The organism is Bartonella sp. AP58NXGY, from assembly GCF_042195785.1.
Classification (GTDB): domain Bacteria; phylum Pseudomonadota; class Alphaproteobacteria; order Rhizobiales; family Rhizobiaceae; genus Bartonella.
On record NZ_JBHIOY010000001.1, the window covers coordinates 1 to 230,686 of the forward strand.

A 230,686-nucleotide genomic window follows, 5' to 3' on the forward strand; every position below is an offset into this window, starting at 1 on the left:
TTGGCAATCTGACCATCGGCAACATTATGGAGTCCTACAGCTGCCTTATCCTTACCTTTGCCTAAAGTCACACTCGTATAATCAGTTTCATCACCTGTTTTATCGTAATGAACAACAGCCGAGTCATCTGACTGAAGACTGGTAGAAAGATCCTTCAAACCTTTATCTAGCTGACCTTTGTTAACAGCTTCATTATCCTTTGTTGCTTCACCAACACCTGAAAGTGTCCGATCCGCACCAGTCTTGTTGGCTATGTTGATTTCACTGCCTTCTACTTCTTTACCAATAGTGATAAGATTGGTTGTTTGATCTTTCTTAACAAGGCTATCACCTTTCACATTGGTAATCTCATTATTAATTTCTTTGCTAATCTCATTTCTAATATTTGTGAAAGAATTACCAACTCCAGCCAAAGCATCCGCCACATTGCCATAGTCTATCTCTTCAGATTTACCATCATCCTTAACTGTCTTAACCTTAAAACTTGGAGCAGTCCATTGTCCTTGCTCATCATAACCTGCACCACCACCAAAATAGGTTGCAAGCGTGTTACCCATTGCATAAAGTTGACTACCAATGACAGCATCCGTTGAGTCGGGGCTGATCTCAGCCTTTTCTAGAAACGTAATTCTACTGTTTTCTTGTGTTCTTACAGCTTTGCCTTTTTCTTCTTTTTTCTTTTCATGACGCGCTACAAAGGCATTGACCTCATCATTCCATAACAAAGAATCCTGTGCCACTCCTTCAGAAACTTCTTTAATCCGTGTATTCACATTCTTGATATTTGTATCAAGACCTGCAAAAGCACTCCCAACATCATTAAAAGAGCCCTCTGTTATATTACCCTTTGTATCAATCTTGGATAAGTTATAAGTTGGTCCCGTCATGGCAGAACCAGCAACGCCTGCACCTCCACCAAAATATTTTGATGTATTCGCCATAGCCGTTTCCAGATTTCTCGCTGTCGACGAAAGACTCTCATTGGTTTTGCTTAACTGTGAAAAATTAACTGCATCGTTCGCTCCAGTGCCATCAGACACTCCTGTAATCTTTTTACCCCCAGCATCTATCCCAGAAATGATTATTTTCGGTCCACCAGAAATCACTAAGCCTGTTGCGTCTAGGGTACTGCTTCCTGCAGTTACTTTATTGACTGCAATTTCCTTAGCTAGATCAAATTTTACATTATTATCTTTATCACTTTTTGTAATCGTAAGATTTGTACTTCCAGCGGAAAAATCTACCGCGCTGTCCATAATAACGGTCTTACCATTCTTACCCCCAACAGATAGTTTCCAACCGTCATTTCTTACGAGACTTTCTAAGTCTTTTAACTGTATAACATTTACTGCATCAGTAGGTTCACTACCAGCTGCTACACCTATAATCTGCCGCGTTATGCCCTTACTAAGATCACCAATACTAACGGCACCCTGCGTGCTCTTCCAGTGCGCTTTAGTGTTTTTTGCCGGCCCCTGCAGCAAAGAAGTATACCCCAAAACACCAGCAGCCCTATCGGATACAGAATATCTCCCTATAGCAACGCCATCATTCACCGAAACCACAGAATCAACACCGATAGCGATAGCTCCCTCTCCCTCTGCTTTCGAATAAAATCCAAGAGAAATAGCATGCTTACTAAGTGCCTGTGCACGATGACCAACAGCAGTCGTACCATACTCCAAAGCCTTAGAAACAGCACCCACAGCCGTTGAATAATCACCCTTCGCAAAGGTATGATCGTCTGGCCCAACCGTTTCATTATATTCGGAACCTATCGCAACACTGTCTTTACCTAAAGCATGAGCCATGTAGCCTATAGCAATGCCATCCACTTCACTTGATACCCGTGCTTGATAACCTAGAGCAATACCACGCTCTCCCCCCTCATCCACCTGTGCCTTAGAACCTATAGCTATTGAATGCTGACTAAAAGCATTTGCATGATGACCAATAGCAATCGCATCTTCCTGCGTAGTGCCAGCAGAATCCCCCAACGCTATTGTAAACTTGCCGAAAGCTCTAGCTTGAAAACCTATGGCAATTGCTTTTTCATCTCCAGCAGTTGTTCTTTGCTCTCCAGTAGCATAGTCTGGAGCAGAACCAATCGCAATACTATTATGAGCATTAGCGTAAGAAGATAAACCTATAGCAACACTTCTATCTTGTTTTGCTTCCGCCAATGGACCTAACGCAACAGCATCATAACCTTTTGCACTCGCACTATAACCCTGCTCCAAAGGATGACCATTGCCTTTTGCTGCAGCTCTTTGGGTCGATACTGCTCTTAACAAACCAGGAGAGTTTGAAAAATCTACACCATCTATAGAATTTGTATGAATACTTTTTGTGAACTGTTGTACTTTTTTATCACTCACATTTTCAGCTTTGAATATACTTGATACACCTTTCGATGCAGTACTATTATCTGGAGCTAAAACATTCACAACAGGACTATAATCACTGACATTAGACAAGATTTTGGCTAAAAAATTTGCGTAGTCATCAGAAGTATTCGAACCAGCAACAGAGACGATACTTTTTGGATAAGATATATCAGCACTTTTTAAACCTTCAACAAATGTATTTCTAAAATCAGGATTTGCTGAAAAAACAGAGGTAATATTCGATACAAATGTAGCTACCACAGCCAATGAAAGAATTTTAACAAAAGAAAAACGAGAAAGTTGTAATTCACTCGCCCCTTGTGTGGTATATAATTTCTTCATAATGAACTCCCCAAAAAAACCTTTAGAAACACACTTAAGAACACAAAAAAGACATATTTTAATGATAAGAAGCGCGTGAGATTTGGATTTTGAATGTTTTGTTGTTAGCATTTTAAATCTTTTTATGTTTGTGTTGCATGTGATTTCTATAACCAGACCTAAATGAAACTCTTTCATGAGTATGGAAAATATTTTTAGGTTCTTATTGAAAACGGGTTTTTGTTTTATATATTAAGTGTAAAAGGGCTTTTCTGTATTATATTAGTGTATATAAATATTAAATATGTATTAAAAAGGGTTTTACTTGAGGTGTTTTTTTAATGAGCTGCTTTAAAGTAAGGGTTTTTTAATTGTTCTCTTACTTGTAATTTCTTTCTATTAAGGATTTATTAGCTATTAATGAGTGAACGCCTAAATATTTCAGAATCCGTAGCTCTTTTAGCCTTAAGCTATAACATCAAAATGAAATGTACGTTTGAAATATATTCTATACGCATTTTTACTTTCCCCCTTTGAAAGGTTTCCATCAAAACGAGTCCTACTAAGATACTTCATCTACGATTAAGCAATTAAAATAAAATAGCAAGAAAAAAATGAGTCTTTTCAATAAAGTATATCATTATGGATTCTAGTGTGTCCTTTTTGCAATAAAAGCAGAATGCTTGTAAGAAATGCAGGGGCACTGTACAGCATCATAATTTAGCGCGTCGCTAAAAATCTTGTAATATTCAATTATGGATGCAATCTATACCTCTCCTTTGTATCATCTGCACCCTTTATACTTTAACCACAAACCTCTCATTAAAATCAACAAAAATAAAGACTTAACGGCGTTGATGGTTAAAATCTGTTTGCTTCGTCTTATTTAGGATAAACCTTTTGGGTTTGAGTTTTTTATTGCTAATTCAGCGTTACACTAAACCCTGTGCATATCCCCATTGTTCGCCAGCACTTGTAATCGATAAATTAGAGCAAATCTTTCTATCTTCTGACATGTAGCTCCTATAGAAAAGCTAATTTGTGCATAGGGCGGAGTTAGTTTAGTATATTGTTTTTATAACCTCCTCCAATAAAATTGAAATAAATTTAACGATATACTTCTACCTTATCAGAGAGTTTTTTAGTAAATTTGCAACTTTGGAGAAAGTGAAAGGGTATTTATTTTTTCTATCTATAAAGCTCTATAGATCTTTTAGATTTAAAACTTAAAGCAGCAAATAATGAACATATATTATATGAAAAAGCTTATTATCTTATTTTGAAAAAGAAGTTCGCTTTGTTGAAATCTTGCAAGCTTTTGCTGTTTTTTTACCTGTAGTTATCATTATATCACTTATCAATTTATATATTTTTTTACATACGTAAAAAAAATTCCACCCCTGCCTCATGAGACAGGGGTGAAAAGAAATTTTTATGTATTTTGTTTATTATCAATTCAATGTCATATTGAATCCCGCACCTATACCCCAGTGACCTCCAGAAGTTGTTGCGGATATATTAGAACGGTATTTTCCATTTTCTGAGGTGTAACCTGCACCAAAGGCAAATGCAGATTGACTACGCCATAAACCAGTACCAAATCCAACGCTTAATTTTCCAGGTGTATCATTGTAGCGTAAGTTAGAAACCGCTAGCCCAATAGCCGCTGCTTGTCTGGCCTCTTTTTTCACACTCTCAATACTATAGTTTAAAACATCAAACTTCATATCTGTATATTGCTTAGCCCGATCAACAGCATCATCAATCGCATCAATCACAATATTATTAACCCGTTGATCCGTATACTGCTTGGATTCATCAAGAATAATCTTCATCTGTTCTTGGGTGTAATCATGCAATTGTCCACCATTTACAGCCTCTTTCGAACCTTTTTCAATTTTACCATCAGCGACATTATCAATCAGAACAGGTTCACTGGCATCACCACCCGCTAATGTGATTTTATTGGTTTTTTTGCCGTTTTCATCTCTATCATAACGAACCGCATCCTCTTCAATGTTGTCAACTCTATTATTGATGTTATCAACTTTACCATTAATATTGAGAACTGTATCACCAATATCAGCAATGGTATTGGAAATGTTATCAACTCTATTTGAAATATGCTTAACATCTTTTTCAACACCAGTGATACGTTCATTGGTTTCCCAAAGTTGTCCACCATTAACCGCATCTTTCGAACCTTTTTCAACTTTACCATCGGCTACATTGATAATCTTACTTGGTTGACCATCATGGTTAGCGTCATAGGCTCCTTTCTCCTTATTCCAGTGTAGAACATCTGAATCAACCTTGTTGATGACATCATTAATACGGTTATTAATATTTGACATCCCCGTATTAATATCACCAAAAGCATCAGCGACATTATGGTGCTCTTTCTCAGCAGTATTGCCATTCTCATCGACTTTAGAAATCTTGAAGGTAGGGTCTGTCCATTGACCATTCTCATATTTAGCACCACCACCGAAATAATTAGCAAGCTTGTTGCTCATGAGATAAAGTTGGTTACCTGTAATGGCATCCGTTGAACCTTCGGCAATCTCACCATCCAAAAGATACTTTAATTTGCTCTTTGTCTTCTGCCCATCTTTTTCATGACGTGCAACAAATGCTCCTTCTTCATCATCCCATAATAAAGCATCTTTTGAGATACCTTCAATTTTCTGATTAAACTCATTGGATACATTCGTTAAGCGCTGATTCACACTTTTGACATTCGCATCAAGCCCCGTCAAAGCATCACCAACATTATAATAGTTAACTTTTGCTACTTGGCCATCTTCAACAATGGTAGATAAGCTATATTTTGGTTGTTTAAAAGCACCATTTTCGAATGCGGCACCACCACCAAAGTAATTTGCAATATCTCCTGATATTTTATTAATCTGGCTACCATTGATTGCATCATGAGAATCCTGGGAAATTGCACCATCCTTAACATTCAAGAGAGCAACCGGCCCATTGCTCTTATCGCCACCTAAAGTTACACTACTGTAATTAACATTGCCATTTTCACCTTTATCGTAGAGAACTGCAGAAGCAGTTACTGTCTCAATATCTTTCGTAATATCCTTTATGCTTTTATCCAGTTGGTCTTTGTTAACAGCTTCATCGCCCTTCTCTGCTGCCTTAACACCAGAAATAGAACGCGCTACACCAGCATATCCCGCAATATTGATCTCAGTACCAGCTGTATCCTTACCAATAGTGATAGGAGCAGAAACTCCGTCTTGCTTAACAAGACTATTTTTTACCACTTCGGAAATCTTATTATCAATATTTGTGATCGAAGTATTAACACCTGTAAACGCTTCCGTAACATTATGATATGTCTCCCCCTGAATAAGGAAAGCTGGTTCTACACCATTCAGTACATCTGTACTACCCCCAAAATATTTCGATGTATTTTGAGCGACTGTTGTAAGATTGTCAGTAACAGTTGTAACCTTCTTATCCGTAGCAAAAAGCTGTGAACCATTTACCGCTTGCGTTGATGTTTGAGAAAGTTCTCCATCTTTCACACCAGAAAGTGTTCTTTCTTGATTATCTTTATTTACAAGGCTGATTTCAGTACCACCGGTTGCTTTACCCACAGTAATAAGACCATCTTCTCCCTCCTGTTTTACAAGGCTATTTTCTGTTACATTATTAATCTGATTATAGATATCCGTAATAGAATTATCGACACCTTCAAAAGCATCAGCGACATTATGATGCTTTTTCTCAACAATAGTGCCATCCTCATTACGCTGAGAAACTTTGAAAGTAGGATCTATCCACTCTCCATTCTCATAGCGAGCACCACCGCCAAAATAATTCGCAATCTTATCGCCCATCTTATAAAGTTGAGAACCATTTATTGCATCTGTTGAATCTCCTGAAATATCGCCATCCGCAAGGAACTTAATCTTACTATCTGTCTTCTGTCCATTTGGTCCACGCAGTGCAACAAACGCTTGTTCCTCTTCACTCCAAAGTAACGCGTCTTGAGAAAATTTATCAAATTTATCATCAAATTTCTTGTCTACATATTGTATATGTTTATTCACATTTTTGACATTTACATCAAGTCCTTCTAAAGCCGAACCAACATCTTCAAAAGTTTTCTGTGCTACTATACCATCTGTCGAAACTGTAGATAAATTATACTGTGGTCCAACAAAAACACCATTTTCAAATGAAGTACCACCACCAAAGAAACTCGCGATATCTCCAGATATTTTATTAATTTGGCTACCATTAATTGCATCTGTTGATTCTTCGTGAATTTCCCCATTCATAAGATAGCTAATCTTACTTTTTGTTTTATTACCCTCTCCACCATGCCGTGCAACAAACGCTTGTTCTTCTTCACTCCAAAGTAACGCATCTTGAGAGAGAGTATCAAATCTCTGAGTGAATTCATTAGTAACATTCGTCAAACGATTATTCACACTTTTGACATTCCCATCAAGTCCTTTCAATGCAGAACCAACATCACGATAATTAGCATTTTCTATAGTACCATCTTCAACAATAACAGATAAACTATATTTTGGTCCTTTAAAAGCACCGTCTTCAAACGCTGCATCCCCACCAAAGAATTTTGCAACATCTCCAGCTATTGTATTAATTTGACTACCATTTACAGCTTCCATGGAGTCTTTGGAAATTTCACCATTTTTCACACCTGCAATGGTTCGCTCTCCCTCAGTACCTGTGATATCAATTTTCGTACCGCCTTTTTCAGCACCAATAGTGATAAGCTTCTGATCTTCTTTCCATTTAACAAGACTATCGTCCGCCACTTCTTTTATTTTCTCTTCTACTGTCTTCAACTGGTTAAGATTAACTGCATCCGTACCCAAAATACCGTCTTCCACTCTTCTAATTACTTTATCGCCCGCATCAATACCGCCATATGTTATACTTGGACCACGTTTAATCACCAAGCCATTATCAGTTATAGTAACTTCATCCCCTACTTTTATTTTATTAACTTTAATAAGTTCGTTTAAATCAAATGTTACCTCGTTATTATTGCCTCTTACAATTTTGAGATTTTTGTGATCATTCTTATCTGCAGCAGCTACAAACTTTACTGTACTCCCAGCTTTAACATCTGTAGCTTCTCCGTCTTCAACAGCAAGCTTCCAACCCGTTTTAATTCCCGCTGTAACATCTTTCAGCTGCTTAAAATTCACAGCATCGGTATCATCAGTTCCGTTAGCAACTTTTGTGATTTTTTTATTGTAAGCATCAATACCATCAACAGTTATGCTTGGTCCTCCATCAACAAACTTGAAGCCATCGTTGCTCATAATGCTGTTGCCTGTTGTAACACTCGTGAGCTTAATCTGATCATTCAAAGAAAATGTGACTTTGTTATTATCTTTTACAATTTTGATATTTTTGCTTCCATCATCACTCGCACCAGCAACAAAATCTACTGTACTCCCAGCTTTAACATCTGTAGCATTATTCCCATCAACAGAAAGCTTCCAGCCATTTTCTGCAAGTGTTCTTACCTCTGTCAACTGCTTATAATTTACAGCATCGGTTTCTTCTTCCCCCTTAGCTACTCCTGTAATTTTTTTATCACCAGCATGAATACCATTTAAAGTTATGCTTGGTCCATTACCATCAATAAACTTAAAGCCCTCATCACTCATAATGCTGTTGCCTGTCGTGACACTCGTAAGCTTAAGGTTATCATTCAAAGCAAATGTAACTTTATTACTGTCTTTTGCAATTTTTATATTTTTGCTTCCGTCCTCACCCGCATCCGCAACAAGATCTACTGTACTCCCAGCTTTAACATCTGTAGCATTGTTACCATCAACAGAAAGTTTCCAGCCTGCTTCAGCAAGTGTTCTTACCTCTGTCAACTGCTTATAATTTACAGCATCAGTATCTTCTTCCCCTGCCGCTACTCCTTTAATCGTTTTATCACCAGCATGAATACCATTAACAGTTATGCTCGGCCCCTCATCACCGTCAAATCTAAAGCCAGCAGCATCCATAATGCTGTCTCCTGCTGTGACAGTCATTACCTGAATATCATCAGCTAGATCAAATGTGACATTGTGATCATTATCTTTTTCGATCTTGATATTTTTTGTACCTTTATTGTCAACTGACTGAAAATTTACTGTACCATTTGGACCAATAGCCGTAGCATTTCCCCCGTTAACAGCAAGCTGCCAACTCGTTTTGTTCGCGTTTTTCACCTCTTGCAACTGTTTATAATTCACTGCATCGTTAGGTTCAGACCCATCTGCTACGTTTGTGATCTTTTGATTTCCAGCATCAATACCATCAATAGTCATGCTTGGACCATCATTACCATTAATAAAAAAGCCGTCTACAGTCATGCGTGAACCGCTTTCACCGTTAACAAAAAAGCCATCATCACTCATCGTGCTTTGGCCTGTGGTGACTTGCGTCAATTTAAGATGATCATTTAAAGTAAATTCAATTTTATGCTTATTATCTGCAGTGTTTTTTGCAATCTTTAAGTTGTCTTTTCCCGCTTCTTTTTCACTTTTCACTGAAAAATCTACGGTATTGCCTGAATTCACATCTGTCGGATCGGTATCGTTAGCAGAAAGTTTCCACCCCCCTCCCTCTGCTATGACATCTCTCATAGCTTTCAACTGTGCAACATTCACTGCATCAGTGTCTTTACTCCCTGCTGCGACATTTGTAATCTGTCGCGTTAAATTCTGGTTAGTATTACCAACACTAAAATCACCTGCAGTGCTTTTCCATGCAAGATCACTTTTTGTTGTTGTAGTATTTGTTACAGGATCATACCCTAAAACTTTCCCATCAACACGAGAGACAGATCCCCCACCCACAGCAACGCCATCTATAACATGTACTTGTGCATTTATACCAATTGCAACTGAATGAGCCGTCTCAGCATAAGTATGGGAACCTATAGCAATCGAATTTTTACCTTTAGCTATTACTTTTCTTTCCTGCCCATTTTCTGCAGGTTCTCCGCCACCTATTGCAATAGAACCAAGAGCTTCCGCTTCAGCCTTCGAACCTATAGCAACCGTATAATCATTACTTGCTTTGGTCTTTAATCCTAACGCAACACTATTGTAACCAGACGCAGATGCAAACTTACCAATAGCAACACTATTTATACCGCCCCCTTCTGCATTTGAACCAACCGCAATAGCATCGTCCTGCGTAGCTTTGGAACTCTCACCTATAGAAATGCTATTTTTACCAGAGGCGGTTGCGAGACCACCAAAAGCAACAGCAGATTTCCCCGATGCTTCTGAGCCTACACCTATAGCAACAGCTGCTTTGCCACTTGCAAGTGCGGAAACACCAAAGGCTTGCGCTCCTCCAGCCTTCGCCGTTGCACCTGCACCCAAAACGGTTGAATAATTACCCGTCGCTGCAGACCCACAACCTGTTGCAAAAGAATAAACGCCATAAGCCTCAGGCATAGCATTAGCGATACCACTGGTGGAAAATGTCCCCATATAACCACCCAAAACTCTACCATTAGTGCTACCCGTATATCCATCACCCGTCCAAATAACCTGTTCAGTGGTCGTACCATAAGGATGACGACCGTTAAACTCTTGATCAGTAATAAATCTATTATATTGTTGCTCTGCGGTTATTCGTCCAGTATCAGGAATTGCCTGCTGTTGTTTGCCGCCACGACCAATAACATTGTCTGCACCACAGTAGTCATCATCACCAGCAAAAACAACACTCCCATGACTACCATGCGGATACATGACATTACCACCATTTGTGCTTCTAACCAGCTCTCCTGTTATTGAGAGATTCGCCGCAAAAACAGGAGAAACACTCGATAAGAGTGTCGCCATTACCGCACTAAGAGAGACAACTTTAATTAAATTTGGTGTGGAATATTTTTTTTTCATAAGAACCTCCTCCAACAGAGTTCAACATCATTACAACGCGCGGAAACACTCATGGCAAAACCCTCAGTTTGCGCACTTCAAAAACCAATAAATCAAGACAAAACCCTCCCCTTCCGATGCCGATATTTTTACGGCATCGCCCTAAAATCTTTGCAACAACATCGAATCTAGAAAAGTCCCCAACCCTTTTAGCTAGAGGGATTCAAGCTAAAAAATAAATAAAAACACAAAACTTTGAAAATATACCGTTATCTCCATTCAAAAATACTGCGATTTATCTCTTAACAAAAATAGTTTCACTAAAGAGCAATTCTACTTTTCAAATAAAGCGCATTAAAAGAATGGCAAGAGTGTAAAAATAATTTTTTATAAATTTGTAAAAATACTTCTCAATAAAATAGCTGTTCTTATAAGCACAAATTTATGATTTTTTAACTTATAGCATAATGTAATAATGACGATTATCATGATAACATCACTCTTTGCTGCGAAGTAATCTGTTTCAATATATGATGTACATCTTTGAAAGAATTTTTTTATATCCAATATAATGAGAAACTTCCTATTAAAAGTTTTAACGTACTCATCTCATCGTCTTCATAAAAAAGATAAAAGCGCTATAAATAATCTTTCATTCTTCTCTCTTTCATGTCTATTCCTCTTCTATAGTCATCAAACACCGTCCTTGTATTTTCACTATTGTATGAATTTTTTTAATATTACAAATCGAAAAGAAGCTGTTTTCTAAACTCTTTCCTCTCACATAACCCACTGTATTTTCACTGTTGTCCGTATCTTTTCTTCAACCAACAAATATTTCAGGAATGATGCTATACTCGCTTCCTTTTGTAGAAATTTTGTTTGTATCACTACTCGTCATTCTTTTTATCTGTATTAGAGCAATGTATTGATTTATAATGATAGTTTCTCGTTTTTCAGATCGAATAAGAGACTCGAAAATCGTGAGATTTTCACATTCCAAACTTGGTTATACAGCAGAAGATCAAAAAAGTTTTATTTTTTTAAAAGGCTGTTCAATCGTAACTTATGAAATTTCTAGATGTGCTTTTCAGTTTCGATTTTACGCTTTAAATGTAATTTTAAAAGTGGCAAAGTGGCTTCGACTTCTTCTATATCATTGAGGTTTTGAATAAGCTCTTGCAATCTTCCATAAAGCTCTGCTGCTAATTCCGCAACATCTTCAGGAGAAAGTGTTATTTTTGCATCATGATAGGTCGTATAAACTAAATGTCCCAGCTTTTTCATCAGCCCAGTAGGAATCGCCTGCGGTTTAAAACCAGCTGCTTTCGCCTTTGCCACATCTGAAAACATCTCACCATCACCCGTTACAAGCCAATCTAATGAAACACCACAAATTTCTTGATATTTGGAGAGCGCAGAGGCTGTAGGCTCACTTATACCAGTTTCATAAGTTCCTATAGAGCCAGCAGTGATACCAAGATGTTCAGCAAACTGCTTACGCTCTGTAAAACCAAGAGCGTGACGCACTTCACGAAAACGTTTTGCCAACTCAGTTTTAGGTTTTGCTTCCGGACGAGCCAAAAAAAACACTCCAAAATCAATATAATTGCTGACTAAATAATTATATTGATTTACATCTATCATTACTGCCCCTTAAGAAGAGCAGTTATCACATACATAACCCCACAAAAACGGATGTTACAGCATCCATTTAAGCAGGAGCGAAAATTATGACAATTACAAAAAATGCAATCGCCGTGGTATTTTTCTGAGCTGCGCCCCTGTAATATAATCTTGGAAAAACTCAAGCCTATCAGAGGCTATTTTCCAGAGTCAAAAACATTTGGACACAGGCCAATGAAAAAACTAAACGCACCACTGCCAACTCTATCAGTTTGCATGCCAAGCCAATTGTTGCCAACTGCTTTCTCAAAAGTCGCAGTCATATTCTTTCAAAAGCAAAAAGCCTAATACGATTCTCTTCATTTCATGCTGTGCAATATACCACTGAAATCTTATTACAAAAATATGCAAACGCATTTCCCATAGGTTTTTATAAGGTAAAAAGTTTATCAATGTCTAAAAATCAATATAAAATAGGCAAAATAATTGGTATTCTACAAAAAATGAGATTATCACTCGTTATTAAAAAGTTAGACGTTTACAAACCCTGTTTGCTTATTTTATATATTAATGGCACTGATTTAGCTGTAATTGGCAATAGAGATTTCAGGGTGTTTGGTTTATCGTCAGAATACTCTTCCTCTACGCATATTAAAAGCCTTTTGGCAATGTATTTTAAATGCTATAAATTCTATAGTAAACACATTGCCATCCATATTTACAATTGGGCGCTTCAAAATCTTGGAGTAATAAAATCTTTAATAGGCTTTGATTTAAAAGCGCGTATTTTGCAGAAAATTGACAAAACCATGAGGTTCGTATACATGGCAATTTTAAGTGATGATAGTGGAGTGATACTTAAAAAAGCTGCATGGAAACCCGCAACGTTGAGGAATTAAGCATGACCTCTTTATGCGATAAAGAATTATCTGATACACTGGTTGGTCTTTATGACGACTATCAACGCGGTTTCGACATTGGAGAAGAGCTTAAATTGTGCGTGGATTTGGCGTTATCTCTTGAATTGGAACTCAGTATTCACCGTTTAAGTGAAACAGATGCTGTTTTAAAAAAAGAGATTGTGCAAACCTTGCATCGTCGTAGAAATACTCATTCCAATGAAGATGAAATTGATACAATTTTTCATATGGATTTTGAAAAACAAAAATAATGCAATACTCTCCCCGTATGATAAGATATTCCCTCATCGCTTTACTTTCTGCTACGCTTAGACAAAAAACTTTCAAGAAGATTTAAAGTGTTCCGTTTTCGTCTTCTTAACAGCAGTGAGGTGAATTAAAGAAACGCATCAATTCTTTTGGGTCATTATCAAAAAGTAAAGGGTATTCTCTAGCATACATCAATTTATGCTTTATTCATTAAGTACCAACTTTTACATTTTCTCAACTCTCCTTTAAAAGCAAAATATGAAATGTGCTGCAGCGTAAATATTTATAAAATAGCGTATATTGACCACACTTAAACGTAATTTATTGTTTTTCATGTTTATAAAACAGCACTATGAGTATTCCAACAAACGCAACAATGCTTTGAAAAAAATATATCGATTGGGGTGATATGCTACTGCTATCGCTTGCCATAGTGAGGTAGACTCCGAGGATCAAGCATCCAGAGATACCATTAAAACTTGCCTGCAATCTTCCTTGGTATTCAGGATCACAAGAGAGTTGTGATAAAGAAATCGAAAGAGCCCAACTCGAAAGTCCAAACCCAATCATAAAGTAAACAGGAAAAACAACAAAATTGTGTGTATTAACAGATAAAATAGCGAGGCCAATAGCCATAAAAGCTAATAAAATGGCTAATGTTTTCCTTATGGATAAAACTTTACAAAGAAGTGGTGAAAAAAACGCACCTGTCAATACGCCCATAGAATAAAGCACCTCAAATATTGCAAAGGTCGTGCTATCCGCATGTAAAACCTCTTGTATATAAGGAACAAGAATAACAGGAATGGTCATCAAAAGAGTCATAATAATCATCTGGCTTATATAAGGTACAAAAAGAGCCGGATTCTGTTTAAAATAATGAAGGGATGCTGTATAATTTTCCCACCAATTTTGCTGGTTTTGATTTTTAGATCTTCGGTTTTTAGGTACCTTCATTGCAAAATTAAATAAACCAGCAATGATAAAGAATATACCACCTATTAGAAGAGTTCCTTTTGTTCCTGCATAGGACAGTATAAATCCACTTAAGCCCATACCTACGATAGTGCCAAGTTCATAAACCATATCGATGGTCGCATTTGCATTGATGAGCTGTTCCTTCAGCACAATACTTTGAATTAAAGAAATAGCTGATGGCATATAAAAAGGGATAAAAATACCCAAAAGAGCAGATAAGACCATCAATTCAATTTCTATACCAAAATGCCAAAGCATTACCCAGCTTACGATTACCAAACCTCTCACAAGATTTGAAATAATAATCTGCGTTTTACGGTTATATTTATCTGCCAATATGCCAAAAATAGGCGCAAAAATAATGCCAGGCGTCCAAAGAAAAAGCATCATCAACGCTACACCACGGATTGAGCCCGTCTGATTGTAAGCGAGCCATGACAATGTAATATAATTTAGTCCACTTCCAAATGTAGCAAATAAGCCGCTCAAAGTAAAATAGAGAAAAGTTCTATTTTCAAATAAAGCAATGCGTTCCTTCAAATTTGAAGTGAACATAAATTATCCTCTAAAATGAATACCAGTCGATATGCATGATACATCCTGTTTAAAAACAGGCATTCTTACAATTTTCATTTTAGATCATTAAATTTAAGAAAGCAAAATCCTTTTTTAGGCTTTTAAAATCTCTATTCTGTCGTATGATCAATTTTTTATATGAAAATAAAATATTTACATATAAAGATAGAACAAAATTAATATTTTATGTGCATTTATTCAGAAACTATACCTTTATAAATAATGTAAAACAATTTTACGGTATTGAAGATTCATACGTATCATTATCTTACAGGAAGTTTACCTACACATCGTGAATGCAATATAGTATCGTTGAAGCTTATTCTTTTGCTCTTACCAAAGAGCAATAGTCGTAACTCAGATTCAGACAAACCTAAAAAGTCTAGCATAGCATTTGCATCGTTATTATACATGTTCAGAAAAAGCTTTAGTTGCTATATTAAAAAGGAAAACTTTATTATTCCATCAAAATAGATTCTTTAGTACTTGAAAAATAACCAGAAATGATGGTTGATCAATCTCTTCTGGTACAAAACTTTCTTAAGGAAAGCAATGAAAAATAGAAAGCCTCATCATTTATTGCCATGAGAAACAAAGTGAATGTACTACAAAAGTCATATTGGAAGCGCCAAAAAATGAAAGTGACAAATACGAATAAAAAATAACAATGCCTATGGTGCTGTTACATAGCAAAGAAAAAACTTGTGCTATTGCTACATTAAAGTCAGAAGGAGAAAGTTTTTTAAGGTAACAACGAAAACATAAGCGCCATTATTGCCTCCCCCCTTAACTTATTTTCACACTCAAATAGGATCGAGCACATCCCCCCCCAAGAACATAGCTATGCTAGCCGTTTAGCGAAGAAACTTCTTATTGGCAAAACATCCTACAAGAAGCACAATAAAAACACCAACTGTCTCTGCTCTCAGTCTCTCCGAAAATTAGCTATCACAATGATAAACATTATTGTTCAAATTTATATCATGCTCTTATCGAAAGAACTTGACATGCCTAACGACACAGATATTAGTTTTTTATAAAAACGTATAGATGTATATTTTTAGATATACGAACATGGGGGGAAGGTGATGTGCGCAAAGAATTAATGTTTCGGTTTTATGGGCTTGTTGTCCTGCTGTATCTTTCTGATATGGTTTTATTTTTAAGTAATCTTTGGAATGCTTATCGCATAACCTCCTCATCGGTTTTCCTAGGCGTAACCATGGCTTTGGGCACCCTTATGCCCTATCTTTTGAAAAAAAGCGGACTTGTGCGCATTAAAGCCTCACTGCGGTTGGTAGATTTATACAAAAGGCGGATCATTATCTATAGCCTTCTTTTATTGATTGCATTTTTCCATTACGCTGATTCCCCCTTTGGTTTTATCGCTGTCTCTATCTCTATTGGTTATCTCTCTTTGATCACTTTAAGTACGCTGGAGACTTATAATACTAAACTCTCGCTTAGTGGCTATATTAGTGCTCAAAAGGCTTCCCGCATTATGCAAACAGTGGTGCAGATTGGCGCCTTTTTGGGAGCAGCATTGAGTGGTTATCTCTTGGAAGCAACCAGCCCTCAAGGGGCTGCAGCTGAAATCGGCTATAATGGTTTGATTGTGACACTTTGTGTGTTTGACATCATTATAAGCATTATAGCCGGATATATTATCTTTTGCGATGAATATAACGCCACAGATACCACAGCACTTGAAATTGGTAAGAAGCCAGCGCCTACACCGCAAGCGGATGGGCTCTCCCGTGAGCTTAAACTTTTATGCGTCTTCATAGGACTTATTGGCTTTCATATTTGCGCTTATAATACGCTGGCAACTATTCTTTTTCAGAGTGTGAAAAATTTTGGCTCTGAATATTATGGGCTGTGCAGCGCAGTTGCGGGTGTGGGGGCTTTTCTAGCTGCTTTTATCAAAATCCCGCGCTTTGAATTTATTCTCCCAGCCCTTATGTTGAGCGTAGCTGATCTTATTTTTAGCACCACACAATCGCCCTATTTGGCTGTGGTCTTTTGCTTTTTTATTGGACTTTCAATGAATACCATGCGAATTAATGCCCGCAAACATACGATTGAAGCGACCAAAACAGAGGCTCAAGCAGAGCTGCTGGGAAGCTATAGCGCGGTATGCTTTATACTCTCTCCCAATCGACAGGTTATGTCATTCTTGGTCTTCTTACAAGCTCTGCCCTTATGGGTCCTCAAGCAGCTGTTTATCTTCTCCCCCTTATAGGGCTAATAATCTTTATTTATGTTCTTTTCCTTTTATTACAGCGGAACAAAGTATGAGAAAACCTATTCTTATTGTCGACCCTTTCTCCACGGGTGCCCTCTATGGCCCTGCTTTGCAAAAATTAGGCTATGCTTGTTATGGTGTTATCTCTCAACAAGCTCCTTTTTCACACTATATGCTTTCTTATCAGGGAGAGGGCATGGCAGAAGCGAAACTTCATAATGTAGATGAGATAAAGACACGCTTTCCTATCGGAACGATAGAGGCTGTAATAGCGGGGGCCGAAGGGGGTATTTATTGTGCAGATCAATTGGCGGCTTATTATAATTGCCCTGGGAATAATCCCTCAACCACAGATTGGCGACGGAAAAAGGCAGCAATGCAGAAGCACCTTTGTGAAAACGGTTTATCTTATATCCGATCAAAAATTCTTACAAAAGACAATTATACTTTCGATGGTTTTGAAAGCCACAGCGGCTATGTGGTAAAGCCAAATGATTCTGCAGGAAGCGATGGTGTTTTATTTTTCTCTAATCTTGAGGAAGTGGCGGCATGGTCCTCTAGAATCGACTGGACGCAAAAAAATATTTTTGGCGCACCTAACGAGGCTTATTTGCTCCAAGAAAGATTGGAGGGAGAGGAATACATCGTCGACGCCATCGTAAAGGGAGAGGCTATAAAGGTATGTGCTTTATCGCGATATAAAAAAGGTATTCATAATGGAAGTGCTTTTGTTTATGAATCGCTTGATGTGCTTGATGCTCAAGATCCCCTTTATGCCGCTCTTATCTCTTATGCAAAACAGTGCATTCGCGCGGTGGGGATTGAATATGGGCCTGCGCATATGGAAATCATGCACAGCTCGTGGTCCAGTGATGATCGAAGTAGGAGCCCGCCTCCACGGGGGGATTGCGCCCACTTTGTTTGCACATTGCTATGAAAATGATTTACTTGAAAGCTCCATTAACCTTATTACGGGAGTGTTTTCGCAAACACCAAGTCGCTTTAAGAAAAAAGGGCGTATTATCTTTCTTATCAATAAAATTGATGGTCGTATCATACAAGATATTAATCTATGGCAGCAAAAGCTTCATTCTTGGGAAAATGTCGTCCATTTTATGCTCTTTTTTAAAGAAAATGAACCCCTCCCCCTGACCATTGATTTAAATACCTGTCCAGCCATTATAGCAATTTTGGGCGAGAGTGATGATGAATTATCGACTTTGGAAAGGATAATTCGTAGCAATTTTTTATAAAATACAACAATTGGGAGGAATACAGGGATTCAGCAGCGCAAATAATTAAAAATATAGACAAATATGAAAAATGGATCCAGCTTAACGGATTAAACAACAAAGAAATAATTTTGTTTACAGCTTTATTGTCGAGCATTCGCGGATGGATTCTAGTATTATCTCTATCTAGAACTCCCTATAGGCAAGAGGCAGAAAAGTTATCAAGCATACTTAGTATACCTTAATGATAACTGCTATTACCATGCGTGATGGCTCTAAAATGTAGATGGATTTGAACTTTTAAATAATTTTTTAACTCTTTAATCACTTTATTTCCATACTTTTTAAATAATATTCAATAACTTAAGTAAAATAAATATTTTTATTTTGGGTTTTGGTGTGTTGTTAATCTAAAGCATATGAAGAGAATATATTAAAGAATAACAATGTTTATACATCGAGATTTAAGCTCTGTTTTACAAAAGGAGGACTATTATGACACAGACGAATCTAGCTATTAATCCGTTGTTGCAAACCAGTGGAGAGATAGTGCTAAATGTAGAAAAAGTTGCATAAGAACCTTTAACAAAAATGATTAAAATTTAGAGTTACAAGGTATGAAATAAATTTTTTTCTATCAGCTCTTCAGTTTTCTTTGGTTAATTTATTTATTCTACCTATATCGTTGAAGCTTTCTTCTAATGACATCGTCTATCATTAGAGGGAGATGTGTGATTGTTTTTCGGGTTGTAACAGCACATGGGTTTCGTGATTTATTTTTCCCATCAGAAGAGTTATAGTTGAACAAGTTTTAATACATGGCATTCCATATAATGCAGTGTGTGCATATAAAATTTTTCAGGATGGGAGTGTTGAGGTAGTGTCTTTTCTTGGAAAGACTGTACAGCAGTTACTAGAAAATCTAGGAGAAGAAGAGCTTATTTTTAGAACAGATAGAAATTTTGATTATAACAATTAATTAAACCAAAAGAATAATATTTATTCTAAAGTTGATGATAAAATTGTGGCAAAATATATTTTTGATAACCATAAAGAAAAAGTTAGGGAACATGTTTTTATTAGTAAGAAAGAATATCATTCATTTGTCTCGCTAAAAGTTAGCAAATTTATAGATAACTTTTTTCGTTCGTTGAATGGTGAAAAAATAATTGTCGGAGTTAGTGGAGGAGGAGATTCTAATCCATTGTTACAAAGTTTAATAAAAGTTCGAATACCTAAAGATTCTTTAGTTCCTGTGAGAGTGTTAGGAATACAAAATTGGGATACAGAGGAGACAAAGAGAGCAAAAGCCGAAAACTTTGCACCAATGTTGGTTAAAATTGCATCTTGTTCATTCAGACGAAGTTGGTCAATTATTAGGTGCAGCAGAGATAGATTGAGCGGGAATTTTTCAAAAAGCGTATCCCGAATCTGACTTAGAGGTTATTGAAACTTTAGCAGTGCAATTGTCTTTGTCTCATGTTGCTCAAACATTAGACCAATCTTTTTGTGATTAGAGTTAATTTAGAAGATCCGCTTGCTGAAAATTTTTATAATATCATGATAGGTCAAAATATTTCTTTTTGTTTCGTGCACGAAGTGGATGCACCTCGTATTTTTTATCTATTGCACTGTTGTCCGAAACATATTTTAGATGGTTGTTACTTGAAATATGCCTTGGAAAATTATTTGGCAAGAGAGCGTACCTATATGTATTGGAAAGTAATTTCCTATTATTTATCTCAATCTATAGGTACAACGTTACCAAGTATAGAATTCATGCTGACAGATGACTTTCAAAAAATAAGTGCCTATAACGCATTTGAACTAAACTTTTATGAAAAACTGGAATTTAGTACCGAACCATATTCGACAATGGAGAAAATCATAAAATGGCTTGAGTCTCTGTTTAAAAGGAAAGAGGCTATTGCGTAATTCTGTTTTTCTTATGATTGTGATTGGTTGTTTGACGAGTTTTTGTGCTAGTGGTGTATTATCTATTGGCCTTTCTTTGTTACAATTCCAAGATACAACGGGAGAAGCATCTGCTACTTTAAATGTCGTTAATTTAATCGCAATTGGAATTGCTGGCTTATGTTTGGGAAACGTGTTGGCGCACTATCAAGGCTTTATAATTGGGTTTTATAGTCAAATTACTTGCGCTTGTTTATTGTCTTTCTTATTATTTATGAACAATCCAGTACTTATTTTATTTGTATTTTTTTTACTTGCTCTCTTGATGGGGGCTGATAATCCAAATAACAATAGTGCCTTGAATCTGCTGGTTCCAGCTCCCAAACAAAAAGCTGGAATTTTTGCATTTTATACTAGTTGCTGTCAGTTTTTTGTTATTATATCCCCATTGCTTATATATTTTATAATTGCGCATTTGGGGCACAAAATAGCCATAGCCTTTATTGTATTTATCTATCTTTTGAATGCCTGCTTATGGTTTCGTATAAAGTCTATACAACAACTAAACAGAGCAAAAGAGCTATTAAAAAAGCCATCTCAAAAAGCTTATGGAGTTGGGTTCAGGCGCCTTTGGCGGATTTCTGCGTTGCGTTTTTTAACGATTAATCGTATTTTGAATAATTCTCTCTATACGGGGCCTATTGTTTTATTGCCACTTGTTCTTGCTTCTATAACATCAGATAATATAAAATTTACAGCCATTCAAAATTCTATTTTTGCTTTGTCAGCACTGGGTTTTGTGATCAATGGTCTTATCTCATCTTATTATTTACGGAAATTTCCATCTTTAATTCGTTTTTTTGTATGGGGGGCACCGGCTTTTGCCGTGATCGCAATCTCTTTTGTTTTATATTTAAATTTTACTCAATATTCCCTTTATATTATGGGATTTTTATTAGGTATTGGGCAATTTTATTTTAGGGTATCGGGAATAACAATTGGACAAGCTATCACACCTAGTGAAAATTTAGCCGAGGTGATTTTGGCAGGCGATGCCAGTGTACGCATCATAACAGCTTTATTCTCTATTGTGCTTTTATATGCAGGAAAATTTTTTTCATTTTCTATATTATACGTCCTGTGTGTATTTATAGGCTTTTGCGCCCCTTTATTTATTTTGCACGGACTATCTATTTACATACAAAGTTTAGAGATAAAAGAAAGCGCCGCATGAATGATGTTCAATTATTATATTACGTCAGCCTTTTTTTGATTATCGTATGGATAAAAATTTTGTACAAATATTCATGACATTAATTTTAAATAAACACATTGCGTGAGAAAAGCTGAGGTGTTTGTTACCTCTCATGTGGATAAAACGCATTTAGCCCATTAATCAACGAAATTGCAAATAGCACTATGATCACCATTAATTCTAAAAGCTCTACCAGAAGTTAGTGATAATGGCAAAAATCCTTTAATGATATTTGAAGAGATCGTTTATGCTAGATCAGGTTATTTAAAGATCGAGAGGAGAGGAGCTTAAAAAGTATAAAATTCATGGAAATTCAACAGCAATTTCTAGGTGTACATAATGATAGGCATAGATCGACGCGAACTGGTCAAATTCAAACAATAAAAAATCCTGCAAATGCTGAGCTTTTTAAACTATGTCATATCAAGCATATGAAAGTTCGTTTTAAATTAATGGCGGAGAGAGAGGGATTCGAACCCTCGATATGGTTTCCCATATACACGCGTTCCAGGCGTGCGCCTTCAACCACTCGGCCACCTCTCCAGAAGTTTGCACTATACCCAGAAAGAAATAACGTGCAAGTCTAAACTCTACATTCAAAACTCAAAACACAAATTCATTTATTCAAGTAAGAGATGATATCTGTTGAATAACAAGCACATCCTTTCTTTTTAAGAAAAAACTTTTTCCGTGGATAGCTGTCTACAATGCAATAATGGGAATAAAAAGATTGTCACAATCATAAACATTCATGCTCACTTACACACTTTCTGCTTCACGAAAAAATACTTCTCTTAAAATTGGCATACAGTCCATGGTTCTGCACGATCAAATAATTAAATATCTCTCGCTTCACAGCATTGATTACCCTAATAATAAATAGAATAATAACGATATGAAATTCTTATATCCCTAATATTAAAATTGTTTATTCAGATAATAAATTTCATTTCAATAAAAATCATTTTCAACCTCCTCATGTCCCCAAGGATGAAGATTCTTAACCGCTATAAATTTTATGACAAACTGCTCTTTCTTGAGATGAGATCTACCTGCTAATCATTTTTATGTTTCACTTCATATATAATATATTGATTTATAAATAATAAATTATCATCATTATGTAATGAGAACCCAAAATATCGTAAGATTTTCTCATCACAAACCCTCTCAAAACCATTTTCTTGTACGCCATCAACAAGGATGATATGTGGATAAAAAACTTTAAGAAAGGATAAATGTCTCTTAGGAATTCTCTCAAATAGCAAGGGATTGGGTATTGGTAAATAATATGATCTTGGCTTGTGCTTTTTATTTAAGGAAAGAAGGTTCTATCCAATAGATTTTATACTATTCATAGATACCGTTATGAGACGGATGTGACAAGCTTTGAGAAATATTTTTTACAAACATGTGGATGAGAAAAATAATAGTATTCTTAGAGTGTTCTGTTTTTTATGAGAAGCATACCCTACTTAAAGAATGTGATAAACATAAAATGTGAAGCAATACATAATATCTCTTATTTAAAAGAGATTGCTTTAGATATTTTGAAAACTATAAAGCTGAATTTAAGAGTATATGGTAAAGAGGAAAACAGATTTGCATCTTTATGATTTTATGTCTTGCCAAAATTAAACTGTTTTCTCATTTCAGAGAATAATATACATTCATGCATATTAAATTAAAGATACAACAGCCTTTTGTATCTGAATTTTATTTTCTATCAACTAAGTGTAGAAGTATGAAATGAAATATTTAGGATAGGATCGAGACAGCTGGTACCATCATGCTATTTGCCAGCCCAAAATATTGCAACGTCCCTTGCTATTTGAGAGAATTCATAAAAAGCAATTATCCTTTCTTAAAGTTTTTTTATCCACATATCATCCCTACTTATGGCGCACAAGAAAATGATTTTAATTAATCAATATGAGAGAGCTTGTGATGAGAAAATCTTATAACATTCGGGATTCCCATTATAAAAAACGACAAATTATCATTCTAAATTAATAATGTTGCCTATAATCGTCCTAAAGAACAATGTTTTACAACACTAAAATCTGATTACTTTGCAAAATAAACTCGTTCTATCCCTTAATGTTTTTTATCACCTTATATCTTTGCTTAGAGCACGTACAGCTCGTGCAGTTTCACATTGCAATGCTTTTTGTGCTAAAATTTTCATATCCTCAAAACTATGTGTCCGCAAACAAGCCTTTACTGGAGAAATATCGCAAGATATCATAGAAAGCTCATTAATTCCCAATCCAGTCAAAATCATCGCCCCAAAAGGATCTCCAGCCATACCACCACATACACTAACCCAACATTTATGTTGTGCTGCTCCCTGAATAGTCTGGTAAATCATACGCAAAACTGCTGGATCAAGGCTATCAGCTTCAGACACAAGGTATGGATTTTGCCGATCAACGGCCATTGTATACTGTGTTAAATCGTTGGTTCCAATTGAGAAAAAGTCAACATGGGCACTTAACACGTCTGCCATAATGGCTGCCGCTGGAACTTCGATCATAATACCAAGTTTTAATTTTGGTGCATTAATATCGTTTCGGATTTCTTCTGCAATCTTTTTTATAGCAACAATCTCTGAAACAGACATCACCATTGGAAACACAATCCATAGATCTCCACCCTCTTTTGCTGCTCGATACAAAGCACGTAATTGAGGAACCAAAAGATCACGTCGACGTAACAAAAGCCGCGTTCCTCGAACACCTAAAAAAGGATTGTCTTCTTTAGATAAATGTAAATGTGTAACCTGTTTATCCCCACCAATATCGAGCGCACGAATAATTAATGGCTTATCTCCTACAGCTGTAATCATCGTCCGATATATATCAAATTGTACCTCTTCATCCGGAATATGCGGATTTTCTAAAAACAAAAATTCCGTGCGCATGAGCCCAACACCTTCAGCCCCAAAATCAAACGCAATAGGAACCTGATTTGCGTAGTTGACATTAGCCATAATACGAATTCTTTGGCCATCTATCGTTTGCGCTGGTAATCTACACGCATTTATCTCACTGATACGTTCTTGCGCAACAATATCAATTTTCCTTTGAGCATCTTCAACGTCTTCAAGTGTAGGATCAAGGTAGATAAACCCGTTATCGCCATCAATAATAGCCTGAATATCAGACTGAATTGCTAAAATATCATCACCTGCAGCCACAACCATTGGAATACCAAGAGTACGCGCCAAAATAGCTGTATGAGATAACGGACCTCCCCATGCTGTTGCTAATCCTTTTACCCTTGTACAATCAAGTTGTGCTACATCAGAAGGAGAAAGGTCATTTGTAACCAGAATTACACCATGTGGAATATCATTTAAAAAGAACGATCTATAGGATGGATTGATTTCACCTAAAACACGTCGACCAACATCAACTAAATTAACAGCACGTGCTGCTAACAAAGGATTATCTACCTTAAAAAACATATCTGAAAATTGACGAACCGCTCTATCCCAAGACCAAGCAACACCATGACCTTCTGCTATAAAACGATAAGCTTGAGCTATTAAATTTTCATCTTCAAGCAAAACCATTTGCGCAGAAAAAATCGCAGCAGAATCCGCTCCCATACGCACTGTAATATCAGAAATCACTGATGCCATTTTATGTTTTGTTTTTGTAAGAGCATTGTCAAGACATGCTGCACCAGCTGCAAAATCAATTGGCTGATCTATTATGGAAATATCATTTTGCCTTAAAACAAAAATCTTACCAAACGCTAACCCTGAGCTTGCTCCAACACCAGAAATACCTTTGTGCATGGAGCGTGGATGCCAACCATGAAAAGTCTTTGTTTGAGATTCCATTTCTTTCATCACGCATTTTTCACTAATACTTACCTTTTTTACAATAGAAATCGCATCCTTAAGAAGTTGTGCTCCTTCTGCAGCATCTGTAGAAAAAATAAGAACATCGCCGTTTTTTACTCCTAATTGCAATAAACCAACTAAATTTTTCATTTCAACGGCATATTGACCATGGCGAACTCTGATAGAGTTCTGAATCTTTTTCGCAAAATCAACCCAAAGAGAAGCTGGTCGTGCATGAAGACCGCTTGGATAATCTAACATCCATTCCTGACACACCGAAAGATCACCAATAACATTTTTTTCTATCTTCATATCTTGATCAAATAGAGTTGTAACAATTTGCTGTTTGTCCGCAGTTGTTGCAAGTACTTCAAGCTGTTTTTTATCAAATAAAAGAGACGTCAATTTTTTGCAAATTTCTCTATAGAGCTCTGGACACGCTGCAATGGCAATAACCAAATGTGCTTTCTTTCCATCTTGCCACTCAACACCAGCAGGAACTTGTATAACAGCAACAGCGTCCTTGATAATTAAATCACGATTCTCAACCATACCATGAGGAATAGCTATACCATTCCCCAGCCAAGTATTGGTTATTTCTTCACGTGCAAGCATGCTTTCCAGATAACATTTATCAACAGCACCAACCTGCACAAGCAACTCAGCAGCAGCATAGATCGCATCATTTTTATGATCAAAAGCAGCCGCAAGTTGTACAGATCCTATCGACAAGATTTCACTCTCGGTAAAATCTACATTCATTGCTTCTGCTTTCTTACATCCCATCATGAATTCAAATTGCCTCATATTTGAACACGAATATCTCTGATAAATTCCTTTTCAAAGCTGCATTTCCCAAAATACAAGCTATAAACAACACCACAATTTTCTTTTATTTTATGGAATATAGCTAAGTGAGGTGCTTAAATACCTCAATATCACCGATAAAACAATTGGATATTACCATCCCGCGGGTTGCTTAGAACCATCATAAGCAAATCTGACTCTTACTCTACTTTACAAAGACAAAACCTCGATTTTTACAGCTACAATCACCTGAAAAACTATGTTTTAAAAACGCTTTTATTATCCTAAGTTATTTAATATAACTTATCATTATTTCCCCCTCCAAGAAAGCATCTTCCTTAATCACCTGTAACTTCGGCTAACACTTTAATTTATTCCCCCAAGTTGATCTCATCTAGTGTCCCTCTTTTAAATTCATTACATAATTACAAATTATTACAAATTTCTCCCTACAACTTACCATCCTTAAAATTCTGTGCAGCTCATTCCACGATACTGATCCTCTTAATATATAATATTGATATATTTTAAGCTACTCCTTTGCTTCAATCAATATAGCAAACACACATATTCTCTGTTGCGCATTTGCAAAGTACACCCATCCCCAAAACGCGCTATCCTCAACCATTAAAACCAAGAAAAACTCTACAAATAATCTTTACTTTCTAGACATTTCGATAAATGAGATACATAAAGCACAAAAATGAAAAGAAATTACTGTCTTAACCCTAGCTCTTATGCTGGTTTATTTTCAACAATACACAATAATAGTGAAATCAGAAAAATATTCTTGAAGGGCGCTGATTGCACGTTGGTTATTTTTATATCTTTAAACACCGTCCTCCTTAAAAATATAATTTCACTATCGATTTACCGAAAATTCCCTAATGCACGTCACTTTCAAAGTATTTTTGACTGCCTTCTTATGGATTTTTTATCGCTATGTCTTTTTAAATGAATAGCCCCACCTATCCACACTACCACCTAAAACAGTATGACAACTCATCAATACCACAATGCCGATAAAAAGACCCATCTTTATCAAAATGATTACATAAATAATGCTCTCATTAAATTTCTCATAATTTTCTGAAAACAAACTGCTTCTCTTATAAGAAATTACTAGACACTTCTTTATACATAAAAAGAAAGTCTCTCCTCACTATTAGTATACAGAAATTTATCAACAAATTCTATCATAATATCAATATGTTCAGCACTAAATACTAACATAACAACGCACAAACTTTTTCCCTCATTGAGAAAAGCCATTTCCCCAATTCTACCTTTTTATCTTCTACATTTATTATAGTACCAACGCAAAAAGGGAAAGATGAGATTCTATCTTTCCCTTTTAATACTTATAAAACCACAACTACAATTCAATGAAATCCCGTTGATGGCTAGAGAGTGTTACAGATTACTCTGCTGCCTCCACCATAGGAATGACTGAAACATAGGAACGATTACCCGCTTTGCGTTGAAAAGAAACCTTTCCATTTGATAATGCAAAAAGCGTATGGTCTTTTCCAATACCGACATTGTTGCCAGGATGCCAACGTGTACCACGCTGGCGAATAATAATATTTCCGGCAATAACGGTTTCACCACCAAATTTTTTAACGCCTAGACGTTTCGATTCTGAATCGCGACCATTACGCGAGGAACCACCAGCTTTTTTATGTGCCATAGACGCTCTCCTTTAATCTTTCTTACTCTTTGATACTACAGACGCTTTTTTCTGCGATGCAGTCTTTTTTTCAACCGTTTTTTTAGCCGTCTTCTCAACGGAAGCAGCAGCTCTTGTTTCTTTTGGTGTAGTTTCTTCTTCTTTTATCGGTTTCGTAGCTGCTTTTTTAGGTTTTGAACCACCCATTAAAATTTCTAAAACACGAAGCCTCGTAAATTCTTGACGATGGCCACGCGTGCGTTTAGAATTTTGACGACGGCGCTTCTTAAATGCGATAACCTTGCGCTCACGTGCCTGTTCTAAAATCTCAGCTGTCACCAATGCATCAGCAACGACAGGGGTACCAATAACCGCATTACCTTCTTGCCCAACCATTAATATGTCATTGAATTCAACAACATCACCCGCATCTCCACTAACTTTTTCAACTTTTATCACTTGATTAGCAACAATGCGGTATTGCTTACCACCAGTTTTAATGACTGCGAACATTTTTTATCCTTCCGTTCACTCCAGCTCTTATTTAATTTCTGCCTTGAAATAAGGGAAAATAGGCTGCTTTTTATCAGTCGTAATAGATCTCAAAGAAGGTTAAAGCCCTCTTCAACACAAATATGCGCAGATTTCCCCACGCTTATATTTTGTATATATGAAGGAATTTCTATTCTCTGTCAATAAAGTCCCATAAAAAAGAAAAAAAGGTTGTACCAAAAACAATTGAAGGTTATCTACCCCTTATACACTCGAATAGTGCCGATTTTTGTTTCACTTTATTATGGAGAGATGGCTGAGTGGTTGAAAGCACCGCACTCGAAATGCGGCATAGGGGCAACTCTATCGGGGGTTCAAATCCCTCTCTCTCCGCCACTGTAGCTTGCCAGCGGGTTTTGTATATTTTGCCACTAGGTTTTTGTACCAAGTTATTTTTCAAAAGATTTTAAAAGAATTCACAAAAGGTCTTTAAAACCTTTCAAAGTTGTTTGTTGGTTTTGCTCATAAATTCTCATTTTTACAATTTTTGCACTTTTTTGATTTTCTGTCACAAAAATCTAATTCAGACAATAAGAGGGAGCACATAGTAAAATAAGGAATTATCTCTTATTTCTCTCTCATTCTACCTTTGCTTAATGAGTACAGAACCTTTTATAAAATTATATTTATTGTGTACGTCTTGCTTGAATATGTGCTAGCAACCCTAACGTTGAACTATCGCGCTTATCCGCTTTACTTTCTCCACGAAGAATTGGTAATAACTCCTCTGCTAATTCTTTACCAAGTTCAACCCCCCATTGATCAAATGAATTAATATTCATTAAAATCCCTTCAACAAAAATACGATGTTCATAAAGCGCAATGAGACGACCGAGTGCAAAAGGTGTTAATAAATCCTGAACCAGCGTAATGCTGGGACGGTTTCCTTTAAAACTTCTATGACGTGCTAAATGATCTGCTTCACCCTCATCAACTCCATTTTTTATCAAGATATGCCGAGCATCTTCAATACTACGCCCCTTCATCAAAGCTTTTGATTGTGCTAAACCGTTTGCTAACAACATCTCATACATAGAATGTAATTTTTTCTCATGCCCTTTTATAAATAAAATAAATTCTACAGGAATAATATCTGTTCCTTGATGCAGAAGCTGAAAAAAAGCATGTTGACTATTTGTTCCTGAATCCCCCCAAACAATCGGACCACTTGAAAAACTTAATGGTTTTCCATCCAACGAGACTTGCTTACCATTTGATTCCATATCAAGCTGTTGTAAATAAGCTGGAAAATGTATTAAACGCTGCGCATAGGGAATAATAGAGCGTGATGAATAACCGCAAATAACACGATGCCAAAACCCTAAAAGAGCAAAACGAATAGGAATATTTTTATGCAAAGGCATGGTTTTAAAATGTTGGTCCATTTGCAAAGCACCATTGAGAAATTGGCGAAAATTTCGACCACCTATTGCAAACATCACAACAAGCCCAATGGCTGACCAAATTGAATAACGCCCTCCAACCCAATTCCAAAATTTAAAAACTCTTGTCGAATCTATGCCAAATTCTGCCACTTTATCAAGCGCACTCGAAACAGCAACAAAATGCGTGCAAATGGCTTCTTCTCCTAAATGTGAACAAATCCACTGACGTGCAACTTGAGCATTTACCATTGTTTCAGCCGTTGTAAAAGTTTTAGAAGCAATGACAAACAGCGTTGTTGCTGGATTCAAAATAGAGAGAGTATCAGAAATATGAGCACTGTCAGCGTTAGAAACAAAATGACAACGTGGACCATCATGATAAGGTTTTAAAGCATATGTAACCATTGCAGGGCCAAGATCAGATCCACCAATACCAATGTTTACAATATCACTTATTCTCTCTCCATTGCTTCCCTGATAGCTTCCATCACGTACCTTTTCAGAAAATCTTTCCATGTCTTCAAGAACATCTTGAATATCGCGAATAAGATCATGACCATCCAACATGAAAATTTCGTCAGCAGGTAAACGTAATGCAATATGAAGAACTGAGCGTTTTTCAGTTGTATTAATCGCTTGACCAGAAAACATTGCATCACGCCGTCCTAACACATCTGCTGCAACAGCTAAATCATCTAAAAGTTGCAATGTTTTAAATGTTACCCCACATTTTGAAAAATCGAAAAGAAGATCATCAAGTCTGAGAGAAAAATTGGAAAAACGCTGTTCATCTGCTAAAAAATGTCGACGAATATCATAGACCCCATCCTTTGCGGCATGGCTCCTTAAAGCATTTAATGCGGCTTCAAAAGCCTTTTCATTTCGAATCGAAAAGCTATCTCCCATAAGCTTATCCTATACAGTTATTGACAATGAAATCTATGCCCAAACAATAACAAAGCAGAAAGCATCTCCTTTATTGCTCGCTATCTTTACTGTTCACATAAAAACTAAGGAATATAAAAGTAAAAAATAAAATTCGAAGATGATATTTTTACAAGAATAAACTTTTAAATCTTTTCCACTCGATACATCATTTAACTTTATTGAGTTCTTTTGTTAATAATATAGCTTCTTCTGCTTTTGGTCTTATAAAACGCCCTAAAAAAAGATAAACAACCGGTGTAACATAAAGCGTAAAAATAGTTGCTAAACCTAAACCACCAACGATAACCCAACCTAAAGCTATACGCGCCTCTGCGCCAGCACCTTTGGCTAAAACCAAAGGAATACCTCCTAAAATGGCACAAATCATTGTCATACAAACCGGACGAAGGCGAATGTTTGCTGCTTCTTCTACGGCTTCACGCACGCTTCTTCCCTGATCACGTAATTGATCTGCAAATTCAACAATAAGAATACCATTTTTTGCCATAACGCCAATTAACAAAATTAATCCAATTTGGCTGTAAATATTCAGACTCACACCACTCAATAGCATAGCAATTACAGCACAACCAATCCCTAATGGGACAGTGGCCATGATAATAAATCCTGAAATAAAGCTTTCAAACTGAGCAGCCAAAATCAATAAAATAATCAAAAAGGCAATGCCAAAAACAATCATAAAACTAGAGGATGTTTCATTAAGTGTTTCAGCTTCCCCTAAGGGAACTACATAGGTCCCTTTCGATAACAAAGGAGAAGCAATTTTCTGTACCGTTTGGTAGGCTTCCCCTAAAGCAATACCTGGAGCAAGATTTGCGCTTAAAATAACAGCACTCATGCGTTTTTCCCGTTTTAATTGGGGAGAGATAGCTTTTTCATGTAAACGCGCAATAACCGATAAAGGAACATATCGATTGTCTTTGGTCTTTAAAAAAATGTTTTCTAAATCACTAGGACTCTTCATAGAATTTTTACGCGACATCAATTTAACATCGTAAGAATGATCATCCACGTTAATGGAACCAATCTTTTTACCATCCAACATTGCTTGTAATGTATCGCCCAAATTGGTGATATCAATCCCTAAATCGGAGGCTTTTTTTCGATTGATTTCAATGAAAAATTGCGGTTGTGTTGCATCAACAGTAAGACGTGGGCGAATAAAACGCGGATCATCTTGTAAAGTACTCACCAGCTTATCAGCAATGGGTTGTAATGTTGCATAATCATTGCCAAGAATTGCAAATTGTAATCCTTGCCCAGTTCCTCTCACACCTAGAGAATTTCCCTGCGCAGCAAACACAAAAACTGCAGGAAACTGTTTAACTTTTTCATTAATATCTTTCACGATTTCTTGCTGACTCCGTAAACGTTTATCCCAAGATGAAAGCAATAAAATTAAAAAAGCAGTATTGGGTGAACCGCCAGCACCCGCAATAGAGTAACTGTTAGCAATCTCCCCTGCATCACGTAATGGCTGTAGACTTGCTTCAATTTGCTCTATTTGCTCGTTCAAATATTGTGTTGAAATACCTTGTGGTCCATTAATAACCAAAAAGATCACAGCTCTGTCTTCTGCTGGCGTTAATTCCTGTTGTAGCTTCGTATAGCCTCCAATACAAAGACCCGCAAAAATAAGTGAAGCAAAAACAACAGCCCAAGGCTTTTCTAAACACTTATGCAAACTGTAAGTATATGCCTTATGAAAAAAAGTACCTAATTTATATAAAAAAGCAAAATGATGAGACTCTTCCTCTTTCTCCTCAATATGTTCTTTGAGAAAACGCGAAGCCAACATGGGACAAAGCGTTAAGGCAACAACTGAAGAAAGCAAAATAGAAATTGCCAAAACAAAACCAAATTCTCTAAAAAGACCTCCAACTTGCCCAGGAAGAAAGGAAATAGGAACAAACACAGCCACTAAAGTCAATGTTGTTGCTAAAACAGCAAAAAACACTTCACGTGTTCCTATCACCGCCGCAGCCCTAGACCCTAAACCCATGTTGCGCCACCGAACAATATTCTCAAGAACAACAATAGCATCATCCACAACAAGCCCTGTTGCTAAAACAAGTCCTAAAAATGTGAGAATATTCAATGAAAATCCTACAAGATAAATAGCTGCAATGGTACCAATCAAAGCGACAGGAAGAGATACAGCAGGTATCAGTGTTGCACGAATGTCTCTGAGAAAAAGAAAAATGACCAAGATAACACTCAAAATAGCAATAACCAACGCAACTTCAACCTCATGAAGAGCGCTTTTAATAAAAACTGCATCGTCATTAATAACGTCTATATGTACAGAAGAAGGAACAACACTTTTGAGATTATCAACAACAGTTCTCACTCCTTTAGAAATATTAAGAGTGTTGGATTGTGCTTTACGCACAATCCCTAATCCAATACCTGTCTTTCCATTAATACGAAGAATAACCGTTTCTATATCCGGCGATAAAGTAACATGCGCAACATCACCAAGATGCACACGAGGCTTTAAAACAACTTGTTCAAAAGATTCTGGTGTTGTTAAACGTGCAGTAGCACGCACAACTAAAGTTTGTTTAGAATTGCGTAATGATCCTACTGGCACATCCGTTGTCATATCAGCAAGAACACGTGAAATATCTGCTACAGTTAATCCATAACTGGCAAGTTTTGCTTGATCTATATCAATCTGAAAAATCTTTGTGCGAGCACTATCGACCTGTACATCACCAACACCATCAACAGCAGAAATTGCATCAACAATCTGATCGTTTACAATCGTGGTTAAATCATCAACACTCATTGTTGGTGACGTCACAACCAAATACATCATGGCAGCAGCATTGGAATCTGCTTTAATAATCAAAGGCGAATCCGCATCTTTCGGTAAAGAATAGGTAATACGGGAGAGAGCATCACGAATATCAGATGCTGCAACATTCAAATCAACACCAACATTAAAATTAATCTGCACACGGGAGCGCCCAAAAGAAGACGTTGAAGAAATCGTCTTAACACCTGAAACACGAGAAACAGCATCTTCTATAATTTTTGTAACTTCACGATCAATTGTTTCTGCCGACGCACCTGAAAACACCGTCACAATCGTTGTTACGGGAGTATCAACATCGGGTAATTCTCTTACATCAACATTTAACCATGCTGCAAATCCTGCAATGATGATCATAGCATTTAAAACAAAAGTAAAAACCGGTCTGCGAATAAATAAGGTAATGAGACCACCTTGCTCGACCTGTGACATCGGCTGTTTTGTGCTCAATTCTTGGCTCATTGTATATCCGTTCCGTAAACTACTGGTAATTGCTGTTGATGAGACTTTGGGTCATCAATCGTTACTTTACTTCCTGGATAAAGCATTTGTACTCCTTGAATGACAACTTGATCACCATTTTCTAGGGGTGCTTTTACGAAAACTTGATCTGCTTTATGCTGAATAATTGATACGGGTATAGCCTCTACTTTTCCTTCTCTCACACGCCAAACGAATGACCCTTTACTATTCCATTGAACGGCAAGAGGATTAACGACAGGAAAAGAACCACCATGAAATTGCAAGGCAACAGAAAAAGACATACCAGACATGAGCGTATCTTTTTCATTATTGATTTCAACCTGAGCATGAAGTGTGCGACTTTCTGGATCAACGATATTATCAATCGCATAAATATGACCAACAAAAGATCTATCCGGCTGCGCGATTAACGTTGCCGTTACCTCATCTCCTTTATGGATGCGCGACACATAACGTTCAGGGGCCCATATATCGACCAAAATACGTTCTCTATTCTCAACACGGCCTATTACAGTATTAAGGGTCACGTTATTCCCCGCATCTACGGGCAAAATACCAACAACTCCAGGAATCGGTGCACGAATTGTTCGCCGATCGAGATCTAATTCAGCATTACGCAAAACTAAATTTGCATTATCCAACTCTAAGCGTGCTGTAATTTCTTGAACTTCCGTTGCTGTATTGCTGGCACGTAACTTAAGAATACGCGAAAGCGTTAACGCATTATTATCACGTTGTACTTTTGCTTTTGCAGCCGCTATTTCTTCTTTTTTAGAATCAAGCTTTGCAATCACATCACCTACTTGTACTTTTGTACCAGCTGACACAAAAAGCTTATCAATAACACCTGGAGATAAAGGGGTAAGCTCGACTTCTGCAAGTGCTTGTCCACTCCCTAGAACATTAAGTTGTTCATAAAAATCTTGAATTTTTACAAGATCAACAACAACATTCGCCGGTGGTTTTGCCATTTTTCCATTTGAATCTTTATACGATACTCTTGTTTTACTCACCATAGAAATGGGGTGTTCTGCACTTCGTTTTCCAGCCCAATAAGTAACCGTTAAAACGACAATTAAAAACACTAATGGAAAACTCTTTTTTAATAACGCCATACATCTACCCTTGCTGTATCATGTTTATCTGAAATAGTTTTCAACTGTAATATCAGCGTCTTACACAAAAACCAAACAGCAGGTGCATATCTTACCCCCACCGCAAAAAACATATCTCATTTTCGCTTAACTATCTTTCATAGACTAAAACGTCAAGTTAACTATCGTTCATATTACTTTGTACAGTTACAACAAGAAAATGATCATATCAAAACCAACTGAAACCATAATTATAGTATATCCTTTTTTAAAATATCTCATAAAAAAGAGAATTTTTTTTATGACGACTCAAGTTTCACTTGCATTTCTTTAATGAAACGATTAGGAACCCTTTATCTTAGACAATGTAGAAAGTGCACCCGTAGCTCAGCTGGATAGAGCACCAGACTACGAATCTGGGGGTCAGGAGTTCGAATCTCTTCGGGTGCGCCATCTCTCTCAATAGATTCAATTATTATTGCAAAAATCAGTTATTATTGCAGAAGTCAGTGAAATTGATCGCAATACAATTACACCTGAAAGTCATACAATTGACGATTTGGAAATAGATAATTTTGATCTTGCTCATATTCGGTTTCTTTGAATTCTTTTTATGTGATTTATTTTTTGCCTATCTTTGATCTTTTTGCGATTTGTTACTTCATTCTATTGTGAATCGTTTTTTTAGCTATTTTGATAGAATGGAATGTTATGCGGCCTTCAATTCAGCCCCAAGGCGTTGTTATTAGCGATAATCGTAGCGATTGCATGAATAGCGTGTGTTATTGTTTTCTTTTCTCAATCTATGTGCCTATTTTGATTTTTTCCGGACTATACTCCTTAATCAGTTGGATAGTTTTTTACGTGCTTCTTTCTACCTTTTCCATCAATGGATGTTCTAAATATTTCATTTCTGGTAGCCTCATCTTAAGGAGAACTTCAGGTGCTCCGCAATAAATTCAGGTTTACCACCATGTAAAATTTTTTAGTGTGTTATTGGAAATAACAAATAAACTACTTCTCAAACGTACCACCGTAAAACACTTATGGAACCCGTTAATACCATCAGAATTTTACTGCAAATCAAAGCTTCTTCTCGAGATGTTTTTAATTTCTTAAAAGCAAATAGCTTTAAAGTTTTTTCTTCATTCGCATGATTTAAGATTTAAAACTAAATATCCTAGATTACCTTTTGAAGAATCTTTGCCACTTTAATAAAGTCCTCTTTAACAGAACTTTCAAAGCCCCCATATTCTTAAGATATAAAAGGTCTAGAATAATGAAGTGCTATAATTTTCCTGCATAAAAAGTTTTAAAATTAATACCACAAAGACTTTCTCCTAACATTCCTCATCAGCTATTATTGAGAGTGATATTGCAAGTTGACTAAAAACTTATCGAAACTTAAAGCGTGGAGATTCTTTTTTCTCAAAAAACAATAAAATTCTTCTTGTGCTCTTTTAGCATTATCTCTTGCACAGCACATCATCGACCTCTATGATCTCTTATACTTTCTATTCTCTATAGATTCTTCCCATTAATCCATAGAGGAGAGATCCCAAACGTTAATAAAAGCTCAATTTAAAGAATTTTCCCATGCCTAAAACAGATATTGAAATTGCTCGCACTGCTAAAAAGAATCATATTACTGAAATTGCACAAAAGATCGGTATCTCTCATGAAAATCTCATTCCCTATGGCCATGATAAAGCTAAAATTTCTTCTGCATACATAAAATCGCTTAATAAAAATCCAGATGGTAAACTTATCCTCGTCACGGCTATCAATCCCACACCGGCCGGAGAAGGAAAAACAACAACAACAGTTGGATTAAGTGATGCTCTTAATCTTATTGGTAAAAAAACAATAGCTACCTTGAGAGAACCGTCTTTAGGTCCCTGTTTTGGTGTAAAAGGTGGTGCTGCTGGTGGGGGTTATGCGCAAGTCATTCCAATGGATGACCTTAATTTACATTTTACCGGTGATTTTCATGCTATTACAGCTGCTCATAATCTTCTTGCCGCAATGATAGATAATCATCTTTATTGGGGAAATGCTCTAAACATTGATCCACGTCGCATTGTTTGGAAACGCGTTCTTGATATGAATGACCGTGCATTGCGTGATATCGTTATTTCATTGGGAGGCATAACAAATGGTTTTCCACGCCAAACAGGTTTTGATATTACTGTTGCATCAGAAGTTATGGCGCTTCTTTGTCTCTCTGAAAATTTAGAAAACCTTACACAAAGACTCAAGAAAATTATTGTTGCTTATCGTTATGATAAAACGCCCATCACTGTTTCTGATCTCAATGCGGAAGGTGCAATGGCAGTTCTTCTCAAAGATGCTATACAACCCAATCTCGTACAGACAATTGAAAATAATCCTGTTCTCGTTCATGGAGGACCTTTTGCTAATATTGCTCATGGCTGCAACTCAGTTATAGCAACAAAAACTGCTTTAAAACTCGCTGATTATGTTGTCACAGAAGCAGGATTTGGGGCCGATCTTGGAGCAGAAAAGTTTTTCGACATCAAATGTCGGCAAGCAGGTATTGTACCAAATGCTACCGTGATCGTCGCAACTATTCGTGCATTAAAAATGAATGGTGGTGTGGATAAAAATAACCTGACAGAAGAAAATATCACCGCTTTAGAAAAAGGAGCAGCCAATCTTTTACGACACATAAAAAATATGAAGCACTACGGTATTCCTTGTGTTGTGGCTATCAATCATTTTGACAGCGATAGCGATGCTGAAATAAAAACATTACAAAAAATAGTTGCAACAACTGGACACAAAGCTATTATCTGTAAGCATTGGGAACAAGGTGGAAAAGGCGCTATAGAACTTGCACAAGAACTCGTTACCTTGATTGAAGAAAAACATTCTCATTTTAAAGTTCTCTATCAAGATGATATTCCCCTCGTTCAAAAAATTAATTGTATTATAACAAAGCTATACGGTGGACGTGGCGCCATTATCTCAGCCCCTATTCTCAAACAACTTGAATCTTGGGAAAAAGAAGGTTTTGGCGCCTACCCTATTTGTATGGCAAAAACACCTTATTCTTTTTCTGCTGATCCCAAGCAATATGGTGCGCCTGTTGATTTTGAAATTCCCGTACGAGAAGTTCGTCTCTGTGCGGGAGCCGGCTTTATCGTTGTCATTTGTGGAGATGTTATGACCATGCCTGGACTACCCCATTATCCCACGGCTGAAAAAATTCATCTTGATGAAAATGATCAAATACAAGGACTTTCATAAGTTTATAATCATGAACTCTATCATTCATTATAAAAAGCATTTTATTACAAAAAAAATAGAATTTTTAAAAGCGATATAGACAAATGTCTTATTTATATGATATAAGTTTTTGTCCTTTTGGATATGCCTTTAAAAGGACGTAGGTTTTCCTATTATTTGTGACACTGAAAAAAGCAGGATAAATAGTGCAAGTACTCGTTCGTGATAATAATGTTGATCAAGCGCTCCGCGCGTTGAAAAAAAAGATGCAGCGTGAAGGTATCTTCCGTGAAATGAAAATGCGTAGTTATTATGAGAAGCCATCGGAGAGGCGTGCTCGTGAAAAAGCTGAGGCTATTCGTCGTACACGTAAGCTTGCTCGTAAGCGTGCGCAAAGAGAAGGTTTTGTTAGTAACGGACGAGCTGTTGCGGTGAAGTAATATGTTGTTGTATATGCGTTATCTAAATGGCATGAATTGTAGTGTAAATAGGTTATCAGGAATTTTGTACTTATAGAATATTGTAAATGAATTTTTCTCATAAGGCGTGTGTTATAATGTTTAGAATTATCTGAGCATAATGGGTGTTTTGGGTCTATAAATGTAGTGATTTTTACTTCACTCTTCGGCATTTCAAGCACTGCATAACAAACTGCAGTTCAGTTCTTTAAATCGACTTATTGCTGTACAAAATTAAGGAGAGAGTACTGGATATTTTGTAATAGCATTTTGCTATAGTTTTTCATCTCTCAAATAACTCTTTCTTATGTACAGCTCACGTGCTGGTTTTCTTTTTATTAAAATATTCTGCATCTTTCGAAAATCCTAGATCATATTGCAAAGCACAAATTACTATCGCAATATGCGATTATGTATGTGTAGAGATATGATATCAAATACATAATCCTCTTTCTCTTCACTTATGTAATGAAATGATTCCATAATTTTCGATATCTCTTGATTTTATCCCTTTACAAAGGGAAGAATTTTAACCACTGCATTACAGATTGGTTTTTCTTAATAAATTTCTTCCCCTCATCAATTATGTTATTCACCTCATAGCGTATCGAGCAAACCTTCCCCTGAATATTTCATTTAATTTTCTTTTTCTCTAACTCAGTATAAAAGAAAATTGACAATAAACAAAGAAACCACTGTGATTTTAATATGTGTGAATATGTGCCTTATATTACCATTTTTTATGAAAATATTTTTACAATTTAAATAACGATTAAAATGTATAACATATTGATTTATTATTATAAGTAAGCGTTTTTCATATTAAATAATAACTATGAATACCGTAAAGCTCTCATCATACACCCTCTCATATTGAATCAATCAAAGTTTTTTGCTTATACATCACAAGCGGGATTCATATACAAATGGAACTAACAGCTATAAAAATGCTTCTTAGGAACGCTATAAATAATAAAACTGCATATAACATTGGGAGGCTGGTAAGTAGAATAATGGATCCAGCTTATCTACTATACGGATAAGCATTATCGTGGCATAAGATTATGGGTATAGCAAATTTTATAAAATGGATTATTACGGAAAACTGTCCTGTTAAAATTAGCCTTTCATATAGCAATTTACTCTATAATGTTTCTCATACTTTTACGCTTAAATGCTTCATTCATTGTATTATTTTGTTCATTTAAAACGTCTTTTCAAGCCACACAATAATCCCTTTACTGAACAGTTTTTTGCTTAGAATATGCATACCTGTACTTTTATTTCGAGAAATAAACTCAGAAAAGAGATACAATACTTTAGCCCTGATCTCCTGTACAAAACTGCTATGTCCGCAATATACTTTACTATTTTATCACGCATATAGCTCTATAAAAATCCAATTTTATTTACAGTCATCTCCTCATAAAAAAGATAAGCGCTAAGAAATTCAAACTTTTGTTTCCCTTATTTTGCTATTCTCGTAATAATTTTTGCATCGTTTAGATCTCTTTAACGAGCAATATGTCATAATTTTTATCAGTTTCTAATCTTATCTTCCAGATTTTAAATTTCCAATATATGACGAAATAAAGGAGTTAAGTTTGCAAAATTCTCGTTGGTTTCGTGTTTCAAGGCTTTTATCATGTCTCTTAATAGCAAAAGTCATTGTATTGGGTTCACCTCATTTGTTGCACGCACAAACATTTAATCAAAATTTAGGGCCCAGTGGTTTACCACTTCCACGATTTGCTTCGATTAAACCTACCCGTGTTAATGTACGCGTCGGACCAGGAAGCAATTATTCTATTATTTTTACCTACCAAAAGAAGGGGTTACCTATTGAAATCATCCAAGAATATGATCAATGGCGCAAAATTCGTGATGCAGAAGGTGATGAGGGATGGGTATATCAATCGCTTTTATCGGGAAAACGAACTGCTATAACTCTTCCATGGCAAAAAGATAAAACAAAAAGACTGATGCTACGAAAAAACCCCACCGACAACGCAGAACTCGTAGCAGAAGTAGAGCCTAATGTCATTGGTAATATCCGCCAATGCGATGGACAATGGTGCGAAATCACTATTAATAATGTTCATGGGTGGCTTCAACAACCTCAGTTATGGGGGATCTATCCTGATGAAAAAATAAAAAGTTGGTGAATGCTTAAACGCATCAAATTTAATTTTTATTCCTCATTGAACATTCTCACTCCCTATCACAAGATTGATTTTTTGGTTTCAATCGCACGATCAAATCAACATGTGAAATTTCCATACCTTTTGGTGGCTTAGGCAAATTTCTAATAATGGGAGCTTCTTCCAAATTGCATGGAATATCAAGAATACGATTTTCGCCTTCTATATAAAAATGGTAGTGATCAGAAGTATTGGTATCAAACCAAGTTTTCGAACCTTCTACGGCAATAATCCGTAATAATCTCGCTTCCGTAAATTGATGAAGCGTATTATAAACTGTTGCTAAAGATACAGGAACGCCTGCCCTCACCGCCTCCTCATAGAGCTCTTCAGCAGTAACATGACGGTTTCCCTGAGAAAAAATCATATGTGCAAGTTCTAACCGCTGACGTGTTGGACGCAAACCATTTTGACGCAAACGTTTTTCTAACATAGAAATGGAATAATATTGCACAACTTTTCTACACTCTTTTGTGGACTGTTGCTCTTCATTCATATCAAAATTGTCTGCACTCACTGACATATTACAAACCAAAATATATTTCTGTGTAAATAAGATTAAAATACAAAAAAATGCGAATAGTATGGTGTAATCTTGTATTTCATTTTTAAATAATTACCTATGCAGAATACATAAAAAAGGGACTTTGTCATTAAAAATGATATAAAATCGTTTCCCTCTCTTTAAAATTTGCTCTAAAAGTAGGTTCGGGAAAAGCGCAGAAATAAAGATATATGCAAATAAATGGAGTAACAATGGCTAAACAAAAGTCTCACTACACTTATGAAGAGCTTCTAAGCTGTGCTCGCGGTGAAATGTTTGGTAGGGGTAATGCGCAATTGCCGGCACCGCCAATGTTGATGATTCATCGAATCACTCAAATTAGTGAAACTGGTGGTGAATACGATAAAGGAATGGTTCGTGCCGAATTTGACATTACACCAGACCTGTGGTTCTTTGATTGTCACTTTATAGGTGATCCTGTCATGCCAGGATGTCTTGGACTAGATGGTATGTGGCAATTAACAGGTTTTTTTCTTGGTTGGCTAGGCGAACCAGGGAAAGGAAGAGCGATATCAACAGGTGAAGTAAAGTTATCAGGTATGATAACTCCACAAACCAAACTTCTTGAATATGGAATAGATTTCAAGCGTATTCGGCGTGGAAATTTAGTCTTAGGAATAGCCGATGGGTGGCTAAAAGCAGATGGAGAGACTATTTATAAAGCGAATGATTTACGCGTTGCTTTATTTAAAGAAGATTGAACGTTATTTTCATTCAGAAAGAATTTTTTACTATTCTGTATGGAACAAGGAGGTATAAATGCGTCGAGTTGTTGTAACCGGAATGGGAATTGTCTCCGCGATTGGAAATGGACCTCAAGCTGTTTTAACCAGTTTACGTGAAGCAAAATCCGGAATTTCTTACGCACCTCAATATGCCGAATTAGGCTTTCGTAGCAGAGTTTACGGAAAACCCGATATTAATATAGAAGAGCTCGTAGATCGACGTGCTCTCCGTTTTCATGGACGTGGAACAGCGTGGAATCACATCGCTATGGATCAAGCAATCTTAGATGCTGGTCTAGAGCCTCATGAAGTATCAAACGAACACACGGGTATTATTATGGGTTCTGGAGGTTCTTCAACTCAATCAATCGTAGAAGCTGCTGACATTACACGTCAAAAAGGTCCCAAACGTGTTGGACCTTTTGTTGTCCCTAAAGCGATGAGTTCTACAGCATCTGCAACACTGGCAACTTTCTTTAAAATAAAAGGGGTAAACTATTCAATCTCTTCAGCTTGTGCTACTTCCAATCATTGTATTGGTAATGCTTATGAAATGATCCAATATGGTAAACAGAAGCGCGTCTTTGCCGGTGGCTGCGAAGATTTGGATTGGACACTCTCCGTTTTATTCGATGCGATGGGCGCTATGTCTAGCAGATATAATGACATCCCTCAAAAAGCTTCGCGTGCTTATGATGTCAATCGTGATGGTTTTGTCATTGCTGGAGGAGCTGGCGTTTTGGTCCTTGAAGATCTAGAACTTGCTAAAGCACGTGGTGCAAAAATCTATGGAGAAATCGTTGGATATGGAGCTACATCCGATGGACATGATATGGTCGCCCCATCAGGAGAGGGAGCAGAACGGTGCATGCGCATGGCCCTTGCAACTGTCAATAATAAAATTGATTACATTAATCCCCATGCAACAGCAACCCCTGTTGGTGATCCTCCTGAAATAGAAGCTATCCGACGTATCTTTGGAGAGGGTGATCAATGTCCCCCCATTTCCGCTACCAAATCTCTAACAGGACATTCCTTGGGAGCAGCAGGTGTTCACGAAGCAATCTATACATTGTTAATGATGAATCATAATTTTATTTGTGAAAGTGCCCATATTGAAGAACTTGATCCAGCTTTTGCTGATATGCCAATCGTTCGTGAACGACGTGATCATCAACAATTGAATACCGTATTGTCAAATACTTTTGGCTTTGGCGGTACCAATGCAACGCTAGTTTTCCAACGCTATGTATAAACGAAAGTGCTTAGTAATTGAAAAAGTACGGTCTTACGGAGAATAATATGAAAGGTTTGATGGAGGGCAAACGCGGCCTTATTATGGGAATTGCGAATGACCATTCAATTGCTTGGGGTATTGCCTGTCAACTCGCGCAAGCAGGAGCTGAATTAGCATTAACTTATCAAGGAGATGCTTTCGGAAAACGTGTTCAGCCCCTAGCCGATAAACTTGGCTGCAAATTAGTGCTAGAGTGCGATGTTGAAAAAATTGAAGACGTTGACTACGTCTTTGAGCAACTTGAAAAAGAATGGAAAACTATTGATTTTATTGTCCATGCCATTGGTTTTTCAGATAAAACTCAGCTAAAAGGGCGTTACGTTGATGTTACAACACGTGAAAACTTTCAACGCACGATGGTGATTTCAGCTTATTCCTTTACTGAAATTGCCCAGCGTGCGGGTAAACTTATGCCCAATGGAGGAACACTTCTAACCCTTACCTATGGTGCTTCACAGCAAGTTGTCCCTAATTATAACATCATGGGCGTTGCTAAGGCTGCTTTAGAAGCTATGGTACGTTATTTAGCAGCGGACTTTGGTCCTCAAAATATCCGCGTCAATGCAATTTCAGCTGGTCCTGTTAGAACCTTAGCAGGTAATGGTATTGCAGCTGCACGGGCAATATTTTCACATCAACGCCGTAATGCCCCATTACGTCGTACCGTGAATATTCATGAAATTGGAAAATCTGCTCTTTATCTACTCTCTGATTTATCATCAGGCGTTACAGGTGAAATCCATTATGTTGATTCAGGCTATAACATCATGTCTATGCCAATACTTGAAGAACTGAAAAAAAGTGACGATGCCCAAGAAGGATAAAAATCATCACATTAGAAAAATAAAATTAATCATATGCATAGTACTTTAGTTGCATATTGAGTACTTTTTCTGCATTATAATAGTGTATTAACTCATAAAAATATGACGTAAAAAACGTATGTAGATGTTTGTAAGAGTCAGTAAACACAAAACAAAGTGTATGACGCCCGTTGTTTTGTAAATTATTTTATAAAAACCGGAATACTTCTTCAGTCCATTTTAGTTAAATTTTGTGTTTTGTGACGTTATTTACCTTACTAAAGCCGTTTTTACTGTTGCCTGTAGATCAATATCCACCTCTCATGCCGACATAGTTTGAGACAGAAATTAGGACTATTAAAACCCTTAGCTTTTATATATTAGATTAAAGAAAATATTGCCTATCGTTTGATTTATCCTTGATAAGGTAAATACAATCTAATTTAGGAAGAATATGAAGGCATAAAGAAATCAATCATTAATTTTATCATCCTTCATTGACAATATATTGATTTATAATAATAATAATTTTCTGTTTTGTATGTTGAATGATAGACCTGAATGTTATAAGACACTCTTATTTCAAACCTGTTTATCTTGAATCAATAAAACCCATTCCCTTGCACGTCAAAAGCGGGGCTGGCGTGTAGGTAAAAACTGTACAAGAAAAGACTAAACTGGCTCTTATGAACCATCTTAAGTACCAAGGGTTTTCGCAACATTGGGAGATGACAAATATAATGATGGTGCCGACTTGCTTCTTCATAAGCGTAAAGATGGGGGTGCTCAATGGATTTACCGTTAATATCCTTCAATGAGTGTCATCGTGAAATAGGTTTGGGTACCTTGAGAAACGTTTCTTTAAAACAAGCCCGTTAATGTGTAACCCTATAGTGCTCTGTTCTTCGCGAAGGACGTGACCCTATTAAAGAACGCAATAAACAAAAACGCGAGGCAATGCGTAATCTCCATTCTTTAATGAGATTTTACGGTTTTTAAAAGCATCTACATCAATATTTTTTTAATAATGGCGATACGCCTTACATCACACCCTTGTTTTGCACGTTCTTTAATAGAAAGCATAACTAATGCATCAGGTAAAGTAAAACACTCTAAAATACTATTTCTGTTGTTCATTCACCTATTTTTTTTAAAGGCATCTCTCAATGCATGCAATTCCATTTCACAACGATATCCGTGAATATATAATTAAAATCTCTGTGAAGTATACAACAGCCTTTTGACACCATAATCTTGACGTTTATGCGGATAATAAAGCCAACACCATCATTTTACTTGCCAAATCCTCATGTTGCAATATCCCTTGACGCTTGAGATAATTCATTAGAAGTATTTTTATTCCTTTTTTAAATAACTTTTATTCACACGCCACCCCATTTGTAACAAGTAAATGATTTTGATTAATTCAATATAAAAATACAATAAATTATGAATGTAGATTAACCTCTTATCTTTGTAATCACATCATTTTTTAGTTTAAATGATAACCATAAATACAATAACATTCTTTCAATTTCAGACTTTTACATTTAGAATTAAAAAAAACGTCTCTTGCATATACAATGTAGAATTGACATGTGGGAAAAGAAAAAGCGTAAATATCATTACTAAAACATCTCAAACACCAAAAGTAGTAGATAATATTGTATAATAGTAATGATATTTCTAGCCTATACCTACCATAAATATGCTCCTTCTTTCCAATGCATCTCTTCTATTATTCTGTTTGCAAATATCATTGCGAGATAAGTTTAAAATAAAAATATCTCTTTAATTAACCTTACATCAACATGTGTAAGTAGAAACAATAATTTATTTTCAAAGAAATGACTTAGACAAAAGCCAAAACTTTTATATTTCAACCATATTTTATAAAGAATCGAATTATATGAATCTGTCAATTTTCCGCAATATGATTGCAGTCATCAATACAATCTATTTTATATTTCTATCATAGCATATTTCTATTTTTTATGATTGGAATTATTTAGAAACACCGGATATCAATATATTTCGTCCTTGAGAGTGCGGCTTAGTAATGCATTAGCCGCTTCAGTTATGTTTTTACCACAATAGAGAATTTGATAAATTTGTTCTACAATAGGCATTTCTACCCCAATACGCTGCGCCAACGTATGTACTTCCTTGGTATTTAAGTATCCTTCCACAACCTGACCAATTTGTTTTTCTGCTTCTTTTATATCTATTCCTTTACCAAGAAGTATTCCAAAACGGCGATTACGCGACTGATTATCAGTACATGTCAAAACCAAATCACCTAAGCCTGTCATTCCCATAAATGTGGAAAGCTCAGCACCCATAGCTTCCCCTAAACGACTGATTTCAGTTAGTCCTCGTGTGATGAGAGCTATTCGTGCATTTGCCCCAAATCCCATGCCATCTGATATTCCTGCACCAATAGCAATAACATTTTTAACTGCTCCCCCTAATTGAACGCCAATCATATCTGAGCTTTTATAAACTCTAAAATTTTTATCACAATGAAAAAGTTGCTGCAATTCTTTACCAAACACAACATCAGAAGCTGCTATCGTCATTGCAGTAGGCCAACCAATAGCCAATTCTTTAGCAAAAGTGGGTCCAGAAAAAATAGCTAAAGGAATTTTTTCCCCTAAAATCTCACGAGCAACTTCTTGTAAGAAACGTCCTGTACCATGTTCTAACCCCTTCGTTGCCCAAATAACACGTGAATGCTGATCCAAATAAGGCTGAATATTATACAAAACTTGATGAAAGACATGGCTTGGAACAGCAATTAATGTATTGTGACTTGCTGTTATCGCAGTTTCAAGTGAAGTTTCAAGTAATAAATTTTCAGGAAATCGTATATCGGGTAAATATGCCTGATTACAACGTTGTTCCTGTAATTCTGTGATATGTTGAGAATTATATCCCCAAAGTAAAACACTATGACCATTACGAGCAAGAGCAATTGCTAATGCAGTACCAAAAGAACCAGCACCAATAACGGTCATTGCAACGGTTTTCATTAAGTTTTCTGATTATTCTCTAAATTTTTGATTTCAATCGCATATTATTATTACCAATAACTTCAATGCTATCTCTAATATAAATCCTGTAAATCTAAAAATGTTACTTTTTAGTAGCTTTCTCTAACATACCATAAAACTTGTTTCTCAAACCCTCTTTATTTGTACTTAATCATACAAATATAATTTTTGTATATTCTACAATAGCTATTTGTCTCAAAAATCAAAGCTTGACTAAATATTCCATGGACTTTCTCATTTAAAATAAAAGCATATTCAAAATCATGGTACTCATTCAACCAATATCTTGTACTTAGCCCTCTTTATATCCTACAAATTCCTGCGATGACATCTGTAAGAGCTGATACATGCCGCATCAGCTCCACAGATATTTCTAACAACTACTCTACAGGAAACTGCGTACTTGGTACTTGCTCCATAGGCACCTCTGAGCCAGGAACTTGATCTACAGGAGAATGCGTACTTGGTACATGCTCCATTGGCACCTCTGAGCCAGGAATCTGATCTACAGGAGAATGCGTACTTGGTACCTGCTCCATTGGCACCTCTGAGCCAGGAACTTGATCTACAGGAGAATGCGTACTTGGTACATGCTCCATTGGCACCTCTGAGCCAGGAACTTGATCTACAGGAGAATGCGTACTTGGTACATGCTCAATAGGCACCTCTGAGCCAAGAATTTGATCTACAGGAGAATGCGTACTTGGTACCCGCTCCATGGAAACCTCTGAACCCAATATTTTTTCTGGTTGTTTGCTTACGGATACATCTTTGTTTGATAACGGCTCAGATACTGAAGAACCATCTCTACTTGATACTTCCGGTTCAATAACACGTCCTGAGCCACCCATCATATTATAATTCAAATGAGAAATAGCCCACCATGTACCCCCAATAATAATAAAAACGCAAATAGCAGCAAACCATAACGCACTTAAATTCCACTTGGCATCTGGACCAGAACTCAAGTGTAAAAAGAAAACAATTTGTACTACAATCTGAATAATCGCCATCCCAATAAGATATGCAACTTTTGTACTGACTGCCCAACTTTCCATCATTCCACACATCACAGGAATAAAAGAACCCAAAGTGAAAAATACAGCCAGAATAAAACCGACCAAATAGGAACCAGTACTGGGACCATGTGTTTCATTTTGCATGCTCATCACAACGCTCCTAATAGATAAACCATGGTGAAAACACCAACCCATACAATATCAAGTAAATGCCAAAAAATGGAAAGGCACGCTAAACGTGTTTTATTATCCTGATCCAAGCCATTACGACGAAGATGACAAAACATCACGACCATCCAAAGAAGACCAACACTCACGTGAAGACCATGGGTGCCAACCAAAGCAAAAAATGCGGACCAATAAGCAGAAAGTATCTCCCGTCCGAAAAGCTGTAAACCTGTTGCAGAATCAATACCAGCATAAGCATTTGGATCATAATAAAATACTTCACTCAAAAGTTCATGAAATTCATAAAGTTCCATGCCAATAAAGCAACACCCCAATACAAAGGTAATAGCCATCCATAAACGCACACCACTGATGTTATTTTTATGAGCTTGTACCATTGCAAAGCCATAAGTAACGGATGAAAACAATAAAAAAGCCGTCTCAACCAAAACAAATTTTAAATCAATAAATTCATTACCCGCCTTACCACCACCATAAGAAGCAGAAAAAACAGCAAAACTTGAAAAAAGTGTCGAAAATAGGATCAAATCTGAAAGAATATAGACCCAAAAACCAAACGTCATTACCGAGCTATTATCATGGTGATGTTCATCCACGGTACTCGCATTATTCATTGTTACTGCACTCATACTGTCACTCCTTGTTCTTTAAGAACAGCTGTAAAGGCATCTTCAGTTTTTTGTACTTCTTCAGCTGGAATATAATAACCATGATGATCACCTGTTAATGAATGACACACAAGCGTTGCAATAAAACCAATCAGTCCAACAGCAGCAAGCCACCAAATATGCCAAACAAGTGCAAAACCAACAACTAATAAGAAGAATCCCGCAATAATTCCAGCCGATGTATTCGACGGCATATGAATTTTTGTGAATCCACTTGTCGGGCGTTGATAACCACTTTTCTTCATATTCCAATAAGCATCATCAGACTGTATCTTTGGAAGGAGGGCAAAATTGTAGGCAGGAGGCGGTGAAGAGGTAAACCATTCAAGTGTACGTGCATCACCCCAAGAATCATTCAACGTTACCGGTAGGTGACCTTTATGCTTAATACCGTACCAAATCGCCAAAACAACCTGTAACACAAAACAAAGGATACCAAGCAAGATAATAAAAGCACCTAGAGCAGCAATAATAAACATCGGCTGCCAACTAGGTTCCATGTAATGCTGGAGACGACGTGTTGCACCCATTAAACCAAGCGCATAAACAGGGAAAAACGCAAGGTAAAAACCAATAAACCAACACCAGAAAGATGCAATACCTAATATGCGATTTGGTTTATAACCAAAAGCTTTTGGAAACCAAAAAGCAAGCCCTGCTAAATAAGCGAAAACCACACCTCCAATAATTGTATGATGGAAATGCGCTATCAAAAAGAGCGAATTATGAAACTGCCAATCTGCAGGAACAATAGATAATAAAACACCAGTTAACCCACCACCAACAAACGTAAAGATCATTCCCATGCACCAAAGCATTGGAGGCTCAAAGCGAATCCGACCTTTATACATCGTGAGCAGCCAATTAAAGACTTTTACACCTGTTGGAACTGCGATGATCATCGTAGCAATACTAAAGAAGGTATTTACAGCTTCACCACCACCCATTGTAAAGAAATGATGTCCCCAAACAAGAAGCGAAAGAATCAAAATAACCACCATAGCCCATATCATGGAAGTATAACCAAAGAGGCGTTTTGAAGAAAAAGTTGAGACAACTTCAGACACAATGCCAAAAGCAGGAACAACCAAAACATACACTTCAGGGTGACCAAAAACCCAAACATAATTAATCCACACCATTGGATTTCCACCACCAACGTTAGTAAAGAAATTCATGTTCAAATAACGATCACATGCCAAGAGCGCAAAAGCAACAGTTAAGACAGGATAAATAACTACAATAAGAACATTGCTGACAAAAGCGCTCCAACAAAAAATAGGCATTTTCATCATTGTCATTCCAGGAGCACGCATTTTAATCATCGTTGCAATAAAATTCACTGATCCCATTGTTGTTGCAATACCAGAAAGCTGAAGAGACCATAAATAATAATCTACCCCTGTATCTGGACTCGTTTGTAATTCTGTAAAAGGTGGATACATCAACCAACCACCACGACCAAAATTACCAACACCTAGGGATATATTAATCAAAATCGCCCCAGCTGCCGTAATCCAAAAACCCAGATTATTTGCAAAGGGAAAAGCAACATCACGCGCACCAATTTGAAGCGGTATCAGATAATTAAAAAGACCAAATAAAATAGGCGTAGCCATGAAAAAAATCATGATCGTACCATGCGCCGAAAAAATTTGATCAAAATGCTCAGGAGGTAAATAACCTGCTGTTTCACTCCCAAGAGCTAAAGCTTGATGCGTTCGCATCATAAGTGCATCCGCAAAACCGCGAACAAGCATAATAATTCCAAGAACTATATACATTATGCCTATGCGCTTATGGTCAACAGTTGTAATCCAATTTCGCCATAAAATTCCCCACCACCCAAGCGCTGTCAGAGCAACGACAGCAATTAAACCAACCAAAACAATCGCAATACATGTATACAAAACGATTGGTTCATGTGCAAGCGCATGAAAAGCACCTGCCGTAGGATCTGTAAGTCTTCCAAACATTTCTCAACCCATTTCAAATGAAATTTAAGTTTAAAAGAAACCTTATATTAAAAATATTAAAAGGGCTCTTTCTCTATTGACCCTTTAAATAACATCAGGATCAAATACTGAACACAGTGCACCCCATAGCGTCTGAGCAGCAGCACGTTTCATTAAATCTTCATTACACACCGTATTTTCATCGACACATCGATTAACAACACGATAGTAAAGCCGCTTCTCAACAGGTGCAAAATAACGAACTTCAGCATCTTTTTCCTTCGCAGCAATATCACCCATACGAGGCGCAATAGAAAGTTGACGATAAGATGTACGATCAAGTACTCGACCATTAGCCCGAGCTTTTACAATCCAATCCTCAAAATCCTGCGAAGACACAGAATGCCACTTAAACCGCATACCCGAAAAACCATCACCACTGTAATTTGCTGAGGTCCCTTTGAATACCCCTTGTTCTTCAGCAACCAAATGCAACTTAGCATTCATCTGCGGCATAGCATAAAGAACCGTACCCAATTTGGGAACCCAAAAGGCATTGACAGAATTCTCTGACGTCAATTGCAATAAAACTTGACGTCCTTCAGGCGCGTAAATTTCATTAATCGATGCAACACCATATTCAGGATAAATAAAAAGCCATTTCCAATCAAGAGCTACAGCATCAATCTGCAATGGCTTTCCTTCACCCACCACCTCTACTGGAAGGGGATTTGTAGGCTCAAGCTTATAGGTATAATAAGTTGTTAATGAACCTAAAACCATTATGATTACAACGGGAATACTCCACATCAACGCTTCAATTTTATTTGAATGCGCCCAATCAGGAGAATAGTCCGCTTTCACATTCGATGCACGATATTTTATAGCTAAAAATACCACACTCACCATTACTGGAATGACAACGCAAAGCATAACAGCCACACAAACAACAATCAAAATTAACTGTTGACGTGCAACATAACCTGATGGCTGTATAACATCAATTTTACAACCAGACAAAAGCAGTGCTCCCCCTAAAATCACAAGCATCTCTAATTGTCTAACAAAGCTTTTCATCTTCATTTACCCCCGTCATACGCACTAAAAATTGTCATAATATAACACCTTAATATTGTACAGATTTGAAAATAATTATCAAGTGAATTCAATGCCAATACTACTCTTATCCAACGTTTGCTCTTTACCGATTACAACTTAATTGTTTTGCAATATATTCAAGTGCAAACCGATATCCATCACCTCCACACCCAGCTATGATAGCGTCTACACCTGCAGATGTATAAGAATGGTGGCGAAAAGCTTCACGCTGATAAATATGAGATAAATGAACTTCTACTTTCGTCCCTGAAAACATTTTTAGTGCATCAAGAAGTGCAATCGATGTGTGACTGTAAGCAGCTGGGTTGATAATCAATCCAGAACTTACCCCTATTGCTTCTTGTATCCATTCTACTAACTGACCTTCACAGTTACTTTGATAAAAATTTATTATAACATCAGCTTTTTTTGCCCATTCTCTGCAAAATTTCTCAATATCTTCTAGAGTTTCAGTTCCATAAATTCCTGGCTCACGTTGACCCAAAAAGTTTAAATTAGGACCATTTAAAATCGTTATCGTTACAGACATAGCAAGCCTTTTCTTTCAGAGTCATCACTTATTAGAAAAATATTTAGCATGTTTTTTATTTTTTACAGCAATAAAGCTCCATTCTTAATCTCAAAAAATTCTGCGCGTCCTTTTAAGGCATCAAATAAAACACGATCTGTTCCTGTCATAAATGTTTGCACAGCTAAATCATCAAGAATATCAAATAAAGCAGCACGTCGATGCAAATCAAGATGAGCAGCCATTTCATCAAGAAGAAGAATGGGAGCCCTTTCCGACATCATACCTGTTAGACGTGCATGACATAAAACTAAACCTGTCAGCAGCGCTTTTTGTTCACCTGTTGAACAAGATGTTGCTGCTATATTCTTATCAGCATAAAAAACCTGCAAATCTGCGCGATGTGGTCCTTCTAATGTTCGCCCAGCAGCACGATCCATTGCGCGATTACGCTGCAACTGATCACAAAATCGCTCTTCAACTTCAGTTGCTGATATTTCACTAAGAGCTGTTTCTAAAAAACCATCAATTTGCAAAAAAGCTCGTGGAAAAGGTATATGAGACGGCATTTGTGTAAACATGTCATTTAAAAGCCGAATAACATCAACACGCGCCGCAGAAATAGCTGTCGCCAATTCTGCCATCTGTTTTTCTAAAGCATCAAACCAAGCACAATCTTCATTTCCATCCAAAAATAAGCGATTACGTGCACGCATAACTCTATCATAATCGGCTATGCGGCGCCTATGCAAGGGATCAATCGCTAAAACCATACGATCCAAAAAACTACGGCGCTCAAGTGAAGGACCTGTAAAAAGACCATCCATAGACGGTGTTAGGACACTAATATGACAATAATCTGTTAGACAATCATTCGACTCATTCACACCATTAATATGGACCTTTCGACTGTTATCGCTAACCTCCAAAGCTGTACCAATCTTTACTTCACCATAAAGAGCACATTCAAGACGTGCAAATACAACGAATCCTTCACCTCCGCCCTCTACAAAGCTAACATCAGAATAAGCAGCACGTCGCAAACCACGACCAGGAGAAAGAAAAGATAACGCCTCTAAAAGATTCGTCTTACCAGCGCCGTTATGGCCAGTAAAAACCACATGCTGACCCGAAAAATGAATATTAAAAAAAGAATAATTGCGATAACGTAAAAGCTTCAGCTGCCTCACTGCCACTTTGTGCACACAACTCGCCATGCATTGCAAAACAATTGCCCCTAAACGCGAATAGGCATCAGCACATAGAGCACATCTGCATCATCATTATCACGAATCAGAGCCGGTGCTCCAGCCTCAGCCAACATAAAAACCATCTCATCGCTTGAAAGCTGCCCAGCGATATCCAAAAGATAACGTGAATTAAACCCTATCTCAAGCGGTTCAGATGTGTAAGTTACTGATAATTGATCTTCTGCACTGCCCGAATCAGGACTATTAACGATAAGCTTTAACTGTCCATGCTCAATCGTTAACTTGACTGCACGCCCCCGATCACTTGAAATCGTTGAAACACGATCAACTGCAGAAGAAAAACCCTGCCTATTAACAATTAATTCTTTATCATTTCCAAGAGGGATAACGCGCTGATAATCTGGAAATGTTCCATCAATTAACTTTGATGTAAAAATAACAGAACCCACAGAAAAACGAATCTTTGTCTCTGAAAGCTCTATACATACATCACCATCATTTTCTTCTGAAAGAAGTTTCTGCAACTCTCCTACAGTTTTACGGGGAACAATAACACCGGGCATTCCCTCAACTCCTGAAGGAGCCTCCATCTCAACTTGTGCCAAACGATGACCATCCGTTGCAACCAAACGCAGTTTCAAAACACCATCATTAACAACATGGAAGTAAATACCATTAAGATAATAACGGGTTTCTTCAGTAGAAATAGCAAATTGCGTACAATCAAGTAAACGTCTTAACCCTGATGCCGATAGAGAAAAGCGATAACCAAACTGCCCAGGAAGTGACTCTGGAAAATCTACCTTCGGAAGACATTGAAGCTGAAAATGTGCACAACCCGAAACAACAGACATTGTACTTGCTTGATTCTCATCAACGGATAATACAACTTCACTGCCATCACTCAGTTTCCGAATAATATCATAAAGCAAATGTGCTGGAACAGTTATTGCTCCAGCTTGTTCAACATTTACCGTAAAAGATTCTGTAACCTCTAAATCAAGATCTGTTGCCTTTAACTGCACACGACCATTTTCTGCATCAATCAGCACATTCGATAAAATAGGAACAGTATTACGGCGCTCTACCACACGATGAACACGACCTAGAGACTTGAGAAATTGACTGCGATCAACTGTAATGCGCATAAAAGCCTCGTATGATTTACCAAAAACTATAAGAATTCTTTAGAATTAAAACAACAGATCCTCTTTAAAGAATCGCCTAATAGAGTTTATTAAACCTCTCTTAAAATGACAAGCCACTACTGCATAAGAAAAAACAAATCCTTTTATTAAATCCTTTAAAGTTTCTCTAAAGAAAGAAACGATAAACATTATACAGCCTGTTCTCCAATCAACCGCTTAAGCAATTCAAGTTCCTTGGCTAAGGTCTGATCACCACAAACCAAATCCTCAATTTTACGCACAGCGTGTAAAACTGTTGTATGATCACGCCCACCAAAACGGCGTCCAATTTCTGGCAACGAACGGGGAGTTAATACTTTTGCTAAATACATCGCAACTTGCCGTGGCTTCACAACCGTACGTGTTCGGCGATTAGACAACAAGTCCTGTTTAGAAACATTATAATGGCGCGCTACCGTACGCTGAATTTCTTCAATCCGAATTCGCTTAGGTTCTCCAGGACGTGTCAAGTGACCTAATAACTCATCAATCCGTTCTAAAGATAAATTAGACTCAAAAGATTGACGAAATAACAACTGATTAAATGCCCCTTCAATATCACGTCCCGACCCTAAAACCGTTTTCGCAATATATTCCAAGATATCATCAGAGATTGATATCATGCCATCATCTTGTTGTGCCACCTTTAACCGCTGGCGCAACATTTGTAAACGCATTTCATAATCTGGTGCTTCAATTTCAAGTGCGACCCCTCCTTGAAGACGAGATCGAACGCGAAGATCAAGCGATTCTAATTCCGCCGGTGGGCGATCTGCAGCGACAACAACTTGTTTTGCACTATCAAGCAACATATTAAGCAAATGGCAAAACTCATGTTGTATCGACTTACCCTGCAAAAACTGCATATCATCAATAATCAAAAGGTCGATATCGCGAAGCTGTTCTTTAAAAGAAAGAGCATCATTATCACGAATAGCTGTCGCAAAACGCCACATAAAGTATTCAGCAGTTAAATAAATAACACGTGCAGATGTTAAACGCTTCAATGCAGAAGCCGCAATCGCTTGAAGCAAATGTGTTTTTCCCAAACCAACAGATGCATGAATAAAAAGAGGATTAAAACGTAAAGCGCTTTTATGCCCCTCCGCAATTGAACGTGCAGCCGCTAAAGCAACACGATTAGAAGCCCCCTCAACAAAACTTTCAAAAGTATAGCGAGAATCAAGTGGAGATCCAAAAACCCCAGTCTGAGAACTCTTGACTGAATGCTCTGCACAACTCTCAACAAAAGATGAAGCTGCCTGCTCCTGCAGCACAACAGAAGGTGCACTTGTTTTACAAATGACTTCTCTTGAAACACGTTCCATACCGCGAACAATGACTTCAACACGAAGAATCGCCGAATTCTCTTGTTTCCATAAATGAGTCAAAAGAGAACCATAGTGATTATTAATCCATGAACGCAAAAAAGCAGTAGGAACAGAAAGCTTTACAAGAGTATGACTATATTCAGCAAGCTTTACACGACCAAACCAACTGGTATAAGCCTCAACACCAACCTGCACCTTTAATTGTGCCATAACACGGACAAAAGCCGCCGCACCTTCCTCCTCTGAAACAAGAGAGGGCGCTATAGAAGCATTTTTACAAACAGTCCCCTCCCCACCCATCATCCTATTCTTTATTATATTCTCTGCCGGCAGAATGTTCACCGAAACCCTTTTAAAGGAACTAGCTTTAGAGTTCAATTTATCCACCATCTTTCATCCTGATAAAAATAAAATTCTGTCCTGCCAAACAGCTAAAATAAATCTAGCGAAGGCAAAACGCCCTACCCCCAATAAGATTCCTCATCCTCCCCTAGGGTAGCCTCATTACAACCCCATTAACAAAGATGACCAATAAGATTTACTTGCACTCACTGATATGATCCACCCTTTTAAAATGGTAAACATACCAATCATGAAAACTAAAAAACCATCAGAAAACCTATCCAACACAAAAGCTTCGAAAAGCCTAAACCAAAGCATCTTGTATCCAACAAAATACAGGATAATGCGCTGATATGACCCCTTCATGCTTTTTAGTCCTCATAGAAACCATACAAAACAGCAGAGGTAAAATGCAAGAGGTCAAAATACAATCAAAAGCCCCAAAAAAATGCTTTTAAAATGCTTACATCAATGAGGAATGAGAAAAATAATTGATTCAACTCATTTTTTTTCTGAATTTATTAACAATTAAAGAATCTCTTCAGATTAAAAAAAAAAAAAATAAAATGCTTGACAAAAAAGACTCTGTAAAAATCCACAAAGCTTGTGGATAACCTTACTCCCTCTATAAACTTTCTCTCCTTTTTAAAGAAGAGAATCGTTGTCGATTCTTATTTTCAATGGAAGCTTTTTGAAACAAAAAACAAAAAGCCAGTATCCTTACGGATACTGGCTTGTTTCCCAATAAAAAAGAAAAAGCTTAAACGCTGAAAGCCTTCAAACGTTTAGCTAAACGCGATACTTTCCGTGCAGCAGCATTTTTATGAAAAACCCCTTTAGAAACCGCACGCATAATTTCAGGCTCAAAATTCTTAAATGCAATTTCTGCACACGCCTTATCGCCACCAGCTAAAGCATCATCAAACTTACGCATAAAAGTACGAACGCGTGAACGGCGGGCCCTATTAACCTGTGTGCGTGCTGCAACCTTGCGCACCGCTTTTCGAGCAGAAGGTGTATTCGCCATAAATATAATCTCTCTTTCAATACCTTGATAAAATGAGTCTCAATAACAACTCTACTAACAAAAGCAAAACTATAAAGCTGTTTATAACTGTATGGCTTATAGCGCAATCTCAAAGCCAACGTCAATTAAATTTTCAAAGATAGAGATAAAAAACGAAGTCAAAATCTTTGATCTGCAACTTTATAGTTCTATAGTTTAAAGACACTCCTCAACAAACAAAGGTATTTAAACGGCTAACTTACGCAAGACATATTGCAAAATTCCACCATGATGTAAATAATCTAGCTCATCTTCAGTATCAACGCGGCATAACAATGGAACAGTTTTTACCGTACCATCAGAAAAAGTAATTATCGCTACTGTCTTTTGACGAGGTTTCAAATTATGAATCCCTTCAATTGTCACCTTTTCATCTCCCTTTAAGCCTAAAGATTTCCAACTTAGCCCCTCCTCAAAGACAAAAGGGACAATGCCCATACCAACAAGATTAGAGCGATGAATCCTTTCAAAAGACTGCACAATCACTGCTTTTATACCAAGAAGATTGGTCCCTTTGGCTGCCCAATCACGTGATGATCCATTCCCATATTCAATACCAGCCAAAACAACAAGCGGAACACCTTCTTGTTTATACGCCATTGCTGCATCGTAAATGGTTTGTTCTACCGCTGACGGATAATGAACCGTATACCCTCCTTCTCGACCATTTTCTCCTAGCATGAAATTACGAATGCGAATATTGGCAAAGGTCCCACGAACCATAACTTCATGATTCCCACGACGTGTTCCATACTGATTAAAATCCGCCACTTTAACACCATGATCCATTAAATACTTTCCTGCAGGAGAAGCTGCCTTAATGGAACCTGCAGGAGAAATATGATCTGTCGTGATTTTATCACCAAATAAACCTAAAATCCGTGCATCCTTAATATCTGGCAAGGCATTAGGAGTTTTCTGCATATCATCAAAATAAGGTGGATTGCGTACATAGGTAGATTGTTCATCCCAAGAATAGGTAGACCCCGTAGGGATCTGAACTTTTTGCCAATTTTCATCTCCCTTAAAGACATCTGCATATTTTTCAGCAAAAACCTTACGCGTCACATTTTCTTCGATAAAGGCCTGTATTTCTTGAGATGTTGGCCAAATATCTCTCAAGTAAATCGGTTGACCATCTGAATCTTCACCAAGAGGCTCCTTGGTTAAATCTTTACACACCGTCCCAATGAGCGCATGTGCAACAACTAACGGTGGTGAAGCTAAATAATTGGCTTGCACATCAGGGGAAACACGCCCTTCAAAATTACGATTTCCTGAAAGAACTGCAGCTGCAATGACACCATTGTCATTTATCGTTTTGGAAATAGCTGGATGTAAAGGACCAGAATTCCCAATACATGTCGTGCACCCAAACCCTACTAAGTTAAATCCTAACGCATCTAAATCTTTTTGTAGACCCGAATTTTGAAGGTAAGCTTCAACGACTTGTGACCCAGGTGCAAGAGAAGTTTTTACCCATGGTTTACTCTTGAGACCTTTTGCTACAGCATTTCGTGCCAAAAGACCTGCTGCAATAAGAACACTTGGATTCGATGTATTCGTACAAGAAGTAATCGCAGCAATCACCACATCACCGTGACTCAGTGTATATTCTTCACCCTCAACCTGATAGCGCTCATCTTGTCCAGACGTTTTTTTATAGTCTTCGACCAATGCTTTCTCAAAACCCTGCCCAACACTTTCCAATGCAATACGCCCTTCAGGACGTTTAGGACCAGCCATAGAAGGGACAACGGTTTCCATATCTAATTCAATTGTGTCACTAAAAATGGGATTAGCCCCCATTTCGTCATGCCACATCCCTTGTGCTTTGGAATAAGCCTCCACTAAGGCAATCCGATTTTCATCACGCCCTGTCATATTGAGATAACGCACTGTCTCCTTATCAATTGGGAAAAAACCACACGTTGCTCCATATTCAGGTGCCATATTTCCAATCGTAGCCCGATCAGCAAGCGTCATATGCTCCAAACCAGGACCAAAAAACTCAACAAATTTACCAACAACACCCTTTTGGCGTAACACTTGGGTCACCGTCAACACGAGATCGGTGGCGGTTACACCTTCTTTAAGTTTCCCTGTTAGACGAAAACCAATCACTTCAGGTAACAACATAGAAACAGGTTGGCCTAACATTGCCGCTTCTGCTTCAATACCACCAACACCCCAACCTAAAACACCTAAACCATTCACCATAGTCGTATGCGAATCGGTTCCCACACAGGTGTCAGGATAAATCGTCTCACAGCCCTCTTCATTCTTCATCCATACACATTGTGCTAAATATTCTAAGTTAACCTGATGACAAATCCCTGTTCCTGGAGGAACAACGCGAAAATTTTGAAAGGCTTGTTGCCCCCATTTAAGGAAACGATAGCGTTCACCATTGCGTTCATATTCATGCTCAACGTTTTCCTTAAAAGCCATGGAATTGCCAAAAGCATCAACAATAACTGAGTGATCTATGACGAGATCAACAGGGATGAGAGGATTGATTTTTTCAGCGTTACCGCCAAGTTTGACCATAGCATCACGCATTGCAGAAAGATCAACAACCGCGGGAACACCTGTAAAATCCTGCATAAGGACACGTGCAGGACGGTAGGCAATTTCTGCCCCAGCGCTCCCTTTGTCGCTTAACCACTTAGCAACATTGAGGATATCCTCTTTTTTAACCGTGCGACCATCTTCAAATCGCAATAAATTTTCGAGAATAACTTTCATCGAAAACGGCAACCGAGAAATACCTTCAAGTCCATTCTTCTCTGCTTCGATTAAGCTATAATAAGTATATTCTTTGCCACCAACATTTAACGTTCTGCGACAATTAAAGCTATCAATTTGAGTCATGACTGTCCACCCTCATACTAAAAACCACCCAATTTCTAGGAATGAACAACACAAACTACGAGTCAAGGTCGCAGCTTGAGCGCAGACGCAATACCTCCGCTATCCATTTCCCCCTCCACATTCTCATAGGCAAATGCGGAAATCAGCGCTGAAAACCATTCTACACCAGATATTGATGTAAGGCATTCCTTATAGAACTATTTCTAGAACTATTCTAGGTACAATTGCATAAAAAACGTGTTTTTTATTCTATAATGCAATAAAAATATGAAAATAAAAGCAAAATAGGCAATCACATGGTATTATCAGGCAAAAACTTAGCTGCTTACAGAAACGAGGAAATTCTATTTAAAGGTCTTTCTTTTTGTTTATTTCCACAGCAACTTATGACAATCAGTGGACCAAATGGTATCGGAAAATCAACATTACTCCGAATCATTGTTGGTCTTCTTAAAGCTGCTGAAGGCCATATAATACTTAAAGATCATGAACAAATATACCCTGTTGCAACTGCGTGTCATTATCTTGGTCCTCAAAATGCTATGAAACCTCTCTTATCTGTCATTGATAATTTGCAATTTTGGGCAGAATTTTACGGTCAACACTTACGCTTTGTGCATGAAGCACTTGCCGATATTGGTCTTTCTGATCTTGAACATTTACCCTTTAACACTCTGTCAACTGGACAACAAAGACGCGTAGCTATTGCCCGCCTTTTACTCTCCTATCGTCCTCTTTGGATTTTGGATGAACCAATATCTGGTCTCGATAACCATGCTCAAAAACTCCTTGCCCGTATTTTCCAACGTCATCTAAATCAAGGTGGTATGATTATTGCCGCAACTCATAATTCTCTAGGTATTCCAGAAAACCATAAAATCGCTCTGGAAAAATTTTTACCTCTCTAGGAAAGAATAAAATGAAAGCATTATTCTGGCGTGATCTTAAACTATTATTAGCGCCACAAGCCTCTTCACTAACAGGACTATTATTTTTCATCGCTGTTGTTGTCATAGCCCCCTTTGCCATTGGACCAGACCTCAAAATTCTTGCACAAATAGGACCAGGTATATTGTGGTTTGGAGCCCTTCTCGCAGGACTCCTTAATCTGAACAAACTGTTCCAAATTGATCGTGATGATGGCAATCTCGACCAATTTATCCTTTCAGGACAAAGACAAAGTTTTACACTGATTGTTTTTACTAAATGCCTTGCCCATTGGGTAGGAACAATGCTTCCGCTCATTTTTGCTACGCCTATTTTAGCCATCATACTCCATTTAGATGTCACGCTAACTTTTACAACAATACTTACCCTTTTATGCGGAACACCAGCCATTATTTTTATTGGCGCTATAGGAGCAGCATTGGCAACCTCATTGTTGCAAAGTACCCTTCTTATTTTCATCATTATCTTGCCGTGGATCATTCCAATTATGATTTTTGGTGTTTCCGCTGCTACAGCCCCAATAAACCCAAATACCTCTTTTCTTACATCCCTAGCTCTTCTCAGCGCTTTTTCACTTCTTTTGAGTCTCTTTAGCTCTTTTGTTGCTGCGATAACGCTTAAACTTTTATCAGAATAATAAAAGATGATTGCCGCATAGCAAAACTCTGCCTATTATGGATTTTATGAATAAACTATCTCGTACATATAAAATCAGGTCACTCCCTGCAAGTTTCACCCTTTTCATGAAAATAAGCAGTATCGCCTTACCTTGGTTGGCCGGCATAACATTGTGTTTCCTTATCTTAGGGCTTATTCTAGTGATGCATTCCCCTGATGACTATCAACAAGGCATTACTGTTAAGATTATGTACCTTCATGTACCCTTTGCGTGGTTATCTACATTCTGCTATGTAACGATGAGTGCAGCGGCATTAGGAAATCTGATCTGGAAATATCATCTTGCTGACGTGGCACTTAAATGTGGAGCGCCTATTGGGGCAATTTTTACCGCCTTGGCTCTCATGACAGGAGCACTTTGGGGGAGACCTACATGGGGAACATGGTGGGTCTGGGATGCTCGGTTAACATCAGTTTTAATTCTGCTTTTTATCTATCTTGCTATTATCCTGCTTGGACGAGCTTTCGACAATCAAATAAAAGCCGCGCGTGCTACTGCAATTCTTACACTTGTTGGATTTGTTAATATCCCTATTATTAAATTTTCTGTTAATTGGTGGAATACATTGCATCAACCAGCATCATTGTTACGCGCTGGAGGACCAACAATCGACAATGCTATGTTATGGCCCCTTATAACAATGCTCTTTTGTTTCATCTTTATGTTTATTACGCTCTATTTGATGGCTATGCGAAATGAAATCAATCATCGTTATATCCAAATACTTCAGATGAAAAAATCCCGTCGTGCACAACAACAGGACTCTTCATCATGCTCGACCTAAATGGCATCCAAAACGGACTTTTAGGAAATCTATCTTTGAAAATTGATTTTTTCCTTGGAACCCTTAAACACGAGCAAATTGTTATTTTAAGCTATATGCTCTCTGCAATATCCCTCTTCTTTCTTATTGGATATATTCTTTGCAAAGCCCTCTACCAGAAAAAAATTCTCCAACAGCTAAACAACAAAGAGCTGCCACAAAAAGAAAAATAGAATGAAAAACATCCCTCCAAAATTTAAAAAAAATATATCTTTGCCTGTTTTGTTTGTTCTTTTTGGACCATTTGTGCTTTTTCTTCTGCTCATGGTGTTTTTTTTCAATTTTATGGATAAAAAATACCCTCAAGATCCAGCTCTTCTCCCAAACGCATTGGCTAAAAAGCCTGCCCCCAATATTTATCTTCCTCTCCTTGATCAAGCAAGTTATCTCAATTCAAAACAGTTTAAAGGACGTGTCACATTGGTCAATTTTTGGGGTTCTTGGTGTTTACCCTGTCGCGAAGAGCATCCTCTTCTTATGAAAATTGCACAAGATAAACGTTTTGATCTAATTGGCATTAATTATAAGGATAACAAAGCAAACGCCCTGCGCTTTTTAAACAGTTTTGGTAATCCTTTTAAATTTATTGGCTTTGATGATTCAGGATATACAGCTATTAACTGGGGGGTGTATGGACCACCAGAAACTTTTCTCTTGAATAAAGAGAGCATTATTATTGCCAAACATGTTGGTCCCTTAACATGGCAAATTTATCAAAAAAAAATTCTCCCTAAAATTGAACAAGCGATCATGACAGAAGATGAATAAAATATCGACATATTGATTTTAATAAAAAACAAGAAAAACTAAAATTATGTTGAAGACTTATAGATCTTTTAACTGAAAAACCGTTCCTTTTTGAAAAGAAAACTTCTACTAGAATAAAAGCATCAATAGAAAAAAGTAATTTAACAACATCTAATTTCAAAGTATGTTTAAAATGTACAATATTTTTCCAAATTTTTCAAAAAAATGACGGCAGCGATAAGATGTGTAATGTAGCGTTACGCAACTAGCATTATTCAATTTATTCGCATAAATATTCAGTATATCTGAGAGAATAAAACGTAAGTCAAATTTCGATATAGAACTCTCTTCGTTCGTACATACATCAATAAAGTGAGAGACTAACTCCTCTCAAACTCTCTGTACATTCACAAAAATCATAAACTCAGATCCGCGTTTATCGAAGGAGCTAACAATCCTAGTTTTTTAGGATCAAGGAAACACCTACGAAGGCACCTAATGGCGTCCTTAATCTAGAACCAAACAGATTGTTTTGTCCTTCTCATGCGGCTCCCAAATCATGATCAAATAAAAAAAGTCTCTGTTGACGCTAAATTTAACCCTACAATGCATTCAATGAAATAAAAACTCACGTTTTAAAACTGAAAGGCTCTCACAAAGCTTTATTTAGTCTAAAAGATAGTTTTAGTTTATAAAGATCATTTTTAAAAAACATCACAAACTAAAAAAGCACATTTTATTTATACACTCCTGAAAATGTCTTTCTTTGAAAGATTTTTGAAGGTGCAATTATATGTTTTATTTTAAAACGTAATTTTAAGATGCAAAATACATATCGAAAAAACGATATTTGCTCGATTTTAGCGGCTATAAGAAACTTCTCAAAATATCATGATTGTGGATATATTTGTTTCTGTTTATTATAATAATTTCCCTTGCGGATCCTTTTTAAATTTAAACTCAACTGCTGTAACTTTCTTCTCAGTTTTGATGGACTTCCAGCCAATTTTCCACCCATCTTTTTTGTTTAGTTCTGTAATGGCTGCTTCAATAATACAACGTTTAATGTTATTAAAGTTTTGGCATTATTTTTCTGTGCAATCCATTGAAATACAAAAATCATCAATTGTATACTTGCAATACCTGAATCTTTGCAGCGCGTTAATAATTCTAATAAACACCATGAATAGATAGAATGAAGCGCTGAGACCTGTTTAAGTTGATAAATTGCTTCTTGATATTCGTTAAATACGGTACTAATTTTGGACACCAATAAAGTTCAACCCATCCTTCATCTTTTTGATAGTGTTTTTGCCTATCCCACCTCATTTTAACTTCTGTTGAAGAAATAGATTTACCTTTGCGAGTGTAAGCGGGTTCATAAAACGTAATAGATCGTTGATATAATTTTTTAGAGGCACTTTGAAATGTTTCATAGGCAGTGCGCATTTCGTATTTAGCTAATTCTGCATATTCAGCAGCTATTATACGTTGTTGGCACATCATTTGAGCAATGATATTTAGCATTATTAAGTTTAGAAATAGCTATCATCACAATTCTTTTTCAGATAGAGTTACTCCGTATCCAGCACGGATTAATGCGTTTTGCATTGTGATTCATCTATTGCTACTGGTGCGTTCTAGATTAACAATTTCATACTTATCTTTTTTAATTTAGGTATTTTTCTTTCTACGTTTTGCATGAATATATCTTTTTTCAAGTGTGTATGTCGTGAAATTTTTATAACGTATTTTAATTATTTTTCTACTGTTCAACCTGTGGAAAACACTCGAAAAAAGATGCTTTTAATCATTACAAGATATTGATTTTAAATAAAATTTATCATTTTTATCTAGTAAATGAAAACACCGAATACTATGAGATTTTCTTAAATTTCTTTATGTTGAATTAAAAAATGTCTAGGAAAAGGCTAAAAATACCTTTTATGAATCGTCTAAACATGAAAATAATTGGTAATATTTTAAGTTGAAAAATATAACAATGCAGACTTGTAAGTAAGAACATCCGGTTTCACCATGCTATGCATGCCATTTTATAGAGCACCACCATCTTTACGCTTAATATCTTAATATAAAGTTGTAAGTCATTATCATAACATACTTTTCCAGATCTTGGGTATTACGACACAGCCTTGGCACTTGAAACGATTCATAAGAGGCATTTGACGCCTTTTTTCGTGCTTTTATCCCCACGCAAACCCTACGTATAACGTGCAAGCAAGTGATTCTAATTGATGCAACATAAAAAAGTTTGCAATGAGAGAATTCTACAGTATTCAGAGCTCTAATTCAACATGCAAAACGATAAATTATCATTATAAATCAATTTATTAGTATATTTAAGGTCCTGTATGATGTAAATACTGATTGTCAAAGAAAGATCATTAGCATACATCGAAAAAAGCTAAGCAAAGAAATATTCTAGAAGTTCATATGAGCTTATGCGCGAACTTTTATGACGCAAATAAAATAGGCTTTTATTGCAATCATCATTTTTTGTAAAAAATGCTTGATTATGTTTTTTCTTCCAAGAATTCTTGCGGTGTAAAACGATACGTTTTTGAGCAAAATTCACATGTAACTGAAATATAGTTATCTTTAACCATTTTATTGCGTTCATCAATAGGAAAACCTTCTAGGACTCCTTTAATTTTTTCGCATGAACAAGAACATTGATCAACAAGAGAAAAAGAATTAAAAACTCTAACACCTTGTTCATGAAAAAGACGAAACAATAACTGTTTACTACCCACTTGGGGATCTGTTAATTCTGCGCTTTCAATCGTTTTCATGAGTATTTTAGCTTCTTGCCATTGGTTATCCAATTGGATGTTGGTTTTCTTTTCTTCTCGCTTTTGATGAGGAGCATCTATTTTATGATGAGACGATTCTTGGGGTAAAAGTTGGGTCAAAATACCTCCAGCTCGCCAGCTTTTCTGCGGTTTTCCTTGTTGGTCACGATTAATTAATATGGCAACAGCCAAACGAATATCGGTAGGAATTTGCTCTGATTGATCAAAATAAGTACGAGAAGCTTCTTGTAAATTTGATCCCTCTAATGCAACTATCCCTTGATAGGGTTGCATGTGGGGACCTTGATCAATCGTAAAAGCTAAAGTGCCTTTTCCTAAAAGTGTTTCTGAAGAGATTTGACCATTGTCTATGGCTTGTTTAAGCTGTTCTTTATCAAAACGAGCGTATCCGCGTAAACTGGATGGAGGCGAAAAATCGCATACCAACATATTAACTGGTCCATCAGAATGGGTTTGTAAAATAAATTTTCCCATAAGCTTTAGAGAAGTTCCAAGCAGAACCGTTAAAAGTAAAGCTTCTGCCAAAAGATAAGAAACCGGTTCAGGGTATTGATGTCTTGTGAGAATAGAATTTAAAGTTTCCCCAAGTTGCACGGCACGTCCACGGATATCAAGTTCTTCAACTTGAAAAGGAATAACAGTATCATCTTCATCTAAGTAGATGTTGTTGAAAGAGGCTTCATCTCTAGCTTTTTCACTCATGGTTTTGCCTTTTATATAATTTGTTGTAGGGAGGCTATTGTGGAGAGAAAAACGCATCTTGTAAACACCAAGAAAGAATTGCTTTTTGAACATGAAGACGATTTTCAGCCTCATCAAAAACGACAGAGTGCGGTCCATCAATCACAGTATCGACAACTTCTTTACCACGGTGAGCAGGAAGACAATGCATAAAAAGAGCGTCAGATTTTGCTAATTTCATGAGAGCTTCATTAACTTGATAAGGCTGAAAAATAGAATGACTGCGAGCACGAAATTCTTGTCCCATAGAGACCCATGTATCGGTCATAATACAATCAGCATCTTGAGCCGCTTCTTGGGGATTATGGGTTAGCGTAAGACACGCTCCTCGTTCACGTGCCCAATCTATAAATTTTTCCTGTGGTTCATTGCCCTTTGGAGTAGCAATACGCAAATGAAAATCAAAAAGAGCTGCGGCTTCAATTAAGGAATGGAGCACATTATTACCATCTCCCATCCATGCAAATATTTTACCCGTAATAGGCCCTCGATGTTCTTCATAGGTTAAGATATCTGCTAGAATTTGACAAGGATGTGTATCATCTGTAAGAGCATTAATGACAGGAATTTGTGCATATTGTGCTAATTCGAGCATACGTTGATGTTTTGTTGTTCGCAATATCACAATATTTACAAAACGGGATAAAACGCGTGCTGTGTCAGCTATGGTTTCACTATGACCAAGCTGCATCTCTGAGCCCGTAAGCATAATTGTGTCTCCCCCAAGCTGGCGCATACTAATATCGAATGAAATACGAGTTCGTGTGGATGGTTTTTCAAAAATCATCGCGAGCGTTTTACCTATAAAAGGTTTTGAACCTTTTCCTGCTTTAAAAGATGCTTTAAGGCTTTTTGCATAATCAATTAATGCACGTGCCATTGCCGGCGTTAAAATGGATAAATCCGTGAAATGACGAAGAGCATTTGTCATGTGTGTGATATTTGTCTGTCCTTATTTATTTTCGAAAGATAAGCTATTGCTTTTTCAATACGACGCAAACTTTCATCTATTTCTTCTTCCTTGATAATAAGAGGAGGCAATAAGCGCACAACGTTATTGTTGGCAGCAACACTTAAGAGATATTCACTTTCCAAAGCATTAACAACAAGATTTGAAGGCACAACACACTGAACGCCCATCATAAGCCCCATCCCCTGAACTGCGCAGATAATATCAGGATAGATATTGAGAATGTGCAAAAGTCCATTTTTTAATTTATCCCCCATACGCTGAACATGGTTGAGAAAACTTGGCTCTAACAAAATATCAAGAATACTATTTCCTACAGCCATTCCAAGCAAATTGCCTCCAAAGGTTGATCCATGGGTCCCAGGTGTCATACTTTTTGCAACTTTATCCGTTGCAAGGCAAGCGCCTAATGGAAATCCACCTCCTAGTCCTTTTGCAAGGGTAAGAATATCAGGCGTGACATCACTCCATTCATAGGCAAAAAGTTTTCCTGTTCGTCCCATGCCTGTTTGAACTTCATCCAAAATCAACAACAGACCATTATCATCGCATATTTTGCGCAAAAATCTTAAATATTCATGAGGGACCGTTCGTATTCCTCCTTCTCCTTGAATAGGTTCAATAAGAATAGCGGCGGTATTTTTATTAATAACGTTACGCAAAGCGATTTCATCACAAAAAGGGACTTGAATAAATCCACCAGCTTTAGGTCCAAAGCCTTCAAGATATTTTTCATGCCCAGTCGCAGCAAGTGCTGCAAGTGTACGTCCATGAAATGCCCCTTCAAAAGTAATTATTTCAATGCGTGTTGAATGACCAGCGGCATAGTAATAATGACGCGCTGTTTTAAATGCGCATTCTAATGCTTCAGTGCCTGAATTGCAGAAAAAAACCTTATCTGCAAAACTATTTGCACAAAGCCGCGTAGCAAGAGCTGCTTGTTCAGGAGATTGAAAAAGATTGGAAACATGCCAAAGCTTTTCAGCTTGTATTTTGAGTGTATCAACCAATTTTGGATGTGAATACCCTAATGCATTAACAGCAATGCCAGATGTGAAATCAAGATAATGTTCTCCTTTATCGGAAATAAGCCATACACCATGCCCTTGTTCAAAATGCAAATTTCGTCGTGCGAAGCATTCATAAAGTGGTTGTACAGAGATGGTGTCCATCATAATTTCCTTTATATTTTAACCTTTTCAATATATATACAAAGCAACACTACAAATAAAACAACATGGTACATTTCGTTACGGTGCTTTCAACTTTCATTGCGATTAATGATTACACCTATGGAATAGATCATTACACCAATTGAAAAAAAGTCAATGAAGGTTCTATAAATAAGCGTTTTGGAAAAAAACCTAAACAAAAGTGAAAGCTTAACCTATGATTGATTGGCAAGTTGGGGAAAACATTCTAAATAAACTCTTCAAAAGGCAAAGACTCTTGTCATAAAGTGAGTGCATATTGTAATTTATGATATAGTGAAAAGAATGATGTGTTTTGATTTGTGAGTTCCATAGGTTGGATGATTTTTTTATGCTCGTTTAGAGTGTAAAGTTCTTTCATTCAGTGCAATGAAAACATTATTGAAACATTTGAAGATGCAAAGGGGGAGAGCATCTCAGTGACGTAATCGGAATGGAGTGCTGGTATGGGTTGGACATGTGAACGCGTTGAGCTTCTTAAAAAGCTTTGGAGTGAAGGGTTAAGTGCAAGTCAAATTGCTGCTCAATTAGGTGGGGTCAGCAGAAATGCAGTCATCGGCAAAGTACATCGATTAAAGTTACCAGGTCGTGGTAAGACAACACAAGGAAGCGCACGTTCGCAAAAAACTCCTGTGGGAAGCAGCAGCCCATCATCTCCGCGTGTGCGTCGCAACACATCCACAGTATCGCCAATAAACACATCATCTGTAAGTATTGAAGAAACAACTTTAAAAACAGAGTTTTTAGCGGAAGATGTAAAAGAAGTTGATATGTCTACAAAACCCAATGTAGTTGTCCCTATATCACGTCAACTTAATCTTCTACAATTGAGTGAAAATACATGTAGATGGCCAGTTGGTGATCCATTATCAGCAGATTTTCATTTTTGTGGTGCCGATTCTGATGAAAATAGTCCCTACTGTGCCTTTCATGCGAAGCTAGCATTTCAACCAATATCTGAAAGACGGCGAATAAGAGTATAATGCCCACAGTAGAATCTCATATTCTACTTCTACGCCTCATTATTTTTAATTATTATGAGAAAGGGTTTTGCCCTTTAATGAATGAAAAAATTTCTTCATGAAAACATTCATCTAAATTGTATCTTTTGATGCGAGTGTGCGGCTAGGTGTTATAAAGTGTTTATTGTTATTTATTTTCACGATTCTCTTTAATTCAGTTACACAGTTTTTAAAACTATCCATAGCAATATCTTTTGAATAACGTAGTTTCTCAATTTCTCATGTTTTTATTCTTCATATACTTAATAGATTAATGCATTGATTTATAAAACAATTTATCATTTTACATCCTGAATTAGATCCGCAAATATGATAAGACTCTCTCATTTTAAGTCTTCTTATATTGAATTAATAAAAATCTTTCGTTTGCACATCACAAACGAGATGAGAGCCGTGTAGAGTAAAAACACTTAAAGAAAGGCATACCGCTTATAAACTTTCTCAAGTACTAAGGAAGATTCAAGGGCTGTCGCCATATTGGGAATTGGTAAATCACGTTAGAATATCCAACCTTGCACTTTATATTTAAGTGTAAAGATGGTGGTATACAATGAATTTTATACACCTCATGGAGATTGCTTTTTAATAAGCATGTGAATATGTAACATAAGTATGTTCTGCCTTAAACATTCTGTTTTTCGTGAGTGCTGTTATCACATTAAATCTGTAAAAAACAAAAGTATGAGGCAATGAGAGAGTGTAAAACAATGTCTTTATAAGAAAATTAAAAAATAAGGGAATATTGTATTTAAGGTTTTTGCGCAATATATGGGAAATAATTAATTATCATTATTAATCAGTACATTATCACATCTTTTCTATAACCTGAAACATACGAAATCTTATAAAATCAATATTGAACCTGAAACGACCACAATAACATCACATTTCTTTTCCCGATACGAAACGCCGCAACCAAACATAAAGCGCACCTTCACCGCCATGTTGACGCGCTGCTTGCTCAAACGCATGGACATAATATCGAAAAGATGGTGTTGATAACCAATACGGAACAAATCTATACAAAGCTCCATCGCTCCCAACGGATCGTCCTTTTCCTGTAATCACAAGAACATAACGCAATCCTCTCTGCTGAGAGGATTGTAAAAATTTTTTTAAGAAAAAATAAGCTTCTTCCTGCATATAACCGTGGAGATCAAGACGCGCCTCAAGAGGATAACGACCTTGGGAAATTTTACGATGCGCAACATGATCAAAGAAATGAACCTTTTGTGCTTGTGTAACTGCCCTCTTTTCTCTTTTAATAATTGTCGAGGGTTGTTGATTTTCCTGAGACAATGAGGAGATTTGAGTTATAGGCTGTTTTTTATCATTAATATTTGCAATAGTTTCTGAAGTAGAAGAGAGCATCTTACCGTGAAGCGGTGTTATTGTACGACAAACCATCTCCCATAAAAGGCGATCTTGTGAAGCCAATAAATATCTTTTTTGTCTCCATTCATTTGAGGACATTTTAATTTCTCATAAATCATTGAATGCTTATGGAAGAAAAACTAAAAATACTTTAATTTTCATCTTCTGTAGCAAAAAGCTTCCAGTTTGGATCTGATGATAAGCTACTGCGAACAAAAGTCCAAATATCCCTAATCTCTACAATAGCATCAGGATCACCATCTATACGCTCGCCCTGTTCATTATAAGTAACAGAAATCATCTCACTGACAATACGTATCGTTAAAAGTTCGTCTTTTTCTTGTATTGCCGCCGCGACAAACTCAATCTTATTAATTCCAACAAAAGTAAACTCTATTCTTTCTTTGTTTTTTTCTCGTTGCTCAATAGCCGTACAAAAGCTCTCAAAAACACCCTGACAAAGCAAGCTTTTAAGTTGATTGCGATCACCTTTGGCAAAAGCTGTTACAATCATTTCATACGCAATTTGTGCACCTTTTATAAAAAGTTGAGGAGAAAAATGAGGATCAATTTTATGCAATTCCCGCAAATTTTTATTTAAAATACTCCCCTCCGGTGAAATTTTATCAATTTCACTAAAGTCGTCTTTTTGTGAATTTTTCTGATGAGGGAACGAAACAATATTATCAGCCGTTTCTGCTTCACCTTGTTTTTTAGAACGTCGTGAATAAGGATCAAAGGGTGGCTTTTCAAACCCAATTCGTTTCCCTAATACATTACGGAGTTGCACAAAAACAACAACCATAACAACAAGAGCTATGACAAGTATAACGTCAAATTCCATAGGCGCTATCAATCTCCAAAGCTTAAGTCTCTAATAAACATTGCAGTCAATACCATTTATCAATAAATATGTAAAATAAGGAATCCTATCATTCAAATATTTTTATAGATTTTATATTTAAACGGAGTGCTCTTAAGAATTTCTCCCCTACTCACCCAGAAGGAAATTTTCATGTGATAAAACTTTATTCTATAAATCCTCGTTTTTTTGTTGTTATTTTTCTTTGCATTCTTTTAATCGAGATCGCTAGTTTTATCTTTGTTGGTCAAGAAATTGGTATTTTGGCAACTTTGAGTTTGGTTATTCTCACAACCATAGTTGGGGTTGTTTTATTGCGAATTCAAGGGATTAGCCTTTTAAAAAACATACAAACTGAACTTATCCAAGGACGCACGTTAGAAAATAATATTATTAATGATGCTTTCATTATGTTCAGTGCGATTTTACTTATTCTTCCTGGCTTTGTAACTGATCTTTTGGGAATATTACTTCTTATTAAACCAATTCGCTCTGTTGCTTGGCATTTCTTTTTATCATTAAAAAACAAAATGAATCAAAGTACTAAAAGAAAAAATAACTCTGAAAAAATAATTGACCTTAACGCAGAAGATTATAAAATTCATGATACGACAGAATCTCCATGGCGCAAAAATGATGATAACCATTAAAATGCTTAAAAGATCTGTAACGAACTAAAAAAATATTCAAGATAAAGAGTGCATTCCTTGCAACCTTCTGTAAGGCGTGATAACCAGTTCAACCTTTAGATCTAAAATAAATGTACATATTATAATGAGAGAGGTTTGTAGCATGGCCGAAGGTGAAATGAACAACAGTGGTGGAGAGACGATTTTTGCTGTATTAACTCAATATTTAAAAGATTTCTCATTCGAGAATCCAGGCGCTCCTCATTCATTGCGTGCGCGTGAAAAATCACCACAAATTGATATCAACATCAATGTCAATGCCAACCCAATTGGTGATGACAATTATGATGTCGTTTTGTCTCTCTCCGTCAAAGCTAATGATGATACTGAAATCTTATTTCATGTAGAGCTGATTTACGGTGGTGTTTTTCACCTTAAAAATATTCCACAAGAACATGTTATGCCTCTGGTCTTTATTGAATGTCCCCGTCTTTTATTTCCATTTGCTCGCCAAATTATATCTGATGCTACTCAAAATGGTGGTTTTCCACCTTTGTGGATTGATCCTATTGATTTTGCAGCACTCTTCCAAAAGCGTCTTGCTGAAGAACAAAAAGACAGTCAAATACAGCCCTCTTAAAAAGTTTATTCTTTTGCTATCAAAAAGCCCCTTGATATATATTGGTATATTAGGGGCTTTTTTCCTTTAGACGGCTTTTGCGGCATGATAAGCCGCAAGCATTGCAATATTGACAACATCTGTATCGCTTCCACTAAATGGTACAATTTGGACAGATTTTTCCAATCCAATTAAAATAGGACCAATGATGGTTGCTTCACCAAGTTCTTGTAACATTTTGCTGGCAATGGAAGACGCGTGATATCCAGGCATAACTAAAATATTAGCAGTCTCTGTTAATCCCATAAATGGGTATTGCTGCATCAATTTGGAATTGAGCGCCACATCAGCGCTTATTTCTCCATCAAACTCAAAATCAACCTTGCGTTCGTGCAAAATATTAATCGCATCCTGAATTTGCTGCGTCGTCTGCCCTTTCATGTAGCCAAACGTAGAAAATGCTAAAAATGCTACCCGTGGTTGATACCCAAATCCACGTACAAATGAAGCTGTTTGTTCCGCTATATCAGCAAATTCTTCAGCATTAGGATTTTCATAAACAGCTGTATCGGCAATAAACACAGTTCGGCCACGGCAAATGGCCATTGAAATACCAATCAATCGTTCTTTTGGTTTTTCATCAATTGCCCGACGTATATCGATCAACGCTGTTTCATAATTGCGTGTCACCCCTGTAACCATTGCATCAGCATCTCCTAGTGCCACCATACACGCAGCAAAATAATTGCGATCATTATTGATACGACGATGACAATCACGCAATAGCCAGCCTTGACGCTGCATCTTTTTATAAAGATAATTCGCATAAGCATCTGTACGGCAAGAAAGCTTGGCATTTATAATAGAAATACCTTCACGCTCCAAATCAATTCCAGCGATAACTGCTGCTTCTCTTATTTGCTCTTCCCGACCAACCAAAATCGCTTGTCCTAATTTTTGATGAACATAAGAAACGGCTGCCCGCATAACTTGTTCTTCTTCACCTTCTGCAAAAACAATTTGTTTTGGCGCTTGACGAACATGGTTATAAACCCCACGCATTATCGAAGAAGTAGGATCACGCCTCGCATTCAAATCGCGCTCATAGGCCTCTAAGTCATCTATGTTCTTTTGTGCAACACCGCTTTCCATTGCTGCTTTTGCTACCGCTATTGAAACAACTGTGAACAAACGCGGATCAAAAGGAACGGGAATGATATAATTAGGACCAAATTTTAATCGCTTTCCACGATAAGCTTCTGCAACGCTGTCAGGTACTTCCTCATGCGCTAAATCGGCAAGAGCCCTTGCCGCAGCAATCTTCATGTCTTCATTAATAACTGTTGCACGCACATCAAGCGCACCACGAAATATATAAGGAAAACAGAGAACATTATTAATCTGATTTGGATAATCGGAACGCCCTGTTGCAACAATAGCATCATGACGCACTTGCATAACCTCTTCCGGCGTAATTTCTGGATCGGGATTGGCCATAGCAAAAATGATCGGCTGCGGCGCCATGGATTTTACCATTTCAGGGGTAAGGGCACCTTTAGCAGAAACCCCGAAAAATATATCTGCTCCTTCCATTGCTTCCATAAGCGTACGTTTATCCGTTCGAATAGCATGCGCAGATTTCCACTGATTCATTCCCTCTTTACGACCTTCATAGACCACACCCTTTGTATCACATAATATGATATTTTCAGAACGAAAGCCCATTGCTTTAATCAGTTCAATACAAGCAATCCCAGCAGAACCAGCACCATTACAGACTAACCGCGTATTTTGCATATCGCGCCCTGTTAAAGTCAAAGCATTGAGAACACCCGCAGCAACAATAATCGCTGTACCATGTTGATCATCGTGAAAAACAGGAATATTCATCACCTCGCGTAGGCGGCTTTCAATCATAAAGCACTCAGGTGCCTTAATATCTTCAAGATTGATTCCACCAAAAGAAGGTTCTAAATGACGCACCAAATTGATAAAACTTTCCGTATCATTTATATCAATTTCTAAATCAATGGAATCAATATCCGCAAAACGCTTAAACAGCACTGCTTTGCCTTCCATGACCGGTTTAGAGGCAAGAGCACCTAAATTGCCTAACCCTAAAATAGCTGTACCATTTGAAATAACAGCAACAAGATTGCCTTTTGCTGTATAATCGTAAGCGAGTGCTGGATTTTGAGCAATTGCCTTAACTGGAACCGCAACACCTGGTGAATAAGCAAGTGCTAAATCATGTTGTGTTGCCATAGACTTTGTTGCAACAATCTCAAGCTTTCCTGGTCGACCACGACTATGAAAATCAAGAGCTTCTCGCTCACTAGCACTATAAATCACTTGAGGTGTTTTTTGATCCTGCTCGCTTTTTTTCATCTCACTTTATTTTCTCCAAAAACAGTGTAAATTTTGCTTGATAATGCGTATAGTCATTAAATTTGATTCATATGTTAGAAACCGCTATTCTTGCCTTAGCAAATCTGATGATACGTTGCAATTTAGAGATAAATAAATATCGAAGTAAACAAAAAAAGACTAAAAGCTTCACTGAAAGGGAACAGGCCACATAAAAATGGATAAAAAAAACAACGATAAAAATAATTTAATTCCACAGCCTGCCTCCTCATCTGCTTCCTCTCAAGAACGTCTTACACCTATGATGGAGCAGTACATAGAAATCAAAGCCATCAATCACGATTCCCTTCTCTTTTACAGAATGGGGGATTTTTATGAATTATTTTTTAATGATGCAATTGAAGCTGCTCAGGCTTTAGGAATCACACTCACGGCACGCGGAAAACATTTAGGACAAGATATTCCTATGTGCGGTGTTCCCGTTCATGCTGCAGATGATTATTTACAAAAACTGATTGCTTGTGGTTACCGAGTTGCTGTTTGTGAACAAATAGAAGATCCTGCTGAAGCAAAAAAACGTGGCTCAAAATCTGTTGTTCGGCGTGATGTTGTTCGTCTTGTAACACCTGGAACAATAACAGAAGAAAAACTCCTTGATCCAACACGCGCAAATTATTTGATGACACTTTCCCGTATAAAAGCCAGTGATGGAGAGGAATTTGCTCTTTCTTGGATTGATATCTCAACAGGTATATTTCGTGTAACAGAAAGCCGCCAAGAAAAACTTTTGGCAGATATTATGCGTGTGGATCCACAAGAAATCATTGTTGCCGATTCATTTTTTCATGATAAATCTCACAAATCACTTTTTAGTGTTCTTGATCGTATCGTTTCACCTCAACCTGCTTGTCTCTTTGATGCACTCACCGCTGAACGTGATATTTGCAACTATTTTAAACTCTCAACTCTTGAGGGTGTTGCCGATTATTCACGTTCCGAACTCTCTGCAATTGTGGCGGCTATTCGTTATATCGAAAAAACACAAATCACGCATCGTCCTCCCCTCATGCAGCCTGAGCGCCAAAATGAAAGTGCGACTCTTTTTATTGATGCTGCAACCAGATTAAGCCTTGAACTTATTCGTACGACATCAGGTCAACGGGATGGAAGTTTATTAAAAGCTATTGATCGCACTGTAACAGGAGGAGGGTCACGCCTTCTTATTGACCGCCTTATTGCTCCCCTCACCACTCCTTCAGCGATTGATACGCGTTTGGATTCTATCGATTTTTTTCTACGTAATCCTTCTCTTGCAGAAGCGATAAAGCTTATTTTAAAAGGGGGACCAGATATGCCCCGCGCCGTTTCACGTTTGGCTCTTGGACGAGGAGGACCCCGTGATATGGCGACAATCCAACGCGGTTTTGAAATCATTCGTGAACTGCATCAACTCCTTAATAATGAGCTCCTACCTCAAGAAATAAGTGATGTACAGCAGATATTCTCAAACTTACCCACAGCTTTATACATTCATTTAGAGCAAGCATTAGCTGATGATCTCCCACTGCTTAAACGTGATGGGGGATTTATTCGTTCCAATTATCATAAAGAACTCGATGAAATGCGGGCTTTACGTGACGAATCTCGCCGCGTTATCGCTGAACTTCAAGCGCAATATGCCCAAGAAACAGATATTAAGACACTTAAAATAAAGCATAATAATATTCTAGGCTATTTCATTGAAGTAACCAGTACACAAGCATCTGCTCTCACAAATAATCCACAGGCTAAAGCACGTTTTATTCATCGCCAAACAATGGCAAACGCTATGCGTTTTACAACAACAGAGCTTGCTGACCTTGAAAGCCGTATTGCCCATGCTGCCAACCATGCATTGACGCTTGAATTAGAAATCTTTGATATTCTCGTTCAGGAAATTACCGAACAAGTTGACTTTATTCGTAAAGCCTCTGAAGCACTTGCCATTTTAGATGTCTCTGTCGCTCTAGCACATCTTGCTGAAGAACAAGGATATTGCCGCCCTAAAATTGATCATTCACTGACCTTTCATATTACAGCAGGACGCCACCCTGTCGTCGAGCAAGCACTCCGAAAACAAGCCGCAGAACCCTTTATTGCCAATAATTGTGATCTCTCTGTACAAAAAAATCAACAGTATGCAGCAATCTGGCTTTTAACTGGACCTAATATGGGAGGAAAATCAACTTTTTTGCGGCAAAATGCTCTCATTGCTATTATGGCACAAATGGGGTCCTTTGTTCCAGCAACTTCAGCGCATATTGGCGTCGTTGATCGTCTGTTTAGCCGTGTTGGTGCTTCCGATGATCTTGCACGAGGGCGCTCAACCTTTATGATGGAAATGGTTGAAACAGCAACGATTCTCAACCATGCAAGTCACCACTCCCTTGTTATTCTTGATGAAATAGGACGTGGAACATCAACCTTTGATGGACTATCTATTGCTTGGGCAGCCGTTGAATATCTCCATGAAGTTAACCATTGTCGTGCTATTCTTGCTACCCATTTTCATGAAATGACTGCGCTTACCGAAAAACTTGATAGACTGCATAATGTAACCATGAAAGTCAAAAATTGGGATGGTGATGTGGTTTTCCTTCATGAAGTCATACCAGGAGCTGCTGACCGTTCCTATGGTGTACAAGTTGCAAAGCTTGCTGGACTTCCCCCAGCCGTTATTACACGAGCGACAGATGTCCTCCATCAACTAGAACAAGGTGAAATGGCTGGAAAAGGGCATAAACTCATTGATGATTTACCCCTCTTTTCTCTTAAAGCAACATCTCCTGTCAATGAAGAAAGAAACAAACATTGTGTTCTTCACGAAGCTTTAAAAAATATCCATCCTGATGAACTCTCTCCTAAGCAAGCTTTAGAAACAATTTACCACCTCAAACAGCTTGAAGAGAGTACCCCCCTATAGAAAACAGATGTTATTTTTTATTAAATAAGCTTTCTTAATAGGAAATAAAGTGTCCTTTTTTGATATGTTTTGGTACAAATATTTGTTTACCTTATTCCTATTGCTTTTCTACGCAATATATTTTGATAAGTAGAATGCATCTAGAGGAAAAATCCTATGCATTATATTTCATATTTCCTTAGATCAATCTTGGCGCTTATACAAAAAATTGATCCACATCGATTCTTTTTACAAGACACTCATTTTTTGCAACGATTATCTTGAATTCTCCTCCACCTTGCCAACATGCATGTTTAATGAATTACGCTTTTTCACGCCCAATATTATCTTACTCATAGCAACAGCTTGGGTTTAAAGCTGTCTGTGTGTATCATACTACCCCTTTTTGCATGATAAATTCACGTGCACTAGATTACGCCTTTTCTTTATATTTTAAATGATAAAGAACTCTTTTACTGTTTCCACATGAATCATATAATTAAGTATATCAATGATATCCTAGTTGCATTTTATTTTCCTAAAAAAAGCTTTTGAAATCCTTCCCAACCTTAAACGACGAAGATTTCTACTCGAATTTGATCTGTAAACAGTCCCAACTCTAGCGGCTTCCTCTTAAGCTTCCCACTCATGTAATTAACTTACACAAGGACTTGACAAACAAGCCTAAGAATATTCACAACACACGTTAAAAACACTTAAATGTTGAAAGCTTTCTTATATCCCGCGCCTCAATGACAGTGTTTTATAACCCAACAAAATAATATCACCAGTACAATAAATATCTTTCATAAGATGAGTAATAAGAGATTATAACCTTGCATAAAACTAGAATATGATATGAAAAGCGCTTGATACGACCTCACCTGTCTTACACAACTACTAAAAAAATCCGCAGCAGCTTTTATAAATTTTATGCATCGCCTTTTAATCATACTTACGATAATTCAAAATATCCTGATAAGCTCATAAACTTATCCGCTTAGAATATCGTACAAAAGATACCAAAAAATCTCTTAGAGGACACTCTTTCTTTTATAAATCAATACATTGATTTATAATTAAAGTTTAGCGTTATTCAACTTGAATTAGCCCCCCCTAAATATCGTAATAATATTCTTTCATTTCAAACCTGTTTATCTTAAACCAATCAAAATCACTTGCTTGCACATCACAAGCGGGATGAGTGTGTGGGAAAAACTATAATACAAATGCCTCTTATGAATCCCAAGGATTGTAGCAACATCCATGAGCTGGCAAATGTGTGATGGTGCCGGCTTGCTTCTTCTCAAGCGTAAAGATGGGGAATCTACCATTATACCATTCACGGATGCCATCATAAAATGAACTTGGGAGCATTGAGAGATGTCTCTTAAAACGCATCCTTTATCTCATCAAATATTACGAACTGCACCCTTTGAAGCAGATGTGGTCATCGCTGCATAAGCTTTGAGAGCCTTTGAAATTTTACGCTGACGCTTCTCAACCGGTTGCCAAGCACCTTTTCCCTTTGCTTCCATCTTAGCACGACGCTGCTTCATTTCAATGTCATCAACCAATATATGAATGCTACGATTTGGAATATCAATTTCTATGATATCCCCCTCTTCTACCAACGCAATTTCTCCTCCTTCAGCAGCTTCTGGTGAAATATGTCCTATCGAGAGCCCTGAGCTCCCCCCTGAAAAACGTCCATCCGTAACAAGTGCACAAACCTTACCCAATCCTTTAGATTTGAGATAACTCGTTGGATAAAGCATTTCTTGCATTCCAGGTCCACCACGAGGACCTTCATAACGGATTAAAACAATTTCACCTGTTTTAATCTTATCCGTTAATATAGCTGAAACAGCTGAATCTTGGCTTTCAAAAATTCTTGCTGGACCTTTAAAGGTTAAAATTGACTGATCAACACCTGCTGTCTTTACAATACAGCCATCTTTTGCAAGATTTCCATAAAGAACTGCCAATCCTCCATCTTGTGAATAAGCATGTTTCCTATCGCGAATCACACCTTTTTCACGATCAAGATCAAGAGTCTCATAGCGACTAGATTGGCTAAAAGCGGTTTGGGTTGGAATGCCACCTGGAGCAGCACGATAAAATGCACGAACTGTTGGTTCATTGGTTTGTTTTACATCCCAACGGTACAGAGCTTCTTTCATTGTTTTTGCGTGAACCGTATAAGTTGACGTATCAATGAGTCCCGCCGCATCCAATTCGCCTAAAAGCCCCATAATACCACCGGCACGATGAACATCTTCCATATGCACATTCGCAACAGCAGGAGCAACCTTGCATAAAACAGGAACACGACGTGAAAGATGATCAATATCCGTCATGGTAAAATCCACCTCACCTTCTTGCGCCGCTGCTAAAAGATGCAGTACTGTATTGGTTGATCCTCCCATGGCAATATCAACGGTCATTGCATTTTCAAAAGCCTTGCGTGAAGCAATAGAGCGTGGCAAAACTGTTTCATCATCTTCTTCATAATAACGCTTGACCAATGTAACAATCTGTTTTCCAGCTTCTTCAAAAAGCATCCGTCGATCTGCATGTGTTGCTAGCATTGATCCATTTCCGGGAAGCGAAAGCCCCAATGCTTCCGTTAAACAATTCATAGAGTTGGCCGTAAACATTCCTGAACAAGAACCACATGTAGGACAAGCAGCGCGCTCCATTTCAGCAACTTCTTCTTCTGAATTCTGTTCTGAAGCTGCTGCGACCATGGCATCAACCAAATCAACCATTAGATCTTGATCTTTCCATTTAATCTTACCTGCTTCCATAGGACCGCCTGAAACAAAGATTGTTGGAATATTCAACCGTAAAGCAGCCATTAACATACCAGGCGTAATTTTGTCACAATTAGAAATACAAACAAGTGCATCCGCACAATGTGCATTAACCATATACTCTACAGAATCAGCAATAATTTCGCGTGAAGGCAAAGAATAAAGCATTCCATCATGCCCCATCGCAATTCCATCATCTACAGCAATAGTGTTAAACTCTTTCGCAACACCACCAGCAACGGCTATCTGTTGTGCAACCAATTGCCCAAGATCCTTTAAATGGACATGTCCTGGTACAAATTGTGTAAAAGAATTCGCAATCGCAATAATGGGTTTACCAAAATCTGCATCTTTCATCCCTGTTGCACGCCAAAGACCGCGGGCTCCTGCCATATTACGCCCGTGAGTCGATATTCTTGAACGGTAAGAAGGCATTATTTTTTTCCCCTCAAATAATTCCATTTTTCTTGTTGTGCTGTAACTTCATTATAAAAACAAGAGCTTTAATATTCAAAAGAGAAAAATACCTTGGACTGAGGCATTTGAAGCACAAAATTAAAAGATTTGCATAAACTTCCTCATAAAGCTTTTGTTTTTTCTATTCCTTATCAATCAACATCCCATCCCTGCGTAACTCTATGTTTGAGAAAAATGTCAAGACGATTCAGTGTAGTATGAACTGTTCTAGATTTTTGTATGCCAGATTTGATGGCTATATTGCGTATATCTATTTGCGTAATTTCTGAAACAAAAAGACAATCTAATTTGGAAAAAATATAAAGATCTAATAGTTAAAACCTATCATCTCCTTACAATTCAGCTCTACACCTTTCAAAAGCTTCCATAGTAATATCTTTTAAATAATGATGAGCCGCTGTCTCATGCTTTTGTTTTTCACACTCTTCAATAGAGTTAGCCCCTTAGGAAAAACAGAACGCCCCAAACAAATACACTTGTATAGCCTTTATGTACTCATTTTAAAGAGACATCTTTCAATGCACTCGAGCCCATTTCACGATAGCGCCTATGAATGGTATAACAGCCCCCGTGAATAATATAAATCTATAAGGGACATCTTCACACTTATGAAGAAGAAAACTGACACCATCATACATTTTTTCATCCCCAATGTTGCGAAATCCTTGGCAATTAAGACAATTAAAAAGAGATATTTTTATCCCTTTCTTCAAGTGTTTTTATCCACATGGCTCTCCCTGCTTATGACATCAAGCAAGTGACTTTAATTGTTTCAATATAAGAAGATCTCAAATGAGAGGACCTTATGATATTCGGGATTCTCATTCCAGTCATAACAAATTAATTATGAATATAAATCAATGTCTTATATCATTATACCCTTTATGAGAAAAACGAATAGAATTTATAAAGGACTTCGTTTTCCTCGTAAGGAAATCTAGTGCAGAGTTACAATTTGTAGTTCATGCTCATTGGCTCCAGCAAGAGCGATAGAGCGTTCATCGGATAAAATGATAGGATAACCTGTTTCACCAAAGAGAGCCCATATGGTAATGCCTGGGGTCATTGGTGGAAGATCTGGAAAGTTTTTAGCCAAGTCATCTGTACAAACTTTTTTTAAATAGGCAATCTGTCCCGCATCAGAGTAGGCTGTGTTCTGAAACGATAAGTTTTGTTTATGTTCTCCCATTTCACGGTTCCTTTACGCCTTAACTTTTATGACTCACCACTACTGACTTTAATTGGAATCTGTTTTATTTCTTTTTTTAATCTTGGTTGATACAGATTAATTGATAAAAGACCATTTTTCAACTCGGCATTTGCGACGTGCATCCCTTCCGCAAGAATAAAGATCCGCTGGAATTGTCGCGCTGCTATACCGCGATATAAATATTGATGACTTTGGTTGTCTGTTTGTTTACCATGAATAACCAATTGATTATCATCGAGCAAAATATTAAGATGATTAATCTTAAATCCAGCAACAGCCAAAGTTATCCGGATATGATTTGCATCATCGTTTTTATGTAAACGTTCAATGTTATAGGCTGGGTAAGCTTCATCAGCTTTACCGATACGTTGCAATGTTTTTTCTACGGTTTCAAATCCTAAAAGAAAAGGATTGGAGAAAGGCGTCACATGTGTCATTCATGAGTATCCTCTTTGAAAAGCGGCGTTACTTGACCAAACTCTATACAAAGTGTTCGCTGCATTCCTCTCATATGGCGAGCGTAAATGATAACTTCAAGAGAGAAGATTAAGAGAGTTCAATGACTCAACGTACCATAAAATTATCAAAAGCGCGAAATTTATCTGGTATATTATATAATAAAGATGAAATTGCAGAAATATTTCGCCGTTTTTCTGTGCAACGCCCAGCGCCTAAGAGTGATCTTATCTATACAAATATTTTTACGCTTTTGGTGGCAGTTGTACTTTCAGCTCAAGCGACAGATGTAAGCGTTAATAAAGCGACAAAAGAATTATTTCGCCTTGCTGATCAACCGGAAAAAATGGTTGCATTAGGGGAAGAAGAAATAGCACTTCATATCCGTTCAATTGGTCTTTGGCGAGCAAAAGCACGCAATGTTTATGCACTTTGCAACTGTTTAATTAATCAATATGGCGGTCAAGTCCCTGATACGCGTGAAGCACTTATGTCCCTCCCTGGAGTGGGACGAAAAACGGCTAATGTTGTTTTGAATATTGCTTTTGGTCAACCTACATTGGCAGTAGATACACATATTTTTCGCTTAAGCAATCGTCTTGGTTTAGCGCCTGGCAAAACACCAGAGATTGTCGAAGAAAAATTATTAAAGATTATACCGATCTATTATCTTCGTCATGCGCATCATTGGTTAATTTTACATGGACGCTATATTTGTCAAGCACGTCAAGCAAAATGTGCGCAATGCATTATTGCCGATTTATGTAAAGCCGCAAGTAAAACAAATGCTATCCCAGCACCTCTGGTTGAAATTCAAGGTAATGGCGCTCCGATTTTTTTGTAATACAGTCTTGCTATTTTGTGTATACTAGCTTATGAGAACATTTTTGGAACCGCCCGGCAGGGCATGCCGTGGCTGTTTAAATGCTTGTTCAAGCGTTGGTCCGCTTGAGTGAATAGATGTTTGATTGAATAAACTAATGTATGGAGTAGCAAAATGCCCAAAATGAAGACCAAATCATCCGCTAAAAAGCGGTTTAAAATCACTGCGTCAGGCAAAATTAAAGTAGCAGCTGCTGGTAAGCGCCACGGCATGATTAAGCGTTCGAATAAATTTATTCGCGATGCACGTGGAACAATGGTTTTGTGTGAACAAGATGCTAAAAAAGTCATTCAGCATTATTTGCCGAATGGTATTTAAACCTTGCGCTTTTGATTTTGAGGAGATTATAACATGGCACGTGTGAAAAGAGGTGTGACAGCACACGCTAAGCACAAAAAAGTTCTTAAACAAGCTGAAGGCTTTTATGGTCGACGTAAAAATACCATTCGTGCAGCTAAAGCAGCGGTTGATCGTTCAAAGCAATACGCTTATCGTGATCGCAAAAATAGAAAGCGTACTTTCCGTGCTTTGTGGATTCAGAGAATTAATGCGGCTGTTCGTGCAGAAGGTTTAACTTATGGACGTTTTATTGATGGCTTATCAAAAGCTGGTATTGAAGTTGATCGTAAGGTTCTTTCAGACATAGCAATCCACGAGGCGGAAGCATTTTCTGCTTTAGTTGCTTCGGCAAAAAAAGCTTTAGAATATTTAAAAGATACGACACCTAATGCTTTCGAAGGCGCTGTCAAATAAGCCAGTCGTGTTCTCTTAAAGCATTCATTTATTCGAGGTCCCGTGCTGGCTATTGCGAGTGCGGGTTTTTCTTTATTAAAAAATAGGCAAAAATATGAACGATATTGAGCGTTTGGAACAAGAAATTTGTTTAGCCTTAGAAGCTGCAAGTGATGAACAGGCACTTGAAACAGTGCGTATTGCAGCATTGGGGAAAAAGGGGAGCATCTCTGAAAAATTAAAAGAATTAGGAAAAATGGAGGCTAGCGAGCGTCATAAAGTTGGACCTGTTCTTAATGGATTAAAAAATCGTATTTTAGAGTTATGGGCGCAAAAGCGTGATCTTCTAAAAAGACAAGCAATGGATGCTCGTCTTTCTCGTGAAACGGTGGATGTTACCTTACCTGTTCGTTCTTCTCCTATAGAACGGGGGCGTATTCATCCTATTTCACAGGTGATTGAGGAAATTATTGCCATTTATACAACGTTGGGTTTTTCTCTTGCAGAAGGTCCAGATATTGAAACAGACTATTATAATTTTACAGCATTAAATTTTCCTGAAGGGCATCCAGCGCGTGAAATGCATGATACATTCTTTTTTGATGTTGATAAAATGGGAGAGAGAAAATTATTGCGGACCCATACATCACCTGTACAAATTCGCACACTAGAAAAACAAAAAGCACCGATACGGATCATTATTCCTGGAAAAACTTACCGCATGGATTCGGATGCAACGCATTCTCCCATGTTCCATCAGGTCGAGGGTCTTGTCATTGATAAAACCTCCACCATTGCCCATATGATGTGGCTACATGAAACCTTTTGTAAAGAATTTTTTGAAGTTCCCTCTGTAAAAATGCGTTTTCGTCCCTCTTTTTTCCCTTTTACCGAGCCATCTATGGAAGTGGATATTCAATGTGATCGTTCTGGTTCAGAAGTAAAGTTCGGAGAAGGACAGGATTGGTTGGAAATTTTAGGATGCGGAATGGTGCATCCTCATGTGTTGAAAAATGTTGGTTTAGATCCCGATGAATATCAAGGCTTTGCATGGGGAATGGGCATTGATCGTATTGCCATGTTGAAATACGGTATGCCTGATTTACGGGCTTTTTTTGATGCTGATCTGCGTTGGTTAGACCATTATGGCTTTCGTTGCTGTGATATGCCTGCTTTTTTTCCTAATAGAAATGTGTGATCTTAGTCATCGCTTTCATGTGAGGTTTTAAAATGAAATTTACATTGTCGTGGTTAAAAGATCACTTAGAGACAAATGCATCTTTAGATGAAATTTGTGAAAAATTAACCGCTATCGGTCTTGAGGTTGATCACGTTGATGATCGGTCTTCTTTAAAAGGTTTTGTGATTGCAAAAGTTTTAACAGCAATAAAACATCCTGATGCCGATAAACTTCAAATTTTATCAGTGGATACAGGAACTGCTACACCTGTTCAAGTTGTCTGTGGAGCACCAAATGCACGTGCAGGTCTTATTGGTGTTCTGGCACTACCAGGCACTTATATCCCAGGACTTGATGTGACATTATCTGTAGGAAAAATCCGCGGGGTTGAAAGTTTTGGGATGATGTGTTCGCAAGCGGAGCTTGAATTATCAAATGAACATGAGGGAATTATCGAACTTCCAGAAGATGCACCTATTGGAGATTCATTTGCAGCTTATGCTGGTTTAGATGATCCGATCATTGATATTGGCTTGACCCCCAATCGTTCCGATTGTACAGGTGTTCGCGGTATTGCCCGTGATCTTGCTGCCGCTGGAATGGGAAAATTAAAAGAATTATCTTTGTCAACATTTGAGCCTTCTTTTGAAACACCTCTCGATGTTTCATTAGATTTTTCGCAAGGTTCATCATTATGTTTAGGTTTCGCTTGGCGTGAAGTACGCAATGTTCAAAATGGCGAATCACCACAGTGGATGCAACAGCGTTTGAATGCAATTGGTTTGAGACCGATTAATGCGCTTGTTGATATGACCAATTACATCAGTTTTGACCTTGGTCGTCCACTCCATGTTTTTGATGCAGATAAAATTAAAGGTAATTTGTGTGTACGTTGTGCTCGTGAGGGAGAACAGCTTCAAGCACTGAACGGAAAAGTCTATCATCTGGGCGCTAAGAATTGTGTCATTGCAGATGACGAGGGGGTTGTTTCGATTGCCGGTATCATGGGCGGTGAAAGAACGAGTTGTGATGAAACAACACACCGCGTGATTATTGAATCGGCGCTTTGGGATGCGCAAAGCATTGCACAAACAGGAAGAGCATTAAGTCTTATCAGTGATGCACGTTATAGATTTGAACGAGGTGTTGATCCAGCTTTTATAGAAACAGGGCTTGAGATTGCAACAGAATTGGTCTTACGTCTTTGTGGTGGTGAAGTATCTAAGAAGAGGATCATCGGCTATCAACAACAAGAAATCAAACAGATCGCTTTTCCTTTTTCTGAAATTAAACGTTTAACAAATTTGGAAATAGAGCCTGAAAAAGTCATCTCTATTTTAACAAAACTTGGATTTTTCGTTGAAAGAAAAGGAGATGTCGTTACGGTAAAAGTACCATCATGGCGCCCTGATATTATGGGTAAAGCCGATTTGGTGGAAGAGGTTATGAGAATTTATGGGTTAGATAAAATTAAACCTATTCCTTTGGAAAACTTTGCAGAAGGAAAAGATCAAATTTTAACATGCGCACAAATTCGTTCACGTGCTACACGTTTGGCTCTAGTGCAACGTGGTATGAAAGAAGCGGTGACATGGTCTTTTATTTCTGAAAATCAAGCTCTTGCTTTTGGAGGAGGTCAAGAAGAGCTTAAATTAGTTAATCCTATTGCTGCTGATATGTCAATGATGCGTCCTTCCCTTTTACCTGGCTTGATTATGGCGGCACAAAGAAATGCTGATCGTGGTTTTTCCGATCTTGCTTTGTTTGAAGTTTCAAGTATTTATGAGGGCGACACCCCTGATAAACAACACCGTGTTGTTAGTGGAATTCGTCGCGGAACAGAGCAATTTAAAGGGGCTGGGCGTTTTTGGAATGGAAATGCAACCGTCGTTGATGTTTTTGATGCCAAAGCAGATGCTTTAGCTATTTTAGAAGCATGCGATATGGATGTTGGGAAAGTGCAGATTGAAGTTGGAGCACCGGATTGGTATCATCCTGGTCGTTCAGGTGTCATAAAACTTGGATCAAAGATTATTCTTGGTTTTTTTGGTGTTTTTCATCCTGCTACATTAGAAAAGTTAGATGTCAGTGGCCCTTTATGCGGCTTTGAAATTTTTCTAGATCGAATTCCAGAATCAAAGAAAAAAACGACCAAAAGCCGTCCTCCTTTGAAACTCTTACCTTTTCAAATGGTGCGGCGTGATTTTGCCTTTATAGCGGATAAAACTGTTGCCTCTTCTCTTATTATTCGGGCGGCAAGTGGAGCTGATAAAAAACTTATTCATTCAGTGCAGGTTTTTGATATTTTTGAAGATTTAAGCTTTGGTGAAAATAAAAAATCTGTTGCAATTGAAGTAACTATTCAGCCCATAGAACGGACTCTAACAGATGAAGATTTAGAAAAGCTTGCCTCAAAGATCGTGGATAATGTTACCAAAATGACAGGTGCATATTTGCGCTATTGAGTATTCTCATTTTTTATAAGATATTTTACATGAAGTGGGAGCATTTTTGAGTGCTCCTTTTTGTTTGGCGTTCAAGAGCTATAGAGCTTCTTGAAAGGGGATCTCTTTAGTAAAACAAGCTGCTTAAATTATCAATTTTTTCAATATAAAAAAACTGTTTTTAAACATCTTGAAAAGTTATTTTTTCTCTTAATCCTTCATTGCAAATTTAAAAGATAACTGCTATTGCTAAATGATAATGCAAATTATTTGCAATAAAAAGAAGGCATATAAAGAAAAGAGAGAATCAATGAACGTAAGAACGTTTTTCACCATAGTTTTTGGAAGTGTTATTTTTTTTACACCCAATTTTGCTTTGTGTGCTGGTAAATTTAAAGCTGTTACGACATTCACTATCATTGCTGATATGGCACGCAATGTAGCAGGTGATGCCGCTGATGTTGAATCCATTACAAAACCAGGTGCGGAAATTCATGAATATCAACCCACCCCACGCGATCTTATGCGTGCTCAGGGAGCTAACCTTGTATTGTGGAATGGTTTAGAGTTAGAGCTTTGGTTTGAAAAGTTTTTTCAAAATATCAAGGATGTTCCAAGTGTTGTTGTTTCAAAAGGTATTGTACCCATTAAAATTGGTGAGGGCCCCTTTAGCGGTAAACCCAATCCTCATGCGTGGATGTCACCGACCTCTGCTTTGATTTACGTTGATAATATTCGCGATGCTTTTGTAAAATATGATCCTGAACATGCTGAAATTTATAAACAGAATGCTGAAATTTATAAACAGAAAATTCGTGCAACGATTGATCCAATTAGGGCTGAATTAGAAGCCGTACCGCAAGATAAGCGTTGGCTTGTGACCAGTGAAGGGGCTTTTAGCTATTTGGCACGTGATTTTGATCTAAAAGAACTTTATTTATGGCCCATCAATGCTGACCAACAAGGAACACCACAGCAGGTCAAGCATGTTATTGATATGGTTCGCAAATACAATATTCATGCAGTTTTTTCTGAAAGCACTATTTCCCCTGCGCCTGCTAAGCAGGTTGCCAAAGAAACAGGGGCTAAATACGGTGGTGTTCTCTATGTTGATTCTCTGAGTGAGAAAAATGGTGAGGTCCCCACTTATATTGATTTATTACGTGTCACGAGTGGGCGTATTAGCAATGCTCTAGCAGAGGGAGTAAAAAGCCAATGACGGAATGTGGAATATTTGCCCAAGGGGTAACGGTAACTTATCGTAATGGACATACAGCTTTACGCGAAGTGAATTTTGAAAGTCCAAAGGGTTCTATTACGGCATTGGTTGGTGTTAATGGATCCGGTAAGTCAACGTTATTTAAAGCAATTATGGGGTTTGTACGCCCCTCAAAGGGAAAAATTCGCATGTTTGATTTGCCCGTTGATGTGGCTTTGAAAAAAAATCTTATTGCTTATGTTCCTCAAAGTGAAGATGTTGATTGGAATTTTCCTGTCTTGGTTGAAGATGTTGTATTGATGGGGCGGTACGGTCATATGAATTTCTTTCGCTATGCCCGTACACAAGATTATGAAGCCGTTCGTATTGCCTTAGAACGTGTTGATATGCTGGCTTTTGCCAAGCGCCAAATTGGAGAACTTTCTGGTGGACAGAAAAAGCGTGTTTTCCTAGCACGCGCTCTTGCACAGAAAGCAAAAGCTATTTTATTAGATGAGCCGTTTACAGGGGTTGACGTTACAACAGAAGATAAAATCATTGCTTTGTTACAAGATCTTCGTAAAGAAGGAGCTGTGATCTTGGTTTCAACTCACAATTTGGGTTCTGTTCGTGAATTTTGTGATCATACGGTTTTAATAAAAGGAACAGTGTTAGCTTCCGGATTAACTGAAAAAATCTTTACAAAGCAAAATCTGGAAAAAACTTTTGGAGGATCTTTGCACCACCATATTTTTGACCTTCAAAGCGCAAAAAAAAATGATGTTTTCATGGGAAGAAAGCAGTCTGCAGCTTGTGAAGATATTGAAAGAGTGGAGCACGTTGCATGATTTCTTGGTTGCTTGAGCCACTGAGCTATCAATATATGGTGAATGCAATGTGGGTTTCTGGGTTAGTTGGGTGTGTTTGTGCCTTTCTTTCGGCTTTTTTGATGTTAAAAGGTTGGTCATTGATTGGTGATGCACTTTCCCATTCGATTGTTCCTGGTGTAGCAGGAGCTTACCTTTTAGGGTTACCTTTTTCACTTGGCGCTTTTTTTTCTGGTGGTCTTGCAGCAGCAGCAATGCTCTTTTTTAACCATCGGACAAAGCTTAAAGAAGATACCATTATTGGGCTCATTTTTTCTTCCTTTTTTGCCTTTGGGTTATTTCTCAAATCATTAAAACCAATGGCTGTTAATATTGATACGATTGTTTTAGGAAATATTTTAGCAGTTAGTTCAACAGATATTCTACAATTGGCTTTTATCGGCTTTTTTTCTTTGCTTATATTGCTTTTGAAATGGAAAGATCTTCTTGTTTCATTATTTGATGAAACGCATGCGCATGCCATTGGATTAAACGTAAAGTTTTTAAAGATTCTCTTTTTCACATTGCTGGCAGCTTGTACCGTTGCTGCAATGCAAACCGTTGGAGCGTTCTTGGTCATTTGCCTTGTCGTGACACCTGGAGCAACAGCCTATCTTTTAAGTGATCGTTTCGTAAATGTCTTGATTATTGCAGTTATAATTGGAACATTCACAAGTGTCTTGGGTGTTTATGTAAGTTATTTTTTGAATGCGCAAACAGGCGGGGTTGTGGTACTTTTTCAGGCATTTTTATTTATTTTGGCTTTTATTTTTGCTCCTAAACACGGGTTTATTGCTGCACGCTTACGTATAAATGCAGCAAAAAAGGGTGTGATATTATCATGATTGATCAATTACTGCTTCCGTTTCAATTTTCTTTTATGCTTAAGGGTATGCTTATTGTCATGATTCTTTCTGTTCCAATGGCAATGCTTTCCTGCTTTCTTATCTTAAAAGGATGGGCACTGTTAGGTGATGCCATTTCCCATGCAGTTTTTCCCGGTGTTGTTGTTGGTTATATGACAACACCATGGGTAATCGCATTTTTGACTTCTTTGCCATTTGCTTGGGTTCAGCATATGCGTCCAGAGAATATTACAATGACTTTGATTACTTGCGGTGCTTTTGTGGCAGGAATGGTGTGTGCATTATTAACGGGTTTTTTAGGAAGCAATAGCCGTATCAAACAGGACACGGTGATGGGTGTGGTCTTTTCTTCAATGTTTGGTTTGGGGCTTGTTTTAGCCACGTCTATTTATAGTAGCTTAGATTTGAATCATATTCTATTTGGTAATCTCTTGGGTGTTAACTGGCTTGATATTACGCAGACAGCAATTATTTCTATTGTTGTCACTCTTATTTTAGGAGCAAAATGGCGTGACTTTATGCTGTATATTTTTGATTCAATTCAAGGTCGTGCAATGGGATTGCCAATATCTCTACTCCACTATACCCTTCTAACAATGATTTCTCTTACAATTGTTGCGGCCTTGAAAGCTGTTGGAATTGTGCTTGTTATTTCTTTATTAATAGCGCCGGGAGCAATTGCTTATCTTACGACGAAGCGATTTTCTTTTATGTTAATAATCGCGATACTTGTTGCCGCTTTTTCTGGTTTTTTAGGGATTTATCTCAGCTTATTTATCGGCTCTGATTCTGCTTCCACAATTGTGTTAATCTTAACATTGATTTTTATTGCTATTTTCATGATGATTTTCTTTCGTCAAAACACAGTTCAAGAAACTTTAAGATGATAAAATTCTTGCATATCAGCCATGCATTTTTATGTATTGTCTCTCGTGCCTATTTTAGTTAGAGACTGGGTCGCTAGGTTATTTTCCTCCTAATGCCTAGCAACTGAATGCAGTGTATATTCTCCCCCCCCAAGACTGCATTTTAATTAAGAGGCTGCATTGATTTATTCTGCAGCCTTTTTATTTTTTTCTAAAACTTTTTCTCATTTCTTGAAATCATTTAAAATGATTATCATATTGCGTAAACTATTCGGTATTTTCAAGGAACTTATGACAGAAAAAATGCTTACGCATGAAGTGATAGAGAGTGATTGTGCGCTCAGACATCTGAACAATAAGAAAATAGGTACAGTGTTTTATGTAGAGTTTTGCGTAGAGGAAAATAGTACGAGAGAATGAAAAAAGATTTGAAGATATCGCACCCTTTGCGTATCTGCTATTATATAGCAGGGTGGGCAATGGTTATATTAGGTATTATCGGCGTAGTATTACCTATTATGCCAACTGTGCCTTTTTTATTGGTTGCCTCATGGTGTTTTACGCGTTCTTCTCCACGTTTTCATCAATGGTTGAATAATCATCGTATTTTCGGTCCCCCTATTAAGCGATGGGAAGAAAAAAAAGCAATCTCTCCATTCGTTAAAGTTTTTGCAATGATGAGTATGACAGGAGGATTTTTATCCTTTTTCTTGATGATACATCCTCCTTTATGGTTTTCTTTATTCACTGGGGTTATATTATCGTTAATTGCTGTTTATATTGTAACGCGTCCATCTTCATAATGATAGCAAAGGCTTTATGAGATGCTTTTTACACTTTGGCTTATTTGTAAAAACTATTGAGAGAGCGGATTTTCAAGTTTTAGATATTACCTCTCCATATCCAAGATACCTATGAAATAACAAGCTTTTTTAAAGAAATTAATCAATGAGATGTTTGTCAAATAATTTTTATGAGAAAAAAACTATGCACAAACACGAAGTCTCCATAAAAAGTTTCTTTATAAGACATGATGGATCACATTCATGAAGAGAAGCATTGCTTTGTGAGAAATGCTCGTATGGATCTCTCTATATATATCTATATTGAGAAGCCATTAGATGTTATAGTCATTTCTTTCTAACAAGACATCTCATTTGTTTTGATATCTCTTGATGAGGACTTGATAGAATACAAAGCTTACTCAACACCATCTCTTTTTATATTTATACAGTTAAGAAGCCAGTCTATTATATCAATCTTAATGTTGCATCTGTTTTTAGTTTAAAGATAATTTATAAAAAACAACAGAGTTCTTTTTAAATGGTTTTATGCATATACACATTCTTTTAATAATATGCGAATGAATGAATTTTTTGACTTTGCATAAAGCTTATTCAAAATAAAAATATTATTGCACTCTCTGTTTTTTTAATGAGTCCATGCCCTTAAAACCAAGATATTGATTTATATAGATAATCTTTCGTTATTCATATTGAATTAGAACCCCGAATATCGTAGAATTCTCTCATTGCAAATCTATTCCCTGTTGAATCAATCAGAATCACTTGCTTGCACGTCACAAACGGAGCTGGCGTGTAGGTAAAGTTGTATAAAAAGAAATAGCCCCTACCTAATAAGCTGTTTCACGTGCTAAGGGCTATTGCAACATTGGGGGCTGGCAAATATATAATGATGATGCCGGCTTGTTGCTTCACAAACGTAAAGACGGGAACACTCAATGGCTTTATCATTATACCATTCATGGTCGGCGCCGTAAAACGGGCTTAGGTATTTTAAGAGATGTTTCTTTAAAACAAAAGGTTCCCCAAATCGTGTTATTTACACACTTATTTTAACGAAACATTTCTCAATGCTTTACTCATTTCATGATGGTAGTCCATACATGGATAAAGTAATTTTTCCTGTAAAGTGTATAAAATCCATTGAGCACCATCATCCTTGCCTTGCAAAATGCAAACCAATAGTCACCATGCTATTTGTTATTCTCCAATGTTACCATAGAAATTCTTAATGTTACAATTGTAGCTTGTCATATGGTTTTGTATATTTTGACACTAGATTTTGTACCAATTTATTTTTTCAAAGAGTTTTAAAGGTGTTCTCAAAGAATTTTGAAAGCCTTTTCTCATTTTTACTATAGAAACGCACTTTTTTCTGATTTTCGGTAATTTTTGCAATTTTAGGTGTCAAAATCTATTTTCATAAAACGCGCATTTAATTGTAAAAACTGTACATAAAAACAATAAATTACCACGTATTCCTACTTAATCCCACTTTTTCCCACTTAGTATAAAACCTACTGTCAAACCACAACAATAACCCTTAAAACTTGAAAACCTTCATACATACAAGGAGATGAGTTTGCTTGATTTAACCGGGTTGAAATGAGAAAAATTTATGATATTCGTGCGCGCTCATTCAACATGAAAAATGATAGTATCTTGTTATGCTGTATAACACCGTTATTTATGACAATGATATAAGAAAATCTCCTTGGCTAAACTTCCTTGGCACGTTAAGTATTTTTTTAATGCGTCGTGAATATTTTTAAGTCTGATCTGTTGATCCTTATATAAGTGAAGCGTATGCGCGGTAGGCTAAGTAGAATCTGCTCAAAAAACAGCCGAACTATTTCAGACCAGCAAAGGTTAAGAACCTTCATCCTTAGAAAGATCAACCTTATCAATAATATGATGCGTTAATATATCCGTTTAAAGAGCTGGAAATTAGGTCGTTATAGGTCTAGAAACGCGTTTTTATTACCAAAAAAATTGAGATAACGTTGTACTTCTTCTGGATCACCGATAGTTTTTTCAGCATTATCTGAGAGTTTTACAGCTGGCCGACCATTGGCATGAGTCACCTTACAAACAAGGGAAAGAGCATCAAGTGTTGCAATTTCTTGAGGTGCACAGCCCGTAAAGTCGTTGGTAAGATCAGTTCCCCATCCAAAACTCATGCGCACTCTTCCATGAAAATGATGATAGGTTTTTTCGATTGTATTGACATCAAGAGCATCAGAAAAAATTAAAAGTTTTTCGCGTGGATCTTTTCCTTTTTCTTTCCACCATTGAATAATACGTTCGCCACCTTCAATAGGGGGTGCACTATCAGGTCTAAACCCCGTCCAATCTGCTACCCAATCTGGAGCATCGCGTAAAAATGCTTCTGTACCAAAGGTATCTGGTAAAACAATGAGAAGATTTCCACCATAATAACGGTTCCAATCTTGCAAGACTTGATACGGAGCTCTGCGTAATTCATCATCGTTGTTGCTAAGAGCAGCAATGACCATAGGCAATTCGTGTGCATTGGTTCCAAGAGCTTCTAAATCTGTATCCATGGCGAGAAGGACATTAGACGTTCCAGTAAAAGAATTACCAATGCCTTCTTTTAATGCTTCCACACACCAGCGCTGCCATAAAAAAGAATGGCGGCGCCTTGTACCAAAGTCGGATATTTTAATATCAGGCAATTTTTTGAGACGTTCAACTTTACTCCACATTTTTGCTTTAGCACGCGCATAAAGTACATCAAGAGCAAAACGATCTAACTTTTTCATAGCAGTACGTGAACGTAATTCGCTGATAATCGCAAGAGCTGGAATTTCCCACATAGAGCTATGCGCCCACGGACCATGAAACTGAAGAATATATTGGCCATCTTTACGGGTTAATTCATATTCTGGTAATTGAAAATTCTCAAGCCACTGAAGAAAATCAGGTTCAAAAATTTGCTTTCGTCCATAAAATGTATTACCAGCGAGCCAGATCATTTCTTTTTTTGTAAAACGCAAACTAAGAGCATGATCAAGTTGGGCACGTAATTCACTCTCATCAATATCATCGGCAAGACGTATTGTTTTAGAGCGGTTTATAAGGGAAAAAGTAACATTGACAGTGGGATAAAGTCCCCAAATCATCTGTACCATAAGAAGCTTATAAAAATCCGTATCAAGAAGTGAACGAATAATGGGATCAAGTTTCCAAGTATGATTGTAAACACGTCTAGCAATATCCGGATGATTCATAACCTTTTTCTTTCAGTCTCATCGAATCTAAAATTATTATGCACCAACACGGTTAATATAGGCGACGCAAGGACTATAACAACTCTACAATTTTGGGCAAGAATAAAAAAGCCTACTCTCTTTTTTCGTTTTTAAGATTTAATAATACGTAAAATTTCATGCTGACCTGTTTTTTGTAACTTTATCCCTGTATGAACTTCAGTATATTCTTTGCCATTAACATAGAGCATATTTTCAGATCCCCATTTTACTTTAATGGTATAAACGGCATCACAAAATTTCATTTTTGCTTCGTATTTTGGCCAAATAGAGGGTAAATGTGGCTGTAAAAATAACAAGTCTCCCTGACGTTGTATTCCAAGAATCGCTTGTGTTGCGGCGCGATAAAACCAACCAGCTGAACCTGTATACCATGTCCAGCCACCTTGACCACATCGTGGTTCAACAGCATAAATATCTGCCGCCATCACATAAGGTTCAACACGATAAGTTTCAGGATCTTGTCCATGATTAATAGGGTTAATCGCGGAAAATAAAGCATAAGCTTCATCGTTTTGTCCCATTTCAGCCAATGCTAAAATACTCCAAATGGCACCATGCGTGTATTGACCACCATTTTCTCGAATTCCTGGAGGATAACCTTTTATATAACCAGGCTCGAGTGTACTTTTATCAAAAGGCGGCCAAAAAAGGCGAATGAGTCCACCTTTTTTATCATAGAGATGTTCCAGCATTGATGTCATTGCTTGTTTTTGACGTTCAAGCGATGCCATTTGAGAAATGACAGCCCAAGATTGAGCAATGGTATCAATTTGACATTCATCATTAATTTTAGAGCCAAGAGGTGTTCCATCATCAAAATAACCACGTCGATACCAAGCACCATCCCAACCGTTTTTCTCTAGGGATTTTGTTAAATGTTCAAGATACGTACTCCATATTTGCATATGGCTGTTGTCACCACGTTTCTTTGCTAAAGAGATAAATGCTTGTAATGTGTACCCAAGAAACCATCCTAACCAAATGCTTTCGCCTTTTCCTTCCACACCTACCAAATTCATGCCATCATTCCAATCCCCACCTAAAATAAGAGGGAGACCATGTGGTCCGCAGCGTTTAATGGCAAGGTCTAAAGCTAAAGCACAATGTTCATAAACTGTTGCAACCTTTGAGGATTGGGTGGGTTGAAAATAAGCATCCTGTTGCCCGCTTTTGAGAACATCACCTTCAATAAAAGGAATGAGCGTATCAAGAAAGGCATCATCGCCAGTGGTATTGACATAAATAGCTGTTGCATATGCAAGCCAAACGATATCATCAGAAATCCGCGTACGAACACCAGCATTTGTATCAGGCAACCACCAATGTTGCACATCCCCTTCAAGAAATTGGTGCGCTGCAGCATTTAACAATTGGTCATGAGCCAATTGTGGTTCCAGCAATAACAAAGACAAGCTATCTTGTAGCTGATCACGAAAGCCAAATGCACCACTCGCTTGGTAAAAGCCTGCGCGTGCCATGATGCGGCATGCATAAATTTGATAGGGAAGCCAGTGGTTGACCATAAGATTAAAAGAAGAGTCAGGTGTTTTGACTTGGAAAGGAGAAACAAAATCACTCCATTGCTGTTTTTGTTTTGTGAGCAGAATTTCAAAATCACTTGCACGTGCTTGATCAAGTAATTTTTCAGCTTCTTGCCTATTTTCAGCACTACCAAGATAGAAGATGATTTCTTTTGTTTGCCCTGGTTTAAGATCAATGTCATAGGCAAATGCTGAACAAGGATCACATCCTGCTGCAATGGTATTCGAAAGAGCACCAGCTTTACGGATTGCATTTGGATGTGTTACGGTTCCCGTTGCACCGATAAATTCGGCACGATTGGTCGTCGTACTGGTTGGCATTTCGGATGCTGATAAAAATGTGACTTGTTGAGATTTTTCTATGTGATAGGGATTTTGAATAAAATGCGCCCCCCATCTGGCCTCATAAGAGGAAACAATAAAGGGAGCATATTTGGTACGGACATTTCCCAAAACCCATTCAACATAATTATAAAGGCGTAAACTGCGTGGTTTTTCCCCTTTATTCGTGAGAATAAGACGTGAAAAGCGAATAGGTTTTTCAGGATCGAGTGTATGGGTCAGTTCTAATGCAATTTCTGAATGTGTCGATTTAAAAGTTGAGAATCCAAAACCATGACAAGCCTCATAGACAACATTTTCATCACATTCAACAGTAGAAACGGGTGAGAAACGTTTTAAAGACTGGCGATCAATCAGATAAAGAGCTTCTCCTGGTCGGTTAGACGTTGGATCATTCGCCCAAGGAGTTAATTGATAATCGCGACTATTATTAACCCAAGTAAAAATTGCACCTTCAGCAGAAACATGAAAACCAAACCTGTGATTAGCAATAACATTAATCCACGGATGCGGTGTGGTGGTATGCCCATGAAGACGTATTACATAATGATTATGCTGATTAAAACCACCGTAACCATTCCAATATTTTAGATCTTCTCCATTCATAGAAAAAGAAGATGGTTTTTGTTGGCTAACAAGACCAATGGAAGCAAAAAGATTTTGTTCCGTTTGTGGTGTAACTTGCCTTCCTTCATTATATTTCGGAGAGTCTAATTGTTCATAAGATCCTTGATAATTTTTACGGATTGTGAGATCAAAATCACTCTCATCAATCCGTTTAAGCTGTTCAGATAAAGAGCCATTTTGGGCATCAAGAACAATACGCGCTGATGCAAGAAGCGTTTTAAAACTCTGTTCACTTATTTGATCGCGCCGAAGCGTGAAAATATGTTGGCATCCATCTGCTTCTTGCGTGTGGCGACGATAAGATTCACAGACCCATTCAAGAGCACGTTGTGTATTTTGTATATAGGAAAATGCTTGTTCATTGAGAATGACCAAATCAACAATAAGACCGCGCATACGCCAATATTCGTGTGCTTTAAGAAGCTCACGCAGTACAGTTATATTTCCCTCGTTATTTAATCTAAGAAGACAGAGTGGATTGTCTCCTGAAATGGACATGGGCCAAAGATCAGACTGTTTTCCAAGCATTTTTGCTAATATTTCAGAAGGAAGACGCCATGTGCGGTCTGGATAGATAAGCGGTGTTGCATATTTTTGATAAACAATAGCTTCTTTAAGTTGAGTTCCACTCTGATACAGTGCAACTTGTGAGCGCGTCCATGCCATTGAAAGTTCTTTTTGAAACATATCAGGTTGTCGATAATGTTTAATATGATTATGCAACGCTTCTTTTGTATGAGCAGCGAAAGTCCAAAAAATAAGTTCTGCTTTGCCATGGGCTGGAATTTGTACACAGCAGCGCAATGACATAATAGGATCTAGAACACAACCTTGACTGTTACTAAAACGAGTATTTTGGTCAAATGCAGCGGGACGATGAATAGATCGCCCCCGACCAATAAACAGAGAGCGATCTGTTTCAGCTTCTGTCTCTTGGAGAGTATCTGTTGTACTAGAAACAAAATGAGCAATATGAATATCAGGGTCGCTAGGTGAGCGTTTACGCCTTTTGGCAAAAATTGTTTTGCCTTCCTCAGCAATTTCTGTCTCTATAAACATACGAGAAAAAACAGGATGAGCACTATCTACGTCCATTGTTGCGAGTGCCAGTTCACCATAAGAAGTAACTTCAATAAGACAATCTTTATGTGTCGTATTCATCAGTTGAAGACGTCTCCCTTCGCCACATCCTTCAGATGTAATAAGACATTCAAGTGTTGATTTAATACCATCAACTATTTTTATATATTCAGCCTTTTCATCTGTAAAAATGCTGACAGCTTCTTCTTCAATAACGCGTGTTGGTTCACCAGTAACAGACCACCAGCGTCCACTATGCGTATTACGTAGAAAGAATAAAGTACCTTGTTGATCTTCTGTTGCATCAGGAATAAAGCGCGTAATCGCATAATCGTGCCAACGGCTGTAACCAGAACCATTAGCTGTTAACATGGTAGAATAAGAGCCATTAGACAAAAGCAAAGTTGCTCGTGGTTTGAGCAACGGATTTTTAATAATACGCAAAAGGGCAGCGTCAAATGCTTGAGACTTATTGCGCATACGATTAACAGCTTTGGTATGAATAATAGGAATAAAATGGGGTGCTCTTTCTTGTAAGAGCAATTGAGTTGCTTCAATAACGGGATTACGGTGAAAACGATCACGCATTCGCCCTTGAAAAATAACATTGTTAAGAGCAAGGATAGACATGCCATGATGGTGCGCATAATAATTGCGTACAACAGCATATTTTTCCCCTATCTTTACGCGTGAAGGGGTAAAATCGACAGAATCATAATAACCATATGTTCCTAAAGCTCCAAGATCACGGAGTCGTTTTAAATTAGCGACAGCGCAAGAAGGTGCATATTGTGCCGCTAGAAGACTAGCATAGGGGGCAATGACAGCATTGCGTGAGAGTCCACGTTGGAGTCCGAGACTTGGAACACCAAAATGAGCGTATTGATAGTTCATTAAATGATCGCGAGCATTAAATGCAGCCTCTGAAATACCCCATGGCAATTCCCGTTTATGGGCATATTGTATTTGACATCGAATAATTAATCGATTTGTTTGATCTAGTAGAGATCCTAACGGTTCATGCATCACAAGAGAGGGCATAAGGTATTCGAACATGGAACCAGACCATGATAGGAGTGCACCTTTCCAACCTATCGGTACAAGGAGTCGACCAAGATGAAACCAATGTTTAAGTTTTATATCTCCCTTTGCGATAGCAAAAAAGCTTGCAAGACGTGCTTCTGAAGCAAGAAGATCATAACAATTTTCATCGAGTTTGTTTTCTTGCACACGATATCCAATGGATAAAAGGTGCCGTTTAGGCTGTTCTAAAAAGTCAAATTCCATATCAAAGGCTATTTGCCGTGCTGCTATAGCCAACTGGTTTAGTTTTTTACATAATTTTTCAGTATCACAATTATCAGTAGCATCATGATGATGAGCGTTGCAGGTGTCGAGAAGGCATTTAGCCCAAGAGAGTGCACGAGCAGATTCTATCGTTTGAATTTTTTGATCAAGTTCATCGACTAAGTGTACAATATCGTGGGCTGCCTGTGAAAGGTCCATGATGTGAGAAGGGATCGTATTTTCTTGTTCTAAAAAAATGAAGACAGAGTCATGAAAACGAGTGATTTTTTCTTCGGTTCTTTGGCGTAAAGGGCGTAAACTGGATTGATGATCTGGAATTTCTTTGACAGTCTCATCAAGAATAGTACAAACATCCAATAAGCCTTCTCGGTCACTTTGAAAAAAAATATGAGGTTTTTCAGCCCATTCACTTAAAGCAGAAGAGAGTGTTACCAAATGACCGGCAAGATTTCCTGAATCAACGGTTGATACATAAGTAGGTAAAAGAGGTCTGAGTGTATCCGTTTCATACCAATTATAGAGATGACCACGAAACTTTTCCATTTTTGCAAGAGAGCGTAATGTACATTCAATACGGGTGATGGTCTCTTCAATACCAATCCAACCAAAATCACGTGCTGCAATAATAGAAAGGAGATAAACCCCGATATTCGTAGGAGATGTACGTTGAGCCACAAGAGGTTCAGGATCTTCTTGAAAATTATCAGGAGGCAAATAGTTGTTTTGTGCATTGACAAAGGTTGTATAATAAAGCCATGTCCGCCGTGCAATAGAACGGAGAATTTTTTCATCTTTTGAAGAAATATCAAGGCTCTCTTGAAAGGTTGAAGGTTGACTCACAATCCAAGCAATAAAGGGTGAAAAAAACCATGCTATCCCAAAAGGCAAAGCAATCAAGCTTACAAAACTATCAGAAAAAAGAGGGAGTGCTATAGTAAGAATACCAATAAGCGATGCTGGTGCCATTGTAAAAACATAGAAACGCAAACTATTGGGCATTGATTTTGTTACGGCAGAAGTTTTCCATTCAAGAAGATGTTGTTTTGAAATCGTCATACGATAGAGTGTACGAATAATCGCATCGGTCATAAAATACGCCGAATGCGCAAGAAACGTCGTTTTAAGAAATATATCAGCGCTTGTAAGAGCAATTTTGTTCCAAATTAATTGAAAATGTCCACGCAAAGAATGATCTATATTGGATAAGACAAGCGTTTTTAATACACATAGAATGGGTGAAATGAAGGAGCTAAATAATAAGAATATTTGCCAGACGATTGCACTCTTTAATGGCAAAAGAGTCCATCCTGCAAATGCTGCGATTAACCACATAAGTGGCGTAAGAGAACGACGTAAATTATCCTGCATTTTCCAACGCGTCACGGAACTTATTTGACGAGGGAAAAAAAGATAAGGTAAAAGTTGCCAATCACCGCGGATCCAGCGATGATACCGCATAACATCAATATTATAAGCTGTCGGATAATCTTCAATAATTTCTACGCTACTTACAAAAGCAGTACGAGCATATCCTCCTTCTAAGAGATCATGACTGAGAACAGTATTTTCTTTAATTTTGCCGTAAAGTGCTCGTTCAAATGCATCAATATTATAAAGCCCTTTACCGGTAAAGGTGCCTTCTCCTAAAAGATCTTGATACGTATCAAAAACAGCAAAAACATAAGGATCAATACCACGGTTGGTAGAAAAAACGCGTTGGAGAATTGATGTTTTTTTTTCTGTTGTAAGAGAAGGAATAATGCGTGGTTGTAAAATGCTATAGCCTTTTACAACCTTTCCACTTTGTGGATCAAAAAGGGGATGATTGAGTGGATGGTTAAGCTTTCCAACAAGTTGTGTGACGCTCTCTGGAGTAAGACGTGTATCACAATCCAGAGTCATAACAAAACGGCAATCCAGAGGAAGGTGTGGATCGGGGGGATAAAAACTCGTGTTTTTATCGCCTCTTAAGAGCCGATTGAGTTCATGAAGTTTTCCTCGCTTTCGTTCCCATCCCATCCAACATTTTTCGCTTGTATTATAAAGGCGTCGGCGATGCAAAAGGAAAAAAAGCGGAAATTCATCACGAGGATAACGACCATTGAGTTTATCAATATTCTGTTGCGCATAGTGCAATAAATCAAGATCATCTTGCGTTTCTCTCAAGGGAGAATCCGCCCAATCTGTAATGAGTGCAAAATGAATGGCACCTTTAGAATTGGAAAGATAGTGCACTTCAAGATTGCGCACTTGTTCATCAATATCATCTCGTGATGTCATCAAAGTAGGTACAACAACCATTGTCCGTGCATATCCCGGAATACCTTCTTTATATTCATAACCAATAAGCTGTCTTGATGGGACAAACCACGAAACAACAGTATTAAAAAAGGAAAAAGTAGCATCCATAGCAGGAAAAAGCGCCAATATAGTAAAGCAAAGGGACATCCATGGTGTTATGCCAGACACTTGTAAAAAAGCGTAAATTGCAAGCAAAAGAGCAAGCGTTAGAAAAGAAATGGGAACGACGATGACTCTTAGTTTTAGGCAATAGAAAGTGCGTGCCCATTTTATGAAAAAAGGCGGGGTATATCCACAAGCCTTTTCAAATATGCCACGGCCATCATCGACAAGATACCACCCCACACAAGAATGATGAGGCGTATCTTCAGAAGTGGAATTTGCTATTTCTACGACTTTATGTGCAGCTTCCAATTCACTAAGAGGCGAAAAGCGTGCAACTTTTTCAATGACTTGTCGATAAATATTGCGTGAGTGAGAATCAATTTCAGAAAATTCACTATTTTTACGCAAAATAGAATCGACACAACTTACTGTTTCAAACCATACTGTCCAATCAACATCATCTATAGCTTTAAGAGCACGGATAATATTGCCCATGGTTACACCATCTGCTGCTTGTCGGGTGTGTTCATCGGCTGTTGCAATCTCTAAGCTACTGCCTTGGCTTTCCAATTGTTTTTCAAGCCAAGTTAATGCTACGGTTGAATCGACAGATGCACTACGCAAACGATAAAATAAATGCGCTGAAAAGGTTGGATCAATAGTAAGTGGTTGATACTGCGTAAAAATAGAATGGAGTTTTGGTTTATTTTCTACAAGAGAAATTTTATCAGCCACTTGACTAGCAAGATGACGCATACGCCGCGCTTTTTCAATACGGACTGAAAGACGACGGACATTTTCAATGAGCAGCATCTGCATCACAGAAGGAAGAGCCCACAATTCACCAATTGTGAGCGCACAAACTTCTTGAAATCCATTAATCATAGCAGTCAGTGTTTCTTGTGAAAAACTACTATCAGTATGCGCGATATAAAGCCAAGTTAAAATAAAAATTCGTGGCATTCCTGCTTTTTGTCTAGAAAGAGGAAGTTGCTTTATAAAGGACTTGGGGAGGTTACGGCGTAGCTGTTGTATGGTTTTATCAATGGCGTAATGATTATCAATGAGCCATTGAGCAGACGGTGCGATGGTCTCATCATTTTGGGCAGCAAAATCACTGGTATGAAAGGCATGAAGAATAAGTTTAGCATTTTCATTCAATCTCTTGCGAAAATCTTCTACTCCCTCATATTCAGGGAGTAAAATTTCTTTACCAGAAGCTATATCATGCCCTAAATTATAAAGATCTTCCTGTACTTTATAAATTGCACGAAGAGGAAAATCTGTATTAGTAAAATGATCTTTTCCCTCTGTTTGAGAAAAAAGTATTTTATGAAGGGTATTATGCACGCCATGTCCCATTGTTTATTCAATTACATCGTTTTTTATTTAAATTGTAAGCATTTTATCTGAATAGTGAACCGTTGATAGATAAAAAACAAACTTTTTGTTTTTATTTGCAAGTATTTGCAATTTTTGACGCAATAATTAAAAAATAAGCAGACAATTTCTTTAGAAAATAAAAAGGTCACTCTTAAAATGAGTGACCTTAATAACAACATCAACTTTAATGATTGATAATTAATCTTGTTCTTGTTTTTTCAAAGCTGCACCCAGAATATCACCAAGAGAAGCACCTGAGTCTGTAGAGCCATATTGTGCAACAGCTTCTTTTTCCTCTGCAATTTCTAACGCTTTGATTGATACTGAAATTTTACGTGTTTTTTTATCAAATGCTGTGATGCGAGCATCAACCTTTTGCCCAATTGCAAAACGCTCAGGACGTTGTTCATCACGATCACGCGCTAAGTCAACACGCCGAATGGTTGTCTCAAGGTTGTGGTCAATCAATTTCACATCAATGCCATTGTCGTTAACAGCAATCACTTCGCATGTTACAACTGCACCTTTTCGCAATTCGCCAGAAGCAGCTGCTTCTCCAACTTTATCGCTGGAAAGCTGCTTAATTCCAAGAGAGATACGCTCTTTTTCAATGTCAACATCAAGAACCACAGCTTTAACGATATCGCCTTTATTGTAAGTATCAATGACTTGTTCACCAGGACGGTTCCAATCAAGATCAGACAGATGAACCATACCGTCAACATCGCCTTCAAGCCCAATAAAGAGACCAAATTCTGTTTTATTTTTAACCTCTCCTTCAATTTGCGAATTGACAGGAAATTTATTGGCAAAAGCTTCCCATGGATTTTCAAATGTTTGCTTTAAACCAAGAGAAATACGCCGTTTAGAAGGATCAATTTCAAGAACAACCACTTCTACTTCCTGTGATGTAGACAGAATTTTTCCAGGATGAACATTTTTCTTTGTCCAACTCATTTCAGAAACGTGGATTAGCCCTTCGATTCCTGGTTCAATTTCAACAAAACCACCGTAATCAGTAATGTTGGTAACAGCACCCGTAATTTTTTTACCAATCGGATATCTGACACTGATGCTTTCCCAAGGATCACTTTCAAGCTGTTTCATTCCAAGAGAAATACGGTGCGTATCTTGATTGATGCGAATAATCTGAACTTTAATCGTTTGACCAATTGTGAGGACTTCAGATGGATGATTAACACGCCGCCATGCCATATCTGTGACGTGTAAGAGACCATCAATCCCACCAAGATCAACAAAAGCACCATAGTCTGTGATATTTTTCACCACACCTTCAACGATTTGATTTTCTTCAAGATTTTGTACGATTTCTGAACGTTGCTCGGCGCGACTTTCTTCTAAGACAGTGCGACGTGAGACAACAATATTGCCACGACGACGATCCATCTTCAAAATCTCAAAGGACTGTAAATTATGCATGAGAGGTGAAACATCACGAATGGGACGAATATCAACTTGGCTGCGAGGCAAGAAAGCTATGGCACCATCAAGATCGACTGTAAAACCACCTTTTACTTGGTTAAAGATAACGCCATCAACGCGTGCACCAGCGTTGAATTTTTCTTCCAAACGAACCCAACTTTCTTCGCGCCGTGCTTTTTCACGCGATAAAACAGCTTCACCCATCGCATTTTCAATGCGTTCAATGTAAACCTCAACTTCATCGCCAACTTGCAAAGAGCCGTCTTTTGCTTTAACTCCAAATTCTCTGAGAGGAATACGTCCTTCGACTTTAAGTCCAGCATCAATAATGGCCATGTCTTTTTCAATTGCAATAACACGGCCTTTAACAACAGACCCTTCATTAAGATCATTAGTTTGAAAAGATTCTGTTAAAAGGGCTTCAAAATCCGCTGTTGTGGGATTGTATTGTGACATAAGAACTCCTAATATACACCTTATGTAATAAGGTATGAGCGCTAGGTTAGTGTTAATATAAGCAACTTCTTGCCTTTTTCCTTAAATACAGGAAGAAAAGTTAGCGCTAGGCCGGAAGTCACCTTGACGAATTTATCCAATTATATGCATTTTTATGATTGGATCAATAAAACTACATGCAATTTCAAATGTTGCTTCTATACTCAATTCTGACGTATCAAGCAAGTGGGCGTTTTTTGCTGGTTTTAGTGGGCTTTGTTTGCGTGTTATATCGCGACTGTCTCGCTGTTCGAGTTGAGCGAGAATTTCATGATAATTTGCCTGAATACCTTTTTTTAAAATCTCTTGGTAGCGGCGTTTGGCGCGTATTTGAATATTGGCTAGAATATAAAACTTGATATCGGCATCAGGACAAACAATAGTTCCGATATCACGCCCATCCAGTACGCTTCCAGGTAAAGTTTTGGCAAAATCCCGTTGTTTGTCGATAAGAATTTTGCGTACAGAAGGGTTAAGCGCTATTTTTGAAGCCGCTTCACCAAGTTCATGAGAAGAAAGAAGTGCAGGATTTAAGGTATTAAAATCAAGTTCTTTAGCATAAATAATAGCATTACTTTCATCATGAAGAGATAAATTTTGTTGTAAAAGCGCATAAGCAACACCACGATAAGTGAGACCAGTATCGAGATGATGAAGATGATAATGTGCAGCAATTTTGCGTGCTAAGGTTCCTTTGCCTGAAGCTGCTGGTCCATCAATGGCAATAACAAAAGGCTTCAAGCGATTTTCCCCCCAAGTTGTTTTATAAAAGAAATAAATTCTGGAAAGCTCGTAGCGATCATTCGTTTATCATCAATGGTAACAGGTTTTTCTGATACAAGCCCAAAAATGAGAAAAGACATAGCAATTCGATGATCAAAATGTGTGGAGACATGGCCACCACCCAAACCTTTGGCGGAACCTTGCCCATAAACAACAAGAAAATCTTGACCTTCTTCACAGTCTACGCAATTAATTTTTAACCCTTGAGCAACAGCAGACAGCCGATCTGATTCTTTAACACGCAATTCTTCAATGCCTAACATAACTGTTTTGCCTTCTGCAAAGGCTGCTGCTACTGCCAAAGCAGGATATTCATCAATCATCGATGGAGCACGTTCTTTGGGCACCGTAACGCCTCTAAGGACCGATGATTTTATCCGTAGATCAGCAACATCCTCTCCACCTGTTTGACGTCGGTTCAAAAATTCAATTTGAGCACCCATTTCCCACAATGTTTCGATAAGTCCTATTCGAGAGTTATTTATCAAAACATTTTCAATGGTGATATCAGAGTCTTCTACAAGAAGGGCTGCGATAATTGGAAAAGCAGCAGAAGAAGGATCCCCCGGAATATGAATTGTTTGTCCAGTAAGATGGGGTTGACCATTAAGATGAATCAAACGCGCACCTTCGTTATCTTTTTCTATTTCAAGTTGCGCACCGAATGCTTTTAACATTTTTTCCGTATGATCTCGTGTCAGAACAGGTTCAATAACAGTTGTAGTGCCGGCGGTATTGAGTCCAGCAAGCAGGATTGCTGATTTAATTTGGGAGGAAGCTATTGGAACACGGTAGCGAATCGGATTAGCCATTTTCGGTCCATAAAGCGTTAAAGGAAGGTGATCATCGTGCGTTGCTTCAATTTCAACTCCCATGAGACGCAGTGGATCAAGGATACGTCCCATTGGACGTTTAGAGAGAGAAGCATCACCAATAAAGGTTGTTTTCATATGATACGGACCAACCATTCCCATAACCAAACGAGCACCTGTTCCAGCGTTTCCAAAGTCTAAAGGTTTTTGCGCAGCTAAGAGGCAACCATTCCCTGTTCCTCGTATGATCCAAACGTCATCTTTTTTAATAATACAAGCGCCCATAGCTTGCATAGCAGCAGCTGTATTGAGTACATCAGCGCTTTCAAGTAATCCGTGGATATATGTCTCACCACTTGCTAATCCTCCCAATATAAGAGAGCGATGGGAGATTGATTTATCTCCTGGTATTTGAATTTTTCCAGAGAGACTACTCGATTTATAGGCGGTTATAGGGATTGCTTTTTGCATGGAAATTCTATTTAATTCTATCTAACTTTTATGAAATTATGCATCCTTTAGCACATGCTTTAAAGGACGTCATGAGAAAATCTATGCGGAGCAATGTATTTATCTTTGACAAAGGCATTATTTTTCGATTAAGCACCATAAAATTCATCTTTTAATGGAATAATAGTTAATCAAAGAGGCACGGCTTATGGCAAAACAAGAACTCGGAACTAAACGTGTTGATCCAGAAACAGGAAAAAAATTTTACGATCTAAATCGCGATCCTATTGTGTCGCCTTATACAGGAATTTCTTATCCACGTTCTTATTTTGAGGTTGCGGCAGCTGAAGCAAACAACGAAGAAGAAGTTGATACTGAAGAGCTTGATACAGCACTTGAAAAATCTGCTTTTATGCTTCTTGAAGATGATGATGTGGATTCTAAAGATGACGATCTTCCTGATTTAGAAGATAGTGATGTAGATCTTGGTGATGATGATGATACATTTTTGTCTCATGATGGTGACGATGAAGATGATGACGTTACTGATATTCTCGGAGGCGGTGTTTCTAATGATGACGATGCTTAAAAGAAGTAAAAGAGGACATCTTTTCTATTGAATGTAAATTCTTCTTGATCTTCAATTTTGATCGTTCTAGAAAAGTTGGAATTGTATACTGTCTTTTTGGGACAATTTGTTTTTATAGGGGCTATAGCTCAGCTGGGAGAGCGCTTGCATGGCATGCAAGAGGTCAGCGGTTCGATCCCGCTTAGCTCCACCAAAAGGACCAACTGTTCTATCAAGGGAATCAATTATAATAAAAGATGTGTGCATCAATTTAAAAGGTTTATGTGCTATTTAATTATCATTCCAATAGCGCCTGCTCCTTGCATTTTAATGATATTATAATACATTTTTAATCATTTTTTGGATTATAAAATTCACTGTCGCAACCATGAAAGTAGATAATTTTTTATGCTTTGCACAGAAATAGAAAATGAGCTGTTTAACCTGCGCCTTGTCTTAAAGGACAAAATTTGAATTTCCTTTACCACAATATTTCCACAAATATCATAATATGTTGGTTACCGGTGTCTTTTTAAAAAGATATGAAGTACTTAAACAAAGAGTAGAGAATAAAATATTAAAATATGCTTCTCAATTATTGCGAATCAGAACTTTTTTCGAGTATTTTTAGCCTGATCAGATGTTCTGCCAATTAAAAATTATCCACCTTGAGTAGCGTATACCTACTCAATACTAAGGTATATTAACGCTTAAATAATATATTGAATCAATTAATTTTTTTCCTTGCACGTCACAAACAAGGTCGAGGTGTGAGAGCAAAGTGGTGCCATCATTATATGTGCTAATTCCCAATGTTACCGATAATTCTTACATTTGAAAATGTATGTTCATAAAAAAACATTTTTAGTCTTTTCTTTCACAGTTCTTATCCACATGCCCATTGTGCTTGTTATCTGCAAGCCAATGGTTTTATTGATTCAACCTCAAGAGATCTGAAACGATAGAACCCTACGCCATTCGAGATTCTTACTTTAATATGAATAACGATATATTATCTTTATAAATCAATATGCTTAAACCATTTAAGAAAAAGAATAAAAATGCTTCTCATAAATATTCTCAAATGCAAAAGCTATCACAACATTGGAGACTGACTTGTTACTTCATAGGCGTTACAAATCTTTCTCTGAATATTCATTGTATGTAAAGTTGCATATACCTTATCATCCTATAAACGGGAGTGTTTTTACAATACAATAAGATAACTTCTTTCAATTAAGATGGACTGGATGGACGAGTATGTTTTATTTCATACAATACTAAATACACCTAGTTCTTTTGAAGACTGTAGTGCCCTCTTTATACAAAATAACGTTTTTTCGTTTAATGCATTTCTCGTTTTTTTATATTGAATATTTTACCCTTTTTATGATGCCCGAACTGCATTTGTTTTAATTGCTATTTTATACGCTTAACAAAGAAAATATTCATATAATAATCAACCAATAATGCGTATAATGAAAATAAAAAAGAGATTATATTTTTTCCTTCAATAATCTCTGGTATTTCACCCAGTGCTCAATGCCAGCGCTAAATAGAAGATAGTTTCTATTATAAATTTTTTTAACAAAGGAGGTAAAAATGTCGAGAGTATCTTCAAATATATCGTGCATTGCAAAAGCTTTCTGTCGCTTGAGTTTATTCTATTCAATAACAATTTATTTTATTCGAAAACCGGAAAAACGGGACAACTTTGTCGCACCATAAGAAATTTTGCCCTAAAATAATTTCACCACATCAATTCTCTGATTGAGATTTTCAAAATCCTCCCTAACGCCATCCACATCTCTTTAATTGCTGTTCATAGAGCTTCGATATTCTCGCCATGCGCTGTGCTGCCTGTGAAAGTGCAACAGTGACATGCCCGCCACTACGCGCATAAGCACCATGTCCCATATGATAATTTAAATAAAGGCTATATGCATCATCAAACCTCACGCCATTGCGTTGAACACTTTGACGATGGTACCAAGCAACAAAATCAGCAGCATCTGCGAAATTCGTACGCCATGCAAAAGACTTTCCTGTAGAACGAAGATACATTGCCCATGTACTGTCAAGCGCTTGAGCATAACCATAAGCTGTCGACCGACGCTTCCATGGGATAAAACCAAGTAGTTTTTTGCGTGGAGGGCGTGCATTGTGACGAAAACTCGATTCCATCTTAATGGTTGCAAGAATAATAGGCATAGGAATCCCATAGCGCATTTCTGCTCTTTGAGACGCCTTTCCCCAATTATCAAAAAAACCATTTTTTTGTGCTAAAATAGCGCAAGCATTGTTTGTGTGAGTGGGAGTGGTTGTTGCACAGCCCCCTAGCAGAAACACCAATGCCCCTAAAAACAAAAGGTGTCGCATATTCTCTATTCCTCTCGTTTAAGAAATAAAACAAGATAGAGATACTAAAAAATGATTACCAATCAATAAAGAGCGTGATCTAACTTGTGATATTTAAGAAAATTGTTTTGCGTTATTCCTCATCAACTAAACGCAATGTTTGTGACTGAGCGGATGTTGTCATTTTTGTTGGCTCAGAGTAATTTTCTTTTAATTCGAAAGTTTCAATGCGATTTGCCCGTTTCATAATTTTGGAAGATGATATTAAAATTCCCTCTATATCTTCACCTGCTTTGTAAAAGTGCTTCTGTAGTGCGCGAACACGCATATCCATTCGTCCAAAATCTTCCATCAGTTTTGCCACTTCCGATTGAATTAAATGCGCTTGTTCACGCATCCGCGCATCTTTCATAATGGTTTGTACAACCTGGACAGAGAGCATCAACAAAGATGGTGAAACAATAATCACATGGGCTCTATTGGCTTTTTGTACCAATGCCTCAAAGTCCTCATAAATTGTGGCAAAAATTGATTCCGATGGCACAAAAAGAAAAGCGGTGTCATGAGTTTCTCCAGGAATTAAATATTTCTGCGCAATATCACGGATATGGACTTCCATATCGGTACGAAATTGGCGTTCTGCCTCTTGACGCTCTTGCGTTGATGCGGCTTTACGCATAGCATTCCAAGCCTCTAGAGGGAATTTAGCATCAACAACAAGAGAAGGTGCTTTATTGGGCATATGAATAAGACAATCTGGGCGCTTTCCGTTGGAAAGAACAGCCTGAAAAGCATAGGCATTTGCTGGTAAGGCATCAGCAATAATTGCTTCCATCCGCCCCTGACCAAAGGTACCACGTGTCTGCTTATTGCTTAAAATGGATTGCAACTGAACAACTTGTCCCGTAAGCGATTGAATATTATTTTGTGCCGCATCAATCACTGCTAAACGTTCTTGCAAACGATTCAAATTTTCATAAGTGGATTTAGTCTGTACCTGAAGTGTTTGACCTAAGCTTGTTGTCATTCCATTGAGTTGCTCACTGAGCGATTTATTCAATTCAGCTTGCCGTTGACCAAAAATTTCCGCCATCGTTTGCATTCGCCCTTGCATTTCAGCTTGTGTTTTTAGCAAGGTAGCCATCTGCATTTGTGCCTCACGCGCACGTTCAGCAGTTTCTTGTTCCAAAAATGTTCTTTTTCGATGAGAATGTATCAGCATAAAAAATGCCAAACAGACAAGTGTAAATAAAAGTAAAACGATTAATTTAGAAAAAAACTCACCAACGAGTATAGAAAAAAACGAATCAAACATAAAAGGTAATATAACGCTCTTATGGTAAAAAAATGCAAGAATCCGTTATTCAATATTGACCAATAAAAAACCTTTGATTAATCTCTTCTTATGCCAATAAGATCTTTAGTTATTTTACCTGATCCGATTTTACGGGAAGAGTCCAAACCCGTTGAGCAGGTCGATTCAGCTCTCCAAAAGCTCGCAGATGATATGTTGGAGACCATGTATCATTCTAAAGGTGTTGGTCTTGCTGCTATTCAAATTGGTATACCACTACGTATGTTGGTTATGGATGTCTCTGGAAATTCTGAAGATGAGCAGAAAAAACCGCTTGTTATTATCAACCCTGAGATTTTATGGCTTTCAGATGAGCGCAATATTTATAAAGAAGGTTGTCTTTCTATTCCTGACTATTTTGCGGAAGTTGAACGCCCTAAACGTCTGCGCGTTCGCTATCAGGACCGTGAAGGAAAACAGACAGAAATCGAAGCAGATGATCTCTTGGCGACTTGCTTACAGCATGAAATTGATCATTTAAATGGGCGTCTTTTTATTGATTACATTTCAAAGATTAAACGCGATATGGTGATACGAAAATTTAAAAAACGCGCAAAAGAAAAAAACACACAGGAAGCAGTTTTGTAATGGCATTACGGTTAAGTTTTATGGGAACACCAGATTTTTCTGTTCCCATTTTACACGCTTTATTGGATGCTGGTCATGATGTTGTCGCTGTTTATAGTCAACCCCCTCGTCCAGCAGGACGTCGGGGGCTTAAATTAGTCCCTTCAGCTGTTCACACCGTAGCAAAAGAAAAATCTATTCCTATCTTTACGCCTCAAACACTTAAAACAGCCGAACAACAAGAGAAATTTGCAGCACTTTCTGTTGATGCTGCTATTGTGGTGGCTTATGGACTCCTGTTACCCAAAGCTATTCTCGAAGCACCGCGTTTTGGTTGTTTTAATACCCACGCTTCACTCTTACCACGTTGGCGTGGTGCTGCGCCTATTCAACGAGCAATTATGGCTGGTGATAAAGAAACAGGTATCATGATCATGAAAATGGATGAAGGACTTGATACAGGGCCTATCGCTCTTTCTCGCTCCATCCCCATTACTGATAACACAACCACTGCTGAGCTTTCAAACAGACTTTCACATATTGGCGCAGAACTTATGGTAGAAACTTTATCAACCCTTGAAAAAGGACAACTTAAACTGACCCCACAATCAGAGGAAGGCATCACCTATGCGGCCAAAATTAGAAAAGAAGAAACCCGCATTGATTGGACAAAACCTGCAGAGTTTATTCATAGACATATCCGTGCGCTCTCTCCCTCTCCTAGTTGCTGGTGCAATATGAATATCGGTGGACGAGAAGAACGCGTAAAAATTATTGAAAGTCGCTTAACAACAGGAGCTTCTTTTGAAATTGGGAGGATAGAACCAAATTCTTTGATTATTCATTGTGGACAAGGACGGATAGAAATAACCTCTCTTCAAAGATCTGGCGGTAAAATTCTTGATAGCGCAACATTCTTGCGAGGCGCCCATATTTCTGCTGTTTTTTAATATGCCACGTTTTAAACTCACTCTTGAATATGATGGTTCAAATTATGCTGGTTGGCAGCGTCAAGCAGAACTTCACACGATACAAGGAGCTCTTGAACAAGCAATTTTTTGCTTCAGTGGACAACAATTGACCATAACAACAGCAGGACGAACGGATGCAGGGGTGCATGCTACGGGACAAGTTGCCCATGTTGATTTCATAAAAAACTGGCATCCCCATACTGTGCGTGACGCGCTCAATGCTCTCTTACGTAAACAGAGGGAAGCAATTTCAATCTTAAACGTACAAAATGTCCCTGATGACTTTGATGCACGATTTTCCGCTGTAAAGCGCCATTATCTTTTTAAAATTCTCAATCGCCGCTCTCCACCAGCTCTAAATGCCAAACGCGTATGGTGGATACCAAAGCTTCTTAATGCTGAAGCTATGCATGAAGCTGCGCAAAAGCTTGTTGGACAACATGATTTTACAACTTTCCGTTCAGCACATTGCCAAGCCAAAAGCCCTATTCGTACCCTTGAACGCCTTGATGTTCAAAGAGAAGGAGAGGAAATCTTCCTTTATGCGCAAGCTCGTTCTTTTCTTCATCATCAAATCCGTTCATTCGCAGGAAGCCTCATGGAAGTGGGTATTGGGCGTTGGACAACACAAGAACTTGAAGCAGCTCTTCAAGCTAAAGATCGCAAACGTTGTGGTGTTGTTGCCCCCCCCTCAGGACTTTATTTAACCAAAGTAGAGTATTAATGATCCTTCAAGAGTGAGTATCTCAAAAGTCGTTAAGGCAGTTTATAAAAAGAACGAATTTCTTCAAAAGCTTCTGCTGCTGTATTAACAAATTTCACAAAATTAATATCAGTAGGAGAAATTGTACCTTGTGCAGACAGATACTCAAAATTGACAGTATTGCTCCAAAATTCTTTGCCAAACAATAAAATTGGTACCTGTTTCATACGCCCCGTCTGTACTAAAGTTAACGTTTCAAACAGTTCATCCAGAGTCCCAAATCCTCCAGGAAAAATGGCTAATGCTTTCGCTCGTACTAAAAAATGCATTTTTCGCATCCCCAAATAATGAAAATTGAAACACAAATGCGGCGACACATATGAATTAGGCTCTTGCTCATGCGGTAAAATAATATTCAAGCCAATCGTTGGAGCCCCAACATCACAAGCACCACGATTTCCCGCCTCCATGATTCCTGGTCCGCCCCCCGTAACAACCACAAATTCACGATATTCTGTCGTAGCAGAATAAAGTGAGCACAAACGCGCAAACTCTCTTGCTTCATCGTAATAATGTGACATAGCATGCAAATTTTTCTTTTGTATTTCATTCTTTGCAGCCCACGCTGCTTGCCCAGGTTCAGGAATGCGCGCACCACCAAACAAAACAACTGTTGATTGAATATCATATTCTTTAAGGGTTATTTCCGGCTTTAAAAATTCAAGACTAATACGTTGTGAGCGCAGCTCTGGACGCATCATAAACTCTTGATCGATATAAGCTAAACGATAAGTAGACGAACGCACCTGTGCTGAATTAGAGACTTTATGGATTTGTTGTAGAGCATCCTTCGTATGGAGAAGTGGTGTCCAGTTTTCTTGCTCTGCTTTTCTTTTTTCTTTACAGCTTTTTTTCATGCACTTGTCCTACTTCCTCATCGTTTTATTGACTGAAAACATTTCTTCGCGTAAGTCATAAAGAATAAATCCTGAAGCTTTCAACTTGTTTAACGGAACATTCCTCATGACCCATCTCACGCAACTCGCAATCATTATCGAAAAAGCATTTGATGATCGTGATTCTATCGATACTACCACAAAAGGCGAAATACGTGAGAGTGTTGAACATGCATTGAACCTTCTTGATAAAGGTGAAATCCGTGTTGCAGAACGACAAAAAAATGGACAATGGCATGTTCATCAATGGTTGAAAAAAGCGGTTTTACTCTCTTTTCGGCTTAATCCTATGCAAATTATTGCTGGTGGTGTAAATGGAACACATTGGTGGGATAAAGTTCCTTCAAAATTCTCTGGTTGGCAAGAGGCAGATTTTAAAAGTGCTGATTTCCGTTCCGTTCCTGGAGCCATTGTACGTCATTCTGCTTACATTGCACCCAATGTTATATTGATGCCATCCTTTGTCAATCTTGGTGCTTTTATCGATGAGGGCACAATGGTCGATACATGGACCACCGTTGGTTCTTGTGCACAAATTGGTAAACATGTCCATCTTTCTGGTGGTGTTGGTATTGGAGGTGTTTTAGAACCACTGCAAGCAAATCCAACAATCATTGAAGATCATTGCTTTATCGGTGCTCGCTCTGAAATTGTTGAAGGCTGTATTATCCGTGAAGGTGCTGTTTTGGGAATGGGAGTCTTTATTGGAAAATCAACAAAGATTATTGATCGTACAACAGGTGAAATTTTTATTGGTGAAGTACCAGCCTATTCAGTGGTTGTACCAGGTTCTCTCCCCGGAAAACCTTTACCAAATGGTGAAGCAGGCCCAAACCTTTATTGTGCTGTTATTGTAAAACGCGTTGATCAAAAAACACGAGAAAAAACATCCATTAATGATCTTTTACGTTCTTAGACACAAGATTAATGCAATAATAATATTTTCTCGTTTTTTAACTTGAATAATAACCTCAAATACAAGGATTCTCTCATTTCAAATCCTTTCATAGTGAATCAATCACTATCATTTCCTTGCACGTTACAAACGTAGTTGGCGTGTAGGTAAGAAACAATTTAAGAAAAGAGTGAAATACTTTTATGAATTCTCTCAAGTGATAAGAACTGTCAATAATATTTTGAGCTGAAAAAGAGTATGATGGGTGCGCTTTGCACCTTTCTGACGCGTAAAGGCGGTAATGCCAAATGGATTTTATATCATTCACAGTGTATTTTACATTATATTTTTTTAAGCACCCATTGTGAAATGGAGCTTGTTGCGTTGAGAAATGTTTCTTTGAAACAAGTGCGTAAACGTGCAACACAACAGATGTATTTTATTTAAAGTATTCTGTTTTACGTGAGCAATATGACACAATGAAAAACATTATACCAAAAAGTGTGAATATTGCGCAATTTCCATTAAAAAGCACTCTTGAACAACGGAATCAATCGACAAAATCAAAAGCGCAATCAATGAGAGAAAATACCCCTTTTTTCGTTATTTGTTCATTTTGAGCGCTTGAATAAATGCCGATTGTGGAATTTCTACTTTTCCAAATTGGCGCATCCGCTTTTTGCCTTCTTTTTGCTTTTCCAAAAGTTTGCGCTTACGCGTAACATCACCCCCGTAACATTTCGCTGTTACATCTTTACGCAAAGCACGAATCGTTTCACGCGCTATAACTTTACCACCAATAGCCGCTTGAACTGGAATCTGAAACATATGCTGGGGAATAAGATCTTTCAGTTTTTCACACATGGAACGCCCGCGCTTTTCTGCAATCGTACGGTGAACAAGCATAGACAATGCATCAATAGGCTCTCCATTCACCAAAATAGACATTTTAACTAAATCACCTTCTGCATAATCTGTCATTTGATAATCAAAAGAAGCATAACCCTTTGAAATCGATTTTAGCCGATCATAAAAATCAAAAACAACTTCATTCAGTGGTAAATCATACGTTACCATAGCACGGGTTCCAACATAGGACAAACCAACCTGTACCCCGCGCCGCTCTTGACATAGCTCTAAAATTGACCCAAGATAATTATCAGGAGTCATGATTGTCGCCCGAATCCATGGTTCTTCTATGGAAGAAATTTTAACCATATCAGGCATATCCGCTGGATTGTGCAACTCTTTAACAGAGCCATCATTCATATTCATGCGATAAACAACCGAAGGTGCTGTCGCGATTAAATCCAAATTAAACTCACGCTCTAATCGCTCTTGAATAATTTCAAGATGCAGAAGTCCCAAAAAGCCACAGCGAAAACCAAACCCCAAAGCCGCAGATGTTTCCATTTCAAAAGAAAAACTCGCATCATTTAAGCGTAATTTGCCCATGGCTGCACGCAAATCATCAAAATCGGCAGCATCAATTGGAAAAAGTCCACAAAAGACAACAGGTTGCGCCGGCTTAAAACCAGGCAAAGCATTTTCACAAGGACGACGCTCTTCAGTAATCGTATCCCCAACCCGTGTATCTGCTACCTCTTTGATAGAAGCAGTGATAAAACCAATCTCGCCTGGTCCTAATTCATCAACTTGTACCATTTTAGGTGTAAAAACCCCAACGCGCTCAACTGGATACTTTGCTCCTGTACCCATCATACGAATGGTTTGGCCTTTTTTTAAAATACCATCTATCACCCGTACCAAAACAATGACACCAAGATATGCATCATACCAGCTATCAACCAACATTGCTTTCAAGGGATTTGCAACATCGCCTGTACGTGGAGGTGGTAATTGTGCAACAATTGCCTCCAAAACATCAGGAACACCCAAACCTGTTTTTGCTGATATTTCTACTGCTTGAGATGTATCAATGCCTATCACATCTTCAATTTGTTCTTTAACACGCTCAGGTTCTGCTGCTGGAAGATCAACTTTATTGAGAACAACAACTAACTCATGGGAATTATCAATGGCTTGATAAACATTTGCTAACGTCTGCGCCTCTACGCCTTGGCTTGCATCCACCACTAACAGAGAACCTTCACAAGCTGCCAATGAACGCGAAACCTCATAAGCAAAATCCACATGACCAGGTGTATCCATAAGATTTAAAATATAGGTTTCACCATTCTTTGCCTTATAGTGTAAACGTACCGTTTGTGCTTTAATAGTAATTCCACGTTCACGCTCAATATCCATGGAATCGAGTACTTGTTCTTTCATCTCACGTGTTTCAAGCCCACCTGTTATTTGAATCAAACGATCAGCTAAAGTGGATTTGCCGTGATCAATATGCGCCACGATGGAAAAATTACGAATATAATTACGATCTATTGTCATATAAGGCGATTTAGCAAAGAATAATACAAAACGCAAAGACCAATTATGCTCCGGCTTCTATCAAAGGAATATAAACCTAAAAAGCTTCTCAAAACACAACTTTTCATAGCCTAAAAAATGAGGCTTTTGTTTGCTAAATTAAATCCAAGGGTGCTAAAATGACCTTTTCACATCTTGTTTGATAACTCATATGCTGGCATTATATAATAAGATATTGATTTATAAATATAATTTAGCATTATTTATATTGAATTAAAACCTTGAGTACCGTAAGATTCTCTCATTTCAAATCTGTATCTCTTGAATCAATTAAAATCACTTGCTTGCACATTACAAGCGGCATAAGTGTGTGGATAAAATTTATATAAGAAAGAACTAAAATGGCTCTTATGAACCCGTTTTAATGCAAGAGCTGTCGGCAACACCCACGAGCTTGCAAATATAATGATGGTGCCGACTTACTTTTTCATAAGCGTAAAGATGGAGGTGCTCAATGGATTTACCGTTATACTATTCATAGGCACCGTCGCGAAATGGGATTGAGAGCGTTAAGAGATGTTTCTTTAAAACAAGCCCGTGAATATGCAACGCAATTATGGATGCGTATATCACTAAAGCTTGCAATAAAATTCGCAAGAAATGCTTTTTTATTTGTACGCAATAATCTGTTTTTTTCAGCAATCTTATAAAATAAAATGGATATTGAGAGAGATAATTTTCTTCTCAATGTTTAAAACTTTAGAAATAGGCTTTATTGAGTAAAGTTTTTATGCCCTTTTATATAACGCCTTTCTTCTTTCATTAAAGATAAAAAAACATCAAATCTCTTCTATTATTTTGTTAGTGCTTTGATTTATAATGACTATTTATTGTTTTGCAATTTAAATGAAAACCCTGAATATCGCGAGCCTTTTTCATCTTAAGCTTGCTTATAGTAAATTAGTCAAATTTTTTACACATTACAAACAGAACTGGACAAACAGGACTGGTGTGTGGATAAAGCCGTTTAAGGAATGAGTAAAATACCTCTTAATAAACTCTTTCAAGTACCAAAACTTGTCGTAATGGGAATTAATAAAGAAAATAATGCTATTAACTTTAACTTTTTATTTTAAGTAAAAATGGTGATATTTCATGTCCTTTATACATTTCACATGGACCATCAATGGGTACAACATCCATTGAAAAAATATGTCTTTTAAAAAAGTGCGTTAATGTACACCATTATGGGGCCTGCTTTGAGCGTTTCTATTTTGCATGGGAGTTAAAGAACAAAAGGAATAACGTGCGACGGTGCATAATTTTCATTATTAAAAAATATTACCGTAGATGTTTTGGAAAATTGTTAAAGCTGAATTTAAAAATGATCGTAAAGATGCGCGTTAATTTTCACTTTTACAACTTCATGCTTGGCTCAATGAAGTTTGTTTTGCCTTTTCAGAGGTTAGAAAACAGATAGAAGCATACTCTTGCTCCAGTTTGTCATATAAAAGCTAGACAGCTTATAGAGCTTCTCCATCTTACTATTAAAAAAAGCCTCAAAAATGAAAACTCTACAAGTAAAAATCTCATGCAATAAAATCATAATAAAAAAATGTATAGCTAATCAATTTTTTTAATTGCTTTATTTTTTTTACGCCATTGTGAAGGTTGTAATTCAGCCACAATGATCCCAATCAGAATAAGCAAACCGCCCAATAAAGCTAAGGGAGATAAATGTTCTCCAGCCAAACGCCCAACAATACCAGCCCATACCGGTTCACCGGCGTAAATGAGTGTCGCACGCGTAGGGGAAATAGACTTTTGTGCCCAATTCATAGCTAACTGAATGATGGCGCTCATTAATGCCAATCCTATACCAATATTAAACCACACCCACGAAAATTCAGGGATGCTTTCACCCATCAAAGGCATACAAGCAAATGAAAAAAAACCACTAAAAAATAACTGAATAATGGTTACACGCCGACTATCAACCTTATTCGCAAAAATTCCGATGAGTATGACTTCTCCAGCAATCGCTAAAGCGCCTAACAAAGTTAAAATTTCGCCTTTTGAAAAATCAAAACTTCCTGGCTTTTGTCCTGAAACAAATACAAGCCCAATAAAAGCGAAAACAATGCCAATCCAACAGGCTAAACGGGGAGGTTTTTTAAAAACAATCCATTGCAAGATTGGAACCATCGGTACATAAAGCGCTGTGATAAAAGCTGACTGACTACTAATTATTGTTTGAAGTCCAGCTGCTTGAAAAGCATAACCAAAAAACATGGCTAAACCAATCGCCATCCCAGCGAAAACTTCATAAACAGTTATACCTTTTATAGAGCGCCAAAAAATTATCCCGCATATAAGAGATGCAACAATAAAACGAAATCCAACAAAAAACAGAGGACCGCTATAGCGTACCGCAATGTGAATGACTAAAAATGTAATGCCCCACAATATTGTCGCAGTAAATATTGCCAATTCTGGCTTACTTAATAAAGGATATTTAAACTGTTTTAGATTTACCATGAAAAACTTTCTCTTCCAATTTTCCTCACAATTTATGAAACAATAAGCGTACCAACTCCCTGTTCGGTAAACAGTTCTAGTAAAACAGGATGAGGGGTTTTACCGTTTAAAATGACAACACCTTCCACGCCGTTTTGAAGGGCTTTTATACAAGTCTCTACTTTTGGAATCATGCCTCCTGAAATTGTCCCATTTTTGATAAGTTTCTCAGCTTCAGAAACTGTCAATTCTTTTAAAAGTTTACCCTGTTTATCCAAAACACCAGGAACATCAGTAAGAAATAAAAGGCGTTTAGCCTCTAATGCACCAGCAATAGCTCCAGCAAAAATATCAGCATTAATATTGTAAGTTTTACCATCGCGTCCTGGAGCCACAGGAGCAAGAACTGGTATCATTTCAGAACACGCTAAGAGATCTAGCAATGTGCGATCAACTTCAATAGGCTCACCAACAAATCCCAAATCTAAAACACGTTCAATATGAGAATCAGGATCAATGACAGTTTTATAAGCCTTTTCGGCAAAAACCATATTGCCATCCTTGCCGCACAACCCTATTGCCCATTCACCCTCAGCGTTGATGAGAGCAACAATTTCTTTGTTTATGGATCCCGCTAAAACCATTTCAACAACTTCAACAATCCGTTCATCGGTTACCCGTAAACCGTTTTCAAATCGTGATTCAATCCCCATTTTCATTAAAATTTTAGCAATTTGAGGTCCACCACCATGAACAACAATAGGATTAATCCCTGATTGCTTTAATAGAGCAATATCGCGTGCAAATGCTCGCCCCAAAGTAGGATCACCCATAGCATGGCCGCCATATTTTACCACGACCGTTTCATTTTCGTATTTTTGCATATAAGGTAAAGCAGACGATAAAAATGCTGCTTGTTTTTCCAAAACATCTACAGCACCGTTTTTAGCATCATCCATTAATAGAGCCTCCTCATCACTTTTTACCATCTCTTAATAGAATTTAGGAAAAGTGAAAACAATAAAACAAAGCTTTACTCTATCCATCCCCCTGAAAATCGTCAATTTTCTTTTAATTTATGAAGATGAAACACAAAAAACGTCCTTTAAAAATTGACAGTAAAAAATTAAACAAAATAGGTGTCAAAAAACGTCATTATTTTATGATCTTATGTATAAAATTGGAAAGCAAAATTTTGAAAATTTTTTAAGCGACGCCCTATATTCAATTCATTAATTTATACCTATGGATACTTAACAATGAATAAGAATATATACAACCATTGATTTTGTAAGATAAAAATAAAGTTTCTTATCATATAAAATTAACCTATCATCAAGATAAGCAATCACTCAACCGCTTTAGTAACCTATCTCAATTTTTCTTTAATGAAATTGTCAAACGAAGTTCGACTGAAAACTATAATTTGGGTTTTAAAAATTTGACTTTTTTCAATCATTGAACATGAAAAAATGTCAATTAAATATCCCTTTATGAAGAATTATAATACATTTATTTATAATAATAATTTATATATTTATAGTATAAAATCCTAAATGAGAAGTCTGAATATAAGAATATTTTGTCATGTTAACTCTCACATTTCAAATCAATAAAAACCGTTGGCTTGTACGTTACAAATGAACTTGGTATATAAATACTATAGAAAGCTTAAAATACCTCTTATTAATGCTCTCAATAGTAAGATGCAGCAATGTTTGAAACGAGGAATGATAGTATCAACTTACGCATACATGAGCATAAAAAAAGTGGTGTACAATGAAGTTTTATACCCTTTCAAGCACCATCGCATGCAATAGGGGTACATCCATTAGGAAATGTTTCTTCAAAATAAGCGTATAGATTTGTAACACAATGATCTTCTGTATGGGCGTAAGAGATTTACCTCTATTAAAGATCGCGAAAACAAAAGCGTGAGGGACTATGTATTGCATTATTTAAATACTACTTTGAATATTTCTGAAAGGCGCAAAGCTAAGTGAAAAAGAGGTGGCAAAGCTGGAATTTTCTACTTTTATGCTTTTATATTCTCCTCAACTTTAGCTATATCCTCGTTGCAAAAATTACTTAAACAGATATATACAATACTCTTGTTTCACTCCGACATAAAAAAGTTGCAACAGTAAAGAACATACTGAACTGCCTTAACATTTATTCATTTATCTCAACCATACTGCTCCATGAGATCTGAATTGATTTACAGATAACAGCAAAAGCAAGCGCTTTATTAAAATACAAAACTAAATCCGCAATCTAAAAAGACATGATTACTGCTAAAAGCTGAGATGAAGCATGTAAAGGTTATTTTGAATAAGAATAACCCGTATTTTAAGGAAAGCAATGGTTTAAGGCTATGAAAATGCCAGAAATAAAATCGGTTATAAGAAGTTGATACTTTATTTGAAAAGATGGATTGCCTAACAGCTTATTGAGCGCTGCTTTGTAAGCTCTTGTCTATTTTACAGTTTTATTATAGAGCCTTTAAAAAGAAATACAAAAAACTCTGAATGCATAAAAGCAGTTATTATGATACTGGAAATACTGATTATCCGTCACTCAATCGCGTTCTTATATGGATAAACCCTTTTTGAAATGTCATAGACACTCAAAAATAAGACTTATCCATAAAACTCATAAAATGTACAAAACCATCAGTAGCGGGAGCTTACTCTAAATTAGCTATCTCTTTCTTTTCAAGAACAAAGCTTTTCAAAGATGAAAGAGACAATGAAAGCTTAATAAAAAATAACCTTCCCAAAGTTCTTTCTAATTTATTCTACGCACATTCACATATTCTAACCAGAAATATTTTCAAAAAATTCTTTCATACGAGAAAAAAAACCGTGTGATTGCGGTGAATTCTCATGATTTGAGAGTTTTTCAAATTTTTGCAACAATTCACGTTGCTCTTGCGTTAATTTCTGCGGTGTCTCAATCGTGATATGGATGTAAAGATCACCCCTTGCTTGCTGACGCTGTAACATGGGCATTCCTTTGCCTTTAAGGCGGAATTGACGTCCATTTTGTGTTCCTTCTGGGATCTTAACACGTGCTTTAACACCCTCAAGGTCAGAAACTTCAAACTCTCCTCCTAAAGCAGCTGTTACCATTGAAATAGGAACGCGACAGTGAAGATCTGCCCCTTCTCGTTGAAAAAATTCATGTAGTTTAACGGAAAGGAAAATATAAAGATCACCATTGGGACCACCACGAATACCAGCATCACCCTCACCAGAAAGACGAATACGCGTACCATCTTCAATACCAGCAGGAACATTCACGCTCAATGAACGTTTTTTTTCTATGCGTCTTGTCCCCTGACATTTTGGGCACGGATCGGTAATAGTTTCACCCCGTCCATGACATGTAGGACATGTTCTCTCAATAGAAAAGAAACCTTGCGCAGCACGCACACGTCCAGATCCATGGCATGTTCCACAAACCTGTGGCTTAGAGCCCTTTCTCGCTCCTGATCCTTCACAAACATCGCATGTGACGGAACTGGGAATATTAATTTCTGCTGTTTTTCCTGAAAATGCCTCTTCTAAGGTCACTTCCATATTATAACTCAAATCTGCACCACGTTCACGACTATCACCACGCTTACGGTGGGTACCTCCCATAATTTCGCCAAAAAAGTCTTCAAAAATATCAGCAAATCCACCACCAGCAGCAAAACCACTAAAGGGATTTGCTCCCCCTTGACCACCACTGTTTTCAAAAGCCGCGTGACCAAATCGATCATAAGCAGCACGCTTTTGAGGGTCTTTAAGAACTTCATAGGCTTCGCCAATTTCTTTGAATTTTCGCTCTGCCTCTTTATCCCCCGCATTGCGATCAGGATGATATTGCATTGCTAACTTACGAAAAGCAGATTTCAACTTTTTATCATCGCATTCTCGAGTCACGCCAAGAATTTCATAATAGTCAACCTTCATCATGTATTCCTGATAATTTTTCTATCATCCATTTTTATGGATAATATTGCTTTTAATTTATATTTTTAGCAACAAAGTTGCAACTCACTCAAATAACAAAGCCCAGCCTTATATTTCAAAGGCCGGGTTTATAAATTAATCAACACATATGCTGACACTATTTCTTCTTATCATTAACTTCTTCAAAATCAGCATCGACAACATCATCATTCTTTGTCTCTGTTTCAGTATCAGCAGTTTCTGCTTGTGAAGCTTCATACATAGCCTGTCCCAACTTCATACTAACTTCTGCTAATTTTTGCATCTTTGTAGTTATTTCTTCAGTATCACTACCTTCAAGCGCAGACTTCAAATCAGATATTGCTTTCTCAATCTGTTCCTTTTGTTCAACTGACACTTTATCGCCATATTCGTTAAGCGATTTTTCAGTTGAATGAATAAGAGCTTCGGCTTGATTTCTGGCTTCAACACCTTCACGGCGCTTTTTATCCTCAGCCGCATGCTCTTCCGCATCTTGTACCATTTTTTCAATATCAGAATCACTTAAACCACCTGATGCCTGAATACGAATTTGATGCTCTTTACCAGTTCCTTTATCCTTAGCAGAAACATTAACAATACCATTCGCATCAATATCAAAAGTAACTTCAATTTGAGGTATACCACGCGGTGCTGGTGGAATGCCAACAAGATCAAATTGCGCCAATAACTTATTATCACTCGCCATTTCCCGTTCACCTTGGAAAACGCGAATAGTCACAGCACTTTGATTATCATCAGCTGTCGAAAAAACTTGCGATTTTTTCGTTGGAATTGTGGTATTGCGCTCAATGAGGCGTGTGAAAACCCCACCTAAGGTTTCAATACCCAAAGACAAAGGTGTTACATCTAACAGCAATACATCTTTGACATCGCCTTGCAATACACCTCCTTGGATGGCAGCGCCCATTGCAACCACTTCATCAGGATTAACACCTTTATGTGGGTCCTTACCAAAGAATCTCTGCACAACTTCCTGAATCTTGGGCATACGTGTCATACCACCCACTAAAACAACTTCGTCAATTTCACCAGCCTTTAATCCAGCATCTTTCAACGCAGCCTTACAAGGCTCGATGGTACGCTGTACTAAATCATCAACGAGTGATTCAAATTTTGCCCGAGTCAATTTCATTGTTAAATGCTTGGGACCTGATTGATCTGCCGTGATAAATGGTAAATTGACTTCTGTTTGCTGTGACGAAGAAAGCTCAATCTTTGCTTTTTCTGCTGCTTCTTTTAAGCGCTGTAAAGCGAGTTTATCATTTTTCAGATCAATCCCTTGCTCTTTTTTGAATTCATCTGCCAAATAACCGACCAAGCGCATATCAAAGTCTTCACCACCTAAAAACGTATCCCCATTGGTTGATTTAACTTCAAAAACGCCATCTCCAATTTCAAGTACTGAAATATCAAATGTACCACCACCAAGGTCGTAAACAGCAATTGTTTTCCCGTCTTTTTTATCCAAACCATAAGCTAAGGCAGCAGCAGTTGGCTCATTAATAATCCGCAAAACTTCAAGTCCAGCAATTTTACCAGCGTCTTTTGTCGCTTGACGTTGTGCATCATTAAAATAAGCAGGAACAGTAATAACCGCTTGTTCAACTTTTTCACCAAGATAAGATTCAGCTGTTTCCTTCATCTTTTGCAAAATCATAGCTGAAATTTGCGATGGAGAATATTTCTTACCCGATTCTTCAACCCATGCATCACCATTGTCACCTTTAACAATTTTATAAGGAACAAGTGCTTTATCTTTTTCAACCATAGGGTCATCAAAACGACGCCCTATTAAACGTTTAACTGCAAAAACTGTCCCTTCAGGATTTGTTACCGCCTGCCGTTTAGCAGGCTGTCCAACAAGCCGTTCGCCCCCATCAGTAAAAGCAACAACGGAAGGTGTCGTTCGCGCTCCTTCTGAGTTTTCGATAACCTTTGCGTTTTTGCCATCCATAACAGCCACACAAGAGTTCGTTGTCCCCAAATCAATACCAATTACTTTTGCCATATTATAATCTCCATTCAGCAAGCTACCTCAACCTTTATAAAGCATCTTTTTAAGACAGCTCCTCATAACACTTAAAGCCCATATATTGCTTCAAGCAACATAAAATAATAATAAACTGCAAGTCGCAACAAGCCTTGCTGCCTCGTATATAAGAACAGGCTTTTATTGCTACAAGAGAATAATGAGAGAAACATCTCCAAAATAAAAAATTTCTTTTAAAATAGGCACTCTAATGACCTATAAATACCATATTTATGAAAGACTTGAGATTATAATATATTTTTCTTGCAATTCTCAACAAATATATCTGTCTATAAAAATTAAAAAATAAAAAGAGTGATTGCACTTTTGTTCTTTATCTCCCACCTTTAATAAAAGATACTCACATAAAAGCTTTTTAAAAATATCGCTTAAAGGCGAATAACTTATATCATAAATATTATAACCCTTCCTTAAACTAAAATAGACATCATATCTTATGAAGCTATTTTTTACGAGACTCCTTCATAATGTTAAGCTGTACTTTTCCAAATACGCATATCAGTAAAGACATTCTCTATCAATCTCCTCTCAAAAACTCCCCTTCTAATGGCCTCATTGTTCACCGCTATCTGAAAGCTGTGCTCTAAACCCACCTAAAAAGCTTTTTTACTTGTATAATTCTGAAATTTGAAAACATATAAAAATGCACAAAGATATCGCAATATTAAGCTTTGATAAAGTATATGATCGGTTTGGTTTGTCTCTATTAAAAAAATAGTGATGCACTATAAATTTTATACTGTTTACAAATAATATTATAAGATAAATATGGAAACGTTGAGAAATTTTTGTCGTTGTAAACTTTACTGTCTTCTTTTAAAATCCTGAAATTCTATGATTTCTATTTTTATATTCAAATCAATTTAAGTTTAATAATTCTCTCTTTTATTTTAAATGAGAACTCTGCTAAAATAAAAAAGGACATTTAAAATGTGAATTTTATGAAGGAGGGTGAATCAATGATGACATCTATTATTAAGAAAATAATAAATCTCATCTTTAAGAATACAATACATGCACAATATCCATACAAAAAAGTTATCATAAATATTGTGTGTATTCTTCTCTTTTCTGCTATAATTCTGCCAGCAAACGCTCAACAATATCAACTTGGTGACATAGAAATTCTCAATCCTTGGACACGAGAAACACCTAGAGGTATAAGGGTTGGTAGCGGTTATCTCTACATTATTAATCATAGTAATACCCCAGACCGTTTGGTTTCTATTTCAACAAACGGCGTAAAAACAACAGAGATACACTCTATGGCAGTTGTTAATGATATTATGAAAATGGAAAAAATGCACAATGGCATTGAAATTCCAGGAAATGGCGAAATTACGCTTAAGCCTGGCGGTGATCACATTATGTTTATGGGACTTTCACAACCATTCAGGCTAGGTGATAAAATTAGTGCAAAATTGACATTTGAAAAAGCAGGAACCATTAATGTTGATTTCTCTGTAAATGCTATGAAAGCTATATCACCTTCTAAATCCATTCCTGCTCATTAAACTCCTTTTATTATAAACACACATGTTATAAAAATAAGGAGCATGAAAAAATTTCATGCTCCTTATGTTTTGTTTAATGCCATCAATCAAAATTATCCCTTTTATGAATTAAGTATGGTCAATTTCAGGAATACGCAAAACTTGCCCAGGATAAATTTTATCGGGAGATTTTAGCATTGGCTTATTGGCCTCAAAAATAAATGTGTTTTTATCACCTTGCCCTTTTCCATAAACTTCTTCAGCAATTTTCCAAAGATTATCACCAGATTTAACCTCATAAAAGTGAGAAGTCTTTCTAGTCGTCGTATCTATAACCTTTAATTGATCAACATCTACAGAAGAGATACCTTGTGAATTGCCAACAACAAGAAGTGCTTTTTCAAGTGTTTCTCTATCTGGAACCTCACCGCTTAAAATAGCTTTGCCATCTTTAACTTGAATATTTACTTTTTCTGTACCGAGTTGAAAATGATCAAATGCTGCCTTAAAGTCTTTTTCTGTTGGTTCATGATCCCCAATACCTAACTTTTCCCCTACAGTTTTAATAAAATTAAAAAATCCCATTATGACCTCCTTTCGTGTAACAGAAACAAATTTTTGTGTATATATCGCCACATTCTTTTCTTTGCTCTTAAAACACATAGGCGGATTTTTTAAACTTCAACAATCAAAACTAAACCTGTTCAATTCTGGGACAAAGACACTAATAAACTGTGCACTAAACTTTGATAAAAAAAGCTTTTATGAAAATTTTCTCTCAAACGAAGGGATCTTAATAGACGTAGAAACATTATAAATTATGAAAGCAAAACAAGATTTTACAGTAATGACAAAAGGGTTTTTACTTTGCTACAATTTGTATCATATTTGTTTTGCAAAAAAAATGTGAACTCCCATATAAACAAGTGTGGGTAATTTGCTACCACAGCAATAGAAAGGTCTAAGAAACCATGAAAGATACACCAACAATCACGCAAACGATTGTACTTGTTGATGATGATCGCAATATTCTGACGTCTCTATCTTTTGCGCTTGAGACAGAAGGATATCGGGTTGAAAGCTATACAGATGGAGCATCTGCACTCAAAGGTCTCACACTTCACCCCCCACACTTGGCTATTTTTGATATTAAAATGCCCCGAATGGATGGAATGGAGCTCTTGCGCCGTTTGCGTCAAAAATCTGATCTCCCAGTTATTTTTCTGACCTCTAAAGATGATGAAATTGATGAATTATTTGGTCTCAAAATGGGCGCTGATGATTTTATTACGAAGCCTTTCTCCCAACGTCTTCTTATTGAGCGTGTGAAAGCTATTTTACGCCGTTCCAATGCACGTAACCAACCGCCTTCTACAGGAACTGCTTCCACCTCTTCTCTTAAACGTGGAGATCTTGTGATGGATCAAGAACGCCACACCTGTACATGGAAAGATAAACCTGTTATTCTAACTGTTACAGAATTTTTGATTCTGCAAACCCTAGCACAAAGACCAGGAGTTGTAAAAAGTCGTGATGCTTTAATGGATGCGGCCTATAGTGATCAAGTCTACGTAGATGATCGCACCATTGATAGTCACATTAAACGTCTGCGTAAAAAGTTTAAACAAGTGGATGATGATTTTGCAATGATTGAAACACTTTATGGTGTAGGTTATCGTTTTCACGAGGTATAAAACTACTTTGTCGCAAAAATTTGAACGGCAATCAAATCGATGACAAACAATTCTCAACTGAAAACTCTACAAAAAACAGCCTCTAACGGCATATCCTCAACGCCATTTCTGATGTTTGCTCGTTTGCATCTTCAAACACAACGTCTCTTCAGACAATTGCTTTTTTCCAGTCTCACACGCCGCATTGTTATATTAAACATTGCTGCCCTTGCCGTTCTGGTTACAGGCATTTTATACCTTAACCAATTTCGCGATGGTTTAATTGAAGCAAAAATTAAAAGTCTATGTACCCAAGGAAAAATTATCGCTGGGGCTATTGCTGCTTCTGCAACCGTAGATACAAATTCTATCCTCATTGATCCCCAAAAGCTCTTAGAGTTACAGGCTGGAGAAAGCATTACACCCGCCCCTCAATCAACCGACTCTTGGGATTTCCCCATTAACCCTGAACAAGTTGCCCCTCTTTTACGGCGTCTCATCACACCTAAAACGACAAGAGCACGTATCTATGATCGTGATGCTACTCTCCTTCTTGATTCACGCGTTCTTTATTCTAGTGGAGAAGTTTTTAGCTATGATTTACCTCCAATAAAAACAGAACAAAACATGTGGGATCACCTTACTTCATGGTATTCACGTATTTTTTATGGCAAAGGTATTGCTCTGGACAGAGAACAAACAAAAACCAGCGGTATTGCTTATCCAGAAGTGTACCGCGCATTAAACGGATCTCTTGCTACCGCCAAAAGACGCAACAGACAAGGTCAATTAATTGTTTCCGTTGCCGTTCCTGTTCAACGCTATCGCGCAGTGGTTGGAGCCCTTCTTCTTTCAACCACTGGCTCCGATATTGATAATATTGTCAAGGGTGAAAGACTGGTTATCTTTAAAGTTTTTGCCGTTGTAGGCAGCGTACTTTTGGTCCTTTCTCTCTTTTTAGCTCATACGATTGCTCATCCATTAAGTAAATTATCTGCCTCGGCTAATCGAGTGCGTAATGGCAATAATCAGCGTGTAGAAATTCCTGATTTTTCAATGCGTGAAGATGAAATTGGTCACCTTTCAACCTCTATTCGTGATATGACCAATGCGCTTTATATGCGTATTGAAGCCATTGAACGCTTTGCTGCTGATGTAAGCCACGAATTAAAAAATCCCCTCACTTCTCTACGCAGTGCTGTTGAAACGCTCCCTCTAGCTAAAAATGAAGAAGCACAAGAGAAATTACTTGAAATTATTCAACATGATGTGCGTCGTCTTGATCGATTGATTACGGATATTTCTGATGCATCGCGGCTCGATGCAGAACTTGCACGAGAAACCGCAGAGATCGTTGATATGACACCGCTGCTGGAAAGTCTTGTTCATGCAGTTCAGGAAGTATACCGTAATACGCAAACTATTGATGTAAGCCTTAATATTATTCCACGTCCTCATGGAAAAGCCTATCTTGTATTGGGACATGAACTCCGTTTAGGACAAGTGATTTCAAATCTTCTTGAAAATGCACGTTCCTTTATTCCCCGTGATCGTGGCAAAATTTGCATCACTATGAAAAGTCATGCTTCAACCCTTATTTTAACCATTGAAGACAATGGCCCAGGTATTCGTTCAGAAAACATTGAACGCATTTTTGAACGTTTTTATACAGATCGACCAAATGAAGATGCTTTTGGACAAAACTCTGGACTTGGTCTTTCTATTAGTCGGCAAATCATCGAAGCCCATAATGGGACAATTACAGCCGAAAATATTATTGATCCCGCACTTGGGAAGAATAAAACCGGTGCACGTTTTATTATTATACTTCCCCTCGCAAAATAAAGCTTTTATCTAAAGTAAAAGACATGAAAACAAAATGTGAAATACTCCACGCAAATTGCCTTAAACTGGGTGAAAAGGGGCTGTTAATTATAGGGCCATCGGGATCAGGAAAATCAACCCTTACCCTTTCTTTAATCGACCGTGCTGAGTGGTCAAAACGTGAAGCAAAACTTGTTAGTGATGATTATACAATGCTGCGTGCGGAAAATGGAAAACTTCACGGGTACACGCCTGACAGCTTAGAGGGCGGTATCGAGATTCGTGGTGTTGGTCTTTATATGATAGAATTTAAAAAACACACAATTATCGATTGTGTTATTTCTCTCGGTCCTGAATATGAACGTTTTTCCACAAATAAAACTTTTCAATTTGAAAATTTGCACATTCCTCTTTTAAAACTACCCTCTCTTCGTGAAGCCGATTGTACAGCCATTTGTCAAGCTATTGAAGCATTCTTGTTTAGAAAAATGTGGCGTAAACCTGTTTAATTTTTTTCTAAAAATAAAAAAATCACATTTTTTGCCTTTTTTTTGCAAATTTTTCTTGGCAGCAAGACAAAGCCTTGTAAAATATCCTTCCCACCAATATGGTCGGATCTTATTAGTTAACAGGAGTTTGCGTAAATGATTGGACTCGTGCTTGTAACGCACGGTGAGCTGGCTGTCGAATTTTTACATGCCGTGGAACATGTTGTTGGAGCACAAGAAAAGTTCGCAACAATATGCGTTTATCCCGATGACGATATAGATCAGCGCCGAGGTGATATCATAGCCGCAGTAACCGATACAGATACAGATCATGGCGTCATCATATTAACAGATGTGTTTGGTGGAACACCATCAAATATAGCTATTCCTGCTATTGAAAAAGGACGCGTTGAAATGATTGCGGGTGTTAATTTGCCCATGCTTATTAAACTGATTTCTATTCGCAAATGTCCTGATATTTCATTATCAGATGCGTTAAGAATAGCACAAGAAGCGGGACGTAAATATATTAATGTGCCAAGTATGATTTCATAGCGGATAATAAAATACCAATGCTTTCCAAAGATACCCCCCCATGTATAAGTCGTCATTTCAATATCTGTAATAAACGTGGGTTGCATGCACGTGCTTCTGCAAAATTTGTACAAACTGTTGACAATTTTAATGTTACTGTTGAAGTTGAAAAGGATGGAAAAATCGTTGGCGGATCATCAATTATGGGACTTATGATGTTAGCAGCCTCATCTGGTTGCAACCTCACCATTCATGTTTCAGGACCAGAAGCAACAGATGCCCTTAATGCTCTTGAAAAGCTCATCAATAACAATTTTGGAGAGGAAAATTAATACCTCTGACTATAAAAAGGATGAATATCCTTGTAGAATAGAAATTTTCCATCACTAATTTGAATTTTTATTGTTTTTTCTACTTTTATAACAATATTCATATCCTCTATGGATTGGCAGAATTGTCATAAACGTTAAATATTTGTAGTAATTTTGTTATGCAAAATTTTTTCTTCTTCTCCTAATATTATTTGGCCAATTTGAATAGTTTTGCGTATTATAGCTATTCCCCAACTTAATCGTATAATTAAATCTTTACAGAAAAGAGAACTCTTCACTTTGTACTGAATATATTTTAAGCTAAAAAAATGTTAAATTGACCTCCTCCCCACACCTCAAAGGATAGGGCTTCTTACCAGCCACTGGCCTATCAACAGTCCAGCTTCTTTCGGCGGGTTCCTCCTGCTAACTACTCATGTAGTCCATTTCATAGGCTCTCCGGGCAAGCCCTGCCTTAAAATACTGATCACGATAGTCTAAAAACATTTAATATATAAAGCTTATAATGCCTTATATCACTGCTCTAAACAACGGTGTTTTACGGCATAATAGGATAATTTCGCATATCAGAAATCTATCGGTTTTTCTTATTTTTTGCTAACTTTATAGCCTTTATAGTGCACAAGTAATCTTCCATTGCCCATTCTTGTGATGCAGATCATGAAAATGCAATTCTTATTGGTATCATAACCATTTTCTTAAAACGAATAAGCTTTGTCCATTCATAATTATGGTGAGCATTTTTAGATATTTTTTCTATATTATTGCCTTATCTTCTATGGTAGAATTCGGTTCTCATTTATTGCGCTTAGCAGTAGCATCTTTTCTTATAAAGAAGATAACATTATGGACCGTCTATTTGGTGCTCTTCAGATTCCTCAACAAACGATCCAACAACTTGTATCATTGCAAAATGGCTTACCAAATGCGCAGTGGATTAACCCGCAAAATTTTCATATCACTTTATCTTTTTTTGGTAAAATTGAAAGTACTACAGCAAAAACACTTATGTACGCCTTTGATACAATAAAGCTTCCTCCTTTTATGCTACAAATAGAGGGTTTTGATATTTTTGGTTCAGAAAATGCTTCTCCCTCTCTTGTTCTTCGCGTTAAACCTTGTGAAGCTCTCAATCTTTTACATAAAAAGATGCAATATATCCGAAATAAATTAGAGTTAAAGCCTGATGAAAGGCAATTTACTCCGCATATTACTCTTGCGCGACTAATCGATACTAAACCTGAAGACCTTGTTCCTTATCTGTTCTTTCGAAGGAATTCTTCATTTTATCCTTTTGAGGTCGATCATTTTGTTTTATTGTCATCGCCATCCCCCTCAAGCAATGCTGTATATCTTGTAAAAGGAAGTTGGGCGCTTCAAAGATAAAAGGGTGTTTATAACACCCTTTAAAGCTCTTTGATTGAGAAAAATCCCACACATGCGAAATTGCAGAGAATGCTGCATTTTACATTGGAAACTTGTTATTGATGTATTTTAAGCCGAATCATCTTCAACAGAAGTTTCTTTTGCTCCTCCTTTGGCTACACCCACTATAGCTGGACGTAGCACTCTCTCTCCAATAATATAACCTGCCTGAACAACTTGTTGAACAGTATTATCTGGAACATCAGCGTTAGAAATTTCAAACATCGCTTGATGAAAGTGAGGGTCAAACTTTTGCCCCTCTGGATGAATTTTTTGCACCCCATGACGTTCTAGCGCTGACATCATGACACGTTCAGTCATTTCAACGCCTTCTGCCAATGATTTCAAACCAGTATCACTCTCCCGTGCACCTTCTGGAATCGCTTCCAAAGCACGATTGAGATTGTCAGAAACAGATAACATATCCCGTGCAAAATTAGCAATAGAATAAGTTCTCGCATCTGCCACATCACGCGCAGTACGACGTCGAAGATTTTCCATATCTGCAGCAAGACGTAAAAGCTGATCTTTCAGTTCTTTATTTTCATCCTGCAAAGATGCTAAAGGATCACTGATCTCATTGCCTTCTTCTTCAACGTCTCCGTGTGATTCTGTTTTATGTGTTTTTAAAAATTCATCGGCCGCTTGTTTAAGTGTATTACGATCTGCTGAATTTTTTAAATCGCAATTTTCAAATGAAGCGTCAGTAAATTTGTTTTTTTCATCAGACATAAAAATTTTATTCCTTCATAAGATTTGTTATTCTCGATATCGAAATTTTACAGACAAAAATCAAGGGGTATGGATGTATATTAATATAATGAGCTTTTATAGCACAAATACTTACCTGCATTGTTTTAACGCAATAACTGTGACACAAGTTGAGCTGTATAATCAACCATGGGCACAATCCTTGCATAATTAAGCCGTGTGGGACCAATAACGCCTAAAGCACCAATGACTCTTTGTTGTGAATCACGATAAGGTGCTACAACTAAAGAAGAACCAGAAAGTGAAAATAGCTTATTTTCTGAACCAATAAAAATTCGAACCCCCGAACCTTCATCCGTTAAATCAAGAAGCTGTGCCATACTCTCACGTGTTTCAAGATCATCAAACAAATGGCGCAACCGTTCTAAATCTTCTTCTGCTTTTACATCTTCAAGCAAATTGCTGCGCCCGCGAACAATGAGGTGTATTTTATGATCAGCATCTTCTCCTCCCCAAAGAGCTAATCCCGTTTCAACAAGATGATGCGATAAATCATCAAGTGCAGCCCGTGTTTCTGCGCATAAGCGGGCTATTTCCCCTTTAGCTTCACTTAGTGTGCGCCCTTGAATATGGGCATTAAGAAAATTCATTGCTTCTGTCAATTGTGCATGGGTAACCCCTTCGGGTAAATGAACAATACGATTTTCAACTTCACCTTGTTGAGTCACCAAAACAGCAAGAGCATGCTCCCTATCAAGACGCACAAATTCAATATGTTTCAATGTTCCTTCTTGTTTTGTTGCTAGAACAAGCCCTGCCCCACGTGAAAGATCTGAAAGAACACGGCTTGCTTGAACAAGAAAATGTTCAACCGATTGCACATGACCAGCCTCTTTGACTTGCATTTCAATATTTTCTCTCTCCTCATTTGGCAAATCACCCGCTTCCATAAAGGCATCAACAAAAAAGCGCAAACCTGATTGTGTCGGCATTCGCCCCGCAGAAACATGCGGTGCATAAATCAAACCAAGATGTTCAAGATCACTCATCACGTTACGAATCGTCGCAGGTGATAATGTCTGTTGCAAAAGCCGCGAAAGATTACGTGACCCTACAGGTTCTCCATCATTAAGATAAGCTTCAACAATATGGCGAAAAATATCACGCGAACGTTCATCAAGATATTTTAGTTCATTATCAATAGTTTTGTGCTTCATCACAATTGTTTCACTACTTAAAAAACTCTTCTCTTATATAAGTTTTACTAAGGGTTGGTCAAATAGTCTATATTATCTTATTGAGCCATAAAATACCATCTTTTAAAGCAATGATATAAGGCATATAATTATGCATTGGGTAGTGTTTGTTAGAGTTATGTGATGGATATTTAAGACAGAGGGCTGTAGAAGTAGTCTGCTGTAGCGACGTGCTAAGAGAAACTGTATTGTTCAAAAACCAATGTAAGTAGAATTTTCGTCCTTTAGAGCAAGTAGAAAATTAGATATTTTCCGTAAAAATGCTATCATGAAAAAGGCATGTCTTTCGTATCTTTTTCAATCGTTATCTTCATAAAATACAAAAAATTTATTTGAATAAAATATCATAAAACATGTAGAAAAGGTCGTATCATGTAAAATCGAGCAGAATATGTGTATATGAGCATTTAAGCCGGTTTTTAGCACAGAAATAGTTCCTCTTGCATTTTTGGAGAAATCTATATGAGAAACATAACAGATAAAAAACTTGTCATTGCTACACATAACACTTGTAAATTGCATGAAATCACTACTTTGGTTGCGCCTTTCGGTTTAATAATACAATCTGCAAAAGAGCTTGGCTTGCCAGAACCAAAAGAAACAGGAATAACATTTGAAGAAAATGCCTATATCAAAGCTTTTTCAGCAGCAAAAAAGACAGGACTTCCTGCCCTGTCTGATGATTCAGGATTAGAGGTAGATGCATTGGATGGTGCGCCAGGCGTTTATACAGCTGATTGGACGATTCAAACCGATGGTACACGTAATTTTCCAAAAGCTATGGAAAAAATAGAAAATAAACTCCAAAAAGTCGGAGCGAAAGAAAAAAGCCAACGAAAATGCCGTTTTATATCCGTCATTTGCATTGCATGGCCTGATGCTCATGCAGATTACTTCCGCGGATGTGTTGAAGGAACATTCGTTTGGCCTCCACGAGGAGATAAAGGCTTTGGCTTTGACCCTATTTTTTTACCAGATGGATATGAAAATACCTTTGGAGAAATGTCAACAGAGCAAAAACATGGCTGGAAACGCAATGACATTCCCCCTCTTTCACATCGCGCACGTGCTTTCAAACTTTTGGCAAAAAACCTTTTGACATTCTCATGAATGAACCTTTTGGCATTTACATTCATTGGCCCTTTTGTGCAGCTAAATGTCCTTATTGTGACTTTAATTCACATGTTCGCATCCATGGTGTTGATCAACCACGTTTTGTCACCGCGTTTGAGCGCGAAATAGAAACGCAATACCCCAAAATAGGCCCACGCCATATTACAAGTATTTTTATTGGTGGGGGAACCCCTTCCCTTATGGAGCCGCAAACTGTTGATGCCCTATTGCAAGCACTTGCCAAAAAGTGGATAGTCGATGATAAAGTTGAAATTACATTAGAAGCTAACCCATCCAGTGTGGAAGCAGAGCGCTTTCGTGGATACCGTGCAGCAGGTGTTAATCGCTTATCTTTAGGTATACAAGCGCTTAATGATAAAGCATTGCGAAAACTTGGACGACTCCATAATGTGGAACAAGCTCTTTGTGCCATTGCTTTAGCACGACAAATTTTTCCACGTTTATCCTTTGATCTCATTTATGCCCGCCCCGAACAAACTCTCGAAGAATGGAAATCTGAAATTTCCCAAGCAATTGATTTGGCAGCAGACCATCTTTCTCTTTATCAATTAACGATCGAAGAAGGAACCGCCTTTAAACGCCTTCATGATGCAGGAAAACTTATCCTCCCCCCATCAGAGCTAGCAGCAGATCTGTATCATCTTACCCAAGAAATAACAGCACTGCGTGGACTTCCTGCCTATGAAATTTCAAACCACGCCATGCCCGGTGCTGAATCAGCACATAATCTTCTTTATTGGCGTTATCACCAGTATGCAGGCTTTGGTCCAGGAGCACATGGACGTTTCATTGAGTATGCACCAAATCATTCCTCTTCCTGTTCAAAAACATCATTATCACACCTTAAAAACCGTGAACGTTATGTCACAATAAATGAAAAGCATCCCGAACAGTGGCTTAATTTGGTAGAAACAACAGGACATGGCTGTATTGAAACAGAACAATTAACCCCTGAGCAACAGGCAAATGAAATGCTCCTTATGGGGTTACGCCTATGCGAAGGCTTAGAACTTATACGCTATGAAACCTTAAGTCCCAAACGCATCCCTATGGAAAAACTGATCGAGTTACAACACCAAGAATTGATAGAAATGGTCGATAACCAACGCTTAAAAGCAACAGCCAAAGGACGTATTGTTCTTAATCACATCATCAGCCAGCTCGCAAACTAAATTTTCCATAAAAACATATTGATTTTAGTCATAATGATCATTTTTTATAGCAAAAGCGAGACTAAAATATTGTAAGATTCCCTTATTTTAAATCTGTTTATAGTCAATTAATTACAACCATTCGCTTACACCTTAAAAATAGGGAATGTGGATAAAAACTATAAAAAAGAGGCAAAATACCTTTTATGAACACTCTCAAATGAAAGATATCGCAATATTTTGAGCTGGAAAGTGTATAGTGGTCTAGCTTTTTTCATAAGCGCAAAGATGATGAAATACTATAGACTTTATACACTTCACGGAAAATTCTATATTACACTATTCATAAGAACCATTGTAGCACGAATGTGATAAACATTGAGAAAATTTCTTTAAAACAAGCACATGAATATATAACACGATGATTTTTGTTCTTTATGAGATCGTGGCACTATTAAAGAACCAGAGACATAAACATGAAACAATCTCTATTATTTAAAAGATATTACTCTAGATCCTTTTGAAAACTGTAAAATCGCATGAAAAAGGATAGTAAAAAGGTACGTTTATTTTCACCTTTATGCTTTTATATCCTCCCTCAATGAGACTGTATATCTGCTTGTGAAGAAGCAAAGCCGAGCACCATCACATAACTTTGCCAGCTCGTGGGTGTTGCGATGGCCCTTGGCACTTGAGACGGTTCATAAGAGACATTTGTATTCCTTTCTTCTATAGTTTTTACCCACACACTCATCTCGCTTGTTATGTGCAAGCAAATGATTGATTGATTTAAGATAAACAGGTTTGAAATGAGAGAATCCTCGAATATTAGGGCTCTTACCCAACATGCAAAACAATGAATTATTCTTATAAATCAATGTGATGTATCTTAAGAGATTACAAAAACAGATATACATGCAACATTTTATCTCACCCTGACATATAAAAACTGTTGTAACAAAGAAAATTGTGAACCAATATTTGAGACATGCCGTTGTGTGCTGGATATTAATTTATAGGTAACAGCAAAATCACGAATTTTATTAAACACACAATGCCATAAAATCACAAATATACTAAATATGAATCGGCATTGCTTCGTTGGCGAGCAAAATGGTATTTGTTGCATATCATCTTACTTGTATGTGTACATGCTTATGGGTATCTATACACGTCCTTTAAGGTTATTTTATAACTAATTGAAAATAATAATATAGGACAATCCTTGGCTAAAAAAGTCAATGTGATGCTATAGAAGAATTTCTATATATCTTTATCATCAAAAATATTAAAGCTGATTGGATAAGCTTACTTTCTATCTCATAATGATTTTTTCTACAATAAAGGTTCTTTGGAGTAAAAAGAGCATGGCAAAATATATGGATAAAATAAACTTGAAGCGTATTTCTATAGGCTTTATTTTAAGAGAAGTTCATTGAAACAAGGAAAGCATTTTATGAACATGCAGAAATCATATTAAGACATGTGGTATGAATGAATGCATTTACGTTGTACGAACTTTTTGCAACAGCAACGTATTTTTGTATATCTTTGTGGCTTCAATCTGTCATCATACAATTGGTGATATAACTGTTCATTGTTTTCCATATATGCTTGCGTGTTAACTTCCCCCTACATCTTAAAGGACAAATATTTTTAACACAATCTTGTCGCACAGTTCTGCTCCTTAAAACAGATTCTACTTGACTTTCCACTCATGAGATTCATTTAACGAAAGACTCTACAGGCAAGAATCTCAACTTAAGAATACTCACCATACACTCTAAAACTATTTAATATATTAAGTTTTACGAATCTCGTATCACCACACCTTAAATGGCAATATCTTATGGCACAACAAGATAAAGGTATTTTTGAACCAGCAATCATTTCTTTATGCAAAAAATTCAATAATAAAACGCTCATAAATAGTAGTAAGAGTTTCCACGGCTTCAAGAGATACACACTCATCTACCATATGCATCGTTTGCCCTGGTAAGCCAAATTCAACCACTGGGCAATAATCCTTAATAAATCGCGCATCTGAAGTACCACCAGAAGTAGAACATTCTGGTATACTCCCTGTTACACTTTTAATAGCATTGGATAAAGTTTGAATGAGTTTATCATTTTTAGTCAAAAAAACATCCCCTAAACTTGGAATCCATTCAAGCTGATAAGAGGGATATTGATCACTATTGTTTTTTGCTTGCACCAAAGCAAGGCGCTTTTCAATTTCCTCCATCAGTGTTTCTTTTGTCCAAAGATCATTGTAGCGTATATTAAAACGAACCGTTGTCTGCGCTGGAATAACATTGACTGCCAAGTTACCAGTATCGATGGTTGTTAGTTCTAAATTACTCGGTTGAAAATTCTCTGTCCCTTTATCTAAAACGGTTTGTGTCAATGCTTGAATAAGCTTACTTGCCAAAGGTAAGGGATTGGCAGCCCTCTCTGGAAAAGCAACATGACCTTGGCGACCCTTCACGGTAATGACACCAGAAATCGATCCGCGGCGACCAATTTTGATAATATCACCAACAGTCTTTACGCTTGTTGGTTCTCCCACAAGAGCCGCAGTCCATTTTTCGCCTTTTTTTTCTGCCCATTTGAGAAGTTTTACCGTACCATTAACGGCAGGTCCTTCTTCATCACCAGTAATTAAAAGGCTTACCCTTCCTTTAATGGGTCGTTTCTCAAGAACTCGCGCTAGAGCCGCAATAAAACAAGCGATACCACCCTTCATATCAACAGCACCCCGCCCATATAATTTCCCCTGATCTATAACAGCTTCAAAAGGTGGATAAGTCCAATCTTCCAATGCGCCTGGCGGTACGACATCCGTATGACCCGCAAACATAAGATGGGGTCCTTCACTTCCCATTTTTGCATAAAGATTTTCAACATTATCTGTATTTTTATCCGTAAAAACAGGGCGATCGACGTGAAATCCCATTTTTTTCAAAAATTGTTCCAAAGTTGATAAAGCCCCTGCTTCATGAGGTGTAACAGAAGGACAACGAATAAGTGCCTGTAATAGCTGAAGTGGATCTGTAAGAACAGACATAAAAAACCTTCCCATTTTTTTATAAGTCATCGGAACTTAGGGTTATTACGCTGAATTACAAAAAAGATAAAGCAAAACATTGAAGACACTCAGCAAACCAAGCAGGGGAGAACAATCGTGCTGAGAGCTTCAATGGCTTCCTCATTATGCATGAGCAAGCACACATTCAACAAAACACTCAACAAAAAGTTCCGTTAAATGTTGTCTTCATTTGAAAGTTTTTTACGCCTCTAATTTATATGAATCAAAATTAATTGCTTGCAATCTATGAGCATTTTCCTTCAACCAAGCACGATACGTTTTACTATCAGGACATAGTTCTTCACAAAGAGCCCAAAATCTTGGTCCGTGATTCATTTCAACAAGATGAGCAACTTCGTGGGCAACAACATATTCAACAACTTCTTTGGGTGCCATAACAAGGCGCCAAGAAAAAGAAAGGCGCTTATCTATTGAACAAGACCCCCAACGACTTTTCGTATCTTTGTAACAAATTGATTTGACTTTACGCTCCACCTTATGAGCATAATGCGCCACCAAAGGTGTTATAATAAGTGCTGCTTGTTTTTTCAAAACGTCAGCAACGCGTCTTGGAAGATATTCTAATTGACCATAAACAATAATTTTAGGTCCTTGTTCTGCATCTGCTGTAATAATTTCTGTTATCCCACGTCCCTCTCTATGCTTTATGGTATGGGAAACACCTAATAAAGGAATCATCGCTCCCTCTTTTAGAGAAGTATTTTCAGGAGAGATTTGTACACGCGCAAGACGTGACTCTATCCAAGAACGATGTTTTTCAATAAAATTTTCAACAGCATAGAGATTTATCGTTGGTGGTGTTGTTACACAAATCTCCTGACTTCTGGCATCAATACGTAAGGTAAGACGGCGCGCGTGCTTATTTTCCTGCACCCGTACAGGTACAGAGCGATCAGAAAAAATAAAATGTTGTTCAGAAATGCTCATATATTCTTATCTTCATCATTAATAAATAAATGCACCCCTTATTTTGCATTAATCTGATTAATAAAAGATCTCAATACTGTTTCAAGGCAATCTAAATCTTGTGGACGAGAAAAGCGATGATCTGCATCACGAACAAGTGTCAATGTTACATCATGGAGAGGTAAATGATCAAGTAAAGTCAATGTATGCTGATAGGGTATCTCTTCATCTTCCATCCCTTGTAGAATATGAACTGGACACCCAACATCAATGCATCCTTTCATAACACAATTTTCGCGTCCATCTTCAATCAATGTTTTTGTAAAGGGCATTGGCTCTGTATCACCAACAGCAGGTCGTTCAATATAGCCTTTTTCTTCCAAAATTTTCCATTCTTCTGGGCCTAATTTTGGTTCTACCAATGTTTGTGTAAAATCAGGCGCTGGAGCAATCAATATCATGCCAGCAAGCTTCTTATTTTTTTGTGCTAGCATCATAGCAAGCTTTAGCGCAATCCACCCCCCCATAGAGGAACCAACCAAAATTTGCGGCCCCTCACAATAGGTTTCAAAAACCGCTAAGCTTTCCTCAACCCAACGCGAAATTGTTCCTTGAAAAAAATCACCTTCAGATTCTCCATGTCCAGAATAATCAAAACGTAAACAAGATAAATCATTCTGCTGAGCAAACTGATCAACTAATGTTGCCTTACTTCCCAACATATCGGATTGATAGCCAGGAAGCCAAACCAAACCTGGAGATTGGCGCCCCTTGCGATAGCGTACCGCAAGTGCGGTGTTCTCAAACGAAAAAAACTGGCAAGGAATATTTTGATCCATGATTCTTTATCCTCCATAAAACAATTTCTTTAAATTAAGAGAAAAACTTTTATAATCTAAATCATTCCAAAAAGTAATAAATCAAATAATGAAAATAACACGAATTATAGTTGTTTTTAGGTGCATAATTGTATATTAAATTAACTGTAGTTGAATCAAAATTTAAGGAGCATAAACCATTCGTAAACCGTTTAAAATGACACCTACCCAAAAAGACGGACCACGTTCAAATCAGGATATTCGGGTACCTCATGTTCAGCTTATCAATGATGAGGGACAACATCAGGGAGTCGTTGCGATACAAGAAGCTCTTGCTATGGCTGCAGATGCGGGACTTGATTTGGTTGAAATTGTACCAAATGCGGAGCCACCTGTATGTAAAATCATCGATTTGGGAAAATTAAAATATCAAACCCAAAAAAAAGCTGCTGAAACACGTAAGAAGCAAAAAGTCATCGAAATCAAAGAGATTAAGATGCGCCCAAATGTTGATGTCCATGATTATGGAGTCAAACTCAAGGCTGTTCATCGCTTTATTGATCATGGTGATAAAGTAAAGATTACTTTGCGTTTTCGTGGTCGTGAGATGGCTCACCAAGATCTTGGATTAAAGCTTCTTCAGCGTGTGAAAGAAGATACAAGTGAAATTGCCAAAATCGAATTGGAGCCAAAGCTTGAAGGCCGGCAAATGATGATGGTGATAGCACCTAAATAGTTTTGCATTGGAATAATATTCGCATGCAACTCATCAAAATGATGTGTATAGTATTATTTAGAAGCACCACATAGAATTTTTGTGGTGCTTTTAAGGTTTTATAAATGTGTATAAATCCTTTTAAGAGTTTAATAATGCTTTATCAATTTATAAGAAGAATTCGTTATTTTGCATATTAAATGAGAAAACTCAAACATCGTAAGGTCTTCTTATTTTAAGCTCTCTTATCATGCAATGCGGCAAAATTGTTTGCTTACACATCACAAATGGAGATGATACATAAAATTATTAAAAAAGCAGAAATGTTTTGTGAACCATTTCAAGTGCCAAAGGCTATCACAATATGGAAATTGGTAAATACAATAGTGAAACTCGCCGGTACCTTTTATTGAAAACTAAAAATAATGATGAACAACGAATTTTCGTTATACCTTTCACAGAAACTTTGCACTACATTCTTCACTCTCACCGTTGTGAAATTGATGTGATGAACCTTGAAAGAGAAAGCTATTTTTGTAAAAAAGATTAAGGGGCTTTTTAATTAAGAGTGTTTCAATCTTGCATAAAATAATGAGAGAATATAGAAGCTCTTCATGGCTAAAAAACAAATTTCCTCTTTTGACAAACATCTTATTATCCGCCTTTTGCGAGAAAATTTTCGTAAACATATGCGTTGGTACAGTGCGGCTATCTTCTCAATGATCATCATTTCTTGTACCACAGCAACCAGTGCATGGATTATGCGGGATGTTGTTAATCAGATTATTGATGCACAAAATTTTCCTATGATTGTTTTGATTTCTAGCTTCATTGCTTTTATTTTTATTCTCAAAGGAGTTGCAACTTTTGCCCAAACTTATTTTCTGAATAAAGCAGGCAATAGTATCATTGCTGAACAACAACGCAAAATTTTTGCACGACTTATGGAACAAGGAGTCTCTTTTTATCATAATAACACTTCATCTGATCTTCTTGTTCGTGTAACTCACAATGCTACAGCCGTACGTAATATCATGGATACTATTATCACAACTTTTGTACGTGATTTGCTTTCCGTTAGTGGTCTGTTGCTTGTCATGTTCATTCAAAACTTTGTGTTAATCTCCATTACTTTACTCGTAGGACCACTAGCTTTTTTAGGCGTTCGAATGGCTTTAAAACGAATTCGCAACCTTATGGAAAAAGAGCTCTTTTCACTTGGTGAAATTATCAAAATCGTACAGGAAACGGCTGTTGGCATTCGAGTTATTAAGGCCTTTTCACTAGAAGAAGTCATGAAAAAAAGAATGGATAAAGCCATTTGTGATGTTGAAAAACAAACAAATCATATTGCAACACTCGAAGCTATTACCAATCCGATTATGGAAACACTCACGGGTGTCGCCATTGCTGGTATTATCTGTTTTTCCGGTTACCTTGCAACTCAACGCGCAGGTGTTCAAGGTGAATTTATGTCTTTTATTGTTGCTTTACTTTTAGCTTATGAGCCTGCAAAAAGACTAGCAAATGTACGCGTTAAAATTGAATCTGGTTTGGTCAATATCCGTACGATGTTTGAAATACTTGATCGTCCCCTTACCGTTATAGAACATAAAGACGCTAAAGATCTGAATAAAACGCAAGGAGCTATTCGTTTCGAACATGTTTCTTTTGCCTACACTGATAACAAAATAGTATTAAAAGACATCAACCTAGAAATAGAAGCTGGCAAAATGACAGCCTTGGTGGGACCATCCGGTTCGGGAAAGTCAACCCTTATCAACCTTATTATGCGCCTCTATGACCCCACAAAAGGACGCATATTGATTAATGATCAAGACATTCGCTACACAACATTTCGCTCTCTGAGAAACCTGATGGCCTATGTAGGACAGGATACTTTTCTCTTTCAAGGAACTGTTAAATATAATATCGGGCTTGGAAAAGAAGGAGCTAGTGATGACGAAATTATCGAAGCAGCAAAAGCAGCAAATGCTCATGACTTTATTATGAGTTTGCCAAATGGTTATGATACACAGATAGGTGATAATGGCTGTACTCTTTCAGGGGGGCAAAAGCAACGACTTGCTATTGCTAGAGCAATGATTCACGATAGTGAAATTCTGATTCTTGATGAAGCAACGAGTGCGCTCGATTCACACACCGAAGCACAAATTAATGAAGCCATTCACCACCTTACTAAAGGACGCACAACGATCATTATTGCTCATCGCCTTTCAACGATTGCTCGTGCTCATAAAATTGTGGTCATACAAAATGGACAACTAATTGAACAAGGTACTCAGAAAGAATTGCTCGCAAAAGAACATGGATTTTATAAAAAACTTCATAATATTCAATTCAAAAAACACACGTCATAATTTCTAGATACTTACATAAAATTTGAAATAAGAAATTGATAGAAGATAACACTCCATTTGTAGAACAGAAATGTTACCAAAGAAAAGGATTCCCTCAATCAAGGATTGGCAAAGAAGTGATGCTGTATTAAGAATAAACTTCTTGCATTTAGATGAAAACTAGAAATTCTACCTCCTATTTTGTTGAATGCAATTAATTTTAACAATGAAACTTGAGAACAAAAATCCTCTCCTTTACTCAAACAAATGATGAAACATTCGTAAGTATTATGAATCCTCAAAGAGAGAAACATCAAATTTTGAAAAAATTGCCTGCAGATTATGATGATGAATTGAGATCACTTTTTTCGTGTTTAATCCTTGTACTGACAATGTTTTCCTCCACACACCTTAAAGGACAAAGATTCCTACTCAATTTGATTTGTAAATAATCCAGATTCTTATCGAGTTCGTTTCACTTGATAACGACGTATGCGATTCACTATACAAGGCTCAACAAACAAGCTCTACCTTAAATATTCACCACAGGCTTTCAAAACATTTGGTCAAAGAGGCTTCCATACCTTTTACCACACCCTCAAATGATGATCTTTTATGGCACAGCAGGATAAGCTAACAATTATAAATTGTGCTGCAAATTATAGATACACTCCATGTAAAAGAAAAATATTGAAAAAATAAGAGAGGATTTTATAAAACTTTTTTACTGTTGTAGCTTGCTTTAAAGCAAGCTTTGCTGTTTTTTCTACATCTAGAAACTAAAATGATATTCCTCCAATACCTTAACTGCTTGAAGAGTTTATAAATGCACAACGTTAATGCTTATATAAGGCTATGATTCAATATGCAAAAAAACAGATGAAAAGCAAAATGGCATTCCTCTTTCTTTTAACCGCTAAAATAGAAAAATACGACATATAACTCTGATAAATATTTTTACAAAAAATATCTGTCGACATACATCTTAACACTTATTTATAATCATAATTTATTATTTTACATCTCAAATAAAAAATACGATGTAATTTGCTTATTGCAAATCTTCTTTATATTGAGGATGAATCAATCCAAAGCACTTGTTGTACGCCATAAGAGACATTAGCGTGTTCATAAAAACTCTTAAGATCAGCAATAAAAATACCTCTATGCTTTCAAGTGCAAAGGTTATCGTCAACATGACAAGCTAAAAAATAGATAATAATGCCGGCTTATATCTTTAATAAATACTTATACCTTTATTAATAACGGTAGTATGGATTTTATACCATTCATAAGAGGTATTTTATACCATTTCACAAGCAATCTTATGAAATAGGCTCAAGCGCACACTGAGAAATGCTTCTTTAAAACAAGCACATAAACTCGCAACACAATAGTATTATATTTTGGAGTGTTCCGTTTGGGAGGCTATTCGTTATAGGAAAAGTGATCTTATTAAAGAACATAATCAACAAAAATGTGAAATAGTAAGTTTCATTACTTAAAAAATATTGTTTTAAATGCTTTTGGAAATAAAATTGGCACTCTATGAATTCTACATTATACACTTCAAAAAATAGCATGAAATGAAGTTGAAAACTCAAGTAAGGTATTTCTCTAAAATAAGTATACAATAGTAAATTATCCTCCCCTTCCCACACCTCAAAGGATAGAGATTCCAACCAGCCATCGGGCTGTCAACAGTCTAGCTTCTTTCTGCGTGTCCTACCTGCTGACCACTCACACGGTTTACTTTATAAAGCGCGACAGATAAGCTCTGCCCTGAATACTAATCACGATATCTAGAAAACACTTAATATGTAAAGCTTTTTATGTCTTATATCACCGCTCTAAACAACGGTGTTTTACGGCATAATAGGATAATATACAGTCCTTCGTGAAGATTTTGTCTCTTTAGAAAAATGTCATAAACAAAAAAACAAATATTTCAGATAGTTCTCTTCACGCCTCAATAAAAACCCTCTTCTTTGAGAGGATTTCTAGCCTATGCTTCCTTCCTCAGACTTAGAAATGAGAGACAAAAAACGAAGAAATTGGTTTTTTGAAAATTTAATCTTTAATAGTCTTTTTCATAAAAGAGACCAATACTAGAATTTTGTTCACTTCCTATGGCTCCTTTAGCTTTGAGATGACGCGAAATATCCAAATTAATTGTCCCTTTCGTCGTTCCATCAGAACCTGCTTCAAAGCCTAAATAAATATTATTGTGTATGTAGCGTCCAATACGTAAACCTGTCTTACCCTTTTCATTAACCATAACATCAAGATCATCAAGCCCAATTTTAGTTCGTAAAGTATTCAACAAAGATGTATTAGAAGCACCCGCAAGATCAGCTGCTGCTGCCGCAAGTTGAGCAATCTGAAATGGTGATAGTTCATTAAGAGAGCGATTAAAAATCAAACGTGCTAAAATCTCATCCTGTGGCAAATTCGGTTGTGAAGAAAAATTAATATCAAGATTATCAATTGTCCCACTTACAGTTACAGTGACGCGAATATCACCACTGGTATTGTTGGTTACAAAATAAACCGTAGGATTAAGATTACCACTAAAACTCGCTTGTCCTTGATCAAAATTAAGACGTTGCGAAAGAATATCAAAACGTCCACGAATCATTCTAAATTCACCAACTGGATGTACATCATTCAATGGGCCCGCTAAATTAATGCGTCCTCCCAGTTCAGCATCTAACCCTTTTCCGCGTACAAAAAATTGATTGCGTGCTGTAACGCGCATATTTGATAGCACAACAGATGAAGATTCTTGCGTGACAACACGGCTTTTGGTCGCGTTCTTAACATCAGCACGCTCAAGTGTTGTTTGAATCGATTTGGTTAAATTCTTATTTCTGACATCAAGAAACTTAGCACTTTTAAAATGATCAGGAACCAGAATTTCAGCTTTTTCAACGATAATATCACCACCAATAACAAGATCACTCAAAAAATGACCTGTCATTGTCATCTTACCTGACAATGTTGCAAGAATCATAGAACCATCATTATAGTTGGCATTATCAAGATGAAAGATCAAATCTGCCTCTAGATCATTAGAGATACGACCTGAAGCAGAAATCCCCCCCCCATCAAACGAAGAAGCTGAAGCTTTCTCTATAAGAATATGATCGCCTTTTAATTTGCCTTCAAGTGTTACATTATTCAATCCTACATTGGTTTGTGAATCAAAAAAGCTCCCGTCGCCTATAGAAATATTTCCTATCAATTGTGGCTTTGATAACGCACCATTAAGAGCTGTATCAATTCTTGCTGTACCCGTTATATATGCACCACGCTTCGCTAGTAAGAGATTAATAAAATCAAGAGGCATTATCCCTTTAATGTTTAGTTTTGCCTCTAAACCATTGACAGAAACAGGACCATTGATGGAGAGATCTAACCCTTTATCTCCAGTAGCTACCATATTCTCGATATGAAATGTCGATTTTTTGTAAGAACCACGAGCATTTATATTGACTGACATCGGTCCTTTAGGCGTCATAGTGGTCAAACTTTGGCCAGAAAGCTCGAAATGAGCAGATGGACCCTTTATTGTTCCACCAATATCAACCGTGCCTATCACCGCCCCATCAAACGCTTGTCCTGTAATAAAACTATTCGCCAAGCGCGCAGATACATTTTGTAAATTAATATGAAGATCAAGCTTGGCTTGATCTAAAGATACACGTCCTTGTGCTTGTGCTTGCACTCCTTCTCCTATTAAATTTGCATTCAAAGTAAGGTTTTGATCTACGGTTTTTCCCGTAGCAGAGAGAGAAAAAGGCATAATTTTTTTATCTTGAAAAGCAACGGTTGTCAGTCCTTCACCTTTTATATCGTAAGTTATATCAGGTTTTTTTAAATGACCACGAATCATAACCTGTCCTGTTACACTCCCTGCTGCTCCGAGATCGGATTTCCACAGATTGACTAAAGTAGCAGGAAGTGCATTCATTGTAAGTTGCAAATTCAGAGTATCTTGAATATTCCCTGCAAGGATGATGTTGCCTCCATTTATTGCAATTCCTAATTCATTGATTGTCATTCCATCTTTATCAAAAGCAATTATGGATGGCTTCGGCAATGTTGCATGAAAAGTATGTTGTTTTAAGTCCACAGTTTCAATTTGCACTTCTCGTTTTATACTGTCTGCAATTTCCTCAATCATTAAACGACCAGAAAACCGTGCATTGAGAGTATCATGCAACATCGCCTGGACAGTAAAAACCGTTTGTCCATTATTCCTATCAGCGTGAGCATTTAAACGATTGACCATTACCAAAGGTGTTTGAATATGTTCTGCATTGATAAATCCTTCAAACTGAGTCATGCCAAAAGGATCGAATATGTCAGCATCTATTGCCAATTTTTTTATTTTATTCTTGGCAAAACTCAAATGGTTAACAGATGCCTTCACATTGGTTGTTTGTCTGCCATTTCGTTCATCAAAAATAAAATCTCCTTTTACTTTTCCACTACCATCCTGCAAAAATAACGCTGAAAGCACTGAAATATCATCGGCATCAATATGCAACGCTCCTTTCACAAAACCTCCAAGTTGTTGAGAAAGATCACCGGTTATTTTTGCATTTCCCCCTCTAATATCGATATCTCTAAGTTTTCTCATCTTCTGAGAATTTTGAAAAGAAGCAGATAAATACAAAGGCTTTTTAGCAAAAGTTCCTTCACCTTTTACAACTCCTGTTAAAGAAGTAATCGGTGCTGTATTATCCATAAGTGCCTCTATGTTAAGTGTTGTGTTTTGAAGTTTCTTCCCCACAAAGAGTGCTTCAGTCACATGAGCACGTGTATTGAGTTTTATATGGCTATTGCGCCCCCTCGCCGTACCTTGAATTGTAAGTGCACCACTTATCTTCGGATCTAATTGAGCTAGATCAAATACTTGAGCAGATAAGTCCATTTTAGCACTTTCATCTGAAAAATAACCATCAGCCTTTATGTTTGCATATTGATTTTTCAAATTTAAATGACGCAAAATAAAACCCTTCGTATTTCGAGCAGCTTCACCTGAAAGAGTGATATTATTTTTGAATAAACGATCAAAAGGCTGCACACCTATTTGCATATTGTTAGCCATTCCTGATAATTTGAGATCAAAAATGCCACTCAATAAACCGATAGTTCCTTTGGCTTTAATATCTGCACTACCAGAGAACGATTGCTTACTGAATACTTCCAAAGGAGCTAATGTTTGAGCTTTTAAACCAAGATCGCCTTTAAAAATAAAATGCTCCATCGTCCCTTTTAACCAAGAAGAAAAACCCTGAGACGTCATACTAAAATCATGAATCAAAATTGGTTTTCTAGAAACAATATCCGTATCTAGATGCACATGAACCACTTGGCTTAAATTTTCTACTAATGACCCCTTAATCTTTTTAATCCCTTGAAGCTTACCATTAATCTGAATACCAACATGACGAGAAGCTGCATTATCAAGATTTTCACTCACTCCCCCCATATCAAAAATCGCATCATGAATATAAATATTTTTATTGCTTAAATGACGTACAAGGAGCTGCCCATTCCAAGATTGTTGCCCTTCACGACCATAGTCAATGTTCAAAGAAATATTCTTCGCATGCTTATGTGCCTCTGATACTGGTAAATGAACAAATCCTTTTTCTTTCTCAAGAGCCATTTTTCCATCAACAAAAAGCCGCCGCAAAAATCCATCAGCTGTTATTTCAGCATTGGCTAAAACATTCATTTCCTTGCTCTGAATAACCATCTGATCAAGATGCATCACACCTTCTCTTGTCCTTCTTGCTTGTGCTTTCAACGTTACATCAGACTCAAAGATGTCACGATATTGAGAAGGCATTAAAGGGTTCAGTTTGCCCACTAGTTTCGTAGACAAACTATGTCCTTCTGCAATATTTGCAAAAATAATATTGCCCTCTAAAACAGAAGAATGATCAGCCTCCAACGAAAGTCTAACAACCAAATCATCAAAAGTACCTTCACCTTTAATGGCGAGATTTAATGCTGGGTGTTTTTCAATGTTGAAAACATTCGCTAAAATGCCATTTTGTGGCTCATTAGCAGAAATATCAATTTTGGCTGTACGATTGCTATCAGATATCTTCGTTAGAATAGAAAAAGAACCAGGTGCATCTAAACGATGTGTCTCTATATCAACATTAAAATCACCACTATCTAAAGTGACATTGCCTTCTAAAGACATATCAGCAGAAAAACCAAAAAGATTCTGTTCAAACGTTATATGTTGAGCTGTAAGCGTATTGATAGAAAGAGCAAGCGGCAATTTTGGGAGAGAAAACTTACCCATCTCAAGGGAAGAAACAAGAGAAGAATTGCCTTGCGGTTTGCGTAAAAACGTAACTTGTTCTGCCGAAAGTTGATTAATATCCAGCCGCCCTCTCAGCAACGCTAGACGATTCCAATCCATTTTAGCATTGGTAATTTTAAGCCAAACTCCTTTTTTATCACTGATAGTAATAGCATCAATGGACGTTTGAGAAGACAGAGTCCCTTGCATATTGTGTAAACGAACTTGACAATTAGGTGCTGAAAGCTTGCGTTCAATTAAAGAAACAAACCATGAGTGATCATCTGTTTTCATCTCGTTAGAGAAAAGATTTCCTCCTCTTTGCGCAAAAACAAAACTCCCCACCACAAAACACAAAAATCCAAAGAAGAAAACTGATAAACGTACACCTTTTTTCATTAAAATGCTTGTCCTATACCCACATAAAAACCAATGCGAGGATCGCCCTGCTCTCTCTTTAAAGGAAAGGCTAAATCAACGCGTAAAGGACCAAGACCCGTCATATAACGACCTCCTATACCAGCTCCCCATTTAATTTTTTGAGAAAAATCAAAATTCGCCTTTTTCCCTGCGAGACCTCCATCAAGAAAACTGACAAATCCTATCTTATCATTTAAAGAAACACGCAATTCTGCCGATCCCTCAATAAGTGACCTTCCACCAACAATAGCATCATTTTCTGTTTTGATACCAATATTACGATAAGCATAACCACGAATAGAGCCTCCACCACCAGCAAAAAAAAGCGTATCCGCAGGAACCTGTGCTGTCTCATTCCCAAGAATGGTCCCAAGCTTTGCCCGCGCAGCAAAAACAAAACGACCACCTTCATCTAACGCCCAATAAGAACGACCTTCTGCCGTTATTTTTGTCACAAAATTGCTAAAACGCATTTCATAAAAAGGCTCAATCAGAACTTCACCATACAAACCTTTTGTTGCATTGAGCTTATTATTACGACTATCGTAAATCAAACCACTAGGAAACCCAATTGTTGTAAAATTACGGTTCCCAAAATAGATATCACGTGAATAACTATTCGAAACTTCTACAGCAGCCTGTCCCGATAGATTACCATTGAAAATATGCGTAATACCTAATTTCCCTTTTATCGCTTTTGTCGTATAATTTTCTAGAATATCTTGCTGTATTTTTAATTCTGATCTGAAGTCCGTATTAGGAGTAAATACACCAGGCTTTATAAATGTGCCACCCAAAAGATAATCAAAATTTTTAAAATTATATGACTGCTTTTTATCTCTACCAACACCACTTATTTTCGTCTCAACTTTAAGGACTTCTGCATGACCAAAAAGATTGTTATGCATCCAATAAGCCTCAAAACCAGCACCATCTAATGTTGAGTAGCCGCCACCTATACCAAAACGACGCGGTTTGCGTTCTTGTACAACAAGCGTAAGTGGTAAACGTCCATCAGGATTAATTGTATCAGCCTCACGTATATTGATAGCACGAAAAATACCAAGGCGCGCAAGACGCTCACTAGCCTTGGTTAATGCATCAGAATCGTATTGCTGTCCTGGTTTCAATCCTGTCATCCATGCGATATAAGCTGAATCTACACGTGGTTTATTACTGATATTGCGCACACTTAAAGGACCATAATAAGCCTTTTGTCCAGGATCAACAATAATCCGTCCTTCTACACGCAACGCAGCATGGTCAGCCACAATCTCTCTCTTTATAACTTTAGCTTTAGGATAACCTTGTTGGCGCCATCCTTCTACCGCCCATTTTTCTGCTTTCAAAATAGTTTCAGATTTGGCAATAGCTCCAACTTTATAGTCCAATTCTTCAATTGTGGGTATTTTATGCTTTTGATGTTTTGCAAACGGAGCAACTTTATCAATATTTGCAATACTAAAAACATATTGTGGACCAGCATTAATCGTAATAACAATATTAGATTGTGCTGGAAGTTGAGTTACCGGACTTAAATCAGCAACTTCTAAACCATTAATTTTAATACTAATAACACCACCGTAGCGTCCATCAGCATAAAGAGCAGAAAGAATTACCCGATAATCTGAACGCGCTTTGGCTAACAAACCAGAAGAACTAGCAGATGATTTTTCTTTATCAGCAACAAGAGAAGAGACAGATTTAACTATTTTTACACCTTCTAATGGTGCCCCTGGCGGAGCAACAACATCAACTTTATAAAATCGCTCTGTACTTTTGACATTATTTGAAGGAGAATTTGTTTTCTTTTGACCAAAAAGAGAGAGACCCAAAAAATCAAACGCCGCAAGTGGCTGTGGAAAAGCAAAAGCAAAACACAAGCCCATAAATACACAGCGCACAGTTCCTGATTTTAATAAAATTCTTGTCTGGTATACCATAAAATCAGATACCTTTAATACACTTTGCATCTACTACGCTTTAAATAATATACAAATAAGAAAGGTAAATATAATTACTTTGCATATTTTACACGTTTTATCACATCAAAGAACGCTCTGCGATACATAACGTAACCCACCCCTTATATCTTCACAAAATTCTGCACTGTTGCGTAACACGAACAGCCTCATTCCTTTTTCCTAACACATTTATTTAGCTTATTATAAATGTTTATAACTGTTTTATTGCACAACATATTATCATGGTTAAATTTGTACAAATGACTTACCATGAAAACGCTACAAAAACCTGCGTATGTATATAGATTTCTCCATAAAAAAAACCATAGAAATGCTTCTTGATTTTTATGTATAGATATGATTGTCTTTCCTAAATCTAAAGGGGGGAAACAACTCAATGATCGCACATATTACAACTGTTGCTTTTCGCGGTCTAGAAGCCGTTCCTGTCGATGTACAGGTTATGATTTCATCCGGTAAAATAGGAATGGCTATTGTTGGATTAGCCGATAAGGCAGTAGCAGAAAGCCGAGAACGTGTACAAGCAGCCCTCCATGCTTGTGGACTTTCTATGCCTACCAAACGAATTACGATTAATCTTGCACCAGCTGATTTACCTAAAGAGGGATCACATTATGATTTGCCAATTGCCGTAGGCTTAATGATTGCTATGGGAATCCTCCCTCCTGAAGTAGCACAAGACTATGTTATTTTAGGAGAATTATCATTGGATGGTTCACTTACCGCTGTTAATGGTGTTTTACCAGCCGCCATGACAGCTTTATCACTCGATAAAGGACTGATTTGTCCCTTTCAATGTGGACCTGAGGCAGCATGGGCAAATGCAGAAATAAATATTCTTGCCCCAGAGACTCTGCTCACTATAGTTAATCATTTTAAAGGGACGCAAATTCAAAAACGTCCACAACCGCGCCAATATACTATTGAAACTGAACTTCCAGATCTTTGCGAAATAAAAGGACAGAAAACAGCCAAACGTGCCTTAGAAGTTTGTGCTGCTGGACGCCATAACCTCTTGTTTGTAGGTCCTCCTGGTGCTGGAAAATCCATGTTAGCTCAACGCTTACCTTCCATTTTACCACCTCTTGATAGCCGTGAGCTTTTAGATGTCTGTCTGATTGCTTCTATTACAGGAGAAACGGTTCATAATAGTATTTCACTTCATTGCCCCTTTCGTTCCCCACATCATTCCGCTTCCATGGCCGCAATGATTGGTGGAGGACTTAAAGGACGACCGGGAGAGATCTCTCTTGCCCATAATGGTGTGTTATTTCTTGATGAATTGCCTGAATTTTCTCCGCAAGTTCTTGATTCTCTTCGTCAACCTTTAGAAAGTGGGGAATCGGTTATCGCTAGGGCTAATCATCATATCAGCTATCCTGCTCGCTTCCAACTCATTGCCGCAATGAATCCTTGCCGTTGTGGTATGGCAGGCGAAAAAGGCCATGTTTGCTCTAAAGGAATACGCTGTCAAATCGATTATCAGTCCCGTATTTCTGGTCCTCTGCTCGACCGAATTGATTTACGGATTGATGTCCCTGCTTTGACGGCTATGGACCTTATGCAACCAGAACAATCAGAAAAAAGCTGCGATGTTGCCAAACGCGTCGCACGGTGCCGTACCATTCAGTCTAAGCGTTTTAGAAAATTGGGATTTGATCATATTCGTACCAATGGCGATTGCCCTGCCAAAATTATAGAACAAATTGCCATTCCTGATAAAAGTGCAGCCATACTCTTACGCGATGTAAGTGAAAAAATGCACCTTTCCGCACGTGCTTATCATCGTATTCTCAAAGTTGCACGCACAATTGCTGATCTTGACGGATCAGATAATCTTGCACGCCAGCATCTCGCAGAAGCTATTTCCTATCGACTAGGTACAGAAAGATTAACAACCCTTAATTAAAAAACTATTCATCAATAAAAACTTATTGGAAAATAACGCAAATAAAGTTCTGTAAGTTTACCATCCTCTTCTAGAGATTTCAGCGCATAATTGAGTATATCAACCAATTTTTCATTCTTTTTTGTAACAGCAAGCTGCATTCCTTGCCCCAATAACTGTGGCGCCATATATGCCCCCCCAACAAAATGACAGCAATTCGCAGTTTTTGAATCGTTTAGCCATAAAGATAAAGCAAATCCATCATCAAAAATAAGATCAATTTTACGCTCCTGTAACGCTTTATAGAGCTCCGTCCTGTCTTTAAATTCTTGTCCTTTGGCTTCAGGAAAATAGTGATGAAAGAGATTTTCGTGAACACTTTTAGATAAAACACCACTGGTTAAATGTACCAATTGATCGCTTATTGGCTCGTCGAGATTTAAACGTCGAGTAGCAACAAATCGCGCTGGAAAACGCAAATATGGCTTTGTAAAAATAAGATCTTGCTGGGTTTTATTTGTTTTTTTTAAACCTGCAATAATGACTTCTGCACTACCATTTTTAACATGCTCTACAAGCTCTTTCCAAGGAACAACTTCTACTTCACAAAACTTCTCTAATTCTAATTTTGAGCAAATAGCACGCAATAAATCGATATTATAACCTGCAAGATGGCCCGTTTGATCAAGAAAATTAAAAGGAGGAAAATCAAAAGTTGTTACAAAACGCAAACGAACAATATCCGTTGTATCAGGTTGTATCAAATATTCATGCGAATCAAAAAAAGAAGGCAAGTTTCCAGTTATTTCAGCTTCTGCATAAGAGAAAAATAGAAAGCCCCCTGCTACAAATAAAATACGAATAAAAATATTGTATAAATTATTGAGTAAAAAGTACCGTAAACGCAATTGAAGTTGTTTTACACATATAGGTTTTCTTATTTTCAAAATCTCTCCCCCATTTTAAAGCTAAGATGTAACTCTTCTTAGCTATTATCTAATGCACTTCACCAAAATATCTGGCGCTTAATCAATAAAATTCTTGCACTTTTCTAAAACTGTTAAAAATTTTCATATATTTTTTTAAAATACATTGAAAATGCTTCTTAAAAAAAGTGCGTGAATAAGCCACACAATGGCGTTTTATTTTGAATAAGAAATGTAACCTCCATGGACAGGAATAATACAAACAAATATACACAATATTCTCACCTCAATTTAACATACAAAAAGTTAAAAAACTTAGAGAACGCGTAATATTAACTTCATTAAGATTGAAGATTGATTTATAGGTAAGAAAGTAAAAGTCTCGTTAGTGTAACATAAAGATGTACAACTAATTTTGAAATATTATGCATATGCAAAAATAGACAATAATATCACTCTTCACATAATTTTAAAATTTACGTTTAAAGTTTACGTAAAGCATAATTGACCTCGTCCCCAAATTTTAAAGGAAAAGGATTCGTACCAACGTTGTTCTGTAAACAGTCGGCTTCTCTCGATAAATTACGCTTTTAATTTCTTTAATCTTCCCATAGTGATTCACTTAGACTGAAGGCTTTCAAGCCCTGCCCTGAATATTCACCACGCACTGTAAAAATACTTAAATATACCAAAGAGGTGCTTACTTGTCTTATATTATCACCCTAAATGACGGTATTTTACTGTATAATGGTGTCATATCATTTCATCATTCTTTTCATTATATATCGACAGATATTGAATCTAGATCTGATATACGGTAAATGTTTAATGTGGTTATTCCATAAATAACTGATCAGAACATTGAGCTTTAAAAAAGCGGATAAAATATTGAAATTGAACACAGGAATGGACTAACTTATGAGTGATGAAATAACCTCACCGGCACAAAGCCATGACTATGATGCCGCTTCTATCAAAGTTCTCAAAGGTCTTGATGCTGTACGCAAACGTCCTGGGATGTATATCGGTGACACTGATGATGGATCGGGTTTACACCATATGGTCTATGAAGTTGTAGACAATGCTATCGATGAAGCTTTAGCCGGTCATGCTACTCTTGTAAACGTCACACTCCATGCTGATGGTTCTTGTTCTGTTCGTGATAATGGACGTGGAATTCCAACAGATATCCATCCAACAGAAGGTATTTCTGCCGCTGAAGTTATCATGACACAGCTTCATGCCGGCGGGAAATTTGATCAAAACTCTTATAAAGTTTCAGGTGGATTACACGGTGTTGGTGTCTCTGTTGTGAATGCACTCTCTGTTTGGCTTAAATTACAAATCAGACGGAATGGTAAAATTTATGAAATATCATTTACCCATGGGGTGGCCGATGCTCCATTAAAAGTTGTTGGAGATTGTGATCAAGAAAGTGGAACAGAAATTAGATTTTTACCAAGTTCTGAAACCTTTACTATGGTTGAGTTTGATTTTGAAACTTTAGAGCGTCGTTTACGGGAATTGGCCTTTCTAAATTCTGGGGTTCATATTCTTCTTGTTGACGAGCGTCATGCTGACATTCAATCAGTTGAATTGCATTATGAAGGCGGATTAATAGAGTTTGTTAAATATATTGATCAATCAAAAAAAGCGCTCCTAGACACGCCTATTTACATTGCAAGTGAAAAAGATGGTATGAGCGTTGATGTTGCCCTATGGTGGAATGATTCCTACCATGAAAAGGTCTTGTGTTTTACCAATAATATTCCTCAGCGTGACGGTGGAACCCATTTGATAGGTTTTAGAAGTGCTCTTACGCGACAAATTAATGGCTACGCTGAATCTTCAGGTATTGCCAAAAAAGAAAAAGTGAACCTAACTGGTGACGACTGCCGTGAAGGATTAACAGCTATTCTTTCTGTCAAAGTTCCTGATCCTAAATTTTCTTCACAAACAAAGGACAAATTGGTTTCTTCTGAAGTGCGCCCTATTGTTGAAAGTTTGGTCAATGAAGGGCTTTCGATATGGCTGGAAGAACATCCTAATGAAGCAAAGCTTCTCATTAGTAAAGTGGTAGAAGCTGCAACAGCACGTGAAGCAGCACGCAAAGCACGTGAACTCACAAGGCGAAAAGGAGCGCTTGATATCACTTCTCTACCAGGAAAGCTTGCCGATTGCCAAGAACGAGATCCTGCAAAATCAGAAATCTTTATTGTCGAGGGGGATTCGGCTGGCGGTTCAGCAAAAAGTGGGCGCTCACGTCAAAATCAAGCAATTTTACCCCTTCGTGGTAAAATCCTCAATGTTGAACGAGCACGTTTCGACCGCATGCTCTCATCTGATATGATTGGAACACTTATTACAGCTCTTGGAACTTCTATCGGTAAAGATGAATTTTCACCGGATAAATTACGTTATCATAAGATTATTATCATGACGGATGCGGACGTTGATGGAGCCCATATTCGTACTCTGCTGCTCACTTTCTTTTTTAGACAAATGCCCGAGTTGATTGAACGTGGACATCTTTATATTGCTCAGCCTCCTCTTTATAAAGTATCGCGTGGAAAATCTTCCCAATATATTAAAAATGAAGCAGCGTTTGAAGAATTCTTGATCGATACTGGATTAGAAGAAACAACACTTGAGCTTTCAACGGGAGAAGTTCGTGCAGGAGCTGATTTGTATCAACTCGCTAAAGATGCTCGTATATTACGTCAACTTTTAAATGGTCTTCATACCCGTTATGATCGCAATATTGTTGAGCAAGCAGCAATTGTTGGTGCTTTTAATCTCGAAGCCCTTGCAACACCAGAAAAAGCGCAAAAAATAGTAGATTCTGTAGCACACCGCCTTAATCTGATTGCTGATGATATGGAGCAAGGTTGGAGTGGACAATATACAGCAGATGGAAGTTTATGTTTTGAACGCATTTTGCGTGGCGTTAAAGATGTTATTACGCTCGATGCAGGACTTATAAACTCAACCGATGCACGTCAAATTGATCGCATTGCCCAAAATTTTATCGACATATATCATCCTCCTGTTCTTTTACGTCGCAAAGATAAAACAGAGCGTATTTTTGGTCCTATGAGCCTTTTAGAGAGCATTTTTACAAGCGGTAAAAAAGGTGTTACTCTTCAACGTTATAAAGGTCTTGGGGAAATGAATGCTGAACAACTTTGGGAAACAACTCTTGATCCCAATGCACGTTCTCTTTTACAAGTAAAAATTAATGATGCAACTGATGCAGATTCACTCTTTTCTCGTCTCATGGGTGATGAAGTTGAACCTAGACGTATTTTTATTCAAGACAATGCCTTAAGCGTTGCTAATCTTGATATCTAAAGGTACTCTTCTGTTTTTGGCTGTATAAACATCGCAGTTTTACACGTTATTTTTTCGTATTTGAACATTCCCTCTCTCTTTCATTTACGATAAAAGAAAAATAAGAAAGGTCATCCATATGACAGCTGAAACAGAACGTGTAGGAGCCAAAGGTGGCATGGAGCGCTCTTTTGGTTTTAAAAGAATTAATGAAACACAAAAACAATCCATGGTGGATGGTGTATTTCATTCTGTTGCTGAAAATTATGACAAGATGAATGATATCCTATCATTGGGGCTACATCGTGTGTGGAAAAATTCCATGATTGCATGGCTTTCCCCACCAGCACTTTCCCATTGGAAAGTTCTTGATGTTGCTGGCGGTACAGGTGATATTGCTTTTCGTATTCTTAATGCTTCACGCCAAAAAGCCCATGCTACAGTGCTTGATATTAATGGCTCAATGCTCAGCGTTGGTAAAAAACGCGCACAAAAAAATGGTCTTTCCCCTCTGATTGATTTTGTTGAAGCCAATGCAGAAAATCTACCTTTTGAAGATCAAAGCTTTGACGCTTACACGATTGCTTTTGGAATTCGCAATGTTCCTCATATTGATCAAGCTCTTAGAGAAGCTTTTCGTGTTTTAAAGCCCGGTGGACGTTTCTTATGTTTAGAATTTTCAAATGTTGAGATGCCTTGGTTGGATAAAATTTATGATCTTTGGTCTTTCCATGCTATCCCTAAGCTGGGTCAATTTATCGCAAATGATGGTGATGCTTATCGTTATTTGGTTGAATCTATCCGCAAATTTCCTAAGCAAGATGATTTTGCCCATATGATCAAGCATGCGGGGTTTTCGCGGGTATCGTACCGCAATCTCACCGGTGCGATTGCAGCGCTGCATTCAGGTTGGAAAATTTAAAAATGGTGCAAATTTCCCCTTACTTTCAATTGATGCGTGCAGGATGGGTTTTAACACGTGAAGGTGTTTTAAGTGCTCTTCCTCATGATGATCTTCAAGGATTTCCAGCACTATGTCATCGTATAGCGCGTGCATTAGCACGACGCAAAACAAAAAAGAAACAGCGATCTGAAAATATTTCATATGCCATTAATAAGCTTGGACCCTCTTACATAAAACTTGGTCAATTTCTTGCAACAAGGCCTGATATTGTCGGCCGTGATATTGCGGAAGATTTGTCACAACTACAAGATCGCGTCCAAACATTTTCTTGCACCGCCGCTATTGCTCAAATTGAAAGTTCTCTTGGTCGCTCTATTGATGATTTATTCGTAAATTTTTATCCCCCCATTGCCGCCGCTTCTATTGCTCAAGTTCATCCAGCTGAATACAGTGATGAAACTGGCCATAAGAAAAAATGTGCTGTAAAAGTTATTCGTCCCAATATCAGAGCACGTTTTTCTAAAGATCTTAGAGGATTCTATCTCATTGCTCATTTACAAGAGCGCTATATCCCTGCCTCTCGAAGGCTTCGTCCTGTTTGTGTAGTGGATACTTTAGCACAAACAACACGGCTTGAAATGGATTTACGCTTAGAAGCAGCAGCTATATCTGAAATGGCTGAAAATATTCAACATGATACAGGCTTTCGGGTTCCACGTATTGACTGGGAACGGACAGGACGTAATGTTCTTACAATGGAATGGATTGATGGTATAAGAATATCCGAAACTTCCAAACTCAAAGAAGCAGGATTTGATTTGAAGGCGCTCGCTATTACGCTTATTCAGTCTTTTCTTCGCCATACATTGCGTGATGGTTTTTTTCACGCCGATATGCATCCTGGTAATTTATTTGTAGATGAAAAAGGATGTATTGTCGCTGTTGATCTAGGCATTACAGGAAGGCTTGGCAAAAAAGAAAAGCATTTCCTTGCTGAAATTCTTTACGGCTTTATTACCCGCGATTACCATCGAGTTGCACGTGCCCATTTTGAGGCAGGCTATGTTCCTTCACACCATAATATTGAAAGCTTTGCGCAAGCCAACCGCGCTATTGGCGAACCAATTCACGGACAATCAGCACAAAGCATTTCCATGGCTAAATTGCTCACTTTATTGTTTGAAGTCACTGAATTATTTGACATGCAAACGCGACCTGAACTTTTATTGCTGCAAAAAACGATGGTTGTCGTGGAAGGTGTTGCCCGCACATTAGACCCCACTTTTAATATGTGGAAAGCTTCTGAACCCATTGTCAAAGAATGGATTGGTAAAAATTTAGGACCCGTAGGCATTGCAAAAGACTTTAGTGAAGGAGCACAAGCTCTCCTTTCACTGGCACGCAAAACACCACAATTGGTTCAAAATTTCCAACGAATAGAAGAAGATTTCAATCAAATGAGAAAAACAGGTTTTAATCTTTCTCCTGCTACCCTCAAACAACTTGCTGTGGAACAAAGTCATAGAAACCGTTATGGTCGTTATAGTCTTTTTATCATTGCACTTTGTTGCGCTTGTCTTACTTTTTACTTTTTTCATCTTTTCTAATCTCCTTAATATGCTAAAAATATCAACAATGAAATCATTGCAATCATTTTATTTCTTGGAGGTATTTTATGGCCAGTATTACCATTCGTAACCTGTCTCCTGAAACCAAAGAAGCTTTACGCATACGCGCCGCGCAAAATGGTATTTCTATGGAAGAAGAAGTCCGACGCCTTTTAAGCAATCCCATTCCTCTCACCACACAACCCCTTCATGCCAGTGCTGTTGAATTGCAATCATTGAAATCAAAATCACTTCTTCTTATTATTGGTGGAAGTATTGCATCCTATAAAGCCCTTGATTTGATTCGCCGTTTACAAGAACGTGGAGCACATTTAAAAGTTGTGATGACAAAAGCAGCGCAAAAATTTATTACGCCTTTAGCCGCTGAAGCTTTAAGCGGTGGTACTGTATATACTGATTTATTTTCACGCGAAGAAGAACATGATATCGGACATATCCGATTAGCACGTGATGCTGACCTGATTATTTTAGCTCCTGCTACAGCCAACCGCATTGCAAAAATAGCCCATGGCATAGGAGATGATCTGGCTGATTGTGTCCTTTTAGCAGCACGCTGTCCACTCTTGATTGCACCCGCCATGAATCCAGCCATGTGGGTGCATCCAGCAACTATTCGTAATGTTGCACAATTGCACGCAGATGGCGTTCATATCATCGGACCAGAAATCGGAAAGATGGCTGAACGTGACGAGATTGGATATGGACGTATGAGCGAACCTTTAACCATTGTCGCTGCTATAGAGAATCTTTTGAATGTGCATGAAAAACCTCTCTTTGGCCGCCATTTCATTGTTACCTCTGGCCCTACCCATGAACCAATTGATCCAGTACGTTATCTTGCTAATCGGTCCTCAGGTAAACAAGGTCATGCCATTGCAACCGCTCTTGCACATTTGGGTGCAAAAGTAACACTTATTTGTGGACCTGTTCATCTTGCAGACCCACAAGAAGTAAAAACAATTCATGTTGAAACAGCACAACAGATGTTAAAAGCCGTTCAAACCGCATTGCCTGCTGATGGTGCCATCTTTGTTGCCGCTGTTTGTGACTGGCGTAGTCAAACCCAATCTTTACACAAAATTAAAAAGGATGCTCATAAAACACCACCATCCCTTCACATGGTTGAAAATCCTGACATTTTAGCAACGATTGGACACGCTCCAAATCGCCCCTCATTGGTCATTGGTTTTGCTGCTGAAACATGCGATATTATTGCTAATGCGCAAAAGAAATGTGTTGAAAAAGGAGCTGATTTCATTCTTGCTAATGATATTTCTCTTCAAGTAGATGGTACAAGTGTCATGGGTTCTGATACAAATCAAGTTTATCTTGTGAGTAGAGAAAAAGTTGAACAATGGCAACATATGAGTAAACAACACGTAGCGCAAAAATTAGCAAACGTGATTGTATCGTTTTTTGCCCCCCAAACACCTACTCCTCATGAGGAAAATATACCCCATTTCAAATAATAACTCTTCAAACGCGTTGATATTAAAAAACCTATAAAATAGAACTGACGATAGGTGTCTATCTATCTCGATTAGTATATAATATTTTGATTTATAATGATAACCTAGCATTGTTCATATTATTAGAATCCCAGACATCGTAAGATTCTCTCATTTCCAATCTCTCTCATGTTGAATCAATAAAAATCATTTTCTTACACGTTGTAAACAAGGATAACTGTATGAATACAAAACGTTTAAGAAAGAACTAAAAACGCTTATAATGGACCGTCTCAAGAACCAAGAGCTTGTCTCAGACAACACTGAGGATGATGGTGCCAGCGTGCTCTTTTTATTAAGCGTAAAGTTAGTGATGCCCTATAAGTTTTATATTATTCACGAGAGCTTTACCCATAGACCATTCACAAACGCTGTTGCGAAATGGGTGTGATGAGCGTTGGGAAATGTTTTTTAAAAAATCCTATCTCACCCTAGCCTTCATAAAAGCAGGATCTATTGCACCACTGTCTCGCCAGCTTATAAAAAAACAAGCTATCATTCACTTTGCCTACCATCAATTTTGAGAAAGCTCTTGCACTGGATAAAATTTATAAAAAGCATTTTCTCTCTTCAATGTTTTTATCCCCATATTGGTCCTATTTATGATATACGAATAAATGATTTTGATTGTTTCATGATGAGAGCAGCTAATAAGAAAATATGGCAAATTTATTTGGAGCTCTTATTCACTATGAAAATAATGTATAAATCAATATATTATAATATCTCAATGCAATTTTAAGCATACTTCATGCTGACGCTCATAAAGAGTGTAGACAAAATTCATTGTACCACTGTCTATAAGTTTATGAAATTAACGCTTTTATTATTTTCCTCAATGATCAGTCTTTAAGATGAAATGTCTGTGTCCTCTCTCCAGAATACCAAGACCACAAAAACTAGAATTTTATCCATGATATCCTCACATTGTGATGTTTCATGAGAAGCATTTTTATTCCTTTATCGAAAGCTTTGTATCCATACATTGGTCTCGCCTATAATGTGCAAGTAAATAATTTTTTGATGTTGAATAGAGTCTTTGAAATTAAAGAATATTTCTATATTTTGGATTCTTATTCAAGTTGAAAATGATCAATTCTCTTCATAAATTAATGGTGTTATTACCTAAAAATTATTTGATACAATGCACCTCTTGTATGAAAAAATGCCTCAATGAATTCTTACTTTATTGCATTGATCGCTCTTAAAATTAAAAATCTCACCATTTTTAATCATTAGTGACATCTTTCTTTTTTCTCCCCAATAAACTGCTCTGCCATGGAATATGGACAGTAAATCATTGAAGCTTCTTTTCTTCCTTATTGCTATATCCCATGAATCATTCCATCGCCCAAAACAAGAATATCTTCAGAACGACTATGTTACCCTTATTCCATTAACCTCAATATTGTTTTGAATAGAATCGAGAATCAAAGGCATGCAGCCAAATGGTAGAAAATTACAAAACATTAGAGATGTTGAAAAATAAGTAAGGACGCAGATAAACAAACTTAAACAGCTCTACTAGATAAATGAAAGCAAAAAAATCCCCTCCCTAATAACTCTACTCCCTTAATTTTTTCTATATATCATATAAGCGCAATCATCTAAACTCTGTACAAAAATATTTAGAAAGTTCTTCTACAATAACTTCCTCTTAAATTCTTATTGGTTTTTAAAAGTCAAAACTTTTATTTATTCAAAATTTATTTTAAATGAAGAAACCTTAGCCGTTTTTTTATAATGTTATTGAAAATAGAGCTTGTAATTCAAAGAAAGAAAAAATCATACAATAAATATATTTCTTGTTTTTTTTGCTTCTTTCCTTAATTTACTAATCTATGATTTTTACTGCTGCCTATCGTGCTTTACAACGCCTTCTGACCTCGCAATACAGCATTATGATACTAAAAGCATTGGGTGTTACTTTTTTCGTGCTCGCCATTCTATGGTTATGTGTGCACCAACTTTTTGTGTCTTATTTTTGGCCTTGGATTGCTCAATTTCTTCCTGGACTCCCTAGTTGGGCGGGATGGATTGGTTTTAGCATGCTTATCATCTTTAATCTTGGGTTGGCTCTTTTATTGGCTTTTTTGATTGCACCCATCACAGCTATGATTGGTGGTTTTTTCATTGATTCTGCTGCTGAAATCATTGAAAAGGAGGATTATCCAAACGAGCCTATTGGACAAGCTCTGTCATTTAGGCGTTCTCTTATTATTTCCTTTAAATTTGTTATTTTAAGCCTTCTTGGGAATGGAATTGCTTTTATTTTATTCTTCATACCCGGGGTTAATTTGATTGCTTTTTATGTTATTAATGGTTATTTGCTTGGTCATGAATATTTCTTGTTTGCTGCTTACCGTTTTCGAACAGAGCAAAATGCGCGTGTTTTTTTACATACTCATTACACAACAGTTTTTGGCGCAGGATTATTGATAGCGATTTTTGTTTCGATTCCTATTATTAATCTAGCAACACCGCTTTTTGCCGCCGCCTTTATGACACATTTACACAAAATGCTTTCCCAAAAAACCATAGCACACATCACACAAAAATAATGCTCCTTAACTTTAAATCAAACAAAACTTGTGAGCCCCAAAAAGCATAATATAAAATTTTATGCTTTTCCTTTTATTAAGGCAATATATTGATTTATAATGATAATTTATCATTTTATGACATAAGTAAAAAAACTAAATATCATAAAGCTTTCTTATTTTAACCTATTCATGTTGAATCACTTAAAATCGTTTGTTGAAATGTCATAAACGGAGGCGGTCGTATGGATAAAAGAACTTTTAAAAAGATATAAAATACCTCTCATGCCCCCTCTCAATGCAAGAATTATTGTTACATTGGAACTGGAAAAGAGTATGATGGTGCCGCTTTGTACCTTAAGAGCATAATGTATTTTATACCCTTCATAGAGAAATGATTATTATACTCTTCATGGGTACCGTCATAAGAGAGTTTTGGGAATATTGAGACTGTTAAATCTAGCAACGCGTGAATACATAACAAGAACAATATTTTGTTTTTGACGTTCTATTTTATGTGAAAAGCGTGCACTTTGAAAGACCATTCTGAAAAAATATTGCTCTGGTGTTGGCGTTTCGCTAACATAACATTATCATAGTCATTATCTTTAATGAATGAGTGTGGCTTATATTATAAGGTTTCTTGATTTAAAAATTGTTGATATTAATGATTAACTGGATGTTCATTTTCATTAAAAGAAAATAAGGCGTTTGTTAATGAGCGCAAGGAGTGAGTTTTAATACAAAAATCAAAGAATAAAAACATGTCAGTTCTTAAAACTTCTGAGAAGTTTGTTATAGGAAATACTCTTCATGCATATGATTGTTGTAAAATTGGAAAAATTAAAAAACAGTGAGGTGAGAGCTATACGTATACTGATAAAAGTATTAAATAGACTCGTTTGGTCAGCCGGTAAAGCAAATGTGACTGCTTAAATTCTATATTCTTTCAAATCATGCAAAAGGTGTATAATATTTTAAAGGAAGGTTATAAAGATGAACTGGATTACAAATTATGTTCGCCCTAAAATTAATTCTATATTGGGACGCCGTGAAATTCCAGAAAATCTATGGATTAAAGATCCTACCAGTGGTGAAATGATCTTCCATAAAGATTTGGAAGCCAATCAATTTGTGGCTCCTAATTCTGGCTATCATATGCGTATCAGTGCCAAAAATCGTCTCATGCATTTTTTTGATGATGGTGTTTATACAGCTCTTGAAAATCCAAAAGTTGTGACAGACCCTTTAAAGTTTCGCGACGAAAAACGCTATATTGATCGGTTAAAAGAGTACCGTTCTAAACTCGGTGTTGAGGACAATATTTTGAGTGCACGCGGTACGATTGAGGGTTTGCCAATTATTGCAACCGTTCAAGATTTCGCCTTTATGGGGGGATCACTCGGTATGGCCTCAGGAGAAGCTATTATCAAAGCTTTTGATACTGCCATTGCCGAAAGATGCCCTTTGGTTCTTTTTACTGCTTCTGGCGGTGCACGCATGCAAGAAGGAACACTCTCATTGATGCAAATGCCCCGTACAACAGTAGCGATTGAAATGTTGAAAGAAGCAAAACTTCCCTATATTGTTGTGCTAACCAATCCAACCACTGGTGGTGTTACTGCTTCTTACGCCATGCTTGGTGATATTCACATTGCCGAACCTGGCGCTATGATTGGTTTTGCTGGTCCGCGTGTGATTCAACAAACGATACGCGAAACCCTACCAGAAGGTTTTCAAAGTAGTGAATATCTGCTTGAACATGGTATGATTGATATGGTTGTATCGCGTTTAGAAATGAAAACAACAATTGCGCGTATTTTACGCTTGATGATGAAACGCCCTGCTGTTTTTAACCCTTATGATCCATCCCCTACAGATTCTCAAACATCGCTTTCTAGGACAAAAGCAGCTTAAGTTTATGCAACAAAGTCAAATACAAAGGGTGGTGGATGATTTACTAAAAAATTATCCGAAAAAATTTGATCTTTCTTTAGAGCGTATTGTTCACCTTTTAGAGCGTCTTGGTAATCCACATTTAAAACTTGCACCTGTTATTCACATCGCTGGAACAAATGGCAAAGGATCTGCTTCAGCAATTTGCCGTGCTCTTTTGGAAAGTGCAGGATACCGCGTTCATGTTTATAGCTCGCCCCATCTCGTCAACTGGAATGAACGCTGCCGGTTAGGTCAAAAAGGAGGTGGTCAACTTGTTACAGAAAACCAATTGGCTGAGACAATCCATGAAATTATAAAAGTAAATCGTCAAGAGCCGATTACTATTTTTGAAATTTTTACAGCTGCTGCCTTTATGCTGTTTAGTATACATCCAGCTGATGTTGTTATTTTAGAAGTTGGATTGGGAGGACGTTTTGATGCTACCAATGTCGTTAACAAACCAGCTGTATCGCTTATTATGCCCATTGATTATGATCATGAGAGCTTTCTTGGAAATACAATTGCTCAAATCGCTTTTCAAAAAGGGGGGATTATAAAACCAAACGTTCCAGTGGTCATAGGAAAGCAAAATTATGAAGAAACTCTTGCTACTTTAATACCCCTTGCCGATAAAAATAAAGCATCTTATGCTCTCTTTGATCAAGATTATCAAAGCTATAAAGAACATGGACGTATGGTTTTTCAAAACCATCAAGGTCTCATGGATCTTCCTCTTCCTAACCTTATTGGAGACCACCAAATTGCTAATGCTGGTGCATCTCTTGAAGCAGTTTATCAAGCGGGTTTTCAACTTTCAGAACAAACCATAAATGACGCTTTGAAAAATATTTATTGGCCCGCACGAATGCAGCATCTTACCCAAGGACTTTTGGTTGATCAACTATCTCCTGATATTGATTTATGGTTAGATGGTGGTCACAATCCTGCTGCAGGAAAAGTTATTGCGGCAGAACTTACACAATGGAGAAAAAAAACAGATCGCCCCATTATTATGATTGCTGGCATGCTTAATACCAAAGATGCTGTCGGTTATTTTCGTCCTTTAGCTAACCTTGTCGATAAAGTATATACGATACCGCTGCTTGACAATAATGCCAGTCTCTCTCCAATAAACTTAGCTGAATCAGCCCAAAAAGCAGGAATCTTTGCTACTCCACAAGCACATCTACAAGATGCTTTGCATAAAATTAAAATGGAATATAAAGAGGCTATTGTCCTTATTAGTGGTTCTCTTTATCTTGCGGGTGATATTTTGCGTGACAATAAAACACCACCGTGCTAGATAATTAGCTATTTTTAAAGCTTTGAAAGATAGACCTTTTAATCATGCAACTTGATTGTGCACTTTATCAACATCCTAAACTCATTACTGTTTTTGGCGGATCTGGTTTTGTAGGACGACATGTCGTTGAAACTTTGACTAAGCGGGGATATCGCGTTCGCATCGCTGTTCGTTGTCCACAAAAAGCTTATTACATGCTCCAAATAGGAGAAGTAGGACAAACCCAAATGCTTAAAACAGATATCAAGCATCGTGCCTCTGTTGCACGCGCATTGCTTGGAGCTGATGCAGCAGTGTTTTTACCCGGTAGCTTAAAACAGGCAAATCAATCGAATTTTAAAAGCACACAAATTGATGGTGCTTACAATATTGCTGAATTAACAGTAGAAGCTGGTATTCCTCTTATCTATATGTCGACTCTTGTGGCTAGCGAGAACGCTGCATGTCTTTATGCACGTGTTAAGTTTATGGGTGAACAAATCATTCATAACAAGAATCCTCAAGCAATTATTATACGTCCATCCATTATCTTTGGACCAGAAGATTGTTTCTTTAACACCTTAGCAGATTTGTCACGTTTTTTACCAATTATGCCTCTTTTTGGAGGTGGACAAAGCAAATTGCAACCCGTGTATGTTGGTGACGTTGCTGAGTTTATCGCGCGTGCTTTAGATGGACAGGTAGCTTGGGGAAAAAAATATGATCTTGGTGGTCCCCAGATTATCACCCTCCAAAATGCTCTTGAAAATATACTTAAAATCATTCGTCGTAAAAAAACAATCCTATCTATGCCTCTTTCTGTCGGTCTATTGATTGGAGGAGTTTTAGGAACGATTGGTAAGTTGCCTCTTGTACCAACACTCGTAACAGCCAATCAAATACGCTTTTTGCAAACGGACAATATAGTTTCTCAAGAAGCTATTGAAAATGGATATACGCTAGAAGGAGTAGGAGTTACTCCTAGAGCAATGGCAGCATTCTTGCCAAGTTATCTCTGGCGATTTCGTCCACATGGTCAATTTTCCCAAAACTTACTCGTCTAGAATAAATTCTCCTAGAACCTAGTTAATTATTGGATTTGTGATTAATATCCTGTTGTTAACTGTTTTAAAGTCAGAGTGTTAAATTTAAATTAGAGTGATATTTTTGCATTTTTAATGCTCCATTTAGTATCACAAAACATGTTTCCTCGCACATCTATAGTATTTTTATAAAAACTGTTGGAAAAAAGAAAAAGCACCTCTTATAAACTGTCTTCATGTAAGAGCAGATGCAACATTGAAATCCAGAAGAGCCGATTCTGGATTAGATATTCATAAATATAAAGATGATAACCTATAATTCTGTATTATATTATTTTGCTAAAAAGCTTAATAATAAGATTAAAAAAGGTAACAATACCTTTTTCAATAATCGCATGAGTGATAAAGGATACTCTTTTTGATATTATCTCATAAAAAATCGATATAAAAATTATGACGCAATACATGATTTTTTATTATTTAAAAGATATTTCTTTAGAGATTTTTAAAAATTGTAAAGCTATTAAAAGAATAGAATTTTGTTTTTATCTTTATGTCTTTATATTTTTTAAATTAGCTTGTGTTTCAGTTTAGAGATTACTGAAAAGATATCAGTAATAATTATCTGCCCTACTCTGGCATATAATAAAGTTGGAGTTCCTTATAGGGCGTTTTTAATCATTTCAATATTTGTTTTAACTATGTAATTGCCTTAAAGTTAAATGTTAATTTATACATAACAGCCAAAGCATAAGTTTTATGAAGAAAACAACACCACACAAAACATACCAGCTATTATGAAGTGAGAAAATATTCCGGATTTTTCAGATGCTTTGCAAAAATAATGGCTATAACACATTTGAATTTATATTTTCTCATCCTTACAGGTGGTCGTATAAATTTTTTGCGTCATACTCGTAAAAATTAGATTGAAAGAAATTTACGACAATACTTGATAACACTTAACGCATAGAGTTTGTTAAATAAATAACTCTATAAAAATGAAAATGTCCTCGCTATGTTGGCATAGCTTTTTATCACTTACTCAGCAAAACGACATTAGGAACATCTTTTACTTTACATTAACGCATCTCATGGGTGTTTGTATGTGTCCTCTATGTCGTCTTCATAAAGATCAAATTGAGGATAATATATAAACACTTCTTGGTTAGAGAATATCAAAAGAAGATATAAGAGCATTACAGATTTTTGTGTACCTTTATTATGAAATAACTCACAAAATTATTGAACAAATCCATTATCTCTCTACAAAGTAATTATCTTCTTTTCTTACCAATTATGCGTTCCTTTAAAGAAATGACACGGATGTTTAATAGGAAAAAATTATACTTGAAGCATATTTCTATAACTTTTTCTCTTAATTGATGCTATTGATTAGCATTTCTTACATTTTGAAAACTAAAAATTTTTTGATATATTTTGTTTATATAACCAAACTTATCATGAAATCTCTTACCTTCTCAGTAACATCATTACTCAGATTCATAAATGCATATTTGTTGCACAAATTTATGGAGATTTTAAAAGAGCTTTTTCACATAAAGAAGTCCTCTTCTTGTCTTGCATTTTTTTTTAATTTCTCCTACCGTCTTGGAAAAACTTATCTTAAAGGAATGAAGAATGGCAGCTCAAGATTTTGTTGTCAAAGATATTGCACTTGCCGCTTATGGTCGTAAAGAACTTGACATTGCTGAAACTGAAATGCCCGGTTTGATGGCTTGTCGCAAGGAGTTTTCCTCCAGTCAGCCTTTGCGTGGAGCACGTATTTCTGGCTCATTGCATATGACAATTCAAACAGCTGTTTTAATTGAAACATTAAAAGCGATTGGCGCCAATATACGGTGGAGCTCTAGCAATATTTTTTCTACGCAAGATCATGCAGCAGCAGCTATTGCCGCAACTGGTATTCCTGTATTCGCCGTTAAAGGTGAAACATTGGAAGAATATTGGACTTATATAGATGCAATTTTCCAATGGCCTGATGGCAATCCTTCCAACATGATTTTAGATGATGGAGCTGACGCCACAAACTATATTTTAATGGGAAGTCATGCAGAACAAAATAAAGATATTCTCTCGCGTCCCAAAACAGAAGAAGAAGAAATTTTTTTCAAACAAATACAAAAGCGTATGGATGCAACGCCAGGTTTTTTTACCCGACAGCGCGCAGCAATTAAAGGTGTAAGCGAAGAAACTACAACAGGTGTAAACCGTCTTTATCAATTACAAAAAGAAGGGCTTCTGCCTTTTCCTGCAATTAATGTTAATGATAGCGTCACTAAATCAAAGTTTGATAATAAATATGGATGTAAAGAATCATTGGTCGATGGTATTCGACGTGGAACAGACGTAATGATCGCTGGTAAAACTGCCATTGTCTGTGGTTATGGTGATGTAGGAAAAGGTTCCGCGGCATCTCTTTCAGGTGCTGGGGCTCGTGTTAAAGTGACAGAAATTGACCCTATTTGCGCTCTTCAAGCAGCTATGGATGGCTATGAAGTTGTTAATTTGGATGATGCTGCTTCCAGTGCTGATATTATCATCACCACAACAGGCAATAAAGATGTTGTCCGTTTAGACCATATGCGACAAGTAAAGGATATGTGTATTCTTGGAAATATTGGTCATTTTGATAACGAAATCCAAGTCGCAGCCCTTAGAAATTTGCCATGGACAAATATTAAACCACAAGTTGATATGATTACCTTTCCCGATGGAAAACGCATTATTTTGCTCTCTGAAGGACGATTGTTAAACCTCGGCAATGCGACAGGGCATCCTTCTTTTGTCATGTCAGCTTCGTTTACCAATCAAGTTTTAGCGCAAATTGAACTTTTTACCCGTACAGAACACTATACAAATGAAGTCACTGTTTTGCCTAAACATCTTGATGAGAAAGTTGCACGCCTACATCTTGATCGGTTAGGAATAAAATTAACTGTTTTATCAGAAGAGCAAGCCGCTTATATTGGAGTCACACCACAAGGACCTTATAAACCAAACCATTACCGTTACTAAAATGCTTCCTTGGGTTTTAAAAAAGGGAAAGATATCGTGCTCAGCTTTGGTGACTATACCCCCAAAGAAAAAGCTCAGAAAATGATCCGAATCTATACGTATATATTTTGCCTTTTTTTCTTTTTTTCTCCTACATGCACTGTTGCTCAGTCATTGGAAGGTTATTTACCATTTTTTTTCACTTTGCCAAATGGTCCATGGCTGCTTGTAGCGCTATGTGGAGGAATTTCTTGCGCTTCACTTCTCGTATGCATAGCTGTTATCATGCGTGCAAAAAAAACTGCACAGAAGCCTTTGAAGATAATTCAGGCAGATTTTTCTGAAAAACTTAAATATTATGAATGGCTTCTGGAAGAAACTGAGCAATTCCTTCTTATTTGGGAAAATCCAACAACCTTACCCCATGTCGTTGGTGCTCTTTCTGCATTGCAAAAAATAGGAATCGATCAGAAAGATTTTCAGCGTTTTGAGCTCTGGGTTGAAGAAAACTCTCTGCGAGAACTTGATTATGCATTGACTCAACTCCGTTGTAAATGTCACCCTTTTGAACTTTCTATCACCACCACAAACAATGTGCTGCTGCAAGTTACAGGGGTCATCGCAGGAACAGTTGCCATTGCTCGTTTTCAAGATATTTCAAAACAACAAAGTGAAAACGCTCGTTTACAGAAAGATATCGCCCGCCTTCTTACTGAACTGAGAATGCAGCGCAATCTTCTTGATCTTATTCAAGAGCCCGTATGGATAAAAGATTGTGAAGGAAAAGTTTGTTTTGTCAACCGTGCCTTTAGAGAGATGACAAACTTTCGTGAAGGCAGTGATGAAGTGAGGGATCTTTTCAATGAAAACACACAACGCAAAACAAATGAAACAGAAACAATTTTTCAAGAACACGTTCACACAGTTATTGATGGAGAACGACACCATTTTCATCTCACACGGATTACAACGGCCGAAGGGATGGCAGCTTTTGCACGTGATGACAGCGCCTATGAAAATCTTGCCCATGAATTAAGATATGTTCTTCAAAGCCATTGTGAAACACTTGACCAAATTTCAACAGCTGTAGCCATTTTTGATACAAACCAAAAATTAAAATTCTGCAATCACGCTTTTAAAATTTTATGGCCGTTGGAGAGTTCCTTTTTAGAAAGTGAACCAAGCCATACATTGTTTCTTGAACGTTTACGTGAAAAGGGTCTCATTGCTGAACACCCTGATTGGCGCACGTGGAAAGAAGAACTTTTTAAAGCCTATCGACAAACAGAATCAAACCAACAAATTTGGAATCTTCCAGATGGGCGTACGGTGCGTGTTGTCTCAAACCCTCATCCACAAGGAGGTGTCACTTGGCTTTACGAAAACCTTACAGAAAAAATTGATCTTGAACGCCGTTATAATACACTTATTAAAATACAAGGTGAAACACTTGATAAACTTTCTGAAGGCGTAGTCGTTTTTGGTACTGATGGACGCCTTCGTTTATCTAATCCTGCCTTGTCGAAATTGTGGTCGCTTCCTTATAATTTACTGGTAGAAGGGACCCATATTACGCAGTTAGAAAGCCATTGTTCAACCTTAACCTTGGGACAAGAATGGAATCAATTTACCAAATTTATTACTGGTTTTGCTGAAAAACGTGAAACATATTCTGGTCGTATAGATCTTAAAAATGATATGATTATTGATTATACTCTGGTCCCTCTTCCCGATGGACAAACGATGCTTACTTTTGTGAATGTTACGGATACTGTCCATGTTGCGCGTGCTCTTCAAGAAAAAAATGAAGCATTAGAAAGTGCTGATCGTTTGCGTAATGAATTTGTCCAACATGTTTCCTATGAATTGCGTACACCTCTCACCAATATTATTGGATTTTCTGATATTTTACGTGATCAAATTTTCGGCTCTATCAATGAACGTCAACAAGAATATCTTGGACATATTCATTCAGAATCAGGAACTCTTTTAAATATTGTTAACGATATTCTTGATCTTGCCACCCTTGATGCAGGCATTATGACGTTGGACATAAAATCGGTTAACATTGCCGATGCTATGATACAAGCGGTAGCACGTGTAGAAGATCGTCTTAATGGACGTCATATTACGCTTTTACAACAAATTTCTCCTTCCTTAAACTCTATTTCTGCTGATGAAAAACGTTTGCATCAAATTTTTGTGAATGTTCTGAGTAATGCTATTAATTTTGCAACGGAGGCGAGTACTATTGAATTTTGCGTCGATGAACAAGATGATAGTATTGTCTTTAGCGTTCACAATGAGGGCTCTGATATTCCTAAAGACATTCTTGATCGTGTTTTTAAACGTTTTTCTTCTCATTCACACCATGGTGGGCGTGCGGGAGCAGGTCTTGGCCTTTCCCTTGTAAAAAGTTTCGTTGAACTACACGGTGGACATGTTGAAATTCTTACCGGTTCTGGAAAAGGAACAACAGTTAAATGTTTTTTCCCACTCTCCAAAGGAGATAAGATTTTTTAATTTTAGCCTTTATTATAATAAAAATTTTTCATCCATCTCATGGAACTCTTAATGAATTTTAGTTTTTTTCTTGAAAATGAAGAGGCAACAAAGCTTTTTGCACAAAATTTAGCCCTTTCTTTAAAGCCGGGAGATCTTATAACACTGCAAGGAGATCTTGGAACCGGAAAATCAACCATTGCACGTACAATCATCCAAACACTTGCAAACGATAACACTATAGATGTTCCAAGCCCTACTTTTACTCTTATGCAAAGCTATCAGCTTCCACAGTTTGAAATTATTCATGCTGATCTTTATCGCCTTTCTATGGAAGAAGAAATTGATGAATTAGGGCTTTATGAAGCATGCGAGAACAATATTTTACTTGTTGAATGGCCAGAAAGAAATGTAGCCCTTTTAGAGCTTGCCACTTTCGCGCTTACCTTACAATATGAAGTTCATGGGCGCCATGTAACACTTAGATCAGCACCACATTCCATTAAACGTTTGCAACAGGCTTTTGCAATTCATACATTTAAAAAAACATAGACGGGATCATGGATATCATCATTTTTTAGTTTGTGATGCCTCAGTACCTATGAAATTTGAGATGATGAATAAAATAAAGAAGCCCTGCTGGATGCAACAACCATGAAGATGAAACAAAACACTGATACTTTTATAAAAATAGCACAATTCGCAGAGAGCATCAGTTAATTGGTAGGAATTAATCCGTTTCTTTTAAAGATTGTTTTTTTAAAAAACTCTTTTGATTTTAGAGAAACGTGTAAGAAAATTTTATATCAAGGTGATCATTTTCTCAGAAGAGCATTAACTTACCAATCGTGAATTGCTTTCTTCTTTCTCCTTAAAAATTGTAAACTTTAGAAAAGTAATTTGTAAAATTTTTGCTTAAAATCTCCTTCTGTTATTGCCAAACACTCCAAGCAGAAACCTCTTTATTGCTAGAGTGGTATTTGCTTTTTTATGTATTGTCCCCCCTATCTCGATAGCCTTATCCAAAAAAAATATCCGTCACCTAATATTTGTTGGCGCGCACATAAATAAGGAATTGCCTACATTGTTCATACAGGACAATTTTTTGATAAAAAATGATCTATTGAATCACGTATAACAGTGTGGATTCTTAAAATCATTTGATTCAATTGAATTGCTCTTACAATGTATTACAGAAAAGAATGTTTAAAAAAAATCAAAAGGAGAGACTAAAATTTCTCTCCTTTATCGTTACTGTGTATGGCATTAACTAAGGCCATTTTTTATCCACTCAGAAAGACGTCCTTTAGGGGCAGCGCCAATCATATTCGATGAAACATTTCCATTTTTAAACATTAATAATGTAGGGATAGAGCGCACTCCATATTGGGTAGCAAGTTCCGGATTTTCATCAATATTCACTTTGGCAATTTTAACTTGATTTTGCATTTCTATTGAAATTTCATCCAAAATTGGAGCAATCATTTTGCAAGGACCACACCATTCTGCCCAAAAATCAACCACAACAGGGGTGGAAGAGGTTAAAACTTCACTTTCGAAATTGTCCTTATCAATTTTTATACATGTCATTAATTTATCCTTTATATTCACTTCTATACATTGGTATGGTAACAATTCATATCAAGTTATTGCAAAGATAAATTATTAAGAGACTCTTTTACACCTGAGATTATGCATTATGTTTATTGGCGATTTTATGAAAGTAAAAAAGCCTTAAAATGCTTTGAAGGGAAAAAACAACTTATAAAGCAATTTCACCAAGAAATGCCTCGAGTTTTTCTGGAGAAAGTTTGAAAATTTTGGCTTCTTTACTGTAGATAAGCAGAGCTTGAACATCTTTATCAGGATGAATGGATTGCAACAATTTTCGGTAAAGAGCCATTTGCAACCAATGATGAGAAGCAATAGCTGCTTCATTTTCTGGTGGGATTCCCGTTTTAAAATCGGCAAAGATAATGCTGTTTTGCGTGATGTAGAGACGGTCAATTTGACCAGAGATTGCTTGTTCTTTTCCACGAATTTTTACAATGCCCATCAAGGAAACCTCAGCACGTGAATGCTCAGAAAAAAGGGGTTTGAGATAAACATGATCTAATATTTTCCAAATATGGCAAAGAGCATCTTCTCTTTGGCTCTCATGCCAATGAGAGGCTTTGATATTGAGATAGTTTCGAGCATAATCTCGACGTTTTTGTGGGGGACAATCGGGTAAATATTGTAACAATCGGTGAATGAGATTACCATATTCAATGGAAAAAGCTCTGTTTGTGTTCGTTTCTCCTAAAACAGGTGAAATAGTAAATTGTTTTGGACTTGAGGAAGGTTCTGTATCAGCTTCAATAGAAAGGCTCGCTACTGAGGGTTTTAACGGTTTTGGGAGAATTGGTTCTGCTGGTACTTTATGAGAGAAAAAAGCAGGCAAAGGCGGTAAAGTTTGGCATTCAGAACAGGCGATTTCGGAGATTATAGAAGTAGAAGAAGGCGGTGTAATGCAATAACGCCAAGCTGCAATATCTTCCGCAGGGCCTTTTATAGAAACCGCATGAGGTTCAAGAGCTTTTTTTACCAGTTGTAACCATGTATGAGATGGCGTTTTCTGACTTTTATATCCACAAATAAACAAGCGATCTTCAGCGCGTGTCATTCCTACATAAAGAAGGCGCCTATATTCTTCTTCTGCACGCTCTTTTAAATGTGAAATTGCTTGTTTAGAAAGTTTTGTATCAAACTTTTCATTGGGGCGCCAAATAAAAGCTTGTTGTCCATTCACTTGTGCCTTATCTAAAGGAACTTTAAGCAAGTGAGGGGCATGCTGAGGATGCCAAATCGCACTACCGGGATCAACTAAAAACACAACAGCAGCCTCTAGTCCTTTTGCGGCGTGAACAGTCATAATACGAATTTCTTCATTATTTTGTTCAAACTCACGTTTAATTTCTGGTTCGCTTGCACTTAATGTTTCTAAAAAAGCTTGTAATCCTGGTAATCCGGTCTTTTGAATAGTGAGCGTATAATCCATAAAAGCATCGAGCACGTCATTTGCTTCAGATCCTAAACGAGACAGAATTTTTTGTCTTCCCTTATCATTATTCAGAATATGGCTATAGAATTCAAAAACCGGTATTTGATCTACTAAAGTACGATAATGGTTCAGCTTTTCAAAAGCATCTTTAAAAGATACCCGCGATGATGTATGCGTACACAAACTTTGCCAAAGAGAGCCAGTGCGGTGTGCGGCAAGCAGATAGAGTTCCTCTTCACTAAGAGCAAAAAGGGGACTTTTTAAAACACAAGCAAGAGAAAGATCATCTTGTGGCTGCAAAACAAAACGCGCAAGTGCCATTAAATCACGGATACTAATATGTTTAGTAAGTTGTAAACGGTCAGCCCCTGCTACAGGAATATTGCGGTGTTTAAAAGCACGAGAAAGCGCTGAGACAAATTGATCCCGCTTACGGACCAAAATCATAATATCACTTGCTCGTATTAAGCGCCCTTTTGCTAGAAGCATTTCGCCTCTTTGTAACCAATTAGCAATAGTTTCAGCAATTTTTTCTGCTAAACGGACTTCAGGTGTATCTAAATGATCAACGCTTAAATGCCAATCCTGAGGAAATTCACTCGTTTCTTTAGAAACAGCATCCCATATAACAACTTCACCCGGACTATGAACACGAATAGCTTCATGCACTGTTTTTGTATTTTCTGCCGAAAGCCCTTTATAATTTTCTGGTGTTTCAAAAACAAGATCAACGCTTTTAAGAACATCTGCTGTAGAGCGAAAAGAGTAATGCAATTGTATTTTTTCAAATTGCTGATTTGTTTGCTGCACTTTTTTTTGAATAATTCGTCCATTTGCAGCAAAATTTTCTGGAGCAGCGCCTTGAAAAGAATAAATAGATTGCTTTTCATCTCCAACAGCAAAAAGAGTACGTATATTTGTTCGTTGGCTATAACCTGAGAAAAACTCTTGTACCAACAATTGAATAATTTGCCATTGCTCGGGGTTGGTATCTTGTGCTTCATCAAGTAGAATGTGATCAAGCCCACGATCAAGTTTATAATGCACCCATTGACTTGCACCTTTGCGCTGTAACAAATGAAGCGTACGCTCAATAAGGTCGTCAAAGTCTAAGAAGCTATTAGCCTTTTTTAGATTCGTATATATTTTGAGATAAACGGCACAGAGCTGAAAAGCAGCCATATTGAGGGTCGCAACTTTTGCGCATTGATATTTCTCTAAAAGAATAGAAAGCTCGCTTTGTTTATCTTCAAGCATTTGTTGAATAAAAGGCCAAATTTCGTCTGATTTTTTACGAGATAAATTTGAGAAATTCCGTGGCTCACCTTTTGTTGTAAAATAAATATCAGAAATACTATTGAGAATATTTGTCTCATCATGTACCTCTTCTAATTGGGAAAGTTTTGCCACCATATCCTTGAAGCTTTGACTGCCATTGGTTTCACAATGGTTAAGAGCATAAAGGGGAAGGCGCGCAATCTGTTGCATTTGTTCCAATAGGTATTGGGTTGTTTCATCGGGCGCTAAGTTAAAAAGCGCACGCAATTTTTCTTCTCCATTCTCAGATAGAAGGGAAGATAAAAAATCAGACAATTTATGTTGCTTTTCCGTTGCTTCATAGAGCAATTGGTTAAAAGTATGTTCACTGATAAATTTAAGTAACTGTTGTAAAGCGGGTTGCACATCATGACGCGCTAAAAGTTGACGACGCGATTCTTGTATTAATTTTTTTCGACTGATATCATCGGGAAGTTCAAAATGCCCTGCAATATTGGCTTCTAACATAAATTGATGCAAAAGAGATTCACAAAAAGCATGAATCGTTTGGATTTTTAAGCCACCAGGTGTTTCGAGAGCACGCGCGAAGAGTTGTCGTGCATAAGTTAATTTTTGCGCATTGACGGGTTTATTTTCAAACCGTGTTAAGGTTTCTTGCAGCTGTGCATCATCGAGTTCATTCCAACTGGAAAGCGTGCGAAAAATACGTGATTGCATAACAGCAGCAGCAGCTCTTGTATAAGTAAGGCATAAAATACGTGCTGGAGGTGTACCGTTTAAAAGCAAACGGATAACACGTTCACTTAAAACATGCGTTTTTCCAGATCCAGCATTTGCAGAAACCCACACGTTTTTTTGGGGATGTGTTGCCATTTCTTGTGCATCAAGAGCGACTTCAGGAATAGAAAAAAAAGTCATGATTGTTCTTCTTTATGAAGACCACTTGACCATTCCCACAACCGCGCCAAATGGTCGTAATCACCTTCATATCGTTTTGACATAGGAACGGCATGTGAAAGATAGCCTTGTTGTGGATTTTGATAATAAGTTATGAGTGTGATAAGATTTTTCCACGCAATTTCACCAAGCTTAACAGCATCTAAGTGAGTTTTTCCTTCTTTTTTCTTTAAAAGAATTGATTGGGATTTAATTTCACCTTTTCCGTTAAGGGGAATGTAAAATAAATTTGAGGGGGTAAAATCTTGAAAATCTGGGAATGCCCCTTCCATCAGCAAAGCTGTTTCTAAAGCCAATTGCGGAAATAATAATTCGCGAACCTGTTTTGATGAAGGAGGCGTTCCAGTTTTAAAATCTAAAATTTCAACCGTTTTATCTGGCAAAATATCAAGACGATCCACACGTCCGGAAAGGGTTACCCCTGTTCCCCCTATAGGGATTTTTTGTGATACCACTTCTGGATATCGTTCTCGCGGTCCTAAACTTTGTTCCCATTGAATAAGGCGTGGAGCAAGATTTTCAAAGCTATTCCACCAAATGACTTCAATATCGGATGGAAAATTGAATTTATCAAATTCTTTACGTCCAATAGCGAGTAACACATCTAATGTATTTGCAGCATTCGGATCTTTTATTTTTGTGCAAAAATCTGCAAGAATAGCATGATAAAGTGTTCCACGTTCAGAAGCACTAGGGTCATGAATAAGAGCTTTAAGAGGTTTGAGCCGTAAGACTTTTTTTGCATAAATAGCATAAGGGTCATACCGCAATGTTTCTATTTCAGTAACTGAAAAATGACGTGGACGCATATCAAGAGGTGGTACAGGGCAGGGACGTTTCACCTCAGAAATCATGCTTGTATGATCAAGCATCTTTGCCCAATGAAGGAGTATTTCACCTCGTTCACGGATTTGTTTCCAAACCTGTTTTCCTACAACTGTTTCTATGCGTTGTAGCCAACGTGAAGGAATGGAAGGGGTATGATTAACGCGCAATGCGCGACTCATCACCACTTTATCCATTCCCATCGCCCATTGAAAATCATGCGCGGAAAAACCAATACGCTGCTCTGGTGGTTCCAAAGTTAACATCATTTTCATCGGTCGCGATAAAAAAGCATCGTTTCGGGTTGATATCGGCCATGATCCTTCATTAAGACCGCCGATAACCACTGTATCAACCGTTTGTAAACGTGATTCCAAAGTACCCCAGATGAATAAACGTGGATGTCCTCCAGGAGAAGGTGTAACGGAACGCATTGCGATCAATGCAGAAAACATAGCAGGCCATTCACAAAGATGAAATGTTAATCCTGATTGATCACTGACCAATTCACGCAAAAAATTTGATAAGGCTTGTCCTGCTTCGTGTTGATAGAGATGTGCAAGAGAGTTATCCTCATCGCGACCAAAATTTTCAAAAACCTCAACAGTTGCTATTGCGGCTTCGCTGATAGTGCATTCTTTCTCTTTTTTCATAAGAGATGTTAAAGGTTCAACAGCTTTCTTCAAAAGATGACAGAGGAGATGTGCTTCTTCACATTTCTGTTGATCAAGGGCTTTTATTTCAGAACGATCATGGAAATATGTTTCAATCCATTTTTCAAGAAACTGATCACATTCGCAAAGATTGATGTGCCCTGTGTTCCCCCTAAGAACAAAAAGTTCAAAATTTTCTGCCATTTCCCGTAAACGATGGCGGTTTTGTTGGAGTGCTGTAAGGGGATGTTTAAGGAGAGAAAGAAAAGCTATGGAATCATCAGGTTGCAACACATTTTCTAAAATAAGTCGCAAAAGCGTTACAGGCAATGTTTGTGCAAGTGGTATACCTCCAGAATCATTTGCTTCAATTCCAAATCGCTGTAATTCCGCGGAAACACGACGTGCTAAATTACGATCATTTGTAATAAGAGCTGCGGTTTTTTGGGGTTTTTCAATAGCTTTGCGTAAAGCAACAGCAATAGCAAGAGCTTCTTCACGTTCGTTTATAGCTTCAATAAATGACCAGTCTGCACAAAGATTCTCATAATCATCGCGGTCAATTTGTATCCATTTATCTGTTGTAGAAGCTGGTCGGAGTGCTTCCGATAAAAGAGCCATTCGCCTTTTCTTTGTGCTACTCTGTTGGCCAATCTCGCAAACATGACGACGTTGAAACTCCATGAGAGAAAGAAGTTTTTTTAAATGATATTGAGGATGACTAAAAACATTTTCTGCATGATTAAAAAAATCACAAGCTGTTTTTTCTTTATTGCTTGTGCTTAGTGCATTCCATTGTTCTTCATCCATATGGAGATCAAGTCCAGGAAGAACAACAGCCCCTTTTGGCAGAGAAGCTATAACCTTTAAAAGATGAGAAACAGCGGGAATAGAACCTGATACACCAGCTGCAATGATAGGTTTATCAGGCTGTATACGTCGTAAAGTCTCTGCACGCATTGTGAGTGCTTGATTACGCCATTCAGCGGGATTACTTCGTTGTCTTTCTGTCAAGATTTGTGGCCAATTTTGCGTAACAATAGTCAGAAAATCGAGCGTTATCTGCCACCATTCAGCGACCATGTCAGGTGCAATATCTTTAAGTTTCGACCAATCTGCTCCTTCTGTTTCAATTTCATCCATCAAATGTGCTAAATCTTGAGCAAGCCAAATTGCATCAGCACTATGAGCTGGAATAAGCACATCTTCTGTACCAAACATGGCACGCAGATGCGCAGGCAAATTTTCACGCCATGGACGAATAAGGCGCGCTAAAAGCAGTAGGCGTTCACTTTCACCAATGGGCGGATTTAAAGCGCTAGTATGATTTTCAACAAAAAGAAAACTGTCTTCATCTACATCTCCTAGAGCACGAATAGTTGGCAAAAAGGTTGATTGTGTATCACTTCTTTCAACAAAAGCTAAACGCAAAGCGCGCGCAGCACGACGTGTCGGAACATAAATAAGGCTATCAGCAAGAGCAGTTTGAATATCTCCATTGGGAGCGAAATTATCAATAAGGGTACCAGAGAGCAGTGCATCAACAAAGTGAGGCAAAAAAGCCGTTCCAGAAGATATAGAAAAGACACGTGGCTTATAAGTCATATGATCTCATATTGGGAATAACAAATTTCATCTTATTGATTATTTGCTTTATTTTGACTGTATACAATTTTCATACAAGAAAAAACTGAAAAGCTCTATTTATACAGGAGATTTTTAGCTGACATTCAAAATACTTAAATATATAACCTTGGCTTAAGCTATTGTGAAAAAATATATCAAAATTTTAAAAGACGTTACAATTACAAATATATTATAACTTATTGAATATTATAAATAAATTTACTTCTCTCTTTATATAACACAATCTGAAAGTGTTTTTTACATATTCCTTTTGTTTTCAGAAAAAAATAACAATATTCAGATCCCTAACTCAATATGAAAAATCATTATCAACCAAATTGTTACATAAAAAATTCTTCTTTACATTAAGAGCTTACTTGATAATCTTTAAAAGTAGAAAATTTTATCTTAGGAGCTCTTTCTGCTTCATAATTTAATGAAAAATGGTTCTCCGCTAAAAAAACTGGATCACCTTCTAAATCATACGCAAGAGCAGAGCGATGATTGTTGAGAAACTTTTGCAACTCATCTTTGCTCTGCGCTGAAATCCAACGGCATAAATTAAAGCGTGCAGACTCAAAATTCACTGGCAAAGAATATTCTATTTTTAATCGCTCTTTTAAAACATCAATTTGCAAAGCACCAATAACACCAATGAGAGAAGGCGACCCATCATCAGGAATAAACAATTGCACAACCCCTTCTTCAGCCATTTGTTGCAAAGCTTCTTTGAGCTTTTTTGCTTTCATTGGATCGCCCAAACAAACACGACGCAAAATCTCTGGTGCAAAATTGGGTACTCCCTTAAAAAGAATATCTTCTCCTTCAGTCAAAGTATCGCCAATACGCAATGTTCCATGATTAGGAATCCCTACGATATCACCAGCATAGGCTTGATCAGCAATTTGGCGCGAACGCGCAAAGAAAAATTGTGGAGCCGAAAGTGTCATCGGTTTTCCTGTTCTGACCAATTTTGTCTTCATACCACGTTCAAGTGTTCCCGAACATACCCGAAAAAATGCAATACGATCACGATGATTAGGATCCATATTCGCTTGAATTTTAAAAACAAATCCCGTCATTTTAGGTTCAGTTGCTATGATATTGCGCTGATCTGCACTTTGATCACGGGGACTTTGACCAAAATCAATAAGCGCATTGATCAAATCACGAACACCAAAATTTCGTAAAGCTGAACCAAAATAAACCGGTGTCATATGACCTTCACGGAAAGCTTGAAGATCAAAATTCTTGCAAACACTTTGAGCGAGTTCTACTCCTTCAAGAAAAGTGGAACGTTGATACTCTGGAAGTAAATGGACAACCTCACTGGGATTTGAAACGATCCGCTGTGTTATCTCATCATCTTTTTGGCGAAAACGGTTATGATGGAGATCAAAAGTCCCAACAAAATCTTTACCCGTCCCAATGGGCCATGTTATGGGTGCGGTATCAAGCGCAAGTTTTTCCTCAATTTCATCTAAAAGCTCTATAGGATCACGCGCCTCACGATCCATTTTATTGATAAAAGTAACAATAGGAATATCCCGCATCCGACACACTTCAAACAGTTTTAATGTTCTAGGCTCAATCCCGCGGGCCCCATCCAATACCATGATAGCACTATCAACCGCTGTAAGCGTGCGATAAGTATCGTCTGCAAAATCTTCATGGCCTGGGGTATCTAGGAGATTAAAAATATGATTTTCATATTCAAACGTCATCACAGAAGTCACAACGGAAATACCACGATCACGCTCAATATTCATCCAGTCAGAACGAGTTTGAATACGATCTTTTTTGGCTTTTACTTCTCCTGCAAGTTGAATAGCACCACCAAACAATAAAAGCTTTTCCGTCAATGTTGTTTTCCCAGCATCTGGGTGAGCAATAATTGCAAATGTACGGCGCCGCTTTACTTCCTGTACTCTTCGTTCCATTATTCCTCCATAGGTCGTGCAAGTGCTTCAGCAATCAGTGCACGCATTTCATTAATCCCATAAAGCGCTATAAATGATCCCCATCGTGGACCTCGCTCTTGTCCTAAAAGGACCTCATACAACATTTGAAAAAAAACATTGGAAACACCAGGCCCACCTTCAGGGCTTTTTTTGCTATGATCTTGATAGCGTTCCGTTAACCGCGCAACATCAAGAAGTGTATTTTGTAGTGTGTTGCCATCAACAGTTTCAGGCAAATTGGCTAATTTTGCATCAATTTGTGCTAATGTTGCTCGTTCGCTGTCATCTGGTATACGAAATTTTTTGTTTGGTTTAACAAAAACATCAAAATATTTAATGGCAAATTTCACCAATTGATCAAGTTCTGGACAAGTTTGCGCATTTGCCCCCTTAGCGTAACGAGAAATAAAACCCCAAAGAACCCCTGCATTCTCTGCATTTGAAGCACTTACCAAATTTAAAAGCATCGCAAAAGGTACAGGTAAATCAACCTGCGGTGGACAACCATTATGAATATGCCATACAGGATTACTAAGCCGTTCTTGCCAACTTTGACGACCATAGGCAGAAAGATGCGCATAATATTCATCCACAGCTTTGGGAATAACATCAAAATAAAGCCGTTTTGCTGTCTTGGGCTTTGAAAACATATAAAGCCCTAAGCTCTCTGTTGGAGCATATGTAAGCCATTCATCAATGGTTAAGCCATTTCCCTTGGATTTGGAAATTTTTTGCCCTTTATCATCTAAAAAGAGTTCATAGTTAAATCCCTCTGGAGGCTTTCCACCCAATACTTTACAAATTTTAGAAGAAAGATTTGTGGAATCGATAAGATCTTTTCCTGCCATTTCATAATCAATGCCAAGCGCTGCCCAACGCATAGCCCAATCGACCTTCCACTGACACTTAACTTTGCCCCCCGTAACCTCTGTTTCTATGGTTTCTCCTGTTTCAGGTTCAATATAAGTAACTGTCCCTTTTTCAACATTACGCGCAATCATCGGTACCTGTAATACTTTTCCAGAAAAGGGAGAAATCGGTAGAAAGAGTGAATAGGTCGCTTGCCGTTCTTCACCTAATGTTGGTAAAATAATTGCCATCACCTTGTCATAACAAGCAAGGATTCTTAAAAGTGTTTCATCAAAACGACCAGAATTGTAATAATCCGTAGCACTTGCAAATTCATAATCAAAACCAAAACGATCAAGAAAAGCCCGTAACCGTGCATTATTTGCCGCTCCAAAAGAAGGATAATCATCTCCAAAAGGATCAGGTACACGGCTCAACGGTTGACCAAGATAATGTTCCATCCTCTCGCGATCAGGCACATTCTCAGGAACCTTGCGCAAACCATCCATATCATCAGAAAAACAAAGTAATTTTGTTTTTACTTTATTCTCTGTGAGAATATGAAATGCATGACGCACCATGGTTGTACGTGCAACTTCCCCAAAAGTTCCAATATGCGGTAAACCAGAAGGTCCATAACCGGTCTCAAATATTACACTGTCTGGATAACCCGTCTTTTCATACCGTTTGATAATCTTACGTGCTTCTTCAAATGGCCAAGTTCTCGATTGAGCAGCCGCATCCTTTAATTCAGGCGTAAGGCTAAGGGCATCACACTGATTACGCATCATTATTTATCCTAAAAATTATAATCTTTCAAAATAGGGTGTATGGTTCTTGAATTTATTCGTCAATAATAGCAAGCAAAAAGATGTAAATTTCTTTATACTTTTAAGTCACAATACAAAAACCACCCTCGTTATAAACATATTTTGTTCTGATAAAAATCAAAAACATTGAACGTTATAAAGCAAAATTGTCTTGTTTTGATTATCAGAGCCTTCATTGCTATTATTATCATGGGTTTTGCTTATTATATTTATTAGCGCAGAAGATAAGCTTCTAGTATTGAACGAAAGAACGGTAAAAACCAACAGAAAAATGTTTAAACTAGGCATTTCATACAAAAGCACTAATCCACATTACACTTGTCACCGTAACTTTCTATTTCTTTTCTTTATCACCTTGATGACGCCTTGCTAATGTACGTAAACGTAGGGCATTTAATTTAATAAAACCAGTTGCATCTCTTTGATCATAAGCACCTTGATCATCCTCGAAAGTTACCAATTCACTTGAATAAAGTGATTTTTTGCTTTGGCGCCCTTCAACAATCACGTTCCCTTTATAGAGCTTTAACGTGACTTCACCTTCAACATGTTCTTGAGATAAATCAATCGCTGCTTGCAACATCTTACGTTCGGGAGAAAACCAAAAGCCATAATAAATGAGTTCTGCATAACGTGGCATCAATTCATCTTTCAAATGCGCTGCACCACGATCTAGTGTTAAAGATTCTATTGCTCTATGAGCTGTTAAAAGAATGGTCCCTCCTGGTGTTTCATAAATACCCCGCGATTTCATACCTACAAAACGATTTTCTACCAAATCCAACCGACCAATACCATTATCCCGCCCATAATGATTTAGTTCTGCAAGTAAAGTTGCAGGAGATAAATTTTTTCCATTGATTGAAACTGCATCGCCTTTTTTAAAGCCAAGAGTGATTCTGGTTGCTTCATCTGGAGCATCTTCCACCGAAAGAGTACGCATATGGACATATTCAGGAGCAGGAAGGGCTGGATTTTCTAAAATCTTTCCTTCTGATGAAGAATGTAATAAATTTGCATCCACTGAAAAAGGTGCTTCGCCTTGCTTATCTTTTTCTACAGGAATTTGATGCATACGCGCAAATTCAAACAGATCTGTCCGACTCTTAAAATCCCAATCACGCCACGGAGCAATAATCTTTATATTAGGATTAAGTGCATAAGCAGAAAGTTCAAAGCGTACCTGATCATTGCCTTTGCCCGTTGCTCCATGAGCAATGGCATCTGCCCCTGTTTCCTTAGCAATTTCAATAAGACGTTTTGAAATAAGTGGACGTGCAATTGATGTTCCTAAAAGATAAGTCCCTTCATAAACGGTATTGGCTCGAAACATCGGAAAAACAAAATCACGCACAAATTCTTCACGCAAATCTTCAATGTAGATTTCTTTAACACCTAGCATTTCAGCTTTACGACGAGCAAGCTCTAATTCTTCTCCCTGCCCCAAATCTGCTGTAAAAGTCACAACTTCAACGCCTAGCGCACTTTGTAACCATTTGAGAATAATTGACGTATCCAATCCCCCCGAATAAGCCAAAACAACTTTTCTAATACTTTGCCACTTTTTCATTATAAAGCTCTATACGAATTGTTCTTTTTTTCTAAAAAATTAAAACGACACAAGAAATATAAAAATAAATTCTCTTTAAACAACATTAAAAAGACTCAAAAAGCATAAATAAAGACGCCTCAAAGTATAAATAATGAACATTACTTAAAAATAAGAGGAGATCGACGTGTCATTTCTACCGGAGTGGTCTATTGTTGTACAGTTTGCTTTAGCATCGTTGATTTTAGCACTTATTCCAGGACCTGATATGATGCTTTCTGTAGGACGAACCATTACACAAAGCAAAAAAGCTGGAATTATGTGCGCCTTGGGAAGTGCAACAGGATTTGCCATTCAGGTTACAGCTGTAGCACTTGGTTTATCAGCGCTTATTTTTGCTGCGCCACACGCTTTTGTTTTTCTGAAAATTGTTGGCGCCTTTTATCTTTTATGGTTTGCCTTTCAAGCGTTATGGAGAAACTCAACACTTTCCTTTGAACCAACATTTTCTAAACCTCAAAGCTCTAAACGTAACTATCTTGCTGGTATTGGAATTAATCTTCTCAATCCTAAAGTCATACTCTTTAACGCGACATTCTTACCACAGTTTATCAATGCGAATGATCCTATGGCAACACAAAAGCTACTCTTTTTAGGACTCTCTTATATTCCTATTTCTTTCCCCATTACAATTGCAATCGTTTTTACAGCGCATAAACTTACCAAAATCCTTAAACAGAACCCTCTTTATCTTCGCTTTCTCGACTGGCTTATTGCAGGTATTTTTACCAGCTTTGCCCTCCATCTTCTTATCGTTACAAAAAATTGATTTATAAGGTGTAATTTATCGTTTTTAATTTAAATGATAACTCTATATATTTGTGCAACTCTATTATTTTAAATCTGTTTATGTTGAATTAAACAATAGCTTTCCCTTGTACATCACAAGAAAAGCTAAAAATAGAATGCAGCCACCAACTTACAGCTTTATTAAAGTATCATATATTTCACAGAGGATTTTGTATTATACTTTTCGCAGGCATTGTCGTGAGATGGGGAGTACATTAAAAAATATTTTTTTAAAAACATTTTAATGGACAACACAATGGAATTTATATTTTAGACACGGGAATTTATATTTTAGACACGCCGTTTTATGTATAAACCGTGATCTTGTTAAAAAATGTAACAAACAAAAACATGAGGCATTGTATATTTCCACTCTTTAAAAGATATTACCGTCAATGCTTTTAAAAACCATAAAGCCGAATTAGAGAGTATGATAATAAGGTGCAAATTCTTTACGCCCCCCCCCTAAAACTTCATATTTCCTCTAAAATAGGCTGCCTCTTTATTTCAGAGATTCCGCAAACAGACTATATACAATATCTTTCTTTCTATTTAGCATATAAAGTTGAAACTGTTTGTCTAGAATTTATCCAATCTTAATCTCTATCTCACATATGCTATCGCACGAGGTTTGGATATTAATTTACAAACAAAAAAGCACAGACTTTATATCGCTTCGCTATATAGCTGAAAATTGCATTAACTAATGACCAACAGCATTTTCAAGTCGTAAACGTTCAGATTTCCGTAAGCGCTCTGAAGCCGATTTAAGCTGTCCACATGCAGCTAAAATATCGCGTCCACGCGGTATCCGAATAGGAGAAGCATAACCCGCTCGATTAACGACATCAGCAAAACGCTCGATTTGATCCCAATCAGAACACTGATAGTTACTCCCTGGCCACGGATTAAAAGGAATTAAATTGATCTTAGCAGGAATCCCTTTCAATAGCTGAATCAATCGCTTTGCATCATCTAAACTATCATTGATATCTTTTAGCATAACATATTCAAATGTGATTCGCTTTGCATTAGAAAGACCAGGATAATTACGGCAAGCATCCATTAGTAAAGCAAGCGGATATTTTTTATTAATGGGAACAAGCATATCCCTTAATGTATCGTGTACTGCGTGGAGTGAAATCGCCAACATAACACCAATTTCTTCTCCGGTTCGGACAATTCCAGGAACAACCCCACTGGTTGAAAGCGTAATCCGACGTTTTGATAAAGAAAGTCCATCGCCATCAGAAGCAATCAATAAAGCTTTTTTAACAGCTTCAAAATTATAAAGAGGTTCTCCCATTCCCATCATAACAATATTGGTAATTTTGCGCCCTTCAATGGGAACAATTGCTCCATCAGGAGTATTCTTATCAGGAAAATCACCCAAACAATCACGTGCAACCAATAACTGTGCCAAAATTTCTTCTGCAGTCAGATTGCGAACAAGCATCTGTGTTCCCGTATGGCAAAAGGAGCAGGTTAACGTACACCCTACTTGCGATGAAAGACATAAAGTACCACGCCCTTCCTCAGGAATATAAACCGTTTCAATCTCAACAGGCCTTCCAGCTCCACGTGCAGGAAAACGTAAGAGCCATTTACGTGTACCATCTTTTGATATTTGTTCTCCAACAATTTCTGGGCGCGCAATGGAAAAATGACACTTAAGTGTTTCTTGCATTGCTTTAGAAATATTCAGCATTTCATCAAAATTTGAAACACCACGTACATAAAGCCAATGCCAAAGCTGGCGTACACGCATACGTGTTTGACGCTCTGGTACACCAACGGTCTTTAATGCCTGCACCATTTCATCTTGCGATAAACCAATTAAAGAAAGCTTTGAACTCTCCTTCACGACCACATTATCTGTTTTTCGTGCTGAACATGAACCAACTGGTCTAAGGTCATAGGAAATGGCCATTGCTTTCCAATTTACATTACTATTTTAGAGTTATCGAAACCTTAATGGCACTTTTGAACTGCATTTAATGCAGCAGTAACCCCTTTTAAGGAATAAGTATAAGTGGTATGCGTTCCTCGTTTTGATATCGCTTTCACTGTCATATCGCTTCCAGCACGCATAGCAGAAACAAGCTGCTTTTCTAGCTCTGATGACGCCAACCAAGCTGAGGAATCTTTCGTGAAAAAATCAAAGTCCTTACCTCCAATGGTCACTGTCACTCTAGACCCTTCTTGAAGCGTATAACCAGCCATGAACTGCGGTTCAAACGAAATAGGAGAATGAGAACGCTTGGTAACCAAGAAAAAGTTATCACCATGATTAACTGTCGTTGGAAGAGCCTTCAAAGGTACCGATAACACATAGCAAATCGTATTTTTGGGCGATTTATAAGAATAGGCTCCCCACGCTTCAAATTGATTTAAACGGCTTGGCGTTTGTGCATATGCCACTCCCGCTGTAACAAGAACCATTACAGATGCAGCAATAACAGTCTTTTCAAACATCTTCATTTAGCTCACTTCTTTAGTCTCTAACAAGATTTCTTCATTGGAAAAGTTCAATAAAAACTCCTCGATATTCATGTGTTATTGTCCTAATTCCTTCAATAAGCGAAATATTTTCACACTAATCAAAATAGATTTATACGTTTCATTGTGACCTTTTAATCGTTACCAAAACATAAACTTCTTATTCAATAACCACATTAAAAAATAACATCTTCATTTTACGCTACTTATTTCGTTTTTGTATAAAAAACGATCTCTTTAAGCTATAGAACTTCAAAACGAGATAAAAATATACCATCACTCTGTTAAGAAATAAACCATACTCTTTATATCACAAGCATTATATCACAAGCAATCTGATGCAAAATTTTGAAAATACACCCCGAACTCCCCGCAAAAAAGCTTAATCGCCTTACGAATATCACTTCTCGACTTTATGCATTCAATACATTTATGTTCACAAAATACTCCACCTTTTACTCATTATAGTGCATTCATATTTCGTATTCAATATCGTCCCGATAACACTTTTTCTCAATCTTCAAAATACCTTGTAAAAATAATAAAATATTATCAAGATATTAATAATAAAACATAAAGAATTTAGATTCTATATTAATAATCACATACAACTTTGTTTCTTTTGATCTTATTTCCCTATATATTTCATCTCCAATTATTAATTTCTAAAATGGTTTTAATCGCTTATAATAGCTTAATCGTATTATTTTAATGTATTAGACGATATTTTTCTTTCTGTTATAAAAAACTTCTTAAGAACTCTTTTGGAAAGTCTCCTTATCTTATTTCTAAGTAAATTTATAAAAAGAAATTTAAAACTTTTTTCTATAGCAGTTCTAACATTACCGTTTTTAAAACAATATTTTAATCAATTAAAGTGGATCTGAATAAAGCTTCCCATGTACAAAGCTCTTTCACTCAACCCAAAGCTATAATTTTCATTCTTACCGTGCAAAATTATTGTTTAGTATGAGCTGGCATCTAAACCATATCTATTAAAATAGTTGATCTCTCTCCTCTCTCATACAAAGGACGCAATATCCCTTATTTCAGCTTGAACCTTAATAATATTATCCATAGATACTCAAAATTAACTTACGAAAAAATTCAATGCACAAATAAACTTTCCCGCTGATTTCTTCCCCGCCCTCAAAGGACGAAAATTCTTAATCCAATTTGGCTTATGAACAGTTTAGATTCTTAGTCGAGCGCAGCTCCTCTTGTTTTTCCACTCATGAAATTAAGTTAACTCAAGGTTCTACAAGCAAGTCCTGCTTTAAGAATATTTACCACACATTCTAAAAGCACTTAGTATATTAAAGAAACTTACATACTTTACTTTACCACATCTGAAATGATCGTGTTTTTACAGTATAATAGGATAAAAGAATCCACGAACATAATGATTAGATGCTTTAATATACGAGAACAAGAAAGGACAAGCCCTCCGTTTTTGTTGCTTGCTTTTTAAAAAGAAGATTCACTTAGAAGTGATTTTCTTAAATCTCATGACATAACCTTTTGTTATTAGTCTTAAGATGCAAATTATATTATTTCCTACACTCTGTAGCGCATACCTCGCAACTTACACGCTCATAATACCTTTTAAGCTGCATTTGATTCTGAAGTTTGAATCAATAAAGCATAAAGCGCATTGGCATTATGCGTATTGCGCAATTTTTGCACAACATCAGCGTGACGCAAAACACGCGCAATTTGCGATAAAGCTTTTAAGTGATCTGCACCAGCATTTTCAGGTGCTAAAAGGAGAAAAACGAGATCTATAGGTTCATCATCGAGAGCTTCAAAATCAACAGGGTTTTCAAGACGTGCAAATATACCAATAATACGATTAATATCTGGCAATTTCCCATGAGGAATCGCAATACCACCACCCAGACCCGTTGAACCAAGCTTCTCGCGTTGCAAAACAACATCAAAAATCACATGCTCACTAAGACCTGTCAGCTGAGACGCTTTTTCGGCTAAAATTTGCAGAACCTGTTTTTTTGAATTAGCCTTAAGGGTCGGAATGATTGCTTCTGGTGCTATTAACTCACTCAAATTCATCCTTTAATTTTCCTCTTACACGCTCAAATGCTCAATCAATAAACCTATAAACGGTATAGATACTTAAAGTTCTTTCACTTTCATGCATCATTGCATGTGTTTTTATTTTTCAATTTATAATGGGTGATGATTTAATACATGTCATATCACTTTTAACACAACAATAAATAATATTTAGCTCCTCATTAACAGCATGAGAAAAAAAAGAAATAAAATTGCTCATAAAATTAATTTCCTTAAGACACTAGAAAAGGTCATTATTGATAAAATTTATTAGACTTATCACAAGAGTTAATGCACAATTCCCAATTAAATTTTTTCTTTCTTTTAAAACGAGCTCTTAATAACATGGGAAACATACTGAGCGAAATAGACCTTTACTTTATACAATTACGGTATAGCTTGAACACTGCCTTATGACAACAATCTAAAGGCTTCTAGAAAATTAATGACTGTTTTAAAAGATTTATAGATCTATTCTGATATCTACAGACGAGCTCCTATTTTGAAATATGCCATACAAACCAATAAAACACGACAATCCCTCTTGAATAACCGCAATATATAATTGGTGCTCCCATCAAAATACCCAAAACAGCATTATCGATATGTTATTTGATTCGACAGAAAAAAATATGGTGAATATCTCTTACCTTTCAATAACACATACATTTATTTACAGCCTCATTTATCACTCATTATCAAGTTAATCTAGTGATATCTTTTCTACGATACAATCATGCGTAATCTAAACCAATAAAGCAACAAATTCACCTTATAGTGATGAAGCTTTCTGCACCACTCCATAAAAACATTTTAAGATTATAGTCATAAAAGAAGTTTTGGCATAAATAAGGAGATTTTCAGTAATTAATAATGTTCGGTTAAACTTAAATGGAAACTCGTGAAAATTGTAAAATCAAAGAGAAAACTGATTTCCCAAATAAATTCTGCGTACATCAACGTTGTTGATAATATCATTAGGACAACCGTGAACTAACACCTTACCTGTGTGAATAATATAAGCGCGGTCGACAAGTCCTAATGTCTCACGCACATTATGATCCGTTATTAAAACACCAATGCCACGCCTCGTTAAATGACGAATAAGTTGTTGAATATCGAAAATAGCGATAGGATCAATTCCTGCAAATGGTTCATCAAGTAACATAAAATTGGGACGAGACGCTAAAGCGCGCGCAATTTCAAGTCGCCGACGCTCACCCCCAGATAAAGAAAGTGCAGGCATTTTACGTAAATGATCAATTTTAAATTCATGTAAAAGGCTATCTAACTCTTCACGTTGTTTAAGGCGATCTTTTTCAACAACCTCTAAAACAGCTTTAATATTATTTTCTACTGAAAGTCCACGAAAAATAGAGGCCTCCTGCGGAAGATATCCAATACCTAAACGTGCACGTCGATACATCGGAAAATGTGTAATATCAAATCCATCAATCTTAATGGAGCCTCCATCAGATTTTATGAGCCCCATAACCATATAAAAACAAGTTGTTTTACCAGCCCCATTGGGCCCTAAAATACCAACAGCTTCTCCTGTACGAATGCCAAAAGAAACACCATTAACAGTTCGTCTTCCTCTATAAACTTTAACTAAATGACTGGCAATCAAGGTCCCCTTTAAGCGCTTTTTTGAAGCTTCACTTGCAAGGTCATACCTATCAGTCTGTTTTTTTCTTTTGATTCCAAACATGAAATCTTAATGGCCATTCTTTTGATTTTGTTTAAAAATAATAGAAACACGGCCTTTTTTCTCAGGCGTCTCACAACCTTCTAAAAAAGCCTTTCCGCTTTCCATATTTGCCGTTAATTTGCACCCCGTTGCCACATTATCACCATCAGTTAACACAACATGCTTCCCAGTCAAACTCATCATTTTTGACTTTCCATCAAAAACGCCTTTATCACCTGTAGCAATTTGCGTAGCAATTTTTATATAGACCTTTCCTAAAGCTTCCATTTTTTTTATGCTTGACGAACCCAATAAAGAAACAGGTGATGCCTTTGTATATTCTTTGTTTCTATCCGTTTTTTTATAGGCTTTATCGTAGTAAACAACTAATTTTGCCGCTCGTAAAAGACGTTCACCTTGCACTACTGAAACATCACCCTGAAAAAGCGCTATCCCCTCTTTATCACGTATTTCTAAAGAATCTGCATGAAGTTCTACTGGTTCTTTGTCGCTTGATAGACTTATTCCCAAATGAGTCCCTTCAGCATATCCTAAAACCATCCCTCCTTCTAACATTCCCATGCTAAAAGCTAATGCCATACCTATCCATCTTTTGTATGATCTCATGATTTCAATTCTTCATGTTTATATACACATACTTTTCTTTACAAATATCCACTTTAAAGATTCGTATTGATATTCCGTCATTGCTTTTGAAGCACTAAATGCACACCACCATGAAAATACATGTTTTTTCCTTTTTCTCGAATTTGCAAAGCATTTGCTGCAAGATGCAAACCAGCTCGCTGAATATTAACACGTTGATCTGTTTTTAACTGCCCCTCAGATAAATTAATACTAGCGGATATAAATTGTGCTATCATCCCATCATTTGTTGTAACAGTGAATGGCTTATCCAACTGTAAAAAACCATTAATATTATCGTAAACTCCCCCTTGTGCTGCGAGAAAAACCTGTCTTTGTTGGCCCATAGACGCTTTAGCCGTAATGTTTTGCAACCTAATTATTCCAGAGTGTGTATGATCTTGAAATGCCTTTTCTGCTTTAAGCCAATAAGGTTCATGAGCACGCGTATACCCTTCTAATTTTGGATTGAGTATCGTCAAATTCATCACTTCACTCTCTTCGCTATTCAAAGGCATAGAATTAGAAGTAACAGGAACTGAGAAAAACGTAAACCAGCAAAAAACCAACGCTGAAACCAACGCTAAGAAAGGTAAAAAAATTTTTAATATGCTAATGCGACGCGAATGACGGGATGCTTTTTTAAAAACATCTCCAAAAGATGATCGCGTAGAAAAGACTTCATAAGGTTTGTGTACGAACATATTCTCCTAATCTCTTAAATGTTCCGCATTTTTAATCTGTATAACCTTTATAAGAGGTATTTTAAAATTTTGTTTCTTGCAATTTGTTTTTTCTTTGTTTTATTTTGCTTTTATCCGCTTATATATTGTAATATGCATGGAGTGCACAATTATAAAAAAGTTTTTTGTGTGAAAGTGAGGCTATTGTGGTTAAATCAGAGCTTGTGCAAATTATTGCTCGTCATAACCCGCATCTTTTTCAAAGAGATGTGGAAAATATTGTGAACGCTATTTTTGAGGAAATTTCAACAGCACTTGCAAATGGCAATCGCGTTGAACTTCGTGGATTTGGAGCTTTTTCTGTAAAGAGCCGTTCAGCTCGTAATGGACGTAATCCACGAACAGGTGAAGCCGTTACTGTTGATGAAAAATGGATTCCCTTTTTTAAAACTGGCAAGGATTTACGTGACCGTCTTAATCAATGAGAAACTTATGATTATTAAACGTATTCTTCTAACAAGTATCAGTGTGATTCTCACAGCGTTTTTGATTGTTTTTATCGTAGCTAATCGTCAAATGGTTCCGTTAAACCTTGATCCTTTTCGAGCAAATTCTGAAAGTTTTACTTATCATGCTCCCCTCTTTATATGGCTCTTTATTTTCTTTGGTTTTGGTATCTTATTAGGAAATCTGATCCGTTGGTTTTCCTATCACAAATGTAAAAAAGCTCTCAAAAAAAGTAAAGCCGAGATCGAGAAATTGAAAACGACTATATCAAATCTGGTGTAATGGTATTTTAATGAAATCTTTTTCTCTCTGTATTTTATATTAATACGGAGTTTAAAAGTGCTCTTTTTCTTTTTTTTATACATGTTTTAATTGACGTTAGCTTTTTTGTACTTTTACGAAACATTTAAGAGCTTTATAATATAATTTTTATACCTCATAACCATGATACAAAACATGCCTGCACAATGCTTTCAATCCTCCCACACTAATCAGTATCCGCAGGAAAAGTTGCCTCTTATTTTAGAAACAGCCATAAGTGAAAATTATGCCCTTATTGATTCTGGTCATGGACAAAAATTAGAACGTTATGGAGCTTACCGCATTATTCGACCAGAAGGTCAAGCGCTATGGAAACCCGCTTTATCACAGAAACAATGGGCAGATGTGGATGCTATTTTCACGGGAAACCGTGATGAAGAAGGGGTTGGTCGTTGGCATTTTCCTAAAAAGCCACTTAATGAGACATGGCCACTTTCTTGGAATGGACTGTCTTTTCTAGGCCGTTTTACTTCTTTTCGTCACGTGGGGGTTTTTCCTGAACAAGATGCCCATTGGCGCTCTATAGAAGAACAAATTTTTAAAGCCGCACGTCCTATAAAATTGTTGAATCTTTTTGGCTATACAGGTGTTGCCTCTTTGATTGGAGCACGAGCGGGTGCGAACGTTACCCATGTTGATGCTTCTAAAAAAGCCATTGCGTGGGCAAAAGCTAATCAGGAAAGAGCAGGATTACCAGATCATTCTATTCGCTGGATTTGTGATGATGCTGTGAAATTTGTCGAGCGTGAACTGCGTCGTAAGAAAAGCTATGATATGATTCTCCTTGATCCCCCTGCTTATGGGCGTGGACCCCATGGTGAAGTTTGGCAACTGTTTGATCATTTACCAGATATGATCACAAATTGTCGTAAACTTCTCTCTGATAAACCGCTTTCTGTTGTGCTTACAGCTTATTCTATTCGTGCTTCCTTCTTTGCACTTCATGCTTTAATGCGTGATGCATTTGTAAATCTTGGTGGTACGGTCGAATCAGGAGAACTTATTTTGCGTGAAGAAGTTGCAGGACGTGCTCTTTCTACTTCCCTTTTTAGCCGTTGGATTGCTTGAATATGTTTAGACCTAAAACTGGCAAAGTGAAAGAAATTACTTCTCTTAGCAACCCTATTATAAAAGATCTTAAAGCGCTCAGCCAAAAGAAAAATCGTAATAAAGAGGGTCTTTTCATGGCAGAGGGATTGAAATTGGTCATTGATGCTCTCGATCTCGGCTGGACAATACAGACGCTTATTTTTTCTAAAAGCAAAATCGGTAATGCTGCTATCGAAAATATTGCTGCACGCGTTGTAGCCAATGGTGGTTTTGTGATTAAAGCTTCACAAAAGGTTATGGAATCACTTACCCGACGCGATAATCCACAAACAGTTATTGGTATTTTTAAACAAAAATGGCAACCTCTTGAAATGATAACTGAACAGACTAAAGATGTTTATATCGCGCTTGATCGTGTGCGTGATCCTGGAAATCTTGGTACCATTATCCGAACTGCCGATGCCGTAGGTGCTAAAGGTGTTATTTTAATTGGCGAAACAACAGATCCTTTCTCGCCTGAAACAGTTCGTGCAACTATGGGATCAATTTTCTCTATACCGCTTTATCGTTTTGATGAAAGCGCCTTTTTAAACTGGTCTGCTCACTTTAAAGGCATGATCGTTGGCACGCATCTTAAAGGATCTCTGGATTATCGGACACTTGATTTCAAAAATGGTCCTGTTATCCTTTTAATGGGAAATGAAAAACAGGGATTATCAGATCGTCTTACAAGGCGGTGTAATAAACTCGCGCGTATTCCACAAAGTGGACGTGCTGATTCGCTTAATCTAGCAGTAGCAACAGCTGTTATGCTTTATGAAATCCGTCGCCCTTATTTAATACTGGAACCATGTGAGGAAAAACATGATTCGTAAATCACTCCCTTTTCTTCTCTTGGGCTTGGCTTTTACAGTAGTACTTGATCAAGCTGTCAAATACTGGGTTATGCACAATATGCCTTTAGGAACAGAAATTTCGCTTATTCCTTTTCTTTCCCTTTATCATGTGCGCAATTCTGGCATTGCATTTTCATTTTTTTCTTCCTTTTCTCACTGGGGAATCATCGCCATCACGATCATTGTGATTATCTTTCTTCTATGGTTATGGAAAAATACTGAATATAATAAATCTTTTATGCGCTTTGGTCTTATCCTTATTATTGGGGGAGCAATCGGCAATCTCATTGATCGTATTCGCTTTCATCATGTCACTGATTATATACTTTTTCATATTGATGATATCTTTCATTTTGCTATTTTCAACCTTGCAGATAGTTTTATCACTCTTGGTGTTATTGCCATCCTTATTGAAGAATTGCGTACTTGGATGAAGGCAAAACGTCATTCCAACCACACATCTTCTCATTGATATGTTCAGCGCCTTAAAAACCAGAGATTCTTGATCATCATAAGCCTGATTACAAATTGATTTCTCTTGATCAATTCTTCTTGCTAATAATTTCATGTGTTTCTTTTCATGGAATTATAAGACCTTACTTTCACTTGATCTTTATATACTTGATCCGTGTAAAAGGAATGAACTCAAATAGAAACCAATAATTTTTTACTCATATGTCCTATATCCCATTCTGAGAGGAAATATTTTACAGCATTTAAATTCTGTTCATTTGCTTAAAACAATTGCTTTTCATATGTTTTTTAGTTTTTACAGGCGTCATTTTTACAGTGTTTTTCTTAAGCGCTTCGTGTAAAAACACCCCTCTTTTATTTATATTGCTTAATAAGCAATATCCTTTAACTATTTTCAATGTTTTATTGATAATACAACATATTGATATATAATAATAGTTTACCATTTTGTATATTGAATGAGAACCCTAAATTTCTTTTATTTCGAACTTTCGCATGTTGAATTAATTAAAACCATGTCTTTTACACACCAATCTTGCTTGTGTGGAGCAAGCAAATAAATAACCTTGATTGATTTAATATAAGAAAATTTGTCATCAGAGAATCTTACGATATTCGGAGAAGAATTTAGCATACAAAACGATAATTTATTATTTATATCAATTTTTATATAAAAAGGTTCAATTCAATAGGTCTTCTAACCGTATAGAGCAGATGCAATGATGTAATATTGTAAGTTGAAAAACAGTGCGACGACACTTGCCTCTCTCTTCATCAAAGCAAAGATAGTTGATACCTTATAGAGAATTGTATTACACAATTTCTATGAACAGTAAAAAAATTTTAAGTATAGTCTTTTTATCTTGCAAAAATATGGCAAAAAATGGAAATATTATTTCATCAAAATAAACTATTTCCTTACCAATTTGTAAGGTTCCTTCTTCAGATAAATCTCTTGTAATTTTTAAATAAATCTCCATAATAAGAGCAGATATGCTGGAATTCCGCCAGTGATTCTTAGGGTTTTTGTGTTAGCCAATTTAAGGCTTATACGAAGTGTGTATCTGTAATGACAGAGATACTTTTAAACCCCAATATCTGACGGAACATATGCTAAAGGATTTTATATTATGGCTAATTTTAAAAATTTACGTTCGGCGCCTGCTTCTCATGCCGATGCATCAATTGATCTGGGATTGCGCGACTATATGTTGGGTGTCTACAATACAATGGCCATTGGTTTGCTTATTACAGCTGCTGCCGCTTATGCAATTGTATCATTAGCAACGACAACAGATATGAGTCAAGCAGCAGCTCAAATCAATAGCAGTGTTTATTTAACATCTTTTGGAGTAACATTTTATACATCACCATTCTCTTATATTGTTATGTTTGCACCACTCATAGCGGTCTTATTCCTCAGTTTTAAAATTAATACACTGAGCACAAATACTGCTCGTAGCCTCTTTTTTGGTTATGCTGCTCTGGTTGGTCTTTCACTATCTTCAATCGTTTTGCGTTATACGACAGAAAGTATTGTACAAACCTTTGTTATTTCCGCTGCAACTTTTGGAGCTCTTTCACTTTATGGATACACAACAAAGCGTGATCTTACAGCAATCGGTTCATTCTTATTTATGGGATTGATTGGTTTGTTACTTTCTATGATTGTGAACATTTTTCTTGGATCAAGTGCTTTGCAATTTGCTATCTCCGTTATTGGTGTTTTTATCTTTGCTGGTTTAACAGCTTACGATACTCAAAACATTAAGTTGATGTATTACGAAGGAGATGAAGGTGACACAAGAGGACGTAAAGTTATTATGGGTGCATTGAATCTTTATCTTGATTTCATCAATATGTTTGTCTTCTTGCTACAATTTCTTGGTTCAAACCGTGATTGATTTTAAAAGATCATCGCTTAACGAAAGAACCTTGTTTCCAAAAGAAACAAGGTTCTTTTGTTTTTAGTGTAAGTTTTTACCCTTTGCCTCTTAGAGATTATATTCTTTTCGCAAAATGACAAAAATACCTTACAAGCAAAAGTTTCCTTGGTTTACCGGTTTTATCCAACAAAAGCTCCATAATTCCCTTTTAAAGGCAATCTATAGCCGCTCTCATCATCAACCAAACATCATCAAGCCAAATGATAATTATGATCTAACCGTTGCTTCCTATAATGTGCATAAATGTGTAGGTATTGATAAAATTTTTAATCCTACACGTATTGTACGTGTTATTAATGAATTACAAGTTGATATCCTTGCTCTTCAAGAAGCAGATAAACGTTTTGGAGAGCGCGTTGGTTTGATTAATCTTCAGTTATTAAAAGCTGAAACTGGCTTGATTCCTGTGCCTCTCAATACCATGTCACCTCATGGTCATGGTTGGCATGGGAACGCTCTTTTTTTGCGAAAGGGATATGTACATGAAACTTTACAAGTCACTCTTCCTGGTATTGAACCACGTGGGGCTGTAATTGTAGAATTGGAAATGCAAGCAGGCCCTATTCGTATTATTGCGGCTCATTTTGGCTTATTACGTTATTCTCGTAAACAACAAACAAAAATGCTCCTTGCAATTTTGCAAAAACGCTCCCTTATGCCTACACTCCTCATTGGAGATTTTAATGAATGGCGGATAGGAAAAGGCTCATCTTTGAACCATTTTTCTCCCTATTTTGATAACACGCTTGAAGTTGTGCCAAGCTTTCCTTCGCGTTTTCCTCTTTTAGCCCTTGATCGCGTTTTTGCTTTTCCCCACCAATTGGTAACAAATATTGAAAATCATCATTCACCACTTGCACGTATTGCCTCAGATCATTTGCCTATAAAAGCCTACCTTAATCTTGCCAACGCCATGAACGTTCTTGAACATAAAATAAATAAAAAAAGTTAATGTGCCTCATCCCAATTTTGAGCTGTCATGACTTTTACTTCAAGGGGTACAGATAAAGATAAAACCGGCATTGTAGCATTTTCCATAACATTTTTAACAACGTCCATGGTTTTTTTACTCTCTTCTTTTGGTACTTCAAAAATCAGTTCATCATGTACTTGCAGCAACATTTTTGCTGACAGATTTTCTCCTTTTAAAACATCTTCCATCTGTATCATAGCGCGGCGAATAATATCTGCAGCAGAGCCTTGAATCGGGGCATTAATCGCTGCCCGTTCATTAAGGGAACGAATTTTTACATTCTTTGCTTTTATTTCTGGATAATGGATACGACGTCCAAAAATTGTTTCTACATAACCATTTTCACGTGCAAAGTTTTTTGTCTTTTCCATATAATCTTTAATTCCTGGAAACCTTTCAAAATACAATTGAATATAACGACCCGCTTCTTGGCGTGAAATTCCTAATTGATTGGCTAAGCCAAAAGCTGAAATACCATAAATGATACCAAAATTAATCGCTTTTGCACGCCGTCGTATATCTGAATGCATTCCCTCTATCGCAACGCCAAACATTTGTGACGCCGTTATAGCGTGAATATCGTGTCCTTTAGCAAAAGCTTCTTTTAACGCTTTTATATCCGCAATATGTGCAAGAATGCGCAATTCAATCTGACTATAATCAGCAGAAAGCAACACGTGCCCTTTGGGAGCAATAAAAGCTGTTCGAATTTTACGTCCTTCAACAGTTCGTACTGGAATATTTTGCAAATTTGGCTCTGATGATGATAATCGCCCTGTTGATGTTATTGCCAAAGAATAATTCGTATGAACACGCCCTGTTTTTGGTAAAATATAAGAAGGCAAAGCATCGGCATAGGTAGATTTTAGCTTTGCAAGTTGACGCCACTCAATAATTTTACGCGGTAATAGATGACCTTCAGCAGACAACTCTTCTAAGGTCTGTGCAGAAGTTGACCATTGTCCGCCCTTGGTTTTAGCGCCTCCAGGTAATCCCATTTTGCCAAAAAGGATATCCCCCAATTGCTTGGGTGAAGCAAGATTAAACTTTTCACCAGCTTGTTTGTAAATTTCCTCTTCTAGAATCAAAGTAGCTTGCGCCAATTCTCCTGAAAGGCGCAATAAAATCTGCCTATCAACAAGAATCCCACGTTCTTCCATTCTTGCAAGAACTTCTATGAGTGGTCGATCAAGGCGATCATAAATTTTTGCCATTTTCTGAGCAACAAGTTGCGGTTTCAAAACTTGCCAAAGGCGTAGCGTTATATCGGCATCTTCCGCCGCATAAAGGGTAGCTTGTTTTAAATCTACTTGTGCAAAAGAAGTAATTTTTTTTCCTTTATGCGTTAAATCCTTATAGGCAATTGGTTTATGTCCAAGCCAACGTTCAGACAAATCATCCATATTATGGGTTAAAATTCCAGCATCAAAAGCATATGACAAAAGCATAGTGTCATCAAAAGAACGTATAACAATGTCGTATTGCTTCATCACCAACCAATCATATTTTATATTCTGACCAATTTTTAACACCGCTGAATCTTCTAATAGCGGTTTTAAAAGTGCTAAAGCTTTTTGGGTCTCAATCTGCGAGGCAATACGCCCATCCCTTAAAAGGTCCTCTTTTTCCTCAAAATGTTCAAGTGGTATATAGGCTGCTTTTCCTGGTTGTAATGCGAGTGAAAAACCAACAAGCTTTGCTTGCATCGGATCAAGAGATGTAGTTTCAGTATCAAAAGCAAAAAAGCCCTGTTCTTGCGCTTGCCATAACCATTCTTTTAAAGTTTCCTCCTCAAGAATCGTTATGTAAGTATCTCTTGTAATTTTTTGAGACAGTGCTTGATCTTTACGTTTTTGTGCAAAAACTTGTGGAGAATTTTCAGAAAAATTATGAAAAGATACGCGCTCAGTATTCTTGATTTCAGAATCATGTCCATAGCTCGTTTTTTCCCATTCAACATCTATATCAAGTGCATCAATAACAGCTGCATCGCATGACGTTGCCTCTGCCACGCGACGCGTTAATGTTGAAAATTCCATTGCTTTCAAAAAAGCAATTAAACGTGGACCATCTTGCGGCTCCAAAACAAAATCATCTAAATCATTATCCATAGGAACATCTGTTTTAAGCCTAACAAGTTCACGAGACATTTTAACTTGTTCTCTATAAGCTTGAATGTTTTCACGCCGTTTTGTTTGTTTAATTTCTGTTACGCGTTGCAATAAAAGATCAAGAGAACCAAATTCGTTTAACAACTGGGCTGCAGTTTTGGGACCAATGCCTGGAATACCCGGTATATTATCCGTTGAATCTCCAATCAAAGCTTGTAAATCAATCATTTTTTCAGGTGCAACACCCCATTTTTCTATAACTTCTGAAATACCTATATGCTTGTCTTTCATTCCATCATACAAGGACACATGCGTATTTACGAGTTGCATAAGATCCTTATCAGAAGAGATAATGGTTGTCTTTGCCCCAACCTTCGTTGCCAGTTTTGCATAAGTAGCAATTAAATCATCCGCTTCAAAACCTTCCTTTTCAATACAAGGCAAATTAAAAGCTTTTGTTGCTTGGCGTATCAGAGAAAATTGAGGAATTAGATCTTCAGGAGGTTCAGCGCGATTCGCTTTATATTGAGGATAAATTTGTTTCCGAAAAGTATCAGATGAATAATCAAAAATAACAGCAAAATGTGTTGGAACAATACCCATAGCAGTATTACGAGCTTCACAAAGTAATTTCCATAACATATTACAAAAACCAGCTACCGCTCCTATTGGTAGTCCATCCTTTTTACGTTTTAAAGGCGGCAAAGCATAGTAAGCACGAAAAATGTAGCCTGATCCGTCAACCAACAAAAGATGATCTGTTGCTTTCATGACAATTTTATTTCTCCATTTCAGCTAAAAAACAAATTACCTGTATATATTTTTTTCATTTTTATTTTATTTTTTTATTTTGCCTCTAAAAAGCCATTTTTTCTTTCCATAAGACATGAAGTCGTTGCACTTTATATTAAGTACCTAGAGCTTTTCTTTGCTGTTACAGGATTAATAGCTTTCATTTTGCTCCTCCTATGATAGCTGAGGTACAATGTAGCGACAAGGTCGTTGTGGTGTTCCCCTCCCCACAACGACCGTTTTTTTGGTATCCATAATTTTATATTTTTTAACCTTAAATAGCTTGTTTAGAGAAAAAATAAGAATATTATTCATAAACTTTGAAGTTATTCCACAGAGCTTTTTCACCCATTTTATTGATAAAATCAGCATGCAAGCTTTTTTCTTGCGCACTCAATCTTGAAGGTAAAGCCTGTGGGCGAAATTTAACTGCATAAGGCATATCTTTGTCACTTCGAGTATGTTCATCAACACTCTTTCTGTTATCAAAACCCAATATGCCCTGCTTTCCACCAATCAATTCAATATAAACATCGGCCAAAATCTCTGCATCAAGTAAAGCACCATGAAGAACACGATGGCTGTTATCAATTCCAAAGCGTTTGCATAAAATATCAAGAGAATTAGGGCCCATAGGGAATTTACGCCGTGCCATAGCCAATGTATCAAGAATATTATCAACACTGATGAGCGGCTTATTGACGCGTTTTAATTCTGCATTAATAAAACCAATATCAAAACTCGCATTATGCGCAATCATTGTCGCGCCATTAATAAATTCCAAAAATTCATCAACAATATCACTAAAACTTTTCTCGTTTTTTAGGCGTTCATTGGTTAATCCGTGAATTGCTACAACTTCATCAGGAATAATAACGCCTTCAGGGTTTAAATAAACATGAAATTGGCGCCCTGTAAGATAACGATCAACCATTTCTACACAACCAATTTCGATTATGCGATCTTTCTCTTTATCTAAACCTGTTGTTTCTGTATCAAAAATAATTTCACGCATGATTTTAATTCTTTAGCAATTTTTTTATCACATCAAAAACCTGTTGACGGGTATTTTCTAAATCTTTCCCTGTATCAATAATAAAATCAGCACGTTCTCGTTTTTTTTCATCTGGCATTTGTTGGGCATTGATAAAGGCAAATTTTTTCTCATTCATACCTTGGCGAATCATTACACGTTCTTTTTGTATTTCTGGTGGAGCAGAAACAACAATAACGCTATCTACACGATTTTCACCATTTGTTTCAAACAGAAGTGGAATATCAAGAATAACTAATTTTTCCCCTTGTTTGCGCGCTGTATCAATAAATTCTCTTTCTTTTTCTTGCACCAAAGGATGAATTATTTTTTCTAATGTTTGTAATTTTTCCTTATCATCAATCAAAATTTCAGAAAGTTTCAAACGATTAACTTCATCGTTTTCAACAACTCCAGGAAAAATACGCTCTATGAGTGGCAAAACTGGCTCACTTTTATAGAGTTGTTGTACCGCCTCATCAGCACTAAAAATAGAAATACCCGCTTGTCTGAAAAAATCAGCAACTGTTGATTTTCCCATAGCTATTGATCCGGTTAATCCTATAATTTTCATTCTTTTTCTTCACTCATATCCTCTAAAATGGCTGTCCTTAACGCTTTTGTTACCTGTGGTTTTATTCCAAACCACCGTTCAAATCCTATAACAGCCTGATGTAGAAGCATCCCAAGCCCATCAACCGTTTTGAGATCACAAGCCTTTGCCTGTTGTAAAAAAGGAGTTATCAATGGTGTATAAACAATATCTGTTACTAATGCCGTTGTTTTTGCTTTATGAAAATCACAAAAAAAAGAATCTCTTTTTTCTTCTGGATTTTTTATGCCTATAGAGGTTGTATTAACAATCAAATCAGCTTGATGAAGTATTTCATGGATTTTATGCCAATCGTAAACTTTAATGATTTTTCCAAAATGCTGAGCTAAATTATCAGCGCGTTGTTTTGTACGGTTAATCAAATAAATCTGTTCAAATCCGCGTTTTTTTAAAGCATATAGGATAGCGCGTGCGGCACCACCTGCTCCAAAAACAAGAGCTGTTTCCCCTTCCCAATCAGATGCAAAATCATCAAGATTAGCGCTAAAACCATAGGCATCGCTATTCGTGGCACAAAGCTTATCTCCTTCATACCAAAGTGTATTAGCAGCACCAATCATTGTTGCTCTCTCATCTTTATAATCTGCTAAACGAAAGGCTTCTTGTTTATGAGGCAAAGTAACATTTCCTCCACAAAAGCCCATTTTTTGTAAAGAAACAATAAAATGACTAAATTCTTCGGATGTTACTTCCTGTGCAAGATATTCTCCTTGTAAACCATATTGTTTAAGCCAAAAATTGTGAATTTTTGGCGATTTTGAATGATGAATTGGAGAACCAACAACAAAAGCACGCGGATAATTTGTTTTTTTTATTGTTAAGTCAACCATCAATAATTCCTAAGTGGCGCAGTTTTATGAGTAAAGGCAGTAAAGGTAAACCAACAATGGTAAAAAAATCTCCTTCAATTTTTTCAAAGAGATGAATCCCTTCTCCTTCAATTTGATATACTCCCACGCTGTTTAAAACATCTTTTCCTATGCGTGCTAAATAATGTTCAATAAATTCTGACGAGAGCAAACGGACGGACATATGTGCACTAAAAGCTTCAACCCAAATTTTTTGACCATTTTTAAATAAAGCTACCGCACTATGAAGAGAATGGGTTTTTCCTGATAACTCACATAAACGTTGATGTGCTTCCTTAATATTTCTTGCTTTATGAAAAACTTTACCTTCCAAATCAAGAACTTGATCACAACCAATAACGAAAGCATCAGGAAAACGATCTGAAACATTTTTTGCTTTTGCACTTGCAAGAAAACAGCTAAGTTCTTTGGGTGTTTTTTCTTTTGTTGTTTTTTCCACTTCTCTCTCATCAAAAGAAGCACCTTCAATTAAAAAATTTAAACCTGCCTTTTTCAACAACTGTGCACGATAAAAACTAAGAGATGCTAATATTAACGTATCTGCGTCCATGAGGATTTTCTCTCATTTTCCTTCACGAAACCGTGATAAAAGTTCAAATATTGCAGCAGCAGTTTCTTCAATAGAGCGCCTTGTGACATCAATAATAGGCCAACCAAAACGTTCGCAAATGCGTTTTGCATGGATTAATTCTTCAGCTATGTTGATACGATTAGTATAATTATCAAGAGCAAAACCTTCTCCTAAATCTCTATTTTGACGAATATGTGAGATTCTTTCAGCTGAAGCAATTAAACCAATAATTAAAGAATTTTTTACCTCTAAAAGAGATTCTGGCAAATCAATTCCTGGAATAAGAGGAACATTAGCCGTTTTGATTCCGCGATTTGCTAAATAGATGCTTGTTGGCGTTTTAGAGGTTCTTGAAATTCCTACAAGGATTACATCCGCTTCAGATAAGCTACTGGAAGACTGTCCATCATCATGCTCTATTGTAAAATCCAGTGCCTCAATACGACGAAAATAATCTGCATTAAGATCATGTTGTGCACTAACACGTAAATGAGTTGGCATTCCAAGGTAAGACTGAAAAGCATTTAAAACAGGATACAATATATCAATACAGGGAACTTCTATTTTTTTGCATTTTTTTTGAAGGAGTAGTTTAAGTTCTTCATCAATCATTGTGTAAAGAACAATACCTGGCTCTTGTTGTATTTCATCAAGAACTTTTTGCAACTGTATTTTATTACGAATCATAGGATAGATATGCTCTGTTGCCTGACACATTGCATATTGGGATGCTACAGCTCTTCCAACAGAAATTAATGTCTCCCCCGTTGCATCAGAAAGCATGTGTAAATGAAAGGATTTTTTTTCTTTTGTCACAAAAATTTTAACTCCTTGTTAAGATATGTGTATATACCCTCACTGTTTTTTATAAAACTAAAATTTAGAAAAAATTCTCCATTATTATGCACAAATCAAATGCTTGTGATAATCAAACACCTATTATAAAAAAAAGAGGGGATAATATCTTTAAGATAGTGTTATTTATATTCTTTTTTTCTTCTATTTTGTGGATAAAATTGAGGATAAATACAGTATAAATAATAATTCACATTAACCACAGTCTTTAATAATAAGAATCCTCTTTTAAATATAAATTTATTAATAAAAAATTCTTTTGAATAGCATTTCATTAGTGATATAGATTTTATTCATATTTTTCTTACGAAATAATTAAATACTGTTCGGATTTTATGTTTTTTAAAATTTTTATACAATTACTTGATATTACACAAATAAATTTCATATAAATGGTACTTGCAGATTAAAAAAATTGAGTGTAAAATAATTTTTTCTTAAAGAATATTTCATTCATAAAATCTCCATAAATTGTTCAGGGTAATCCTCTTCTTAATTAAAAGAGCATATTTCATGCAAAAAATGAAACTACAAGAACTTAAAAGCAAAAAACCAGTTGAACTTGTTTCTTTTGCTGAAACTTTAGAAGTTGAAAATGCTTCCCTTATGCGTAAACAAGAATTAATGTTTGCAATCTTGAAAAAACTAGCCCTACAAGATGTAGAAATTATAGGAGAAGGTGTTGTTGAAGTTTTACAAGATGGATTTGGATTCTTGCGCTCTGCTGATGCTAATTATCTTCCTGGGCCTGATGATATCTATCTTTCACCTGCACAAATTCAGTCGTTTTCTTTAAAAACAGGTGATACTATTGAAGGGCTTATACGCAGTCCAAAAGAAGGGGAACGTTATTTTGCTCTCCTTAAAATTAATACAATTAATTTTGAAAAACCTGAAAAGATCCGTTATAAAATTCACTTTGATAATCTTACTCCCCTTTATTCAAATGAACGTTTCCAAATGGAAATACAAGATCCTACAGAGAAAGATATGTCATCACGTGTGATTGATTTGATATCTCCATTGGGAAAAGGACAGAGGGGACTAATTGTCGCGCCACCACGGACGGGAAAGACAGTTTTACTTCAAAATATTGCTCATTCTATTACCACTAATCATCCTGAATGTTATCTCATTGTTCTTTTAATCGATGAAAGACCAGAAGAGGTTACTGATATGCAGCGTTCAGTAAAAGGAGAGGTGGTTTCTTCTACTTTTGATGAACCTGCAATACGTCATGTGCAAGTGGCTGAAATGGTCATTGAAAAAGCCAAACGTCTCGTTGAATATGGGCGTGATGTTGTTATTCTTCTCGACTCTATTACACGTCTTGGGCGTGCATATAATACGGTTGTTCCTTCTTCAGGTAAAGTTTTGACAGGGGGTGTGGATGCAAATGCTCTACAGCGTCCAAAACGTTTCTTTGGTGCAGCACGTAATATTGAGGAAGGCGGATCTTTGACTATTATTGCAACGGCTTTGATTGATACAGGTAGCCGTATGGATGAGGTTATTTTTGAAGAATTTAAAGGAACAGGTAATTCGGAAATTGTTCTTGATCGTAAAGTTGCTGATAAGCGAATTTTCCCTGCTATGGATATTTTAAAGTCAGGAACGCGTAAGGAAGAGCTTCTGGTCGCACGACAAGATTTACATAAAATTTTTGTTCTTCGTCGTATTTTAGCACCTATGAATGTAACAGATGCAATTGAGTTTTTGATTGATAAGTTAAAGCAAACAAAAAACAATAGCGAATTTTTTGATTCAATGAATACATAGAGTCATTAAGTTTTTTATTAGGATAGAACCTGTGGATACAATCTTTGCTGTTTCGAGTGGATTGTTACCTTCAGGGGTTGCAGTCATTCGGCTTTCTGGTCCTCATGTTGTGGATATAGTTAAAACGCTTTGTGGTTGTTTACCTAAAGCACGCTTTATGCATTATGGAAATCTCATAGCTCGTGATGGCAGTTTTTTAGATTCTGCTTTAACTGTTTTTTTTCCTGCTCCTCATAGTTTTACGGGAGAAGATTGTGCAGAATTCCATTTGCATGGAGGAAAAGCAGTTGTTAATCGTTTTCTCGATGAATTATCTACATTTTCCGGATGCCGTATTGCAGAGGCAGGTGAATTTTCACGTCGTGCATTTATGGAAGGAAAATTAGATCTTGTTCAAGCGGAAGGACTTGCTGATTTAATAGAAGCAGAAACAGAAAGCCAGCGTCGTTTAGCTGTTATGGGGACAAGTGGACATTTAACAAAACTTTATCGTGATTGGCGCCATAAGCTTATGAAGGTTCGTGCTTTTATTGAGGCAGAACTTGATTTTGTCGATGAAGAAGATATTCCTGATGCAATATCTGATAAAGTTTGGAAAGATGTAGAAGATCTTTGTATTTCTCTTCGAAAACATATTAGTGAAGGAGAGCGTGCAAGTATTTTACGTGATGGATTAAAAATTGTTATTGCAGGTGCCCCAAATTCTGGAAAATCGAGTATTATGAATCGTCTTTCAGGACGATCTGTTGCTATTGTAACGGAAGAAGCAGGAACAACCCGTGATGCTTTAGAAATGAGAATTATTCTTGGTGGTTTACCTGTTTTTTTAACCGATACTGCTGGTTTTAGAAAAACAGAAAATAAAATAGAACAGATGGGAATAGAAGTTGCTAAACAGCATGTTAGAGAAGCTGATTTGGTTATTTTGGTTTATGATATAGGAAATCCTAAGCAAGTTGATTTACCAGAAACATCGGCTGAAATATGGCATGTTGGTAATAAGCTTGATCTTTATGAAAAAAATGACCAGTGTTGGTCTATACAATTTTCCGCATTAACTGGTTTAAATTTTGATTCTTTTATCAAAGAACTTGAATTATTTTGCCATCATCGTGCTTGTGAAATTGGAAATCTTGTTCCGGCGCGTAAAAGGCAACTTCAATTATTAAAAGAAGCTGTTAAAGAGATTGAATTTTCTCTCAATTATCATTCTTTTGATCTCAGTTTACGTGCAGAACATCTCCGTCGTGCAAGTGATTTTCTTGGAAAAATTACGGGAGATATTGATGTTGAAGATTTACTTGATATCATTTTTTCAGAGTTTTGTATTGGTAAATAATGATTCACGTGAAACATTGATTATTTCATAGACAGATTATAAAGATTATGTAATTTATATCTTGTTTCACGTGAAACCTTAGAATATTCTCTATGGAATGAATTAAATGCAATCATATGATGTTATCATTGTTGGTGGTGGTCATGCTGGCTGTGAAGCAGCTTCAGCTTCAGCGCGTATAGGAGCACAAACAGCACTTATTACACATAAAATATCAGCATTGGGAACAATGTCGTGTAATCCTGCTATTGGTGGTCTTGGTAAAGGGCATCTTGTTCGTGAAATAGATGCGTTAGATGGTCTCATGGGAAGAGCAGCAGATGCCGCTGGAATTCAGTTTAGACTTCTTAATAGACGTAAAGGACCGGCAGTAAGAGGACCACGGACACAGGCAGATAGACAACTTTATAAAAAAGCAATTCAAAAACTTTTAAAAGAACAAGAAAATCTTACTCTTATTGAGGATGAAGTACTTGATTTGGTTGTTAAAGATAATTGTGTATCAGGTGTAATTTTAAAAAAACAAGGAACAATTTTTTCTGGTGCTGTTGTTTTAACAACAGGTACATTTTTAAATGGCTTTATTCATATTGGTGATAAAACATGGGCTGCTGGCCGTATGGGAGATCAGTCAAGTATCAAACTTGCTGAACATTTAAAAAATTATCATATAAAACTTGGACGATTAAAAACAGGAACCCCTGCTCGTCTGAGTAAAAAAACAATTGCTTGGGAAACTCTCCAAAAACAACAAGCAGATGAAAATCCCGTTCCTTTTTCTCTTTTAACAGAGAAAATTGAACAGCCACAAATTGAATGTGCAATAACGCGTACAAATGCACAAACACATAAAATTATTCGCGAAAACATCTATCGCTCTGCTTTATATTCTGGAAATATTGAAGGATTAGGACCACGTTATTGTCCTTCAATTGAAGATAAAATCGTTAAATTTGGGGAACGTGATGGACATCAGATTTTTCTAGAACCAGAAGGATTAAATGATGATACTGTTTATCCAAATGGTCTTTCTACTTCTCTTCCTGAAGATGTACAAATTTCTTTATTAAAAACCATTGAAGGATTGGAAAATGCTACAGTTTTGCAACCTGGTTATGCTATTGAATATGATTTTGTTAATCCTCAACAATTAACGAGAAGTTTGGAAGTACGCTCTTTACCAGGTTTGTTTTTAGCGGGGCAAATTAATGGCACAACAGGATATGAAGAAGCGGCAGCACAAGGTCTTTTAGCTGGATTGAATGCTGCACGCAAGGTAGGTAAATTAGATGAAATACTTATAAGTCGTTCTACTGCTTATATTGGTGTTATGATTGATGATTTGGTTTCACGTGGTGTTTGTGAACCTTATAGAATGTTTACATCACGTGCTGAATTTCGTTTATCTTTAAGATCTGATAATGCTGATACGCGTTTAACACCTTTGGCAAAAGAATGGGGTATTGTGAGTAAAGTACGTTGGGATTATTATCAGAAAAAGCAACAACGGCTTGATCAAGCACGATCAATATGTCAAAATCTCTTTTTAACACCTAATGAAGCTTCTGCTCATGGATTACACGTTAACCATGATGGAATTCGGCGTTCGGCTTATGATTTTCTTGCATATCCTCATATGACTGTAGAGCGTCTTTCACATTTATGGCCACAATTACAAGTAATTGATTCTAAAACAGTCGAAGCTTTAGAAATTGAAGCACAATATGCGGTTTATTTAGATAAACAAGCACAAGATATTGCCTCTCTTCAAAGAGATGAACGTTTAGAAATTCCTTCTTCTCTTAATATTGAGGCAATTTCAGGTCTTTCAAATGAACTTAAATCAAAAATTCAAGAAGTATCGCCTCGTTCAATTGCTGATGCACAAAAAATTGATGGCATGACTCCTGCCGCGTTATCACTTATTATTACATATATTCAACGTCAACGGCGTGAAAAGGCTAAAACAGCTTAATGGATTTTTCTACAGAAAAAAAATATCAACAACTATTAAATATTATTCCTTCTGTTTCACGTGAAACGATGGAAAATTTAATGCAGTTTGAGTCTTTAATACTTCAATGGAATGCACATATTAATTTGATATCTGCTGCAACAATACCAGATCTATGGACACGGCATATTTTAGATTCAGCACAAATTTTTCCTTTGTATAGTCATTCTTTACATTGGTGTGATTTAGGGTCAGGAGGAGGTTTTCCCGCAATTGTGATTGCTATCTTTCTAAAAGAAAAAAAAGCAGGACATATCAATCTTGTTGAAAGTAATGGAAAAAAAGTCGCTTTTTTGCGAACAGTTATTGCCCAACTTAATCTTCCAGCAACGGTTTATCACGCTAGAATTGAAGATGTATATCAAAAAATTCCTATATCTGATATTATAACGGCCCGAGGATTAGCGCCGCTCAATAATCTTTTACAGCTTATTTTTCCTTTATTAACAGAAAAAACAGTCGCTCTTTTGCAAAAAGGTCGGGATTACGCTACAGAAATAAAAAATGCCTCTGCCAATTGGCACTTTGATCTGTTAAAACATAAAAGTAAAGTTGATGAAAATTCTGTTATTTTGGAAATTTCTCATATTCGATCATATAGAGGGTAAAGCAAAATGAGCGAAACACGAATTATCGCTATTGCAAACCAAAAGGGTGGAGTCGGAAAAACAACCACAGCAATTAATCTTGCAACAGCTTTAGCGGCTATTGGTGAAAATGTCCTTATTATGGATGTTGATCCACAGGGTAATGCAAGTACGGGCTTGGGAATTGATCGTAATAGCCGTCCTTTATCTTCTTATGATGTTTTGGTTTCAGGTGTTTCAATTACACAAGCGGCTTTAAAAACAGCAGTACCTAATCTTCATATCGTTCCTTCTACACTTGATCTTTTAGGCGTGGAAATGGAAATTTCTTCGTCACAAGATCGCATACAACGCTTACGTAAAGCTCTCTATGATGATCCGGAAATGGAAAAAAAATTCAATTATGTTTTAATTGATTGCCCACCATCACTTAATCTTCTTACACTCAATGCTATGGGAGCTGCAGATTCTGTTTTGGTACCCATGCAATGCGAATTTCTCGCACTTGAAGGTTTAAGTCAATTACTGGAAACAGTAAAACAGGTGCGATCCGTCCTTAATCCATCTTTAGAAATCCAAGGAATTGTTCTAACAATGTATGATGGACGTAATAATCTCTCAAATCAAGTTGTTGAAGATGTACGCTCTTTTATGGGAGATAAAGTTTACCGTACTGTTATTCCACGAAATGTAAGAGTATCAGAAGCGCCCTCTTTTGGTAAACCCGTATTGCTTTATGATCTCAAATGTGCTGGAAGTCAAGCTTATTTGCGTCTAGCATCAGAAGTGATTCAACGTGAAAAACAAGCACGGGCTGCTGCTTAAAAATATAAAAAATAATCTAAAAATTCAAAGAGAAAAGTTATGAATGATGATCTCTCAAAAAAAAGACTAGGACGTGGATTAGCAGCATTGATTGGAGATATCAATTTAAACAACAATCTTGCACGTTCATCAAGCTTTGATAAATTAAATGAATCCGGTAGCATTTCTGAACGATTTGTTCCACTTGAATCTATTTCACGTAATCCTCATAATCCTCGGCGTCATTTTACAGAAACAGAACTTGATAATTTGGCACAATCAATTCGTCAGCACGGTGTGGTTCAACCTGTTATTGTAAGGCCTTTAAGAGATCATCCTCATCGGTTTGAATTAATCGCGGGTGAACGGCGTTGGCGTGCTGCACAACGTGCAAATTTAAGCCAATTACCCGTTATTATTCGTGATGTGGATGATAAAACCGCTTTGGAATTGGCTATTATTGAAAATGTTCAGCGAGCAGATCTTAATCCTATCGAAGAAGCAAAAGGATATGAGATGCTTTTGAATGAACATGATTATACGCAGGTAGATTTAGCACAAGTTATTGGAAAAAGTCGTAGTCATGTTGCAAATACGCTTCGTTTATTAAAACTTCCAGAAAAAGTACAACAATTCTTAACGGATGGAAAACTTTCAGCAGGTCATGCTCGTTGCCTTATAACCGTGGATAATCCACAAGATTTAGCTGAAAAAATTATACGTGAAGGGCTTTCTGTACGTCAAACAGAAATACTTGCATATGAACAAGCTAATCCTAAAACTAAAAAACGTACTACTATAGAGAAAGATACAGAAACAAAATCTTTAGAAAAGTTACTTGCAGATGTGATCGGAATGAAAGTTATTATTCGCCATGGTAAAAAAGGTGGAGATTTAAAAATACATTACTCTTCATTAGAACAATTAGATGAAATTTGTCGACGTTTACAAAGTTAACTAATTATTCTAAAAAGAATTTTCTTCACAATTACCTTTTAAAATTTTGATCATTCTATACATATGATTTTTAGAAAATTCTATATTGCTTGAGGATATAGCGTTTTTTTCATAAGTAGAATTCTCTTCATTTGTTAGCACAATCAAGCTTGCTTGAAGTGCACGGAGAGCAATAATAAAATCTTTTGGTGTGAGATTATTTTCTCTTAAAATATTTACGAGTCCTTGTTTATTAGAAATGTAGGCAATATCATTTTCAATACTATCACTATCAGTGGTGCTATACCTTTTTGTATGTGTTTTTTTTAAATTTTGTGATAAATTTTTACATTCTTTTTCAATTTTTTCCAGCTTTAAAAGAAGTTCTTCTGTTAAGGGATAATTTGCAATAAGATGTGATGTAAGAGAAAAATTATCTATTTCTTATTTTTTTTCTTGAGCATATGATACAAAAGGGAAAAAAAAGAAAAAGAACAATAGAAATTTAAACATGATTAAAAATTATCCTTTCTTTTTCGAATTTCAGCAAAAACTTCTTCATCTGTTTCTTCTTCCATTGCAAGTTTTTTTCGCAACGTACCGTCATCCCAGCGGAGAAAGGGATTTGTTGTTTTTTCTTGCCCTAAAGTGACAGGAAGAGTCATGGCATTTTTTGCGCGCAATAAAAAAACACCTTCTACTCTTTGGTGGAGTTTTTTATTATGTGGGTCAATTGTTAGCGCGAAAAGAGCATTATTTTTTGTGTACTCGTGTCCACAATAGAGGAGTGTTTCATCGGGAAGTTTACGAAGTTTTTTTAAAGAATTTAGCATTTGTGCAGCTGTTCCTTCAAAAAGACGTCCACAACCAAGTGAAAAAAGCGTATCTCCAGCAAACAGTAATTTTTTTTCAGGAAAATAGTAAGATAGCGCTCCTAGCGTATGGCCAGGTGTTGAGAGAGCTGAGAGCATTTGAGAACCAAAAAGAAGCTTCTCATCAGGGTGAAGTGTTTGATCAAGATGGTGAATCTTGTCTTTTTCTGCTTCTGGTCCAATAACTATAGCATTGTAAACTTGCTTTAATTCTGCTAGGGCTTCTACATGGTCGTGATGATGGTGAGTCACAAAAATAGTGTTAAGTGTCCAATTGCGGCGCTTTAAAGCGTTATGAATCGCTTTGCTTTCTGGAGCATCTATTGCGGCTGTCATACCGCTTTTTTCATCATGAATGAGCACACCAAAATTATCTTCTCGACAGATAAACTGTTCAATCAACATGTTTTTTCTCCTGAACAGTGTTTCGTAATGAATCTATGAAATAATTTGTAATGGTAAGTTTTTTAAGAATCAGATTTGTCCTCTTCTGTAAAAAGTCCTTTTGAATGTTTTATAATGATAGGCATTTGGGTAAGCATGAAAAGAACTGTTATAGGCATGACGCCAAAAACTTTGAAACTCGTCCAAAAATTATCGCTAAAATTGCGCCAAATAATTTCATTCAAAAGAGCAAGAAAAACGAAAAAAAACGCCCAACGATAGGTCAGTTTTTGCCAGCCTAAATCATCAAGTTTTAAGGTAGAGTCAAGAGCATAACGCAAAAGCGGTTTTTTAAAAAACATTCCACCAAAAAGTATCAAAGCAAATAAGCTATTAATGATTGTTGGTTTCATTTTTATGAAAGTTTCATTATGAAGCCAGAGAGTTAAAAAACCAAAAATGAGAACAAATATTCCCGAAATAAGAGGCATAATAGGAATTTGTTTTGCAAGGATCCATGATAAGCTTAGAGAAATAATAATTGCTACCATAAAAATAGCTGTTGCAGGGAAAATAGGCTTGCTAAAATTTTGAAAAAATTCAATGTTTTTTATCAACCATTCTCCTTTATAATTGGCAAAAAAGAAGGCGACCAATGGTCCCATTTCTAAAAGAAATTTAAGTGTTGGTGAAAGGGGCGTTTTTTTATTGTTATTCACATTTTTTTCAGAATTATTATGTGAATTAGGGTTAGATAAAGGCTGTTTCATACATGTTTTCCTGCGATAGTTTCGGCAAAGTCAGAAGCAGAAAAGGGTTGAAGGTCTTCAATATTTTCTCCTATACCGATAAAATAAACGGGTAATTTATATTTTGCTGCGATAGCGACAAGAATTCCTCCTCGTGCTGTTCCATCCAGCTTTGTCATGACTAAACCATTAACACCAGCAATATCACGGAAAATATCCACTTGGTTGAGTGCATTTTGTCCGGTCGTTGCGTCAAGAGTTTGAAGGATTGTATGGGGCGCTTGGAGGGTGTGTTTTCTTAAAACACGAATAATTTTTGCCAATTCATCCATCAATTCAGATTTATTTTGTAAACGCCCTGCTGTATCAATAATTAATACATCACTGTTTGCTTTTTTCGCTTTCTCAAAAGCATCAAAGGCTAAACTTGCAGCATCTGCACCTAATTTTGTCGAAATAACAGGAGAATCAGTACGTTCACCCCAAATATGCAGTTGCTCAATAGCTGCGGCTCGGAAAGTGTCACCGGCTGCAAGCATAACTTTTAATCCCCCTGCTGTTAATTTGGCTGCAAGTTTTCCAATAGTTGTCGTTTTTCCAGTGCCATTTACACCTACTAGCAAAATAACATGAGGCTTATGGCTGAGATCAAGTTCTAATGGTATTGCAACAGGTTCCAGAACTTTTTTGATCTCATCAGCTACAATAGTATGAATGTCATCTGGAGAGAGGTCTTTTCCATAACGACTGGAAGCTAAAGTATTCGTGATGCGCGTTGCCGTTTCTACACCGAGGTCAGCTTGAATCAGAATATCTTCGAGCTCTTGCAGTGTAGCTTCATCAAGTTTTCTTTTAACAAAGAGGTCACTAATTGATCCGCTTAGGCGTTGTGAAGAAAGCGATAGACCTTTTTTAAGGCGTCCAAACCACGCTGTCTTTTTTTGTTCAACAGAGGATTCAGACAAAATTTCTTCATCCTTTTTTTCACGGATGGTGTTTGTGACAATAATTTTGCCATAAGGGGAAAGGGGAGCTTTATCAGAATGAGATTCTAAAGGTGGTGATTTTTTATCACACTTTGTAGGTGTTGACTTTTGATTTTTTGTTTGTTCTTCTTTTTCTGTATCTATAGAGATTTCGTTGTTTTTTGTTCTTTCATTTTTGTCCTTCTTTTTTTCTATGATATCGCTTTTATCAGGAATAGAAATTTGTTCCATTTCCTGCTCTTTAGATTTGTTAAAAGAAAATATTTTTTTTATAAAAGATTTTGTCATAAGAAATTTCCTGTTCAAGCAGCGTTTAATTTTGGAAGGACAGCAATTAATTTATCGCCATCATGGTCAACGATAAGGGCTTGAACAATTGTTCCTGCTTTTACACCTTTAATTTGTACAAGAGTATAATCTTCCGTTCGTCCGATTTCATCTTTTTCAACGAGAATTGTTTGTTGACTGTTTTTTAAATGAGCAAGATGCTTTTGGTAAGCCTCCTCACCTGCTTTACGCAGTCTTTCAGCACGCATTTTCACTATTTTACGGTTGATTTGTGGCATACGTGCGGCAGGTGTTCCTTCTCTTGGACTAAAAGGAAAGACATGTAGGTGGGTTAAATTACATTCTTTAATCAAAGCAAGACTGTTTTGAAACATCTCTTCTGTTTCGGTAGGAAAACCAGCAATTAAGTCGGCACCATAAACCATTGTAGGACGTTTGGCATGCAGTTCTTGGCAAAATTGAATGGCATGTTCACGCAAATGCCGTCGTTTCATCCGTTTTAAAATCATATTATCACCTGCTTGCAAGGATAAATGCAAATGTGGCATGATTCTTTTTTCATAGGCTAAAAGATTTATGAGTTCTTCATCTGCTTCAATAGAGTCAATAGATGAGAGGCGTAATCGCGCTAAGTCAGGAATATGATGCAAAATAGCTGAAGTTAATTTTCCTAGAGTAGCTTTTCCAGGAAGATCGTGGCCATAACTTGTAAGGTCAACACCTGTAAGGACCACCTCTTGAATACCCACATCTGTCAGCTTTTTAATTTGTTCTATGACAGCACCCATGGGAACTGAACGAGATGGTCCACGTCCATAAGGAATAATGCAAAATGTACAGCGGTGATCGCATCCGTTTTGTACCTGTACAAAAGCGCGGGTACGTTCTTGCATTGCACTAACCATATGTGGAGCAATTTTTTTCACTTCCATGATATCATTGATACGAACCTTTTCGGAATGGTTAATACCAAAATCAGGAAGTTTACGATAAGAATGGGCGTGAAGTTTATCTTCGTTTCCTAAAACGAGATCCACTTCTGTCATTGAGGCAAAATTTTGTGCTTCTGTTTGGGCTGCACATCCTGTTACAATGATGCGCGCATGAGGATTTTCACGGCGGGCTTTGCGGATAGCTTGTTTTGCTTGTCGTACGGCTTCGGCAGTGACAGCGCAGGTATTAAAAATAATAGCACCATCTTTAAGCTGGTCTAGCCCTGAAGAAGTGCTTTCTTTGCGAATTATTTCCGATTCGTAGCTATTGAGTCGACAACCAAAAGTTACAATTTCTACTGCCATCAGGAGTGATCCTTTTTGTAGCACCCTGTTAAAGAGCTTAAAAAACCACTAAATTGATATTTTATTGGTCCTGTCATGATAATATGATCGTCTTCTCGGTAAAAAATATTAAGTGTTCCCTTTGGTAAATTCACATCAACATGGCGCTCTGTAAGTCCACGACGATAAGCAGCCACAGCACTTGCACAAGCAGCACTCCCACATGCTTGTGTTAATCCTGCCCCTCTCTCCCATGTGCGTAAATTTAGACTTTTCTTTGACGTTATGCAAGCAATGGAAATATTACACCGTTCTGGAAACAGGGGATCATGTTCAAGTTTGGGTCCATATTTTTCTAAAGGAAAATGTTGAATATCATTTTCAATAAAAAAGATAGCATGGAGATTGCCAATGGATATAAGGCAAGCATCTTTTAGAGGACCAGCCGTAATTTCTACGTGATTGGTATCAATGATTTCACGTGAAACAGGCATTTCTTTTGCATTGAAATTTGGGCATCCCATATCAACAGAGATAAGATTGCCGGTTTGGCGTTTTCCTTCAATAATGCCAGCAGGGGTTTCTAAACGAAAATTTTCACCAAAATTGTGGTCTGTGAGCCATGCAATAACACAGCGGGTACCATTGCCACAAGCTTTAGCTTTCGAACCATCAGCATTCCATATTTCGATGCGGAAGTCAGCTTCTTTCTGGGTTGGTGTGTGGATAGCCATGATTTGATCAAAATGCATTTCGGGATCTACCGATAAAGCAAGGATTGCTTGTGGTGTAAAAGCATGTGCGCTTTCACGCATATCCGCAACAATAATTTGATTTCCAAGACCGTCCATTTTGCTAAATGGCGTTTTCATGAAATTTCTCTATTTCTAATGATTACTTATTAAGGGATATATGACTGAAAATCTTATAAATTTCTAGTGTTTAATAAATATAAAACTGGGTATATAAATTATTTCATTTAAAATAAGTAATTTTAATCCTGTTTTTTTTCATTTGTTAATTTATCTTTGTAACTATAACAAATATTCACTTGATTTTTTATAAGCTTATTTATTGCTGTGGGAGAGAGTACAGATATGTCGTTTTCAAAAATTTCGTTTTTCGTTGCACTATCAACTGTAATGCTTTTAGAGGGATGTTCAACAGCGCGGTTTGGTAGTAATGACAATAGTAACGCATTAGAAGTTTTTTATCCATCTCAACAAACGACAATATTGGAAGCGTCTGATCTGTCGTCTGCTTCTTCGTCGATATCTGAAGATGCAAATACTTCGATGTATGAAAAAGGAGATTCTCAGAGTGATGGACGAATGGTTAGTCTCGAATTGCCAAGCAATGCCACTGATTTATTTCCTGCAAGTATTGCTGGGGTATGGAGTCTTTCTATGGGGGGTAAGGTTTGCCGAATTGCGACGCCACAAACAAAGTTTGGACAAGGGTACCGTGCTGGTCCTTTACACTGTCCAGGGATTGTTTCTCAAGTAAGATCGTGGGCGGTTAAAGGAAAAAAATTATATTTTTATAATAACTCTGGACGTGTTATCGTTGCTCTTTATTCTTCAAGTGTTGATCGTTTTGAGGGACGTACACTTGACGATCGTCATGTTGTTTTAAGCCGTTAGATCATTTTTGACCGTTTATGAAAAAGTAAGTTATAGAAACAGATTCGTGAAAAGAATTTGTATTTTTCATTGAGAACGGTTTGAAAAAGGTTGTTTGGATGATTCTCGTTTCAACACGCTATAAGGAGTTGGTCTCTGAAGGAGAAGTTTGTTTTGATCCAGCTCAATTAGTTGTAACAGAGCATTTTGATCATTTATTAAAAAAAATTGAGGAACAAAATGTTTCTCGTCCTTGGTTTTGGGTATTTTGGTCTTTTTTAAAAAGAATACTTAAAAGGAAAAAACAAAATATTGCTCGTGTTGCAAAACAAGGGGATGAAAATGGATCTTTTCAGGGGCTGTATATTTATGGTGAAGTAGGACGGGGCAAAACCATGCTGATGGATTTGTTCTTTTCTTGTTTGCCGAAAGGTCATAAAAAGCGCGCCCATTTTAATGACTTTATGGCTGATGTGCATGAGCGCATTAATTTTTATCGTCAAGCATCTGGGCGTACAAAATCTAAACAAGATAATCCTATTTTAGCTGTTGCTGAAGATATTGCAAGAGAAGCAAAGGTGCTTTGTTTTGATGAATTTAGTGTAACAGATATTGCTGATGCTATGGTGTTGGGGCGGCTTATTTCTGCTTTGTTTGACAAAGGAATTTTCTTTATTGCAACTTCAAATGTGGCGCCCGATAACCTTTATTATAACGGTTTAAATCGCGAACTCTTTTTGCCTTTTATTCAAATTTTGAAAGCATATGTTTGTGTTGTTAATCTTGATGCAAAAACAGATTATCGTCTTGAAAAATCAAATCTACAGCCTGTGTATGTAACACCTTTAGGGAAAAAAGCAGATGAATGCATGGATCAAGCATGGGCACTTGTATTGCAAGGAAATAAGGAGATATCTGATGAGCTTTCTATAAAAGGGCGCCTTATTCCTATTCCGCGTTTTGGTGCG

The 230,686-nt window shown here is 37.0% G+C and carries 154 protein-coding genes, 4 tRNA genes and 6 pseudogenes (1 of these 164 cut by a window edge); 84 read left to right on the forward strand and 80 right to left on the reverse strand.

The features are described from left to right. The 3 genes and pseudogenes from ACFINC_RS00005 to ACFINC_RS00015 form a co-directional block, all read right to left on the reverse strand. Positions 1-2,729 (reverse strand): annotated as a pseudogene (locus ACFINC_RS00005) (hypothetical protein); the annotation flags it as partial. A 1,430-nt stretch (positions 2,730-4,159) separates the two neighbouring features. After that, positions 4,160-10,630, reverse strand: a complete 6,471-nt coding sequence (locus ACFINC_RS00010; RefSeq protein WP_375615552.1) for a Vomp family autotransporter — start codon at positions 10,628-10,630, stop codon at positions 4,160-4,162. Positions 10,631-11,686: 1,056 nt separating this feature from the next. Then, entirely contained in the window at positions 11,687-12,193 is a 507-nt protein-coding gene (locus ACFINC_RS00015) for a helix-turn-helix domain-containing protein (RefSeq protein ID WP_375615750.1), read from the reverse strand. A 494-nt stretch (positions 12,194-12,687) separates the two neighbouring features. Here ACFINC_RS00015 and ACFINC_RS00020 point away from each other — a divergent pair, with 494 nt between their 5' ends. Together ACFINC_RS00020 and ACFINC_RS00025 are read left to right on the forward strand one after the other, a co-directional pair. Beyond that, positions 12,688-13,134: a hypothetical protein gene (locus tag ACFINC_RS00020; RefSeq protein WP_375615553.1), complete on the forward strand. Its 447-nt coding sequence runs from the start codon at positions 12,688-12,690 to the stop codon at positions 13,132-13,134. 2 nt (positions 13,135-13,136) lie between these two features. Next, entirely contained in the window at positions 13,137-13,406 is a 270-nt protein-coding gene (locus ACFINC_RS00025) for a hypothetical protein (protein ID WP_012754562.1), read from the forward strand. 319 nt (positions 13,407-13,725) lie between these two features. On the opposite strand, the gene ACFINC_RS00030 is transcribed toward ACFINC_RS00025, so the two are convergent. Continuing rightward, positions 13,726-14,937 carry an MFS transporter gene (locus ACFINC_RS00030; protein ID WP_375615554.1) on the reverse strand — a complete coding sequence of 404 codons (1,212 nt, stop codon included), beginning with the start codon at positions 14,935-14,937 and terminating at the stop codon, positions 13,726-13,728. A 1,111-nt stretch (positions 14,938-16,048) separates the two neighbouring features. Here ACFINC_RS00030 and ACFINC_RS00035 point away from each other — a divergent pair. From ACFINC_RS00035 to ACFINC_RS00060, 6 genes are all read left to right on the forward strand, one after another. Further along, positions 16,049-17,200, forward strand: coding sequence for a hypothetical protein (locus tag ACFINC_RS00035; protein ID WP_375615555.1), 1,152 nt, complete (start codon positions 16,049-16,051; stop codon positions 17,198-17,200). 52 nt (positions 17,201-17,252) lie between these two features. After that, complete coding sequence (locus ACFINC_RS00040; protein ID WP_375615556.1) at positions 17,253-18,140, forward strand: ATP-grasp domain-containing protein; 888 nt, start codon at positions 17,253-17,255, stop codon at positions 18,138-18,140. After that, positions 18,121-18,456 carry a hypothetical protein gene (locus ACFINC_RS00045; RefSeq protein WP_375615557.1) on the forward strand — a complete coding sequence of 112 codons (336 nt, stop codon included), beginning with the start codon at positions 18,121-18,123 and terminating at the stop codon, positions 18,454-18,456. The genes ACFINC_RS00040 and ACFINC_RS00045 overlap by 20 nt, the downstream gene beginning before the upstream one ends. A 1,003-nt stretch (positions 18,457-19,459) precedes the next feature. Next, positions 19,460-19,870 carry a hypothetical protein gene (locus tag ACFINC_RS00050; protein WP_375615558.1) on the forward strand — a complete coding sequence of 137 codons (411 nt, stop codon included), beginning with the start codon at positions 19,460-19,462 and terminating at the stop codon, positions 19,868-19,870. 74 nt (positions 19,871-19,944) lie between these two features. Next, complete coding sequence (locus tag ACFINC_RS00055; RefSeq protein WP_375615559.1) at positions 19,945-20,370, forward strand: hypothetical protein; 426 nt, start codon at positions 19,945-19,947, stop codon at positions 20,368-20,370. Continuing rightward, positions 20,363-21,583: an MFS transporter gene (locus ACFINC_RS00060; RefSeq protein ID WP_375615560.1), complete on the forward strand. Its 1,221-nt coding sequence runs from the start codon at positions 20,363-20,365 to the stop codon at positions 21,581-21,583. The genes ACFINC_RS00055 and ACFINC_RS00060 overlap by 8 nt, the downstream gene beginning before the upstream one ends. Before the next feature lie 474 nt (positions 21,584-22,057). Here ACFINC_RS00060 and ACFINC_RS00065 read toward each other — a convergent pair. From ACFINC_RS00065 to rplU, 4 genes are all read right to left on the reverse strand, one after another. Continuing rightward, a tRNA-Ser gene (locus tag ACFINC_RS00065) sits at positions 22,058-22,147 on the reverse strand. 1,567 nt (positions 22,148-23,714) lie between these two features. After that, positions 23,715-26,246: a phosphoenolpyruvate--protein phosphotransferase gene (ptsP, locus tag ACFINC_RS00070; protein ID WP_375615561.1), complete on the reverse strand. Its 2,532-nt coding sequence runs from the start codon at positions 26,244-26,246 to the stop codon at positions 23,715-23,717. 1,438 nt (positions 26,247-27,684) lie between these two features. Then, on the reverse strand, positions 27,685-27,954 hold the full coding sequence (rpmA, locus tag ACFINC_RS00075; protein WP_273723965.1) for a 50S ribosomal protein L27: 270 nt from the start codon (positions 27,952-27,954) through the stop codon (positions 27,685-27,687). Between the two features lie 12 nt (positions 27,955-27,966). Further along, positions 27,967-28,446 carry a 50S ribosomal protein L21 gene (rplU, locus tag ACFINC_RS00080; protein ID WP_375615562.1) on the reverse strand — a complete coding sequence of 160 codons (480 nt, stop codon included), beginning with the start codon at positions 28,444-28,446 and terminating at the stop codon, positions 27,967-27,969. A gap of 285 nt (positions 28,447-28,731) precedes the next feature. On the opposite strand from rplU, the gene ACFINC_RS00085 reads away from it, so the two are divergent. After that, positions 28,732-28,821: transfer RNA gene (locus ACFINC_RS00085), tRNA-Ser, on the forward strand. Positions 28,822-29,111: 290 nt separating this feature from the next. Here ACFINC_RS00085 and pgi read toward each other — a convergent pair. From pgi to ACFINC_RS00100, 3 genes are all read right to left on the reverse strand, one after another. Continuing rightward, positions 29,112-30,776, reverse strand: coding sequence for a glucose-6-phosphate isomerase (gene pgi / locus ACFINC_RS00090; protein ID WP_375615563.1), 1,665 nt, complete (start codon positions 30,774-30,776; stop codon positions 29,112-29,114). A 187-nt stretch (positions 30,777-30,963) separates the two neighbouring features. Next, a complete protein-coding gene (locus tag ACFINC_RS00095; protein ID WP_375615564.1) occupies positions 30,964-34,098 on the reverse strand; it encodes an efflux RND transporter permease subunit in 3,135 nt (1,044 codons plus the stop codon). Continuing rightward, on the reverse strand, positions 34,095-35,234 hold the full coding sequence (locus tag ACFINC_RS00100; RefSeq protein WP_375615565.1) for an efflux RND transporter periplasmic adaptor subunit: 1,140 nt from the start codon (positions 35,232-35,234) through the stop codon (positions 34,095-34,097). Before ACFINC_RS00100 ends, ACFINC_RS00095 begins: the two co-directional genes overlap by 4 nt. Before the next feature lie 355 nt (positions 35,235-35,589). Between ACFINC_RS00100 and ACFINC_RS00105 the strand changes: the two genes are divergently transcribed. The 5 genes from ACFINC_RS00105 to ACFINC_RS00125 all read left to right on the forward strand — a co-directional run bounded on the left by ACFINC_RS00105 (position 35,590) and on the right by ACFINC_RS00125 (position 41,085). After that, positions 35,590-35,666, forward strand: a tRNA-Arg gene (locus ACFINC_RS00105). A 25-nt stretch (positions 35,667-35,691) separates the two neighbouring features. Beyond that, on the forward strand, positions 35,692-35,817 hold the full coding sequence (locus tag ACFINC_RS00110; RefSeq protein ID WP_375615566.1) for a hypothetical protein: 126 nt from the start codon (positions 35,692-35,694) through the stop codon (positions 35,815-35,817). A 992-nt stretch (positions 35,818-36,809) separates the two neighbouring features. After that, entirely contained in the window at positions 36,810-38,483 is a 1,674-nt protein-coding gene (locus tag ACFINC_RS00115) for a formate--tetrahydrofolate ligase (RefSeq protein WP_375615567.1), read from the forward strand. Positions 38,484-38,668: 185 nt separating this feature from the next. Beyond that, positions 38,669-38,902 (forward strand): 30S ribosomal protein S21, encoded by a 234-nt coding sequence (gene rpsU, locus ACFINC_RS00120; protein WP_375615568.1) that lies wholly within the window; start codon positions 38,669-38,671, stop codon positions 38,900-38,902. Between the two features lie 1,622 nt (positions 38,903-40,524). Continuing rightward, positions 40,525-41,085, forward strand: coding sequence for an SH3 domain-containing protein (locus ACFINC_RS00125; RefSeq protein WP_375615569.1), 561 nt, complete (start codon positions 40,525-40,527; stop codon positions 41,083-41,085). 46 nt (positions 41,086-41,131) lie between these two features. On the opposite strand, the gene irrA is transcribed toward ACFINC_RS00125, so the two are convergent. Continuing rightward, positions 41,132-41,644, reverse strand: coding sequence for an iron response transcriptional regulator IrrA (gene irrA, locus ACFINC_RS00130; protein WP_375615570.1), 513 nt, complete (start codon positions 41,642-41,644; stop codon positions 41,132-41,134). 233 nt (positions 41,645-41,877) lie between these two features. On the opposite strand from irrA, the gene fabA reads away from it, so the two are divergent. The 4 genes and pseudogenes from fabA to ACFINC_RS00150 form a co-directional block, all read left to right on the forward strand. Then, the gene (fabA, locus tag ACFINC_RS00135; RefSeq protein WP_375607845.1) at positions 41,878-42,387 is read left to right on the forward strand and encodes a 3-hydroxyacyl-[acyl-carrier-protein] dehydratase FabA; all 510 of its coding nucleotides are present in this window, start codon (positions 41,878-41,880) and stop codon (positions 42,385-42,387) included. 58 nt (positions 42,388-42,445) lie between these two features. Next, complete coding sequence (gene fabB, locus ACFINC_RS00140; protein ID WP_375615571.1) at positions 42,446-43,666, forward strand: beta-ketoacyl-ACP synthase I; 1,221 nt, start codon at positions 42,446-42,448, stop codon at positions 43,664-43,666. A gap of 47 nt (positions 43,667-43,713) precedes the next feature. After that, a complete protein-coding gene (fabI, locus tag ACFINC_RS00145; protein WP_375615572.1) occupies positions 43,714-44,532 on the forward strand; it encodes an enoyl-ACP reductase FabI in 819 nt (272 codons plus the stop codon). Between the two features lie 656 nt (positions 44,533-45,188). Then, a pseudogene (locus tag ACFINC_RS00150) lies at positions 45,189-45,489 on the forward strand (Arm DNA-binding domain-containing protein); the annotation flags it as partial. Between the two features lie 27 nt (positions 45,490-45,516). Here ACFINC_RS00150 and ACFINC_RS00155 read toward each other — a convergent pair. From ACFINC_RS00155 to acnA, 12 genes are all read right to left on the reverse strand, one after another. Further along, complete coding sequence (locus ACFINC_RS00155) at positions 45,517-45,648, reverse strand: hypothetical protein (RefSeq protein WP_375615573.1); 132 nt, start codon at positions 45,646-45,648, stop codon at positions 45,517-45,519. A gap of 887 nt (positions 45,649-46,535) precedes the next feature. Next, the gene (gpsA, locus tag ACFINC_RS00160; protein WP_375615574.1) at positions 46,536-47,543 is read right to left on the reverse strand and encodes an NAD(P)H-dependent glycerol-3-phosphate dehydrogenase; all 1,008 of its coding nucleotides are present in this window, start codon (positions 47,541-47,543) and stop codon (positions 46,536-46,538) included. Between the two features lie 401 nt (positions 47,544-47,944). Then, entirely contained in the window at positions 47,945-48,727 is a 783-nt protein-coding gene (gene cyoD / locus ACFINC_RS00165; RefSeq protein ID WP_375615575.1) for a cytochrome o ubiquinol oxidase subunit IV, read from the reverse strand. A gap of 5 nt (positions 48,728-48,732) precedes the next feature. Further along, positions 48,733-49,401, reverse strand: a complete 669-nt coding sequence (locus ACFINC_RS00170; RefSeq protein ID WP_375615576.1) for a cytochrome (ubi)quinol oxidase subunit III — start codon at positions 49,399-49,401, stop codon at positions 48,733-48,735. Further along, the gene (gene cyoB, locus ACFINC_RS00175) at positions 49,398-51,416 is read right to left on the reverse strand and encodes a cytochrome o ubiquinol oxidase subunit I (protein WP_375607850.1); all 2,019 of its coding nucleotides are present in this window, start codon (positions 51,414-51,416) and stop codon (positions 49,398-49,400) included. The genes ACFINC_RS00170 and cyoB overlap by 4 nt, the downstream gene beginning before the upstream one ends. A gap of 84 nt (positions 51,417-51,500) precedes the next feature. Then, positions 51,501-52,472, reverse strand: coding sequence for a ubiquinol oxidase subunit II (cyoA, locus tag ACFINC_RS00180; RefSeq protein ID WP_375615577.1), 972 nt, complete (start codon positions 52,470-52,472; stop codon positions 51,501-51,503). Positions 52,473-52,596: 124 nt separating this feature from the next. Further along, complete coding sequence (gene aroQ / locus ACFINC_RS00185) at positions 52,597-53,043, reverse strand: type II 3-dehydroquinate dehydratase (RefSeq protein WP_375615578.1); 447 nt, start codon at positions 53,041-53,043, stop codon at positions 52,597-52,599. Positions 53,044-53,105: 62 nt separating this feature from the next. Then, entirely contained in the window at positions 53,106-54,239 is a 1,134-nt protein-coding gene (recF, locus tag ACFINC_RS00190; protein ID WP_375615579.1) for a DNA replication/repair protein RecF, read from the reverse strand. A 20-nt stretch (positions 54,240-54,259) separates the two neighbouring features. Then, on the reverse strand, positions 54,260-55,381 hold the full coding sequence (gene dnaN, locus ACFINC_RS00195) for a DNA polymerase III subunit beta (RefSeq protein WP_375615580.1): 1,122 nt from the start codon (positions 55,379-55,381) through the stop codon (positions 54,260-54,262). 188 nt (positions 55,382-55,569) lie between these two features. Beyond that, entirely contained in the window at positions 55,570-57,141 is a 1,572-nt protein-coding gene (gene dnaA / locus ACFINC_RS00200; RefSeq protein WP_375615581.1) for a chromosomal replication initiator protein DnaA, read from the reverse strand. 712 nt (positions 57,142-57,853) lie between these two features. Next, a complete protein-coding gene (rpsT, locus tag ACFINC_RS00205) occupies positions 57,854-58,120 on the reverse strand; it encodes a 30S ribosomal protein S20 (protein WP_375615582.1) in 267 nt (88 codons plus the stop codon). A gap of 225 nt (positions 58,121-58,345) precedes the next feature. Beyond that, complete coding sequence (acnA, locus tag ACFINC_RS00210; protein WP_375615583.1) at positions 58,346-61,033, reverse strand: aconitate hydratase AcnA; 2,688 nt, start codon at positions 61,031-61,033, stop codon at positions 58,346-58,348. A gap of 296 nt (positions 61,034-61,329) precedes the next feature. Between acnA and ccmA the strand changes: the two genes are divergently transcribed. From ccmA to ACFINC_RS00235, 5 genes are read left to right on the forward strand one after another with little or no spacing between them, the layout of a single operon-like run. Beyond that, complete coding sequence (ccmA, locus tag ACFINC_RS00215) at positions 61,330-61,941, forward strand: heme ABC exporter ATP-binding protein CcmA (protein ID WP_375615584.1); 612 nt, start codon at positions 61,330-61,332, stop codon at positions 61,939-61,941. 11 nt (positions 61,942-61,952) lie between these two features. Beyond that, positions 61,953-62,618 carry a heme exporter protein CcmB gene (gene ccmB, locus ACFINC_RS00220; protein WP_375615585.1) on the forward strand — a complete coding sequence of 222 codons (666 nt, stop codon included), beginning with the start codon at positions 61,953-61,955 and terminating at the stop codon, positions 62,616-62,618. 46 nt (positions 62,619-62,664) lie between these two features. After that, entirely contained in the window at positions 62,665-63,444 is a 780-nt protein-coding gene (locus tag ACFINC_RS00225; RefSeq protein WP_375615586.1) for a heme ABC transporter permease, read from the forward strand. Further along, entirely contained in the window at positions 63,432-63,656 is a 225-nt protein-coding gene (locus ACFINC_RS00230; protein ID WP_375615587.1) for a hypothetical protein, read from the forward strand. Before ACFINC_RS00225 ends, ACFINC_RS00230 begins: the two co-directional genes overlap by 13 nt. A 1-nt stretch (position 63,657) precedes the next feature. After that, positions 63,658-64,251 (forward strand): DsbE family thiol:disulfide interchange protein, encoded by a 594-nt coding sequence (locus tag ACFINC_RS00235; RefSeq protein ID WP_375615588.1) that lies wholly within the window; start codon positions 63,658-63,660, stop codon positions 64,249-64,251. A gap of 899 nt (positions 64,252-65,150) precedes the next feature. Here ACFINC_RS00235 and ACFINC_RS00240 read toward each other — a convergent pair. From ACFINC_RS00240 to ACFINC_RS00260, 5 genes and pseudogenes are all read right to left on the reverse strand, one after another. Continuing rightward, positions 65,151-65,300: pseudogene (locus ACFINC_RS00240) on the reverse strand (hypothetical protein); the annotation flags it as partial. A gap of 100 nt (positions 65,301-65,400) precedes the next feature. Continuing rightward, complete coding sequence (locus ACFINC_RS00245) at positions 65,401-65,736, reverse strand: replication initiation protein (RefSeq protein WP_375615589.1); 336 nt, start codon at positions 65,734-65,736, stop codon at positions 65,401-65,403. Positions 65,737-66,764: 1,028 nt separating this feature from the next. Continuing rightward, positions 66,765-67,766 carry an Hsp33 family molecular chaperone gene (locus ACFINC_RS00250; RefSeq protein ID WP_375615590.1) on the reverse strand — a complete coding sequence of 334 codons (1,002 nt, stop codon included), beginning with the start codon at positions 67,764-67,766 and terminating at the stop codon, positions 66,765-66,767. A 34-nt stretch (positions 67,767-67,800) separates the two neighbouring features. Beyond that, the gene (gene argF / locus ACFINC_RS00255; protein ID WP_375615591.1) at positions 67,801-68,736 is read right to left on the reverse strand and encodes an ornithine carbamoyltransferase; all 936 of its coding nucleotides are present in this window, start codon (positions 68,734-68,736) and stop codon (positions 67,801-67,803) included. Then, positions 68,733-69,947, reverse strand: coding sequence for an aspartate aminotransferase family protein (locus ACFINC_RS00260; protein ID WP_375615751.1), 1,215 nt, complete (start codon positions 69,945-69,947; stop codon positions 68,733-68,735). The genes argF and ACFINC_RS00260 overlap by 4 nt, the downstream gene beginning before the upstream one ends. A 485-nt stretch (positions 69,948-70,432) precedes the next feature. Here ACFINC_RS00260 and ACFINC_RS00265 point away from each other — a divergent pair, with 485 nt between their 5' ends. Continuing rightward, a complete protein-coding gene (locus ACFINC_RS00265) occupies positions 70,433-70,969 on the forward strand; it encodes a GcrA family cell cycle regulator (protein ID WP_375615592.1) in 537 nt (178 codons plus the stop codon). Positions 70,970-71,890: 921 nt separating this feature from the next. Here the strand turns inward: ACFINC_RS00265 and ACFINC_RS00270 are convergent. After that, the gene (locus tag ACFINC_RS00270; protein WP_375615593.1) at positions 71,891-72,481 is read right to left on the reverse strand and encodes a Smr/MutS family protein; all 591 of its coding nucleotides are present in this window, start codon (positions 72,479-72,481) and stop codon (positions 71,891-71,893) included. Between the two features lie 52 nt (positions 72,482-72,533). Then, positions 72,534-73,226 carry a Tim44/TimA family putative adaptor protein gene (locus ACFINC_RS00275; protein ID WP_375615594.1) on the reverse strand — a complete coding sequence of 231 codons (693 nt, stop codon included), beginning with the start codon at positions 73,224-73,226 and terminating at the stop codon, positions 72,534-72,536. A gap of 173 nt (positions 73,227-73,399) precedes the next feature. Here ACFINC_RS00275 and ACFINC_RS00280 point away from each other — a divergent pair, with 173 nt between their 5' ends. Next, entirely contained in the window at positions 73,400-73,894 is a 495-nt protein-coding gene (locus ACFINC_RS00280) for an FxsA family protein (RefSeq protein WP_375615595.1), read from the forward strand. 142 nt (positions 73,895-74,036) lie between these two features. Continuing rightward, positions 74,037-74,513 carry a protein-export chaperone SecB gene (gene secB / locus ACFINC_RS00285; protein WP_375615596.1) on the forward strand — a complete coding sequence of 159 codons (477 nt, stop codon included), beginning with the start codon at positions 74,037-74,039 and terminating at the stop codon, positions 74,511-74,513. Between the two features lie 66 nt (positions 74,514-74,579). Here the strand turns inward: secB and ACFINC_RS00290 are convergent, their stop codons facing one another. Continuing rightward, positions 74,580-76,880, reverse strand: coding sequence for an NADP-dependent malic enzyme (locus tag ACFINC_RS00290; RefSeq protein WP_375615597.1), 2,301 nt, complete (start codon positions 76,878-76,880; stop codon positions 74,580-74,582). Positions 76,881-77,076: 196 nt separating this feature from the next. On the opposite strand from ACFINC_RS00290, the gene mutS reads away from it, so the two are divergent. After that, a complete protein-coding gene (mutS, locus tag ACFINC_RS00295; RefSeq protein WP_375615598.1) occupies positions 77,077-79,821 on the forward strand; it encodes a DNA mismatch repair protein MutS in 2,745 nt (914 codons plus the stop codon). Between the two features lie 1,391 nt (positions 79,822-81,212). On the opposite strand, the gene ilvD is transcribed toward mutS, so the two are convergent. From ilvD to ACFINC_RS00310, 3 genes are all read right to left on the reverse strand, one after another. Continuing rightward, positions 81,213-83,051, reverse strand: a complete 1,839-nt coding sequence (ilvD, locus tag ACFINC_RS00300) for a dihydroxy-acid dehydratase (RefSeq protein WP_375615599.1) — start codon at positions 83,049-83,051, stop codon at positions 81,213-81,215. Positions 83,052-84,030: 979 nt separating this feature from the next. Beyond that, positions 84,031-84,282 carry a DUF1150 family protein gene (locus ACFINC_RS00305; RefSeq protein ID WP_375606172.1) on the reverse strand — a complete coding sequence of 84 codons (252 nt, stop codon included), beginning with the start codon at positions 84,280-84,282 and terminating at the stop codon, positions 84,031-84,033. A 26-nt stretch (positions 84,283-84,308) separates the two neighbouring features. Then, positions 84,309-84,740 (reverse strand): Hsp20 family protein, encoded by a 432-nt coding sequence (locus tag ACFINC_RS00310; RefSeq protein WP_375615600.1) that lies wholly within the window; start codon positions 84,738-84,740, stop codon positions 84,309-84,311. 122 nt (positions 84,741-84,862) lie between these two features. Here ACFINC_RS00310 and nth point away from each other — a divergent pair, with 122 nt between their 5' ends. The 11 genes and pseudogenes from nth to ACFINC_RS00365 all read left to right on the forward strand — a co-directional run. Next, the gene (gene nth / locus ACFINC_RS00315; RefSeq protein WP_375615601.1) at positions 84,863-85,603 is read left to right on the forward strand and encodes an endonuclease III; all 741 of its coding nucleotides are present in this window, start codon (positions 84,863-84,865) and stop codon (positions 85,601-85,603) included. A gap of 153 nt (positions 85,604-85,756) precedes the next feature. Continuing rightward, complete coding sequence (rpmI, locus tag ACFINC_RS00320; RefSeq protein WP_183193590.1) at positions 85,757-85,960, forward strand: 50S ribosomal protein L35; 204 nt, start codon at positions 85,757-85,759, stop codon at positions 85,958-85,960. Between the two features lie 33 nt (positions 85,961-85,993). After that, the gene (gene rplT / locus ACFINC_RS00325; protein WP_012754515.1) at positions 85,994-86,395 is read left to right on the forward strand and encodes a 50S ribosomal protein L20; all 402 of its coding nucleotides are present in this window, start codon (positions 85,994-85,996) and stop codon (positions 86,393-86,395) included. A gap of 94 nt (positions 86,396-86,489) precedes the next feature. Further along, on the forward strand, positions 86,490-87,572 hold the full coding sequence (gene pheS, locus ACFINC_RS00330; protein WP_375615602.1) for a phenylalanine--tRNA ligase subunit alpha: 1,083 nt from the start codon (positions 86,490-86,492) through the stop codon (positions 87,570-87,572). A 32-nt stretch (positions 87,573-87,604) separates the two neighbouring features. After that, positions 87,605-90,019 (forward strand): phenylalanine--tRNA ligase subunit beta, encoded by a 2,415-nt coding sequence (gene pheT, locus ACFINC_RS00335; protein ID WP_375615603.1) that lies wholly within the window; start codon positions 87,605-87,607, stop codon positions 90,017-90,019. Positions 90,020-90,308: 289 nt separating this feature from the next. Further along, positions 90,309-91,217, forward strand: a complete 909-nt coding sequence (locus ACFINC_RS00340) for a metal ABC transporter substrate-binding protein (RefSeq protein WP_375615604.1) — start codon at positions 90,309-90,311, stop codon at positions 91,215-91,217. Further along, entirely contained in the window at positions 91,214-92,044 is an 831-nt protein-coding gene (locus tag ACFINC_RS00345) for a manganese/iron ABC transporter ATP-binding protein (RefSeq protein ID WP_375615605.1), read from the forward strand. Before ACFINC_RS00340 ends, ACFINC_RS00345 begins: the two co-directional genes overlap by 4 nt. Then, positions 92,041-92,907, forward strand: coding sequence for a metal ABC transporter permease (locus tag ACFINC_RS00350; protein WP_375606165.1), 867 nt, complete (start codon positions 92,041-92,043; stop codon positions 92,905-92,907). Before ACFINC_RS00345 ends, ACFINC_RS00350 begins: the two co-directional genes overlap by 4 nt. Then, positions 92,904-93,815, forward strand: a complete 912-nt coding sequence (locus tag ACFINC_RS00355) for a metal ABC transporter permease (protein WP_375615606.1) — start codon at positions 92,904-92,906, stop codon at positions 93,813-93,815. The genes ACFINC_RS00350 and ACFINC_RS00355 overlap by 4 nt, the downstream gene beginning before the upstream one ends. Positions 93,816-94,210: 395 nt before the next feature. Continuing rightward, positions 94,211-94,597 (forward strand): YbaN family protein, encoded by a 387-nt coding sequence (locus tag ACFINC_RS00360; RefSeq protein WP_375615607.1) that lies wholly within the window; start codon positions 94,211-94,213, stop codon positions 94,595-94,597. 847 nt (positions 94,598-95,444) lie between these two features. Beyond that, positions 95,445-95,614: pseudogene (locus ACFINC_RS00365) on the forward strand (integrase); the annotation flags it as partial. 930 nt (positions 95,615-96,544) lie between these two features. On the opposite strand, the pseudogene pncB reads toward ACFINC_RS00365, so the two are convergent. The 5 genes and pseudogenes from pncB to aroA form a co-directional block, all read right to left on the reverse strand. Beyond that, positions 96,545-97,848: pseudogene (gene pncB, locus ACFINC_RS00370) on the reverse strand (nicotinate phosphoribosyltransferase). Between the two features lie 131 nt (positions 97,849-97,979). Then, positions 97,980-106,544 carry a GH36-type glycosyl hydrolase domain-containing protein gene (locus ACFINC_RS00375; protein WP_375615608.1) on the reverse strand — a complete coding sequence of 2,855 codons (8,565 nt, stop codon included), beginning with the start codon at positions 106,542-106,544 and terminating at the stop codon, positions 97,980-97,982. Between the two features lie 231 nt (positions 106,545-106,775). After that, positions 106,776-108,476, reverse strand: coding sequence for a 30S ribosomal protein S1 (rpsA, locus tag ACFINC_RS00380; protein WP_375615609.1), 1,701 nt, complete (start codon positions 108,474-108,476; stop codon positions 106,776-106,778). A 132-nt stretch (positions 108,477-108,608) separates the two neighbouring features. Further along, a complete protein-coding gene (gene cmk / locus ACFINC_RS00385; protein WP_375608961.1) occupies positions 108,609-109,256 on the reverse strand; it encodes a (d)CMP kinase in 648 nt (215 codons plus the stop codon). Then, positions 109,253-110,581, reverse strand: coding sequence for a 3-phosphoshikimate 1-carboxyvinyltransferase (gene aroA, locus ACFINC_RS00390; protein ID WP_375615610.1), 1,329 nt, complete (start codon positions 110,579-110,581; stop codon positions 109,253-109,255). Before aroA ends, cmk begins: the two co-directional genes overlap by 4 nt. Positions 110,582-110,768: 187 nt before the next feature. On the opposite strand from aroA, the gene ACFINC_RS00395 reads away from it, so the two are divergent. After that, positions 110,769-111,149 carry a TIGR02300 family protein gene (locus ACFINC_RS00395; RefSeq protein ID WP_375611400.1) on the forward strand — a complete coding sequence of 127 codons (381 nt, stop codon included), beginning with the start codon at positions 110,769-110,771 and terminating at the stop codon, positions 111,147-111,149. 117 nt (positions 111,150-111,266) lie between these two features. Further along, positions 111,267-111,342: transfer RNA gene (locus ACFINC_RS00400), tRNA-Ala, on the forward strand. A 1,577-nt stretch (positions 111,343-112,919) separates the two neighbouring features. Here ACFINC_RS00400 and ACFINC_RS00405 read toward each other — a convergent pair. Together ACFINC_RS00405 and ACFINC_RS00410 are read right to left on the reverse strand one after the other, a co-directional pair. After that, on the reverse strand, positions 112,920-113,507 hold the full coding sequence (locus ACFINC_RS00405; RefSeq protein WP_375615611.1) for a hypothetical protein: 588 nt from the start codon (positions 113,505-113,507) through the stop codon (positions 112,920-112,922). A 112-nt stretch (positions 113,508-113,619) separates the two neighbouring features. Next, positions 113,620-114,801 (reverse strand): DNA recombination protein RmuC, encoded by a 1,182-nt coding sequence (locus ACFINC_RS00410; RefSeq protein WP_375615612.1) that lies wholly within the window; start codon positions 114,799-114,801, stop codon positions 113,620-113,622. 90 nt (positions 114,802-114,891) lie between these two features. Here ACFINC_RS00410 and def point away from each other — a divergent pair, with 90 nt between their 5' ends. From def to truA, 3 genes are read left to right on the forward strand one after another with little or no spacing between them, the layout of a single operon-like run. Beyond that, complete coding sequence (gene def, locus ACFINC_RS00415; RefSeq protein WP_375606155.1) at positions 114,892-115,428, forward strand: peptide deformylase; 537 nt, start codon at positions 114,892-114,894, stop codon at positions 115,426-115,428. Beyond that, positions 115,428-116,357 carry a methionyl-tRNA formyltransferase gene (gene fmt / locus ACFINC_RS00420; protein WP_375615613.1) on the forward strand — a complete coding sequence of 310 codons (930 nt, stop codon included), beginning with the start codon at positions 115,428-115,430 and terminating at the stop codon, positions 116,355-116,357. The genes def and fmt overlap by 1 nt, the downstream gene beginning before the upstream one ends. A gap of 1 nt (position 116,358) precedes the next feature. Continuing rightward, positions 116,359-117,102, forward strand: a complete 744-nt coding sequence (gene truA, locus ACFINC_RS00425) for a tRNA pseudouridine(38-40) synthase TruA (RefSeq protein WP_375615614.1) — start codon at positions 116,359-116,361, stop codon at positions 117,100-117,102. Positions 117,103-117,134: 32 nt separating this feature from the next. On the opposite strand, the gene ACFINC_RS00430 is transcribed toward truA, so the two are convergent. After that, entirely contained in the window at positions 117,135-117,998 is an 864-nt protein-coding gene (locus ACFINC_RS00430) for an LOG family protein (RefSeq protein ID WP_375615615.1), read from the reverse strand. 106 nt (positions 117,999-118,104) lie between these two features. Here ACFINC_RS00430 and dapD point away from each other — a divergent pair, with 106 nt between their 5' ends. Continuing rightward, a complete protein-coding gene (gene dapD, locus ACFINC_RS00435; RefSeq protein WP_375615616.1) occupies positions 118,105-118,953 on the forward strand; it encodes a 2,3,4,5-tetrahydropyridine-2,6-dicarboxylate N-succinyltransferase in 849 nt (282 codons plus the stop codon). Positions 118,954-119,535: 582 nt separating this feature from the next. Here the strand turns inward: dapD and lepA are convergent. Then, a complete protein-coding gene (gene lepA, locus ACFINC_RS00440; protein WP_375615752.1) occupies positions 119,536-121,341 on the reverse strand; it encodes a translation elongation factor 4 in 1,806 nt (601 codons plus the stop codon). Between the two features lie 380 nt (positions 121,342-121,721). Between lepA and ACFINC_RS00445 the strand changes: the two are divergent. After that, positions 121,722-121,931: pseudogene (locus ACFINC_RS00445) on the forward strand (Arm DNA-binding domain-containing protein); the annotation flags it as partial. 1,012 nt (positions 121,932-122,943) lie between these two features. On the opposite strand, the gene ACFINC_RS00450 reads toward ACFINC_RS00445, so the two are convergent. From ACFINC_RS00450 to dnaK, 4 genes are all read right to left on the reverse strand, one after another. Next, a complete protein-coding gene (locus ACFINC_RS00450) occupies positions 122,944-123,858 on the reverse strand; it encodes a DMT family transporter (RefSeq protein WP_375615617.1) in 915 nt (304 codons plus the stop codon). A 32-nt stretch (positions 123,859-123,890) separates the two neighbouring features. After that, positions 123,891-124,796, reverse strand: coding sequence for an acetylglutamate kinase (argB, locus tag ACFINC_RS00455; RefSeq protein WP_375615618.1), 906 nt, complete (start codon positions 124,794-124,796; stop codon positions 123,891-123,893). A gap of 1,857 nt (positions 124,797-126,653) precedes the next feature. Further along, the gene (dnaJ, locus tag ACFINC_RS00460) at positions 126,654-127,796 is read right to left on the reverse strand and encodes a molecular chaperone DnaJ (protein WP_375615753.1); all 1,143 of its coding nucleotides are present in this window, start codon (positions 127,794-127,796) and stop codon (positions 126,654-126,656) included. A gap of 157 nt (positions 127,797-127,953) precedes the next feature. After that, positions 127,954-129,846, reverse strand: coding sequence for a molecular chaperone DnaK (gene dnaK / locus ACFINC_RS00465; RefSeq protein ID WP_375615619.1), 1,893 nt, complete (start codon positions 129,844-129,846; stop codon positions 127,954-127,956). Positions 129,847-130,847: 1,001 nt separating this feature from the next. Here dnaK and ACFINC_RS00470 point away from each other — a divergent pair. Beyond that, positions 130,848-131,402 (forward strand): copper chaperone PCu(A)C, encoded by a 555-nt coding sequence (locus ACFINC_RS00470; protein ID WP_375615620.1) that lies wholly within the window; start codon positions 130,848-130,850, stop codon positions 131,400-131,402. A gap of 108 nt (positions 131,403-131,510) precedes the next feature. On the opposite strand, the gene lysM is transcribed toward ACFINC_RS00470, so the two are convergent. Further along, a complete protein-coding gene (gene lysM, locus ACFINC_RS00475) occupies positions 131,511-131,966 on the reverse strand; it encodes a peptidoglycan-binding protein LysM (protein WP_375615621.1) in 456 nt (151 codons plus the stop codon). A gap of 386 nt (positions 131,967-132,352) precedes the next feature. On the opposite strand from lysM, the gene ACFINC_RS00480 reads away from it, so the two are divergent. The 6 genes from ACFINC_RS00480 to thpR all read left to right on the forward strand — a co-directional run bounded on the left by ACFINC_RS00480 (position 132,353) and on the right by thpR (position 137,618). Beyond that, positions 132,353-133,075: a response regulator transcription factor gene (locus ACFINC_RS00480; RefSeq protein WP_375607942.1), complete on the forward strand. Its 723-nt coding sequence runs from the start codon at positions 132,353-132,355 to the stop codon at positions 133,073-133,075. Between the two features lie 39 nt (positions 133,076-133,114). Beyond that, positions 133,115-134,899, forward strand: a complete 1,785-nt coding sequence (locus ACFINC_RS00485) for a stimulus-sensing domain-containing protein (protein ID WP_375615622.1) — start codon at positions 133,115-133,117, stop codon at positions 134,897-134,899. A 23-nt stretch (positions 134,900-134,922) separates the two neighbouring features. Beyond that, a complete protein-coding gene (locus ACFINC_RS00490) occupies positions 134,923-135,387 on the forward strand; it encodes an HPr kinase/phosphatase C-terminal domain-containing protein (RefSeq protein WP_375615623.1) in 465 nt (154 codons plus the stop codon). Positions 135,388-135,522: 135 nt separating this feature from the next. After that, positions 135,523-135,921 carry a PTS sugar transporter subunit IIA gene (locus tag ACFINC_RS00495; RefSeq protein ID WP_375608968.1) on the forward strand — a complete coding sequence of 133 codons (399 nt, stop codon included), beginning with the start codon at positions 135,523-135,525 and terminating at the stop codon, positions 135,919-135,921. A 17-nt stretch (positions 135,922-135,938) separates the two neighbouring features. Next, positions 135,939-136,232 carry an HPr family phosphocarrier protein gene (locus tag ACFINC_RS00500; protein WP_375615624.1) on the forward strand — a complete coding sequence of 98 codons (294 nt, stop codon included), beginning with the start codon at positions 135,939-135,941 and terminating at the stop codon, positions 136,230-136,232. A gap of 846 nt (positions 136,233-137,078) precedes the next feature. Next, the gene (gene thpR / locus ACFINC_RS00505) at positions 137,079-137,618 is read left to right on the forward strand and encodes an RNA 2',3'-cyclic phosphodiesterase (RefSeq protein WP_375615625.1); all 540 of its coding nucleotides are present in this window, start codon (positions 137,079-137,081) and stop codon (positions 137,616-137,618) included. A 108-nt stretch (positions 137,619-137,726) separates the two neighbouring features. On the opposite strand, the gene grpE is transcribed toward thpR, so the two are convergent. Both grpE and hrcA read right to left on the reverse strand, forming a co-directional pair. After that, entirely contained in the window at positions 137,727-138,389 is a 663-nt protein-coding gene (grpE, locus tag ACFINC_RS00510) for a nucleotide exchange factor GrpE (RefSeq protein ID WP_375615626.1), read from the reverse strand. 125 nt (positions 138,390-138,514) lie between these two features. Beyond that, positions 138,515-139,585: a heat-inducible transcriptional repressor HrcA gene (hrcA, locus tag ACFINC_RS00515; RefSeq protein ID WP_375608972.1), complete on the reverse strand. Its 1,071-nt coding sequence runs from the start codon at positions 139,583-139,585 to the stop codon at positions 138,515-138,517. Positions 139,586-140,086: 501 nt separating this feature from the next. On the opposite strand from hrcA, the gene rdgB reads away from it, so the two are divergent. Together rdgB and hemW are read left to right on the forward strand one after the other, a co-directional pair. After that, a complete protein-coding gene (gene rdgB, locus ACFINC_RS00520) occupies positions 140,087-140,734 on the forward strand; it encodes an RdgB/HAM1 family non-canonical purine NTP pyrophosphatase (RefSeq protein ID WP_375615627.1) in 648 nt (215 codons plus the stop codon). Beyond that, positions 140,731-141,930 carry a radical SAM family heme chaperone HemW gene (gene hemW / locus ACFINC_RS00525; RefSeq protein ID WP_375615628.1) on the forward strand — a complete coding sequence of 400 codons (1,200 nt, stop codon included), beginning with the start codon at positions 140,731-140,733 and terminating at the stop codon, positions 141,928-141,930. The genes rdgB and hemW overlap by 4 nt, the downstream gene beginning before the upstream one ends. A gap of 1,873 nt (positions 141,931-143,803) precedes the next feature. Here the strand turns inward: hemW and dapE are convergent. The 3 genes from dapE to ACFINC_RS00540 all read right to left on the reverse strand — a co-directional run bounded on the left by dapE (position 143,804) and on the right by ACFINC_RS00540 (position 146,763). Next, positions 143,804-144,976: a succinyl-diaminopimelate desuccinylase gene (dapE, locus tag ACFINC_RS00530; RefSeq protein WP_375615629.1), complete on the reverse strand. Its 1,173-nt coding sequence runs from the start codon at positions 144,974-144,976 to the stop codon at positions 143,804-143,806. 222 nt (positions 144,977-145,198) lie between these two features. Further along, entirely contained in the window at positions 145,199-145,945 is a 747-nt protein-coding gene (locus tag ACFINC_RS00535; protein WP_375615630.1) for a M48 family metallopeptidase, read from the reverse strand. 38 nt (positions 145,946-145,983) lie between these two features. After that, entirely contained in the window at positions 145,984-146,763 is a 780-nt protein-coding gene (locus tag ACFINC_RS00540; protein WP_375615631.1) for an alpha/beta hydrolase, read from the reverse strand. Positions 146,764-146,959: 196 nt separating this feature from the next. Here ACFINC_RS00540 and infC point away from each other — a divergent pair, with 196 nt between their 5' ends. Together infC and ACFINC_RS00550 are read left to right on the forward strand one after the other, a co-directional pair. Then, on the forward strand, positions 146,960-147,478 hold the full coding sequence (infC, locus tag ACFINC_RS00545; RefSeq protein WP_026500140.1) for a translation initiation factor IF-3: 519 nt from the start codon (positions 146,960-146,962) through the stop codon (positions 147,476-147,478). Positions 147,479-148,071: 593 nt separating this feature from the next. After that, positions 148,072-149,838, forward strand: a complete 1,767-nt coding sequence (locus ACFINC_RS00550; RefSeq protein WP_375615632.1) for an ABC transporter ATP-binding protein — start codon at positions 148,072-148,074, stop codon at positions 149,836-149,838. A 2,056-nt stretch (positions 149,839-151,894) separates the two neighbouring features. Here the strand turns inward: ACFINC_RS00550 and ACFINC_RS00555 are convergent. Next, entirely contained in the window at positions 151,895-156,547 is a 4,653-nt protein-coding gene (locus tag ACFINC_RS00555) for a translocation/assembly module TamB domain-containing protein (protein ID WP_375615633.1), read from the reverse strand. Further along, the gene (locus tag ACFINC_RS00560; RefSeq protein ID WP_375615754.1) at positions 156,547-158,511 is read right to left on the reverse strand and encodes an autotransporter assembly complex family protein; all 1,965 of its coding nucleotides are present in this window, start codon (positions 158,509-158,511) and stop codon (positions 156,547-156,549) included. The genes ACFINC_RS00555 and ACFINC_RS00560 overlap by 1 nt, the downstream gene beginning before the upstream one ends. A gap of 418 nt (positions 158,512-158,929) precedes the next feature. Here ACFINC_RS00560 and ACFINC_RS00565 point away from each other — a divergent pair, with 418 nt between their 5' ends. Next, positions 158,930-160,462, forward strand: a complete 1,533-nt coding sequence (locus ACFINC_RS00565) for a YifB family Mg chelatase-like AAA ATPase (RefSeq protein WP_375615634.1) — start codon at positions 158,930-158,932, stop codon at positions 160,460-160,462. An 11-nt stretch (positions 160,463-160,473) separates the two neighbouring features. Here the strand turns inward: ACFINC_RS00565 and ACFINC_RS00570 are convergent, their stop codons facing one another. Next, a complete protein-coding gene (locus ACFINC_RS00570; RefSeq protein WP_375615635.1) occupies positions 160,474-161,388 on the reverse strand; it encodes a transporter substrate-binding domain-containing protein in 915 nt (304 codons plus the stop codon). A gap of 897 nt (positions 161,389-162,285) precedes the next feature. On the opposite strand from ACFINC_RS00570, the gene gyrB reads away from it, so the two are divergent. The 11 genes from gyrB to tsaE all read left to right on the forward strand — a co-directional run bounded on the left by gyrB (position 162,286) and on the right by tsaE (position 181,612). Then, entirely contained in the window at positions 162,286-164,718 is a 2,433-nt protein-coding gene (gyrB, locus tag ACFINC_RS00575) for a DNA topoisomerase (ATP-hydrolyzing) subunit B (protein ID WP_375615636.1), read from the forward strand. A gap of 118 nt (positions 164,719-164,836) precedes the next feature. After that, on the forward strand, positions 164,837-165,619 hold the full coding sequence (gene ubiE / locus ACFINC_RS00580) for a bifunctional demethylmenaquinone methyltransferase/2-methoxy-6-polyprenyl-1,4-benzoquinol methylase UbiE (RefSeq protein ID WP_375615637.1): 783 nt from the start codon (positions 164,837-164,839) through the stop codon (positions 165,617-165,619). A gap of 2 nt (positions 165,620-165,621) precedes the next feature. After that, positions 165,622-167,208 carry a 2-polyprenylphenol 6-hydroxylase gene (gene ubiB / locus ACFINC_RS00585; RefSeq protein ID WP_375615638.1) on the forward strand — a complete coding sequence of 529 codons (1,587 nt, stop codon included), beginning with the start codon at positions 165,622-165,624 and terminating at the stop codon, positions 167,206-167,208. 68 nt (positions 167,209-167,276) lie between these two features. Further along, the gene (coaBC, locus tag ACFINC_RS00590; RefSeq protein ID WP_375615639.1) at positions 167,277-168,698 is read left to right on the forward strand and encodes a bifunctional phosphopantothenoylcysteine decarboxylase/phosphopantothenate--cysteine ligase CoaBC; all 1,422 of its coding nucleotides are present in this window, start codon (positions 167,277-167,279) and stop codon (positions 168,696-168,698) included. Positions 168,699-170,578: 1,880 nt separating this feature from the next. Beyond that, on the forward strand, positions 170,579-171,298 hold the full coding sequence (locus ACFINC_RS00595; protein WP_375615640.1) for a sulfate transporter family protein: 720 nt from the start codon (positions 170,579-170,581) through the stop codon (positions 171,296-171,298). Positions 171,299-172,273: 975 nt separating this feature from the next. Continuing rightward, positions 172,274-173,194 (forward strand): acetyl-CoA carboxylase, carboxyltransferase subunit beta, encoded by a 921-nt coding sequence (accD, locus tag ACFINC_RS00600; RefSeq protein WP_375615641.1) that lies wholly within the window; start codon positions 172,274-172,276, stop codon positions 173,192-173,194. Positions 173,195-173,198: 4 nt separating this feature from the next. Continuing rightward, positions 173,199-174,518 carry a bifunctional folylpolyglutamate synthase/dihydrofolate synthase gene (locus ACFINC_RS00605; RefSeq protein WP_375615642.1) on the forward strand — a complete coding sequence of 440 codons (1,320 nt, stop codon included), beginning with the start codon at positions 173,199-173,201 and terminating at the stop codon, positions 174,516-174,518. Positions 174,519-174,562: 44 nt separating this feature from the next. Then, positions 174,563-175,561 (forward strand): complex I NDUFA9 subunit family protein, encoded by a 999-nt coding sequence (locus ACFINC_RS00610; protein ID WP_375615643.1) that lies wholly within the window; start codon positions 174,563-174,565, stop codon positions 175,559-175,561. Positions 175,562-177,181: 1,620 nt separating this feature from the next. Next, complete coding sequence (gene ahcY / locus ACFINC_RS00615) at positions 177,182-178,579, forward strand: adenosylhomocysteinase (RefSeq protein ID WP_375615644.1); 1,398 nt, start codon at positions 177,182-177,184, stop codon at positions 178,577-178,579. 36 nt (positions 178,580-178,615) lie between these two features. Beyond that, the gene (locus ACFINC_RS00620) at positions 178,616-181,081 is read left to right on the forward strand and encodes an ATP-binding protein (protein ID WP_375615645.1); all 2,466 of its coding nucleotides are present in this window, start codon (positions 178,616-178,618) and stop codon (positions 181,079-181,081) included. 51 nt (positions 181,082-181,132) lie between these two features. Beyond that, a complete protein-coding gene (tsaE, locus tag ACFINC_RS00625; RefSeq protein WP_375615646.1) occupies positions 181,133-181,612 on the forward strand; it encodes a tRNA (adenosine(37)-N6)-threonylcarbamoyltransferase complex ATPase subunit type 1 TsaE in 480 nt (159 codons plus the stop codon). 714 nt (positions 181,613-182,326) lie between these two features. Here the strand turns inward: tsaE and trxA are convergent. The 6 genes from trxA to ACFINC_RS00655 all read right to left on the reverse strand — a co-directional run bounded on the left by trxA (position 182,327) and on the right by ACFINC_RS00655 (position 194,652). Beyond that, positions 182,327-182,650: a thioredoxin gene (gene trxA, locus ACFINC_RS00630; protein ID WP_375615647.1), complete on the reverse strand. Its 324-nt coding sequence runs from the start codon at positions 182,648-182,650 to the stop codon at positions 182,327-182,329. A gap of 172 nt (positions 182,651-182,822) precedes the next feature. Continuing rightward, complete coding sequence (gene addA, locus ACFINC_RS00635; RefSeq protein WP_375615648.1) at positions 182,823-186,299, reverse strand: double-strand break repair helicase AddA; 3,477 nt, start codon at positions 186,297-186,299, stop codon at positions 182,823-182,825. Further along, the gene (gene addB / locus ACFINC_RS00640) at positions 186,296-189,421 is read right to left on the reverse strand and encodes a double-strand break repair protein AddB (protein ID WP_375615649.1); all 3,126 of its coding nucleotides are present in this window, start codon (positions 189,419-189,421) and stop codon (positions 186,296-186,298) included. Before addB ends, addA begins: the two co-directional genes overlap by 4 nt. Positions 189,422-189,807: 386 nt before the next feature. Continuing rightward, positions 189,808-191,382, reverse strand: a complete 1,575-nt coding sequence (locus ACFINC_RS00645; protein ID WP_375615650.1) for a peptide chain release factor 3 — start codon at positions 191,380-191,382, stop codon at positions 189,808-189,810. Then, a complete protein-coding gene (locus ACFINC_RS00650; RefSeq protein ID WP_375615651.1) occupies positions 191,382-193,043 on the reverse strand; it encodes a lysine--tRNA ligase in 1,662 nt (553 codons plus the stop codon). Before ACFINC_RS00650 ends, ACFINC_RS00645 begins: the two co-directional genes overlap by 1 nt. Positions 193,044-193,416: 373 nt before the next feature. Continuing rightward, positions 193,417-194,652 (reverse strand): argininosuccinate synthase, encoded by a 1,236-nt coding sequence (locus ACFINC_RS00655; RefSeq protein WP_375615652.1) that lies wholly within the window; start codon positions 194,650-194,652, stop codon positions 193,417-193,419. A 166-nt stretch (positions 194,653-194,818) separates the two neighbouring features. Between ACFINC_RS00655 and ACFINC_RS00660 the strand changes: the two genes are divergently transcribed. Beyond that, positions 194,819-195,460 carry a LysE family translocator gene (locus ACFINC_RS00660; protein WP_375615653.1) on the forward strand — a complete coding sequence of 214 codons (642 nt, stop codon included), beginning with the start codon at positions 194,819-194,821 and terminating at the stop codon, positions 195,458-195,460. Positions 195,461-196,183: 723 nt separating this feature from the next. On the opposite strand, the gene rlmN is transcribed toward ACFINC_RS00660, so the two are convergent. The 6 genes from rlmN to lptC all read right to left on the reverse strand — a co-directional run bounded on the left by rlmN (position 196,184) and on the right by lptC (position 203,091). Next, entirely contained in the window at positions 196,184-197,410 is a 1,227-nt protein-coding gene (rlmN, locus tag ACFINC_RS00665) for a 23S rRNA (adenine(2503)-C(2))-methyltransferase RlmN (protein WP_375615654.1), read from the reverse strand. Between the two features lie 41 nt (positions 197,411-197,451). Next, positions 197,452-197,955, reverse strand: a complete 504-nt coding sequence (locus ACFINC_RS00670) for an invasion associated locus B family protein (protein ID WP_375607984.1) — start codon at positions 197,953-197,955, stop codon at positions 197,452-197,454. A 1,629-nt stretch (positions 197,956-199,584) separates the two neighbouring features. Continuing rightward, positions 199,585-200,049 carry a PTS IIA-like nitrogen regulatory protein PtsN gene (ptsN, locus tag ACFINC_RS00675; protein ID WP_375615655.1) on the reverse strand — a complete coding sequence of 155 codons (465 nt, stop codon included), beginning with the start codon at positions 200,047-200,049 and terminating at the stop codon, positions 199,585-199,587. Between the two features lie 919 nt (positions 200,050-200,968). After that, positions 200,969-201,763 carry an LPS export ABC transporter ATP-binding protein gene (gene lptB / locus ACFINC_RS00680; protein WP_375607915.1) on the reverse strand — a complete coding sequence of 265 codons (795 nt, stop codon included), beginning with the start codon at positions 201,761-201,763 and terminating at the stop codon, positions 200,969-200,971. A 6-nt stretch (positions 201,764-201,769) separates the two neighbouring features. Further along, a complete protein-coding gene (locus tag ACFINC_RS00685) occupies positions 201,770-202,342 on the reverse strand; it encodes an LptA/OstA family protein (protein ID WP_375615656.1) in 573 nt (190 codons plus the stop codon). A gap of 104 nt (positions 202,343-202,446) precedes the next feature. Continuing rightward, positions 202,447-203,091 (reverse strand): LPS export ABC transporter periplasmic protein LptC, encoded by a 645-nt coding sequence (gene lptC / locus ACFINC_RS00690; protein ID WP_375615657.1) that lies wholly within the window; start codon positions 203,089-203,091, stop codon positions 202,447-202,449. Between the two features lie 185 nt (positions 203,092-203,276). Between lptC and ihfB the strand changes: the two genes are divergently transcribed. From ihfB to ACFINC_RS00725, 7 genes are all read left to right on the forward strand, one after another. Then, the gene (gene ihfB / locus ACFINC_RS00695) at positions 203,277-203,555 is read left to right on the forward strand and encodes an integration host factor subunit beta (RefSeq protein WP_375607912.1); all 279 of its coding nucleotides are present in this window, start codon (positions 203,277-203,279) and stop codon (positions 203,553-203,555) included. Positions 203,556-203,562: 7 nt separating this feature from the next. Further along, positions 203,563-203,859, forward strand: coding sequence for a lipopolysaccharide assembly protein LapA domain-containing protein (locus ACFINC_RS00700; RefSeq protein WP_375615658.1), 297 nt, complete (start codon positions 203,563-203,565; stop codon positions 203,857-203,859). Between the two features lie 174 nt (positions 203,860-204,033). After that, complete coding sequence (locus ACFINC_RS00705; protein WP_375615659.1) at positions 204,034-204,966, forward strand: class I SAM-dependent methyltransferase; 933 nt, start codon at positions 204,034-204,036, stop codon at positions 204,964-204,966. A gap of 2 nt (positions 204,967-204,968) precedes the next feature. Continuing rightward, positions 204,969-205,823 carry a TrmH family RNA methyltransferase gene (locus ACFINC_RS00710; protein ID WP_375615660.1) on the forward strand — a complete coding sequence of 285 codons (855 nt, stop codon included), beginning with the start codon at positions 204,969-204,971 and terminating at the stop codon, positions 205,821-205,823. Further along, positions 205,813-206,316 (forward strand): signal peptidase II, encoded by a 504-nt coding sequence (gene lspA, locus ACFINC_RS00715; RefSeq protein ID WP_375615661.1) that lies wholly within the window; start codon positions 205,813-205,815, stop codon positions 206,314-206,316. The genes ACFINC_RS00710 and lspA overlap by 11 nt, the downstream gene beginning before the upstream one ends. A gap of 1,132 nt (positions 206,317-207,448) precedes the next feature. Then, the gene (locus tag ACFINC_RS00720) at positions 207,449-208,222 is read left to right on the forward strand and encodes a Bax inhibitor-1/YccA family protein (RefSeq protein WP_375615662.1); all 774 of its coding nucleotides are present in this window, start codon (positions 207,449-207,451) and stop codon (positions 208,220-208,222) included. 115 nt (positions 208,223-208,337) lie between these two features. After that, complete coding sequence (locus ACFINC_RS00725) at positions 208,338-209,216, forward strand: endonuclease/exonuclease/phosphatase family protein (protein ID WP_375615663.1); 879 nt, start codon at positions 208,338-208,340, stop codon at positions 209,214-209,216. On the opposite strand, the gene polA is transcribed toward ACFINC_RS00725, so the two are convergent. From polA to ACFINC_RS00755, 6 genes are all read right to left on the reverse strand, one after another. Beyond that, positions 209,213-212,119 (reverse strand): DNA polymerase I, encoded by a 2,907-nt coding sequence (polA, locus tag ACFINC_RS00730; protein WP_375615664.1) that lies wholly within the window; start codon positions 212,117-212,119, stop codon positions 209,213-209,215. The genes ACFINC_RS00725 and polA overlap by 4 nt on opposite strands. A 328-nt stretch (positions 212,120-212,447) precedes the next feature. Further along, entirely contained in the window at positions 212,448-213,155 is a 708-nt protein-coding gene (gene dnaQ / locus ACFINC_RS00735) for a DNA polymerase III subunit epsilon (protein WP_375615665.1), read from the reverse strand. A 4-nt stretch (positions 213,156-213,159) separates the two neighbouring features. Further along, the gene (coaE, locus tag ACFINC_RS00740; protein WP_375615666.1) at positions 213,160-213,747 is read right to left on the reverse strand and encodes a dephospho-CoA kinase; all 588 of its coding nucleotides are present in this window, start codon (positions 213,745-213,747) and stop codon (positions 213,160-213,162) included. Beyond that, positions 213,744-214,616 (reverse strand): shikimate dehydrogenase, encoded by an 873-nt coding sequence (locus ACFINC_RS00745; RefSeq protein ID WP_375615667.1) that lies wholly within the window; start codon positions 214,614-214,616, stop codon positions 213,744-213,746. Before ACFINC_RS00745 ends, coaE begins: the two co-directional genes overlap by 4 nt. After that, positions 214,609-215,205: a Maf family nucleotide pyrophosphatase gene (locus ACFINC_RS00750; protein WP_375615668.1), complete on the reverse strand. Its 597-nt coding sequence runs from the start codon at positions 215,203-215,205 to the stop codon at positions 214,609-214,611. The genes ACFINC_RS00745 and ACFINC_RS00750 overlap by 8 nt, the downstream gene beginning before the upstream one ends. 12 nt (positions 215,206-215,217) lie before the next feature. Continuing rightward, positions 215,218-216,042: a pyruvate, water dikinase regulatory protein gene (locus ACFINC_RS00755; protein WP_375615669.1), complete on the reverse strand. Its 825-nt coding sequence runs from the start codon at positions 216,040-216,042 to the stop codon at positions 215,218-215,220. 552 nt (positions 216,043-216,594) lie between these two features. On the opposite strand from ACFINC_RS00755, the gene rho reads away from it, so the two are divergent. From rho to ACFINC_RS00785, 6 genes are all read left to right on the forward strand, one after another. Beyond that, on the forward strand, positions 216,595-217,860 hold the full coding sequence (rho, locus tag ACFINC_RS00760) for a transcription termination factor Rho (protein WP_375615670.1): 1,266 nt from the start codon (positions 216,595-216,597) through the stop codon (positions 217,858-217,860). Positions 217,861-217,891: 31 nt separating this feature from the next. Then, complete coding sequence (mnmE, locus tag ACFINC_RS00765; protein ID WP_375615671.1) at positions 217,892-219,199, forward strand: tRNA uridine-5-carboxymethylaminomethyl(34) synthesis GTPase MnmE; 1,308 nt, start codon at positions 217,892-217,894, stop codon at positions 219,197-219,199. Positions 219,200-219,305: 106 nt separating this feature from the next. Further along, the gene (gene mnmG / locus ACFINC_RS00770; protein ID WP_375615672.1) at positions 219,306-221,174 is read left to right on the forward strand and encodes a tRNA uridine-5-carboxymethylaminomethyl(34) synthesis enzyme MnmG; all 1,869 of its coding nucleotides are present in this window, start codon (positions 219,306-219,308) and stop codon (positions 221,172-221,174) included. Beyond that, a complete protein-coding gene (gene rsmG / locus ACFINC_RS00775; RefSeq protein WP_375615673.1) occupies positions 221,174-221,821 on the forward strand; it encodes a 16S rRNA (guanine(527)-N(7))-methyltransferase RsmG in 648 nt (215 codons plus the stop codon). Before mnmG ends, rsmG begins: the two co-directional genes overlap by 1 nt. 6 nt (positions 221,822-221,827) lie before the next feature. Beyond that, the gene (locus tag ACFINC_RS00780) at positions 221,828-222,625 is read left to right on the forward strand and encodes a ParA family protein (RefSeq protein ID WP_039759463.1); all 798 of its coding nucleotides are present in this window, start codon (positions 221,828-221,830) and stop codon (positions 222,623-222,625) included. A gap of 39 nt (positions 222,626-222,664) precedes the next feature. Then, complete coding sequence (locus tag ACFINC_RS00785) at positions 222,665-223,561, forward strand: ParB/RepB/Spo0J family partition protein (protein ID WP_375615674.1); 897 nt, start codon at positions 222,665-222,667, stop codon at positions 223,559-223,561. A gap of 494 nt (positions 223,562-224,055) precedes the next feature. On the opposite strand, the gene gloB is transcribed toward ACFINC_RS00785, so the two are convergent. The 5 genes from gloB to dapF all read right to left on the reverse strand — a co-directional run bounded on the left by gloB (position 224,056) and on the right by dapF (position 228,968). Further along, positions 224,056-224,817: a hydroxyacylglutathione hydrolase gene (gene gloB, locus ACFINC_RS00790; protein WP_375615675.1), complete on the reverse strand. Its 762-nt coding sequence runs from the start codon at positions 224,815-224,817 to the stop codon at positions 224,056-224,058. A gap of 62 nt (positions 224,818-224,879) precedes the next feature. Beyond that, positions 224,880-225,566: a septation protein A gene (locus ACFINC_RS00795; protein ID WP_375615676.1), complete on the reverse strand. Its 687-nt coding sequence runs from the start codon at positions 225,564-225,566 to the stop codon at positions 224,880-224,882. Beyond that, complete coding sequence (gene ftsY / locus ACFINC_RS00800; protein WP_375615677.1) at positions 225,563-226,819, reverse strand: signal recognition particle-docking protein FtsY; 1,257 nt, start codon at positions 226,817-226,819, stop codon at positions 225,563-225,565. The genes ACFINC_RS00795 and ftsY overlap by 4 nt, the downstream gene beginning before the upstream one ends. Positions 226,820-226,833: 14 nt before the next feature. Continuing rightward, complete coding sequence (gene mtaB, locus ACFINC_RS00805) at positions 226,834-228,117, reverse strand: tRNA (N(6)-L-threonylcarbamoyladenosine(37)-C(2))-methylthiotransferase MtaB (RefSeq protein WP_375615678.1); 1,284 nt, start codon at positions 228,115-228,117, stop codon at positions 226,834-226,836. Continuing rightward, positions 228,117-228,968 (reverse strand): diaminopimelate epimerase, encoded by an 852-nt coding sequence (dapF, locus tag ACFINC_RS00810; RefSeq protein ID WP_375615679.1) that lies wholly within the window; start codon positions 228,966-228,968, stop codon positions 228,117-228,119. Before dapF ends, mtaB begins: the two co-directional genes overlap by 1 nt. Before the next feature lie 225 nt (positions 228,969-229,193). On the opposite strand from dapF, the gene ACFINC_RS00815 reads away from it, so the two are divergent. After that, positions 229,194-229,739, forward strand: coding sequence for an AprI/Inh family metalloprotease inhibitor (locus tag ACFINC_RS00815; RefSeq protein WP_375615680.1), 546 nt, complete (start codon positions 229,194-229,196; stop codon positions 229,737-229,739). Between the two features lie 98 nt (positions 229,740-229,837). Next, positions 229,838-230,686: the 5' portion of a cell division protein ZapE gene (gene zapE, locus ACFINC_RS00820; protein ID WP_375615755.1), read on the forward strand. It continues 351 nt past the right edge of the window; only the first 849 of its 1,200 coding nucleotides appear in the window; its start codon is at positions 229,838-229,840; its stop codon lies beyond the right edge, outside the window.

Coding starts and splice junctions, on each gene's coding strand:
- aroQ (WP_375615578.1), bottom strand. CDS start 53,043: ATGTCTGTAACGATAACGATTTTAAATGGTCCTAATTTAAACTTTTTG.
- grpE (WP_375615626.1), bottom strand. CDS start 138,389: ATGTCTGATGAAAAAAACAAATTTACTGACGCTTCATTTGAAAATTGC.
- ACFINC_RS00555 (WP_375615633.1), bottom strand. CDS start 156,547: ATGAAAAAAGGTGTACGTTTATCAGTTTTCTTCTTTGGATTTTTGTGT.
- ACFINC_RS00265 (WP_375615592.1), top strand. CDS start 70,433: ATGGGTTGGACATGTGAACGCGTTGAGCTTCTTAAAAAGCTTTGGAGT.
- ACFINC_RS00355 (WP_375615606.1), top strand. CDS start 92,904: ATGATTGATCAATTACTGCTTCCGTTTCAATTTTCTTTTATGCTTAAG.
- rho (WP_375615670.1), top strand. CDS start 216,595: ATGCAAAAAATGAAACTACAAGAACTTAAAAGCAAAAAACCAGTTGAA.
- rplT (WP_012754515.1), top strand. CDS start 85,994: ATGGCACGTGTGAAAAGAGGTGTGACAGCACACGCTAAGCACAAAAAA.
- ACFINC_RS00100 (WP_375615565.1), bottom strand. CDS start 35,234: ATGGCGTTATTAAAAAAGAGTTTTCCATTAGTGTTTTTAATTGTCGTT.
- ACFINC_RS00750 (WP_375615668.1), bottom strand. CDS start 215,205: ATGGACGCAGATACGTTAATATTAGCATCTCTTAGTTTTTATCGTGCA.
- ACFINC_RS00250 (WP_375615590.1), bottom strand. CDS start 67,766: ATGAGTGAAAAAGCTAGAGATGAAGCCTCTTTCAACAACATCTACTTA.
- ccmA (WP_375615584.1), top strand. CDS start 61,330: ATGGTATTATCAGGCAAAAACTTAGCTGCTTACAGAAACGAGGAAATT.
- ACFINC_RS00155 (WP_375615573.1), bottom strand. CDS start 45,648: ATGAACAACAGAAATAGTATTTTAGAGTGTTTTACTTTACCTGATGCA.
- ACFINC_RS00025 (WP_012754562.1), top strand. CDS start 13,137: ATGACCTCTTTATGCGATAAAGAATTATCTGATACACTGGTTGGTCTT.
- lysM (WP_375615621.1), bottom strand. CDS start 131,966: ATGGGATTTTTTAATTTTATTAAAACTGTAGGGGAAAAGTTAGGTATT.
- cyoD (WP_375615575.1), bottom strand. CDS start 48,727: ATGCAAAATGAAACACATGGTCCCAGTACTGGTTCCTATTTGGTCGGT.
- rlmN (WP_375615654.1), bottom strand. CDS start 197,410: ATGGCCATTTCCTATGACCTTAGACCAGTTGGTTCATGTTCAGCACGA.
- ACFINC_RS00480 (WP_375607942.1), top strand. CDS start 132,353: ATGAAAGATACACCAACAATCACGCAAACGATTGTACTTGTTGATGAT.
- rsmG (WP_375615673.1), top strand. CDS start 221,174: ATGGATTTTTCTACAGAAAAAAAATATCAACAACTATTAAATATTATT.
- ACFINC_RS00010 (WP_375615552.1), bottom strand. CDS start 10,630: ATGAAAAAAAAATATTCCACACCAAATTTAATTAAAGTTGTCTCTCTT.
- ACFINC_RS00350 (WP_375606165.1), top strand. CDS start 92,041: ATGATTTCTTGGTTGCTTGAGCCACTGAGCTATCAATATATGGTGAAT.
- accD (WP_375615641.1), top strand. CDS start 172,274: ATGAACTGGATTACAAATTATGTTCGCCCTAAAATTAATTCTATATTG.
- ACFINC_RS00360 (WP_375615607.1), top strand. CDS start 94,211: ATGAAAAAAGATTTGAAGATATCGCACCCTTTGCGTATCTGCTATTAT.
- coaBC (WP_375615639.1), top strand. CDS start 167,277: ATGGCCAGTATTACCATTCGTAACCTGTCTCCTGAAACCAAAGAAGCT.
- rpsA (WP_375615609.1), bottom strand. CDS start 108,476: ATGTCACAATACAATCCCACAACAGCGGATTTTGAAGCCCTTTTAACA.
- ACFINC_RS00340 (WP_375615604.1), top strand. CDS start 90,309: ATGAACGTAAGAACGTTTTTCACCATAGTTTTTGGAAGTGTTATTTTT.
- ACFINC_RS00500 (WP_375615624.1), top strand. CDS start 135,939: ATGCTTTCCAAAGATACCCCCCCATGTATAAGTCGTCATTTCAATATC.
- ACFINC_RS00270 (WP_375615593.1), bottom strand. CDS start 72,481: ATGTCCTCAAATGAATGGAGACAAAAAAGATATTTATTGGCTTCACAA.
- ACFINC_RS00495 (WP_375608968.1), top strand. CDS start 135,523: ATGATTGGACTCGTGCTTGTAACGCACGGTGAGCTGGCTGTCGAATTT.
- dnaJ (WP_375615753.1), bottom strand. CDS start 127,796: ATGAAGGTTGACTATTATGAAATTCTTGGCGTGACTCGAGAATGCGAT.
- secB (WP_375615596.1), top strand. CDS start 74,037: ATGGCCGAAGGTGAAATGAACAACAGTGGTGGAGAGACGATTTTTGCT.
- fmt (WP_375615613.1), top strand. CDS start 115,428: ATGGCATTACGGTTAAGTTTTATGGGAACACCAGATTTTTCTGTTCCC.
- ACFINC_RS00485 (WP_375615622.1), top strand. CDS start 133,115: ATGACAAACAATTCTCAACTGAAAACTCTACAAAAAACAGCCTCTAAC.
- ACFINC_RS00655 (WP_375615652.1), bottom strand. CDS start 194,652: ATGAAAAAGTGGCAAAGTATTAGAAAAGTTGTTTTGGCTTATTCGGGG.
- ahcY (WP_375615644.1), top strand. CDS start 177,182: ATGGCAGCTCAAGATTTTGTTGTCAAAGATATTGCACTTGCCGCTTAT.
- ACFINC_RS00235 (WP_375615588.1), top strand. CDS start 63,658: ATGAAAAACATCCCTCCAAAATTTAAAAAAAATATATCTTTGCCTGTT.
- ptsP (WP_375615561.1), bottom strand. CDS start 26,246: ATGATGGGATGTAAGAAAGCAGAAGCAATGAATGTAGATTTTACCGAG.
- rpmI (WP_183193590.1), top strand. CDS start 85,757: ATGCCCAAAATGAAGACCAAATCATCCGCTAAAAAGCGGTTTAAAATC.
- ACFINC_RS00795 (WP_375615676.1), bottom strand. CDS start 225,566: ATGAAACAGCCTTTATCTAACCCTAATTCACATAATAATTCTGAAAAA.
- lptB (WP_375607915.1), bottom strand. CDS start 201,763: ATGTTTGGAATCAAAAGAAAAAAACAGACTGATAGGTATGACCTTGCA.
- ACFINC_RS00700 (WP_375615658.1), top strand. CDS start 203,563: ATGATTATTAAACGTATTCTTCTAACAAGTATCAGTGTGATTCTCACA.
- mutS (WP_375615598.1), top strand. CDS start 77,077: ATGGATAAAAAAAACAACGATAAAAATAATTTAATTCCACAGCCTGCC.
- gyrB (WP_375615636.1), top strand. CDS start 162,286: ATGAGTGATGAAATAACCTCACCGGCACAAAGCCATGACTATGATGCC.
- recF (WP_375615579.1), bottom strand. CDS start 54,239: ATGGCGAGTTGTGTGCACAAAGTGGCAGTGAGGCAGCTGAAGCTTTTA.
- hrcA (WP_375608972.1), bottom strand. CDS start 139,585: ATGAAGCACAAAACTATTGATAATGAACTAAAATATCTTGATGAACGT.
- def (WP_375606155.1), top strand. CDS start 114,892: ATGCCAATAAGATCTTTAGTTATTTTACCTGATCCGATTTTACGGGAA.
- gpsA (WP_375615574.1), bottom strand. CDS start 47,543: ATGAAAACCGTTGCAATGACCGTTATTGGTGCTGGTTCTTTTGGTACT.
- hemW (WP_375615628.1), top strand. CDS start 140,731: ATGAATGAACCTTTTGGCATTTACATTCATTGGCCCTTTTGTGCAGCT.
- ilvD (WP_375615599.1), bottom strand. CDS start 83,051: ATGCCTTCTTACCGTTCAAGAATATCGACTCACGGGCGTAATATGGCA.
- truA (WP_375615614.1), top strand. CDS start 116,359: ATGCCACGTTTTAAACTCACTCTTGAATATGATGGTTCAAATTATGCT.
- argB (WP_375615618.1), bottom strand. CDS start 124,796: ATGGATGATGCTAAAAACGGTGCTGTAGATGTTTTGGAAAAACAAGCA.
- ftsY (WP_375615677.1), bottom strand. CDS start 226,819: ATGACAAAATCTTTTATAAAAAAAATATTTTCTTTTAACAAATCTAAA.
- ACFINC_RS00020 (WP_375615553.1), top strand. CDS start 12,688: ATGTCTAAAAATCAATATAAAATAGGCAAAATAATTGGTATTCTACAA.
- gloB (WP_375615675.1), bottom strand. CDS start 224,817: ATGTTGATTGAACAGTTTATCTGTCGAGAAGATAATTTTGGTGTGCTC.
- ACFINC_RS00095 (WP_375615564.1), bottom strand. CDS start 34,098: ATGAGCCAAGAATTGAGCACAAAACAGCCGATGTCACAGGTCGAGCAA.
- ACFINC_RS00305 (WP_375606172.1), bottom strand. CDS start 84,282: ATGGGAGAACATAAACAAAACTTATCGTTTCAGAACACAGCCTACTCT.
- mnmG (WP_375615672.1), top strand. CDS start 219,306: ATGCAATCATATGATGTTATCATTGTTGGTGGTGGTCATGCTGGCTGT.
- fabA (WP_375607845.1), top strand. CDS start 41,878: ATGGCTAAACAAAAGTCTCACTACACTTATGAAGAGCTTCTAAGCTGT.
- ACFINC_RS00535 (WP_375615630.1), bottom strand. CDS start 145,945: ATGAGCATTTCTGAACAACATTTTATTTTTTCTGATCGCTCTGTACCT.
- dapF (WP_375615679.1), bottom strand. CDS start 228,968: ATGAAAACGCCATTTAGCAAAATGGACGGTCTTGGAAATCAAATTATT.
- dnaA (WP_375615581.1), bottom strand. CDS start 57,141: ATGGTGGATAAATTGAACTCTAAAGCTAGTTCCTTTAAAAGGGTTTCG.
- ACFINC_RS00815 (WP_375615680.1), top strand. CDS start 229,194: ATGTCGTTTTCAAAAATTTCGTTTTTCGTTGCACTATCAACTGTAATG.
- ACFINC_RS00725 (WP_375615663.1), top strand. CDS start 208,338: ATGACAAAAATACCTTACAAGCAAAAGTTTCCTTGGTTTACCGGTTTT.
- aroA (WP_375615610.1), bottom strand. CDS start 110,581: ATGCAAAAAGCAATCCCTATAACCGCCTATAAATCGAGTAGTCTCTCT.
- rpmA (WP_273723965.1), bottom strand. CDS start 27,954: ATGGCACATAAAAAAGCTGGTGGTTCCTCGCGTAATGGTCGCGATTCA.
- ptsN (WP_375615655.1), bottom strand. CDS start 200,049: ATGAATTTGAGTGAGTTAATAGCACCAGAAGCAATCATTCCGACCCTT.
- ACFINC_RS00670 (WP_375607984.1), bottom strand. CDS start 197,955: ATGTTTGAAAAGACTGTTATTGCTGCATCTGTAATGGTTCTTGTTACA.
- dnaK (WP_375615619.1), bottom strand. CDS start 129,846: ATGGCAAAAGTAATTGGTATTGATTTGGGGACAACGAACTCTTGTGTG.
- nth (WP_375615601.1), top strand. CDS start 84,863: ATGACTCAACGTACCATAAAATTATCAAAAGCGCGAAATTTATCTGGT.
- lspA (WP_375615661.1), top strand. CDS start 205,813: ATGATTCGTAAATCACTCCCTTTTCTTCTCTTGGGCTTGGCTTTTACA.
- ACFINC_RS00290 (WP_375615597.1), bottom strand. CDS start 76,880: ATGAAAAAAAGCGAGCAGGATCAAAAAACACCTCAAGTGATTTATAGT.
- ACFINC_RS00345 (WP_375615605.1), top strand. CDS start 91,214: ATGACGGAATGTGGAATATTTGCCCAAGGGGTAACGGTAACTTATCGT.
- coaE (WP_375615666.1), bottom strand. CDS start 213,747: ATGAAAATTATAGGATTAACCGGATCAATAGCTATGGGAAAATCAACA.
- addB (WP_375615649.1), bottom strand. CDS start 189,421: ATGACTTATAAGCCACGTGTCTTTTCTATATCTTCTGGAACGGCTTTT.
- ACFINC_RS00780 (WP_039759463.1), top strand. CDS start 221,828: ATGAGCGAAACACGAATTATCGCTATTGCAAACCAAAAGGGTGGAGTC.
- polA (WP_375615664.1), bottom strand. CDS start 212,119: ATGAAAGCAACAGATCATCTTTTGTTGGTTGACGGATCAGGCTACATT.
- pheS (WP_375615602.1), top strand. CDS start 86,490: ATGAACGATATTGAGCGTTTGGAACAAGAAATTTGTTTAGCCTTAGAA.
- rplU (WP_375615562.1), bottom strand. CDS start 28,446: ATGTTCGCAGTCATTAAAACTGGTGGTAAGCAATACCGCATTGTTGCT.
- ACFINC_RS00595 (WP_375615640.1), top strand. CDS start 170,579: ATGATTTTTACTGCTGCCTATCGTGCTTTACAACGCCTTCTGACCTCG.
- rpsT (WP_375615582.1), bottom strand. CDS start 58,120: ATGGCGAATACACCTTCTGCTCGAAAAGCGGTGCGCAAGGTTGCAGCA.
- ACFINC_RS00720 (WP_375615662.1), top strand. CDS start 207,449: ATGGCTAATTTTAAAAATTTACGTTCGGCGCCTGCTTCTCATGCCGAT.
- ubiE (WP_375615637.1), top strand. CDS start 164,837: ATGACAGCTGAAACAGAACGTGTAGGAGCCAAAGGTGGCATGGAGCGC.
- ACFINC_RS00245 (WP_375615589.1), bottom strand. CDS start 65,736: ATGATGTGCCAACAACGTATAATAGCTGCTGAATATGCAGAATTAGCT.
- ACFINC_RS00565 (WP_375615634.1), top strand. CDS start 158,930: ATGATCGCACATATTACAACTGTTGCTTTTCGCGGTCTAGAAGCCGTT.
- ACFINC_RS00785 (WP_375615674.1), top strand. CDS start 222,665: ATGAATGATGATCTCTCAAAAAAAAGACTAGGACGTGGATTAGCAGCA.
- trxA (WP_375615647.1), bottom strand. CDS start 182,650: ATGACATGTATAAAAATTGATAAGGACAATTTCGAAAGTGAAGTTTTA.
- ACFINC_RS00650 (WP_375615651.1), bottom strand. CDS start 193,043: ATGATGCGTAATCAGTGTGATGCCCTTAGCCTTACGCCTGAATTAAAG.
- thpR (WP_375615625.1), top strand. CDS start 137,079: ATGGACCGTCTATTTGGTGCTCTTCAGATTCCTCAACAAACGATCCAA.
- acnA (WP_375615583.1), bottom strand. CDS start 61,033: ATGACTCAAATTGATAGCTTTAATTGTCGCAGAACGTTAAATGTTGGT.
- ACFINC_RS00395 (WP_375611400.1), top strand. CDS start 110,769: ATGGCAAAACAAGAACTCGGAACTAAACGTGTTGATCCAGAAACAGGA.
- ACFINC_RS00540 (WP_375615631.1), bottom strand. CDS start 146,763: ATGGATCAAAATATTCCTTGCCAGTTTTTTTCGTTTGAGAACACCGCA.
- addA (WP_375615648.1), bottom strand. CDS start 186,299: ATGACTTTTTTTTCTATTCCTGAAGTCGCTCTTGATGCACAAGAAATG.
- dnaN (WP_375615580.1), bottom strand. CDS start 55,381: ATGCGCATTACAGTTGATCGCAGTCAATTTCTCAAGTCTCTAGGTCGT.
- ACFINC_RS00550 (WP_375615632.1), top strand. CDS start 148,072: ATGGCTAAAAAACAAATTTCCTCTTTTGACAAACATCTTATTATCCGC.
- ACFINC_RS00560 (WP_375615754.1), bottom strand. CDS start 158,511: ATGGTATACCAGACAAGAATTTTATTAAAATCAGGAACTGTGCGCTGT.
- ACFINC_RS00040 (WP_375615556.1), top strand. CDS start 17,253: ATGAGAAAACCTATTCTTATTGTCGACCCTTTCTCCACGGGTGCCCTC.
- ACFINC_RS00405 (WP_375615611.1), bottom strand. CDS start 113,507: ATGCGACACCTTTTGTTTTTAGGGGCATTGGTGTTTCTGCTAGGGGGC.
- lepA (WP_375615752.1), bottom strand. CDS start 121,341: ATGACAATAGATCGTAATTATATTCGTAATTTTTCCATCGTGGCGCAT.
- ACFINC_RS00115 (WP_375615567.1), top strand. CDS start 36,810: ATGCCTAAAACAGATATTGAAATTGCTCGCACTGCTAAAAAGAATCAT.
- rdgB (WP_375615627.1), top strand. CDS start 140,087: ATGAGAAACATAACAGATAAAAAACTTGTCATTGCTACACATAACACT.
- ACFINC_RS00225 (WP_375615586.1), top strand. CDS start 62,665: ATGAATAAACTATCTCGTACATATAAAATCAGGTCACTCCCTGCAAGT.
- tsaE (WP_375615646.1), top strand. CDS start 181,133: ATGAATTTTAGTTTTTTTCTTGAAAATGAAGAGGCAACAAAGCTTTTT.
- ACFINC_RS00490 (WP_375615623.1), top strand. CDS start 134,923: ATGAAAACAAAATGTGAAATACTCCACGCAAATTGCCTTAAACTGGGT.
- ACFINC_RS00710 (WP_375615660.1), top strand. CDS start 204,969: ATGTTTAGACCTAAAACTGGCAAAGTGAAAGAAATTACTTCTCTTAGC.
- ACFINC_RS00645 (WP_375615650.1), bottom strand. CDS start 191,382: ATGGAACGAAGAGTACAGGAAGTAAAGCGGCGCCGTACATTTGCAATT.
- pgi (WP_375615563.1), bottom strand. CDS start 30,776: ATGGGAGATAGCTTTTCGATTCGAAATGAAAAGGCTTTTGAAGCCGCA.
- ACFINC_RS00275 (WP_375615594.1), bottom strand. CDS start 73,226: ATGGAATTTGACGTTATACTTGTCATAGCTCTTGTTGTTATGGTTGTT.
- ACFINC_RS00745 (WP_375615667.1), bottom strand. CDS start 214,616: ATGGTTGACTTAACAATAAAAAAAACAAATTATCCGCGTGCTTTTGTT.
- ACFINC_RS00685 (WP_375615656.1), bottom strand. CDS start 202,342: ATGGCATTAGCTTTTAGCATGGGAATGTTAGAAGGAGGGATGGTTTTA.
- ccmB (WP_375615585.1), top strand. CDS start 61,953: ATGAAAGCATTATTCTGGCGTGATCTTAAACTATTATTAGCGCCACAA.
- cyoB (WP_375607850.1), bottom strand. CDS start 51,416: ATGTTTGGAAGACTTACAGATCCTACGGCAGGTGCTTTTCATGCGCTT.
- ubiB (WP_375615638.1), top strand. CDS start 165,622: ATGGTGCAAATTTCCCCTTACTTTCAATTGATGCGTGCAGGATGGGTT.
- mtaB (WP_375615678.1), bottom strand. CDS start 228,117: ATGGCAGTAGAAATTGTAACTTTTGGTTGTCGACTCAATAGCTACGAA.
- lptC (WP_375615657.1), bottom strand. CDS start 203,091: ATGTTCGTACACAAACCTTATGAAGTCTTTTCTACGCGATCATCTTTT.
- ACFINC_RS00610 (WP_375615643.1), top strand. CDS start 174,563: ATGCAACTTGATTGTGCACTTTATCAACATCCTAAACTCATTACTGTT.
- argF (WP_375615591.1), bottom strand. CDS start 68,736: ATGACAAATGCTCTTCGTCATTTCACGGATTTATCCATTTTAACGCCG.
- dnaQ (WP_375615665.1), bottom strand. CDS start 213,155: ATGCGTGAAATTATTTTTGATACAGAAACAACAGGTTTAGATAAAGAG.
- fabI (WP_375615572.1), top strand. CDS start 43,714: ATGAAAGGTTTGATGGAGGGCAAACGCGGCCTTATTATGGGAATTGCG.
- ACFINC_RS00470 (WP_375615620.1), top strand. CDS start 130,848: ATGATGACATCTATTATTAAGAAAATAATAAATCTCATCTTTAAGAAT.
- ACFINC_RS00605 (WP_375615642.1), top strand. CDS start 173,199: ATGCAACAAAGTCAAATACAAAGGGTGGTGGATGATTTACTAAAAAAT.
- irrA (WP_375615570.1), bottom strand. CDS start 41,644: ATGTCAGTGAGTGCAGACAATTTTGATATGAATGAAGAGCAACAGTCC.
- ACFINC_RS00450 (WP_375615617.1), bottom strand. CDS start 123,858: ATGGTAAATCTAAAACAGTTTAAATATCCTTTATTAAGTAAGCCAGAA.
- dapE (WP_375615629.1), bottom strand. CDS start 144,976: ATGTCTGTTCTTACAGATCCACTTCAGCTATTACAGGCACTTATTCGT.
- ACFINC_RS00310 (WP_375615600.1), bottom strand. CDS start 84,740: ATGACACATGTGACGCCTTTCTCCAATCCTTTTCTTTTAGGATTTGAA.
- infC (WP_026500140.1), top strand. CDS start 146,960: ATGACACCTACCCAAAAAGACGGACCACGTTCAAATCAGGATATTCGG.
- ACFINC_RS00430 (WP_375615615.1), bottom strand. CDS start 117,998: ATGAAAAAAAGCTGTAAAGAAAAAAGAAAAGCAGAGCAAGAAAACTGG.
- dapD (WP_375615616.1), top strand. CDS start 118,105: ATGACCCATCTCACGCAACTCGCAATCATTATCGAAAAAGCATTTGAT.
- ACFINC_RS00230 (WP_375615587.1), top strand. CDS start 63,432: ATGCTCGACCTAAATGGCATCCAAAACGGACTTTTAGGAAATCTATCT.
- ACFINC_RS00030 (WP_375615554.1), bottom strand. CDS start 14,937: ATGTTCACTTCAAATTTGAAGGAACGCATTGCTTTATTTGAAAATAGA.
- ACFINC_RS00705 (WP_375615659.1), top strand. CDS start 204,034: ATGCCTGCACAATGCTTTCAATCCTCCCACACTAATCAGTATCCGCAG.
- ACFINC_RS00260 (WP_375615751.1), bottom strand. CDS start 69,947: ATGGACACCATCTCTGTACAACCACTTTATGAATGCTTCGCACGACGA.
- pheT (WP_375615603.1), top strand. CDS start 87,605: ATGAAATTTACATTGTCGTGGTTAAAAGATCACTTAGAGACAAATGCA.
- ACFINC_RS00410 (WP_375615612.1), bottom strand. CDS start 114,801: ATGTTTGATTCGTTTTTTTCTATACTCGTTGGTGAGTTTTTTTCTAAA.
- fabB (WP_375615571.1), top strand. CDS start 42,446: ATGCGTCGAGTTGTTGTAACCGGAATGGGAATTGTCTCCGCGATTGGA.
- ACFINC_RS00170 (WP_375615576.1), bottom strand. CDS start 49,401: ATGAGTGCAGTAACAATGAATAATGCGAGTACCGTGGATGAACATCAC.
- cyoA (WP_375615577.1), bottom strand. CDS start 52,472: ATGAAAAGCTTTGTTAGACAATTAGAGATGCTTGTGATTTTAGGGGGA.